This is a genomic window from Sphaerimonospora cavernae, from assembly GCF_042435035.1.
Taxonomy (GTDB): domain Bacteria; phylum Actinomycetota; class Actinomycetes; order Streptosporangiales; family Streptosporangiaceae; genus Sphaerimonospora; species Sphaerimonospora cavernae.
In genome coordinates this window covers 225,798-453,782 of sequence record NZ_JBHMQT010000003.1, presented here as the reverse complement: position 1 = coordinate 453,782, position 227,985 = coordinate 225,798, and the positions used below count along the sequence as shown (strand labels likewise).

211 protein-coding genes and 3 riboswitches (1 of these 214 cut by a window edge) are annotated in these 227,985 nt (G+C 70.6%); of the genes, 138 read left to right on the top strand and 73 right to left on the bottom strand.

The window, feature by feature from the left end; genetic code table 11:
• Positions 1-10 precede the first annotated feature (10 nt).
• Genes pta through ACFHYQ_RS02570 form a run of 3 tightly spaced genes read left to right on the top strand, consistent with a single transcriptional unit; the run spans position 11 to position 3,740 of the window.
• Positions 11-2,080 (top strand): phosphate acetyltransferase, encoded by a 2,070-nt coding sequence (gene pta, locus ACFHYQ_RS02580; RefSeq protein WP_394299646.1) that lies wholly within the window; start codon positions 11-13, stop codon positions 2,078-2,080.
• A complete protein-coding gene (locus tag ACFHYQ_RS02575; RefSeq protein ID WP_394299403.1) occupies positions 2,077-3,261 on the top strand; it encodes an acetate/propionate family kinase in 1,185 nt (394 codons plus the stop codon). Before pta ends, ACFHYQ_RS02575 begins: the two co-directional genes overlap by 4 nt.
• A 32-nt stretch (positions 3,262-3,293) precedes the next feature.
• Positions 3,294-3,740 (top strand): TIGR02611 family protein, encoded by a 447-nt coding sequence (locus ACFHYQ_RS02570; protein WP_394299402.1) that lies wholly within the window; start codon positions 3,294-3,296, stop codon positions 3,738-3,740.
• 25 nt (positions 3,741-3,765) lie between these two features.
• On the opposite strand, the gene ACFHYQ_RS02565 is transcribed toward ACFHYQ_RS02570, so the two are convergent.
• The 4 genes from ACFHYQ_RS02565 to ACFHYQ_RS02550 form a co-directional block, all read right to left on the bottom strand.
• Positions 3,766-4,086 carry a GroES family chaperonin gene (locus tag ACFHYQ_RS02565; protein ID WP_512701461.1) on the bottom strand — a complete coding sequence of 107 codons (321 nt, stop codon included), beginning with the start codon at positions 4,084-4,086 and terminating at the stop codon, positions 3,766-3,768.
• A 17-nt stretch (positions 4,087-4,103) separates the two neighbouring features.
• Complete coding sequence (locus tag ACFHYQ_RS02560; protein ID WP_394299401.1) at positions 4,104-4,715, bottom strand: RlpA-like double-psi beta-barrel domain-containing protein; 612 nt, start codon at positions 4,713-4,715, stop codon at positions 4,104-4,106.
• A 446-nt stretch (positions 4,716-5,161) separates the two neighbouring features.
• The gene (locus ACFHYQ_RS02555) at positions 5,162-7,594 is read right to left on the bottom strand and encodes a helicase-associated domain-containing protein (protein WP_394299400.1); all 2,433 of its coding nucleotides are present in this window, start codon (positions 7,592-7,594) and stop codon (positions 5,162-5,164) included.
• 99 nt (positions 7,595-7,693) lie between these two features.
• Entirely contained in the window at positions 7,694-8,233 is a 540-nt protein-coding gene (locus tag ACFHYQ_RS02550) for an ATP-binding protein (protein WP_394299399.1), read from the bottom strand.
• Positions 8,234-8,387: 154 nt separating this feature from the next.
• On the opposite strand from ACFHYQ_RS02550, the gene ACFHYQ_RS02545 reads away from it, so the two are divergent.
• From ACFHYQ_RS02545 to ACFHYQ_RS02515, 7 genes are all read left to right on the top strand, one after another.
• Positions 8,388-9,254, top strand: a complete 867-nt coding sequence (locus ACFHYQ_RS02545; protein WP_512701460.1) for a Sco1979 family transcriptional regulator — start codon at positions 8,388-8,390, stop codon at positions 9,252-9,254.
• Positions 9,255-9,488, top strand: a complete 234-nt coding sequence (locus tag ACFHYQ_RS02540) for a DUF397 domain-containing protein (protein WP_394299398.1) — start codon at positions 9,255-9,257, stop codon at positions 9,486-9,488.
• Between the two features lie 32 nt (positions 9,489-9,520).
• On the top strand, positions 9,521-10,426 hold the full coding sequence (locus ACFHYQ_RS02535; RefSeq protein WP_394299397.1) for a Gfo/Idh/MocA family protein: 906 nt from the start codon (positions 9,521-9,523) through the stop codon (positions 10,424-10,426).
• Positions 10,427-10,691: 265 nt separating this feature from the next.
• A complete protein-coding gene (locus ACFHYQ_RS02530) occupies positions 10,692-11,657 on the top strand; it encodes an ABC transporter substrate-binding protein (protein ID WP_394299396.1) in 966 nt (321 codons plus the stop codon).
• 1 nt (position 11,658) lies between these two features.
• Positions 11,659-12,708, top strand: a complete 1,050-nt coding sequence (locus tag ACFHYQ_RS02525; protein WP_394299395.1) for a FecCD family ABC transporter permease — start codon at positions 11,659-11,661, stop codon at positions 12,706-12,708.
• On the top strand, positions 12,705-13,508 hold the full coding sequence (locus ACFHYQ_RS02520) for an ABC transporter ATP-binding protein (protein WP_394299394.1): 804 nt from the start codon (positions 12,705-12,707) through the stop codon (positions 13,506-13,508). Before ACFHYQ_RS02525 ends, ACFHYQ_RS02520 begins: the two co-directional genes overlap by 4 nt.
• Before the next feature lie 50 nt (positions 13,509-13,558).
• Complete coding sequence (locus ACFHYQ_RS02515) at positions 13,559-14,221, top strand: adenosylcobinamide amidohydrolase (protein WP_394299643.1); 663 nt, start codon at positions 13,559-13,561, stop codon at positions 14,219-14,221.
• Between the two features lie 13 nt (positions 14,222-14,234).
• Here ACFHYQ_RS02515 and ACFHYQ_RS02510 read toward each other — a convergent pair whose 3' ends face one another.
• Positions 14,235-16,031 carry a protein kinase domain-containing protein gene (locus ACFHYQ_RS02510; RefSeq protein WP_394299393.1) on the bottom strand — a complete coding sequence of 599 codons (1,797 nt, stop codon included), beginning with the start codon at positions 16,029-16,031 and terminating at the stop codon, positions 14,235-14,237.
• Position 16,032: 1 nt separating this feature from the next.
• Entirely contained in the window at positions 16,033-17,658 is a 1,626-nt protein-coding gene (locus tag ACFHYQ_RS02505) for a hypothetical protein (RefSeq protein WP_394299392.1), read from the bottom strand.
• 193 nt (positions 17,659-17,851) lie between these two features.
• Here ACFHYQ_RS02505 and ACFHYQ_RS02500 point away from each other — a divergent pair, with 193 nt between their 5' ends.
• Entirely contained in the window at positions 17,852-17,989 is a 138-nt protein-coding gene (locus ACFHYQ_RS02500; protein WP_394299391.1) for a hypothetical protein, read from the top strand.
• The gene (locus tag ACFHYQ_RS02495) at positions 17,986-18,648 is read left to right on the top strand and encodes a response regulator (protein ID WP_204016787.1); all 663 of its coding nucleotides are present in this window, start codon (positions 17,986-17,988) and stop codon (positions 18,646-18,648) included. The genes ACFHYQ_RS02500 and ACFHYQ_RS02495 overlap by 4 nt, the downstream gene beginning before the upstream one ends.
• Here ACFHYQ_RS02495 and ACFHYQ_RS02490 read toward each other — a convergent pair.
• Positions 18,588-19,310 carry a hypothetical protein gene (locus tag ACFHYQ_RS02490; RefSeq protein WP_394299390.1) on the bottom strand — a complete coding sequence of 241 codons (723 nt, stop codon included), beginning with the start codon at positions 19,308-19,310 and terminating at the stop codon, positions 18,588-18,590. The genes ACFHYQ_RS02495 and ACFHYQ_RS02490 overlap by 61 nt on opposite strands.
• A gap of 174 nt (positions 19,311-19,484) precedes the next feature.
• On the opposite strand from ACFHYQ_RS02490, the gene ACFHYQ_RS02485 reads away from it, so the two are divergent.
• From ACFHYQ_RS02485 to ACFHYQ_RS02475, 3 genes are read left to right on the top strand one after another with little or no spacing between them, the layout of a single operon-like run.
• Positions 19,485-21,575, top strand: a complete 2,091-nt coding sequence (locus tag ACFHYQ_RS02485) for a DUF6421 family protein (RefSeq protein ID WP_394299389.1) — start codon at positions 19,485-19,487, stop codon at positions 21,573-21,575.
• Between the two features lie 40 nt (positions 21,576-21,615).
• Positions 21,616-22,293: an SDR family NAD(P)-dependent oxidoreductase gene (locus tag ACFHYQ_RS02480; protein WP_394299388.1), complete on the top strand. Its 678-nt coding sequence runs from the start codon at positions 21,616-21,618 to the stop codon at positions 22,291-22,293.
• On the top strand, positions 22,290-23,363 hold the full coding sequence (locus tag ACFHYQ_RS02475) for a threonine aldolase family protein (RefSeq protein WP_394299387.1): 1,074 nt from the start codon (positions 22,290-22,292) through the stop codon (positions 23,361-23,363). Before ACFHYQ_RS02480 ends, ACFHYQ_RS02475 begins: the two co-directional genes overlap by 4 nt.
• An 18-nt stretch (positions 23,364-23,381) precedes the next feature.
• Here the strand turns inward: ACFHYQ_RS02475 and ACFHYQ_RS02470 are convergent, their stop codons facing one another.
• Positions 23,382-24,056: a DUF305 domain-containing protein gene (locus tag ACFHYQ_RS02470; protein WP_394299386.1), complete on the bottom strand. Its 675-nt coding sequence runs from the start codon at positions 24,054-24,056 to the stop codon at positions 23,382-23,384.
• Positions 24,057-24,202: 146 nt separating this feature from the next.
• Between ACFHYQ_RS02470 and ACFHYQ_RS02465 the strand changes: the two genes are divergently transcribed.
• A complete protein-coding gene (locus ACFHYQ_RS02465) occupies positions 24,203-24,916 on the top strand; it encodes a thioredoxin-like domain-containing protein (RefSeq protein ID WP_394299385.1) in 714 nt (237 codons plus the stop codon).
• A gap of 459 nt (positions 24,917-25,375) precedes the next feature.
• A complete protein-coding gene (locus ACFHYQ_RS02460; RefSeq protein WP_394299384.1) occupies positions 25,376-26,341 on the top strand; it encodes an excalibur calcium-binding domain-containing protein in 966 nt (321 codons plus the stop codon).
• Positions 26,342-26,343: 2 nt separating this feature from the next.
• On the opposite strand, the gene ACFHYQ_RS02455 is transcribed toward ACFHYQ_RS02460, so the two are convergent.
• Complete coding sequence (locus ACFHYQ_RS02455) at positions 26,344-28,587, bottom strand: molybdopterin cofactor-binding domain-containing protein (RefSeq protein ID WP_394299383.1); 2,244 nt, start codon at positions 28,585-28,587, stop codon at positions 26,344-26,346.
• Positions 28,588-28,712: 125 nt separating this feature from the next.
• Between ACFHYQ_RS02455 and ACFHYQ_RS02450 the strand changes: the two genes are divergently transcribed.
• Positions 28,713-30,266, top strand: coding sequence for a PucR family transcriptional regulator (locus ACFHYQ_RS02450; RefSeq protein ID WP_394299382.1), 1,554 nt, complete (start codon positions 28,713-28,715; stop codon positions 30,264-30,266).
• On the opposite strand, the gene ACFHYQ_RS02445 is transcribed toward ACFHYQ_RS02450, so the two are convergent.
• Positions 30,213-33,164 (bottom strand): AfsR/SARP family transcriptional regulator, encoded by a 2,952-nt coding sequence (locus ACFHYQ_RS02445; RefSeq protein WP_394299381.1) that lies wholly within the window; start codon positions 33,162-33,164, stop codon positions 30,213-30,215. The genes ACFHYQ_RS02450 and ACFHYQ_RS02445 overlap by 54 nt on opposite strands.
• Positions 33,165-33,738: 574 nt before the next feature.
• Between ACFHYQ_RS02445 and ACFHYQ_RS02440 the strand changes: the two genes are divergently transcribed.
• From ACFHYQ_RS02440 to ACFHYQ_RS02430, 3 genes are read left to right on the top strand one after another with little or no spacing between them, the layout of a single operon-like run.
• Positions 33,739-35,037 (top strand): helix-turn-helix domain-containing protein, encoded by a 1,299-nt coding sequence (locus ACFHYQ_RS02440; RefSeq protein WP_394299380.1) that lies wholly within the window; start codon positions 33,739-33,741, stop codon positions 35,035-35,037.
• 36 nt (positions 35,038-35,073) lie between these two features.
• Positions 35,074-35,673: a copper resistance CopC family protein gene (locus ACFHYQ_RS02435; protein WP_394299379.1), complete on the top strand. Its 600-nt coding sequence runs from the start codon at positions 35,074-35,076 to the stop codon at positions 35,671-35,673.
• Positions 35,670-37,664 carry a bifunctional copper resistance protein CopD/cytochrome c oxidase assembly protein gene (locus ACFHYQ_RS02430; protein WP_394299378.1) on the top strand — a complete coding sequence of 665 codons (1,995 nt, stop codon included), beginning with the start codon at positions 35,670-35,672 and terminating at the stop codon, positions 37,662-37,664. The genes ACFHYQ_RS02435 and ACFHYQ_RS02430 overlap by 4 nt, the downstream gene beginning before the upstream one ends.
• A 32-nt stretch (positions 37,665-37,696) precedes the next feature.
• On the opposite strand, the gene map is transcribed toward ACFHYQ_RS02430, so the two are convergent.
• Complete coding sequence (gene map, locus ACFHYQ_RS02425; RefSeq protein ID WP_394299377.1) at positions 37,697-38,545, bottom strand: type I methionyl aminopeptidase; 849 nt, start codon at positions 38,543-38,545, stop codon at positions 37,697-37,699.
• 42 nt (positions 38,546-38,587) lie between these two features.
• Here map and ACFHYQ_RS02420 point away from each other — a divergent pair, with 42 nt between their 5' ends.
• The gene (locus tag ACFHYQ_RS02420; RefSeq protein ID WP_394299376.1) at positions 38,588-38,767 is read left to right on the top strand and encodes a hypothetical protein; all 180 of its coding nucleotides are present in this window, start codon (positions 38,588-38,590) and stop codon (positions 38,765-38,767) included.
• 4 nt (positions 38,768-38,771) lie between these two features.
• Here ACFHYQ_RS02420 and ACFHYQ_RS02415 read toward each other — a convergent pair whose 3' ends face one another.
• Positions 38,772-39,050: a CBU_0592 family membrane protein gene (locus ACFHYQ_RS02415; protein ID WP_394299375.1), complete on the bottom strand. Its 279-nt coding sequence runs from the start codon at positions 39,048-39,050 to the stop codon at positions 38,772-38,774.
• 24 nt (positions 39,051-39,074) lie between these two features.
• Positions 39,075-39,656: a hypothetical protein gene (locus ACFHYQ_RS02410; RefSeq protein WP_204016607.1), complete on the bottom strand. Its 582-nt coding sequence runs from the start codon at positions 39,654-39,656 to the stop codon at positions 39,075-39,077.
• A 130-nt stretch (positions 39,657-39,786) separates the two neighbouring features.
• Between ACFHYQ_RS02410 and ACFHYQ_RS02405 the strand changes: the two genes are divergently transcribed.
• From ACFHYQ_RS02405 to ACFHYQ_RS02395, 3 genes are read left to right on the top strand one after another with little or no spacing between them, the layout of a single operon-like run.
• The gene (locus tag ACFHYQ_RS02405; protein WP_394299374.1) at positions 39,787-40,953 is read left to right on the top strand and encodes a lipase family protein; all 1,167 of its coding nucleotides are present in this window, start codon (positions 39,787-39,789) and stop codon (positions 40,951-40,953) included.
• Positions 40,954-40,975: 22 nt separating this feature from the next.
• Positions 40,976-41,644: an NADPH-dependent F420 reductase gene (npdG, locus tag ACFHYQ_RS02400; RefSeq protein ID WP_394299373.1), complete on the top strand. Its 669-nt coding sequence runs from the start codon at positions 40,976-40,978 to the stop codon at positions 41,642-41,644.
• Positions 41,645-41,668: 24 nt separating this feature from the next.
• Positions 41,669-42,853 carry a trans-sulfuration enzyme family protein gene (locus tag ACFHYQ_RS02395; protein ID WP_394299372.1) on the top strand — a complete coding sequence of 395 codons (1,185 nt, stop codon included), beginning with the start codon at positions 41,669-41,671 and terminating at the stop codon, positions 42,851-42,853.
• A gap of 95 nt (positions 42,854-42,948) precedes the next feature.
• Here ACFHYQ_RS02395 and panB read toward each other — a convergent pair whose 3' ends face one another.
• Positions 42,949-43,818, bottom strand: coding sequence for a 3-methyl-2-oxobutanoate hydroxymethyltransferase (panB, locus tag ACFHYQ_RS02390; RefSeq protein ID WP_394299371.1), 870 nt, complete (start codon positions 43,816-43,818; stop codon positions 42,949-42,951).
• A gap of 143 nt (positions 43,819-43,961) precedes the next feature.
• On the opposite strand from panB, the gene ACFHYQ_RS02385 reads away from it, so the two are divergent.
• The 3 genes from ACFHYQ_RS02385 to ACFHYQ_RS02375 all read left to right on the top strand — a co-directional run bounded on the left by ACFHYQ_RS02385 (position 43,962) and on the right by ACFHYQ_RS02375 (position 47,449).
• Complete coding sequence (locus ACFHYQ_RS02385) at positions 43,962-45,161, top strand: MFS transporter (RefSeq protein ID WP_394299370.1); 1,200 nt, start codon at positions 43,962-43,964, stop codon at positions 45,159-45,161.
• 94 nt (positions 45,162-45,255) lie between these two features.
• On the top strand, positions 45,256-46,821 hold the full coding sequence (locus ACFHYQ_RS02380) for an MFS transporter (protein WP_394299369.1): 1,566 nt from the start codon (positions 45,256-45,258) through the stop codon (positions 46,819-46,821).
• 13 nt (positions 46,822-46,834) lie between these two features.
• Positions 46,835-47,449, top strand: coding sequence for a TetR/AcrR family transcriptional regulator (locus tag ACFHYQ_RS02375; RefSeq protein ID WP_394299368.1), 615 nt, complete (start codon positions 46,835-46,837; stop codon positions 47,447-47,449).
• Here ACFHYQ_RS02375 and ACFHYQ_RS02370 read toward each other — a convergent pair.
• From ACFHYQ_RS02370 to ACFHYQ_RS02355, 4 genes are all read right to left on the bottom strand, one after another.
• Positions 47,421-49,175, bottom strand: a complete 1,755-nt coding sequence (locus ACFHYQ_RS02370) for an NAD+ synthase (protein ID WP_394299367.1) — start codon at positions 49,173-49,175, stop codon at positions 47,421-47,423. The two genes, ACFHYQ_RS02375 and ACFHYQ_RS02370, sit on opposite strands and share 29 nt — an antisense overlap.
• 65 nt (positions 49,176-49,240) lie before the next feature.
• The gene (locus ACFHYQ_RS02365; protein WP_394299366.1) at positions 49,241-50,728 is read right to left on the bottom strand and encodes a BTAD domain-containing putative transcriptional regulator; all 1,488 of its coding nucleotides are present in this window, start codon (positions 50,726-50,728) and stop codon (positions 49,241-49,243) included.
• A gap of 51 nt (positions 50,729-50,779) precedes the next feature.
• Complete coding sequence (locus tag ACFHYQ_RS02360) at positions 50,780-52,858, bottom strand: sensor histidine kinase (protein ID WP_394299365.1); 2,079 nt, start codon at positions 52,856-52,858, stop codon at positions 50,780-50,782.
• Between the two features lie 48 nt (positions 52,859-52,906).
• The gene (locus ACFHYQ_RS02355; RefSeq protein ID WP_394299364.1) at positions 52,907-54,154 is read right to left on the bottom strand and encodes an MDR family MFS transporter; all 1,248 of its coding nucleotides are present in this window, start codon (positions 54,152-54,154) and stop codon (positions 52,907-52,909) included.
• 139 nt (positions 54,155-54,293) lie between these two features.
• Here ACFHYQ_RS02355 and ACFHYQ_RS02350 point away from each other — a divergent pair, with 139 nt between their 5' ends.
• Both ACFHYQ_RS02350 and ACFHYQ_RS02345 read left to right on the top strand, forming a co-directional pair.
• A complete protein-coding gene (locus tag ACFHYQ_RS02350; protein ID WP_204016617.1) occupies positions 54,294-55,655 on the top strand; it encodes a glutamine synthetase family protein in 1,362 nt (453 codons plus the stop codon).
• A 10-nt stretch (positions 55,656-55,665) separates the two neighbouring features.
• On the top strand, positions 55,666-58,632 hold the full coding sequence (locus tag ACFHYQ_RS02345) for a bifunctional [glutamine synthetase] adenylyltransferase/[glutamine synthetase]-adenylyl-L-tyrosine phosphorylase (protein ID WP_394299363.1): 2,967 nt from the start codon (positions 55,666-55,668) through the stop codon (positions 58,630-58,632).
• 32 nt (positions 58,633-58,664) lie between these two features.
• On the opposite strand, the gene ACFHYQ_RS02340 is transcribed toward ACFHYQ_RS02345, so the two are convergent.
• On the bottom strand, positions 58,665-59,471 hold the full coding sequence (locus ACFHYQ_RS02340; protein WP_394299362.1) for an SAM-dependent methyltransferase: 807 nt from the start codon (positions 59,469-59,471) through the stop codon (positions 58,665-58,667).
• 114 nt (positions 59,472-59,585) lie between these two features.
• Here ACFHYQ_RS02340 and ACFHYQ_RS02335 point away from each other — a divergent pair, with 114 nt between their 5' ends.
• Positions 59,586-60,770 (top strand): hypothetical protein, encoded by a 1,185-nt coding sequence (locus ACFHYQ_RS02335; protein ID WP_394299361.1) that lies wholly within the window; start codon positions 59,586-59,588, stop codon positions 60,768-60,770.
• Positions 60,771-60,795: 25 nt separating this feature from the next.
• On the opposite strand, the gene ACFHYQ_RS02330 is transcribed toward ACFHYQ_RS02335, so the two are convergent.
• Entirely contained in the window at positions 60,796-61,608 is an 813-nt protein-coding gene (locus tag ACFHYQ_RS02330; RefSeq protein WP_394299360.1) for an SAM-dependent methyltransferase, read from the bottom strand.
• 180 nt (positions 61,609-61,788) lie between these two features.
• Complete coding sequence (locus ACFHYQ_RS02325; RefSeq protein WP_394299642.1) at positions 61,789-62,262, bottom strand: nucleoside deaminase; 474 nt, start codon at positions 62,260-62,262, stop codon at positions 61,789-61,791.
• 182 nt (positions 62,263-62,444) lie between these two features.
• On the opposite strand from ACFHYQ_RS02325, the gene ACFHYQ_RS02320 reads away from it, so the two are divergent.
• The 3 genes from ACFHYQ_RS02320 to ACFHYQ_RS02310 are packed head-to-tail and all read left to right on the top strand — an operon-like array spanning position 62,445 to position 63,713.
• Positions 62,445-62,669 (top strand): type II toxin-antitoxin system VapB family antitoxin, encoded by a 225-nt coding sequence (locus tag ACFHYQ_RS02320; protein ID WP_394299359.1) that lies wholly within the window; start codon positions 62,445-62,447, stop codon positions 62,667-62,669.
• Between the two features lie 58 nt (positions 62,670-62,727).
• Positions 62,728-63,147 (top strand): hypothetical protein, encoded by a 420-nt coding sequence (locus ACFHYQ_RS02315; RefSeq protein ID WP_394299358.1) that lies wholly within the window; start codon positions 62,728-62,730, stop codon positions 63,145-63,147.
• A complete protein-coding gene (locus ACFHYQ_RS02310) occupies positions 63,144-63,713 on the top strand; it encodes a DUF6036 family nucleotidyltransferase (protein WP_394299357.1) in 570 nt (189 codons plus the stop codon). Before ACFHYQ_RS02315 ends, ACFHYQ_RS02310 begins: the two co-directional genes overlap by 4 nt.
• A 126-nt stretch (positions 63,714-63,839) precedes the next feature.
• Here ACFHYQ_RS02310 and glnA read toward each other — a convergent pair whose 3' ends face one another.
• Entirely contained in the window at positions 63,840-65,264 is a 1,425-nt protein-coding gene (gene glnA, locus ACFHYQ_RS02305) for a type I glutamate--ammonia ligase (RefSeq protein WP_394299356.1), read from the bottom strand.
• 147 nt (positions 65,265-65,411) lie between these two features.
• Between glnA and ACFHYQ_RS02300 the strand changes: the two genes are divergently transcribed.
• Positions 65,412-65,873 (top strand): RDD family protein, encoded by a 462-nt coding sequence (locus ACFHYQ_RS02300; protein WP_394299355.1) that lies wholly within the window; start codon positions 65,412-65,414, stop codon positions 65,871-65,873.
• On the opposite strand, the gene ACFHYQ_RS02295 is transcribed toward ACFHYQ_RS02300, so the two are convergent.
• The 10 genes from ACFHYQ_RS02295 to ACFHYQ_RS02250 form a co-directional block, all read right to left on the bottom strand.
• On the bottom strand, positions 65,863-66,651 hold the full coding sequence (locus ACFHYQ_RS02295; RefSeq protein ID WP_394299641.1) for a class I SAM-dependent methyltransferase: 789 nt from the start codon (positions 66,649-66,651) through the stop codon (positions 65,863-65,865). The two genes, ACFHYQ_RS02300 and ACFHYQ_RS02295, sit on opposite strands and share 11 nt — an antisense overlap.
• A 24-nt stretch (positions 66,652-66,675) precedes the next feature.
• The gene (locus ACFHYQ_RS02290) at positions 66,676-67,347 is read right to left on the bottom strand and encodes a DUF4191 domain-containing protein (protein WP_394299354.1); all 672 of its coding nucleotides are present in this window, start codon (positions 67,345-67,347) and stop codon (positions 66,676-66,678) included.
• Positions 67,348-67,401: 54 nt separating this feature from the next.
• Complete coding sequence (lipA, locus tag ACFHYQ_RS02285; RefSeq protein ID WP_394299353.1) at positions 67,402-68,343, bottom strand: lipoyl synthase; 942 nt, start codon at positions 68,341-68,343, stop codon at positions 67,402-67,404.
• A 102-nt stretch (positions 68,344-68,445) separates the two neighbouring features.
• Complete coding sequence (gene lipB / locus ACFHYQ_RS02280; protein ID WP_394299352.1) at positions 68,446-69,108, bottom strand: lipoyl(octanoyl) transferase LipB; 663 nt, start codon at positions 69,106-69,108, stop codon at positions 68,446-68,448.
• On the bottom strand, positions 69,105-69,872 hold the full coding sequence (locus tag ACFHYQ_RS02275; protein WP_394299351.1) for a Type 1 glutamine amidotransferase-like domain-containing protein: 768 nt from the start codon (positions 69,870-69,872) through the stop codon (positions 69,105-69,107). The genes lipB and ACFHYQ_RS02275 overlap by 4 nt, the downstream gene beginning before the upstream one ends.
• A 168-nt stretch (positions 69,873-70,040) precedes the next feature.
• Entirely contained in the window at positions 70,041-71,501 is a 1,461-nt protein-coding gene (gene sucB / locus ACFHYQ_RS02270; RefSeq protein WP_394299350.1) for a 2-oxoglutarate dehydrogenase, E2 component, dihydrolipoamide succinyltransferase, read from the bottom strand.
• A gap of 23 nt (positions 71,502-71,524) precedes the next feature.
• Positions 71,525-72,904 (bottom strand): dihydrolipoyl dehydrogenase, encoded by a 1,380-nt coding sequence (lpdA, locus tag ACFHYQ_RS02265; RefSeq protein ID WP_394299349.1) that lies wholly within the window; start codon positions 72,902-72,904, stop codon positions 71,525-71,527.
• 126 nt (positions 72,905-73,030) lie between these two features.
• Complete coding sequence (locus ACFHYQ_RS02260; protein ID WP_394299348.1) at positions 73,031-74,572, bottom strand: leucyl aminopeptidase; 1,542 nt, start codon at positions 74,570-74,572, stop codon at positions 73,031-73,033.
• A 44-nt stretch (positions 74,573-74,616) separates the two neighbouring features.
• Complete coding sequence (locus tag ACFHYQ_RS02255) at positions 74,617-75,537, bottom strand: adenosylcobinamide-GDP ribazoletransferase (protein ID WP_394299347.1); 921 nt, start codon at positions 75,535-75,537, stop codon at positions 74,617-74,619.
• A gap of 58 nt (positions 75,538-75,595) precedes the next feature.
• Positions 75,596-76,747, bottom strand: coding sequence for a bifunctional adenosylcobinamide kinase/adenosylcobinamide-phosphate guanylyltransferase (locus tag ACFHYQ_RS02250; protein WP_394299346.1), 1,152 nt, complete (start codon positions 76,745-76,747; stop codon positions 75,596-75,598).
• A gap of 18 nt (positions 76,748-76,765) precedes the next feature.
• Between ACFHYQ_RS02250 and ACFHYQ_RS02245 the strand changes: the two genes are divergently transcribed.
• Positions 76,766-77,008: a hypothetical protein gene (locus ACFHYQ_RS02245; RefSeq protein ID WP_394299345.1), complete on the top strand. Its 243-nt coding sequence runs from the start codon at positions 76,766-76,768 to the stop codon at positions 77,006-77,008.
• Positions 77,009-77,023: 15 nt separating this feature from the next.
• Here ACFHYQ_RS02245 and ACFHYQ_RS02240 read toward each other — a convergent pair whose 3' ends face one another.
• From ACFHYQ_RS02240 to ACFHYQ_RS02215, 6 genes are all read right to left on the bottom strand, one after another.
• Positions 77,024-78,022 (bottom strand): aldo/keto reductase family protein, encoded by a 999-nt coding sequence (locus ACFHYQ_RS02240; RefSeq protein ID WP_394299344.1) that lies wholly within the window; start codon positions 78,020-78,022, stop codon positions 77,024-77,026.
• A gap of 98 nt (positions 78,023-78,120) precedes the next feature.
• Positions 78,121-78,813, bottom strand: coding sequence for an ABC transporter ATP-binding protein (locus ACFHYQ_RS02235; protein WP_394299343.1), 693 nt, complete (start codon positions 78,811-78,813; stop codon positions 78,121-78,123).
• On the bottom strand, positions 78,810-80,579 hold the full coding sequence (locus ACFHYQ_RS02230) for a branched-chain amino acid ABC transporter ATP-binding protein/permease (protein WP_394299342.1): 1,770 nt from the start codon (positions 80,577-80,579) through the stop codon (positions 78,810-78,812). Before ACFHYQ_RS02230 ends, ACFHYQ_RS02235 begins: the two co-directional genes overlap by 4 nt.
• Positions 80,566-81,423, bottom strand: a complete 858-nt coding sequence (locus tag ACFHYQ_RS02225) for an ABC transporter permease subunit (protein ID WP_394299341.1) — start codon at positions 81,421-81,423, stop codon at positions 80,566-80,568. Before ACFHYQ_RS02225 ends, ACFHYQ_RS02230 begins: the two co-directional genes overlap by 14 nt.
• Positions 81,423-82,625, bottom strand: a complete 1,203-nt coding sequence (locus ACFHYQ_RS02220; protein ID WP_394299340.1) for an ABC transporter substrate-binding protein — start codon at positions 82,623-82,625, stop codon at positions 81,423-81,425. Before ACFHYQ_RS02220 ends, ACFHYQ_RS02225 begins: the two co-directional genes overlap by 1 nt.
• 171 nt (positions 82,626-82,796) lie before the next feature.
• Positions 82,797-83,414 carry a DUF3043 domain-containing protein gene (locus tag ACFHYQ_RS02215; protein WP_394299339.1) on the bottom strand — a complete coding sequence of 206 codons (618 nt, stop codon included), beginning with the start codon at positions 83,412-83,414 and terminating at the stop codon, positions 82,797-82,799.
• Between the two features lie 111 nt (positions 83,415-83,525).
• Between ACFHYQ_RS02215 and ACFHYQ_RS02210 the strand changes: the two genes are divergently transcribed.
• The 4 genes from ACFHYQ_RS02210 to pspAB are packed head-to-tail and all read left to right on the top strand — an operon-like array spanning position 83,526 to position 86,053.
• On the top strand, positions 83,526-84,323 hold the full coding sequence (locus tag ACFHYQ_RS02210; RefSeq protein WP_394299338.1) for a PspA/IM30 family protein: 798 nt from the start codon (positions 83,526-83,528) through the stop codon (positions 84,321-84,323).
• Positions 84,320-84,598 (top strand): PspA-associated protein PspAA, encoded by a 279-nt coding sequence (gene pspAA, locus ACFHYQ_RS02205; RefSeq protein ID WP_394299337.1) that lies wholly within the window; start codon positions 84,320-84,322, stop codon positions 84,596-84,598. Before ACFHYQ_RS02210 ends, pspAA begins: the two co-directional genes overlap by 4 nt.
• Entirely contained in the window at positions 84,598-85,491 is an 894-nt protein-coding gene (gene htpX, locus ACFHYQ_RS02200; RefSeq protein WP_394299640.1) for a zinc metalloprotease HtpX, read from the top strand. The genes pspAA and htpX overlap by 1 nt, the downstream gene beginning before the upstream one ends.
• 13 nt (positions 85,492-85,504) lie before the next feature.
• Positions 85,505-86,053 carry a PspA-associated protein PspAB gene (gene pspAB / locus ACFHYQ_RS02195; RefSeq protein WP_394299336.1) on the top strand — a complete coding sequence of 183 codons (549 nt, stop codon included), beginning with the start codon at positions 85,505-85,507 and terminating at the stop codon, positions 86,051-86,053.
• A 16-nt stretch (positions 86,054-86,069) separates the two neighbouring features.
• Here pspAB and nadA read toward each other — a convergent pair whose 3' ends face one another.
• Complete coding sequence (gene nadA, locus ACFHYQ_RS02190; RefSeq protein ID WP_394299335.1) at positions 86,070-87,221, bottom strand: quinolinate synthase NadA; 1,152 nt, start codon at positions 87,219-87,221, stop codon at positions 86,070-86,072.
• A gap of 188 nt (positions 87,222-87,409) precedes the next feature.
• On the opposite strand from nadA, the gene ACFHYQ_RS02185 reads away from it, so the two are divergent.
• Together ACFHYQ_RS02185 and ACFHYQ_RS02180 are read left to right on the top strand one after the other, a co-directional pair.
• Positions 87,410-87,763: a HesB/IscA family protein gene (locus ACFHYQ_RS02185; protein WP_394299334.1), complete on the top strand. Its 354-nt coding sequence runs from the start codon at positions 87,410-87,412 to the stop codon at positions 87,761-87,763.
• Between the two features lie 172 nt (positions 87,764-87,935).
• On the top strand, positions 87,936-88,922 hold the full coding sequence (locus tag ACFHYQ_RS02180; protein WP_394299333.1) for a carbohydrate kinase family protein: 987 nt from the start codon (positions 87,936-87,938) through the stop codon (positions 88,920-88,922).
• 25 nt (positions 88,923-88,947) lie between these two features.
• On the opposite strand, the gene ACFHYQ_RS02175 is transcribed toward ACFHYQ_RS02180, so the two are convergent.
• On the bottom strand, positions 88,948-89,274 hold the full coding sequence (locus tag ACFHYQ_RS02175) for a sulfurtransferase TusA family protein (protein WP_394299332.1): 327 nt from the start codon (positions 89,272-89,274) through the stop codon (positions 88,948-88,950).
• Positions 89,274-90,407, bottom strand: a complete 1,134-nt coding sequence (locus ACFHYQ_RS02170; protein WP_394299331.1) for a cysteine desulfurase family protein — start codon at positions 90,405-90,407, stop codon at positions 89,274-89,276. Before ACFHYQ_RS02170 ends, ACFHYQ_RS02175 begins: the two co-directional genes overlap by 1 nt.
• A 185-nt stretch (positions 90,408-90,592) precedes the next feature.
• Between ACFHYQ_RS02170 and ctaC the strand changes: the two genes are divergently transcribed.
• From ctaC to ACFHYQ_RS02150, 4 genes are all read left to right on the top strand, one after another.
• Positions 90,593-91,423 carry an aa3-type cytochrome oxidase subunit II gene (gene ctaC / locus ACFHYQ_RS02165; RefSeq protein ID WP_394299330.1) on the top strand — a complete coding sequence of 277 codons (831 nt, stop codon included), beginning with the start codon at positions 90,593-90,595 and terminating at the stop codon, positions 91,421-91,423.
• A complete protein-coding gene (gene ctaD, locus ACFHYQ_RS02160; RefSeq protein ID WP_394299329.1) occupies positions 91,420-93,090 on the top strand; it encodes an aa3-type cytochrome oxidase subunit I in 1,671 nt (556 codons plus the stop codon). Before ctaC ends, ctaD begins: the two co-directional genes overlap by 4 nt.
• Positions 93,087-93,482, top strand: coding sequence for a cytochrome c oxidase subunit 4 (locus ACFHYQ_RS02155; protein ID WP_204016653.1), 396 nt, complete (start codon positions 93,087-93,089; stop codon positions 93,480-93,482). Before ctaD ends, ACFHYQ_RS02155 begins: the two co-directional genes overlap by 4 nt.
• A gap of 147 nt (positions 93,483-93,629) precedes the next feature.
• Positions 93,630-94,793: a L,D-transpeptidase gene (locus ACFHYQ_RS02150; protein ID WP_394299328.1), complete on the top strand. Its 1,164-nt coding sequence runs from the start codon at positions 93,630-93,632 to the stop codon at positions 94,791-94,793.
• Between the two features lie 119 nt (positions 94,794-94,912).
• Here ACFHYQ_RS02150 and trpD read toward each other — a convergent pair whose 3' ends face one another.
• Positions 94,913-95,971: an anthranilate phosphoribosyltransferase gene (gene trpD, locus ACFHYQ_RS02145; RefSeq protein WP_394299327.1), complete on the bottom strand. Its 1,059-nt coding sequence runs from the start codon at positions 95,969-95,971 to the stop codon at positions 94,913-94,915.
• A 44-nt stretch (positions 95,972-96,015) separates the two neighbouring features.
• On the bottom strand, positions 96,016-96,408 hold the full coding sequence (locus tag ACFHYQ_RS02140; protein ID WP_394299326.1) for a DNA-binding transcriptional response regulator: 393 nt from the start codon (positions 96,406-96,408) through the stop codon (positions 96,016-96,018).
• A 163-nt stretch (positions 96,409-96,571) separates the two neighbouring features.
• Here ACFHYQ_RS02140 and ctaE point away from each other — a divergent pair, with 163 nt between their 5' ends.
• Genes ctaE through qcrB form a run of 4 tightly spaced genes read left to right on the top strand, consistent with a single transcriptional unit; the run spans position 96,572 to position 100,708 of the window.
• Entirely contained in the window at positions 96,572-97,189 is a 618-nt protein-coding gene (gene ctaE, locus ACFHYQ_RS02135) for an aa3-type cytochrome oxidase subunit III (protein WP_394299325.1), read from the top strand.
• A gap of 17 nt (positions 97,190-97,206) precedes the next feature.
• Positions 97,207-98,019, top strand: a complete 813-nt coding sequence (gene qcrC / locus ACFHYQ_RS02130) for a cytochrome bc1 complex diheme cytochrome c subunit (protein WP_394299324.1) — start codon at positions 97,207-97,209, stop codon at positions 98,017-98,019.
• Positions 98,016-99,095 (top strand): cytochrome bc1 complex Rieske iron-sulfur subunit, encoded by a 1,080-nt coding sequence (gene qcrA / locus ACFHYQ_RS02125; RefSeq protein WP_394299323.1) that lies wholly within the window; start codon positions 98,016-98,018, stop codon positions 99,093-99,095. The genes qcrC and qcrA overlap by 4 nt, the downstream gene beginning before the upstream one ends.
• Complete coding sequence (gene qcrB / locus ACFHYQ_RS02120; RefSeq protein ID WP_394299322.1) at positions 99,092-100,708, top strand: cytochrome bc1 complex cytochrome b subunit; 1,617 nt, start codon at positions 99,092-99,094, stop codon at positions 100,706-100,708. Before qcrA ends, qcrB begins: the two co-directional genes overlap by 4 nt.
• Positions 100,709-100,811: 103 nt before the next feature.
• Here qcrB and ACFHYQ_RS02115 read toward each other — a convergent pair whose 3' ends face one another.
• Positions 100,812-101,099 (bottom strand): Lrp/AsnC family transcriptional regulator, encoded by a 288-nt coding sequence (locus ACFHYQ_RS02115; protein ID WP_204016663.1) that lies wholly within the window; start codon positions 101,097-101,099, stop codon positions 100,812-100,814.
• Positions 101,100-101,242: 143 nt separating this feature from the next.
• Positions 101,243-102,925 carry a DEDD exonuclease domain-containing protein gene (locus ACFHYQ_RS02110; RefSeq protein WP_394299321.1) on the bottom strand — a complete coding sequence of 561 codons (1,683 nt, stop codon included), beginning with the start codon at positions 102,923-102,925 and terminating at the stop codon, positions 101,243-101,245.
• Positions 102,926-103,044: 119 nt separating this feature from the next.
• Between ACFHYQ_RS02110 and ACFHYQ_RS02105 the strand changes: the two genes are divergently transcribed.
• The 5 genes from ACFHYQ_RS02105 (at position 103,045) to ACFHYQ_RS02085 (ending at position 108,567) form a co-directional block, all read left to right on the top strand.
• Positions 103,045-104,361, top strand: coding sequence for an NYN domain-containing protein (locus ACFHYQ_RS02105; protein ID WP_394299639.1), 1,317 nt, complete (start codon positions 103,045-103,047; stop codon positions 104,359-104,361).
• A 135-nt stretch (positions 104,362-104,496) separates the two neighbouring features.
• Entirely contained in the window at positions 104,497-105,456 is a 960-nt protein-coding gene (locus tag ACFHYQ_RS02100; protein ID WP_394299320.1) for a C40 family peptidase, read from the top strand.
• 201 nt (positions 105,457-105,657) lie between these two features.
• A riboswitch (cyclic di-AMP (ydaO/yuaA leader) is annotated at positions 105,658-105,835 on the top strand.
• A 67-nt stretch (positions 105,836-105,902) separates the two neighbouring features.
• The gene (locus ACFHYQ_RS02095; RefSeq protein WP_394299319.1) at positions 105,903-106,454 is read left to right on the top strand and encodes a C40 family peptidase; all 552 of its coding nucleotides are present in this window, start codon (positions 105,903-105,905) and stop codon (positions 106,452-106,454) included.
• 52 nt (positions 106,455-106,506) lie between these two features.
• A complete protein-coding gene (locus ACFHYQ_RS02090; protein WP_394299318.1) occupies positions 106,507-107,388 on the top strand; it encodes a peptidase MA family metallohydrolase in 882 nt (293 codons plus the stop codon).
• Positions 107,389-107,457: 69 nt separating this feature from the next.
• The gene (locus tag ACFHYQ_RS02085; protein WP_394299317.1) at positions 107,458-108,567 is read left to right on the top strand and encodes a glycosyltransferase family 4 protein; all 1,110 of its coding nucleotides are present in this window, start codon (positions 107,458-107,460) and stop codon (positions 108,565-108,567) included.
• 24 nt (positions 108,568-108,591) lie between these two features.
• On the opposite strand, the gene ACFHYQ_RS02080 is transcribed toward ACFHYQ_RS02085, so the two are convergent.
• Positions 108,592-110,376, bottom strand: coding sequence for an AMP-dependent synthetase/ligase (locus tag ACFHYQ_RS02080; protein WP_394299316.1), 1,785 nt, complete (start codon positions 110,374-110,376; stop codon positions 108,592-108,594).
• 246 nt (positions 110,377-110,622) lie between these two features.
• Here ACFHYQ_RS02080 and ACFHYQ_RS02075 point away from each other — a divergent pair, with 246 nt between their 5' ends.
• From ACFHYQ_RS02075 to ACFHYQ_RS02050, 6 genes are read left to right on the top strand one after another with little or no spacing between them, the layout of a single operon-like run.
• Complete coding sequence (locus ACFHYQ_RS02075) at positions 110,623-111,063, top strand: SRPBCC family protein (RefSeq protein WP_394299315.1); 441 nt, start codon at positions 110,623-110,625, stop codon at positions 111,061-111,063.
• Positions 111,060-112,226, top strand: coding sequence for an ArsA family ATPase (locus ACFHYQ_RS02070; protein WP_394299314.1), 1,167 nt, complete (start codon positions 111,060-111,062; stop codon positions 112,224-112,226). The genes ACFHYQ_RS02075 and ACFHYQ_RS02070 overlap by 4 nt, the downstream gene beginning before the upstream one ends.
• The gene (locus ACFHYQ_RS02065; RefSeq protein ID WP_394299313.1) at positions 112,223-112,663 is read left to right on the top strand and encodes a hypothetical protein; all 441 of its coding nucleotides are present in this window, start codon (positions 112,223-112,225) and stop codon (positions 112,661-112,663) included. Before ACFHYQ_RS02070 ends, ACFHYQ_RS02065 begins: the two co-directional genes overlap by 4 nt.
• Positions 112,664-112,687: 24 nt before the next feature.
• Entirely contained in the window at positions 112,688-113,632 is a 945-nt protein-coding gene (locus ACFHYQ_RS02060; RefSeq protein WP_394299312.1) for an ROK family glucokinase, read from the top strand.
• A 16-nt stretch (positions 113,633-113,648) separates the two neighbouring features.
• Positions 113,649-114,335, top strand: coding sequence for an endonuclease/exonuclease/phosphatase family protein (locus ACFHYQ_RS02055; RefSeq protein ID WP_394299311.1), 687 nt, complete (start codon positions 113,649-113,651; stop codon positions 114,333-114,335).
• A gap of 60 nt (positions 114,336-114,395) precedes the next feature.
• Entirely contained in the window at positions 114,396-115,754 is a 1,359-nt protein-coding gene (locus ACFHYQ_RS02050) for a hypothetical protein (protein ID WP_394299310.1), read from the top strand.
• A gap of 293 nt (positions 115,755-116,047) precedes the next feature.
• On the opposite strand, the gene ACFHYQ_RS02045 is transcribed toward ACFHYQ_RS02050, so the two are convergent.
• Positions 116,048-116,812, bottom strand: a complete 765-nt coding sequence (locus tag ACFHYQ_RS02045; protein ID WP_394299309.1) for an alpha/beta hydrolase — start codon at positions 116,810-116,812, stop codon at positions 116,048-116,050.
• Between the two features lie 133 nt (positions 116,813-116,945).
• Here ACFHYQ_RS02045 and ACFHYQ_RS02040 point away from each other — a divergent pair, with 133 nt between their 5' ends.
• Both ACFHYQ_RS02040 and ACFHYQ_RS02035 read left to right on the top strand, forming a co-directional pair.
• On the top strand, positions 116,946-117,644 hold the full coding sequence (locus tag ACFHYQ_RS02040) for a lysophospholipid acyltransferase family protein (protein WP_394299308.1): 699 nt from the start codon (positions 116,946-116,948) through the stop codon (positions 117,642-117,644).
• Between the two features lie 123 nt (positions 117,645-117,767).
• A complete protein-coding gene (locus ACFHYQ_RS02035; protein ID WP_394299307.1) occupies positions 117,768-119,303 on the top strand; it encodes an MDR family MFS transporter in 1,536 nt (511 codons plus the stop codon).
• On the opposite strand, the gene mmuM is transcribed toward ACFHYQ_RS02035, so the two are convergent.
• Positions 119,300-120,178 carry a homocysteine S-methyltransferase gene (mmuM, locus tag ACFHYQ_RS02030; protein ID WP_394299306.1) on the bottom strand — a complete coding sequence of 293 codons (879 nt, stop codon included), beginning with the start codon at positions 120,176-120,178 and terminating at the stop codon, positions 119,300-119,302. The two genes, ACFHYQ_RS02035 and mmuM, sit on opposite strands and share 4 nt — an antisense overlap.
• Before the next feature lie 699 nt (positions 120,179-120,877).
• Positions 120,878-121,270, bottom strand: a complete 393-nt coding sequence (locus ACFHYQ_RS02025) for a hypothetical protein (protein ID WP_394299667.1) — start codon at positions 121,268-121,270, stop codon at positions 120,878-120,880.
• On the opposite strand from ACFHYQ_RS02025, the gene ACFHYQ_RS02020 reads away from it, so the two are divergent.
• On the top strand, positions 121,178-123,211 hold the full coding sequence (locus ACFHYQ_RS02020; protein WP_394299638.1) for an HNH endonuclease signature motif containing protein: 2,034 nt from the start codon (positions 121,178-121,180) through the stop codon (positions 123,209-123,211). The two genes, ACFHYQ_RS02025 and ACFHYQ_RS02020, sit on opposite strands and share 93 nt — an antisense overlap.
• Positions 123,212-123,252: 41 nt before the next feature.
• Here the strand turns inward: ACFHYQ_RS02020 and ACFHYQ_RS02015 are convergent, their stop codons facing one another.
• The 3 genes from ACFHYQ_RS02015 to ACFHYQ_RS02005 are packed head-to-tail and all read right to left on the bottom strand — an operon-like array spanning position 123,253 to position 127,903.
• Positions 123,253-125,706 (bottom strand): VIT domain-containing protein, encoded by a 2,454-nt coding sequence (locus ACFHYQ_RS02015; RefSeq protein ID WP_394299305.1) that lies wholly within the window; start codon positions 125,704-125,706, stop codon positions 123,253-123,255.
• Positions 125,703-126,398 carry a MerR family transcriptional regulator gene (locus tag ACFHYQ_RS02010; protein WP_394299304.1) on the bottom strand — a complete coding sequence of 232 codons (696 nt, stop codon included), beginning with the start codon at positions 126,396-126,398 and terminating at the stop codon, positions 125,703-125,705. The genes ACFHYQ_RS02015 and ACFHYQ_RS02010 overlap by 4 nt, the downstream gene beginning before the upstream one ends.
• Positions 126,399-126,430: 32 nt before the next feature.
• A complete protein-coding gene (locus ACFHYQ_RS02005; RefSeq protein ID WP_394299637.1) occupies positions 126,431-127,903 on the bottom strand; it encodes an FGGY family carbohydrate kinase in 1,473 nt (490 codons plus the stop codon).
• 189 nt (positions 127,904-128,092) lie between these two features.
• Here ACFHYQ_RS02005 and ACFHYQ_RS02000 point away from each other — a divergent pair, with 189 nt between their 5' ends.
• Together ACFHYQ_RS02000 and thiI are read left to right on the top strand one after the other, a co-directional pair.
• Positions 128,093-129,118: a 6-phosphofructokinase gene (locus ACFHYQ_RS02000; protein ID WP_204010252.1), complete on the top strand. Its 1,026-nt coding sequence runs from the start codon at positions 128,093-128,095 to the stop codon at positions 129,116-129,118.
• Positions 129,119-129,293: 175 nt separating this feature from the next.
• Positions 129,294-130,508, top strand: a complete 1,215-nt coding sequence (thiI, locus tag ACFHYQ_RS01995) for a tRNA uracil 4-sulfurtransferase ThiI (protein WP_394299303.1) — start codon at positions 129,294-129,296, stop codon at positions 130,506-130,508.
• Positions 130,509-130,514: 6 nt separating this feature from the next.
• On the opposite strand, the gene aroF is transcribed toward thiI, so the two are convergent.
• Entirely contained in the window at positions 130,515-131,579 is a 1,065-nt protein-coding gene (gene aroF / locus ACFHYQ_RS01990; protein ID WP_394299302.1) for a 3-deoxy-7-phosphoheptulonate synthase, read from the bottom strand.
• Positions 131,580-131,863: 284 nt separating this feature from the next.
• Between aroF and ACFHYQ_RS01985 the strand changes: the two genes are divergently transcribed.
• Genes ACFHYQ_RS01985 through ACFHYQ_RS01975 form a run of 3 tightly spaced genes read left to right on the top strand, consistent with a single transcriptional unit; the run spans position 131,864 to position 134,465 of the window.
• A complete protein-coding gene (locus tag ACFHYQ_RS01985; RefSeq protein ID WP_394299636.1) occupies positions 131,864-132,511 on the top strand; it encodes a molybdopterin-dependent oxidoreductase in 648 nt (215 codons plus the stop codon).
• A 27-nt stretch (positions 132,512-132,538) separates the two neighbouring features.
• Positions 132,539-133,687 carry a sensor histidine kinase gene (locus ACFHYQ_RS01980; RefSeq protein WP_394299301.1) on the top strand — a complete coding sequence of 383 codons (1,149 nt, stop codon included), beginning with the start codon at positions 132,539-132,541 and terminating at the stop codon, positions 133,685-133,687.
• A 49-nt stretch (positions 133,688-133,736) separates the two neighbouring features.
• On the top strand, positions 133,737-134,465 hold the full coding sequence (locus ACFHYQ_RS01975; protein ID WP_394299300.1) for a LytR/AlgR family response regulator transcription factor: 729 nt from the start codon (positions 133,737-133,739) through the stop codon (positions 134,463-134,465).
• A gap of 347 nt (positions 134,466-134,812) precedes the next feature.
• Here the strand turns inward: ACFHYQ_RS01975 and ACFHYQ_RS01970 are convergent, their stop codons facing one another.
• The gene (locus ACFHYQ_RS01970; protein ID WP_394299299.1) at positions 134,813-135,646 is read right to left on the bottom strand and encodes a deoxyribonuclease IV; all 834 of its coding nucleotides are present in this window, start codon (positions 135,644-135,646) and stop codon (positions 134,813-134,815) included.
• A gap of 115 nt (positions 135,647-135,761) precedes the next feature.
• Between ACFHYQ_RS01970 and uraD the strand changes: the two genes are divergently transcribed.
• From uraD to alc, 8 genes are all read left to right on the top strand, one after another.
• Positions 135,762-136,307 (top strand): 2-oxo-4-hydroxy-4-carboxy-5-ureidoimidazoline decarboxylase, encoded by a 546-nt coding sequence (gene uraD / locus ACFHYQ_RS01965; protein ID WP_394299298.1) that lies wholly within the window; start codon positions 135,762-135,764, stop codon positions 136,305-136,307.
• A complete protein-coding gene (gene uraH / locus ACFHYQ_RS01960) occupies positions 136,304-136,651 on the top strand; it encodes a hydroxyisourate hydrolase (RefSeq protein WP_394299297.1) in 348 nt (115 codons plus the stop codon). The genes uraD and uraH overlap by 4 nt, the downstream gene beginning before the upstream one ends.
• Positions 136,651-137,514 (top strand): factor-independent urate hydroxylase, encoded by an 864-nt coding sequence (gene pucL, locus ACFHYQ_RS01955; RefSeq protein ID WP_394299635.1) that lies wholly within the window; start codon positions 136,651-136,653, stop codon positions 137,512-137,514. Before uraH ends, pucL begins: the two co-directional genes overlap by 1 nt.
• A gap of 3 nt (positions 137,515-137,517) precedes the next feature.
• Positions 137,518-138,429 (top strand): FAD binding domain-containing protein, encoded by a 912-nt coding sequence (locus tag ACFHYQ_RS01950; RefSeq protein ID WP_394299296.1) that lies wholly within the window; start codon positions 137,518-137,520, stop codon positions 138,427-138,429.
• A complete protein-coding gene (locus tag ACFHYQ_RS01945; RefSeq protein ID WP_394299295.1) occupies positions 138,426-138,923 on the top strand; it encodes a (2Fe-2S)-binding protein in 498 nt (165 codons plus the stop codon). Before ACFHYQ_RS01950 ends, ACFHYQ_RS01945 begins: the two co-directional genes overlap by 4 nt.
• Positions 138,924-138,968: 45 nt before the next feature.
• Entirely contained in the window at positions 138,969-140,330 is a 1,362-nt protein-coding gene (locus tag ACFHYQ_RS01940; RefSeq protein WP_394299294.1) for an 8-oxoguanine deaminase, read from the top strand.
• A gap of 202 nt (positions 140,331-140,532) precedes the next feature.
• Positions 140,533-141,843 (top strand): allantoinase AllB, encoded by a 1,311-nt coding sequence (allB, locus tag ACFHYQ_RS01935; RefSeq protein WP_394299293.1) that lies wholly within the window; start codon positions 140,533-140,535, stop codon positions 141,841-141,843.
• A gap of 35 nt (positions 141,844-141,878) precedes the next feature.
• On the top strand, positions 141,879-142,868 hold the full coding sequence (alc, locus tag ACFHYQ_RS01930; protein ID WP_394299292.1) for an allantoicase: 990 nt from the start codon (positions 141,879-141,881) through the stop codon (positions 142,866-142,868).
• A gap of 123 nt (positions 142,869-142,991) precedes the next feature.
• Here alc and pknB read toward each other — a convergent pair whose 3' ends face one another.
• The 4 genes from pknB to thiO form a co-directional block, all read right to left on the bottom strand.
• Complete coding sequence (gene pknB, locus ACFHYQ_RS01925) at positions 142,992-144,977, bottom strand: Stk1 family PASTA domain-containing Ser/Thr kinase (protein WP_394299291.1); 1,986 nt, start codon at positions 144,975-144,977, stop codon at positions 142,992-142,994.
• 148 nt (positions 144,978-145,125) lie between these two features.
• Complete coding sequence (locus ACFHYQ_RS01920) at positions 145,126-145,896, bottom strand: thiazole synthase (protein WP_394299290.1); 771 nt, start codon at positions 145,894-145,896, stop codon at positions 145,126-145,128.
• A gap of 16 nt (positions 145,897-145,912) precedes the next feature.
• Complete coding sequence (gene thiS, locus ACFHYQ_RS01915) at positions 145,913-146,113, bottom strand: sulfur carrier protein ThiS (RefSeq protein WP_394299289.1); 201 nt, start codon at positions 146,111-146,113, stop codon at positions 145,913-145,915.
• A gap of 38 nt (positions 146,114-146,151) precedes the next feature.
• Positions 146,152-147,279, bottom strand: coding sequence for a glycine oxidase ThiO (thiO, locus tag ACFHYQ_RS01910; protein WP_394299288.1), 1,128 nt, complete (start codon positions 147,277-147,279; stop codon positions 146,152-146,154).
• A riboswitch (TPP riboswitch) is annotated at positions 147,270-147,383 on the bottom strand. Its footprint overlaps the gene before it by 10 nt.
• A 79-nt stretch (positions 147,384-147,462) precedes the next feature.
• On the opposite strand from thiO, the gene ACFHYQ_RS01905 reads away from it, so the two are divergent.
• The 3 genes from ACFHYQ_RS01905 to thiE are packed head-to-tail and all read left to right on the top strand — an operon-like array spanning position 147,463 to position 149,756.
• Complete coding sequence (locus ACFHYQ_RS01905) at positions 147,463-148,656, top strand: NAD(P)/FAD-dependent oxidoreductase (RefSeq protein ID WP_394299287.1); 1,194 nt, start codon at positions 147,463-147,465, stop codon at positions 148,654-148,656.
• 43 nt (positions 148,657-148,699) lie between these two features.
• Positions 148,700-149,074 (top strand): Rv2175c family DNA-binding protein, encoded by a 375-nt coding sequence (locus ACFHYQ_RS01900; protein WP_394299286.1) that lies wholly within the window; start codon positions 148,700-148,702, stop codon positions 149,072-149,074.
• A gap of 28 nt (positions 149,075-149,102) precedes the next feature.
• Complete coding sequence (gene thiE / locus ACFHYQ_RS01895; protein ID WP_394299285.1) at positions 149,103-149,756, top strand: thiamine phosphate synthase; 654 nt, start codon at positions 149,103-149,105, stop codon at positions 149,754-149,756.
• A gap of 16 nt (positions 149,757-149,772) precedes the next feature.
• Here the strand turns inward: thiE and ACFHYQ_RS01890 are convergent, their stop codons facing one another.
• Positions 149,773-150,840 (bottom strand): polyprenyl synthetase family protein, encoded by a 1,068-nt coding sequence (locus tag ACFHYQ_RS01890; protein ID WP_394299284.1) that lies wholly within the window; start codon positions 150,838-150,840, stop codon positions 149,773-149,775.
• A 55-nt stretch (positions 150,841-150,895) separates the two neighbouring features.
• On the opposite strand from ACFHYQ_RS01890, the gene metF reads away from it, so the two are divergent.
• Positions 150,896-151,846, top strand: a complete 951-nt coding sequence (gene metF / locus ACFHYQ_RS01885; protein ID WP_394299283.1) for a methylenetetrahydrofolate reductase [NAD(P)H] — start codon at positions 150,896-150,898, stop codon at positions 151,844-151,846.
• Here the strand turns inward: metF and ACFHYQ_RS01880 are convergent.
• Positions 151,795-152,358 carry a GNAT family N-acetyltransferase gene (locus ACFHYQ_RS01880; RefSeq protein ID WP_394299282.1) on the bottom strand — a complete coding sequence of 188 codons (564 nt, stop codon included), beginning with the start codon at positions 152,356-152,358 and terminating at the stop codon, positions 151,795-151,797. The two genes, metF and ACFHYQ_RS01880, sit on opposite strands and share 52 nt — an antisense overlap.
• A gap of 19 nt (positions 152,359-152,377) precedes the next feature.
• A complete protein-coding gene (locus ACFHYQ_RS01875; protein WP_394299281.1) occupies positions 152,378-152,857 on the bottom strand; it encodes a YbaK/EbsC family protein in 480 nt (159 codons plus the stop codon).
• 88 nt (positions 152,858-152,945) lie between these two features.
• On the opposite strand from ACFHYQ_RS01875, the gene ACFHYQ_RS01870 reads away from it, so the two are divergent.
• Both ACFHYQ_RS01870 and ACFHYQ_RS01865 read left to right on the top strand, forming a co-directional pair.
• Positions 152,946-153,722 (top strand): L,D-transpeptidase family protein, encoded by a 777-nt coding sequence (locus ACFHYQ_RS01870; protein WP_394299280.1) that lies wholly within the window; start codon positions 152,946-152,948, stop codon positions 153,720-153,722.
• A gap of 221 nt (positions 153,723-153,943) precedes the next feature.
• On the top strand, positions 153,944-154,366 hold the full coding sequence (locus ACFHYQ_RS01865) for an SAV_6107 family HEPN domain-containing protein (RefSeq protein ID WP_394299279.1): 423 nt from the start codon (positions 153,944-153,946) through the stop codon (positions 154,364-154,366).
• A gap of 32 nt (positions 154,367-154,398) precedes the next feature.
• Here the strand turns inward: ACFHYQ_RS01865 and ACFHYQ_RS01860 are convergent, their stop codons facing one another.
• Together ACFHYQ_RS01860 and bldD are read right to left on the bottom strand one after the other, a co-directional pair.
• Entirely contained in the window at positions 154,399-155,655 is a 1,257-nt protein-coding gene (locus ACFHYQ_RS01860) for an arginine deiminase (protein WP_394299278.1), read from the bottom strand.
• Positions 155,656-155,682: 27 nt separating this feature from the next.
• Complete coding sequence (bldD, locus tag ACFHYQ_RS01855) at positions 155,683-156,177, bottom strand: transcriptional regulator BldD (RefSeq protein WP_055483594.1); 495 nt, start codon at positions 156,175-156,177, stop codon at positions 155,683-155,685.
• A 340-nt stretch (positions 156,178-156,517) separates the two neighbouring features.
• Here bldD and pyrR point away from each other — a divergent pair, with 340 nt between their 5' ends.
• The 21 genes from pyrR to rpe all read left to right on the top strand — a co-directional run bounded on the left by pyrR (position 156,518) and on the right by rpe (position 179,432).
• Positions 156,518-157,078 carry a bifunctional pyr operon transcriptional regulator/uracil phosphoribosyltransferase PyrR gene (pyrR, locus tag ACFHYQ_RS01850; RefSeq protein ID WP_394299277.1) on the top strand — a complete coding sequence of 187 codons (561 nt, stop codon included), beginning with the start codon at positions 156,518-156,520 and terminating at the stop codon, positions 157,076-157,078.
• The gene (locus ACFHYQ_RS01845) at positions 157,075-158,010 is read left to right on the top strand and encodes an aspartate carbamoyltransferase catalytic subunit (RefSeq protein ID WP_394299276.1); all 936 of its coding nucleotides are present in this window, start codon (positions 157,075-157,077) and stop codon (positions 158,008-158,010) included. The genes pyrR and ACFHYQ_RS01845 overlap by 4 nt, the downstream gene beginning before the upstream one ends.
• Complete coding sequence (locus ACFHYQ_RS01840) at positions 158,007-159,308, top strand: dihydroorotase (protein WP_394299275.1); 1,302 nt, start codon at positions 158,007-158,009, stop codon at positions 159,306-159,308. The genes ACFHYQ_RS01845 and ACFHYQ_RS01840 overlap by 4 nt, the downstream gene beginning before the upstream one ends.
• A complete protein-coding gene (carA, locus tag ACFHYQ_RS01835; protein WP_394299274.1) occupies positions 159,305-160,423 on the top strand; it encodes a glutamine-hydrolyzing carbamoyl-phosphate synthase small subunit in 1,119 nt (372 codons plus the stop codon). The genes ACFHYQ_RS01840 and carA overlap by 4 nt, the downstream gene beginning before the upstream one ends.
• Positions 160,416-163,724, top strand: a complete 3,309-nt coding sequence (carB, locus tag ACFHYQ_RS01830) for a carbamoyl-phosphate synthase large subunit (protein ID WP_394299273.1) — start codon at positions 160,416-160,418, stop codon at positions 163,722-163,724. Before carA ends, carB begins: the two co-directional genes overlap by 8 nt.
• A gap of 31 nt (positions 163,725-163,755) precedes the next feature.
• Entirely contained in the window at positions 163,756-164,592 is an 837-nt protein-coding gene (locus ACFHYQ_RS01825) for a dihydroorotate dehydrogenase electron transfer subunit (RefSeq protein ID WP_394299634.1), read from the top strand.
• 21 nt (positions 164,593-164,613) lie between these two features.
• Positions 164,614-165,588, top strand: coding sequence for a dihydroorotate dehydrogenase (locus ACFHYQ_RS01820; protein WP_394299633.1), 975 nt, complete (start codon positions 164,614-164,616; stop codon positions 165,586-165,588).
• Positions 165,585-166,289 carry an orotidine-5'-phosphate decarboxylase gene (gene pyrF / locus ACFHYQ_RS01815; protein ID WP_394299272.1) on the top strand — a complete coding sequence of 235 codons (705 nt, stop codon included), beginning with the start codon at positions 165,585-165,587 and terminating at the stop codon, positions 166,287-166,289. The genes ACFHYQ_RS01820 and pyrF overlap by 4 nt, the downstream gene beginning before the upstream one ends.
• Before the next feature lie 134 nt (positions 166,290-166,423).
• Positions 166,424-166,747, top strand: coding sequence for an integration host factor, actinobacterial type (mihF, locus tag ACFHYQ_RS01810; protein WP_204010346.1), 324 nt, complete (start codon positions 166,424-166,426; stop codon positions 166,745-166,747).
• Positions 166,748-166,794: 47 nt separating this feature from the next.
• The gene (gene gmk / locus ACFHYQ_RS01805) at positions 166,795-167,385 is read left to right on the top strand and encodes a guanylate kinase (RefSeq protein ID WP_394299271.1); all 591 of its coding nucleotides are present in this window, start codon (positions 166,795-166,797) and stop codon (positions 167,383-167,385) included.
• Between the two features lie 13 nt (positions 167,386-167,398).
• On the top strand, positions 167,399-167,662 hold the full coding sequence (gene rpoZ, locus ACFHYQ_RS01800) for a DNA-directed RNA polymerase subunit omega (RefSeq protein ID WP_204010352.1): 264 nt from the start codon (positions 167,399-167,401) through the stop codon (positions 167,660-167,662).
• An 8-nt stretch (positions 167,663-167,670) separates the two neighbouring features.
• The gene (coaBC, locus tag ACFHYQ_RS01795; protein WP_394299270.1) at positions 167,671-168,933 is read left to right on the top strand and encodes a bifunctional phosphopantothenoylcysteine decarboxylase/phosphopantothenate--cysteine ligase CoaBC; all 1,263 of its coding nucleotides are present in this window, start codon (positions 167,671-167,673) and stop codon (positions 168,931-168,933) included.
• A gap of 42 nt (positions 168,934-168,975) precedes the next feature.
• Positions 168,976-169,353, top strand: a complete 378-nt coding sequence (locus tag ACFHYQ_RS01790; protein ID WP_394299269.1) for a hypothetical protein — start codon at positions 168,976-168,978, stop codon at positions 169,351-169,353.
• Between the two features lie 65 nt (positions 169,354-169,418).
• Positions 169,419-170,606: a methionine adenosyltransferase gene (gene metK / locus ACFHYQ_RS01785; RefSeq protein ID WP_394299268.1), complete on the top strand. Its 1,188-nt coding sequence runs from the start codon at positions 169,419-169,421 to the stop codon at positions 170,604-170,606.
• Between the two features lie 72 nt (positions 170,607-170,678).
• A complete protein-coding gene (locus tag ACFHYQ_RS01780) occupies positions 170,679-172,685 on the top strand; it encodes a primosomal protein N' (RefSeq protein ID WP_394299267.1) in 2,007 nt (668 codons plus the stop codon).
• A gap of 69 nt (positions 172,686-172,754) precedes the next feature.
• Positions 172,755-174,464, top strand: coding sequence for a hypothetical protein (locus ACFHYQ_RS01775; RefSeq protein ID WP_394299266.1), 1,710 nt, complete (start codon positions 172,755-172,757; stop codon positions 174,462-174,464).
• A gap of 23 nt (positions 174,465-174,487) precedes the next feature.
• Positions 174,488-175,711 carry a hypothetical protein gene (locus ACFHYQ_RS01770; RefSeq protein WP_394299265.1) on the top strand — a complete coding sequence of 408 codons (1,224 nt, stop codon included), beginning with the start codon at positions 174,488-174,490 and terminating at the stop codon, positions 175,709-175,711.
• Between the two features lie 91 nt (positions 175,712-175,802).
• Positions 175,803-176,351 (top strand): peptide deformylase, encoded by a 549-nt coding sequence (def, locus tag ACFHYQ_RS01765; RefSeq protein WP_394299264.1) that lies wholly within the window; start codon positions 175,803-175,805, stop codon positions 176,349-176,351.
• Positions 176,351-177,310 carry a methionyl-tRNA formyltransferase gene (gene fmt / locus ACFHYQ_RS01760; protein WP_394299263.1) on the top strand — a complete coding sequence of 320 codons (960 nt, stop codon included), beginning with the start codon at positions 176,351-176,353 and terminating at the stop codon, positions 177,308-177,310. The genes def and fmt overlap by 1 nt, the downstream gene beginning before the upstream one ends.
• 32 nt (positions 177,311-177,342) lie before the next feature.
• Positions 177,343-178,746 (top strand): RsmB/NOP family class I SAM-dependent RNA methyltransferase, encoded by a 1,404-nt coding sequence (locus ACFHYQ_RS01755; protein ID WP_394299262.1) that lies wholly within the window; start codon positions 177,343-177,345, stop codon positions 178,744-178,746.
• An 11-nt stretch (positions 178,747-178,757) separates the two neighbouring features.
• Positions 178,758-179,432 (top strand): ribulose-phosphate 3-epimerase, encoded by a 675-nt coding sequence (rpe, locus tag ACFHYQ_RS01750; RefSeq protein ID WP_394299261.1) that lies wholly within the window; start codon positions 178,758-178,760, stop codon positions 179,430-179,432.
• Between the two features lie 295 nt (positions 179,433-179,727).
• Here the strand turns inward: rpe and ACFHYQ_RS01745 are convergent, their stop codons facing one another.
• From ACFHYQ_RS01745 to ACFHYQ_RS01725, 5 genes are all read right to left on the bottom strand, one after another.
• Positions 179,728-180,759 carry an ABC transporter ATP-binding protein gene (locus tag ACFHYQ_RS01745; RefSeq protein ID WP_394299260.1) on the bottom strand — a complete coding sequence of 344 codons (1,032 nt, stop codon included), beginning with the start codon at positions 180,757-180,759 and terminating at the stop codon, positions 179,728-179,730.
• Entirely contained in the window at positions 180,756-181,787 is a 1,032-nt protein-coding gene (locus tag ACFHYQ_RS01740) for an ABC transporter ATP-binding protein (protein ID WP_394299259.1), read from the bottom strand. Before ACFHYQ_RS01740 ends, ACFHYQ_RS01745 begins: the two co-directional genes overlap by 4 nt.
• Positions 181,788-181,823: 36 nt before the next feature.
• Positions 181,824-182,804, bottom strand: coding sequence for an ABC transporter permease (locus ACFHYQ_RS01735; protein WP_394299258.1), 981 nt, complete (start codon positions 182,802-182,804; stop codon positions 181,824-181,826).
• A gap of 72 nt (positions 182,805-182,876) precedes the next feature.
• Positions 182,877-184,679 carry an ABC transporter substrate-binding protein gene (locus ACFHYQ_RS01730; RefSeq protein WP_394299257.1) on the bottom strand — a complete coding sequence of 601 codons (1,803 nt, stop codon included), beginning with the start codon at positions 184,677-184,679 and terminating at the stop codon, positions 182,877-182,879.
• 34 nt (positions 184,680-184,713) lie between these two features.
• Positions 184,714-185,745, bottom strand: a complete 1,032-nt coding sequence (locus ACFHYQ_RS01725; protein WP_394299256.1) for an ABC transporter permease — start codon at positions 185,743-185,745, stop codon at positions 184,714-184,716.
• Between the two features lie 344 nt (positions 185,746-186,089).
• Positions 186,090-186,236: riboswitch (FMN riboswitch) on the top strand.
• Positions 186,237-186,406: 170 nt separating this feature from the next.
• On the opposite strand from ACFHYQ_RS01725, the gene ACFHYQ_RS01720 reads away from it, so the two are divergent.
• The 9 genes from ACFHYQ_RS01720 to ACFHYQ_RS01680 all read left to right on the top strand — a co-directional run bounded on the left by ACFHYQ_RS01720 (position 186,407) and on the right by ACFHYQ_RS01680 (position 194,271).
• Positions 186,407-187,045 carry a riboflavin synthase gene (locus ACFHYQ_RS01720; protein WP_394299255.1) on the top strand — a complete coding sequence of 213 codons (639 nt, stop codon included), beginning with the start codon at positions 186,407-186,409 and terminating at the stop codon, positions 187,043-187,045.
• 62 nt (positions 187,046-187,107) lie between these two features.
• Entirely contained in the window at positions 187,108-188,325 is a 1,218-nt protein-coding gene (locus ACFHYQ_RS01715; RefSeq protein ID WP_394299632.1) for a bifunctional 3,4-dihydroxy-2-butanone-4-phosphate synthase/GTP cyclohydrolase II, read from the top strand.
• Positions 188,322-188,792 carry a 6,7-dimethyl-8-ribityllumazine synthase gene (gene ribH / locus ACFHYQ_RS01710; RefSeq protein ID WP_394299254.1) on the top strand — a complete coding sequence of 157 codons (471 nt, stop codon included), beginning with the start codon at positions 188,322-188,324 and terminating at the stop codon, positions 188,790-188,792. Before ACFHYQ_RS01715 ends, ribH begins: the two co-directional genes overlap by 4 nt.
• Before the next feature lie 97 nt (positions 188,793-188,889).
• The gene (locus tag ACFHYQ_RS01705; protein WP_394299253.1) at positions 188,890-189,345 is read left to right on the top strand and encodes a PH domain-containing protein; all 456 of its coding nucleotides are present in this window, start codon (positions 188,890-188,892) and stop codon (positions 189,343-189,345) included.
• A gap of 81 nt (positions 189,346-189,426) precedes the next feature.
• Positions 189,427-190,317, top strand: coding sequence for an AAA family ATPase (locus tag ACFHYQ_RS01700; protein ID WP_446746287.1), 891 nt, complete (start codon positions 189,427-189,429; stop codon positions 190,315-190,317).
• Entirely contained in the window at positions 190,310-191,452 is a 1,143-nt protein-coding gene (locus tag ACFHYQ_RS01695) for a vWA domain-containing protein (protein ID WP_394299252.1), read from the top strand. Before ACFHYQ_RS01700 ends, ACFHYQ_RS01695 begins: the two co-directional genes overlap by 8 nt.
• Entirely contained in the window at positions 191,445-192,542 is a 1,098-nt protein-coding gene (locus tag ACFHYQ_RS01690; RefSeq protein WP_394299251.1) for an XdhC family protein, read from the top strand. Before ACFHYQ_RS01695 ends, ACFHYQ_RS01690 begins: the two co-directional genes overlap by 8 nt.
• Positions 192,543-192,547: 5 nt before the next feature.
• Positions 192,548-193,141 (top strand): nucleotidyltransferase family protein, encoded by a 594-nt coding sequence (locus ACFHYQ_RS01685; protein WP_394299250.1) that lies wholly within the window; start codon positions 192,548-192,550, stop codon positions 193,139-193,141.
• Positions 193,142-193,236: 95 nt separating this feature from the next.
• On the top strand, positions 193,237-194,271 hold the full coding sequence (locus tag ACFHYQ_RS01680) for an LLM class F420-dependent oxidoreductase (protein ID WP_394299249.1): 1,035 nt from the start codon (positions 193,237-193,239) through the stop codon (positions 194,269-194,271).
• On the opposite strand, the gene ACFHYQ_RS01675 is transcribed toward ACFHYQ_RS01680, so the two are convergent.
• The gene (locus ACFHYQ_RS01675; protein WP_394299248.1) at positions 194,268-194,831 is read right to left on the bottom strand and encodes a TetR/AcrR family transcriptional regulator; all 564 of its coding nucleotides are present in this window, start codon (positions 194,829-194,831) and stop codon (positions 194,268-194,270) included. The genes ACFHYQ_RS01680 and ACFHYQ_RS01675 overlap by 4 nt on opposite strands.
• A 120-nt stretch (positions 194,832-194,951) precedes the next feature.
• On the opposite strand from ACFHYQ_RS01675, the gene ACFHYQ_RS01670 reads away from it, so the two are divergent.
• The 7 genes from ACFHYQ_RS01670 to ACFHYQ_RS01640 all read left to right on the top strand — a co-directional run bounded on the left by ACFHYQ_RS01670 (position 194,952) and on the right by ACFHYQ_RS01640 (position 201,240).
• Positions 194,952-196,475 (top strand): MDR family MFS transporter, encoded by a 1,524-nt coding sequence (locus ACFHYQ_RS01670; RefSeq protein WP_394299630.1) that lies wholly within the window; start codon positions 194,952-194,954, stop codon positions 196,473-196,475.
• 42 nt (positions 196,476-196,517) lie between these two features.
• Complete coding sequence (locus tag ACFHYQ_RS01665) at positions 196,518-197,609, top strand: M24 family metallopeptidase (protein ID WP_394299247.1); 1,092 nt, start codon at positions 196,518-196,520, stop codon at positions 197,607-197,609.
• 23 nt (positions 197,610-197,632) lie between these two features.
• Positions 197,633-198,193, top strand: coding sequence for an elongation factor P (gene efp, locus ACFHYQ_RS01660; RefSeq protein ID WP_394299246.1), 561 nt, complete (start codon positions 197,633-197,635; stop codon positions 198,191-198,193).
• Between the two features lies 1 nt (position 198,194).
• Positions 198,195-198,605 carry a transcription antitermination factor NusB gene (gene nusB / locus ACFHYQ_RS01655; protein ID WP_394299245.1) on the top strand — a complete coding sequence of 137 codons (411 nt, stop codon included), beginning with the start codon at positions 198,195-198,197 and terminating at the stop codon, positions 198,603-198,605.
• Between the two features lie 50 nt (positions 198,606-198,655).
• Positions 198,656-199,351, top strand: coding sequence for a methyltransferase domain-containing protein (locus ACFHYQ_RS01650; protein WP_394299244.1), 696 nt, complete (start codon positions 198,656-198,658; stop codon positions 199,349-199,351).
• Between the two features lie 71 nt (positions 199,352-199,422).
• The gene (locus tag ACFHYQ_RS01645) at positions 199,423-200,691 is read left to right on the top strand and encodes a DNA polymerase IV (protein ID WP_394299243.1); all 1,269 of its coding nucleotides are present in this window, start codon (positions 199,423-199,425) and stop codon (positions 200,689-200,691) included.
• A gap of 147 nt (positions 200,692-200,838) precedes the next feature.
• Positions 200,839-201,240 (top strand): SCO2097 family morphological protein, encoded by a 402-nt coding sequence (locus ACFHYQ_RS01640; RefSeq protein ID WP_394299242.1) that lies wholly within the window; start codon positions 200,839-200,841, stop codon positions 201,238-201,240.
• A gap of 90 nt (positions 201,241-201,330) precedes the next feature.
• Here ACFHYQ_RS01640 and ACFHYQ_RS01635 read toward each other — a convergent pair whose 3' ends face one another.
• Genes ACFHYQ_RS01635 through ACFHYQ_RS01625 form a run of 3 tightly spaced genes read right to left on the bottom strand, consistent with a single transcriptional unit; the run spans position 201,331 to position 205,879 of the window.
• Positions 201,331-203,694: a transglutaminase TgpA family protein gene (locus tag ACFHYQ_RS01635; protein WP_394299241.1), complete on the bottom strand. Its 2,364-nt coding sequence runs from the start codon at positions 203,692-203,694 to the stop codon at positions 201,331-201,333.
• On the bottom strand, positions 203,691-204,917 hold the full coding sequence (locus ACFHYQ_RS01630) for a DUF58 domain-containing protein (RefSeq protein WP_394299240.1): 1,227 nt from the start codon (positions 204,915-204,917) through the stop codon (positions 203,691-203,693). The genes ACFHYQ_RS01635 and ACFHYQ_RS01630 overlap by 4 nt, the downstream gene beginning before the upstream one ends.
• Positions 204,914-205,879: an AAA family ATPase gene (locus tag ACFHYQ_RS01625; protein WP_394299239.1), complete on the bottom strand. Its 966-nt coding sequence runs from the start codon at positions 205,877-205,879 to the stop codon at positions 204,914-204,916. Before ACFHYQ_RS01625 ends, ACFHYQ_RS01630 begins: the two co-directional genes overlap by 4 nt.
• Positions 205,880-206,227: 348 nt before the next feature.
• Between ACFHYQ_RS01625 and mraZ the strand changes: the two genes are divergently transcribed.
• The 18 genes from mraZ to ACFHYQ_RS01535 all read left to right on the top strand — a co-directional run bounded on the left by mraZ (position 206,228) and on the right by ACFHYQ_RS01535 (position 225,795).
• The gene (gene mraZ, locus ACFHYQ_RS01620) at positions 206,228-206,659 is read left to right on the top strand and encodes a division/cell wall cluster transcriptional repressor MraZ (RefSeq protein WP_394299238.1); all 432 of its coding nucleotides are present in this window, start codon (positions 206,228-206,230) and stop codon (positions 206,657-206,659) included.
• Positions 206,660-206,834: 175 nt separating this feature from the next.
• Entirely contained in the window at positions 206,835-207,800 is a 966-nt protein-coding gene (gene rsmH / locus ACFHYQ_RS01615) for a 16S rRNA (cytosine(1402)-N(4))-methyltransferase RsmH (RefSeq protein ID WP_394299237.1), read from the top strand.
• A complete protein-coding gene (ftsL, locus tag ACFHYQ_RS01610; protein WP_394299236.1) occupies positions 207,797-208,273 on the top strand; it encodes a cell division protein FtsL in 477 nt (158 codons plus the stop codon). The genes rsmH and ftsL overlap by 4 nt, the downstream gene beginning before the upstream one ends.
• Positions 208,274-208,557: 284 nt before the next feature.
• Entirely contained in the window at positions 208,558-210,288 is a 1,731-nt protein-coding gene (locus ACFHYQ_RS01605) for a peptidoglycan D,D-transpeptidase FtsI family protein (RefSeq protein ID WP_394299235.1), read from the top strand.
• A gap of 34 nt (positions 210,289-210,322) precedes the next feature.
• On the top strand, positions 210,323-211,900 hold the full coding sequence (locus ACFHYQ_RS01600) for a UDP-N-acetylmuramoyl-L-alanyl-D-glutamate--2,6-diaminopimelate ligase (protein WP_394299629.1): 1,578 nt from the start codon (positions 210,323-210,325) through the stop codon (positions 211,898-211,900).
• On the top strand, positions 211,897-213,288 hold the full coding sequence (locus ACFHYQ_RS01595; RefSeq protein WP_394299234.1) for a UDP-N-acetylmuramoyl-tripeptide--D-alanyl-D-alanine ligase: 1,392 nt from the start codon (positions 211,897-211,899) through the stop codon (positions 213,286-213,288). The genes ACFHYQ_RS01600 and ACFHYQ_RS01595 overlap by 4 nt, the downstream gene beginning before the upstream one ends.
• Entirely contained in the window at positions 213,285-214,358 is a 1,074-nt protein-coding gene (gene mraY / locus ACFHYQ_RS01590) for a phospho-N-acetylmuramoyl-pentapeptide-transferase (protein WP_394299233.1), read from the top strand. Before ACFHYQ_RS01595 ends, mraY begins: the two co-directional genes overlap by 4 nt.
• On the top strand, positions 214,343-215,770 hold the full coding sequence (murD, locus tag ACFHYQ_RS01585; protein ID WP_394299232.1) for a UDP-N-acetylmuramoyl-L-alanine--D-glutamate ligase: 1,428 nt from the start codon (positions 214,343-214,345) through the stop codon (positions 215,768-215,770). The genes mraY and murD overlap by 16 nt, the downstream gene beginning before the upstream one ends.
• A 2-nt stretch (positions 215,771-215,772) precedes the next feature.
• The gene (gene ftsW / locus ACFHYQ_RS01580; RefSeq protein ID WP_394299231.1) at positions 215,773-217,038 is read left to right on the top strand and encodes a putative lipid II flippase FtsW; all 1,266 of its coding nucleotides are present in this window, start codon (positions 215,773-215,775) and stop codon (positions 217,036-217,038) included.
• The gene (gene murG / locus ACFHYQ_RS01575) at positions 217,035-218,114 is read left to right on the top strand and encodes an undecaprenyldiphospho-muramoylpentapeptide beta-N-acetylglucosaminyltransferase (protein ID WP_394299230.1); all 1,080 of its coding nucleotides are present in this window, start codon (positions 217,035-217,037) and stop codon (positions 218,112-218,114) included. Before ftsW ends, murG begins: the two co-directional genes overlap by 4 nt.
• Positions 218,111-219,538, top strand: coding sequence for a UDP-N-acetylmuramate--L-alanine ligase (gene murC, locus ACFHYQ_RS01570; RefSeq protein WP_394299229.1), 1,428 nt, complete (start codon positions 218,111-218,113; stop codon positions 219,536-219,538). The genes murG and murC overlap by 4 nt, the downstream gene beginning before the upstream one ends.
• The gene (locus ACFHYQ_RS01565; RefSeq protein WP_394299228.1) at positions 219,535-220,305 is read left to right on the top strand and encodes a cell division protein FtsQ/DivIB; all 771 of its coding nucleotides are present in this window, start codon (positions 219,535-219,537) and stop codon (positions 220,303-220,305) included. The genes murC and ACFHYQ_RS01565 overlap by 4 nt, the downstream gene beginning before the upstream one ends.
• A gap of 204 nt (positions 220,306-220,509) precedes the next feature.
• The gene (ftsZ, locus tag ACFHYQ_RS01560; protein WP_394299227.1) at positions 220,510-221,913 is read left to right on the top strand and encodes a cell division protein FtsZ; all 1,404 of its coding nucleotides are present in this window, start codon (positions 220,510-220,512) and stop codon (positions 221,911-221,913) included.
• On the top strand, positions 221,910-222,602 hold the full coding sequence (locus tag ACFHYQ_RS01555; RefSeq protein ID WP_394299226.1) for a YggS family pyridoxal phosphate-dependent enzyme: 693 nt from the start codon (positions 221,910-221,912) through the stop codon (positions 222,600-222,602). Before ftsZ ends, ACFHYQ_RS01555 begins: the two co-directional genes overlap by 4 nt.
• 74 nt (positions 222,603-222,676) lie before the next feature.
• Positions 222,677-223,162 (top strand): cell division protein SepF, encoded by a 486-nt coding sequence (locus ACFHYQ_RS01550; RefSeq protein WP_394299225.1) that lies wholly within the window; start codon positions 222,677-222,679, stop codon positions 223,160-223,162.
• A 43-nt stretch (positions 223,163-223,205) separates the two neighbouring features.
• On the top strand, positions 223,206-223,481 hold the full coding sequence (locus ACFHYQ_RS01545) for a YggT family protein (RefSeq protein ID WP_204010455.1): 276 nt from the start codon (positions 223,206-223,208) through the stop codon (positions 223,479-223,481).
• A 63-nt stretch (positions 223,482-223,544) separates the two neighbouring features.
• Positions 223,545-224,426 (top strand): DivIVA domain-containing protein, encoded by an 882-nt coding sequence (locus ACFHYQ_RS01540; RefSeq protein ID WP_394299224.1) that lies wholly within the window; start codon positions 223,545-223,547, stop codon positions 224,424-224,426.
• Positions 224,427-224,478: 52 nt separating this feature from the next.
• Positions 224,479-225,795 carry a hypothetical protein gene (locus ACFHYQ_RS01535; RefSeq protein WP_394299223.1) on the top strand — a complete coding sequence of 439 codons (1,317 nt, stop codon included), beginning with the start codon at positions 224,479-224,481 and terminating at the stop codon, positions 225,793-225,795.
• On the opposite strand, the gene ileS is transcribed toward ACFHYQ_RS01535, so the two are convergent.
• On the bottom strand, positions 225,782-227,985 hold the 3' portion of the coding sequence (gene ileS, locus ACFHYQ_RS01530) for an isoleucine--tRNA ligase (protein ID WP_394299222.1). Its footprint extends 958 nt past the window's final position; 2,204 of the gene's 3,162 nt are visible here — the last part of the coding sequence; its start codon lies beyond the right edge, outside the window; the stop codon is at positions 225,782-225,784. The two genes, ACFHYQ_RS01535 and ileS, sit on opposite strands and share 14 nt — an antisense overlap.

The following is a 227,985-nucleotide window of genomic DNA, read 5'->3' as shown; positions in this document are numbered from 1 at the left end:
AGTGAATGCTATGGCGATCGGGGTGTACGTCGCGGCGAGCGACGCCAGGAGCAACAAGGGCGCGATCGCCCTCGGCATGGTCGAGTTGCTGACCCGTCAGGTGGAGACCGTGGGGGTGTTCCGGCCGCTCGTCCGGGCGGGCCGGGAGGACGGCCTGGTCAACACCGTGCGTGCGAGGTTCGGCATCGGCCTGCCGTACGAGATGTGCGTGGGCGTCACCTACGAGGACCTGCACGCCGACGAGGAACGGGCGACCGGGGAGATCCTGGCCCGCTACCGCGCGCTGGCCGGCCGCTGCGGCGCCGTCGTCGTGATCGGGACCGACTACACCGACGTCGGCGCGCCCACCGAGTTCGTGTTCAACGCCGAGCTGGCGGCGAATCTGGGCACGCCGGTGGTCAACGTGGTGACCGGGCTGCACCGCATGCCGGACGACATCGTCGCCGCGGTCGAGATGTCCAGGAAGGAGCTCGCCGAGCGGCACGCGACCGAGTTGGCCACCATCGTCACCCGCGTCACGCCCGACCTGGTGGACGAGGTCGCCGCCCGCGTCGGCGCGTACGTCCTGCCGGAGGAGCCGCGGCTGTCGGCGCCCACGGTGAGCGACCTGGCCGTTGCCTGCGACGGCGAATTATTCATCGGGGACGAGCAGCAACTCGGCCGGGAGGTCGGCGCCCTCATGGTCGGGGCGATGTCGCTGCCGAACATCCTCGACCGGCTCTCCGACGGCGTCGCCGTCATCGTCCCGGCCGACCGCGCGGCCGCGCTGGTGCCCGGACTGCTGGCCGCGCATCGGGCGCCGACGTTCCCCGCCCTGTCCGCGATCATCCTGAACGGCGGGCTGGAGCTGCCCGAGCCGGTGACCCGGCTGTTCGACGGCATGGACATCCGGCTGCCCGTGATCGCCACTGAGGGCGGCACGTTCGAGACGGCCAAGGCGCTGTCGGAGGCCGAGGGCATGTTCACCCCCGACGCCAAGGGCAAGATCGACACCGCGCTGGGGCTGTTCGCCGACCACGTCGACACCGCCGCGCTGCTGCGCAGCCTGCGGATCACCAAGGCCGCCGCGGTGACGCCGCTGATGTTCGAGTACGACCTGCTGGAGCGGGCCAGGGCCCAGCGCCGCCACATCGTGCTGCCCGAGGGCGCCGAGCCACGCATCCTCCGCGCGGCCGACAGCCTGCTGCGGCGCGGCGTGACCGAGCTGACCCTGCTCGGCGACGAGCGGGAGATCCGGGCCGCGGCCGCCCAGATGGGCCTGGCCATCGACGACGCGCACGTGGTCAGCCCGTTCGACGAGGAGCTGCGCGAACAGTTCGCCGAGGAGTACGCCCGGCTGCGGGCGCACAAGGGCATGTCGCTCGCGCAGGCCCGCGACGCCGTCACCGACGTGTCCTACTTCGGCACGCTCATGGTCCATCTCGGGCTGGCCGACGGCATGGTCTCGGGCGCCGCCCACACGACGGCCCACACCATCCGCCCATCGTTCGAGATCATCAAGACGTCGCCCGGTGTGGGGATCGTGTCCAGCGTCTTCTTCATGTGCCTGGCCGACCGGGTCCTCGTGTACGGCGACTGCGCGGTCGTCCCCGATCCCACGGCCGAGCAGCTGGCCGACATCGGGATCTCCTCGGCGGAGACCGCCGCCAGGTTCGGCGTCGAACCCCGCGTCGCCATGCTGTCGTACTCCACGGGCGAGTCCGGGACGGGCCCGGAGGTCGACAAGGTGCGCCGGGCCACCACGCTGATCCGCGAGCTGCGGCCGGACCTGCCGGTGGCGGGGCCGATCCAGTACGACGCGGCGGCCGAGCCGAGCGTGGCCGAGGCGAAGATGCCGGGCAGCCCGGTCGCCGGGCGGGCGACCGTGTTCGTGGTGCCCGACCTGAACACCGGCAACAACCTCTACAAGGCCGTGCAGCGCAGCGCCGGCGCGGTGGCCATCGGGCCGGTGCTGCAGGGCCTGCGCAAGCCGGTCAACGACCTGTCCCGCGGCGCGACCGTGGACGATATCGTCAACACCGTGGCGATCACCGCCATTCAGGCGCAGGCGCACAATCCGGGTCGGGAGGAGACGCCGTGATCGACCAGGTCCTCGTACTCAACAGCGGCTCGTCCTCGATCAAATACCGCCTGATCGACATGGCGTCACGCCGGGAGACGGCCCGCGGCCTCGCCGAACGGATCGGCGAGGAGACCAGCGTTCTCACGCATGGCGGCGTCCGGGTGGAGCGGCGGCTCGCCGACCACGAGGAGGGCCTGCGTGCCGTGCTGGCCGCCTTCGCCGAGCACGGGCCGGCGCTGGACCGCGTGGCGGCGGTGGGCCACCGGGTGGTGCACGGCGGCAGCCGGTTCGTCCAGCCCACCCTCATCGACGACGAGGTCGAGCGGGCGATCGAGGATCTCGCCCCGCTGGCTCCGCTGCACAACCTGCCCAACCTGGAGGGCATCCGGGTGGCTCGCCGCGCGTTCCCCGCCCTGCCGCACGTCGCGGTCTTCGACACCGCGTTCCACGGCACGCTCCCGCCGCACGCCTACACCTACGCGGTGCCGCGCGAGTGGACCGAGAAGCTCGGGGTGCGCCGGTACGGCTTCCACGGCACCTCCACCGCCTATGTGTCACGGCGGGCCGCCGAACTGCTCGGCAGGCCGTACGACGAGGTCGACTCGATCGTGCTGCACCTCGGCAACGGCGCGAGCGCGACCGCCGTGCGCGGCGGGCGCAGCGTGGACACCTCCATGGGCATCACCCCGCTGGCGGGCCTCGTCATGGGCACCCGGTCGGGTGACGTCGACCCCGCGCTCCCGGCGTACCTGAACCGGGTGGCCGGGATGAGCCTGGCCGACGTCGACGACGCGCTGAACCGGGACAGCGGGCTGCTCGGCATGTGCGGCGCCAACGACCTGCGTGAGGTATGGAAGCTCGCCGACTCCGGCGCGCCCGACGCCCGGCTGGCGATGGAGGTGTACGGCCACCGCCTGCGCGGCTACATCGGGGCGTACTACGCCGTGCTCGGCCGGGTGGACGCGCTCGTGTTCACCGCCGGCGTGGGCGAGCACGACGCCAGGACCCGGGCGCTCGCCGTGTCCGGGCTGTCCCGGCTCGGCATCGAGATCGATCCGGCGCGGAACGCCGCGACGGCGACCGGCCCCCGGATGATCTCACCCGAGGGGGCCGAGGTCGCCGTGCTCGTGATCCCCACCGACGAGGAGATGGAGATCGCCGATCAGGTGGTCGCCTGCGTCGGGTCACGTTCCCGCTGATCGGCGGCCGGCCCGGTTATTCTGGCCGCTGGATGGGGGTGATCCCGATGGCGGTGGCCGGGGACAACCGCGCGGGGGCCGGGGACGGCCAGGTGGAGGCCGAGGCGGCGCCTGGGTGGCGTGACCGCGTGCGGGCGCGGCGAGGAGGTCACCTCGCCCTGCGGGTCGTGATCGGGGTGATCGGCTGCGTCATGATCGTGAGTGGTCTGATCATGGTGCCGTTCCCCGGGCCGGGCTGGCTCGTGGTGTTCGCCGGTCTGGCGGTGCTGGCCACCGAGTTTCCGTGGGCCTCCAGGCTGCTGGAGTTCGCCAAGCGCGCGGTCCTGGCCGCCACTGACTGGCTCAGACGGCAGAACTGGTTCGTCCGCGTCGTCGCGAGCCTGCTGACCCTCGCCTGCGCCGCCGCCATCGTGTGGGTGACGCTCAAACTGACCATGGGGATCGATCTCGTCCAGATGGCCCGCGCGTTCGTGCTGTGAAGCCGTGAAGCCGGGGCCGGCGAGGTCAGAGGTAGAGACCGGTGCCGTGTTCGGTCTGCTGGGTGGCCACCGCGTGCAGGTCGCGTTCGCGCAGCACCAGATAGAGCTGGCCCTGCACCTCCACCTCGTACTGGTCCTCGGGGTTGAACAGGACCTTGTCCCCGGTCTTCACGGATCGGGCGTTGACGCCGGCTCCGCAGACTTCGCCCCAGACCAGCCGGTTGGCCATCTTGACGGTCGCCGGGATGACGATGCCTCCGCTGCTGCGGCGTTCCTCGGTATCCCGCTCGATCCTGATCATGACGCGGTCGTGGAGCATCTGGATCTCGAACTTCGGGTCGGCCACGCTGGCAGTCTACGGGGTCAGGAGCGACCCATTGCCAGGTCGTAACCGGTGCCCGAGCGGCGGTAGACGCGTCCGGTGCCCCACTTGAGCACCTCGAACCGGACGTGGACGGTGTTGGATCGGACCCCGGTGAGGTCGGCCATCATCTTCTCCGACAGATCGACGATGGCCGGGATGTCGTGCTGTGCGACGGCCCACTCGGCCGGGCCGAAGTCCTCGACGAAGCCGATGGCGCTCTCGCCCCGGTAGGTGATCTTCACCTTGGTGCCGAGGGGCCAGTAGGGGCTGGCGATGGTCTGGTACCGCATCGGCTTGCCCGACGCGGTCGCGCCGTCCCAGAAAGACGTGGCTGTGGCCGTACCGGAGGGAAGCTCGGGTGTCGGCTCGGGGGTCGGCTCGACTGCCGGAGAGGCCTCAGGTGCGGCTGAACCGGCCGGTGTGGGGGATTGCGCCGCCGAGGACTCCGCGGGCGGCTGTGCGAGGCTCGGAGGGGAGGAGGGGAGGATCTGGTCGGGGGCGGGGCGCCGGATGGGTGTGCCGGCCGCCGCGTGGGCGGTGGCGGTGGTGCCGGTGGCCAGCAGGACACCGGCGACGGTCAGGGTGATCGCTTGTCGGGTTCGCTTGTGCATGTGTTCCTTTCGCCCCGTCAGACCCGAGGGGGAGGGCATGCCGCGGCACACCCGGGGGCCTGGGAGAGGAAGGGGAAGGAGTTCCCTTTACGCGTCTATGGCGACAGCGTTGCTGTTCGGGGCAGTTGATTCGGAAATAACGGACGTTTCGCACGAGTATAGGGAAAGAAACGGCAAAAAGGACAAGTGATCGCAAACCACCGGTAGATCTTCCTTGACTCTCCCCCAGGACAAACATGGGCGTGATCTTGCAATTGCTCGCACGAATAGGGACTCACCTGCGGATTCGCCATCCGTGATCTTGCAGAAACTTGCAGAGTGTACGGATGGCCTGGGAGTTCACCTTTCGTGATCTTGCATTGCAAGATCACGAATGCTGTACTCCCTGGTCAGAGGCAATGTGTGCAAGTATTTGCAAGATCACGGGATGGGGGCGGGGTGGGGGGTCAGAGGGCGTTGGTGACGGAGGCGATCTCGTGGAGAGGGAACTCCAGGTAGTCGCCGGCCTCCTCGCACCAGGCGTCGAGGGCGCCGCTGCGCAGCTCGCCGTGGCTGATGGTCGCGGTGACACCGTCGGACAGGGTGATGAGGGCACGGACGTCACGGTCCACCACACAGCCCAGGAGCGACTGCTGGGCCGCCGGCAGCCTGGTGGCCATCCGGCCGATGACGGCCCAGGTCTGCCGCCCCGGGCCGGTGGCGCCCGCGTCGGCGAGCAGACGCCTGGCGTGCTCGCGCGGGTCGGGGGACGGCTCGGCGAGCAGTACGTCCGGAACGCCGGAAACGACAGGTCGCTCCAGCTCGGCGACCCGCCCGCCCGGCAGCAGAACGAGCCGCCCGCCCTCACCGGGTTCGTCGCCCGCCGGCACCGGGGCGTACCCGGCCTCGCGCAGCGCGGCGAGCGTCGTCCCGGCCGAGGCGGAGCCGGCCAGCACGGTCGGGGCCAGGAGCCGTAGCCCGAGCCCGGCCAGCCTCCGGTGCGCGACGATCTCGGCCAGCAGGGCGGGATCGGAGCCCTGGATGATGCAGCCGACCGAGGAGACCGTCACCTCGCCGTGCCGGCGGCCGACGTCCCGGATCAGGTACGCCAGCGGCTGCGGGAGGGTGCCGACCTCGGCGAGCGCGGTGAGGAGGCCGTCGGCGGTCTCCCCGGCGTCCAGGGCCCGTCGTACGCTCGCCGGGCTGAACCGCCAGACCGAGGCGGCCCCGCGGGACTCGCGGTCGGCGGCGCGGTCGAGGAGGGCGGCGAGCTCGACCGACGGCGGCCCGGTCACGACGGCGGTCAGGTCGGCGCCGAACAGCGCGGTGCGGCGGGCGGCGGCGAGCGCGGTGACGGAGCGTTCGACCAGGGTCGGGTCGTGCTCGACCTCGGGCACTCCCGCGCGGTCCTCGTCTCCGGCGACGGAGGCCAGCGCGGCCAGCGCCCGGCCGAGGCCGGTGAGCGTCCGTCCGGCGGCGAGGCCGAGGAGCCGGGCCTCGTCGAGGACCGCGGGAGCGCAGTCGGCCAGCAGTTCCCGGTCGAGCATCGGCGCCCGCCAGTGGACGGACTGTACGAGCTCGCGCAGAGTGGCGAAGCCCCGGCCCTCGGGAATCCCCGCGAGCACGCCGAACACCGCCCGCCGGATCCGCGCGATCGTCTCACCGGAGGGGTCGTCGCCCAGGACGGTCGGGTGGCGGTCCTCCACACGGCGCAGCGACGACCGCTCCATGCGCCACCACGCGGCCACCAGGACGCGTAGCCGGGCGGGGGCGTCCTCCAGGCGCCAGGCGTCGAACCGGTCGGTCGCGACGAGGCAGCCGGGCGCCGTGCCCGTGGCGCCCGCACCGACGGGGAGCGGGCCGTCGCCGTGCGTGGCATGCTCCTCCAATGCGATCAGCCGGGCGACCGCCGAGACCTCCAGGAGCAGCCGGGTCTCGTCCTCCGAGCAGCCGGTCTCCCTGGCCAGCCGCTTGATCTCTCGCACTCCGACGCCGCCGTTCTTCAGCAGCGGCAGAGGGGTCTTGCCGACGTTCTCCAGCAACGCGGTGGCCCGGTCGAGCAGGTGCGGCGCGGCCAGGCTCATCGCGTGCTCGACCTCGTCGGGAGCGGTCTCGACCGTGGCGAGATCGGGTGGGTACGGCGTGAACGGGCCGTGGTAGTCGGGACCCCGCAGCGCCAGCGACACCTCCCGCGGCATCTCAGCGAGGTCCCACCGTCCGCGGAACAGCAGTCCGTGGTCGAGCGCCCACTTCTCCGGCGTTCCCGGCGTGATGAACCGGTCGCCGGACACGGTGCGGATCGGGCCGTCCCAGGCGAAGCCGTCCAGCAGTTCCATCGTGCCGTACGGCGCCTGGCGGAGCAGCGAGCCGAGGCGCTCGCTGTCGCTCAGCAGCGCCGTGACCCTGGCCGCCATCTGGCGTTTGCTTCCCTGCACCGGCAGCCGGAGGTTGCGGCAGATGCGGCGCAGTCCGTCGGGGCTGAGCCGCCAGGAGTCGAGGTAGGCCCCGAGCGGCTCGCCGACGCCGCACGGCGTGGTCCACCAGCGGGCCACGGCCGGGGTGAGGTTGATCCGGCCGTCCGGACCGGGCCAGGCGACGGCGTGATCGTAAAGGTGGTCGAGCCACGGGATCACCTCGGAGGTGCGCACGCCGAGGAAGCGGGCGAGGTCGTCCTCGCCCGGGCGATCGCCGACCACCAGGCACGCCTGCAGCAGTTCGAGGGGCGGCAGGGGAAGGCCGCGCATGACCTCCATGACGGCCAAGTCGTCGGTCAGGCGGACGGCCAGGGCGTCCAGGCGGCGGGGCCAGGGCGCGGCGATGGCGTCCTGGCGGTTGGCCAGGACGCGGGCGAGCCTGTCTTCGTCGAGAGCTGACAGCCAGCCGACCAGCTGATCGTCCATACCGGACTCCGGGGAAATGCCGCTCGGGCGTTACGGTCCGATCTCAGCACATCCGGGCCCGCCCTGGGTGGAGTTCGCGGCAGATCGCCCATCGGAGAGTCAGCGGGCGGACAGCACGGCCCAGACGGCCTTGCCCCGCGGGGTCAGGGTGGACCAGCCCCAGCGCAGGCTCAGCGACTCGACGATGTGGAGTCCGAGGCCGCCCGGCTCGAACGGCGCAGGGTCGCGCATGACCGGTACGGCCGCGCCGGGATCGGTGATCGCGCAGGTGACCAGATGGCCGTGCCGGATCAGGGACAGCCGGATGACCTCGCGGTCCCGGTGGTCTCCCGGTCCGAGGAGCGTCAGGCCGTGCCGCAGCGCGTTGGTGGTGAGCTCCGAGACCACCAGCTCCATCGCGTCGAGGAGCTCGGTCAGGTGCCACCCGGACAGGGTCCCCGCGGCGAAGCTGCGGGCCGAGTGCACCGACTCCGCCAGGGGCGGCAGGACGAAGGTGGCGCTGCCGCCGATGCGTGTGCCGGTGCGGCCAGGCATGGGTTCCAGCAGGTCGCGTGCGTTCTCCGGCCACCAGCCGATCGGCGGGCACCAGTCGCGCGCCGACCACTGAATCTGGCCACGAGTCGGGTTCGTGGACTGCACGAGATCATGATGCTGGACACTTCGTGCAACTGCAAGGGCGAATGCACGTGCAAGTGTGGTGTGCAAGCGCTACGGTTACCCCCAAACACCGCTGGGACGAAGGGGGCGATCTTTGACAGACTGTGAACAAGCCCACTAAGCGGAGGAAAAACACGTGTCGATAGATCCGCCCGGATCGGCTTCCACCGTTCGGCGCATCATGCTCGGCGCCAGCCTTCGGCGGCTGCGTGAGGAGCGGGGACTCGCCCGCGATGAGGCGGGATTCCACATCCGCGCCTCCGAGTCCAAGATCAGCCGAATGGAGCTCGGCCGGGTCGGTTTCAAGACGCGTGACGTCGAAGACCTGCTCACGCTGTACGGCGTCGTCGACGACGACGAACGGCGTGGCCTGCTGGAGATGGTCCGTGAGGCGAACACGCCCGGGTGGTGGCACAAGTACGGCGAGGTTCTGCCGAACTGGTTCGTCACCTACGTCGGACTGGAGGAGGCCGCCGGCGTTATCCGCACCTACGAGGTGCAGTTCGTGCCCGGCCTGCTGCAGACGGCGGCGTACGCCCGCTCGGTGATCCAGCTCGGGTATCCGGACGCTCCGGATGCCGTAATCGAACAACGTGTGCATCTACGTATGCAGCGCCAGGAGCGGCTGACGCACAGGGACGGGCCCAGGCTGTGGGCCGTCATCGACGAGGCCGCGCTGAAGCGACCGATCGGAGGGAGGGCGACCATGCGCGAGCAGATCCAGCACCTGCTCGAGGTGGCCACGCTGCCCAACATCACTCTTCAGGTGATGCCCTTCCGCTTCGGGATGCACGCGGCCGAGGGTGGCGCTTTCACGATCCTCCGCTTCCCGGAGCCCGACCTTTCCGACGTGATCTACGTCGAGCAGCTCTGGGGCGCCCTCTACCTGGACAAGCGTGAGGACGTCGATCCCTACCTGACGGCCATGGAGCAGCTGTGCGTGGAGAGCACCACGCCCGGGGCCACCGCCGAGATCCTCGGCGAACTTCTCAGAGAGATGTGAATGCAGACATATAACGGGATGCCCGCAAACGACCTTACCGGGGTCACGTGGCGGAAGAGCGCCCACAGCAACTCGACCGGTAACTGCGTTGAGCTCGCCGAGCTTCCGGACGGCGGCGTCGCCGTGCGGAACTCGCGATATCCCGAGGGCCCGGCGCTGATCTACACCAGGGATGAGATCCGCGCGCTCGTACTCGGCGTCAAGGACGGCGAGTTCGACGGCTTACTCGTCTGATCGCCACCCGCGTGACCGCGATGGAGGCCCCGATGGAGGGCCCGATGGAGTGCCCGATGGAGGACGCGGTGGAACCGGTGCCGGTGGGACTGGTCGGAGCCGGCCCGTGGGCCGGCACGGTCCACGCCCCGATGCTCGCGGCCGGGCCGTACACGAGGCTCGCCGGCGTGTGGGCCCGCAGGCCGCAGGCCGCGGTCGAGCTGGCCGGCAGGTACGGCGCCCCGGCGTTCGAGCGGATCGAGGAGCTCTTCGAGGCGTCCGCGGCCGTCGCGTTCTGCGTGCCGCCGGCGGTACAGGCCGAGCTCGGCGTCCAAGCCGCCCTGGCCGGTAAGGCGTTGCTGCTGGAGAAGCCGGTCGCGGCCGACCTCGACGGCGCCAGGCGGCTCGTCGACGCCGTCTGCGAGGCAGGAGTCGCCTCGCAGATGGTCTTCACGTTCCGCTACTCGCGGGCCGCCGCCGAGTTCCTGGAACGGGCGCGCGGGTTGGAGCCGTTCGGCGGGTACGCGGCGAACATCTCCGGCGCGCTGCACGGCGGCCCGTTCGCGACTCCGTGGCGGCTGGAGCGCGGCGCGGTCCTCGACGTGGGACCGCACATGATCGACCTCCTCGACGCCGCGCTCGGCGACGTGGTCTCCGTCCGGGCGCACGGCAGCCCGCTCGGCTGGGCCGGTCTGCTGCTGGAGCACGCCACCGGCGCGGTGAGCGAGGCGTCGCTGTGCATGGCCGCCCGCGGCGAGACGCCGCCCGCCCGGGTCGAGGTCTACGGGCGGGCGGGCAGCGCCCTGCTGCTCGGCTCCGACCTGGGCGACGGCGTCTTCCCCGAGGTCGCCAGGCAGTTCGCCGACACGGTGCGCCGCGGCGGCGGGCACCCGCTGGACGCCCGCCACGGCCTGCGCCTGCAGGAGATCATCGAGGAGGCGGAGCGGCAGCTCCGCTGAGCCGCCGCCAGGAGCCGGGATTTGGGAGCCGGGAGCCGGGCTGGGACGGTGCTTGATCCGGCGGCTTGATACGGTACGTCCGACGCGTGCCGTGCAGCGAAGTCCGGTGAGAGTCCGGCGCTGTCCCGCAACTGTGGATCCCCGCCCCCGGGGACGAGCCAGGTCGCCTGTACGGCCCGCCGACGTCGTCAACCCTCGAGGAAAAGGGTGATCCGTCGTTTTCACGGGTCTCTCGGTTCCCGGCTCTCCCCTGGAGGACTCTCTCGTGAGGCCTGTACGCGTGGCCGTCGCGGGCGTGCTGCTGGGTGTCGTCGGCCTGACCGGTTGCGGTCAGACGAGCGACACGGCCGCCCCCCCGTCCGCAGCCACCGCCCCCGCCGCATCGGCCGCCGCCGGTGCCTTCCCCGTCACCGTCGAGGCCGGCAACGGTTCGGTGACCATCGCCAAGCGGCCCGAGCGCATCGTCTCGCTCTCCCCGACCGCCACCGAGATCCTGTACGCCATCGGCGCCGGCGGCCAGGTCACCGCGGTCGACGACCAGTCGAACCACCCTCCGGAGGCGCCCAAGACGTCGCTGTCCGGCTTCAAGCCGAACGTCGAGGCGATCGTGGCCGCCAAGCCCGACCTGGTCGTGCTCGCCAACGACCTGAACGGCGTCGTGGCCGGGCTGGACAAGGTCGGCGTGCCGGTGCTCCTGGAGCCGGCCGCGAACCGGCTGGAGGACACCTACGACCAGATCGCCGACCTCGGCGCGGCCACCGGCAACCCCGACAAGGCCGCGGAGGTCGCGCAGGGGATGAGCAAGCGGATGGACGAACTGATCGCCGCCGCGCCCAAGGGCAAGGGGCTGACCTACTACCACGAGCTGGACAGCACGCCCTACTCGGTCACGTCCACGACCTTCCTCGGCCAGATCTACGGCCTGTTCGGGCTGAAGAACATCGCCGACGAGGCCCCCGACGCCGCCGGCGGCTATCCCAAGCTGTCGGCCGAGTTCATCGCCAAGGCCGACCCCGATGTCATCTTCCTCGGCGACACCAAGTGCTGCGGCCAGAGCGCGGCGACCCTCGCCGAGCGGCCCGGCTGGTCCGGCCTGTCCGCCATCAAGAACGGCCGCGTCGTCGAGCTCGACGACGACATCGCCTCCCGCTGGGGCCCCCGGGTGGTCGACCTCGCCCAAGCCGTGAGCGAGGCCGTGCAGAAGGCCGGTGACGGCTCGGCGACCGAGTGACGTGACCGTGACGCTCCTTCGGTCACGGGGCCTCGCCCTGCTCGTCGCGGCGGCCGTGCTCGCCGTCTGCCTGGCCCTCGGCCTGCTGACGGGGGCCGCCGGGATCTCGCCGCGCGGCATCGCGCTGGCGCTGCTCGACCGGCTCCCGTTCGTCTCCGTCGACCCGGGACTCACCCCCGCCGAGCAGGGGATCCTCTTCCAGCTCCGGGTCCCGCGGGTGCTGATCGCCGCCATGGTCGGCGGACTGCTCGCGATCGCCGGCGCGGGATACCAAGGGGTGTTCCGCAACCCCCTGGCCGATCCGTACCTGCTGGGCGCCGCCGCGGGGGCCGGGCTCACCGTGACGCTGGTCGTGGTGTTCCTCGGCGGCCGGGTGGGGGTGGTCGCCGTGCCGGTGGCCGCTTTCACCGGCGCGATCGGCGGGGTGCTGCTGGCGTACGCCCTGGGCCGCTCGGCGGGGCGCGGCGCCGGAGGTGTCGGAGGGGGCACCGCCACACTCGTCCTGGCCGGGGTCGCGGTCACCTCGTTCCTCACCGCGATCCAGACGTTCGTGCAGCAGCTCAAGGTGGAGGAGCTGCAGCGGATCTACGCGTGGATCCTCGGCGACGTCGGCGGCGGCTGGGAGGACGTGTGGATGATCGCGCCGTATGCCCTGGTCTCGACGGTCGTGCTGCTGCTGCACGGGCGGCTGCTCGACGTGCTGTCGGTGGGCGAGGAGGAGGCGGTGAGCCTCGGCCTGCACGCGGCGCGTGCCCGCATGATCGTGCTGCTCGCCGCCTCGCTCGCCACGGCGTCGGCCGTGGCGGTCGGCGGGCTCATCGCGTTCGTCGGGATCGTCGTGCCGCACGTGGTGCGCAGGCTCGCCGGATGGTCGTACCGGATCGTGCTGCCGGTGTCGTTCGTCGGGGGCGCGGCGTTCCTGGTGCTCGCTGATCTCATCGCGCGCAGCGTCCTCGCCCCGGCCGAGCTGCCCATCGGCGTGGTCACCGCGTTCGTCGGCGCGCCGTTCTTCGTCACGGTCCTCCGCATGAGCAGGGGCGTGAACACATGAGTGGCGGGATCGAGGGATCGGGCGGGATCGAGGTGCGCGGCCTCGGCGTGACGCTCGACGAGCGAGAGGTGCTCGCCGACGTCGCGCTGTCGGTCGGCGGCGGCGAGTGGCTGACCATCATCGGGCCGAACGGCGCCGGCAAGTCGACCCTGCTCAGAGCCATGGCGGGACTGATCGCCTGCACGGGAGAGGTGCTCGTGGACGGCGTCTGCGCGCGTCGCCTGCGCCCCCGCCCCCGGGCCCGCCTGATCGCCTACGCGCCGCAGAACCCGCTCCTCCCCCCGGACATGAGCGTGTACGACTACGCGCTGCTGGGCCGTACGCCGTACATCCCCTACCTGGGCCGGGAGAGCGCCCGCGACCGCGAGGTGACGGAGTCGGTGCTGGAGCGGCTCGACCTGACCGGTTTCGCGTCCCGGCGGCTCGGCCACCTGTCGGGCGGCGAGCGGCAGCGGGTCGTGCTGGCCCGCGCGCTGACCCAGCAGGCCCCGGTGCTGCTGCTCGACGAGCCGACCACCGCCCTCGACCTCGGCCACCAGCAGCAGGTGCTCGAACTCGTCGACCGGCTGCGTCTGGCCGACCGGCTGACCGTCGTGACGACGCTGCACGACCTGAACCTGGCCGGGCAGTACGCCGACACGCTGGTCCTGCTCGCGCCTGGCCGCGCGGTCGCCTCCGGGCCGCCCAAGCAGGTGCTGACCGAGCCGCTGCTCGCCCGGCACTTCGGGGCGCACGTCCAGGTCGAGCCCGGCGCGGACGGCCGGCCGCTGGTGCACCTGACCCGGCCGGAGGAACGGTGACCGCCCCGGCCGACGCCCTGACTCAGGGATCGCTGTCGCTGACCTTCCGCATGGAGGACGGCATGCGGATGGGCACGATCCTGTGGCGGTTCGGGCCCGGCTGGCGCATGATCTCCTCGGCCATGCTCGGCGGCGGGATCGGGCCCCGGGAGTGGGTGCTGAACGCCCAGGTCGGCAAGGACTACGCGCGGATGGACCCGGTGGAGCATCTGATCGAGATGGGGCCGGAAGGCTCCGGCGTCGGGATGCTGACCGCCGCGATGGTCGAGCACCGCACGTGGGCCGCCGACGGGGGGGTGGAGGCCGTGACCACCGTCGGCCTGGGCACCCCCACCTGGGCCGCCGCGCCGTCGGATGCCGTGCCGGATGCCGTGCCGGATGCCGCGTCGGACGCGTTCGCCGTACGGCCGGGAACGATCAACATCATCGTCGCCGTCCCGGTGGCGCTGTGCGACGCGGCTCTGGTCAACGCGGTCATGACGGTCACCGAGGCCAAGACCCAGGCACTGATCGAGACGGGATTCCCCTGCACCGGCACCGCCTCGGACGCCGTGTGCGTGGCCGTACGGGAGGAGGGCCCGCAGGAGCTGTTCGGCGGCCCCCGCTCGGAGTGGGGAGCGCGGATCGCCCGCGCCGTACATCACGCGGTCGCCGACGGCGCGCGCGACTGGCGTCGCCGTGCCGCCGCCAGGTCGCCGGTCGTGCCGCGCTGACGGCCGGGGCCCGTCAGCTGGTGAAGGCGACCGTGTTGACCATGTGATCGATGAGCTGCGGGTCGCAGCGCGCGCAGAAGAAGGTGATCAGTACCGCCCTCTCGTCCTGGCCCTGCCGTACGAGATAGGCGGTGAAGTCGAGGCGGCGGCCGCTTTGCGCCGGGTCGCCGAGCACCCCGTCCAGTCTGAAGGCCGGTTGGCCGCCCACGGTCGTCGGCATCGGAGCACCGGTGTAGCCGACCGTTCCCGGGAGCGACGACTCCAGGCTCTGCTGGAGCTCCATCGGGGAGTCGGAGGTGCTGAGCGTGTTGCTCACCTGAGCGAAGACGCCGACCGCGCGGTCCGGCTGGTTCGTGATCACTGGGTCGACCTTCGACCAGTCGGTGTTGCCGGGCACGGCGAACAGCGCGTCGAACTCGTCGGCGGCCGGTGAGGCGATCATCCACTGGTCGGCGTTGGTCCTGGCCTGTCCCCAGGTCGACGGGTAGGCCACGGTGAACGGCGCGGCTGTGCTTCCCGGGTAGGTGTTCCAGGTGGCGGCGGTGTCGCCGCCCTTGGTGAGGATCAGCGTGGCCGCCACCGCGACCGACAGCAGCACGGCCAGGCCGCCGATCAGCGGTCCGAGCGGGAGCCTGCGTCGGCCGCCGCCGGCCGCCGCCCGCCGTTCAGGGGGCACCGGCGGCTGCGACGCATGGGACGGATGTGAGGGATACGAGGGATGGAAAGGATGTGAGGGATGTGACGGCTGAGAGGGATGGGATGCCGGCCCCGGCGCCACCGGCGGGTACGACTGCACGGAGCCGACCGGAGACGGCATGGTGGGCGAGTAGGACTGCGGGTGAGACTGGGCGTGCGTGGGCGGATGCGACTGTATGGGCGGCTGGGCCTGGGAGGGCTCCGGCGGCTGCGGTGATCGCCACTGCGGGGAGGGTTGCGCGCCCGCTGCACCTGCCGCCTGCTGTTCGCCGCCGCTGATGGCGTCGCGGAGTGCGGAGACGAACTCCCGGCAGGTCGGATACCGCTCGGCAGGGTCTTTGGCCAGGGCCCGCGCCAGCACCGGGTTGGCCGTGTGCGGCAGGTCGGGACGGTACGGCGTGAGCGGTGGCGGGTCATGGGAGACATGGGCGTACAGCAGCGCCAACTCGGTGTCGCGCTGGAACGGCGGCTGCCCGGCGAGCGCCTCGTAGACCACGCAGGCGAACGCGTAGAGGTCGCTGCGTCCGTCCACCGCGAGCCCGCGGATCTGCTCCGGGGCGACGTAACGGGGAGTCCCCATGAAGTGCCCGTGGCTGGTCAGCCCCGCCTCGGCCGACGAGCTCTTGGTCAGCCCGAAGTCGGTCAGGTAGACGTGGTCGGCCCGGGTCACCAGGATGTTGGCGGGCTTCACGTCGCGGTGCACCAGCCCGCCGGCGTGCGCGGCGTCCAGCGCGGCGGCGATCTGGGCGAACAGCGTGTTGGCCCGGGCCACCGGCAGCGGACCGCTCGCCTGGACGAGTTTGCGCAGGTCGCTGCCTTCGACGTAGCGCATGGCGATGAACAGCAGGTCGTCGCGCTCGCCCGCCTCGTAGACCGGGATGATGTTGGGGTGGTCGAGGCTCGCCACCAGCCGTGACTCCCGTACGAACCGCTCACGGAAGCGCCCGTCGTGCGACAACTGCGGCGCGAGGATCTTCAGGGCCACCGCCCGGCCCAGCCGCTGGTCCCGGGCGCGGTAGACGGTGGCCATGCCGCCTCGCCCGACGACCGCCTCGATCAGGTAGTCGCCGAGCTGACGGCCGGTCAACGGCGGCATCGAGGGAGTGTCCGTCATGTCATGAGTCCACAGGATTGCCACAGAAGCCGCAGAATCGGTGCCCCGGGCCCAGCCGCATGCCGCACTGCGTGCAGAAGCTCATCTGCGGCTGTCCACGCGCCGGCCCGGAAGGACCAGGCGTGCCGGAGGCGCCGGAAGACACAGGAAGGACAGGGGGAACGGAAGCCACGGACGGGACAGAAGGAGCGGAGGGAACCGAGAGAACCGAGGGCTGGGAGGTCCCGCCGGGCGGTGAGGGGTCGGTGGCGGGCCCAGCGCTCGCGAAGTTCCCGGCGCTCGCGAAGTTCCCGGCCGGGCCGGGCTGGCCGATGACCTGCGTGACCGCGTGCGTGGGCCATGGCTCCACCGTCTGCGGCGGCGTGTCGGAGGCCTGTGCCGCGGCCGCTCGCCTGCGCCGCAGCAGCGGCACGGCCACACCGGCGAGCACCACCAGGACCGCCAGGCCGCCGGCCAACGGAATCAGCGGGGACGTGGCGGACCTCTCCTCGGCCGGCACGGGGGTGGGCTTGGCCGTGGCGCCGCCCTTGTCCTCGCCGGTGCCCGCCTTCGCTCTGGCCTCCTTCAGGTGGTCGATCGCGACGGCGTGGTCGGGGCGCAGGTTCAGCACCTGCTGGAGCACCGGGATCGCGTTGGCGAACTGCTTGTTGTGATAGGAGGCGAGGGCGGTCTCATAGACGTTGTCGACCGGCCCGCGGCGCGGGGTCACGCCGGCCGTCACCAGCGCGGTGCGGATCTCCTCGACCGGGGTGACGGTCGTCGGGACGTCGCCGCCGCCGGCGAGCAGCCCGATCACCTCGCTCTTGCCGTCGTCGATGAGCGCGGCGCCCGCAGCCCCGTTCTTCAGCAGGGTGGCGACCTTGTCCTTCTCCTTCTCCTTGAAGGTCCGGCTGCCCGGGGGATCCAGATGCGCCGTGTCCAGCTTGGGCGGCAGCTTCGCCGATGGTCTGCCGGTGAGCGTCATCACGTCGGTCGACTCGACGGCGCCGCCGAGAGCGGTCCCGAGCGGCACGGTGGGCAGGGTCGCCTTCTCGCCGCCCTTGGTGACCTTGAGCACCGCCGGAGCGGTCGGTGCCGCGCCCGTCGTCAGGATCTGCGCGGGCAGGCCGCCGGTCGCGGGGGGATCAAGGTACGGGAAGACCGTCACGTTCGTGGTGACCTGGGCGATGCAGGTCGAGTCGGTCTTCTGCGGCGGATAACAGGCCTGGAGCCGGCGGTTGAGGTCGGGGTCGTCGAGCGTGTGACGCTTGAAGTCCGCCGGGATCTTCACCTTGAAATACTCGGCGAACACCCGATTGGCGGCGTAGACCCTGGGATCGCGGTCGGTCCGCACCACCTGGGTGGCGGTGACGACGACACCGTCGGGAGTGACGGTGAAGCCGCTGCCCTTGGCCAGTTCGGTGTCGTACTCCCTGACGATCTGCTTGATGATGCTCCGGTCGTCGAGCAGCGTGACCGACACGTGCGAGGACGACTCCACCCGCACGGCTCCGGGCGTCACGCGGTCGGTGGATCCGCTCGGGTGGGGATGCATCGGCAGAGGCGCCACCAGGGGTGCCGCGAGCAGGGGCGCCGCGATCGCGCTATGGGCCACCGGCCCCGCGAGAAGTTTGTACAGGCGGGGCATTCCGGCCTCCTATGCCTGGTGGGAACAGTCCAAGGGTCTCAACGGCGGCGGTGCCGGACAAGGCCTGGAGCCGTGCCGACACTATGTTGATACAGCCCATTGATCTCCATGGCGCTTGCCGCACGCTTGCAGTCGGATTGCGCCCTGCCGCCGTCCATGCGCGCTCCGCCGGAAAGCGATTAATGTTCGGTTCATGCTGCCTTCCCGCCTCTCCCGGGCCGACCTGCTGATCGGCCTCGCCATCATGGCTCTGGGCACACTGGAGGCGTCCACCGCGGCGACCGCGCTGCCGATCTCCCAGGGGGCGACGATGAGCGAGGTCACGAAGTGACGATCCGCGTCGTCTTGGCCGACGACCAGGTGATGGTCCGGGCGGGCCTGCGCATGGTGGTCGAGAGCGAGCCCGGCATGGAGGTCGTCGGCGAGGCGGGCGACGGCGTCGAGGCGGTGGCGGTGGCGCAGCGGCTCCGGCCGGACATCGTGCTCATGGACATCTCGATGCCCCGGATGGACGGGCTCAGCGCGGCCAGGCGGTTGCTCGACACGCCGCACCCTCCCAAAATCATCATGCTCACCACGTTCGACACCGACGAGAACCTGTACGCCGCGCTGCGCGCCGGCACCAGCGGCTTCCTGCTGAAGGTGTCGCCCCCCGAGCAGCTCGTGGCGGCCATCCGGGTCGTCGCGGCCGGCGACGGGCTGCTCGACCCGGCTGTCACGACCCGGGTGATCGCCTCCTTCGCCGGGCGGCGCGAGCCGGTGCGCCCGCCACAGCTGTCCGAGCTCACCCCGCGTGAGCTCGAGGTCCTGCGGATGCTCGCCCGTGGTCTCACCAACGCCGAGATCGCCAAGGCGCTCTTCGTCGGCGAGGCCACGGTGAAGACCCATGTCGCCCGCGTGCTCATGAAGCTGAACCTGCGTGACCGGGCTCAGGCGGTCGTGTTCGCGTACGAGTCGGGCGTGGTCGCCCCCGGATCGGCGGACGGGTAGCCCTTCGGATAGTGCGCGGCCCACTCGGCGTCGCTCATCCGCAGCACCCGCAGCCCGAGGTAGCCGAGCACCAGGAGGTTGCCGCCGCTCCAGAGCAGGCTGAGCGGGCCATAGTCCATGACGTTCGGGAGGATCCAGACCAGCAGTCCCACCACGGGGACCCACCAGCGGACGAATCCGGTGCGGGTCAGGGCGATCAGGAACAGGAACAGGCCGATCGGTCCGAGGAACACCCACGGGAGCTGGAACCCGAATATCACCCCGGGCAGGTCGAACACCTCGTCGAACAGCTTCTCCGCCTGGTCCGGCGGGTAGTGCCGGCCGAACCACCACTGCACCGGGTCGCCCATCAGCAGTGCCGACAGGTTGAGGAAACCCAGCACGGCGAACGCGCCTCCGATGTGGCCCAGCACGGCGCCGCGGCGGCGGGTCAGGTGCGTCAGGCCGATCACGGCCAGCGGCAGGAGCAACCAGCTCCAGTGGTAGAGGGCGGACTGGAGCTGCGCCAGCGCCGGATTGTCGCCATAACTGACCACCTCGCGGTCATCGCCCCACGTCCCCGGATCCACCAGGTTCGCGACGAGCTGGAGGACCGGCGAGGCGATGAGCGTCGCTGCGATGACCGAGCGCCGGAAGGCCACCGAGTCGGACGGCTTGAACATCGATCTTTCCCTTTCGGGTCGTCTCTTGTACGGCCGGGGACCATAGGTGACGGCCCGGATGCGGCACATCCGCCGTCAGAGTGATCCGACGTCATCCGTACGACTGACTTATCGCTGAAGCCCGGCCTTTGTGTATATTTTTTGGAAGATGGCTCACTAAACGGGAGATATTTGATGAAGGCCTTCCCGGCGGTCCTGTTCGACGAGGCGCACAGCGAGGCATGGACGATCCGGCGTGAGATCGCCGAGGTCATCAATCCGGCGCACCCCGACGACAGCGGCTACGTGAAGGCCGCCGAGGTCCTGCGACGGCTCGGCCACACCGTCCGTCCCCACGTCGAGGGCCCCGTCACGCCCGGCCTGCTCGACGCGTGCGACGTGTTCGTGGTCGCGCATCCCTCCGGGGAGCGCTGGGAGCGCACCACGGGCGCGGGGAGCCCGGTCTTCACCCTCGAGGAGATCGACGCCGTCGAGGCATATGTCGCCGCCGGCGGCGGGCTGGTCGTGCTCGCCGAGTGCGAGCAGGACAAGTACGGCAGCAACCTCGCCGACCTGCTCGGCCGGTTCGGCGTCGCCGTCGAGCACGTGACAGTCCAGGACCCCGCGAACTGCCACAACAGGGTCGCCACCTGGGTCCTCGGCACGCCGCCATCGGACGGAGTGGACGCCCGGGTGGACGGGCAGGACCTGCTGGCGCGGGCACGCCGGGCCTGTTTCTACCGCTCGGGAACGCTCGCCGCCCTCCCCGACGGCGCCACCGTCCTGTTCCGGACCTCGCCCACCGCCGATCCCGCCGGCCGCCCGCTGGCGGCAGCCGTACGGCACGGCCGCGGCCGCGTCGTGGTGCTGGCCGACTCCGACCTGTTCGGCGACGACTCGATCGGCGACTACGACCACGTCCCGCTGTGGGCCAACCTCGTCACCTGGGCCGCTCGGATGCCCGAGGACGGGCGGTTCCGTACGGCGCCGCGGGCAGAGGTGGCGGCGGAGTTCGCCCGGCTGAAGGCCGCCGTAGAGGAACTGCGCCCGCTGCAGGCGAAGGACGGCTCCATCAGCGGCGACCGGGACCGCGCGGCCGGGCTGATCTCCCGGATCTGCGACCACGTGACCACGCTCGCCCCGGCCTTCCCCCACGACCGCGACTACCTCGACGCGGTGGTGGCCGACTTCCGCACGTGGGTGTCGGACGGGCTGGGTGTGCCGGACTTCCTCGACTCGCTGAATGCCTTCCATCCCGACACCCAGCGGGTGGACGGCCTGGAGCACCTGGTCGTCTTCCCGATGTACACCCAGAACGGCAACAGCGACCGCAATGTCGAGGCCGTCTGGATCCGGGTGGTCTGGCCCGACTGGCTGGCCGAGCTGGAACGTGGCGGCTATGACAACCCGATGTTCGTGCCGATCGTGTTCGAGGGCTTCACCTCGGGCTATGACACGAACTCCGCCGTGCTGTTCCCGGAGACCGTCACGGTACGGCAGGCCCCGTCGAGCTTCACCTGGGGTGCCATCTTCTGCGACCGGGAGGCCGCGAGGTTCCGCGCGGTCAGCGACGCCGCCGCCAGGACGCTCAAGCTGGCGCTGCCGCCGGACGCCGCCCGTCTGCTCGCCTCGCAGGACCTCGCCCAGGACACCTTCGTCCTGTGGGACCTCGTACACGACCGGACCCACAGCCACGGCGACCTGCCGTTCGACCCGTTCATGATCAAGCAGCGGATGCCGTACTGGCTGTACGCGCTGGAGGAGCTGCGCTGCGACCTGACCGCGTTCGGCGAGGCGGTGAAGCTGGAGGCGGCGGGCGTGCCGCACGCGCGCTACGTGCAGTACGCGATCCTCTTCGACCGGCTGTTCCGCTTCCCGATCACCGGTGAGCGGGTCCGCAACTACGACGGCCTCGGCGGCCAGCTTCTGTTCGCCTACCTGCACCGGAGTGACATCGTCCGCTGGACCGACAACCGGCTCACCATCGACTGGGCCCGCGTGGCCGACGGCGTCGCCGACCTGCGCGGCGAGGTGGACAAGCTCTACCGCGACGGCATCGACCGGCCCAAGGCGGCGCACTGGCTCGCCACCCACCAGCTCGTCGCGACGTACGTCGAGCCGCACCCCACGTCGGTGTGGCGGCAGGGTGGGCACGCGCTGCCGGCCGAGCAGAAGGCCATGGTGGACGCCGTGCTGCCCGATGAGTTCCCACTGAGCATGTTCTACGAGGCGCTGCGCCGTAAGCTCACGGAGGTGGTGGAGACCACGAGAGGCATCCGGGCGTGAGCAACCGGGTCGACCGGAAGGGATGAGCGTGATGAGCGTGATGAGCAGGGTGATTTTGGTCGCGGGAGCCGGCGGCCCGACCGGACAGGCCGTGGTGCGGCGGCTGGCCGAACGCGGCGACACCGTGATCGCGGTCGACCGGTCCGGCGTCGAGGGGTGCCTGAACGTGGACCTGCTGGATGCGGCGGCCGTGGCCGAGCTGGCCGAGCGGATCAGAGCCGAGCACGGGCGGGTGGACGGCGTCGTCCACCTCGTCGGCGGCTGGCGCGGCTCGAAGACCTTCGCCGAGACCTCGCTCGCGGACTGGGACCTGCTGCACGACCTGCTGATCCGGACTCTGCAGAACGTGTCGCTCGCGTTCGAGCCGCTGCTGAAAGCCGGCGACGACGGCCGGTTCGTCATCGTCTCGGCCCGGGCGGCGCAGCAGCCGACGCAGGGCAACGCCGCCTACGCGGCGGCCAAGGCGGCGGCCGAGGCCTGGACCCTGTCGCTCGCCGACGCGCTGCGTGGTACGGCCTCCGCCGCCGTGATCCTGGTGGTGACCGCGCTGGTGCATGACGCGATGCGGGCCGCCGCTCCCGACAAGCAGTTCAAGAACTTCACCGACGTGCGGGATATCGCGGCGGCCGTGGCCGGCCTGTGGGACGAGGACGCCGCCGCACTCAACGGCCGCAGAATCGACCTCGCGCCGATCCCGAAGGATGGAGATTTCTCGTGACAACGGATGCCGTTCGGCGGCACGACCCGGCGGCCAGGACGTTCGCCAGCGACAACTACGCCGGCGTGCACCCGGAGGTGCTGGCGGCGATCGCCCTCGCCAACGGCGGCCATCAGGTCCCCTACGGCGACGACGTCTACACCGAGGCGCTGCGGGACCTCTTCGGCCGGCACTTCGGTGAGGGGGCCGACGTGTTCCCGGTGTTCAACGGCACCGCCGCCAACGTGGTCTCGCTGCGCTCGATGTGCGCCCCGTGGGAGGCGGTGATCTGCCCGCAGAGTGCCCACATCAACACCGACGAGGGCGGCGCCCCCGAGGTGACCGGCGGGCTGAAGCTGCTCCCGGTGTCCACCCCGGACGGGAAGCTCACGCCCGAGCTGGTCGACCGCCAGGCGTGGGGCTTCGGCGACGTGCACCGGGCGCAGCCGCGCGTGGTGTCGATCTCCAACGCGACCGAGCTCGGCACGCTCTACACGCCCGCCGAGATCAGGGCCGTCTGCGATCACGCCCACGAGCTGGGGCTGCTGGTCCACCTCGACGGCTCGCGGATCACGAACGCGGCCGCCGCCCTGGACCTCCCGCTCCGGGCGCTCACCACCGACGTCGGGGTGGACGTGCTGTCGTTCGGCGGCACCAAGATCGGTCTGCTGCTGGGCGAGGTCGTCGTCGTGCTCAATCCCGCGGCCGCGCGCGGCCTGCCGTACCTGCGCAAGACGTACATGCAGCTCGCCTCGAAGATGCGGTTCGTCTCCGTGCAGTTCGAGGCGCTGCTTCAAGGGGACCTGTGGCTGCGCAGCGCCCGCCAGGCCAACGCGATGGCCAGACGGCTCGCCGACGCCGTACGGGATATGCCGGGGGTGACGCTGCCGCGTCCGGTGGAGGCCAACGGGGTCTTCGCGATCCTGCCCGCCGACGTCGCCGACCGGCTGCGCAAGCGGTTCCGGTTCTACAACTGGGACGAGCAGATCGGCGGCGGGATGGTGGAGGTGCGGTGGATGTGCGCCTTCGACACCACCGAGACCGATGTCGACGCCTTCGCCGCCGCCCTGGCCGAGGAGCTCAGCGCCTGATCACTTCTTGGGCGCCGATCACCTCCTGAGGATGGAGGGCAGGGGCTGGGCGCCCCGATCGGTGAGAAGCTCCCGCATCTGCTTGATCTCCGCCATCTGCCCGTCGACGATGTGCTGGGCCAGGGAACGCACCTCGGCCCGGCCGGACAGCTTCAGCAGGCCCTCGGCCATGTCCACCCCGCCCTCGTGGTGACGGATCATGAGCTGGAGGAACAGAACCTCGGCGTCCTTGCCCGGCGCCGCCGACTTCAGCCGTTTCATCTCCTCGTCGGAGGCCATCCCCGGCATGGAGCCGGTGGTGGCGGCGTCGGCTCCGCCGTGGCCGCCGTGCCCGGCCATCCACGTCATCGGCGGCAGGAGGGACGCCTGGTCGAGGCCCCACTGCTGGAGCCAGCCCATGAAAATTCCACGCTGGGTGCTCTGCGTGGTGATGATGTCGTAGGCGAGCGTCCTGATCTGGCCGTCCGTGCTCTTGTCCCGCACGACGAACGACATCTCCACCGCCTGGGCGTGATGTACGCCCATGTCCCGGGCGAAACCCGCCTCAGAGGAGGCGTCGCCCGGGGCCTGCGACCTGGTGAGGAACAGCAGCAGCGCGACCACCGCGACGACGACGGCGATCACTCCGAGGATCGGCGTGGTCCTCCTGGGCCGTGAGACGGTGTCGGGCGACAGGCCCGTATCGGTGGTCATCGCCGACAGGCTACTCCACGCGCTCGCCGGTGAGACCCGGAGCCGTCTGGTCACATCGGCCTCACGCTTGCGCGGTGTTTATCCCTATACCCACTATTCTCCATACCTCATAGGGGGATAATCCGTGATCGCTGGCTGGAGGATGGATGTCGAAGGAGAAGACGCAGGCGAGACGTGAGCACCTCGCCCGCATGCGCGCCCAGCAGAAGCGCAAGGAGCGGCGCGCGGCCCTCCTGGTGTGGGGCGTCGGCGGCCTCGTCATCGTCGTGCTGGTCGGTCTGGCCGCCTTCTATGTGGTCAACGACAGGGCGGGCAAGTCGCTCGACGCCGTCGCGAGTTACGACTACAAGGGTGGTGCCCACACCCCGGAGAAGGTCTCCTACAAGCAGACGCCGCCGGCGGGTGGCGAGCACAACCCGTACTGGCAGAACTGCGGCATCTATGACAAGCCCATTCACAATGAGCATGCGGTCCATGCGATGGAGCATGGCGCGGTGTGGATCACCTATCAGCCAGACCTGCCGAAGGCGGAGGTGGACAAGCTGAAGACGCTGGCGTCCGCCGACTACATGCTGCTCAGCCCGTACCCCGGGCTGCCCGCCAAGGTTGTGGCCAGCTCGTGGAACCACCAGTTGAAGCTCGACGGCGCCGACGATCCGCGCCTGCCCGTGTACATCAAGAAGTACAGGCAGAACCCGAACTACACCCCCGAGTTCGGCGCGTCCTGCAGCGGCGCCGTGGACACCACCGAAGACCAGCCGCTGCCGCCGGAGCCGACCGCGGACCCGCACGAGTCGGCCGCCCCCCAGGCGTCGCCCGCGCCTCAGGAGTCGCCGAACCCGTCGCCCGCCGCCTCCTGACGATCAGCCAACCCAACCCCCATCCCGTGATCTTGCGAATACTCGCAGGTCTACGCCGTGAGCAGGCACTTTCCCGTTCGTGATCTTGCGGTTTCTCGCAGGTCCCACCCCTGAGCTGCGAAAACGACGTCGGTGATCTTGCACTTTGCGTATGACTGCAAGATCACCTAACGCGACAGTGCATGTCAGACGGGTCGCCTGCGAGAAACTGCAAGATCACGAAGCCGGTCTGCGCAGCTCAGGGGACGTTCTTGCGGGCATTCGCAAGATCACGGGGGGTGTGGGGTGGGGTGGGGTAGGGGTGGATGTCGTTTTGCTTACTGATTACGCGCCCTTGGTGTACCTCGGTAGGCTCTGCGGACGATGGCAGGGATCGAGGACGGGATGCGAAACGAGCGCCAGGAGGAGCCTGGGCCAGGAGGCGTAGCCCCGGAAGCACGCCTAGCCCCGGAAGCACACGTGGGCGCGGAGGCAGGCGGGGCCCCGGAGGCAGGCGGAGATCGGCCCGAGGGCGCCGTTCAGGAGCCGGAGGCGCCCAAGCGTGCACAGGGGCCGCAGGAGCCGCAGGCCGCCCGGGGGACGACACTCGCCCTCATCGTCGCGCTCGGCCTGGTCGTCGTGATGACCGGTGCTCTCGGCGCGGTGGCGGTCGTGATGACCCGTAACCCGGACGCGGCACCTCTGTCGCAGGTGTCGCTGCGTCAACTGGCGACGCCCGTGCATTTCGCTCCCGTGGTCGGGGTCAGGGCCGCGCCCTGCACCGAGACCGACGGGGTCCCCGACGCCCAGGGCACCATGTGCTACCAGCTCGATCCCGGCGTGACGGTGACCACCGTGCAGAAGATCGAGGAGGTGGCGGAGAACGACGGCAGCTACTCCCTGCGGCTCGTCCTGTCCCCGGCCAACCTGGACCAGATCGCCGACCTCACCCGGGAGACCGTCAAGCAGCAGCTCGCGGTCGTCGCGGGCGAGAAGGTGGTCGCGGCCCCCCGGGTCGCTCAGGAGATCGACCAGGACAGCCTGGCCATCGCCGGTTTCACCAAGGAGCAGGCCGACACGCTGCTCACCCTGCTGACCGGTTCCGCCGCCCCCCAGCAGCCCCAGCCCGATCAGCCCACCCAGCCCGCGTTCACCCAGCCGCAGACCGATCCCGCGATCCAGCCCGCCGATCAGTCGACCCAGCCGGCGTTCACTCAGGCTCCCATAGAGTCCGACGGCCAACTGTCGACGGCCGGTGGAACCACCCAACCGGTGGGCACCCAGGTGGCGAGCACAGGCGGGCAGACAGACCCCAGGTTCGCGAGTTGCCGGGAAGCCACCGCCAGCGGCTATGGGCCGTACACGAAGGGTGTGCACCCCGAGTACTACTGGTACAAGGACGTGGACGGCAACGGCGTCGCCTGCGATCCCCGCGACATCACCTGAGATCAGGAGATCGAGGCGGGCGTGAGCGCGATGTCCTCGGGGCGGATCGGGACGCGGGGGAGCGCCAGGCCGGTCGCGGCCCGCACGGCCGCCGCCACCGCCGGGGTCGACGACAGCGTGGGCGGCTCCCCGGCGCCGCGCAGCCCGTACGGCGCATGCGGATCGGGGTTCTCCAGGATCGACAGCCGCATGGGCGGCATGTCGAGAATGGTGGGGATCAGGTAGTCGGTGAACGAGGGGTTCAGCACCCGCCCGTCGCGCACCTGGATCTCCTCCATCAGGGCCAGGCCGAGCCCCTGGGCGGAGCCACCGTGGATCTGCCCCTCCAGGGCCAGGGGGTTGAGGATCTTGCCGACGTCCTGGACGGCGGCCAGCTCGACGACCTTGACCAGGCCGAGCTCGACGTCCACGTCGACGACGGCCCGGTGGACGCACAGCGCGAGCTGGGTGTGCGTGTCGCCCTGGCCGGTGACCGGGTCCATCGGCCCCGTCGGCCGATGTCGGTACTCCCGCGTCTCCTCGATCGGACCGAACCGCTCGAGCAGCTCGTCGAGTGGCAGGCCGGGGTGCTCGGCCCGCATCGCGTCCAGGCGCTGCCGTACGGCCTCGCAGGCGGTCTTGACCGCGCCGCCGGTGACGTACGACTGCCGGGACGCCGAGGAGGAGCCGGCCGACCCGACGGTGGTGTCGGCCGGGGCGACGGTCACCCGGTCGATGCCCAGCTCGGTGCGGGCGATCTGGGCCTGGACCGTGACCAGGCCCTGGCCGACCTCGGCGGCGGCCGTATGTACGAGCACGTGCGGCTCGCCGGCCAGTGACTCGAGCCTGACCCGGGCCGTCGAGTAGTCGTCGAAGCCCTCGGAGAAGCAGATGTTCTTGAGGCCGACGGCGTAGCCGACGCCCCGGCGCACCCCCTCGCCGTGTGTCGTCTGCGAGACGCCACCCGGCAGCAGCCGCAGGTCCGCTGGGACGGCGACCGGCTCGGGAAGCGGCATGGCCGCGATCTCGGCGAGCATCTCGGCGAGCGGCGCCGGTGTGTCGATCAGCTGGCCGGTGGCGATCCTGGAGCCTTGGGAGACCGCGTTACGCGTCCGGATCTCGACGGGCGACAGCCCGCAGGCCTCCGCCAGCCGGTCCATCTGCGACTCGTAGGCGTAGCACGCCTGGACCGCGCCGAACCCGCGCATCGCCCCGCACGGCGGGTTGTTCGTGTAGACGCCGTAGGCGTCGATCTCGATGTCGGCCACCTCGTAGGGCCCGACGCCGAGGGAGGCGGCGTTGCCGACGACGGCGGGAGTGGATGAGCGGTACGCGCCGCCGTCCAGCACGATCTCGGCCTTGACGTAGACCAGCCGGCCGTCGCGCGTCGCGCCGTGCTCGTAGCGCATCCGCGCCGGGTGGCGGTGGACGTGCCCGAGGAACGACTCCTCGCGGCCGTACACCATCTTGACCGGCCTGCCGGTGCGCAGCGCCAGCATCGAGGCGTGGATCTGCATCGACAGGTCCTCGCGGGCGCCGAACGCACCGCCGACCCCGGCGAGCGACAGCCGCACCTTGCCGGGCGGCAGGCCGAGGCACGGCGCGATCTGGTCCCGGTCGACGTGCAGCCACTGGGTGGCGATGTACAGGTCCACCCCGCCGTCCTCGGCCGGTACGGCGAGGCCCGACTCGGGGCCGAGGAATGCCTGGTCCTGCATGCCCACCTCGTATTCGCCGGTGACGACGACCTCGGCCCCGGCGGCGGCCGCCTCGGTGTCTCCCACCCTGACCGGCTGGTGCCGTACGAGATTGCCGTTCGGGTGTACGGCGGGGCAGTCCGCGTCGAAGGCGGCGCGCATCGGATCGACCACCGCCTCGCGCGGCTCGTACTCGACGACGATCGCGGCGGCGGCCCGCCGGGCGGTCTCGGGGTGGTCGGCGGCCACCAGCGCCACCGGCTCTCCCTGGTAGCGGACCTGGTCGACGGCGAGGACCGGCTGATCCCGGTGCTCCAGGCCGTAAGACTTCTCGCCGGGCACGTCCCGGTGGGTCAGTACGGCGAACACACCGGGCATGGCCAGGGCGGGACCGATGTCGACCGAGCGGATCCACGCCGACGGGTGCGGGCTGCGCAGCGTCGCCCCCCACAGCATGCCGTCCAGCCACAGATCCGAGGCGTAGGCGAACTCGCCGGTCACCTTGAGCGTCCCGTCCGGCCGCAGGACGCTCTCGCCGACGCCCGAGCGGCGCCCGGTCTCAATGGTCATGTCCGCAGTACACCAACGCGAATCGGCCGGGCCTATCGACGTACACCATGGAATCGTGGTGACGGGCGGCATCGACGCTTGTAGCTTTCTCCAAATATTCGGTTTCGCCGAATACGCTGTGCTGTGTGCTGCTGAGGGATCTGCTCGCCGTCGCGGAGCTCCGCCTCGGCCTCCTCACGGGGGACGAGTCGCTGGACCGTGAGATCAGCGACGTCCTCGTCACCGACCTGCCCGACCCGACGCGCTACCTGACGGGGGGCGAGCTCGTACTGACCGGTCTCATGTGGCGGCGGCAGGCCGCGGACTCCAAACGGTTCGTGGCCGCCCTGGCCGATGCCGGAGTGGTCGCCCTCGGCGCCGGCGACGCCTGGCTCGGCATGATCCCCGACGACCTCGTGGCCGCCTGCCGTGACCGGGGCCTGCCGCTGCTGGAGGTGCCGGTCGAGGTGTCGTTCGGCGAGATCACCGACCTCGTGGGCCGGCGGCTGGCCGGGATCCGGGCCGGAGACCTGCGCGGCGAACTCGGCCGCCGGCGCCGGATCGTCGCCGCCGTGGCCGAGGGAGTGGGGCTGGAGGAGCTGTTCTCGCTGATCGAGAACGAGCTGGGTGTCACCGCGGCCGTGGTCTCGGCCGTCGGCTCGATGATCGCGGGTGACCTCCCCGAGGGCATGGCCGTACGGCTGGCCCGCGCCTATCTGGGCGCGGTCCGCCTGCCGGCGGTCGTGCGGGACGGCGGGACGTTCACGCTGTTCGCGGTGGACCGGTCGCACCGGGCCGCGGGGTGGGCGCTGGTGTGCCACGGCGAGGTCGAGGCCGAGATCGGCTTCGAGCTGGCGTCGTGCGTGGCGATGGCCCGCACCCGGTTCGAGGAGGGCCGCCGGGTCGAGCGGCGGCTGGCCGAGGAACTCGTCGCGCTCGCGTGGGCCGGAGGTGAGCCGGCCGAGCTGTCCGCCCGGCTGCGGACCTGCGGCATCGACGCGGCCGAGCCGTACGCAGTGGTGACGGCCACGGCGGCGGCGCGGCAGGGGACCGTGCGGCAGGCCGGGACGGCCGGTGGCCCGGATCCGGCCCTGCTCGGGGGGCGGGTGGTGGAGGAAATACTGGACCGGCGGGTGGTCGCGGCGGTTCGCACCGAGTCCGGGGAGTCGTCTGGGGAATGCGTAGCACTGGTCCCGTTAGCAGAAGGCACGGCGGGTCAGCTGGCGGCGCGGCTGCGGGAGCGTACGGAACTGCTGGCCGCGCAGCTGCCCGACATCGTCGCGGCCGTCGGCGTGAGCAGTGCGCTGACCGGAGCCCAGGCGATCCGCGGCGGGCTGGAGGAGGCCGGGCACGCCAGGCGGATGGCCGAGGCACGCGGCGGGGGAGTGGCCACCAGTGACGAGATCTACACGCATGCGCTGCTGCTGGCGACCGTGCCGGGCGACATCCGTCGCTCGTTCGCCGAACGGCTGCTGGGTCCGCTGGCCGACTACGACAGGCGTCACGGCGCCGAGATGGTGCGGACGCTCGAGGTGTTTCTGGAGTGCGCGGGATCCTGGAACGGCTGCGCCGAGCGGCTGCACGTGCACGTCAACACGGTCCGCTATCGGGTACGCCGGATCGAGGAGCTCACCGGCAAGGACCTGTCATCGATGGCCGACCGGATCGACCTCTTCCTGGCCCTGAGCGCCGGCCGCTAGGGCCTCCTGGGCCGTTGACAGCTCCCAGGCCGCCATCTCCTCCCGGCGCTTGTCATTGATCGCACGTGCGACCGCGACCGCCTCAGTGGCGTAGGCCACCGCACTTTCGAATTGGCCGAGAAGCCGGTTCGCCGTGGCGAGATGGGTGAGACACCATGGCGCGGCATCGTGGTTCCTGATCTCCCGGCCGATGGCGAAAGCCTCCTCGAGCAAGGTCTTCGCCGACAGGGGATCATTCTGGTCCAGGCGGACCTCGGCAAGGCACCTGAGCGTGTGAGACACGTGGAACTGGTCTCCCGCCGCCCGCGACAGCGAAACCGCTTCGCTGAGCGTGGCGCCGGCCTCACTCAGGTTTCCCAGGCCTCGGTGGGCACAGCCGAGCATGCTCAGAGCATGTCGTTGCCCCACATCCGCACCGATGTCCCGGGCGATCGCGAACTGGATCTCCGAGCATTCGAGAGCGTCCGCGTATCGCTCCAAGTTGAGATAGGCGACGCTCAGGTTGCCGAGGGCCCGCATCTCCTCGAACCGATTCCGCAGGCCGCGCTGGAGTTCCAGCTCGGCGAGCTGATGGGGCAACGCCTCGGCCGCCTGGCCCATGCGGGTGAGCGTCATGGCGACGTAGCCGTGGGCGAGCGCCATGATTTCCTGGTTGCCGAGGCGTTGCCCCGCCTCGAGAGCCTGTTGGTTGGTCCGCAGATTCTCATTTCGATGACCCGCGCGATACAGGTGCCACATCAGCGAGAAACCGACGTATGCGCCCATGCTGGCCACACTGTCGTCTGGTGCCGACATGGCCTGGGATGCGGCCGCGAGAACGTTCGCCCGCTCGCGCTCCATCCAGGCATGGCCATCCTGATTGCTCGAGAGAGGGGCCGGTTGCGGGCCGGTGTGGGGCCAAGGTGGCTGGACACGGTGGGGGTCCACCAGCCGGGTGGCCAGGCGCGCCGTCACCCCGTAGAGGCCGAGAGCCCGGCTGAGTGCGCCCGATCGAGTCTCATGGGTCAGATGATCTTCCGCCAGCTCCATCGCGAACAGCCGCACCAGGTCATGAAGCTGGAAACGGCCGAACTCGTGCGACTCGAGCAGGTGCGCCTCCGTCAGGCGTTCCAGCGACCTCTCCGCCTGGTCGACGGAGGCGTCGAGAAGGGCCGCGACGACATGCGAAGTCACGTCTGGCACATGGAGAATGCCGAGGTGGCACAGTGTCCGGGCCGCCAGGCGATCGAGGGGGCGGGAACTGCGCGAGAGCGTGTCATGACTCAGCTCCAGGCTCGACCGTACGGCGATGTCGCCCGACTCCAGCTCGTGCAGGATCCGGCCCCGGTCTTCGAGCCGCTCGACCAGGTGCCGCACGCCCCAGTGCGGCCGGTCGATCAGGCGGGCCGCGGCCAGTCGCAGGGCCAGCGGCAGGCCGTCGCAGAGATCCACCAGCCGGGCCGCCACGGCGGGGTTCGCCGCGACGCGCCCCGCCCCGATCAGCTTGGCCAGCATGGTGACCGCCTCCGAGCGGACCATCATGCCGAGACGTACCTGAGCGCAGTTGTCCACCGCCGCGAACGACTCCCGGCTCGTGATCAGGACCGCGTTCCCCGACGGCAGATCCAGCAGCGGGCGCACCTGATCGGGGCCGGACGCGTCGTCGAGTACGGCGAGGACGCGTCGCCCGGCCAGCGTGTCCCGCAGCATGGCCGCCGCCTCGTCGACCTCATGCGGTACGGCCTCGGCGCGCACACCGAGGGCGCGCAGGAACCTGCCGAGCAGGTCGATCGGCTTCAGCCGCTCGACCCCCGGTGTCGCGCCGAGCAGGTTGGCGTAGAGCAGGCCGTCCGGAAAGTGATCGCCGACGGCGTGGGCGGACTGAACGGCCATCGCCGACTTGCCGACTCCCGCGGGGCCGGTGATGGCGACCACGGCCTGCGGCGGGGCGCTCTCCCCGGGAGCCAGCAGTGAACGCAGCCGCACGGACTCATCGGTCCGGCCCACGAACCCGTCCATGGCGCGGGGGAGTTGACGCGGCACCGGAGCCTCGGGATCCCCCGTGTGAAGCGGTGACCGGGAGCCGAGCCTGATCTGTCCCTGATCGGGGTCGGCCGAGTCGAGCGTCGGGCCGCTCCGCAGGATCGCGTGATAGCGCCTCTGCAGGCTCTCACCCGGATCCACCCCGAGCCGCTCCGCCAGGAGATGGCGGATGTCCAGGTAGGCGGCCAGCGAATCGGCCTGCCGACCGGAGCGGTAGAGCGCCAGCATCAGCAGTTCTCTGGCCCGTTCCCGGAGGGGGTGTTCGCCGACCAGGTCATGTAATGCCGGGAGAGCTTCCTGGTGACGGCCCAGTCCGAGCAGGATGTCGGCGCGATCCTCAACCGTGATCAGGCGAAGCTCCTCCAGCCGGGCCCGTTCCGCCTCGGCGAATGGGCCGGGAATTCCGGACAGCGCCGGTCCGGTCCATAACCGCAGGGCCGTCTCCAATTCTCGCAGCGATCCTCGACGATCACCTTTGGTCAGGAGTCGGCGAGTCTCGGCGATCCGGTCCTCGAACTCCTCGGCATCGATATGAAACCGTCCGCGTTGTAATGCGTACCCTCCCGGTCGGTTCACGAGTAACTGGAAAGGCTCGCGCGGACCGCGATCCGGTTCCAGTGCCCGCCTCAGCCCGGCGACGTACGTGTAGATGCTCTGCTCGGCAGTTTTCGGTACGCGTTCCCTCCACAGGCCGCCGATCAGTTGTTCCTTCGAGACGACCTGGCCGGCCTGGGCTGCCAGTATGCAGAGGACGGCTCGCTGCAAGGGAGGTCCGAGTTCGGCTCTCCGCTGCTGATGCCATGCCAGCACAGGGCCAAGCACCCGAAGGCGGCGCGCTGAGGGTTGAAGCTGGCCGGTTTCATCCGATTGCTTCATGCGTCTATCGAACTCCACTTGATGGCGCGGTATCCGTAAAGGTGGATCAACGACCGCTCCTGGTAGATCAGGTAAATGCTACTTTTCCCGTCTAGATATCCTCTACTTTTGGCTGGGCATCGGTGGTTTCGGACAGCACTGAATTGCAAATTCCGGTCTTCGGTTAATGGCGAGGCGGGCACATGACGAGAGGACACGCTGAGCGGGATGGCTCAGGGTCATCGAGCGTGCTCTCCTGGCCAGGAACCTTCGCCTGTCCCGGTTGGATCGCTTCGGCGCTCCTTCTCTACCTCTCCCTCCGCTGGTCCTCTCCAGGGGACAAGGGGAGGACCAGCGGGGGGAGAGGTGCCGGGCCGGCCTGGTGTGCGACCAGGGCGGCGGGTAACGAGTTAGCAGCAGCCGCGAAGAGCGTACTCAGACAGTGATGACGTGTCGGCGTTCGCGGTCGTAACATTGGCCGCAGTGACCAGACTGACTGATACCAGGGCAGTCATGGCAAGCAGGACGAGGCGGCGCATGAGAGTCCTTCCATAAGGGACTAACTGTCGGGCCTACATTCTCTCTAGAGGTGCACGTGACCAGTCAAGGTTTGATCGGTGAGCGGATCAAGATGATCCGTAGGCAGCGGGGTCTGTCTCAGGCGCAGCTCGCCCATCCCGAGTTGTCGGACAGCTACGTGTCCCTCATCGAGAGCGGGAAGCGGACTCCGACCCCAGCGGTCCTGGAGTTACTCGCCCAGAAACTGGACTGTTCGCTCACCTTCCTGGTCAACGGCGTCACCGCCGAGCAGATGGAAGAGCTCGAACTTGGGCTGCGCTTCGCCCGTCTTGCTCTCGAGAACGGAGACTTGGCCGAGGCCAGGCGTCGGTACGCGGAACTGCTCAAGGACAACAGCCTTGCCGGCCTGGCATCTCTCCAGCAGGACGCGCGGTACGGGTACGCGTTGGCGACGGAGGCCTGCGGCGACCTCCCGGAGGCGATCGCCGTTCTGACCGCCCTTCGCGAAGCGGACACGGAAGCCCAGTCCCCGGAGCGCCGCGTCCAGATAGCGATCGCGCTCTGCCGGTGCTATCGCGAGTTCGGCGAATTCCAGGCTGCGGTGCGGATCGGCGAAGAGACGCTGGGGCTGGCCGTGGCTACTCCAACCTGGACTGATGGCCTGGTCGAGCTCGGCTCCACGCTCCTGTTCGCCTATATCGAGCGAGGTGATCTCCTTCGCGCCAGGCAGTTCTCCAACGAGTTGCTGGCGGCGGCTGAGTCGCTCGGCACGCCCCGTTCCATCGTGGCCGCCTGCTGGAATGCTGCGATGATCATGGAGGCGATCGGATCCGGCGAGGAGGCGATGTCCCTCGTCGAACGAGCCTTGGCCGTTCAATCGGAGAACGGAGAGCCGCGGAATCTCGCTCGTCTGCGTTCCGATTACAGCATGCTCCTGCTTCGTGTACGGTCCGAGGAGGCACGAGCAGCTCGGGACCTGTCGCTACGTGCCTTGGGAGAGCTGAGAGAATCGTCCGCTGGTACGGCGGACGTCGCCCACTGTCTGCTCGACCTCGCTCGCGCTGAGATGCGTCTCGGTCGACCGGAAGAGGCGGCCGCGCATGCGCTTGCGGCTAGGGAGAAGGCTGCCAAGGGAACCAACAGTGCCCTGCTCGCTGACGCCCACTTGGTGCTCGGCCAGGCGTATTGGATGCGGCGGCAGGACGAGGAGGCAGTCGCCGAGCTGGGGTCCGCCACCGGGTGTCTGGAGCGTCTTCCCGCCACGCGGAAGGTGGCCGAGACTTGGCAGGCCGTCGCCGAGACGCTGGGCCGCCTGGGCGATCACGAGGCGAGCACGGCAGCCTACCATCGGGCCCTTGCCTGTGTGGGCCTTTGACGGACCGGCCACCCGGCTGGGTAGCCTGGGGCTGCCATGAGAAAATACTCGTTCGCCACCGTCGCCGGGTTGATCGTGACGCTGACGCTGGGAGTGGTGCTCGCCCTCCCGGCGTGGGCCCACACCTCACTCAGGAGCAGTGATCCGGCGAAGAACGCCCAGGTTCAGACCTTGAGCAAGGTGACCCTGGAGTTCACCGAGTCTGTGCGCTTCCCCGTCGTGGTCGTGCAGGGCCCGGGCGGCAAGCGGTATGAGAGCGGCGCTCCCGTCGTCGAGGGGCCGAAGGTGACCCAGGCGGTCGCGCCGTCGGTGCCCCCCGGCAAGTACACGATCGCCTGGCGGGTCGTCTCCACCGACGGGCACCCGGTGGAGGGGGAGATTCCCTTCACCGTGATCGGCTCGCCCGGTGCGTCCGAGGCCGCGCCGGATTCCGCGAGCTCCCAGGGGTCTGAAAGCCCCCAGGGCGTCGAAGGCGCCCAAGGGGGCTCCGGCGAGGCCGCCCCGGCGGCCACGTCGGTGGCCCAGAACGCTCAGGACGCTCAGGAGACGACCATTCCCGGTTGGGCCTGGGCCGTGATCTTCGGGATCGCCGGAGTCGGCATCGGACTGTTCCTCAGTCTGCGGAAGAAGCCGTGAACCGGGCCGCGCGCCTGACCCTCGCGGCGCTGTGCGCGGCGGTCGGCGCCCTGGCGATCACGATGATCCTCAGCGGCGCGGCCACCCCGCGGATCATTCCCGGCCTGCCCGACGAGGGCGTGGTCACCCGGTGGATGCTGCCCATCTCGAAGCTCACCGTGGACGTTGCCGGCGTGCTGACCGTGGGCCTGCTGGCCGCCGCCGCGACCTTCCTGCCCAGCGACAAGGGCCTGCTCGGCGAGACCGCACAGTTCTATGTCAGGGCCGCCTCCTGGACGGCGCTGGCCTGGGCGGCCGGGGCGGCCGGTGCGCTGGTCTTCGGCGCTTCGAACACGTTCGGCCAGCCGGTCAGCGAGCTCATCGACAGTGCCATGCTGACCAGCTACGCGAGCCAGACATCACAGGGTGTCGCGCTCACCCTGGTCGTTCTTTTCGGCGTCGCCATCGCCCTGTTCGCCCGGAACGCGATCACCGCGGGTGTCGCCGCCGGACTGCTGGCCCTCGCGCTCGTGACGCTCCTCCCGCCGGCACTCACCGGTCACTCCGCCTCGTCGCCCAACCACGGGCTCGCCACCACCTCGGTCGCGTTCCACCTGCTGTTCCTGGCACCGTGGGTGGGTGGGCTGGCCGTCCTGTCCGTGCACGCGCTGCGTGGAGAACGTCACCTCGCGGTCGCGGCCGACCGGTTCTCCCGCATGGCGTTATGGTGCTTCATCGGCGTCGGAGTGTCCGGCCTCGCCAGCGTGGCCGCCCGGCTCGCCTCGGTCGACGCGCTGTTCACCTCGTCGTACGGCCTGATCCTGCTGGCCAAGATCGCCGCGTTCGTGCTGCTCGGTTTCGTGGGATGGCGGCATCGCAGGCGGACCCTGCCCCGCCTGGCCTCCGGCGAGCCGCACGCGTTCCTGGGGCTGGCGCTCGGTGAGATCCTGGTGATGGCGGCCACGATGGGCCTGGCCGTCGCGCTGTCGCGCACCGCTCCGCCGCCGGTCGAGGTGCCGTTGGACCGGGCGTTCGAACTGCTCGGCTACCTGGTGCCGCCTCCACTCACCCTGGGCAACCTGCTGACGCTGTGGTGGTTCGACCTGTTCTTCGCCGCGCTCGCCGTCGTGCTGGCCGGGCTCTACCTCGCCGGAGTCGTACGGCTCTACCGCCGCGGCGACCGCTGGCCGTGGGGGCGTACGGTCAGCTGGCTTCTCGGCATCGTGATCATGGTGTTGACGACCCAGAGCGGTGTCGCGCGCTACGGGCCCGTGCTGTTCAGCGTGCACATGACCCAGCACATGATCCTCTCGATGCTGATTCCGATCTTCCTGGTGCTGGGCGCGCCCGTCACGCTCGCGCTGCGCGCGCTCAGGCCGGCTGTACGGAAGGGCGACCGAGGGCCTCGTGAATGGATCACGGTGATCCTGCACAGCCGGGTCGTCAAGTTCTTCACTCATCCCGCCATCGCGACGGCGATCTTCATCGTCTCCACGTTCGCGCTGTACTTCACTCAGCTGTTCGCCTCCGCGATGCAGGAGCACATCGGGCACATCGCGATGATGACGCACTTCCTGCTCAGCGGCAGCCTGTTCTTCTGGGTGATCATCGGGGTCGACCCCGCGCCGAACAAGCTGCCCCACTTCGGGCGTCTGCTGCTGCTCATGGTCACGATGCCGTTCCACGCGTTCTTCGGGATCGCCGTGATGAGCATGGGCGCCGTCCTGGCCGCCGGCTACTACGATCAACTCGGCCGGACCTGGGGGGTCTCCTCCCTGGCGGACCAGGAGACCGGCGGAGCGATCGCCTGGGCGTTCGGCGAGGTCCCGACGCTGATCGTGCTGCTGGCACTCGGCTTCCAGTGGTGGCGTGCGGACGATCGGGCGGCCCGCCGGGCCGAACGGCGGGCCGACGCCGTCGCCGCGAAGACCGGCGGCACCGGTGACGCGGATCTCGACGCCTACAACGACTACCTGAGCAAGCTGAACAAGCGGGACGCGACGGCGGAGTAGCGGCTTCCCGGCCTCACCGGCAGAATGACCGGTTAGGGGAGCGTGAGGATCTCGCGGCCCGAGTCGGTGACCAGGATCGTGTGCTCGAACTGGGCGGTGCGCTTGCGGTCCTTGGTCACGGCCGTCCACTGATCGGGCCAGATCTCGTAGTCGATAGTGCCGAGCGTGAGCATCGGCTCGATCGTGAACGTCATCCCCGGCACCATGGTCACCGACAGCGACGGATCGTCGTAGTGCGGGACGATCAGCCCCGAGTGAAACGACGTGCTGATCCCGTGGCCGGTGAAGTCGCGGACCACGCCGTACCCGAAGCGCTTGGCGTAGGCCTCGATCACCCGGCCGACGATGTTGAGCTGCCGTCCGGGGGCGACTGCCTTGATCGCCCGCATCATCGCCTCACGGGTCCGCTCGACCAGCAGCCGGGACTCCTCGTCGACCTCGCCCACCAGGAACGTCGCGTCGGTGTCGCCGTGCACGCCGCCGATGTAGGCGGTGATGTCCACGTTGACGATGTCACCGTCCCGCAGCACGGTGTCGTCCGGGATCCCATGACAGATCACCTCGTTGATGGAGGTGCACAGGGACTTGGGATAGCCGCGGTAACCCAGCGTCGAGGGGTAGGCATCGTGGTCACAGAGGAACTCGTGGCCGACACGGTCGAGTTCGTCGGTGGTCACGCCGGGGACCGCGTGTTTGCCGACCTCCTCCAGGGCCTGCGCGGCGATACGTCCGGCGATCCGCATCTTCTCGATGGTCTCCGGGGTCTGGACGTCGCTGTCGCCCCTCTTGGGTTCGGCCTTCCCCACGTACTCCGGCCGGACGATATGGGCGGGGACCTTGCGGGTGGGCGAAATGCGCCCTGGGCGGAGCAGCGTCGTCATGCGGACAAGTCTAGTTCCGCCGCGAGGGGGCACGATTAGGGCGTGAGCGATCAATGGTGGTTCTGCCTGAAGCACATGCGAGTCGAACCCGAGAAGGGATGCCCCAACAAGGACCGGCTCGGCCCCTACGAGTCGGAGGACGTCGCCGCCCATGCCCTGCGGCGGGCGGCGGAACGCAACAAGGCCTGGGCGGAGCAGGACAGGGACTGGGAAGGAGACTGACCGGTCACGGGCCGGGCCGCCTCCCCGCCGCGTGCCCGGCCGCGCGTCTGGCCGCGACCCGGCCGATGGCCACGACCCCGACCCCGCCCCACACCATGTTGAGGATCGCGGACGGCCAGGCCGAATGGTAAGCACTGTTGATCATAAGTGCGATCCCGCCGCCGAGGTTGAGCAGCTGGTACGGCAGCCCGTCCCCGGCCAGTCTCCGCGCCGACACCATCGCGTAGCCGTACAGGAGCACCACGGCCCCGATCATGCCGATGATCGTGATGAGAGTGGACATTGTCACGCTCCCTCACTCGCTCGCTCACTCGTTCACTCGCGGCCCGCTGATCCGGTCGGCGAACCGGGCGAGCCGCTCCCGTAGGCCGAGCCGCCGAGTCTCCCCGGCCGCCATGCTGACGAGATGCTGAGCGCCGTCGAAGCTCAGCGGCCCGCCGCCGTCAGGCGGTAAGGCGATCGCGTCGTGGGCCAGTGACTCGAGATCCGGGTCACCGCCGTCCAGGGCGAGGATCGTCGCGCCGGTGCGCCGCGCGTCGTCGACCCGCTCCAGCAGCGGCACCGGGGCCTGCTGTTCAGTGACCACGAAGAGAGTCTCCCCGCGCCGGGCGTCCCGCAAGCGGTCCAGTCCGACGCGCAGGTGGGGCGGCGCGTTCACCGGCGGCTCCCAGCGCACGAGGGTGGGGGCGAGCTGGGGGAGCCCGGACAGCCCGGCCTCGTCGTCGAGGTGTGCGGCGACATGCCAGGGCTCCTCGTCGGGTGTGCCGACGACGAGCAGCCCGCCGGGTGACCGGGTGGCCTGTAGCGCCAGCCCCAGTTCGCGGGTGCGCTCCACCCAGCCAGAGCCGGCGAGCAGATCGCGGAGCAGGCTCACGGATGCGGCGTCCATGCGGCAATGGTGCCTGACAACACGGGGTGAGGTCCCGCCGATTGGGTTCTTGACAACGGGTTACCTGCAAGTAACGATCGGCCCAACGGCGCGTCGTCGAACAGCAAACCAGTTGCCGGAAGGCAGGCACATGCATCTTCGTGTTCGCGCCATCATGCCCATGATCGGGGCACTCCTACTCCTGCCGGCCCTCCTCGGCCCCAAGGTGGGCGGCGCCGCCGCCGAGGCGGCCTCGGCCGGAGACGTCGTCGAGGCCGTTCCCACCACCGTCTATCTCGCGCCCGGGAAGCTGCTGGAGGTGCCGGTGAAGGCCTGGCATCTGCGCTACCGGTCCACCTCCGCGACCGGCGCCGCCAACGTCGTCTCGGGCACGCTGCTGGTGCCCAGGTCGGCCCACTCGCTCGGCAAGCGGCCGATCGCCGGGTACGCCGTGGGGACCCACGGCATGGGCGACCGGTGCGCCCCCTCGGCGGCCATGGCGCGCGGCACCGAGGCCGAGCTCGCGATCATCAGCCTGATGCTGCTCAAGGGCTGGGCGGTCGCCGTGACCGACTACGAGGGGCTCGGCACGCCGGGCGACCACACCTACATGGTGGGCGTCTCCCAGGGCCATGCCGTACTCGACTCCATCAGGGCGGCGGCGAGGGTGCCCGGAGCGGGTCTGTCCGCGGATGCCCCGGTCGTGGTCATGGGCTACTCGCAGGGCGGCGCCTCGGCCGGGTGGGCGGCCCAGCTCCAGTCGTCGTACGCCCCTGAGCTGCGGCTCAAAGGAGTCGCGGCGGGCGGAGTGCCGGCGGACCTGCTGGCCGTGGGCGAGCACCTCGACGGCACCCCCGACTTCGGGCTCGCCGCGGCGGCCGGTGCCGGGCTCGACGCCGCCTACCCGGAACTGTCGCTGAACAGCCACCTCACCCCCGAGGGAGCCGCGCTGTTCGCCGAGGCGCGCAACGCCTGCGTCGCCGACCTGCGCGACCGGCTCGCCGGACGGCGCCTCGCCGAACTGACGACGACCGACGTCATGCACCTGCCGGAGTGGCAGGCGCGACTCCAGGAGAACCGTCTGGGCGCGTCCATGCCCCGGGTGCCGATGTTCCTCTACCACGCCAAGGGCGACGAGATCATTCCGTACGGCGTGGGGCGGACGCTGCGTGACGAGTACTGCGCGGGCGGCGCGAAGGTGCTGTGGGCCGGCCTGCCCGCCGGAAGCCACGTCCTGGGCGCGGTCGAGGGCGCGCCGCTGGCCGTCGGGTGGCTGGCCTCCCGCGTACTGGGACTCCCGGTGGTAGGCAACTGTTAGCGGGCTGGCATCATCTGGCCTTATGGCTGAGCACAACATCGATCTTCCTGAAGTCAGCGGGCTGACCATAGGCATCCTCGGCGGGACCGGTGACCAGGGCAGGGGACTGGCTCGCCGGTTCGCGCTGGCCGGTCACCCCGTTCTGATCGGCTCGCGCAGCGCGGAGCGGGCCGAGGAGGCGGCCCGGAGTCTGAGTGTGAGGGGCGCGGAGAACGCGGTGGTCGCGACCGAGGCCGACATCGTGATCGTCGCCGTTCCCTGGGACGGCCACCGAGCCCTGCTGGAGTCCCTTCGCGACGAGCTCGACGGCAAGATCGTGGTCGACTGCGTCAACCCTCTCGGCTTCGACAAGCGGGGGGCCTACGCCCTGCCCGTCGAGGAGGGCAGCGCGGCCCAGCAGGCGGCCGCCGTGCTGACCGGCAGCCGCGTGGTCGCGGCCTTCCACCACGTCTCGGCGGTGCTGCTGCTCGACCCGGCCGTCGAGCGGATCGACCTGGACGTGCTCGTGCTCGGCGACGACCGCGAGGCGACCGACACCGTGCGGGCGCTGGCCGCGCGCATTCCCGGGTTCCGCGGCGTGTACGGGGGGCGGTTGCGCAACGCCCACCAGGTGGAGGCGCTGACCGCGAACCTGATCTCGATCAACCGGCGCTACAAGGCCCACGCCGGCCTCCGCATCACCGACGTGTGAGGATCACGTCCTAGCCTTGACGGCATGAGCCCTCTTCATCCGGAAACACGTGCGGTCCATCTCCCCCGACCCGATCTGAACGGCGGCAGGCCGATCTCGACGCCGATCTACCAGACCTCGGGATTCGCCTTGGCGAACCCTGAGGTCTTCGCGGACGGGATGAGCCGCCCCGACGGCGCTTTCGTCTACGGCAGGCACTCCAACCCCACGGTTCGGGCGATGGAGGAGGCCGTCGCCGGTCTGGAGGGCGGTGTGGCCGCCGTCGGGACCGGCTCGGGGATGGGTGCGATCAACTCGGTGCTGCTCGGCCTGCTCAGGCCGGGCGACCATATGATCGCGCAGCGGGCGCTGTACGGCGGCACCGCCGCCATGCTGGCCGACCTGGCGGCGCGTTTCGGGGTCGAGATCACCTACGTGACCGAGGACGACCCGGCGGCGGTGCGCGCCGCCGTACGGCCCACCAGCCGCCTGCTCTACCTGGAGACGATCGCCAACCCGATGACGCAGGTCGCCGACCTGCCGGGGATGTGCGACGCGGCGCGCGAGGCCGGGCTCGTCACGGTCGTGGACAACACCTTCGCCTCGCCGGCCCTGTGCCGCCCGATCGAGCACGGGGTCGACGTGGTCGTCCACTCGGCCACCAAGTACCTGTCCGGCCACTCCGACGTCCTGGCCGGCGTCGCGGTCTTCGCCTCGGCCGAGCTGTACCGCGAGGTCTGGTCATACGCGGTGAAGCTCGGCGTGACGGCCGACCCGTTCGCGGCGTGGCTGGTCCTGCGCGGTCTTCAGACGCTGCCGTTGCGCATGGAGCGGCACTGCGCCAACACGCGGGTGCTGGCGACGCGGCTCGCCGAGCATCCCGCCGTGGCCGCCGTCCACTGGCCCGGCCTGCCGTCCCACCCGTCGTACGGCCTGGCCGCCAAGCTGCTGCCCGACTTCGGCGGGGTCTTCTCGTTCGACCTGGCCGGCGGGCGCGCCGCGGGGGAGGCCTTCATGCGTGCCGTACGGCTCGCGCTGCTGGCGCCCTCGCTCGGCGGCGTGGAGACGCTGGTCATGCACCCGGCGACGACGTCGCACCGGTCGCTCGGCCCCGCCGAGCTGGCCGCCGCGGGGATCGGTGAGGGAACGGTCCGGGTCGCCGTGGGCATCGAGCACGCGGAGGACCTGTGGGCCGACTTCGAACAGGCTCTCGGCGAGGGCGCGGCGTGAGCGCGCCGCGTACGTGCCCGGCGACGGCGAGAGGGTGGCCGTGATCGTGTGTGGTTCCAACACCGACCCGGCCACCCTGGCCGATCGGTGACGACTCAGCGGTAGCTGTGGTCGGGGGTGGGGAAGACGCCGGAGACGACCTCGTCGGCGTACGCCCGTACCGCCCGGCCCATCTCGCCGGCGAGGTCGAAGTACTTCTTGACGAACTTCGCCGGTTGCGGGGTGAGGCCCATGAGGTCCTGCCAGACGAGGACCTGGGCGTCGGTGTACGGCCCCGCCCCGATGCCCACCGTGGGGATGCTCAGCGAGGCGGTGACCCGCTGGGCGAGGTCGGTCGGCACGCACTCCAGCACGACGGCGAAAGCGCCCGCGTGCTCCAGCGCCTTGGCGTCCGCCATGAGCTCGTCGCCGGCCTGGCCGCGGCCCTGCACACGGTAGCCGCCGAGCGCGTTGACCGACTGGGGGGTCAGGCCGAGGTGGGCCATGACCGGGATGCCGGCCGAGACGAGCAACTCCACCTGGGGGAGCACCCGGTGGCCGCCCTCCAGCTTGACGGCGTGCGCCCCGGCCTCCTTCATGAAGCGTGCGGCCGTCTCCAGGGCCTGCTGAGGGGAGGCCTGATAGGAGCCGAACGGCAGGTCGGCGACGACCATGGCGCGTGACGAGCCGCGGACCACCGCGGCGGTGAGCGGGATCAGGTCGTCGACGGTGACGGGCAGCGTCGAGTCGTAACCGTAGACGACCATCGCCGCCGAGTCACCGACGAGCATCACCGGGATGCCCGCCTCGTCGAACACTCCGGCGGTCATCGCGTCGTACGCGGTGACCATCGGCCACTTCTCGTGCCGTTCCTTGGCCGCCGCGATGTCGCGGACCGTGACCCTGCGCTTCGACGCACCGCCGTAGAGGGCGGCGGGCGGGCTGGAAACGGCTGGAACAGCGGAAACTGCGGATTCAGAGGACATGGTTACCTCCAGGCCTCGTGGCGCCCCTGTGGCGTCCCCGGACAGTCAGATCATTGCATGTCGGCTATGGATAGAACACCCCCCGGTGTGACGGATGTGGCTGGTCCGCACGGCACAATACCCTGCGGAGGTAAGTAACCAACATGGCAATTGAACCTTACCGGCGGGTGCTGGCACTGCCGGGCGTGCGCACACTGCTGCTGGTCGGCCTGGTCGCCAGGATTCCGCTGACCGGCACGGGCATGACCCTCACGCTGCACGTGCTCAACACCCAGCGGCTGGGGTTCTTCCAGGCGGGCATGGTCGGTGCGATGAGCATGCTCGGGGCCGCGGCGGGTGCGCCGCTCGCCGGCCGGTTCGTCGACCGGCGCGGCCTGCGACCGGTGGTGGCCGTCACCACGTTCGTCCAGCTGTGCTTCTGGTGTACCGCCCCGGCCCTTCCGTTTCCCGCGCTGGTGGCGGGCGCACTGGTGGCCGGAGTGTTCACCCAGCCCGTCTTCAGCGCGATCAGGCAGTGCCTGGCCGCGATGGTGCCACCCGAGCGTCACCAGACCGGGTTCGCCCTCGACTCGATGGCCGTCGAGGTGGCGTTCATGGTGGGCCCCGCCCTCGCCGTCGCGTGCGTGACCGCGTTCTCCAGCACCGCGACGATGTACGGGGTGGCGGCCGGCCTGGTCGGCTCGGGGGTGGGGCTGTACCTGCTGAACCCGCCCACCCGCTCGCCGGAGGAGGCCGCCGCCGGGAAGGCGGCGGTGCCGAGGCGGCAGTGGCTGCGGCCGGGCCTGGTCACGCTGCTCGGCGCGGTGTCCGCGCTGACGTTCGTGCTCACCGCGACCGAGCTGTCCGTGGTCGCGATGCTGAAGGCCGACGACGCGACCGCCTGGACGGGCCTGGTGCTCGGAGTGTGGTGCGGCTACTCGCTGGTGGGCGGTTTCGTGTACGGCGGGCTGCCGCGAGGCCTGCCGCCGCTGGTGATGATGGGCGCGATGTGCGCGCTGACCGCGCCCGTCGGGCTGGTCGGCGGCCCGTGGTGGTGGCTGTTCGCGGCGCTGCTGCCGGCCGGGGTGCTGTGCGCTCCCGCGATGTCCGCGACGGTGGACGCGGTGAACCGGCGGGTCCCGGCGGCCGCGCGGGGGGAGGCCATGGGCCTGCACGGCATGTTCCTGACCGTCGGCGGGGCGTGCGCCGGCCCGGTCGTCGGCGGAATCCTCGACGCGTACGGCCCGGCCTGGGCGCTCGGGGTGGCGGGAGCCGTCGGCGTGCTGCTGGTCCTGGTGGCCGTGCCGTTCCAGCGCGTGCGGGCCACGTCACCGGCCGACCCACATTATGCGGTCCAATTATGAAACGGTCCCGTTGCGTATCGAATAGTGGTTGCGCTACGCTCCCGTTGCGAAACTCATTCGTATCGAAATCGTGTAGCGAAGTAACGGGGATTACATGGAACCGCATTCCGGGCACCCGCGCCGCTGGCAGATCCTCGGCGTGATGGTGTTCAGCCTGCTGGCCGTAGTGCTGGACAACACGATCCTCAACGTGGCGATCAAGACGATCGCGGACCCGGTCCACGGCCTGGGGGCCACCCAGAGCGAGCTGGAGTGGGCGATGAACTCCTACACGCTCGTGTTCGCCGGTCTCCTGTTCACCTTCGGGGTGCTGGGGGACAGGTACGGGCGTAAGAGGATGCTCATGACCGGCATGGCGCTGTTCGGTCTCGCGTCGCTGGTCAGCGCCTACGCCCAGGATCCGATGCAGCTCATCGGCGCGCGGGCGCTGATGGGACTCGGCGGCGCGGCCATCATGCCCGCCACCCTGGCGATCATCTCGAACGTCTTCCCGTTCCATGAGCGGGGCAAGGCCATCGGCATCTGGGCGGGCGGCGTCGGCATCGCGATCGCGATCGGCCCGATCACCGGCGGCCTTCTGCTGGAGCACTTCTGGTGGGGCTCGGTCTTCCTGGTCAACGTCCCGATCGTGCTGGTCGCCCTGGGGCTGATCACCGCGCTGGTGCCGGACTCCAGGGACCCGGACAAGGCCGGCCTCGACCCGGTCGGCGTGCTGCTGTCCATCGTCGGTCTGGTCAGTCTCGTCTACGGCATCGTGCGGATCAGCGATCTCGGCACGGTCGCCGATGTCTCCGTCGTCGTACCGTCGCTGGCGGGCCTGGCGATCCTCGCCGCCTTCGTCTGGTACGAGAGCCGGATCGATCACCCGGCCTTCGACGTGCGCCACTTCCGCAACCCGGCCTTCACGACCGCCATCTCCAGCGTCGGCCTGGTGTTCTTCTCGGCGATGGGCGTGATGTTCTTCCTGGCCTTCTACTGGCAGATCGTGCGCGGATTCTCCCCGCTGGAGTCCGGGGGGCTGGTGCTGCCGTTCGCGATCGCCCAGCTGATCTTCTCGCCGGCCAGTGCGCGGATGGTGGACAGGTACGGCGCGAAGGCGCTGGGCACGGCCGCCATGGTGGTGATCACCCTGTGCCTCGCGGCGTACGCGCTGGTCGAGGTGGACACCCCGGTCTGGATCCTGCTGGTCCTCGGGTTCGTCCAGGGCGCCGCGATGGCCAACCTCATGCCCCCGGCGACCACCGCCATCATGAACGCCCTGCCCAGGGAGAAGGCCGGCGTGGGGTCCTCGATGAGCAACGTCGTCCGGCAGGTCGGCGGCACGCTCGGCATCGCCGTCCTGGGCGCGATCCTGTCCGCGGTCTACCGGGGTGAGATGGAGGCCGGGGCGGGTGCCGTTCCCGAGCAGTTCCGCCACCTCGTGACCGAGTCGATCTCGGGGGCCGCGGGCGTGGCCGGCCGCCTCGGCCCACACGGTGCGAGCCTGATGGACGCGGCGAACGACGCGTTCGTCGAAGGCGTGCACTGGGCCGCCCTCGGCTCCGCCGCGGTCGCTCTGATCGGCACGTTCGTGGTCGCCCGCTGGATGCCGGGCCGTACGGCTCAGGCCGTGCCGCCGGTGGTGAAGGCCGAACCCGAGAGAGAGGCGGCGGTAGTGTGAACGGGCGATGAACATGCGGCAGACGGCTGAAGGCACGGCCCGCCCGGCGGGCCGCCCGCGCAGCGAGAAGGCGGAGAAGGCGATCGTCGACGCCACCCTCGACCTGCTCGGCGAGGGCATCGGCGTGGCGGAGCTGTCCATCGAAGCGATCGCGGCCCGCGCCGGCGTCGGGAAGACCACCATCTACCGGCGCTGGTCCAACAAGGAGGACCTGGTCGTCGACGCGCTGGCGACGCTCAAGCCGCCGATCCCGCCACTGTCTGGCACGTCGGTCCGGGACGATCTGGTGACCTATCTCCGAGTGCTTCGCGAGGAGTCGAGCCACCAGCGCACCCGCTGCATCATGAACATCGCAATGAGCGACTCCGAACGGCACCCCCGTCTGGCGGAGCGCTTCCGGGAGATCGCCCTCGAGCCGCGCAGGGCCGCCCTGCGCGGCGTCCTCCGCCGGGGGATGGAGACCGGCGAGCTGCGCGCGGACCTCGACGAGGAGATGGCGATGGCCATCCTCTCCGGGGCCATGATGTGGTACACGAAGTGGCACAGATCCGGCGTCGAGCCGTCCGAGGACGTGGCCGAACGCATAGTGGACGAAGCCCTCACCGGCTTTCGCGCCAGCGGTTGGTGATGGGCAGGCGGCGGTCCCGGCCGAAGTTCTTCGAGGTGATCTTGGGGCCCGGCGGGTACTGGCGGCGCTTGTACTCGGCCAGGTCCACCAGCCGGAGGATGCGCGCCACCAGCTCGGGGTCGTGGCCGGCCGCGACCAGCTCGTCGCGGCCCATGTCCCGCTCCACGTAGTCGCGCAGCAGCGGGTCGAGCACGTCGTACGCCGGGAGCGAGTCGGTGTCGCGCTGATCGGGCCGTAGCTCGGCGCTCGGCTCCTTGGTGATGGAGTTCTCCGGGATCGGCGGGCCGCCGGGCTGGGCGTTGCGCCACTGCGCCAGCTTCCAGACCAGGCTCTTGAGCACATCCTTGATCGGCGCGTAGCCGCCGGCCGAGTCGCCGTACAGCGTGGAGTATCCGACGGCCAGCTCGCTCTTGTTGCCGGTCGTCAGCACCAGGTGGCCGTGCTCGTTGGACAGGCTCATCAGCAGCATCCCGCGCACCCGGGCCTGAAGGTTCTCGGCGGCCAGGCCGCTGAGGTCGATCTCCTTCTCGAAGGCCGTGACGATGTCGGCGATCGGAATGACGCGCGCCTTCAGTCCCTGGCGGCGCACGAGTTCCTCGGCATCGGCGAGCGAGTGGTCGGAGGAGTATCGCGACGGCATCAGCACCACATGGATCCGCGAGGGCCCGATCGCGTCGGCCGCGATCGTCGCGACCAGCGCGGAGTCGATGCCGCCGGACAGCCCGAGGATGACCGAGCGGAAGCCGTTCTTGGCGACGTAGTCGCGCACACCGAGAACCAGCGCCTGGTAGATCTCGGCCAGGTCGTCCATGCGATCGGCGATCACCGGCGGCTCGGGGCGGTACGGTTCGACCGGCGCGGCCGACAGCACCAGCCGCTCGACGGTGATCTCGCTACCGTCCCCCGGGTCGGCGGCCTCCTCGGGCAGATCGGTCAGCTCGGGCAACTCGAGATCGGTGACCAGCAGCTCCTCCTCGAATCGCCGGGCGCGGGCGACCAGCTCGCCGCGCGCGTCCACGATCAGCGAGTCGCCGTCGAAGATCAGCTCGTCCTGGCCGCCGACCATGTTCACGTAGGCGAGCGCGCAGCCCGCCTCCCTGGCCCGCCGCGCGCACAGCTCCAGCCGCACGTCGTCCTTGTCCGTCTCGTACGGCGAGCCGTTCGGCACCACGAGCAGCCCCGCGCCGACCTCGGCGACGACCGAGACCGGGCCGCCCTCCTGCCACAGGTCCTCGCAGATCGCGATGGCCACGTCGACCCCGTGCAGCCTGAAGATCGGTAACCGGTTGCCGCGCGCGAAGTAGCGGTGCTCGTCGAACACACCGTAGTTCGGCAGGTGGTGCTTGGCCGATGTCATCACCGCCTCGCCCCCGTGCAGAACGGCGGCCGCGTTGAGCGGCTTTCCTGCGCCATCGGTCCGGTCGCCGTCGGTTCTGTCGCCGTCGGTTCTGTCGAGGTAGCCGACGACCACCGGCAGCCCGCCGAGCCCCTCGGCCGCCAGCCGGGCCGCGACCGCCGTCAGCGCGGACCGCGACGCCTCGACGAACGACGAGCGCAGCACCAGGTCCTCGGCCGGATAGCCGGTCAGGAACAGCTCGGGGAAGACGACCAGGTGGGCGTCGCGATCCGCGGCCCGGCGGGTCCACTCGACTAGCTTGTCCGCGTTGCCGGTGAAGTCGCCGACGACGGGATTGGTCTGGGCGAGCGCGATGCGAAGTTGAGCCACGGGTCCACCCTAAATCGTGCGAATTATTGTCGTCAAAGCGACGATAAGTCGGATCGAGATGTCGCTCAGGTCCCGGCCGAGCCTGGGCTGATCAGGCCGTTCTCGTAGGCGAGCACCACGAGTTGCGCCCGGTCGACCAACTCCAGCCGCCGCAGCAGGCCCGTGATCTCGTGGGCTATCTCCCGCTCCGGCACGCCCAGTGTCATCGCGATCCGCCGGTTGGTGAAGCCCCGGGCGATCAGCTTGATCAGGTCGACGTCGGAGTCCGACAGGCCCTGGGGCACGCCGCGGTCGCTGCGCCCGGCGAAGGCGGCGATGAGGTGTGTGGTGACGGCGGGGTCCAGCAGCGCGTCACCGGCGACGGCGGCCCGGATCGCGGCGATGAGCTGCTCGGGCGGCGACGTCTTCAGCATGAAGCCGCTCACCCCGGCCCGCAGCGCCGCGTAGAGGTTCTCGTCGGTGCCGAACGTGGTCATCATGATCACTTTGGTCGGCGCGCCGGAGGTGAGGATCCGGCGGGCCGCGGCCAGGCCGTCCAGGCGTGGCATCTGGATGTCCATGAGCACCACGTCAGGCCGGGTCGCCATGGTCAGCGCGATCGCCTGCTCGCCGTTCTCGGCCTCGCCCGCGAGTTCGAGGCCGGGTTCGCTCGCGAGGATCACTTTCAGCCCGATCCTGACCAGCCCCTGGTCGTCGGCGATCAGCACGCGCAGCGGCGCATGCGTCTCCAGGTCCGGGGCCGGTTCCGGCGCGGGCGCGGGCGCGGGCGCGGAGGACGTGGCGGGGGCCGGGAGGGCGCAGCCGAGGTGCGGGGCCTGGGCGAGGATGTCCTGCTGGAGTCGCTGGAGCGCGGGCCCGGGATCCAGGCCCAGCTCCTCGCGCAGCACCTCTCTCGCCCGGTGCAGCGCGCCCAGCGCGTCCCCGCGCCGCCCTGCCCGGTAGAGCGCGAGCGCGAGCAGCCGCCAGGCCTCCTCGCGGAGTGGGTGTGCCGAGGCGTGGGCCTCCAGGTCGGGAATGAGCGGGCCGGTACGGCCGAGCCGTACGGCGGCATCAGCACGCCGTTCCACCGCGAGCAGGCGGAGCTCGTCGAGCCGGTGCGCCTCCGCCTGCGCCCACGGCAGGTCCTGGAACGCGGCGAGCGCCGGGCCACGCCACAGAGCGAGCGCGCTCTCCATCCGATCGAGTGTCTCGGCCGGATCGCCGCCGTGATCGACTTTCACCAGGTGCCCGAACCACCAGCAGTCGACGTCCTCCGGGCGGGCGCGCAGCGCGTACCCGGGTGGCGCCGACACCAGGACGCCGGCCTCCTGCCGTGGCGCCCGGTGCGGTTCCAGTACCCGCCGCAGACGCGAGACGTAGCCTTGGATGGTCGACAGTGCCTGGACCGGGGGCTCACCCGGCCACAGCTCGTCGATCAGTATGCCGATCGGTACGGCACGTCCCCCGGCCACGAGCAACCGGGCGAGCACGGCTTGTTGCCGCAGCCCGCCCAGGTCGATGGTCTCGCCCTCGACGATTACCTCAAGAGGCCCGAGAGCACGAAATATCACCATGGCATCGGTAAGCGTACGGCCGGGCGACACCGCCCATGTCCGGCCCCGGGGTCAGCCGGTCAGCGGGAAACGGGCCTCCACGACGGCGCCGCCGGTGTCAGGGGAGATCACCACGCAGCTGCCGCCCAGCTCGGCGGCCCGCTCCCGCATCGATGACAGACCGACCCCCGCCCGGACGTGGTGCGGCAGGCCGATGCCGTCATCGGCGACCCGGACGCGCAGTTCGCCGTCACTCCCCGCTGCGCCGTCACTCCCCGCCCCGGCGGTCCCGCGCCGTTCCGCCGTGATCACCACCCGGGTGGCCCTCGCATGCCTGCGGATGTTGTTCAGCGCCTCCTGGACGATGCGGTAGACGGCGACCTCCACGGCGGCGGGCAGCCCGGTCATCTCGTCACCGAGCCGAACCTCGACTCGCGGCGCCTTCTCCGATCGCGTGGCCGACGCCGCGGGGAGAGAAGGCGCCGCGGGGAGAGTTTCCTCCGCCAGCGCCCGTACGGCTCCTGCCAGGCCGAGGTCGTCGAGGGCCGGCGGCCGCAGGCCGTACACCAGCTCCCTGATGTCGCCGGTGACCGCGTCCATGCCGGCCCGCAGGTCTCGCAGCAGCCCGTCGGCGGCGGAAGGGGAGCTCGTCAGGCTCATCCTGGCCATGTTGATCGTCATGGCCATCGCGCCGAGGGTCTGGCCGAGGCCGTCGTGCAGGTCGCGGCGCAGCCGTCGCCGCTCCTCCTCCCTGGCGGCGAGGATGCGTTCGCGTGACCGCTGCAGATCGGCCGCCATCCGTACGGCGTGGGCCACGTCGGCCACATACGGGAGCAGTGTCGTGATCACCCGTTCGTCGTGTGCGGCGGCGAACCGCCGCGCCCCCGGCCTGCCGATCAGCAGCCGTCCCACCGGCTCGCCGTGCCAGACGAGCGGGATCCGTCTGGCGTCCGGGCCGACTTCGCCGCTTTCGACGTACCGCGGCCGTCCGTCGGTGATCTCGACGGCCACGCCGTCGACGGCCAGGCCGTCCCGCACCACCGTGACCACCGCGGACAGCGCGTCGGCCGGGTCGGCCCGCCGCACCTCCTGCGTCAGCCGTTCGGCGAGCAGGGCCGGGTCGCCCACCCTGCCGTACAGCGCGCGGTCCATCACGCGCTGCAGGGCGCGGCGCAACGGCTGGAAGAAGGCGCCGGCGAACAGGGCCGCCGCGAGTCCGGCCACCTGGTGGTAGCCGGAGGCCACGAGGCTGGAGACGGCCCCCACCCCGAAGTAGACGGCGCTGATCATGGCCAGCAGCCCGGCCGCGATGAAGGTCCGGCTGATCACCGTGTCGATGCCGTACAACCGGTAGCGCAGCGCGGCGAACAGGATCGCGAACGGGATGAGCGCCGTCCACACCGTCGCCGGGATCCACCAGTCCGGACCCAGCAGGTAGAACACGACGTACCCGGCGAAGACGGTGAGGGGCCAGGCGATCTGCCGCCGCGTGACCGGGTCGGCGCGGCGCAGCCGCAGCGCCAGCGAGGCCAGCGAGGCGACCACGCAGAACCTGATGACGTACTGCAGGACCGTCTGGGCCGGCTGGTAGTAGGGGAGGAGGGCCCGGACCTCCAGCGGGTTGTGGATCACTTCCGGCCAGGGGTACGCGGCGGGGTCGGGGTCGGGCCGCAGCAGGGCGAGCCCGAACTCGGCGGCGGTGGCGGCGACGCCCAGCACGGCGAGGGGGATCCAGCGGCGCGAGGGCAGCCGGCCGGTGGGCGAGCACAGCGGAACCATGATGGCCAGCAGCAGGCCGGCCACCGCCCAGCACATGAGCTGGACCGCCCGGGCGACGATGGCCGCCCGCATCTCGTCCTGCGCGGCCCAATGGAACATGAGCGCGGTGAAGGCCACGTTCCCCGACCCGAGCAGGCCGCCCACGCAGATCAGCCAGGCCGTGCGGAACCGGGGCCGCTGGGACACCAGGACCGCCCCGGTGAGCGGGAACGTGAGCGCGACGCCGAAGTCCGGGCTCAGCGGCGGCCGGGGCTGCCACTCGGCGGGGATCCGGAGCTGGACCGAAATCCCCACGATCGTCAGGACCAGCGCGGCCGCGGCCATTATCCAGGCGACCGCCCGCGCGGGGAAAACCGGGGAGTTCTCGTCCATAATTGGATGGATTATGTACTGGCGCGTTCCATCCTGCCCACCGGAGGATCACGCTTTCGTGGTCGCGTGCGCAGCGCCGGCGCCCTGGGCATCCTCGCTCTGCGCGGCGGCGCCGCGGCGGCGGATGGCCCGCCCCAGCGCGAGCTGCCCGGCCGCGGCGAGCAGGGCGAGCCCGCCGACCACCGGCCACAGCAGTCCCGGGCCGACCGCGAGCAGCCAGGTCCCGGCGAGGGGCGCGAGCAACGTGGCCGCCGACCAGGCGAAGCCGTACAGGCCGGAGTAGCGGCCGCGCAGGTGCGCGGGGGCCAGGGCGGCCACGATCGCCCCCGGGATCCCCGCGGTGAGGACCTCGCCCAGCGTCCAGACCATGACGGCAGCCGCGTGTCCCGCCAGCGACGACATCAGGGCGTGCAGCATGAATCCGGCGCCCACGACGGCGTAGCCGGCCGCCAGCCACCTGGCCGGGTCGCGCCGCGCCAGCCAGGTGTTCATGACCGGTTGGACGATCACGATGAGCACCCCGTTCACCGCCATCGCCGTGCCGTACGCACTGGTGGGCAGGCCCTGGCCGGTCATCGCCAGCGGCAGCGTGGTGTGCGCCTGGGTGTAGACCATGCCGTACAACAGGCTGGTCAGCACGAAGGCGACCATGAGCCGGTCGCGCAGCACCTCGCGGAATCCTCCGCCCCGGGCCTGTGCGGTCGCCGGGCGGGTCTCCGGGACGGCCCGCCAGACCAGCACGCCGAAGACCAGGCAGGTGACGGCGTCCACCCAGAAGAGCAGGGTGAAGCCGGAACGGGCGAGCCATCCGCCGGAGACCATTGCGATCGCGAACCCGAGGTTGACCGCCCAGAACAGCAGGCCGAACGCCCGCGGCCGGTCCTCCGGAGAGATCAGGTCGGCGACGAGCGCCTGGGAGGCCGGGCGGTAGGCGTCGATCACGAGGCCGAGCACGAGCATCGCCGCGACGATGCCGGCGATGCTGGTCATGTAACCGAGGACGAGCATGGTGATCGCGGTGGCCGTCATGCCGCCGGTCAGCGTGACCCGGCGGCCGAAGTGGTCGGCGAGCCACCCGGCGAGGGGCTGGGACAGCATCGACCCCACGCCGAACATCGTCAGCACCAGGCCGGTCGCGGCGAGCGACAGACCACGGGTCTGAGTCAGATAGATGCCGATGAACGGCCCCACCATCGTGCCGAGCCGGTTGACCATGGTGCCGGCGAACAGCACCCAGAACGGCCGGGGAAGACCGCCGAGCCTCGACCGGAGGAAGCCGTCGATCACAGTTGTCACGGGCCCATCCTTGGTCAATCCGCTCAGGCGACGCCAATCGTTTTACGGCCGCTCAGGGGAGCGGCTTCGTAACCCGCGTGAAACACGCGACGGGCACACTGGTAGGAGATCCGACGTGTGATTTTCCGAGAGGTACGTCTTGGACCGCCAGCAGGAATTCGTCCTCCGCACACTGGAAGAGCGGGATATCCGGTTCATCCGGCTGTGGTTCACCGACGTGCTCGGCTTCCTGAAGTCGGTGGCGATAGCGCCGGCCGAACTGGAGGGCGCCTTCTCCGAGGGCATCGGGTTCGACGGGTCGGCCGTCGAGGGCTTCTCCCGGGTATACGAGTCGGACATGCTGGCCAAACCCGACCCGTCCACCTTCCAGATCCTGCCGTGGCGCAGCGAGAACCCGGGTGCCGCCCGCATGTTCTGCGACATTCTCCTGCCGAACGGGTCGCCGTCCCACGCCGATCCCCGCTGGGTGCTGAAGCGGGCGCTGGCCAAAGCGGCCGACATGGGCTTCACCTTCTACACCCACCCGGAGATCGAGTTCTTCCTGCTGCGCGGCAGACCGGAGAAGGGCGGCCTGCCGGAGCCGATCGACGACGGCGGCTACTTCGACCACACGCCGCACAGCGCCGGCCACGACTTCCGCCGCCAGGCGATCATGATGCTGGAGTCGATGGGCATCTCCGTCGAGTACAGCCACCACGAGGGCGCTCCCGGCCAGCAGGAGATCGACCTGCGGTACGCCGACGCGCTCACGACGGCCGACAACATCATGACCTTCCGCCTGGTCATGAAGGAGGTCGCGCTGGAGCAGGGCATCTGGGCCTCGTTCATGCCCAAGCCGTTCACCAGGTATCCCGGCTCAGGCATGCACACCCACATGTCGCTGTTCGAGGGCGACCGAAACGCGTTCCACGAGGCGGGCGCCGCCTATCAGCTCTCCAAGACCGCCAGGTCGTTCATCGCCGGCCTGCTGAGGCATGCCGCCGAGATCACGGCCGTGTGCAACCAGTGGATCAACTCCTACAAGCGGCTGTGGGGCGGCGCCGAGGCGATCGCCGGGGCGGGCGGCGAGGCCCCCTCCTACATCTGCTGGGGCCACAACAACCGGTCCGCGCTCGTCCGCGTGCCGATGTACAAGCCGCACAAGGGTGCCTCGACCCGTGTCGAGTTCCGCTCGCTGGACTCCTCGTGCAACCCCTATCTGGCCTTCGCGCTGATTCTGGCCGCCGGGCTGAAGGGCATCGAGGAGGGGTACGAGATGCCGCCCGAGGCCGAGGACGACGTGTGGGCGCTGACCAGCCGGGAACGGCGGGCCCTCGGCATCCAGCCGCTGCCGCAGTCGCTGGACGAGGCTATCTCGACGATGGAGCACAGTGAGATGGTCGCCGAGACGCTGGGCGAGCACGTCTTCGACTACTTCCTGCGCAACAAACGGGCCGAGTGGCGGGAGTACCGCCGCCGGGTGACCCAGTTCGAGCTCGACCGCTATCTGCCCGTCCTCTGAGGGGGGCGGGGTGGGCTCCGGTCCGCGATTCCGGACGACGGCCGGGCGCCTGGCCGCACTCGGCTTCGCCGACGGCGCCAGGGCCGAGCGGCTGCTGCGCGGTCTCGGCCCGGGGGCGGCCGATGACCTCGAACTGCTCGACGACCTCGCGGCCGCGGCCGACCCCGATCTCGCGCTCACCTCGCTGAGCCGCCTGGCGGAAAGAGATCCCGGCATATCGGCCGCATTGCGGGCCGATCCCGGCCTGCGCCGTCGGCTCCTCCGCGTGTTCGGCCTGAGCGCCGCCCTCGCCGAGCACGTCGTACGGCACCCGGCCGACGTCAGGCGGCTGGGCGATACCGACGACGCGGGTGGTACGGCGCCGCCGCACGAGGAACTGCCGCGGGCCGTGAAAGCCGGCCACGAGCATCCCCTCGACGCGCTGCGCGTTGCCTACCGCGGCAGGTTGCTGCGGCTGGCCGCACGCGACGTCCTGGGTGAGGCGTCGCTCATCGAGGTCACGGCGGGGCTGGCCGATCTGGCGGCCGCCGCCCTCGAGGCCGCTCTCGCCATCGCCCGCGCCGAGACCGAGGACGCCGGAGACGTCCGGCTCGCCGTCATCGGCATGGGCAAGTGCGGCGCCCGCGAGCTCAACTACATCTCCGACGTCGATGTGATCTTCGTGGCCGAGCCGGCGGAGGGCGTCGACGAGACCCACGCGCTTCGCGTCGCCACCCGGCTCGCCCAGGCCATGATGCGGGCCTGTTCGGCGAGCACGGCGGAGGGATCCCTCTGGGAGGTGGACGCCGGCCTGCGGCCGGAAGGCAGGATCGGCCCGCTGGTGCGCACCATCGACAGTCACCTGGCCTACTACCGGCGCTGGGCGAAGACCTGGGAGTTCCAGGCGCTGCTGAAGGCGCGGCCGGTCGCCGGCGACCTCGAACTCGGCCACGCGTACGTCACCGCGGTCGGCGAACTGGTCTGGCAGGCCTCGGCCCGGGACGGCTTCGTCGAGGACGTGCAGGCGATGCGCCGCCGCGTGGAGGCCCACGCGCGGACCAACGCCCGGGCCGGCGAGGCCGACCGGCAGATCAAACTCGGTCCGGGCGGGCTGCGGGACATCGAGTTCGCCGTGCAGTTGCTCCAACTCGTGCACGGCCGCACCGACCCGCGGCTACGCCGCCGCGCCACGCTCCCGGCACTGGCCGCCCTGTCCGAGGGCGGATATGTCGGGCGGGACGACGCCAAGGCGCTCGCCGAGGCGTACACCTTCCTCCGCAGGGTCGAGCACCTGCTCCAGCTCCACCGGCTGCGCCGCACGCACGTGGTGCCCGCCGACGAGGCCGACCTGCGCCGCCTCGGCCGAGGCCTCGGCATGACGGCCGACCCGGCGGGGGAGTTCACCGAGACGTGGAAGCGCCACGCTCGCCAGGCGCGGCGGCTGCACGAGAAGCTGTTCTACCGGCCGTTGCTTCAGGCGGTCGCCCGGCTGCCGGAGACGCAGGCCCGGCTCTCTCCGGAGGCCGCCGCCGCCCGGCTGGAGGCGCTCGGCTACGCCGACCCCGAGGGCGCGCTGCGGCACATCGCCGCACTGACCGGCGGCGTCTCCCGGCGGGCCGCGATCCAGCGGACGCTGCTGCCGGTCATGCTCGGCTGGTTCGCCGACGCGCCCGACCCGGACGCCGGCCTGCTGGGCTTCCGCCAGATCAGCGACAAACTCGGCTCGACGCCCTGGTACCTGCGGCTGCTGCGCGACGAGACCGCCGTGGCCGAGCGCCTTGCCCACCTGCTCGGCACCGGCCGCTACGTGACCGGGCTCCTGCTGCACGCACCCGAGGCGGTCGCCATGCTCGGCTCGCCGGCCGAGCTCGGCGTACGGCCCGCCGCGGCGCTGGCCGCCGAGGCCGCCGCGGCGGTCGGCCGGCACGGCGCCCACACCGAGAGCGCGGTCACCGCCGTACGCGCGCTGCGCCGCAGGGAGCTGCTCCGCACGGCGTGCGCCGACCTTTCCGGGCTGATCGACGTCGAAGAGGTCGGCCGGGTCCTGTCGTCACTGGCCGACGTGACGATCCAGGCCGCGCTGGATGCGGCCCTCAACGCGGTGCGCGACAAGATGCCGGGCGGCGCCGACCTCCCGACCAGGATCGCGGTGATCGCGATGGGACGGCTCGGCGGCATGGAATGCTCCTACGGCAGCGACGCCGACGTGATGTTCGTGCATGAGCCCCGGCCGGGTGCCTCAGAACGGGAGGCGGCCCAGGCGGCCCACGCGGTCGCCGAGGAACTGCGCAGGCTGCTCGCGCTGCCGGCCCCCGATCCGCCCCTGCACGTCGACGCGGACCTGCGGCCGGAGGGACGGCAGGGTCCCCTGGTCCGCACGCTCGCCTCCTACCGCGCCTACTACAGCCGATGGTCGTCCCACTGGGAGGCCCAGGCACTGCTGCGCGCCCGCTTCTGCGCCGGAGACGATGCGCTCGGCCGTGACTTCGTCGACCTCGTCGACCCGCTGCGCCATCCGGTGGGAGGCGTCTCGCCCGAGGCCGTACGGGAGATCCGCAAGCTGAAGGCGCGGATGGAGGCCGAGCGGCTGCCGCGCGGGGCCGACCCGGCCCTGCACACCAAACTGGGCCGGGGCGGCCTGGCCGACGTCGAATGGACGGCCCAGCTCATCCAGCTCCGGCACGCGGCAGCAGTACCGGAGCTGCGGACGACCCGCACGCTGGAGGCCCTGCGGGCGGCGGTCCAGGAGGGCCTGCTCGGCCCGGCGGACGAGGCGGAGCTGGCGCGGGCGTGGCGGCTGGCCTCCCGCATCCGCGACGCGATCATGCTGGTGCGCGGGCGGGCGGGCGACAGCGTGCCGACCCTGGTGAAGGAGCGAACGCTGGTCGCGCGGACCCTCGGATATCCGCCGGACGGGTCGGAGGACTTCGTCGACGACTACCGGCGGGTGACCCGCCGGGCCCGCGCGGTGGTGGAACGAGTCTTCTATGAGGACTGAGCCGAGTCGAGGACCGAGGTGAGAGGGAGCGGTCAGAGCTTACGGCCCACGGCTCCGTACGCGCCGTGCGTGCGGCGATAGGAGTCTTCGCCCGGAGCCGGACGCCACTGGGAGAGCCCCACCATGCCGGGCTCCACGAGCTCGAAGCCGTCGAAGAAGCGCATGATCTCGGCGCGGGTGCGCAGGGTGAGCATTTCGTGGGTGCTGTTGTAGGCCTCCGCGAAGGCCTCCAGGCTCTCGGGCTCGAAGTCGGCGGTGACGTGGGTGATCGCCAGGTGGCTGCCGGGCACGACCGCGTCCGTGTAGCGCTTGACGACGCCGAAGGCGTCTTCCTTGTCATCGACGTACATCAGCGTGCCCACGATCACGATGGCGATGGGCTCGGTGAAGTCGAGGGTCGCCAGGGTGTCCGGGTGGTCGAGGATGCTGTCGGGGTCGCGGAGGTCGGCCTCGATGTAGGCGGTCCTGCCCTCCGGGGTGCTGCGTAACAATGCGCGGGCGTGGGCCATCACGATGGGGTCGTTGTCGACGTAGACGACCCTCGCGGCGGGGTTCACCGCCTGGGCGACCTCGTGGGTGTTGCCCTGGGTGGGGATGCCGGTGCCGATGTCCAGGAACTGGCCGATGCCCTGTTCCGCGAGGAACCGTACAGCCCGCCCCAGGAAGGCGCGGTTGTCCCGGACGCCCTGGAGGACCCCGGGGGAGGCGGCGACGGTGGCTTCGGCCACCTTGCGGTCGGCCTCGAAGTTGTCCTTGCCGCCCAGTAGGTAGTCATAGATGCGGGCGGGGTGTGGCACCGAGGTGTTGATCTTCGGGGGAGCGGGTGCGTCGTCGGCCATGCCGGACTCCAAGGGGGAGGTTTTACTTGATCTTACATATTCGGTGCGTAGCACCCATGCCGCTTTGATCAAAACGTTGCCGATGCGGTGTGGAGCGGTGTATCAACGGTGCGGGTGATCGCTTTGATCTCGTATTACGCGGACCTCGCCATCGGCCTCGTGCTGGCCTTCCTGCTGCTGTCGCTCCTGGTGAGCGGCATCAACGAGGGCATCGTCCGGCTGCTGGCGATTCGGAGCAAGTTCCTTTGGGCGTACCTGCGTGACACGCTCGACGGCGCGGAGCGGCCGGACGGCGAAGCGCGGCCGGTCCGGCTGCTGGACCGCCTCCTGCGCGCGTTCAAGGGGCTGGGCCGCAGGCTTCGGGCTCCCCTGATGGAGCTGCTGCCGCCGCCGGCACAGGGACGCTCCCGGCTGCCCGCGACCGTGCTCGGGGTCTTCGCGCGGCTGCCGTTCGGCAGGGACCCGCGGCCGCCGTTCACCCCGGGGCCCGCACCCGCTGACGGGGAACGGACCGGCAGGTCGCTGGCCGATCTCCTGCACGAGCGACTGCGGGAGATCGACCACGTCAAGCGTGGTAAGACCACCATCGCCGACATCCCCCCGGTCCGGTTCGCGGTCGCGGTGATGGAGATCGCGACCGAGCACGGCGGGATCGAGGCGCTGATGCGGGACCTCGACCGTATGAAGAGCCCGATCTACCGCCCGCTCAAAGCGGTCTGGGACCGGGTGGAGCACGACGTCGAGACGTTCCGCCGCGGCGTCGGCGAGTGGTTCGACGGCGAGATGGAACGGCTCAGCATCCTCTACCGGCGCTACGTCCGCTGGGTGGTGGCCGCGCTCGGGATCGCCGTGACGCTGCTGTTCGGCATGGACGCCCTGGAGTACGGCAAGAACCTGCTCAGGGACAACGCCTACCGCAGCGAGGTGAGCGCGTTCGCCCAGTCGGGGCCGGAGGCGCTGGCCCCGATCCGGCAGGAGTGCGGGCCGAGGCAGGACACCTATGCCTGCGTCACCGACGTGCTTAGCACCCCGGCGTTCGTGAAGATCTTCGCCAACGCGCCCGTCGGCGTGACGATGGGCGACGGCGGCGACAGCCCGTCCTGGGCGTGGAACTGGGACGCCTGGTGGCAGCGGTTGTCGACACCCGGTCACTGGCCCGGTTTCCTCATCACGGCTGTGGCTCTGCTGTTCGGCGCGCCCTTCTGGTGGGACATGCTGCGCCGTGTCGCCGGCCTGCGCTCCCGCGCCGGCGGCGACGCCGGCCCGACCGGAAAGCAGGGATCCGTCAGTCCCCGGTGACGCCGTCGCCCGTCTCGCGGACCGGTCAGAGCTTTCTGCCCACGGCCCCGTACAAACCTGCCTGACGGGTCACCGGGGAGGGGCCCTCGTCCGGGTCGGGACGCCAGTCGAAGACCGCCACGAGACCGGGGTCCACGAGTTCGAAGCCGTCGAAGAACCGGGTGATCTCGGCGGCGGTACGCGGAGTGAACGGTGTGGGACCGGTGTTGTAGGCCTTCGCGGCGGCCTCCATGGTCTCGGGTGCGAGGTCGGCGGTGATGTGGGAGACAGCGAGGTGGCTGCCGGGCACGACGGCGTCGGTGTACCGCTTGACGACGCCGAACGGGTCGTCCTCGTCCCTGATGAACATCAGTGTGCCCACGATCACGATGGCGATGGGCTCGGTGAAGTCGAGGGTCGCCAGGGTGTCCGGATGCTTCAGGATGCTGTCGGGGTCGCGGAGGTCGGCCTCGATGTAGGCGGTCCTGCCCTCCGGGGTGCCGCGTAGCAGCGCACGGGCGTGGGCCATCACGATGGGATCGTTGTCGACGTAGACGACCCTCGCGGCAGGGTTCACCGCCTGGGCGACCTCGTGGGTGTTGCCCTGGGTGGGGATGCCGGTGCCGATGTCCAGGAACTGGGTGATGCCCTGTTCCGCGAGGAACCGTACGGCCCGGCCCAGGAACGCGCGGTTACCCTGGGCGGCCTGGACGACTCCGGGGAATGCCGCGACGGTGGCTTCGGCCACCTTGCGGTCGGCCTCGAAGTTGTCGTTGCCGCCCAGCCAGTAGTCGTAGATGCGGGCGGGATGTGGCACCGAGGTATCGAGCTTCGACGGAGCGGGCACGTGTTCGGCCATGCCGTACCCCAGGAGTGAGGTTCTGGTGTGATCTTACAGTACGTATTCGGTGGACCCATGGGTCATAGCCAGACCAGTCAAGCTCAAGCGGTAGACCACTCTCAAGATCCCACGATATCCCCGATATGAGTACATCTTACGCATTCACGACAAAGCGCCCATGCCGTTTCGGCCAAAGCGTTACCCATGGAAGCGTCGATGCAGGGCGTGTACCTGCTCGGCCAGTTCTGGAACGGGGCCCTCCACCACGATGCCGGGGGCGACCTCCTGAATCGGCAGTGCTCGTACGGGCGCAGCGGGGACGCCCAGCTCGGCGAGCCAGGACACGAGCTGTTCGGAAGAGGTCGCGTAAACTATGCGGCCCAGGCCGACCCAGGCGTGCGCGGCGGCGCACATCGGGCAGTGCTCGCCCGAGGTGAAGACCGTCGCTCCGGCTCGCTCCTCGGGGGTCATGTTCGCCGCGGCCCAGCGCGCCAGCGCGAACTCCGGATGCCGGGTCCGGTCGCCGCCGGCGACCCGGTTGCGGTCCTCGGCCAGCGAGGTCCCGTCCGCCGCGACCAACACGGAGCCGAACGGCTCGTCGCCGTCCTCCAGAGCCTCGGTCGCCAGTTCCACGCAGCGGCGCAGATGCCGCAGCTCAGCCTCGTTCACCACGAACGTCTCCCAGCGTTTGACCTGCGATTCGACGTAGGACGACACCTTACGGGCCTGGCCCGTGGTCCGCACGCCCTCCGGAGTCCGTCTTCTCGGGTTGCACGAGGTTACTCTCAAGGAGCCCCGGGCCGCGCAGGCGGGCCACTGAGAGCCTCAGGTACGGAGAGACGGGGAGATGCGTGATGGCTAAGATCGTGATCGATATCGACGACGAGACCCTGGCGGAGGCCGCGCGACTACTTGGCTCTTCTTCCAAGAAGGACACGGTCAACGCGGCCCTGCGGGAGATCGTCGACCGGGGGAGGCGGGCGGCGGCCGTGGCGCGGATGCGGGAGATGGTGGCCACCGGAGATCTTGACCTCTCGATCCTGGAAAAGGATGGCGGTACGTGGCGGCCTCTGGTTTGATCGCACCGTGCTGATCTCTGTCCGTTGTGCGGCCTTGATGTCGAGGTACCGTACAGAGATGAACAGGCTTAGCGCTTTCAGAACGGTGGGGGATGCTGCTGCGGCGGCTGCTCAGATGGTCGCTGAAGGTGAGCCGCTCAGCCGTGTCTGGCGCTTTTCCATCATCCAGATGCTCGACGACTACAGGAGCGTCCTCCGTCATGATGGGGTGGTGGCTGCTAGCCAGATGTGGGACGATGCGCCATCCCCGGTGGGAGATGCCCGGGTCGATGCTGCCCTTGCTGCCTTGGCGGAACACCTCGCGCGCAACGACAGGTGGCCGGTACCGTCATGGGCTCGTGATCCGCAGAGGGAAGCACTGCCGTGGTGGTTCGTCACGGAACTCCGCGGTTTGCACCCGCGTGCCTTGGTGGAGTCACCTTCCTCCTTTCGAAAGCGCGGTGTGTTCATCACCCGAAGTGCACTGGAGCGCATATGAGTGTCGGGCTTGGCCGGGATGAGATCCTAGAGCTTCTAAATGAGCTGAGCGCAGAGCTGGACACACGTGGAGCCAAGGCTGATCTGTTTCTCGTCGGAGGCGCAGCTATTGCTGTGGCCTACGACAACGCGAGGTCTACTAGGGATCTCGACGCGGTATTCCTGCCGACAGAGGTGGTCCGCCAGGCGACGCTGGCTGTGGCCGAACGCCGTGGCCTGGCCAAGGACTGGCTCAACGATGCTGTGAAAGGCTTCCTACCTGGCCCAGATCCAGATGCTCGGCGATATTACTCCAGCGACTCGCTGGTTGTGGATGTCGCGTCGGCACGCTACCTGCTTGCGATGAAGCTTTTCTCTTCTCGGGTGGAAAACGATGCGGACGACATCATGTTCCTCTACCGGCAACTCGGCTTCTCTACAGTAGAAGAGGGCCTCGACCTCGTTGAGAGCGTTTATCACGGCCGTGCGGTCGAGCCGAAGGTTCAGTTTCTTCTCGGTGAGATCGTGGCGGCACTCCGCGACCAGGAGGAGGGCTTGGCGGCGCCGTCTCCGGATCAGCCTGAGTGATCAACTCCGATTCACGCTCCGGACGTACGTGCATCCGTTGCCGCCCGGTCACGGGAGCACATGAGAAAGGCCATCGGCCGTACCCTCTGCGAGGGCCGGGCCGACGGCCTTTCAAGCGATCTGGGCTCAACAGTCGTAGTACAACTCGAACTCGTGGGGGTGCGGGCGGAGGCGGAGCGGTGTGATCTCGTGGTCCCGCTTGTAGGAGACCCATGTCTGGATGAGGTCGGGGGTGAACACCCCGCCTTCGAGCAGGTACTCGTGGTCGGCCTCGAGGTTGTCGAGCGCCTCCTCGAGTGAGGCGGGCACCTTGGCGACGCCGAGTGCCTCCTCGGGCGGCAGCTCGTACAGGTCCTTGTCGAGCGGCTCCGGCGGCTCGATCTTGTTGCGGACGCCGTCCAGACCGGCCATGAGCATGGCCGCGAACGCGAAGTACGGGTTGCACGACGGGTCGGGCACGCGGAACTCGATGCGCTTGGCCTTCGGGTTCGACCCGGTGATCGGGATGCGCACACAGGCCGAGCGGTTGCGCTGCGAGTAGAGCAGGTTGATCGGGGCCTCGTAACCGGGCACCAGGCGGTGGTAGGAGTTCACCGTCGGGTTGGTGAGGGCGAGCAGCGACGGGGCGTGCTTGAGCAGGCCGCCGATGTAGTACCGCGCCGTGTCCGACAGCCCGGCATAGCCGACCTCGTCGTAGAACAGCGGCTCGCCGTCCTTCCAGAGCGACTGGTGGCAGTGCATGCCCGAGCCGGCCTCACCGAAGAGCGGCTTCGGCATGAACGTGACGGTGTGGCCGTGCCGCATCGCCGTGTTCTTGACGATGTACTTGTACAGCATCAGGTTGTCGGCCGTCTTGAGCAGCGTGCCGAACCGGAAGTCGATCTCGGCCTGGCCGGCCGTGCCCACCTCGTGGTGCTGGATCTCGGTCTCGATGCCGGCCTCGATGAGGTTGCGGACCATCTCCGAGCGCAGGTCGGTGAAGTGGTCCATCGGCGGGACCGGGAAGTAACCGCCCCTGTAACGCGGCTTGTAACCCAGGTTGCCGCCCTCGGAGGCCTTGCCGGTGTTCCAGGCGCCCTCGACGGAGTCGATGAAGTAGTAACCCGCGTTCGCCCGGGTCTCGAAGCGCACGTCGTCGAAGATGTAGAACTCGGCCTCGGAGCCGAAGTAGGCGGTGTCCGCGATGCCGGTGCCCCGGAGATACTCCTCGGCCTTCCTGGCCACGTTACGGGGGTCGCGGCTGTAGGCCTCCCGGGTCAGCGGGTCGTGCACGAAGAAGTTGATGTTCAGCGTCCTGTGCTTGCGGAACGGGTCGAGCACGGCGGTGGACGGGTCCGGCAGCAGCAGCATGTCGGACTCGTGGATGGCCTGGAAACCGCGGATGGACGACCCGTCGAACATCAGGCCGTCGGTGAAGACGTTCGCGCCGAAGTTCTCGACGGGGAAGGTGAAGTGGTGCGTCGTGCCCGGCAGGTCGGTGAACCTGACGTCTACGAACTGCACCCCCTCGTCCCGGATGAACTTGAGGACGTCATCGGCGGAGTTGAACACTCTCGAACCTCCAAGGGTCATCGGCCGGCAGACCCGAAAATATGCGCGAGCCGTTTCCGTGCCATGTCTCGTTTGTTTCGCCGGTGTTAAGGTCACCGGCCATCCCCGCGCGCCACCCGGCGTGAAACGTGAATAGGCTGAGGAGCCATGAACGAGCGCCAACCGCGATGGACGCAGACCTGGCTGGGCGGGGTCCGGGCCGCCGGCGTCGACCTGGGACACCCCGGTGTACGGCTCGGCCTGCCGGAATCGGGTAGCGGCGCGGTCGCCGGATGGGGACGCAGGATCGGGGCCGTCCTGGTCGACTGGCTGATCTGCTCCTGGGCCATCGCCGGGGGCCTGCTGCGCCAGCAGGGACAGGACGTCGGCGTGGTCGGCCTCGGCGTATTCGCCTTGGAGTACGTGCTGCTGGTGAGCACGGTCGGGATGACGCTGGGCATGCGACTGCTGCGCATCCGGGTCGCCGCCCTCAACGGCGGTCGGCCGCCGCTACCCGCGGTGCTGCTGCGCACGTTCCTGCTGTGCCTCGCCGTACCCGCTCTGATCTGGGATCGCGACCGCCGGGGCCTGCACGACCGCGCCTCCGGCACCGTCGTGGTCAATCTCTGACGGTCTGGAAGATCGCCGTGCCGGGGAGGACGCGGCCGCGCAGCGGGCTCCAGCCGCCCCACACCCGGTCGTGCCCCCCGGGCCACTCCGGCTCGACCAGTCCGGTGAGGACCAGGCCGGACGAGGCGATCAGGCCCACCCAGTCGCCCATCGTCCGGTGGTGCTCCACGTAGGACGGCGTGCCGTCGGAGAACTCGACGTACGGAGCCCGGTCGAAGTACGGACGGTCGGCCGTCAGTCCGCGCGGCCCGGGATCGTCGGGGAACGCCCACCGGATCGGATGGCTGACCGAGAACACGAACCGCCCGCCGGGCCGCAGCACCCGCCGCACCTCGGTGAGCACCGCGCCCGCGTCGGCGACGAAGGGCAGCGCACCGAAGGCCGAGCACGCCAGGTCGAACGAGCCGTCCCGGTACGGCAGGGCCTCGGCGTCCGCCTGCACGACGGGCAGGGCCGTACCGACGGCGAGGTCGATCCGCCGCGAATGCTGCAACTGCCGGTACGACAGGTCGAAACCGGTGACGATCGCACCCTGCGTGGCGAGCCACCGGCCGCACTGTCCGGCCCCGCAGCCGACCTCGAGGACACGTCGCCCCGTGACGTCGCCGAGCAGTCGGGCGTCGGCCTCGTCGAGCCCCTCCGGGCACCAGATGAAGCCGTGGTCACGCAGGAAACCGCCGTGCTCGGCCTGGTAGTCGTCGGCCGCGCCGTCCCACCAGCCGCGGTTGGCCCGGGACGTCTCGGCGGGGGAGACGGGCCGCCTGCCGACGACGTCCATCCCGGTCATCCCTCAGTTCATCTCTCAGCGCGTCTTGGGGCCGCGCGGCATCCGGATGCCCTTCGGCAGCGGGCCCTTCGGCATCGGCACCGCGGGCGTCAGCGCGCGCATCCGGTTGTTGACCTCGAAGACGGCCGGCTTCTTGAGGTTGCGCGGCAGCTTCATCATGTGCCGTGACAGCTTGGCCAGCGGGATCTGCCCCTCGGCGTCGCCGCACTGGACGTCGTAGACGGGCACGTCGATGGCGACCCGCTGGACGCGCTTCTTCTCCGCCACGAGCATGCGCTGGACGCGGCTCGACGGGCCCTCCGAGACCAGGATGACGCCGGGGTAGCCGACGACACGGAACACCAGATCCTGGTCCCGGTTGACCGCGACGGGCTTCTCCTCCACATACCAGGTGCCGCGCAGCCCCTGCAGGATCGCGTACGTCGCACCGGGCTGTCCGTGCAGCAACGAATACTGCGCCTTCTGCGCCAGCCGGCTGAAGACGATCATGCCGACCAGCAGGGCGGAGAAGGCGCCGAAGACGTACCAGGTCCACCCGAAGAGCACTCCGAGCACGACGAACACCAGGAGCGTGCCCAACGCCGAGGCGTAGACGATCGGCATGCCCTTGGGGTTCGACCGTTTGATGATCTGGGCGACCATCCGGATCTGCTTGAGCCGGCCCGGAGTCGCTGCGTCTTTCGCCATGGTGTGAAGGATACAAATTCCGTGGTGGATTAATGAAAACGAGACCCGCCGACGTCAGCCGGCGCCCCCGGTGGTGGTCCGCGCGGCGATGGCCTGCTGGTAGAGACGGCCGGCGCGGTAGGACGAGCGGACCAGCGGCCCAGACATGACGCCGGCGAACCCGATGTCCTCGGCCTCATGCTGAAGCTCGACGAACTCCTCCGGTTTCACCCAGCGGTCCACGGGGTGGTGACGCGGGCTCGGCCGCAGGTACTGGGTGATCGTGACGAGGTCGCAGCCCGCCTCGTGCAGGTCGCGCAGCGCCTGGCTGATCTCCTCGCGCTCCTCGCCCATGCCGAGGATGAGGTTCGACTTGGTGACCAGCCCCGCCTCGCGGCCCATGGTGATCACTGCCAGTGATCGGTCGTACCGGAACGCCGGGCGGATCCGCTTGAAGATCCGCGGCACCGTCTCGATGTTGTGCGCGAACACCTCGGGCCGGGCGGAGAACACCTCCTCGAGCTGCTCCCGGTGGCCGTTGAAGTCGGGCACGAGCAGTTCGACGCCGCAGCCGGGGACCATGTCGTGGATCCGCCGGGCGGTCTCCGCGTACAGCCAGGCGCCCCCGTCCGGCAGGTCGTCACGGGCGACGCCGGTCACCGTGGCGTACCGCAGGCCCATTTGACGCACCGACTCGGCGACGCGGCGTGGCTCGTCCCGGTCGTAGTCGGCGGGCCTGCCGGTGTCGATCTGGCAGAAGTCGCACCGCCGGGTGCACTGGTCGCCGCCGATGAGGAAGGTCGCCTCGCGATCCTCCCAGCATTCGGAGATGTTGGGGCAGCCTGCCTCCTGGCAGACCGTGTGCAGGCCGGCGTCACGGACCAGCGACCTGATCTCGTTGTAGTTGGGACCGTTCCGGAGCCGCGTCTTGATCCACGGCGGCTTCTTCTCGATCGGGGTCTGGCTGTTGCGGACCTCCAAGCGGAGGAGCTTCCGGCCTTCTGGTGCAACCGTCATGCGACAACCCTTGCCTTGTAGGCTCGCGCGCTTCGCTCGCTCACGGACCCCAGCCTATTACCCGCCCGCACCACGTGATACGGGACGTCTCCCTCTCCTCCGCTACGAAAGATCCTCTTCGTACAGGTCGTACGGCTCGACGCCGAGGGCCTCGGCGAGGCGCTTCTCGGCGAAGGGGATGACCTCGTCGACCGTGATGCGGCGGCCGGTCTCCGCCGACAGCGACGTCACCCCGGCGTCGGCGTCGGCGCCCAGCATGATCCGGTTGTACCAGCTCAGGTCGTTCACACAGTTGAGCGCGAAGCCGTGCATGGTCACCCCGCGGGCGATCCGGACGCCGATCATGCCCAGCCTGCGGTCGGGCAGCCCGTGCCCGGGATCGCCCGGCGCCCAGATGCCGCCGCGGCCCTTGACCCGCCGGGCGGCCAGCCCGAAGTCGGCGCAGACCTGGATCAGGACCTCCTCCAGCAGCCGGACATAGGCGACGATGTCGTCGACGCGGATGATGGGGTAGCCGACGAGCTGCCCCGGCCCGTGCCAGGTGACCTTGCCACCCCGGTCGACGTCGATGACCGGGGTGCCGTCGGCCGGCCGCTCGTGCGGCAGCGTCCGCTTGCCCGCCGTGTAGACGGGCGCGTGCTCCAGCATGAGGCACAGATCCGAGATGTCGCCCGCCACCCGGCGCCCGTGCAGCACCCGCTGCAGGTTCCAGGCCTGCTCGTACGGAACGTCGACGCCCATGCGGACGATGGCCAAGCCTTTCACGGCTCAAGGTTAGTGGACGTCAGCAGGCGGGGTTCGATGCGGAACTCCTTCACACCCGCACACTCCTTCACACCCGCACCGTCGCGCTCCAGGCGATAGGCGGCACCCTTGGGGGAGACGCTGACCGCCTGGATGAACTCCGTGCCGACATAGTGGAGCGCCACGCCCTCGTCGGCCGCGTACGCCTCCGGAAGCTCGCCGGAGGCCACCGACTCGTGCAGCAGCGCCCTGCGCTGCGGATCGGAGTCGTAGTGGACGCCGCACGAGTACGGCAGCAGCGCCAGGCCTTCGGCCCAGGGACGCAGCCTGGGCCCGAAGGAGTCGGTGTTGCCACCGACGTGCCAGCACAGCGCCCCCGCGCTCTGCCCGGACAGGACGACACCTGACCGCCAGGCCTCGGCGAACGCCTCGTCCAGCCCGTGCAGCCGCCACAGCGCGGCGAGGTTGGCCACGCTGCCGCCGCTGACATAGATCGCGTCCTGCTCCAGAATCCACTCGCGCGGGTCGGCCACGTTGGGCATCGGGAAGACCGTCAGGTGGCTGACCTCGACGTCCCAGCGGCTGAAGGCTCCGTACATCTTCAGCAGCCAGTCGGAGTCGTCGCCGGTGGCGGTCGCGAGCAGCCCGAGCCTGGGCCGGTCCTGGCCGGTCAGATCGAGCACGTAGCGCAGGAGCGCGGTCGGCTCGATGAAGCCGTACCGCTCCGATGGCCGGAACGACCCGCCCCCGATGGCGACGATGTGCGACTGCCCGATTCGGCTCATGCCCACTCCTGTGTCAGTCAGCTCGACGGTCTCCCCAGGGTACGGCGGGGTGCCGGAGGCGGATGGCCGAACCCGCGGAAACGGGCGCGGCCGCGCTGTTCTCGAACGGGCGTGGCCGTCCCGTGCGCACACGGGACGGCCACGTCGAAACGAGGGGAGGGCCTCAGCTCAGGCGAGGCCGAGCTGGTTCTCGAAGTGGCCATCCTCCAGGCGGCGCTTGATCGTGGTGAGGAAGCGGGCGGCGTCCGCACCGTCGACCAGACGGTGGTCGTACGTCAGCGCCAGGTACACCGTCGACCGGACCGCGATGACCTCGCCCTCGGGCGTGTCCACGACGACCGGGCGCTTGACGACCGCACCGGTGCCCAGCATGCCGACCTGCGGCTTGTTGAGGATCGGGGTGTCGAACAGCGCGCCGCGGCTGCCGGTGTTGGTCAGCGTGAACGTGCCGCCGGCGATGTCGTCCGGCGTGATCTTGTTGGTCCGGGTGCGCTCGGCCAGGTCGGCGATCTTGCGGGCGAGACCCGCGATGTTCAGGTCGCCCGCGCTCTTGATCACTGGGACGATCAGGCCGCGCTCGGTGTCGACCGCGATGCCGAGGTTCTCGACGTCGTGGTAGGTCACCTCGTTGGTCTCATCGTCGATGACCGCGTTCAGCTTCGGGTGGACCTTCAGCGCCTCGACCGCCGCGAGCGCGAAGAACGGCAGGAACGACAGCTTCACGCCCTCGCGCGCCTCGAAGGCGCTCTTGGCCCGGGCCCGCAGCGCGGCGATCCGGGTCACGTCGACTTCGACGACGGTGGTGAGCTGCGCCGAGGTGTGCAGCGACTCCATCATGCGGTCGGCGATCACCTTGCGCAGCCGCGACATCTTCTCGGTGGTGCCGCGCAGCGTGGTGTCCACCTGAACCGCCGCGGGTGCGGCCGGCTGGGCCGGAGCCGGGGCCTGCGCCGGGACAGGCGCGGGGGCCGCGGCGGGGGCCTGCGGCTGCGGCGCGGCAGCGGCCGCCGCCGCGCGCTCGCGCTGGACGCGGGCCGCCTCGATCACGTCCTGCTTGCGGATCCGGCCGCCCACACCGGTGCCGGTCAACGAGTCGAGGTCGACGCCGTGCTCGGCGGCCAGCTTGCGCACCAGCGGTGTGACGTACGGCGCCTCGCCGGGGGGCGGAAGCGGCGTCGGCTGGGTCACCGGGGCGGCCTGAGCGGGCTGGGCGGGCGGCGCCGGCGGGGCGGGCGGTGCTGCCGGGGCCGGCTGCGGGATGGAGGAGATGGGCGGAGCCGGGGCCGGAGCGGGCTCAGGCGCGGGCGCCGGGGCCGGCTCGGGGGCGGGCTCGGGCTCGGGGGCGGGTGCCTGCTGGGGAGTTGGGGCCTGCTGCGGAGCGGCACCGGCGCCGTCGGCGTCGATCACGGCCAGTTCGGCGCCCACCTCGACCGTCTCGTCCTCGGCGACGAGGATCTTGGTCAGGTAGCCCGACGACGGCGACGGGATCTCGGTGTCGACCTTGTCGGTCGACACCTCCAGCAGCGGCTCGTCCGTCTCGACGTGGTCGCCTTCGTTCTTCAGCCAGCGGGTGACGGTGCCCTCGGTTACGCTCTCACCGAGCTGGGGCATGGTTACGGAGACCGGCATTTTTCGTCTTCTCTCGCGTTCGTTCAGTTGTGGACGTGGAGTGGCTTGCCGGCCAGGGCCAGCATCGCCTCGCCGAGAGCCTCGGACTGGGTCGGGTGCGGGTGGATCAACTGGGCGACGTCGTTCGCCGTGGCCTCCCAGTTGAAGATCAGCTGAGCTTCCGCGATGAGCTCGCCGACCCGGCCGCCCACCATGTGCACCCCCAGGACCCGGCCGTCGCGCTCGGCGACGACCTTGACCTCGCCCTGAGTCTGCAGGATCTTGCTCCTGCCGTTCCCGGCCAGGTTGTAGGTGAGCTCGACGACGTCATGGCCGCGCTCACGGGCGACGGCCGTGCTGATGCCCACCGACGCGACCTCGGGCTCGGAGTAGGTGATGCGCGGCACGCCGTCGTAGTCGATCGGCACGGGGTTCAGGCCGGCGATGTGCTCGGCGACTCCGATGCCCTCGGCGAAGCCGACGTGGGCGAGCTGCAGGGTGGGGATGAGGTCGCCCACCGCGTACACTCCGGGCACGCTGGTCCGGCAGAACTCGTCCACCTGCACGTGGCCGCGCTCCATACGGACGCCGGCCTCCTCGTAGCCCAGGCCGGCCGAGACCGGCCCGCGGCCCACGGCGACCAGCATGAGCTCCGCGTCGAGCGTCTTGCCGTTCTCCAGCGTGACGACCACGCCGGTTTCGGTGGTCTTGACGCTCTCGAACCTGACGCCCAGTTCGTACTTGATGCCGCGACGCCGGAAGGCCCGCTCGAGCAGCTTGGAGTTCGACTCGTCCTCGAGCGGCAGCAGGTGGGGGAGTGCCTCGACGATCGTCACCTCGGCGCCGAACGACCGCCACACGCTGGCGAACTCCACGCCGATCACGCCGCCGCCCAGGACGACGACCGAGGAGGGCACGCGGTCCAGGACCAGCGCGTGATCGCTGTTGATGATCTTGTCGCCGTCGATGTCCAGGCCGGGCAGCGACTTGGGGGCCGAACCGGTCGCCAGCACGACGTGGCGGCCCTCGTAGACCTGGCCGCCCACCTCCACGCGGCCGGGGCCGGCCAGCCGGCCCTCACCCTCGACGACGGTGATCTTCTTGCTCTTGATGAGACCGGCGAGGCCCTTCCAGAGCCCGCTGATCACCTTGTCCTTGTAGGCGTGGACGGCCGGCACGTCGATGCCCTCGAAGCTGGTCCGCACGCCGAAGGAAGCGCCCTCGCGGGCCTGGTCGGCCAACTCGGCGGCGTGCAGCAGTGCCTTCGTGGGGATGCAGCCGCGGTGCAGGCAGGTGCCTCCGACCTTGTCCTTCTCGATGAGGACGACGTTCATGCCGAGCTCGGCCGCCCGCAGGGCACATGCGTAACCACCGCTACCGCCACCTAGGACGACGATGTCGAAGGGGCCGCTGCCATCAGCCACTGGAATGCTCCTCGCTGGGTTTCCTGCCACCGGATGGGTCCGACAGCATCTTTTCATTTGTCCATGAAGATCGTGGTTCGGTCGCGGCGGCCGCCCGCGCGGACGGCCGCCGCGTCGCGGCACCCGTCAACGCCTGCCCGCGTAGCGCTCGGCGATGCCGACGAGCGTGCGGGTGACCGCGCCGGTGCCGCCCTTCGGCGTGTAGCCGTGCGGCTCGCCGTTGTTGAACGCCGGACCGGCCATGTCGATGTGCGCCCAGCGGACGCCCTCGGGCACGAACTCGCGCAGGAAGATGCCCGCGGTGAGCATGCTGCCCCAGCGCTCGGGCTGCAGGTTGGCGATGTCGGCGACCGGGGAGTCGAGGCCCTTGCGCAACTCCTCGGGGAGCGGCATGCCCCAGGCGCCCTCACCCCGCGCCCCGGCGATCTCCACGACCTCCTCGCGGAGCGCGTCCTCGTTGGCCATCACACCGGCCGTGCGCCAGCCGAGCGCGACGATCTGCGCCCCGGTCAGCGTGGCGACGTCCACGATCAGCTCGGGGTTGTCCTCGGCGGCGCGGGCGATGCCGTCGATCAGCACCAGGCGGCCCTCCGCGTCGGTGTCGAGCACCTCCACGGTCTTGCCGCTGTAGGTGTGCAGCACGTCGGACGGACGCTGCGCCGAACCCGACGGCATGTTCTCGGCGAGGCACAGGTAGCCGACCACGTTGATCGGCAGGCCGAGCCCGGCGATCGCGAGGAGCGAGCCGAACACCGCTCCCGCGCCGCCCATGTCTGATTTCATCCAGACCATCGAGGCGGTGGGCTTGAGCGACAGGCCGCCGGAGTCGAACGTGATGCCCTTGCCGACGAACGCGATGGTCCGCGCGGCCTCCGGGTGCTCGTAGGCGAGGCGGACCAGCCGCGGCGGGTTCGCCGATCCCTGGCCGACTCCGACGATGCCGCCGTAGCCGCCCTCCTTGAGCGCGGTCTCGTCGAGTACCTCGACCGACAGGCCGGCCTGGCCGCCCATCTCCTGGGCGATCTCGGCGAACCGGGCGGGCGACAGATCCGATGGCGGCGTGTTGACGAGGTCACGGACCAGGTTGACCGAGGCCGCGATCTCCGTCGCGTGCCGGACGGCCTCCTCGGCCTCCGGGGCACTCGAAAGCACCACGAGCTCGCCCACGGGCGCCTTGCGCTCACCGTCGGTGCGATATCTGGTGAAGCCGTATGCCCCGAGCAGGCCGCCGATCGCGATGGCCTCGGCCTGTTCGGCGGTGGTGGCGGGCAGCGCGAAGGCGGCGGTGGCCGTGCCGGCGACGGAACGCGCGGCGGCGCCGGCGGCGCGGCGCAGGGTCTCCAGCCGGTAGTCCCCATCGGGGCGGTCACCGAGACCGACCACGACCACGACCGGCGCGGGCAGCGCGCCGAACGTCGGGATCTTGGCGATCTCCTCCGCCTTCCCGGTGAAGCCCACCGCGTTGAGGATTTCGGTCAGCCGGCCGTCGAGAGCCTGGTCCAAGCCCTCGGAGCCGGGAGCCGGTGTGGGGCCGTCCGGAGTCGCGTGGACGCCCACTATGAGTGCACCGGTCTCGATGGAGACCGTCTCAGATGCATTGACGCGCACAGTGGTCACGTGAGCCGATGCTATCCATGCTTTCTTCGCTGCGCACAAACGGGTGGTCATCGGATGACCCGATTGGTGCACGCGGATTGTCGGCGGGCCGGTCATCAGGGGAGAAGCATCGCGCAGCACAGCAGGGCGGCGGTCGTCGCGCACTCGCACAGCGCGCCGAGCACGTCGCCGGTGATGCCGCCCAGCCGCCGTACGGCACGGCGGCGCAGCAGCGTGGCGGCCACCAGCCCCGCCGCCATGGCCACAAGCGGCTTGAGCGGTTCGACGGGGGGAAGTCCCGGACGCGTCATGACCACGACGCCGACAGAGACGCCGACAGAGACGCCGACGGAGACGCCGACGGAGAAGAGGGTCGACAGCAGGGCCCGGCTCAGCGGCACGGCCCGCGCGACGAGCGCGCCGAGACCCTCCGGCCGGGCGGCGGGCACACCTTGCCCGCATGCCCAGGTGATGGCGAGCCTGCCGGTCGTGCACGCGGTGACCAGGCACGCTCCGGCCGAAAGAGGAGATGACTCCGTCAGCGCCGTGAGCGCCGCCACCTGCAGGAGCAAGGTGAACACCAGCGTGACGACACCGAACGGGCCGATGTCGGATCGCTTCATGATGGCCAGCGCCTGCCCCGCGGGTTTGCCGCTGCCCAGGCCATCCGCGAGATCGGCGAGGCCGTCGAGATGGAGGCCGCGGGTGAGCCAGGCGAGCGTCCCGACCGCGAGGACGGCGGACAGCAACGCGGTGCCGCCCGTCCAGCGGGCCACGACCAGGACCGTTGCGGCGGCGAGCCCGAGCAGCGCCCCCACCGCGGGGGCGAAGGTCATCGACCGGCGGGCGAGCCGCCGGTCCACGACGGCGACGGCCCGCACGGGGAGCACGCTCAGCATTCCGATCGCGAATCGCCACGCGGCGGTCAGCTGACCGGCTGACCACGTGCTCGACTGCGTGCTCGACTGCGTGCTCGACTGCGTGCTCGACTGCGTGCTCGCCTGGGTCCGCTTCTCGGAGTCGGGAGGATTCGCCACGAGCCAGGATCGTAGGCCCCCGGCCGATCGAAGCCGTGGGCCTCCCGGCATGGGCTGGTCAGATGGGGAGGTCGAGCAGGCGCCCGGCGATCACTATCGCGACGTCCTCGGACTCGCGGGCCAGTCGCTGGTTGAGGCGGCCCAACTCGTCGCGGAACAGCCCGCCGGCGACGGTGGCCGGGACAACGCCGAGCCCGACCTCGTCGCTCACCGCGACCACCCGCGCCCGGGTGCGCCGCCAGCCGGCCACCAACTCGTCGCATCGCCGCCTCACCTCGGCCCGGGCCCCGTCGGAAATCCCGTCGGAAACCCTGCCGGAGTCCGAGCCCGGCCACGCCCCGCACTCGTCGAACATCGCGGCCAGCCACGTGCCGATGCCGTCGATCAGCAGTGTCCGCCCGGGGCCGTCCGTTGTGGCGAGGACGGAGGCGAGGTCGGTGGTTTCACGGGTCCGCCAGTGCCGGGGACGGCGATCCCGGTGCAGCTTCACCCTGGCCAGCCACGAGGGGTCGTCGCCGGGGGAGGGACCCGTGGCGACGTAGGTGACGTCGGGGTCGGCGGCCACCCGCAGTTCGGCCTCCTCGGACTTGCCCGAGCGGGCGCCGCCGAGCAGCAGCGTCCGCCTCGCCATGCTCGACGCCGATGCCCCGGTGAGGGTGCTCACGTCCCTGTCCCGGGTGTGCAACACGGTCCCGTCCGGTACGGCTCTTGCTCTCCAATGGGCGAGCCTGCGGGCCAGTTCGCTCTCGGAGGGGACACGATGGTCGAGGTGTACGGCGATGATCTGCGTCTCGGGCGTGACCCGGCCGCGGCGGCGCAGATCGCCCAGGCGCTCCGGCTCGTCGAGCAGGTCGATGAGCAACAGGTCGAAGGGTTCCCGGGGACAGGGCTCATCGAGGCCGTCACCTCGCCGGGGGGCATCGGGGATGCCCGCATCGGACGGCGCGTAGAGCATCCGGCTCCGGTCGGGGCCGGTGATCTCGTAGCCGTCGGGGCCGTGGGCGAGGAGATAGCCGTCCGGTACCACTCCGCCCTGTGCTGTGCCGGTCTGGGGTGGGAGCCGTACGAGCCCGTCGATCACGATCGACGCGGGCGCGCGGTGGCCGGGGGCGAGGCGGCCGCAGGAGGCGCAGCCGCAGTCCGGCGCGGGCCAGCCCTCCGGGCCCCCGGTTCCCTCCAGGCGGACCTCCATCCGGCGCTCCTTTCGCATAGGGTCGATGAGACGTGCGTGCTCGACTGGTTCGGCGGGAAGGGGCGGATGGGCATGACATGGCGGTGGCGGTACGAGGACGCGAACGGCGCCGAGATGACGGACCGGGCGCTGCCGCGGGAGATCTTCACCAGCCAGTCGGACGCCGAGTCGTGGCTGGGAGAGTCGTGGCGTGACCTGCTCGAAAACGGGGTGGAGCAGGTCACGCTCCTGGAGGAGGACCGCGTCGAGTATGCGGGGATGTCGCTGCGCCCCGCCTGACGTGGTCCGAATCGGCTACGGCCGCGTGGCGGGGCTGACGGTCTTGGCCGGGTCCCGCTCGACCACGTCGCCGAGGACTTCGTCGATCCGGCGCATGGTCTCGTCGTCGAGCCGGACCCCCGAGGCCTTCACGTTGTCGCGCACCTGCTCTGGACGTGTGGCTCCGACGATGGCGGACGACACGTTGGGGTTGCGCAACACCCAGGCCACCGCGAGCTGAGCCATGGTGAGTCCGAGGTCGGCGGCGATCGGCTTGAGTTCCTGCACCCGGCGCAGCAACTCGTCGTCGAGCATCCGGCCGATGAAGCCGGAGCCGGTGGGGTCGGTGGCGCGCGAACCGGCGGGCGCCGGCTGGCCGGGCAGATACTTGCCGGTGAGCACGCCCTGTGCGATGGGCGACCAGACGATCTGGCTCAGGCCCTCCTTCTCGCACAGCGGCACGACCTCGGCCTCGATGACCCGCCACAGCATCGAGTACTGAGGCTGGCTGGACACGAGCCGGTCGAAGCCCATCTCGTCGGCGATCTTCAGCGCCCGTGCGATCTGGTCGGCCGTCCATTCGCTGACGCCCACGTACAGCACCTTGCCCTGCCGTACGAGATCGTCGAAGGCGCGGAGCGTCTCCTCCAGCGGCGTCTCGACGTCGAAGCGGTGCGCCTGGTAGAGGTCGACGTAGTCGGTCCGCAGGCGGCGCAGCGAGCCGTTGACGGACTCCATGATGTGCTTACGGGACAGTCCGCGGTCGTTCGGCCCGGTCCCGGTGGGCCAGTAGACCTTGGTGAAGATCTCCAGGGACTCGCGGCGTACGCCCTCCAACGCCCGCCCGAGCACCTCCTCGGCCCGCGTACCGGCATAGACGTCGGCGGTGTCGAACGTCGTCACGCCTTCGTCGAGGGCCGCGTGCACGCATGCGCGAGCCGCGTCCTCCTCGACCTGCGAACCATGGGTGATCCAGTTTCCGTAGCTGATCTCGCTGACCATGAGGCCGCTGCGGCCGAGATGGCGGAATTCCATGCCCCCGACATTAGTGCGCCCGCAGATGGCGGTGTGACCGCGGTCATCGCGCATGGCGGTGAAACCCGGGGCCGGTGCGGGGCCCGACCGTACGGAGATCAGCTCTTGGGCGGAGCGGTTCCCAGGTATGCCGAGGCGAGAGCCTCGTCGGAGGCACGAAGCGGCTCGGGCGGGCCGCCGTAGGTGAGGGAGCCGTGCGCCAGCACGTATGCCGTGTCGGCGACCGTGAGGGCGGCGTGTGCGAACTGCTCCACGAGCAGCACCGCGCAGCCGCCGGCGGCGAGCCCGCGCAGCACCGGAAGCAGCCGCCGCACGATGGCCGGCGCCAGGCCGAGCGACATCTCGTCCAGCAGCAGTACGGACGGACCGCCCACGACCGCCCGGCCGAGGACGAGCATCTGCTGCTCTCCGCCCGACAGCAGTCCGGCGCGGACGTCGAGGCGCTTTTCCAGTTCGGGGAAGAGCTCCAGCGCCCGGTCGAGGGGGCCGACCAGTCGGATGTTCTCCCGCACGGTGAGGGTGGCGAAGACGGCACGGCCCTGTTCGACGTGGGCCAGGCCCTGCCGGGCGCGGCGAGGGCGGGGCCAGGACGTGATGTCCCGCCCGGCCAGCCGGATCCGGCCGCCGGCCGCCGGGAGGATGCCGGAGACGGCCTCCAGCAGGGTGGTCTTGCCCGCGCCATTCGGGCCGAGCAGCACGGTGACCTGTCCGGCCGCGGCGGTGAGTGAGACGCCGCGCACGACCGGCTGCCCGCCGCGCGCCACAGTGAGGTCGTCCAGGGCGAGCGTCATGCGGCCATCTCCTCTCCAAGGTAGGCGCGAAGCACATGCGCCCGGGTGAAGACTTCGGCGGGAGGGCCGTCGGCGATGACCCGGCCGAAGTCGAGCACGGTCACCCTCGCGCACGCCCGGCGCACGAGGTCGAGGTCGTGCTCGATGAGCAGGACGGCCGAGCCGTAGCGGGCGGGTACGGATGCCAGCCACTCGCCCAGCCGGGCCGATTCGGCGTGACCGAGCCCCGCGGCGGGCTCGTCCAGCACGGCGACCGCTGGGCGGGCCAGCAGGGCGCCGGCGACCTCGATCAGTCGCCGGGTGCCGACGTCCAGCGCGGAGATCGGCCCGTCCGGCCCGACCTCGACCAGCCCGGCCAGCGTCTCGGCGATGTCCGCGTCGGTGACCGGGCGGCGGGCCGCGAACCTGAGGTACTCCCGCACGGTCAGCCCCGTGGGCACCCTGTCCTGCTGGAACGTGCGGCGCAGCCCGGCGCGTGCGCGGCGGTGCACGGGCAGGCCGTCCACCCGGCCGCCGCTCACCGTGATCGTGCCGGCCGATCCCGGCAGGAAGCCGCTGACCGCGTCGACCAGCGAGGACTTCCCCGCCCCGTTGGGCCCGACCAGTCCGACGACGGTTCCGGCGGGAACGGTCAGGTCGACCGCGTCCACCGCGGTGACCTGTCCGTAGCGCACGGTCAGTCCGGTGACCTCCAGTGCGCCGCCGGTCGCCTCCGGGACGGCGGGTGCCGCGGCGTCGGCCGGCGCCTCCGCCGGAGCCCCGGCGGCCACCGGAACAGGCGCCCCGGCCGTGGCGGGGTGAGTGCGGCGCCCGCGTGCCACTCTGTGCGGCACCCTGTGCAGCACCCTCCGGATCGCGTCGCTCATCCCCGCTCCCTGGGTCAGGGCCTGTACGGCGCCGACCGCGAAGATCACGTTCGACCACTGTTGGGGGACACCGAAGCGGCGCAGCATCTCGGCGACCGCCACGCCCAGTGCGCCGCCGATCAGCGCGCCCTCCGGATGGTGCGCCCCCATCATGATCGCGACGGCGTACATGACGAGCGACTGGCCGGGGTCGAAGTTCCTCGAGACGACCATGGCGAGCTGCCCGGCCAGCAACGCACCCGACAGCCCGGCGACGAAGGCGCTGACCGCGAAGGCGCCGAGCTTGGCCCCCGGCACGCTGGTGCCGGCCGCGGCCGTGGCGCGCTCGGACTCGCGCAGCGCCCGCCAGGAGGCGCCGAGCCGGGTCCCCCTGACCAGCCTGAGCGCGATGCCGACGATCGCGAAGACGGCGCAGCAGAACAGGAAGTACTGCCGGTCGGAGGTGAGACCGGCCGGACGCGTGACCGTGACGCCGCGGTCGGTCCCGGGGAAGGAGGTCGCGGCGAGCACCACGTCCACGGTGGCGGCGAAGCCCAGCGTGACGATGGCCAGGTGCACCCCGCGCAGCCGCAGTGCGGGCAGGCCGATCAGCAGGCCGAGCGGCACCGCGGCGAGCCCGGCCAGCGGCGCCCAGACATACAGCCCGCCGGGCACACCCCAGACGTGAAGCTGGGCGGTCGTCCACGCGCCGATGGCGGCGAACGCCATCTGGCAGAGCGAGACCATGCCCGCGTGCCCGGCCACCACACCGAGGCTCTGCAGCAGTACGCCGGAGATCACCGCGGACATGGCGAGGAAGACCCAGTACGCGGGCAGCCCGGCGGCCAGCCCGTAGCAGAGCCCGGCCAGGAAGACGCCGACGACCCCGGTCCTGACGAGAACGGTTCTAGCGCGCCGCATCCCATACCTCCCCGCGCTGGTTCCAGACGAGGATGAACAGGATGACGACGAAGGGCACCACGTCGCGGTACTGCTGGGCGGAGGCCGATCCCGCCAGAGCGCCTTCGAGAAGGCCGAGGCCGAGCCCGCCGAGCAGCGCCCCGCTCAGCAGCCGCAGTCCGCCGACCAGCGCGGCGGCGCAGGCGGGCACGATGAGCATGCTGAGGGACAGGATGTCGCTCGACCGCACCGGCGCGACGAGCAGCAGCACGATCGAGGCCAGTGCCCCGGACAGACCCCAGACGGTCACCGTGAGCGCGCGGGTGCCGATGCCGAGCAGTTCGGTGGTGATCGGCCGCTCGGCCCTCGCCCGCAGCCGGAGCCCCAGCGAGGTACGGGTGAGCAGGACGTGGATGCCGGCGCCGATCAGCACGGCGAGCGCGATCAGGATGACGGAGCCCAGGGTGATGGTCACGCCGGCGACCGTGGCGACCCGCCCGTCCGCCGGGTTCGGCAGGACGCGGGGCTCGTCGCCGAAGCAGATGTAGGCCAGCGCGATGAGTCCGATGAGCTGCGCGATGGACACGGCGGTGCGGATCTGCGGGCCGCCGGTCGCGAACCAGCGGGTCATGATGAGCCCGCAGCAGACCGAGGCCAGCGCGCCCGCGACGATCCCGGCGAGCGCCGCCGCGCCGTACGGCCATCCGGCCTGGACGAGCAGGGCCATGACGTAGACCCCGACCACGCCCGTCGCCGCGATCGCCAGGTTGACGGTCGCGGTCAGCCGGTACATCACCGTGAGCAGCAGGCCGAGGGCGGCGAAGGTACCGCCCCCGGCCAGCCCGGAGACGACGCCCTGGAGCATCAGCCGAGCGTCCCCGGATAGCGGACCCAGTCGGGCGTGACGACCCGCCACTGCCCGCCATCGAGCTGAACGATCTTCCCGGCCTTGTTCGACATGTGCCCGGCCGCGTCGCCGAACTCGTACGGGGTGCCGGTCAGCGGCGACTCGATCGGCTTCAGCTCCTTGAACGCCTTGGCGACCGACTCACGGGTGATCGGGCCTTGAATGGACTTGAGGGTGTCCACCAGGTGGGTGGCCGCGAGGTAGCCGCCCTGGCCGAACGACGTGAGCGGCACGTTCTTCTCGGTCATCAGCGACCGCCAGTCGGCCAGCGCGGAGGAGTCGGCCTGGGTGAACGGCTCAAACTCGGCATTGGCGTACATTCCGTCGCCGTCCGTGCCGAGCGCCTTGGCCACCGCGTCGGTGTAGGGCGCCGTGGTCATCAGCCAGTCGACGCCGGTGATGTCCTGCTGCTTGACGGCCTTCATCCACGCGATCGCCATCGGCTCGGTGCCGTTGTAGAGCACGGCCTGGCAGCCCTCCTTCTTGGCCCGCAGCACGAACGGCGTCGGGTCGGAGTCGGGCTTGACCGTGCGATCGTCCACGACGGGCTTCTTGCCGGTGAGCTTGGTCCAGCTCGCGATGGCCTGGCCGTACGCGTCGTTGGTGTTGCCGAGGATGGCGAGGAACGAGCAGACCTTGTCCCGCTTGAGCACCTCTGAGGCGTAGTAGAGGTTGATCGCGGTGTTGAGGTACGGCCCGGCGTTGACCGGCGAGATCGCGGCAGAGCTGAAGCAGGTCGGGTCGACTCCGGTGCCCTGGACCGAGACGATGCCCGACTGCGTGTAGAACGGCGCGTTCACCGCGCAGTCGACCAGGCTGGCCGAGCCGGCGAGGGCCACGACACCCTGGTTGGTGACCAGGTCCCTGGCCGCCTGGGCGGCGGCCGCCGGGTCGCCCTTGTCGTCGGTGACGATGTACTCGATTTCGCGTCCGTTGATGCCTCCCTGGGCGTTGACCCGGTCGAACACCGCCTTGGCCGCCGATGAGGAGTCGGGGAAGGTGACCGGCCCGCTCAGGGCGTTCACACTGCCGATCTTGATGGTGCCCGAGTCTCCGGAGGAACCGGAGGCGGAGGCCGCCGGGGAGTCTTCGGACAGGCCGCAGCCCGATGTCAACGCGATGGCGGCGAGCAGTGCGACGGCTGCCTTGGACGCGGTCATGTGTGGGCCTCCATGGGGGGGACATAACGCCCGGAACACTTCGTATACGATTTCCGGGAGCGTATGGCCTCGAGTGGAAGCTCGGCAAGATCCTAGAACAGATCGAAAACGCATCGATCGCCGACCTCCCGCGCATTCACGGGCAGATCGGCCTTCGATCGACTTCCGGGCTCAGTCCTTGGGCGGAATGGGCACGCCGCCGGGGAGCAGCGTCGGCTTTGGGAAGCGCAGCCGGCGGATCTGGGTCGACCGCATCGCCGCGTAGAAGGCCACGCCCCGGAGGTTCTCGCCGGGGAACCTGGCGGCGGCCTCCTTCTTCACCCGGTGCCCGACGTAGAAGGCGCTGCCCAGTACGAGCACCATCACCACGGGCAGGGACAGCGTGTAGACGAGAAGGACGGCGCTCTGGATCGCCGGCGTGGCGGGCACCATCGACAGCAGCATGATGATGAAGACGACGGGCAGGAAATACTGCCCGGGAAGACGCCGGGAGTCGACCCAGTCGCGGGCGAACTTCCGTACCGGGCCGCGGTCGCGCGCCGGCAGAGCCCGCTCGTCGCCGCGCAGCAGCGCCTCGCGATGCTTGGCGCGCAGCGCCTTGTCGCGCTCGCGCTGCATCCGGTAGGCCTCCTTACGGTTGGCCGGGGCGGTGACCGGCGAGCGGCGGCGGCTCTGCGCCTCGCTCCGCTTCGGCGTGGGACGGCCCTTGCCGGGAGTCTGCCCGGACTTAGGATCCTCTACAGAAGCGGGAGAGTCGTCGGCGGAGGTCTGGGTACGACGTCGGAACACGGCGTCCAGCCTACCGGGAGTGCAACTTAGTGACGCCCTCGCGCGTTATGCGTAGGGTGAACCCAGGCGGTTTCGCCATGCATAACCTTGAGAAGGGGACGGCCGACGCGCATGAGCGTGATGAAGAGACTTTCCATGATCTTTAAGTCCAAGGCCAACAAGGCCTTGGACAAGATGGAAGATCCACGAGAGACGCTGGACTACTCGTACCAGCGGCAACTCGAGTTGCTGCAGAAGGTCCGCCGGGGTGTGGCCGACGTGGCGACCAGCCGCAAGCGGGTCGAGTTGCAGATCAACCAGCTTGAGGGGCAGGGGGCCAAGCTGGAGAACCAGAGCCGGCAGGCGCTCGCCGCCGGGCGGGAAGACCTTGCGCGCGAGGCGCTCACGCGACGCAACGGCCTGAACGCGCAGATCGCCGATCTCCGCCTCCAGTACAACAACCTTCATGGCGAGGAGGAGAAGCTCACGCTCGCCAGCCAGCGACTGCAGGCGAAGGTGGACTCCTTCCGGACCAAGAAGGAGACCCTCAAGGCCACCTACACGGCGGCCGAGGCACAGACGCGGATCAACGAGGCGTTCTCCGGCATCTCGGAGGAGATGGGCGACGTCGGCCTGGCCATCCAGCGTGCCGAGGACAAGACCGCGCAGATGCAGGCGCGCGCCGGCGCGATCGACGAGTTGCTGGCCAGCGGCGCCCTGGACGACTTCACCGGTCAGCGCGACGACATCCAGGCCGAGCTCGACCGCATGGGCGCCGGCAGCGACGTGGAGCTGGAGATCGCCAGGATGAAGGCAGAGCTCGGCCAGGGCCCCGCGCCGCAGGGCGCGATCGAGGCCGGACAGCCGGGCCAGATGGGACAGCCCGCGCGGCAGACCCAGCAGCTGCGCCAGCCGGGGGAGGGCCTGTGATCGTCAGAATCATGGGAGAGGGCCAGGTCGAGATCGTCGAGGCCGACATCGACGTGCTCAACGAGCTCGACGGCGAGCTCGAGGCCGCCATCGAGTCCGATGACGAGGACGTGTTCCGCGTCAAACTGCACGCGCTGCTGGACAAGGTCCGGCAGGTGGGCAAGGCGCTGCCGGCGGATTCGCTCGAGCCGTCCGAGCTGATCCTGCCGCCCGCCGACGCTTCGATCGAGGAGGTGCGGGAGATGCTCGGTGACACCGGGCTCATCCCTGGATGATGGCTGCGACGCGATTCGTCCCGGACCGCGGCCTGACCGTGCGGATGACCGTGACGATGTTCCTGCTCGGGCTCGTCTACGTGGCGTTCATGGCCGTGCTGGTGGCTCTCGGTGTGCGGGCGATCGCCGTACTCGTGGTCGCCGCGGGACTCCTGCTGGCGCAGTTCCTCCTGTCCGACAAGATCGCGCTTTTCGCGATGGGCGGGCGTGAGGTCTCCCCGCAGGAGGCCCCCGAGCTGCACGGGATCATCGACCGGCTCAGCGCGATGGCCGCAATGCCCAAGCCCCGGGTGGCGATCGCGGACACCGACATGCCCAACGCGTTCGCGACCGGGCGCAACCAGAAGAACTCGGTGGTGTGCGTGACCACCGGCATCCTGCGCAGGCTGGACGCCCGGGAGCTGGAGGGCGTGATCGCGCATGAGATGTCGCACGTCGCCCACCGCGACGTCGCCGTCATGACGATCGCGTCGTTCCTCGGCATCGTGGCCGGGCTGATGACCCGGTTCGCGCTGTACACCGGCCTCGCGGGGGGCCGCCGCAGTAACAACGGCCCGCCCATCGGGGCGATCATCTTCCTTGTCTCCGGTCTGGTGTACGCGGTGAGCTTCCTGTTGACGAGAGCGCTGTCGCGCTACCGGGAGCTCGCCGCCGACCGCGCCGGAGCGCTGCTCACGCAGCGGCCCTCCTCGCTGGCGAGCGCGCTGACCAAGATCAGTGGAGAGATCGCCAGGATCCCGACGAGGGACCTGCGCGAGGCGCAGCCGTTCAACGCGTTCTTCTTCGCCCCCGCCGTCTCCGGGCAGAGCATCGCCTCGCTGCTGTCGACGCACCCGCCGCTGGAGCGCCGCCTGGAGCAGCTCGCCCGGATCTCCGCGGCACTGAACCGCTGATCGGCTGGCGACAATGGGATGGCTGGACGCACTGCTGGGGAGATCGAAGCCCGCCAAGCCCGATCTCGACGCGCTGTTCGCGCTGCCCGCCGCCGCCGTCACCCTTCAGGCGGCCACCGGTTTCACCCCGGTCGGCATCGGCTCGGTCTCCTTCCGCGCGGCCGAAGGCGGCGCGTTCGCCCGGCTCGAGCAGGACGTTCAGGCGCTGCTCGGCAAGTCCGAGCTGGTCCGCGACTCCTACGGTTACACCTGGGTCGTGGTGCGCGACCCGGACGTCTCCGCGCTCGTCACCGACCTCCACGCGGCCAACTCGTCGCTGGAGTCCGCCGGGTTCGGGCCGTCGCTGCTGTGCTCGCTGGTGACCTTCGCCGATCCGTCCGGCCGGCGGCTCGCGATCGTCTACCTCTACAAGCGCGGCACCTTCTACCCCTTCGTCCCGGCGGGGGACACCCGCCGGGACAACGCCCTGGAGCTTCAGGTGCGCGGGGTCCTCGCCGAGGAGCTGAAGATCGAGCCGGACCTCGCGAGCTGGTTCCCCGTCTGGGGTGCACCGGGTCTGTGACGCCGGCCTGTGACGGCTAGGGCAGCGCCAGCATGCGGTCGAGGGCGACCTTGGCCCAGTGGGTGGTTTCGGGGTCGACCGTGATCTGGTTGACCACCTTGCCGTCGGCCAGGGACTCCAGCGCCCAGACCAGGTGCGGCAGGTCGATTCGGTTCATCGTCGAGCAGAAGCACACGGTCTTGTCGAGGAACGAGACGCTCTTGTCGGGGAACATCCCGGCGAGCCGCTTGACCAGGTTCAGCTCGGTGCCGATGGCCCAGGCCGAGCCTTCCGGGGCTTCCCGTACGGTGCGAATGATGTATTCGGTGGATCCGACGAAGTCGGCCTTGGTCACGACCTCATGACGGCATTCCGGGTGAACGAGGATGTTCACTCCCGGGATGCGCTCACGGAACTCGTCGACGGCCGCGGGGCTGAACCTGCCGTGGACCGAGCAGTGTCCCTGCCACAGGATCATCTTCGCGTTCTTGAGCTGATCATCGGTGAGTCCGCCGTTCGGGCGGTGCGGGTTGTAGACCACGCAGTCGTCCAGCGACAGCCCCAGCTCCAGCACCGCGGTGTTGCGCCCCAGGTGCTGGTCGGGCAGGAACAGCACCTGGTCGCCCTGTTCGAACGCCCACGTGAGCGCGCGCTCGGCGTTGGAGGAGGTGCACACGGCGCCGCCGTTCCGCCCGCAGAACGCCTTGATGTCCGCGCTGGAGTTCATATAGGTGATCGGTACGACCCGGTCGGCGCCGGCGTCCTCAAGGACCTCCCAGCACTCCTCGACCTGGTCGAAGGTCGCCATGTCGGCCATCGAGCAGCCCGCGGCGAGGTCCGGCAGCACGACCTTCTGCGGGTCCGCGGTCAGGATGTCGGCCGACTCGGCCATGAAGTGGACGCCGCAGAACACGATGTACTCGGCTCCGGGCCGGGCGGCGGCCTCGCGGGCCAGCTTGAACGAGTCGCCGGTGACATCGGCGAACTGGATGACCTCGTCGCGCTGGTAGTGGTGCCCCAGCACGAACAGTCGGTCGCCGAGCCGTTCCTTGGCGACGCGGGCGCGCTCTACCAGCGCCGGGTCGGACGCCGGCGGGAGTTCGCCGGGACAGTCGACCCCGCGCTCGCTGTCCGGGTCGGCGCCGCGACCCAGGGCGAAGAGCGGAACGCCGGTCTCAGTGATCGTCACGACCACACCCCCTCGGGGACTTATCGTCGGATTGACGACTAATCATTGCACACGCTCGTCGTGTCCCGGTGACCCCCGTACCACCCCGCGGAATGTGTGAGGGGCGGCGCGTGTTGGTAGCGTCTAGTAGAACCGAAGTAAACGACCGTCCCGGGTGGGCGGTTGGCGCAGACCGCGGGAGTCAGCACATGACGGTTGAGAGCAGCGAGACCACGCAGCAGGGCCTGATCCTGACTGACGGGGCCGCCGCCAAGGTCAAGAGCCTGCTGGAGCAGCAGGGCGAGGAGGGCCTGCAGCTGCGCGTCGCCGTGCAGCCCGGTGGCTGCTCCGGCCTGCGCTACCAGCTCTTCTTCGACGACCGCTCGATGGACGGCGACATCGTGTCGTCCTTCGACGGTGTGAACGTCGTCACCGACAGGATGAGCGCGCCGTACCTGGGTGGAGCCACCATCGACTTCGTCGACACCATCGAGAAGCAGGGCTTCACGATCGACAACCCCAACGCCGGGGGCTCGTGCGCCTGCGGCGACTCGTTCAACTAGGTCGTGCTGTCGACCGGGTGACAGATCGATGCCTCGCCCCGTACGGGTCTCCCGTACGGGGCGTCGTCATGCCGGAGACGGTACGCTCGACAGATTGGGCGATCTAGAACCCCCTGGATCCCCCGCCCGCACTCCTTCCATCCCGAGATGCTGACAACGAGGAGAACACCCCGTGCGCATCGCCGTCACCGGTTCCATAGCGACCGACCATCTGATGACCTTCCCCGGCCGTTTCGGCGACCAGTTGATCGCCGAACAGCTCGACCGGGTGTCGCTGTCGTTCCTCGTCGACGATCTGCAGATCAGGCGCGGCGGATGCGCGGCCAACATCGCGTTCGGGATGGGCTGCCTCGGTCTTTCCCCCATTCTCGTCGGCGCCGTCGGCGCCGACTTCGCCGACTACCGGTCCTGGCTGGAGCGGCACGGCGTCGACTGCGCCTCGGTCCACGTCTCGGAGCTGCACCACACGGCCAGGTTCCTGTGCACCACGGACGAGGAGCACAACCAGATCGCGTCGTTCTACACCGGCGCGATGGCCGAGGCACGGGAGATCGAGCTGGGGCCGATCGCGGAGCGCGCCGGCGGGCTCGACCTGGTCCTGGTGAGCCCCAACGACCCGGACGCGATGCTGCGGCACACCGACGAGGCACGCGACCGGGGCATCCCGTTCGCCGCCGACCCGTCCCAGCAGCTCGCCCGGATGCCCGGCGAGGAGATCCGCCGGCTCGTCGAGGGCGCGGCCTACCTGTTCAGCAACGACTACGAACTCGGCCTGATCTCGCAGAAGACCGGCTGGTCGGATGAGGAGATCCTGGAGCGGGTCGGCGTCCGGGTCACCACTCTCGGGCCCAAGGGCGCCAGGATCGACCGCCGGGGCGAGCCGACGCTGCACATCCCGCCCGCGCCCGAACTGGGCAAGGCCGACCCGACCGGCGTCGGCGACGCGTTCCGGGCCGGCTTCCTGGCGGGCCTGGCGTGGGGCCTGCCCCTGGAGCGCTGCGGCCAGATCGGCAACCTGACCGCGACGCACGTGCTGGAGCGGGTCGGCTGCCAGGAGTACGAACTGGGGCAGCGGGCCTTCCTTGAGCGGTTCGCCTCGTCGTACGGCCGGACGGCCGCGGACGAGGTGGCCGCGAACGTGAGGTGCCACCACTCCTGATCGCCGCGACGCGGGCTCATCGGGTTCAGTAGTTGCGGCGCACGTGGATCGACCAGCCGCCATGGGGCAGCTCGTAGCTGGCCACGTGCTCATGGGACTTGAGGCGGCACCAGGCGGGGATGTCGGTGAAGGCGGCGGGGTCGTCGGCCAGCACGGCGATCACGTCGCGCATCGCCACCTGATTGATCCGTTCGGCGAGCATGATGATCGGGATCGGGCACTTGCGGCCGAGCGCGTCGATCGTCAGCGCGGGCTCGGCCGCGCCGCTCATGTCGGCACCGGCGTCGGCGCTCCTTTCGGCGAGGTCCCGCCCGTCCCCGCCGCTCGCGCCGCCCGTCCGTCTCCGCCACATCACTGGACTCCCAAGCTCGACCGGATCCGCCGTACCACGTCCGGAAGCACCCCGAGGAAGCGATCGATGTCGTCGTCGGTCACGCCACGAGGCAGCGATACCCGGACATTTCCGTGGGTAAGCACGCCCATGGCCTCCAGAACGTGTGATGGCCGAAGCGTACTCGCCGTGCAGGAGCTACCGGACGAGACCGCGAAGCCCGCCCGGTCCAGTTCGGTCAGCAGCGCCTCGCCCTCGACGTAGAGGCAGGAGAACGTGACGACGTGCGGCAGGCGCCGTACCGGGTCGCCGATGACCTCCACGTCCGGCACCAGGCGCGGCACCTCGGCGCGGATCCGGTCCACCAGGGCCGACAGGCGGGGTCCCTCCGCCGCCTCCTCCACCACGCGGGCGCGCAGCGCCGCCGCGGCGGCCACGATGGCCGGCACGTTCTCGAAGCCGGGCACGCGCCGTCGCTCCCGCTCGTCCTGGGGGTACGGCGAGCGCCAGCGGGTGCCCTTGCGTATCGCCAGCACGCCCACGCCGGCCGGGCCGCCCCACTTGTGAGCGCTGGCGGCCAGGACCGACCAGCCGCCGGGGATCGGCAGGCGGCCGGCCGACTGGGCCGCGTCGACCAGGAGCGGCACGCCCGCCGTCAGACAGGCCTCGGCGGCCTCCGCGATCGGCTGCAGCGTCCCCACCTCGTGGTTGGCCGTCTGCAGGCAGGCCAGAGCCGTACCGGGCCTGGAGACGGCCTCGGCGAACGCGGCGGCCTCGACCCGGCCCGTGCGGTCGACGCCCACGGCCTCGACGGTCCCGCCGTCGTGTTCGTGGACCTCCGCGGCGTGCAGGACGCTGGAGTGCTCGACCGCGCCGGTCACCAGATGCCGGCCGGCCCGCTGCCGCCCCCGGAGCGCGCCCAGGACGCCGAGGTGGACGGCCTGAGTGCCGGAGGAGGTGAAGGACACCTCGTCCGGACGGGCGCCGAGGACCTCGGCTACCTCCGTTCTCGCCTGCTCCAGTAGCATCTGGGCGCGGCGTGCCGTGCCGTACAGGCGGGCGGGATCGGCCCAACCGGCGTCGATCGCCGCGAGCAGGGCGTCACGGGCGGCGGGATGGAGAGGTTCGGTCGAAGCAGCGTCCAGATAAGGCACAGTTAGGACACTAACGGGGGCTGCTCAGAGGGGCGCGGCGGGTCCGCGCTAATGTGTCCCCCAAGCGTGAACTCAACGAAGTAAAGGGGCACACCGGCGAGAATCTCCTGCTGGTGACACCCGAGTCAATTGGAAAACCGCCCAGGAGGGGACCTCTTGGGCTTCATCTGTGGGGTAGGCGATCCGTGAGTCCGACCCGCCGTACGACACGGCGACCGTGGACGCGCCGCCGGTTGCCCGGCGCCGCCGCAGTGGCGCTGCTGGTGGCGTCCGCGACGGCGTGTAGCAACGAGGCGATCGATGAGTGGTCCCGTGGTGGCATGCCGGAAAGCATCACCAAGCAGGCTGAGATTACTCAGACGCTCTGGAACGGCGGCTGGATCGCGGCTCTCGCCACCGGGGTCGTCGTCTGGGGCCTGATCTTCTGGGCCTGCGTGTTCCACCGCAAGAAGAAGAACTCGACCGAGGCGCTGCCGCCGCAGGTGCGGTACAACCTGCCGATCGAGATCCTCTACACGGTTGTACCCGTGATCATGGTGGCGGTGTTCTTCTTCTTCACCGCGAGGGACGAGACCGAGATCACCAAGGTCTCGAACACGGCCCCGGTCAAGGTGTACGTCGAGGGCTACCAGTGGAGCTGGCGCTTCACCACGGAGTACGAGGGCCAGAAGGTGGTCACCGCGGGCATCCCGGTCGACCTGAGCAAGCAGGACAAGGACAACCCGCAGGGCCCGCAGCTCGTGCTGCCGGTCAACAGCCGGGTGCACTTCGACCTGCACTCGCCCGACGTCATCCACTCGTTCTGGGTGCCCGAGTTCCTGTTCAAGCAGGACGTGTTCCCCGGGCCCAAGCACAACGAGTTCGAGATCACGACGCTCGACCGGACGGGCGTCTTCATCGGCCGCTGCGCCGAGCTCTGCGGTGTCGACCACAGCAAGATGCTGTTCTCCGTGAAGCTCGTGCCCCAGGCGGAGTTCGACCAGTTCATCAAGAGCCAGGCGGGGAGTGCGCAGTGACCGCCATCCAGGGAGCCGCCGGGGCCGCCGGACGGCCGTACCGCAAGGGCTCGATCATCGCCAAGTGGCTGTCCTCGACGGACCACAAGGTGATCGGGCACATGTATCTGATCACGACGTTCGTGTTCTTCCTGATCGGCGGCGTGATGGCGCTGGTCATGCGGGCCGAGCTCGCGCAGCCCGGCCTGCAGTTCGTGACGAACGAGCAGTTCAACCAGCTGTTCACCATGCACGGCACGATCATGCTGCTGATGTTCGCGACGCCGCTGTTCGCCGGCTTCGCCAACGAGCTGATGCCGCTGCAGATCGGGGCGCCCGACGTGGCGTTCCCCCGGCTGAACATGGTGAGCTACTGGCTCTACCTGTTCGGCAGCACGATCGCGGTCGCCGGGTTCTTCACCCCGGGCGGGGCGGCGTCCTTCGGCTGGACCGCGTACGCGCCGCTGTCCGACGCGGTCAGCTCTCCGGGGCTCGGCGGCGACCTGTGGCTGATGGGCCTGGCACTGTCCGGTCTCGGCACGATCCTCGGCGCCGTCAACTTCATCACCACGATCATCACGATGCGCGCCCCGGGCATGACGATGTTCCGGATGCCGATCTTCACCTGGAACACCCTGATCACCAGCATCCTGATTCTGCTGGTCTTCCCGGTGCTCGCGGCGGCGCTGCTCGCCCTCGAGTCCGACCGCAAGCTCGGCACCCACATCTTCGACTCCTCGGTCGGCGGGCCGATGCTGTTCCAGCACCTGTTCTGGTTCTTCGGCCACCCCGAGGTCTACGTCATCGCACTGCCGTTCTTCGGGATCATCACCGAGGTGCTGCCGGTGTTCAGCCGTAAGCCGATCTTCGGCTACGTCGGCCTCGTCGGTGCGACGATCGCGATCGGCGGCCTGTCGATGACGGTCTGGGCGCACCACATGTTCGCCACCGGTCAGGTCCTGCTGCCGTTCTTCTCGTTCATGACGTTGCTCATCGCGGTCCCGACCGGAGTGAAGTTCTTCAACTGGGTCGGCACGATGTGGCGGGGCCATCTGACGTTCGAGACGCCGATGCTGTTCGCCATCGGGTTCCTGGTGACGTTCCTGTTCGGCGGGCTGACCGGCGTCATCCTGGCGTCGCCGCCGCTGGACTTCCACGTCACCGACACCTACTTCGTCGTGGCCCACTTCCACTACGTGGTCTTCGGCACCGTGGTGTTCGCGATGTTCTCGGGCTTCTACTTCTGGTGGCCCAAGTTCACCGGCAAGATGCTCAACGAGAAGCTCGGGAAGTTCCACTTCTGGACGCTGTTCTTCGGCTTCCACCTCACCTTCCTCGTGCAGCACTGGCTGGGCGTCATCGGTTTCCCGCGCCGCTACGCGGACTACTCGGCGGTGGACGGCTTCACCGACCTCAACATGGTCTCGTCGGCGGGCGCGCTCCTGCTGGGCGCCTCGACCCTGCCGTTCCTGTACAACGTGTGGCACACCTGGAAGAACGCGCCCAAGGTCACCGTCGACGACCCGTGGGGCTACTGCGGTTCGCTGGAGTGGGCCACCTCGTGCCCGCCGCCGCGGCACAACTTCCTGTCGCTGCCGCGGATCCGGTCCGAGCGTCCCGCGTTCGACGTCAAGTACCCGCACCTCGCGCCGCCGCCCGCGCCTGAACTGGTGGAGGAGAAGATATGAGGATCCAGGGATGGATGTTCATCCTCGTCGGCGTCTTCTTCGCCGCCATCGACGCGGTCTACTGGCTCTGGTCCAAGGAACCGGCCGGCACCACGGCACTGGCGATCTCCTGTGGCCTGGGCCTCATGATCGGCTACTACCTGCTGTTCACCTCCCGCCGGGTCGGTGACCAGCCGGAGGACAACAAGGAGGCGGAGATCAGCGACGGCGCTGGAGAGGTCGGCTTCTTCAGTCCGCACAGCTGGTGGCCGCTGTTCCTGTGCCTGTCGGCCGCGCTGACCTTCTTCGGCTTCGCGATCGGCTGGTGGCTCTTCTTCATCGGCCTGTTCGCCACCGTGATGAGCATGGTCGGGTTCGTGTTCCAGTACTACCGAGGCAACTTCTCACACTGAGCCGCATCCCAGGAGAACCAAGCCAGTAGCAGGTCAAGAACGCCCTCGTGGCGGCGAGCACTCGGAAGATCTTTGCCGGGATCGGGTCGACCCCCTCCAGCGGAGGGGGAATAACCTTCGAAACCGAACCGGCGGAGGGGGACCGACGTGCGAGCTGCTGCGGGGGCGTTGGCCTTGCTGGTGCTGCTGACCGGATGTTCGGGTTCGTCTGACGACGACAAGGCACCCAAGGCCGCGGTGAACATCTTCCCGATCGACGGGGCACGGGATCTGCCTCCCGAACTGCCCATCATGGTGGGGGCGGCCGGGGGCACGCTGAAAAACGTCACGGTAGAGGCCGCTGGACGGCCCGTGGCGGGCTTCTACAGCGCGGACCGTACCCGATGGCACAGCGAGCGCCCGATGGCTCCAGGCGTCTCCTACCGCGTCCACGCGGTCGTCACGGGTACGGGCGGCGCCTCAGCCGAGCGGACCAGCCAGTTCGCCACGAAACCGGCCCGCAAGAGCTTCGACATCAAGACCCTGCTCCCCAACAAGGAGACCGGCCTCACGGTGGGCGTGGGCATGCCGATCATGATCACCTTCGACCAGCCGGTCGCCGACCGTGTCTCGATCGAACGCAACCTCGTCGTCCAGGCCTCCAAGCCGATCACGGGCGCCTGGCACTGGCTGGACAACAAGCGCGTGGTCTTCCGGCCGAAGAACTACTGGCCGGCTCACACCAAGGTGCGCCTCATCGCACGTCTGGCGGGCGTTCGCGGCGCCGACGGCATGTACGGCAAGCAGGACTACACCCGGGACTTCCAGATCGGACGGTCGCAGATCAGCGTCGCCGACACCCAGTCCCACTACATGAAGATCCGGCGCGACGGAAAGGTCATCAAGGACCTCCCGATCAGCGCCGGCATGGGCGGCGTGATGCGGCACTACACGACGAACGGGATCCATCTCGCGATGTCCCGTGAGCCGGTCACCGTGATGACCTCGCCGGACGCCGGCCCCGGCCAGTCCGGCTACTACCAGACCACCACCTACAGCAACGTGCGGTTCTCCGACACGGGGGAGTACGTCCACGGGGCGCCGTGGTCGGTCGGTGACCAAGGCAGCTCCAACGTGAGCCACGGCTGTATCAACCTCAGCCCGGCCAACGCGAAGTGGTTCATGAACAACACCCTGCTCGGCGATCCGATCATCGTCACCGGTTCGCCGCGACCGGTCGACCCGACCAACGGCTGGAGTTACTGGGAGAACTCATGGCCGCAGTGGCTCAAGTCGAGCCGCCTGCGCGCCGACACCGCAGCCTCGTTGTAGTGCGTCTATGCAATAGACGCGTACTTTTTATGGATTCGTTGCACAGGCCATCTCGGTGGCGTGGATGTACAAGCGCACGGCCCGGGTGAGGAGGGATCCCCGGCCTGGACCCTATCCCGTCAGGCTCCGGGCGAGCGGCTGGCTTCGACCCACCGGTCGAGCGTGGCCGCCGCCCGGCCGGAGTCCACCGCCTCGGCCGCGCGCGCGTACGCCGCACCCATGTCGGCGACCAGGTCGCCGCCGTCGGTCTCGCCGAGGGCGATGTCCAACGCGACCAGCGCTGCCGCCGCGTTGACCAGCACCGCGTCGCGCACCGGGCCCGTCCTCCCGTTCACCATGTCCCGTACGGCTCCCGCGTTGAAGTCGACGTCGCCGCCGCGCAGGTCCTCCGCCCGCGACCGGGGGACGCCGATGTCAGCGGGGTCGAAGCGGACCTGCGTCGCGCCGCCGTCGCGCACGACGAAGACGGTGGACGGCGCGGCCGTCGACAGCTCGTCGAGGCCGTCCTCGCCGCGGAACACCAGCGCGGAGACGCCGCGCTCGGCGAACACCCCGGCGACCACCGGCAGCATGCGCGCGTCGTAGACGCCGATGGCCTGCGCCGCGGGCCGGGCGGGGTTGGTCAGCGGGCCGAGGAAGTTGAAGAAGGTCGGCACGCCGATCTCCTTGCGGGTCGGTCCCGCGAACCGCAGCGCGGGATGGTAGACCTGCGCGAAGCAGAACGCGATGCCGGCCTCCACCGCCACCTTGGCGGTGACCTGCGGCGGCAGGTCGAGGACCACGCCCATGTGCTCCAGCACGTCGGCGGCGCCGCACAGCGAGGACGCGGCACGGTTCCCGTGCTTGACCACCCGCGCGCCCGCCGCCGCCGCGACCACGGCGGCCATGGTCGACACGTTGACGGTGTGCGCCCGGTCGCCGCCGGTGCCGACGATGTCGACGACCGGCCCGGGCACGGACAGCGGGGTGGCGCGCTCGAGCATGGTGCGGGCCAGTCCCGCCACCTCGGCGACGGTCTCCCCCTTGGCGCGCAGCGCGACCGCGAACGCGGCGATCTGCGCCTGCGTCGCCGCACCCGACATGATCTCGCCCATGGCCCACGCCGTCTCTTCCGACGTCAGGTTCTCTCCGGCGATGAGGGCACTCAGCACGGAGGGCCAGGTGGTGCGCAGGTCCATGTTCTTCCCTTGTCAGAGGCTGGGGTCGTTGGCGGAGACCGGTGTCATCCCCTGGCTGAGGCGAGCCTGCGCCGCAGGAGGTCGGCGACGGTCTCGGCGAGGACGACGGGATCGAGGGGTTGTGCCACCACCGCGTCGGCCCTGGACCAGTTGGCCAGCCACCGGTCGTCGCGCCGTGCGATCAGCAGCACGATCGGCGGGCAGTCGTGCACCTCGTCCTTGGCCTGGCGGCTGATCCCCATGCCCCCGGCCGGGACGGCCTCGCCGTCCAGAACGGCGACGTCGATGTCCCCCGAGTCGAGGTACCTGACCACGGCCGGCTGGGTCGCGCACTCGACGACCTCGACGAGAGGCACGTCCGCGGCGGGACGCCGCCCGATGGCCAGCCGCACCTTCTCCCTGGTGCCTGCGTCGTCGCTGTAGACGAGAACCCTCATGTCACGCTCACTGTCGAATCGCGGAGTATGGTCATCGTGATGCTACCGGCGCCGCAGCGGGGCCGCAGCGCCCCGAGGCCATTGCCGTACTGTGCTGGTTTCCGGGGCTTGAGCTGACCCTAATGGGGGGTCGTGGGCCGACCCGACCTGGGGAGCCGCAATAATGTCGAGCGTGGCGACAGCATCCGCAATTACTACGACGACACGACCGCACGGGTCGAGCCGGCCGAACCTGGTTCAGGTCGGGACCATCGTGTGGTTGTCCTCTGAGCTCATGTTCTTCGCGGCGCTGTTCGCGATGTACTTCACCATCCGTTCGGTCAGCCTCGGACAGGATCAGCCCTGGCCGGGGGCTCACCTCGACGTCCCGTTCGCGACGTTCAACACGACCGTCCTGGTCCTGTCGAGTGTCACGTGTCAGCTGGGCGTGTGGGCCGTGGAGCGGGGCGACGTCAAGAAGCTCAGGTTCTGGTACATCGTGAGCTTCCTGATGGGCGCCTTCTTCATCGGCGGGCAGCTCTGGGAGTACGCGAACCTCGCGAGCGAGGGACACGTCCTCTCGGCCGGCCCGTACGAGTCGGTGTTCTACCTGACCACGGGCTTCCACGGACTGCACGTGACGGGTGGCCTGATCGCGTTCCTGTTCATCCTGGGACGCACGTACGCCGCGAAGCGCTTGACGTATGAGCAGCAGACCAGCGCGATCGTTGTGTCCTACTACTGGCACTTCGTCGACGTGGTCTGGATCGGCCTTTTCGCGACCATCTACATCATCAAATGATCGGAACGGGAATTTCGGTGAACTCCACCACCGCCCGACGGCGCCATCCCCTCGCGCGAGTAGCCGTCGTGGCGCTCGCGCTTGGTCTGCTCGGCGGGGGGTACGCCCTTGCCGCGCCGAACGGCAGCACCGCTGACGCCGCGATCGCGTCCGGCAAGGCTGACGACGCGGATCAGGGCAAGAGCCTCTTCGTGGCCCACTGCGCGAGCTGCCATGGGATGAACGCCGAGGGCAGCAGCAAGGCTCCCACGCTGATCGGCGTCGGCGCCGCGGCCGTGGACTTCCAGGTCAGCAGCGGCCGGATGCCGATGGCCGACTCCGGCCCGCAGGCACTGCGCAAGCCGCGCCCCGAGTGGGCGACCGAGGAGGCGATCAGCCAGCTCGCGGCCTACGTCCAGTCGCTGGGCGGCGGCCCGACCATCCCGGGCGCCGAGCAGGTCGACCCGGCCAAGGGCGACCCGGCCAGGGGCGGTGAGCTGTTCCGGGCGAACTGCATCCAGTGCCACAACTTCACCGGCTCGGGCGGTGCGCTGACGTACGGCAAGCACGCGCCGACGCTGAACCCGGCGACTCCGACGGAGATCTACGAGGCGATGATCACCGGCCCGCAGGCGATGCCGGTCTTCAACGACACGACGATCACCCCGGAGCAGAAGCGGGACATGATCGCTTACATCACTCACGTGCGGCAGCAGGTCGACCCGGGCGGTTCCGGACTCATGCGGATCGGCCCGGTGACCGAGGGCCTCGTGGCATGGATCGCCGGCATCGGCCTCCTCGCCCTCGCCGCGATCTGGATCACCGCTAAGAGGCGGCGGGTGAAGGCATGACAGACAACACCATCGAGCAGCCGGAGAACCGCGTCCCACCGCGCGTCATCGGCACGCCGCAGGCCGCCGGACCGAGCGTCGGCGAAGAGCCCATCCGCGCGCCGGAGGGCGAGCCCGGCGTCATCCCGCAGGATCCGGCGAGCGCTCGCCGGGCCGAGCGCGTGGTCGCGCTGCTGTTCACGATCACCTTCCTGTCCGGCGTGGCGTTCATCGCCTCGTACGTCGCGTTCCAGGTCGGCGACATCGACAGGACCGCGACGTCGAACCTCGCGCTGGGCGGCACGCTCACCCTGGCGCTGCTGTCGCTGGCGATCGGCATCACGGTCTGGGTCCGGCGGATCATGCCGAAGTACAACCTGGTCCAGGAGCGTCACGCGATGGCCTCCGACTCCGAGACCCGTGAGTACGTCAAGGAGACGTTCCTCAAGGGCGCCGAGGAGAGCGGCTTCGTCAAGCACGGGCTGCTGCGCCGTACGCTCCTGCTGGCCGCCGCTCCGCTGGGCCTGGCCCCGCTGGTGCTGCTCAAGGACCTCGGCCCACTGCCGGGCACGGTGCTGCGGCACACGGTGTGGGGCGAGCCGACCAAGAACGGCAAGCCGCGCCGGCTCGTGGTCGAGGGCACCGGACAGCCGATCCGCGCCGCGGACTTCAACTCGCCCGGCGGCATCCTCTCGGTGGTCCCCGAGGGCTACGAGCATGATCTGAACGCGCTGGCCAAGGCCACGCTGATCCTGCTCAAGTTCCGGCCTGAGGAGTTCAAGTCGCGCACGAACCTGAACTGGACGCACGACGGCATCGTGGCCTACTCGAAGATCTGCACCCATGTGGGCTGCCCCGCCGCGCTGTACGAGCAGACGACGCACCACATCCTCTGCCCGTGCCACCAGTCGACGTTCGACGCCGCCGACGGTGCGAACGTCATCTTCGGCCCGGCCGCCCGGCCGCTGCCGCAACTCCCCATCGGGATCGACGACGAGGGCTACCTCATCGCCAAGTCCGACTTCCACGTCCCCGTCGGGCCCAGCTTCTGGGAGCGCGGCGACGCCGAGGCGGAAGCAAGGGAGACCAAGTCATGAACGCTCCCCCCAAGGCCATCGCCGGAACCTCGACGTTCCTCGACGACCGCCTGGGCGCGGGCAGCTTCCTCAAGCGAAACCTGAGGAAGATCTTCCCCGACCACTGGTCCTTCCTGCTCGGGGAGATCGCGCTCTACTCGTTCATCATCCTGCTGCTGACCGGGACGTTCCTGACGTTCTGGTTCAAGCCGAGCATGGGCCACACCACCTACCTGGGCAGCTACGCCCCGCTGTACGGCGTGGAGATGTCCGAGGCCTACGCCTCGTCGCTGCACATCAGCTTCGACGTCCGGGGCGGGCTGCTGATCCGGCAGATGCACCACTGGGCGGCGCTGCTGTTCGTGGCCGGGATGATGGTCCACATGCTCCGGGTCTTCTTCACCGGCGCCTACCGCAAGCCGCGTGAGCTGAACTGGCTCATCGGCGTGCTCCTGCTCTCGCTGGCGCTGGTCGAGGGCCTGACCGGATACTCCCTCCCCGACGACCTGCTCTCCGGCGCCGGTCTGCGGATCACCCAGGGCGTCGCGATCTCGGTGCCGGTCGTGGGCACCTACGTCTCGTTCTTCCTGTTCGGCGGCGAGTATCCGGGCCACGACGTGGTCTCGCGGTTCTACTCGCTACACATCCTGCTCATCCCGGGCATCCTGCTCGCGCTGATCTCCGCCCACATGATCCTCATGTGGGTGCAGAAGCACACCCAGATGCCGGGCAAGGGCCGGACCGAGAGCAACGTGGTGGGCGCCCCGTTCTACCCGGCGTTCATGGCCAAGGCCGGGGCGTTCTTCCTGTTCACCTTCGGGGTGATCGCGCTGCTGGGAACGTTCGCCCAGATCAACCCGATCTGGCTGTACGGTCCCTACACGCCGGCGGACATCTCGGCGGGATCGCAGCCCGACTTCTACATGGGCTTCCTCGAAGGCGCGCTGCGAATCATGCCCGCATGGGAGTTCAACCTCTTCGGCTACACGTTCCCCATGAGCGTGCTGATCCCGGCGCTCGTGCCGCTCGGCATCGTCATGACGGGTCTCGCGCTCTATCCGTTCCTGGAACAGTGGGTGACCGGCGACCGCCGCGAGCACCACGTCTGCGACCGGCCGCGCAACAACCCGCACCGCACCGCGATCGGCATGGCGGGCATCACGTTCTACGGCGTCCTGTGGCTGCTGGGCGCCAACGACGAGATCTCGGCCACCTTCCACGTCAGCCTGTACTCGACGACGATCTTCGGGCGGTTCGCCATCTTCATCGGTCCGGCGATCGCGTACGTCGTCGCGTACCGGATCTGCATCGGTCTGCAGCGTAAGGACGCCGAGGTGCTGTCCCACGGCGTGGAGTCCGGCGTGATCAAGCGGATGCCGGACGGGCAGTACATCGAGGTTCACACGCCTGCGGCCGAGGACATCGCGGCCCACATCCGCGGCGGGAAGAAGGAGATCCCGATCATCGACGGCGGCGTCGACGGCGAGGAGGTCCCGCCGAAGGGCCTGCGTAGCGGCCTCGGCAGGCTCCGCGCCAAGATGAGCAAGGCCTACGGCACCGATCACGTCCCCTTCCACGAGGAGGAAGAGGAACACGCGGCGGTCGGCGCGGGCGAGCACAAGCAGCTCCACTGAGCCGCCGAAGCCGACAATCTGACACACCGTACGGCCCGGGCCGGGGAGCACTCCCCACCCGGGCCGTTCGCCTGCCGTCACCGCTCACGTGCGGCCCGAAGGGTCACTCGGAGGCGTCGAGGCCGATGGAGAAGGCGGCGTCGAGGTCGTGCCGGGAGTAGGCGCGGAAGGCGATGTGCGTCTCGGTGTGCCGGACACCGGGCACCTTGTTCAGGCGGCCCGGCACGACCTCGGCGACCTCGTCGTAGCGCTGGACCCGGACCATCGCCAGGAGGTCGAACTCGCCGGTGATCGAGTAAACCTCGCTGACGCCGTCCAGCCCGGCGATCGCCGAGGCGACCTCGGGGATCCGGTCGACATCCGCCTTGATGTGGACGATCGCGGTGACCATTCGGCTTCTCTCCTGTGCTTTTTCGTGCCATGACGTGCGAATTCGACACTACCGGTGGAACCGGTACATGAGCACGGTCGGTGGAACCGGTACATGAGCACGGTCGGTGGAACCGGCTCATGAGCACGGTCGGTGGAACCGGCTCATGAGCACGGTCGGTCGAGCAGCTTCATGAAGCGGGCGGCGCCGTACGCGGGCAGGCACCACACGCCGTCCACCCGGACCAGGCGCACGCCGGGGGAGTCGAGCCAGCGAAGCAGACACTCGGTCTCCTCCGCCACGGCGGCCGGGGTGGGCCCCGGGCCGGGCGTGACGGTCTCGGCCGTGGCGACCAGCGCCTCGACGTAGGGGGTCGGGTGGGCGCCGCGTGGCATCACGCCGGCCGCGGCGAGCCGGCCGTACCGGATGACGTGGATCTCCCATCCGCCGTCGAAGGCGGGGGAGGCGGCGACCATCTGCGAGATTGCGGTGAGCGACCTCAGACGCTGCATGCGGGCCGCCGCACGCAGGTAGGCGGCCAGCCGGTCGCGCTCGGCGGCGGCCTCCTCGTAGCGCTGCTCGGCCGCCAGGTGCCGCATGCGCTCCTCCATCGCGGAGAAGACGACCTGCGGATCCTGCTCCATGGCGTGCCTGGCCGCGCTGACGTGCCGGGCGTACGCCTCCCGGCTCTCCCGGCCGTCGCAGGGCGCGCCGCAGCGTCCGATCTCCGCCAGCACGCACGCGCTGCGGCGGGTGCGCGGCGACAGCCGCTCGGTGCACCGTCGCAGCGGCAGCGCCTCGTGCATGGCGGCGCGGGCGTCGTCGGCCGAGCGGGCGCTGCCGAAGGGGCCCAGGTAGGCCGCGCCGTCGTCCTTCACCTCGCGGACGATGCTGAGCCTGGGGAACGGCTCGTCGGTCAGCTTGAGCCAGACCACCCGCTCCGGGTTGCGCGATCGCCGGTTGTAACGTGGTTTGGTCGACCCGATCAGCCTGAGCTCGCGGATCTCGGCCTCCAGCGCGGTGGCGCACACGATCGTCCGCACCCGCTCGGCGATACCGACCATCTCCCTGATCCGTGGCCGCGTCTCGCCCGCCGTGAAGTAGCTGCGGACGCGGTTGCGTAGGTGGGTGCTCTTGCCGATGTAGAGTTCCTCGCCCTTGGCGTCCTCGAAGACGTACACGCCCGGGACGCCGGGGACGCCCTCGGCCAGGTGCCGCTTGCGCCGCTGCTCGGGCGTGGGCGTCCTGGAATAGCCGCGTAGTTCCTCCAGCGTCTGCACGCCGAGCGAGCCGACCCGCGCGATCAGGCCGTGCAGGACGTCGACCGTCGCCCGGGCGTCGGCCAGCGCCCGGTGGCACGGCTCGCTGGGGCTGCGGAAGAACCGGGCCAGCGTGGCCAGCTTGCAGTTGGGGGTCTCGTCGCGGGTGAGCACGCGCCGCGCGAGGTCAACGGTGTCGACGACCGGGTTGGCGGGCGGGGGATGGCCGCCGGCCGCGCAGGCGGCCCGGATGAACGACATGTCGAAGGGCGCGTTGTGCGCGACCAGGGCCGTGCCGGTGATGAACTCCAGGAAGCTCGGCAGCACCTCGGGGAACTTCGGCGCGGCGACGACCATCGCGTCGGTGATGCCGGTGAGCACCGAGATGAACGGCGGAATGGGGCCGCCGGGGTCGACCAGCGTGGCGAACTCGCCCAGCACCTCGCCGCCGCGTACCTTGACCGCGCCGATCTCGGTGATCGCGTGCTCGGCCGCGGAGCCGCCCGTGGTCTCCAGGTCGAAGACGACGAACGTCACCTCGCGCAGGGGAGTGCCGAGATCGTCGATGGTGCCTTGTACCGCGTCCACGTCATGACCATAGAGACCGCGACCGACATTCGCCTCTCCGGTCCCACTGACCCCGGAACGGCCACGGGCGCGGCAGCCGTACCCTTGGAAAAAGGACACGATGAGGAGCGAGCGACGTGATGAGTTCAGCCGGGGAAGGCCTGTCTCGTCCGTTGCCAGAGCGGGTCCGGTTACACGTCGTGGAGGTCGCGGCGCAGGTGCTGGGCAAGATGCCGGCGACTGCCGTGCCGTCGCCGCTGCGCGGCATCGCGAAGTTCGAGCCGCGCAAGCGCGCCCGACTCGGCGCCGCGCCGATCGCCGCCCAGTTGGAGGCCGACAAGGAATTCCGCGAGCTTGTAGCCGAGGCGGTCGAGGCGGCCTGGCCCGAACTGGTGGCGGGCCTCGCCGAGGGCGCCGCGCCTCCGGCGGCCGATCCGGTGCTGGTGGCGGCGGCCGCGTACCTGACCCGTCCTCCGGGCTGGCCGGACCTCGTGGAACAGGCACGGGAAGAGATCGAGCGGGCCGCGTCGCTCGGCAGCCAGCGTGAGCAGGCGGAGACCCGGCTGCGCGAGCAGCTGGCCGCGCAGCGCGCCGCGGCCAGGGAAGAGGTCGAGCGGGTCCGCGAGCAGCTCAAGACGTTGCGCGGCGAGAACACCGACCTGCGCCGCAAACTGCACGACGCGAGGGAACGGGTCAAAGCGGCGGAGGCCAGGGCGGCAGAACTGGAGACGGAGGCGGCCGAGGCCAGGGCCAGGGCCGCCGAGGCGGGCGGCGCGACGGACAGCGAGGTGCGCAGGCTCAAGGAGCGTCTGGCGGACGCCGAGCGCCAGATGGAAGCCTCACGCAGGGCGGCCAGGGAGGGCCGCAGCGTGGAGGAGGTCCGCATCCGGGTGCTCCTCGACGCGCTTCAGGGGACGGTGGCCGGGTTGCGCAAGGAACTCGCCCTGCCTACGACGATCAGCCGCCCCGCCGACTCCGTGGCGGCGGTGGCCCCGGATGCGCCGGGGGTCACGGCGGTCCCCGCCCGGGCGCTCGCCGACGACGATCCCCAGCTCCTGGACCAGCTTCTCGCGATCCCCCACCTGCATCTGATCATCGACGGATACAACGTGACCAAGACGGGTTATCCGTCGCTCACGCTGGCCGACCAGCGGACCCGGCTCCTCACCGGGCTCGGCGGCCTGGCCGTACAGGCCCGCGTGGAGGTGACGTGCGTCTTCGACGGCGCCGAGCTGGACGGTCCGGTCCACGTGTCGGCGCCGCGCGGGGTCCGGGTGATGTTCAGCGCACCCGGGGAGATCGCCGACGACCTGATCCGGCGACTGGTGCGCGCTGAGCCGAAGGGTCGGTCGATGGCGGTGGTGTCGTCGGACCGGGAGGTGGCCGACTCCGTACGGCGCATGGGGGCCAGGCCCGTGCCCGCGCTGCTGCTGATTCGCCGTCTCGGCCGAGGCTGACTGGACGGCTGACTGGACGGCTGACTGGACGGTGCGGGCAGCCGGGATGGGGGTCGGCCTGCCCGCCCGGGTTGAAGCTTCAAGATCGCATGAGTAGAGTCGCGCCAGGCTTGGGACGATCTCGAGGGGGCCTTGGTGCGAGGGCGCTTACCGGTGGCCGTCGGCATGGTCGGCGTGCTTCTGCTGCTGCCGAACATGGACGCACAGGCGGATCCGAAGCCGACCGTCGCCCAGGCCAAGGCGAAGCTGAAGAAGCTGAACGAGCAGGCCGACAAGCTCGTGGACCGCTACAACGCGGCCACCGAGAAGTGGAAGAAGACCAAGAAGCAGTACGCCGCCGCGAACGACGAGTACCGCGAGCACGCCACCCAGGTGGACGCGCTGCGCGACGGGGTCGTCTCCATCGCGGTGAGCGACTACCAGTTCGGCGATCTCGCGTGGAGTGGCGTCTTCTACGGCTCCGACCCCGAATCGGCCCTCAGCGGCATGGCCACGCTCGACCAGCTCTCGCAGGAGCGGGCCAGGAAACTCGAGCAGTACGAGAGCGCCGTCTCCGGTCTCAAGCGGCGGCGGGACAAGAAGAAGTCGGCCTACGACTCGGCCGTGAAGGTCAAGAAGGACCTGGCCAAGGAGAAGGAGCAGGTCGAAAAGCTCGTCGATCAGCAGACCAAACTGCTGCGCGAGCTCGGGGCCTTCAACGCCGGCAACCCGAACAGCGCGGGAGCCGTCTACGCCGGACCCGCCTCGGGCAACGCGCTCGCCGCGCTGCAGTTCGCGTACGGGCAGATCGGCAAGCCCTACCGGTACGGCGGGACGGGACCGGGCGCGTGGGACTGCTCCGGGCTCGTCCAGGCCGCCTGGGCGGCCGCGGGGGTGCACCTGCCCCGCACGAGCTACGAGCAGTGGGCGTGGGGCAGCGGCCGGCGGGTGTCGCTTGACGAACTGCAGGCCGGCGACCTGCTGTGGCACTCGGGCTACGGCCACGTCGGGATCTACGCGGGCGACGGCAAGGTCGTCCACGCACCCCAGACCGGGGACGTTGTGAAAGTCGTCACACTTTCCGAGTATCGTCCCATTGGTGCCGTACGTCCCTGAGGTCGCTATTTGATCTCTTTTCGCTAAATGTGAGCAGTGTCACATTTAGCGGGATTTCATCCGGGTATCCTGCGGATTTCTTTTACGCAACTCTTAATGGATCTTCCATTTGATGGAGTGGGCTTTGCCGTTCGCGGACGCGTCCGGATAGCTTCTGGGCCGCGGCGAGCACGGGACTCCGCGTCCCGCTCCCGCATGCAGTCCGGTGATCTGCCGAGTCCGTGCAGTCAGGAGGCACGGAGCCGGGGAACCAACGACCCCTCGAGTCCAGGGGGTCCGGGGTGAATCTGCGCGTCAGGTGAACACGACCTGGGCGCCGTAGGGCGACTTCCCCGCCCGAACCCGTCAGCTAACCCGGTAGGCGTGAGCGGAAGACCCTAGGAGAGATCCTGTCTACCACCCCCGCGAAACTGTCCCGTCGTGTCTGCCTCGTCCTCGGAGGCGTCGTGCTGACATCCTCCGCCTTCGCCGTACCGGTGTCGGCCGACGACACGGTGACGGTGACCGTGACGAAGGTGACCCCCGCGGCGGCCGAACGGGCCGCCTCCCCCAAGCCGGCCTCCCCCAAGAAGGACGCGGTGAAGAAGGCGGCAGAGCCGCCGGCCGGCGCGAAATCGAGCCGGGCCGCGCGTCAGCGTGCCAAGGCCGCGCGGGCCGTCAAGGCCGCCAAGCGGCACATCGGCGACCCCTACCGGTGGGGCGCCACCGGGCCCAGCGCGTTCGACTGCTCCGGCCTGGTCCAGTTCGCCTGGCGCAAGGCGGGGGTACGGCTCCCGCGCACGACGTGGTCCATACGCAGCGCCGTGCCCAAGAAGGTCTCCTGGCGGCATCTCAAGGCCGGTGACCTCATCTTCACCAGCGGCGGCGGCCACGTGGGCATGTACGTCGGGAACGGCAAGATGATCCATGCGCCGCACAGCGGCGCCCGGGTGCGGATCGACAGGCTCGACTCCTACCGCAGGCGCACCTTCGCCGGAGCCGTACGACCCGGGACCTGACGACGATCGGCGGCGCCCCCCGGGCACTCGTGACACCCGTACGATGCTCGGCATGCTCCGGATCCGTGCCCTGGCGTGGCTGTCGGCACTGGTCAGGTCGGCGGCACTGGTCAGGCCGGCGGTCCTGATCGGGCTGCTGGTCCTGCCCGCCGCCGCGGCACCGGACGATCGCCTGCTGCCGCGGGCGCGGGCGATCGCCGGTGAGCATCCGGGCGTCTGGGCCGGGGCGTCGCTGGCCCGGGGCGAGCACGTCGTGGTCGTCGGCGGGCGGCGCGGCCTGATCGGCGAGCTCGCCGATCAGGCCGACCGCGGGAGCCGTACGGTCGCCCGCGTCTGGGGGCGACCGGTCGACGCGGTGGTCCTGGTGCCGGCCACGACGGAGCAGGCGGCGGTGCTGGCCGCGCCCGCGCGCGTCGCAGGGCTCGCCGCGCTCGCGGGCCCGGGCCGCGTCATCATCGAGCCGTCCGGCTTCGCCCGCCTGTCGGCGGCCGGTCGCCGGATCGTCATCACCCACGAGCTCACCCATGTCGCCACGGACGCGGCGGAGACCGGGGACATGCCCGCCTGGCTGGTGGAGGGATTCGCCGACTACGTCGGCTACTCGGGCAGCGGGCTCACGGCCCGCGAGATCGCCGCCGAGTTGGCGGCGGACCTGCGGGCCGGGGCGCCGCCGCGCGCGCTGCCCGATCACGCGGATTTCGCGGCAGGCTCGCCGCGGCGGGCCCAGGCGTACGAGGAGGCCTGGCTGGCCTGCCGGTACATCGCGGAGAGATTCGGCGAGAACCGGCTCGTGGCCCTCTACCGCGCCGCGATGGGCACCGGATCGAACGGCCCCGCCGGCATCGAGGCCGCGCTGCGTGCCACGCTCGGCGTCTCGACCGTCGAGCTCACCCGATCCTGGCTGGCCTACCTACCCACCGTGATCTCGCGATGACTCGCACCCATGACCGTCCACCCGCGACAATGCTCTGCGTGGCCTTCGGGTGAGAGGTGTGGGCAGGGGATGGGTGCGAGAACGCTGATCGTCACCAATGACTTCCCGCCCCGGCCCGGCGGCATCCAGGCGTTCGTGCACGGCCTCGCCTGCCGTCTCCCGCCGGACTCGGTCGTCGTGTACGCGCCGCGATGGAAGGGGTGCGAGGGCTTCGACGCGCGGCAGCCGTACGAGGTGGTCAGGCATCCCACCACGCTCATGCTGCCCACGCGCGCCGTCGCCGCCAGAGCGGCCGCCCTCGTGGACGACGGCGCGACCGTGGTCTTCGGGGCGGCCGCGCCGCTCGGCCTGCTCGCCCCCGCGCTGCGCGCCGCCGGAGCCGCCCGCGTGGTCATGCTGACGCACGGCCACGAGGCGTCCTGGGCGCGCCTGCCCGTCGCCGGCGCGCTGCTGGGCCGCATCGGCGCGGGCGCCGACGCGGTGACCTATCTCGGCGACTACACGTGCCGCCGGCTCGCACCGGTCGTCCCCGAAGCCAAGCTCGTACGGCTCGCCCCCGGGGTGGACACCGCCGTCTTCCGTCCCGGAACGGGCCGGGACGAGGTGCGCCGGGCGCTGGCCCTCGGGGATCGGCCGGTGGTGGTCTGCGTCTCCCGTCTGGTGCCGCGCAAGGGGCAGGACATGCTGATCCGGGCCTGGCCGCTGGTGCTGCGGCGGGTGCCGGACGCCGTGCTGCTCCTGGTCGGCGGCGGCCCGTCGCGCGCCGCGCTGGAGCGGGCGGTCTCCCGGCTCGGTCTGCGGGGCTCCGTCGTGTTCACCGGCTCGGTGCCGTGGGCGGCGCTGCCGGCGCACTACGCCGCCGGCGACGTTTTCGCGATGCCGTGCCGTACGCGGCTGGGCGGTCTGGACGTCGAGGGCCTGGGCATCGTCTATCTGGAGGCGTCCGCGACGGGCCTGCCCGTGGTCGCGGGCTCCTCGGGGGGTGCGCCCGACGCAGTACGGCACGGCGAGACGGGATTGGTCGTCGACGGTCGTTCGTCCGGCGACATCGCCCACGCGCTCGCAGGGTTGCTGGCCGACCCCGCCCGGGCACGGGCGATGGGGGAGCGGGGCCGGGCCTGGGTCGAGCGGGAGTGGAACTGGGAGAGCGTGGCGGCCCGTTTCGCCGGCCTGCTCTGACGTCCTCGACCTGGTCCGTACGGCTCAGCCGTACAGCTCGTCGATCTGCTTGGCGAAGTCGCGCAGCACCACGTTCCGCTTGATCGACTGCTTCGGCGTGACGTGGCCGCTCGCCTCGCTCAGCTCGGTGTCGAGGATGACGAACTTCTTGATCTGCTCGGCCCTGGAGACCATCCGGTTGGCGGCGTCGACGGCGGTCTGCACCTCGGCCACCAGGGCCGGATCGGTCACCACGACCTCCGCCCTGCCTGCGGTCTGCTTCCACTGCTCCAGCGCCTCGGGGTCGAGCGTGACCAGCGCCGCGACGAACGGCCGGTCGTCGCCGACGACGATGGCCTGGCTGACCAGCCGGTGCGCCCGGATCGCGTCCTCCAGCGGGCCGGGGGCCACGTTCTTGCCGCCGGCGGTGACGATGATCTCCTTCTTGCGCCCGGTGATGCGCAGGTAGCCGTCCTGGTCGAGTTCGCCCGCGTCGCCGGTGTGAAACCAGCCCTCGGGGTCGATGGACTCCTTGGTGGCGCGCTCGTTGTTCCAGTAGCCGTCGAAGACATGGCGGCCCTTGACCAGGATTTCGCCGTCGTCGGCGATCTTGACGCTCACCCCCGGGAACGGCTTGCCGACCGTGCCGACCTTGTTCGCGCCCGGGATGTTCACCGTGGAGGGTGCGCTGGTCTCGGTGAGCCCCCAGCCCTCGAACACCTCGATCCCGACGCCCCGGAAGAAATGGCCGAGCCGGTCGCCGAGGGCGGAGCCGCCGGAGACGGCGGCGGTCAGCGCGCCGCCGGTCGCCGCGCGTAGCTTGCCGTACACGAGCTTGTCGAAGAGCGCGTGCTTGAGCCGTACCCCGAGGCCGGCTCCGCCGGAGCCCTCGGCCTTGCTCCAGGCGACGGCCGCGGCCACGGCGGCCTGGAAGATCTTGCCCTTGCCCTCCGTGGTGGCCTTGAGCTCCGCGGCGTTGTAGACCTTCTCGAACACCCGCGGCACGCCCAGCAGGAACGTGGGTTTGAACGACTGGAGGTCGGGGGCGACGTTCTTCATGCTCGGGGTGTGCGCCATGACCGTGCCCGTCTCCAGCAGCACGACCTGGATGATCCTGGGGAAACTGTGCGCGAGCGGCAGGAAGAGCAGCGCCGAGCGTTCGTCCACCTCGAACATCTGCTCAAGCGGCCCCTGCGCCACATTGCGGGCGGTGAACAGCAGGTTGTCGTGGGTGAGCCTGCAGCCCTTCGGCATGCCCGTGGTACCGGAGGTGTAGATGATGGTGGCGAGGTCGCGCCCGCCCCGGCACGAGCGGCGCTCGGCGAGCGTCTCGTCGGTGACCTCGGTCCCGAGCTCGCGGACCGCGTCGAGGCCGCCGCTGTCAATCCCCCACAGCAGGGAGAGGCCGGGCACGGCCTCCCGTACCGTCTCCTCGTGTGGCGCAGTCTCGGCGAAGACCGCTTTGGCCCCGCTGTCGGAGACAATCCACTTCACCTGCTCCACGGCTGAGGTGTCGTAGATGGGAACGCAGACGGCGCCCGCCGCCCAGATGGCATAGTCGATCAGCGTCCACTCGTAGCGCGTACGCGATATGAGTGCGATCCGGTCACCGGGCTCGATCCCCGCCGCGATCAGACCCTTGGCGAGACCCGCCACCTGGTCGCGGAACTCCGATGCGGTGATCGGGGTCCAGGGGGCGTCCGGACCATCGCCGTCCTTGCGGCGGATGACTACGACGTCCGGTTCGTCCGCGCCGCGCTGGAACACCACGTCGGTGCAGTTGGCGGACGAGGGGACGTCGACCAGCACGGGAACGCTGAACTCGCGCACGGCCACTCCTTTGTGCAGGGCTCGCTCTTCGGGTCTCACCGGACGCTATCGCGCGAAAGTTACGCATCGGTAGTTCCGTCACCCAGGCGTTATCCCCGGCATCCGCACCGCATCCACACAGGCGTCCAACAGGCGTCCAACAGGCGTCCAACAGGCGTCCAAACAGGTGTGCACACCGGAATTCCAGCGGTATTCACACGGCCCGGGCACACCAGTTCAGCATGGATCGTGAAGTACGGTTGGCGCATGGCTGATCGCACCTCCTCGAGCATCACGATCGGCGCCGCCCGGTCGTCCGTGATGGCGGTGATCGCGGACTTCGCCGCCTACCCGGAGTGGGCGGGCCAGGTGAAGTCGGCGGAGATTTTGGAGACGGGAGACGACGGCCGGGCCTCCCGGGTCCGGTTCGTCCTCGACGCGGGCGTCATCAGCGACGAGTACGTCCTGGCCTATGACTGGGACGGCGACGCGGGGGTGAGCTGGCGCATCGCCGAGGGCGGGCGGATGGTCTCCGCCCTGACAGGCGGCTACCGGCTGGCCGACACGTCCGGCGACGGCATCGAGGTGATCTACGAGCTCGCGGTGGACCTGAAGGTCCCCATGATCGGCATGATCAAGCGCAGAGCCGAGAAGGTCATCATCGACACCGCGCTCAAGGGGCTCAGGCGCCGCGTCGAGGGCCGATGAGGGTCCTCCTCTTCACAGGCAAGGGCGGAGTCGGCAAGACCACGGCGGCCGCCGCCACCGCCATGCTCGCCGCCCGGCGAGGGCTGAAGGCGCTGGTCGTCTCCACGGACACGGCGCACTCGCTCGCCGACGCGCTCGCCGCGCCCGCCTCCGGAGAGCCCGAGCCGGTCGAGGCGGCCCCCGGGCTCTACCTCCAGCAGGTCGACACTCAGAAGTCGCTCGAGCGGCACTGGGGTGAACTGCGCGACTACGCGGGCAGGGTGCTGGGGGAGCTGGGCCTCGACGAGATCACCTCCGAGGAGCTCACCGTGCTGCCGGGGGCCGAGGAGGTCATCGCGCTCCTGGAGTTGCGCGAGCAGGCCCGCTCCGGCGGGTGGGACGTGCTCGTGGTGGACTGCGCCCCCACCGCCGAGACGCTGCGCCTGCTCGCCCTGCCGGAGGCGCTCGACTGGCATGTCAACCGTCTGCTCCCGCTCGGCAGGCGGCTGCTCGGGGTGGTGTCGCCGGTCATCCGGCGGGTCGCGCGGGTCAGCGCCCCCGAAGGGGAGGTGATCTCCGCCGGAGAGCGGCTGCACCGGGGGTTGCTCGAGGTCCGTGAACTGCTCACCGGCGAGGACGCCTCGGTGCGGCTCGTGCTGACCCCCGAGGCCGTCGTCGTCGCCGAGGCCCGCCGCACGTTCACCTCGCTCAGCCTGTACGGCTACCGGGTGGACGGCGTGATCGCCAATCGGGTCTTCCCCGCCGACGGCGCCGACGAGTGGCGGCGGACGTGGGCGCAGGCACAGGCACGGCAACTCGACGTCGTGCACGAGTCGTTCGCTCCGCTGCCCGTCCGGATCGCGCCCTACCTTCCCGCCGAGCCGGTCGGCCCGGTGGCGCTCGCCCGGCTCGGCGAGGAACTGTACGGTGGCGACGACCCCTTCGCCCGTCCCCGCATCGCGCCCCCGATGCGGATGACGGCCGACGAACTCGCCCTGGCGCTGCCACTCGCCGACCGGGACGACGTCGATCTGGCCCGCAAGGGCTACGACCTGATCATCACGGCCGGTTCCTACCGCCGCGTCATCACGCTTCCGGCGGCCCTGTCCCGGAGAAAGATCGCCTCGGCGGCACTCCGCGGCGGCGTCCTCCGGGTACGGTTCGAGGCAGGAGGGGCGAGATGACGGATATCAATGACGAAACCCGCAAGACCAACCCGCTCGGCTCGGCGGCCGAGGAGGCGCTGAAGCTGTTCGACGCCGTCCAGCAGCGGGTGGGCCGCGAGCTCGGCAAGGGGTTGGTGAAGGGCGGTATGAGCGGGTTCGGTGCGGCCTTCGGCTCCGGCGGCGGCAGCCGTACCGACGACGTCTGGAGCGAGGCGGTCGCCGAGAATCACGACGAGGAGTACATTTGCCGCGCCTGCCCTATTTGTCGAGTGATCGCCGCCCAGCGCGACCACAGCCGGGAGCACGGCGTGGGCGGCGACTTCACCGGTCACCTGATGGCGGCCGGCGGCGAGCTGGTCACGGCGTTCCGGCAGATGGTCGAGTCCCTGCAGCGTTCGCAGCCGGATGACTCCCGTCCGGACGACAGGCGGGTGGAGCACATCGACCTCGGTTAGAGAAGATCAGAGAGGAACCGCGGCATGGCGCTGACCATCGGCGTGGACGTCGGCGGCACCAAGATCGCCTCCGGAGTCGTCGACGAGGATGGCGACATCCTCGATCGGACCCTGCGGCACACGCCGGCCGGCAGCGCCGAGAAGGTCGCCCTGACCATCGCCGACGCGGTGTCCGAGCTCGCCTCGCGGCACGTGGTGGCGGCCGTCGGGGTGGGGGCCGCGGGATTCGTGGACGAGACCAGGTCGGTCATCCGCTTCGCGCCCAACCTCGCCTGGCGGGAGGAGCCGCTGCGCAAGAAGGTCGGCGAGCTCGTGGGCCTGCCCGTGGTGGTCGAGAACGATGCCAACGCCATGGCGTGGGGCGAGTACCGCTTCGGGGCCGGCCGGGGAGAGAGCCACGTGGTGTGCGTGACGATCGGCACCGGCATCGGCGGCGGCATCGTGCTGGCCGGCGAGCTCTACCGCGGCAGGTGGGGGATGGGCGCCGAGTTCGGCCACACCCAGGTGGTGCCCGGTGGCCGCCCCTGCGGCTGCGGCAACCTCGGCTGCTGGGAGAGGTACGCCAGCGGGACCGCGCTGCTGGCCGACGCCAGGTGGGCCGCCGAGGCCGACCCGTCGTCGGCGCCGCATCTGCTCGAACTCGCCGGCGGGTCGGCGGACGGCATCCAGGGCGAGCACGTGACCGAGGCGGCCCGCCGCGGCGACCCGGCCGCCCAGGCGGCGTTCGACGGGCTGGCCGGATGGCTCGCCCAGGGCCTCGCCGACATGGCCGCCGTGCTCGACCCCGGCCGTTTCGTCATAGGGGGCGGCGTCTCCGGCGCGGCCGACCTGTTCCTGGACAACGTCCGCGCCGGTTTCGCCGAGCGGCTCACCGGCCGCGGCCACCGTCCGCCGGCCGAGATCAGGGTCGCCGAGCTGGGCCCGTCCGCCGGGGTGGTCGGGGCGGCGGACCTCGCCCGGCGCCGCTGAGCACGCGAGCATCCGCGTGTTGCGAGTCGCCACGTACAACATCCGATCCCTGCGGGATGATCGGGCCGCCCTGGTCAGGGTGATCAGGGCGTTCCGGCCCGACGTGCTGTGTCTCCAGGAAGCCCCCCGCCTTCTGCGCTGGCGGCGTCGGCGCCGCGAACTCGCCCGCGACGCCGGGATGTCGGTCGCGGCGGGCGGGCGCGTCGGCGGGGTCGCGGTGTTCGTGGGCCCGACCGTACGGCTCCTGCACGGGAGCGGCCGGCGGCTGCGCTGGTTCGCGGGGCTGGAGTGGCGGGCGGTCGCCGTCGCGGTCGTGGAGAAAGAGCGCACGCGGTACGCCGTGTGTTCGGCGCACCTCGACCTGGTCGCGGGGGCCCGGCTGCGCCACGCGACCCAGATCGTGCCGATCCTGGAGCGGACCGCCCGCCGGTTCGGGGCGCTACCGGTGCTGGCCGGGGACATCAACGAGCAGCCCGGTGATCCGGCCTGGCGTTACCTCACCGGCCGCTACGCGGACTGCTTCATCGGTGAGGGCGGCGACGGCGCGACATTCCCGGCCCGCGCCCCCGGCAGGCGGATCGACGCGGTCTTCGCCGGCGCCGGGCTGTCGGTGGTCTCGTGCGGTTGCCCGGACGTTCCACCCGGCGACCTGCGCGCCGCCAGCGATCACCGCCCGGTCGTCGCCGATCTGCGCCCCCTGTGACGGGCCCCGGGCGGCCCGGTCAGGTCGCGGCCGTGCACCGGTCCACGTACGATCTGTGAGATGACCCGCCGTCGGAAACGGTGTGCGGTGCCGCGGTGCGTGCTGTTCGCCGGCCTGCTGGCCGGACATCTCCTACGCGCCACACCGGTGGCGCACGCGCACACACATGTCCAGCCGGACGAGGTCGCCCAGGGCGCCTCCACCGGCAGGTTCGCCGGGGACGCCTCGCTGTCGGATGTCGCGGGCCTGTCGGCCAAGGACATCTGGGCCGTGGGCCAGCAGAACGTGTGGGACACCTGGCGCAACCGCGGTGTGATCACGCACTGGAACGGTGTCTCCTGGACCGACGTGGCCATCCGCGGGGACGCCACCGGGGCCGGGCATCTGCGGTCGGTCGCCGCCGTTTCGCCGAGTGAGATCTGGGTGGTGGGAGACGGACACGACGGCCTGCCGTACGTGGCGAAGGGATCGCCGGGCGGGTTCGACCGGGTCGACGTGCCGCAGTTCCGCGTGGGTGACTGGCTCGGTGCCGTGGCCGCCTCCCTCGGCAGGGTAGTGACGGTCGGCAGCCGGGGCGGCAGGGCCTTCATGGCGGTGAGCGGCGGTGCGGGCAAGGGCTGGACCACCAGGAGTGGGCCTGACGGCATCATGTACGGCGTGGCCCTGGCGGGGAAGTCCGACGGATGGGCGGTCGGCGACTCCGGCAGCCGGCCGCTGATGATGCGGCTGTCCGGCGGCCGGTGGAAGCCGGTGGACCTGCCGGAGATCAAGGGCGGATTTCTGCGGGACGTCTACGCCCAGAGCCGCAAACGCGCGATCGCCGTAGGCGGGGTCTACGAGGGCGACGACGACACGATCGCGCCGCTCGTGCTCAGGTGGGACGGCAAGGAATGGTCCCGCGAGCGCCCCCGCTCCGACGGCAAGGCGCGGTCCCGGGGTAAGACGCTGCCCGGCCAGGCGGAGTTGTACGGCGTGACCGGTGACGGGGACGGGACGTTCTGGGCGGCCGGCTACGACCCGGCGCACCCGGCCGAGGGCTTTCTGCTGCGCCGCAGCGGTTCCAGGTGGACGGTCATCCGCGGCCAGGCCCCGCCCCAGAAGGGTGACGTGGGCGAACGGACGGTGCGGCTGCAGGCGGTCGCGCACGTCACCGGTCTCACGGTGGCCGTCGGGCACGTGCTCGACGCGAAGGGCCACTACACCGACCTCGTCGAACGGTTCGGCCCGCCATCAGGCCACCCGGACCAGACCGGACGGGCAGGTCACACGACCGCGCCGTCGTCCCACCCGGAGTCGGTCGGGGGACCGTCGCCCATGCGGACGACCAGGGTCACGAAGCCCCCGATGAAGGCGGCCACGGCGGCGAAGACGACCCAGCCGTCCATCGACCAGCCGAGCATCGCGGCGAGTAAGAGGTAGGCCGGGCCACCGAAGAGCGCGACCCACGAGAGCCTGCTGACGAGGTCAGCGGGCGGGAGCGGCGGTGGCGGCGGCGGGATGTAGTGATCCTCGTCCTCCGAGGGCGCCTTTCCCGGTGCCTTTCCGGCGTCTGAGGCGTCCACGCTCTGCGTTTCGCTGTCGTCGTCGGCGACGTTCTCCCGATCAGGCCATGGCTGCGTGGCCGAGGCGTCCTCGGCTGTCTCATTGAATGAGGCGACGATCTGACGCCAGACCTCGTCCTCGTCACTCTGCGGCGTCACTTCGGTCCCGGTTCACAAGTCCTTCGTCAAGGGTACAGAGGCGTGCGAGCGGATGAAGTCGAGGCTGCCCTCGAAGATCATTGGTGCGTCGTTGTCGAGCGTCGCGACGTGATAACTGTCGGTCAACTCCCTGATCTCCAGGTTCTGCCCCATCCTGGCGCGGAGGAACGCGGTGCTCGCCGGTTTTACGACATGGTCGTCGCGGCTGTGGAACACCAGAACCGGCTGGGTGATCTTGTGGATGTCGGCCCGGACGAGCTTCCACAGCCGGGGGAGCGTCGCCGCCGCGCGCACCGGAGTGCGTGTGTAGCCGAGCTCGGCCACGCCGGCCTTCTTGATGTCGCCGGCCACGCCGGGGATCGAGGGCACGACCCATTTCACGACAGGCGCCAGCCGCAGCAGCGGCGTGTCGCCGACCACGGACGGGTTGACCACCACGACTCCCTGGACCGCGTCGCGGTGCACCTCCGCCAGGCGCAGCGCCAGGCTGCCGCCCATGGACAGGCCCATCACGAACGCCTCGGCGCACCGGCCGCGCAGGTCGGCGAACGCCTTGTCCACCTCCGCGTACCAGTCCTCCCACCGCGTCCGGCTCATCTCCTGCCATGTCGTGCCGTGGCCGGGCAGCCGGGGGAGCGACACGGTCAGCCCGGCCGCCGCGAGGTGCTCGGCCCATGGGCGCATCGACTGCGGCGACCCGGTGAATCCGTGACACAGCAGAACTCCGACATCGCCCCCCTCGTGGTGGTACGGCTCGGCGCCGGGCAGCACTGGCATGGGGGTGAGCCTCCCTGTCACCGGAGCGATCCTGTGGGGTGTACCGCCCGATAGTCCCACGTAAGGCATCGTTAGTGCGAGTGGGCGGGGCGTGCGAAGATGACTTCACGTCTTACCCGAGGGGGGTGCCCGCGTGTTCTACTGGGTGGTCAAGGCCATCCTCTGGCCGATTCTCCATTTCGTCTTCCGCCCGTGGGCGGAGGGGGTGGAGAACGTGCCGAAGGAAGGACCGGTGATCCTGGCCGGCAACCACCTGTCGTTCGCGGATCACTTCTTCGGGGCCGTGTTCCTGCCGCGCAAGGTGATCTCCTTGGGTAAGGCCGAGTACTTCACCGGCCGCGGACTCAAGGGGCTGATCAGCCGGGCCTTCTTCTCCGGCGTCGGCACGGTGCCGATCGACCGCTCCGGCGGCAAGGCCAGCGAGGCCGCGCTCCGCACCGGCCTGCGCGTCCTTGGGGAGAACCAGGTGCTCGGCATTTACCCGGAGGGCACCCGTTCTCCGGACGGGCGGCTCTACAAGGGCAAGACCGGTGTCGCGCGGCTCGCGCTGGAGTCCCGTGCGCCGGTGATCCCCTGGGCCATGGTCAACACGTTCGAGATGATGCCGCCCGGCCGGCTGTTCCCCCGATTCGGCATCCGCCCGGGCGTCCGGTACGGCAAGCCGCTCGACTTCTCCCGCTACTACGGCATGGAGGGCGACCGCCTCGTCCTGCGCGCGGTCACCGACGAGATCATGTATGCGCTGATGGAGCTGTCCGGCCAGGAGTACGTCGACAAGTACGCCGCCAGCGCGAAAGTCGAGATGGCCCGGGCCGCCCGTAAATCCTCCTGATAAAGCCGAACCTCCTGATACAGCCGAACCGGGAAGGTAGCGTGGCTCTGTCCGTCGCCTGTCCCGGGAACACCCGGGTGAGGAGGGAGCCTGCGTGAGCATTCGGGTGAGGAGGGAGCCTGCGTGAGCGTTCGTGTAGACCGCGAGACAGTCTCGGAATATCTGCCCCACCGTCAGATCCTTGTCGTGCTGTCCGGAGTGGCGGCGGGAATGTTGCTGGCCGCGCTCGACCAGAGCATCGTCGGCACCGCCCTGCCGCGCATCGTCAGCGAACTCGGCGGCCTCGACAAGCTGTCATGGGTGGTGACGGCCTACCTGCTCACCTCCACGGCGTCCACCCCACTCTGGGGCAAGATCTCCGACCTGTACGGCAGGCGGATGATCTTCCAGACCGCCATCGGGATCTTCCTCGTCGGCTCCGCGCTGGCCGGGCTGAGCCAGAACATCGGACAGCTCATCGCGTTCCGCGCGCTCCAGGGCCTGGGCGGCGGCGGTCTCATGGCTCTGGCGTTCAGCATCATCGGCGACGTGATCCCGCCCCGTGAGCGCGGCCGCTACCAGGGATATTTCGGCGCGGTGTTCGGCGTGTCCAGCGTCGCGGGGCCGCTGCTCGGCGGTTTCTTCACCGACGGCCCAGGCTGGCGCTGGATCTTCTGGATCAACATCCCGATCGGCGTGGTCTCCCTGATCGTGACCTCGGTCGCGCTGAAGATCCCCACAGTGCGGCGGGCACACAAGGTCGACTACCTGGGCGCCGCGGTGATCGTGGCCGGGGTGTCGTGCTTCCTGCTCTACCTCGACTGGGCCGGCGGCGAGCTCGGCTGGACCGCTCCAGGAGCCCTCGCGCTACTCGCCGGATTCGTGTCGCTGGCGGCCCTGTTCGTGCTCGTCGAGCTCCGGGCGGCCGAGCCGATCCTGCCGATGCGGCTCTTCCGCAACTCGATCTTCAGTGTCGGCAACGCCTTCAACTTCCTGGGCGGGCTCGCGATGTTCGGCGGCATGATCTTCCTGCCGGTATATCTCCAGGCGGTCCAGGGCATGTCGCCGACCATGTCGGGGCTGGCGCTGCTGCCCGCGGTGTTCGGCATCTTCTCCACCTCGATCACCTCGGGGAACCTCATGACCCGGACCGGCCGCTACAAGAGGTTCCCCATCATCGGCGCCGCCGTGCTCCTGATCGCGCTGTGGCTGCTGTCGACCATCGAGGTGGACACCCCGTACTGGCGGGTCGCGATCTACGCGTACCTCTTCGGCGCAGGGCTCGGGTTCACCATGCAGACGGTCGTCACGGCCATCCAGAACGCGGTGGACCGGTCGGACATGGGCACCGCGACCAGCTCGGCCACGTTCTTCCGCTCGATGGGAGCCGCGATCGGCACCGCCGTCATGGGCGCCGTGCTCACCAGCCGGCTCACCCACTATCTGGCCGAGCAGTTCGGCGGGCGGGCACCGGCCGGTGGGATCGACGCCAACAACGTCGCCGCCATCCAGCATCTCCCGTCGCCAGTGAAGGAGCACGTGCTGGTCGCCTTCACCGAGGCCATCGACGACGTGTTCCTCGCCAGCCTGCCGTTCGTCGCCGCCGCGCTGCTCGTGGCGCTGTTCCTCAAGGAGATCCCGCTCGCCACCCGAGCCGAGGAGCCCGTCGCCGTCGGCTAGCGGCTCCGGAGGCGTTCGCGGATGCGGCGGATGTGCTCGGGGGTGGTACGGCAGCAGCCGCCGACGTGGGTGGCGCCGAGCGCATGCCACCCCGCCGCGGCCTCGCCGTACTCGACCGGATCGGTGAGGCCGAGCCAGCGGCGCCGCGCCGCGTCCCAGGTTTCGCCGGAGTTGGGGTAGACGATCGTCGCGCCCTCGGCGATCAGGTCGGGGATGAAGCGGGGTGTCGTGCAGTTCACGCCCACGGCGACGACCTGCGGCAGGCCGGCGAAGACGGCGGCGCACTCGGTGAACGGCGTCCCGTCGCTGATGTGCCGCCCGTCCCGGCAGGAGAAGCTCACCCACGCCCGCACCCCGGGCGTCTCGCACAGCAGGCGCGCGAGCGCCCGCGCCTCGGTGAGCGACGGGATCGTCTCGCAGGCGAGCAGGTCGGCCCCGGCCGTGGCGAGGATCTCGAAGCGCTCACGATGCCACTCGGCCAGGCCGTCCTCGTCGAGGTCGTAGTCGCCGGTGTACTCGGCGCCATCGGCGAGGAACGCGCCGTACGGTCCCACGCTCGCGGCCACCAACCCGGCACCGTGCTTGTCCCTGGCCTGGACGGCGAGCGTGACCGACAGGCGGATCAGGTCGCGTGCCTCGCGCGGAGTGAGGCCACGCCGGACGAAGCCGGGGATGCTCGCCTGGTAGCTCGCCGTGGTCGCCACGTCCGCACCCGCCCGGAAATAGTCGAGGTGCGCCCGGCGGATCACATCGGGCTCTTCGACCAGTAGTTTCGCCGACCACAGTTCGTCATCGAGGTCGCAGCCGAGCGCCTCCAGCCGGGTGGCCAGGCCCCCATCCAGCACAACAGGACTGCCCGGGACGATGGAACTCACCCCGCAACCCTATGCGTTCGAGATATATGGGTATTAAAGGGCTCGTCAAGCGAGTGCTACGCCGCCGGTTGCCCGTTCCCGCCGGAGGGCGGGACGACCGGCCCGACACCGGAGGAGTACGGGAGCCGCGGCGTCCCGTCCCCACTCCGCCGTCCGACGTCATGCGCCTACCCGAACCCGGCGGACGACCACAGCATCCCCGCTGACGTCCATGTCCTGCCGCACAGGCGGTGAGTCTCGTCAGGGACAGCCTCCGCATGCGGCCACAGCCGCGCGTCTACGCCCAAAGTGGGGTGAATGCTGTTCATGTGACATCACGTAGATAGTGCACAAATACCAATTTACTTCTCGTAATTTCTTTGAATTTCTTGGGCGGGACTGTTGTCATTTTCGAGTTTCCTGTGAAAGAATTGCGACAGATGTTCGAAACAATATGGCAGAGGGGAGGGGCCGATGCCGGCGGCGTGGGAGACGAAACCCAGGGAAGGATTCGACGAGGAACCGTTCGGCCCGGATGTGCCACGTTCCCATGCCGAACCCTTACTGGGGCCGCAGTGGTGGGTGGCTGTGGAAGCCGAGGCGCAGGCGCGTGCTGCGAGTAGCGGTTCGGCGGACGCTGCATCGTGGGCCGATTGGCCCGACTGGCTTGCCGCCGTCCCTGTTATGTCCCCGGACGCCGTACCGCCGAACGCCGCACTTTCAGACGCGGCATTCACGAACGGTGTGACCTTGAACGGTGTGTGTCCGGGTGAGCGCGACGCCGGCATGGTCGACGGCACCGTGGATGGTTCCGCTGCCGGCCTCGGGACTGACCACGGGGCCGGGCGCGCCGATGATGAAGCCGCCCAGCCCGCAGATGGCGCCCAGGCCCAGGATGGTCAGCAGGATGGGGACGGTGGTGCGGGGGCGTCGTGGCCGTTGGTGAGTCAGGTCCGGGAAAGTGCGTTGGCGTTGGCGTTGATTGCGGTGCCGGACTCGCCGCAGCAGTGTCTGGCTCAGATGGAGGAGTTGGCGTTCGCGCGGGATCGGTTGGAGGCGGCGGTCGCGGCCCGGGTCGCGCGGGTGCATGCCGCTGGAGCCGCTCGTGAGCATGGGCATGTCTCCACCAGGACCTGGCTGCGGTCGGTGTGTGGGATGAGTCGCCGGGCGGCGAACCGGATCGTGGCCCTCGGCGGCGAGCTGGACCGGTTGCCGGAGGTCCGGCGGCGCTATGCCGCGGGGGGCTTGACGGAGGGGGCAGTGTCGGCGATCTGCGCGGTCACCGCGGGGTTGAGCGACGAGGACGCGGTCAAGGCCGAGCGGATTCTGCTGGAGTTGGCCGATTCGGCCGGGTCGGAGGAGATCGCCAAGGCGGGGCGGTATCTGCGGGCGGTGTTGGATCCCGATGGGGAGATCAAGGACGCGAACGCCGACTACGACGCGCGGTTTCTGCTGTTGCGGGAGACCGGTACGGGTGGGGTGGAGGGGGAGTTCCGTCTGCCGCGGGAGGCCGCCGCCCGGCTGCGGGCGCTACTGGACGCCTATGCCAAGCCCAGGGCCAAGGGTGATGATCGGCCGCTTCGGGTGCGTAACGCCGACGCGTTGATCGCGCTGCTGGAGCAGCAGATCACCGCCGAGTTGCTGGTGGTTGTCAACGCCGAGTCCCTGCCCGACGACCCCGTCTCCGGCGATCCCACCCCCGGCGATCACGCGCCCACAGACGACACGGTGATGCACCACGTAGTCGGCGATCTCCTGCCCGACGGCGCCACCACAGCCGACAGCACCACAACTGAGGATCCCGCATCCGTAGACCGCGTAGCTGATGATCGCATGCCTGCTGATCAAGTGTCCGGTGACCTCGGTGCCCCCGCCGCCGATAATGCCCCACTCGGCGACAGCGGCGTCGACGGCCAACGCGACAGCCGCAGATCTGACGACAACAGGACCGAAGACAGCGGCTCTGAAGGCAGCGGCTCTGAAGACAACGGAACTCGTGATCTCGCACCTGAGGGCCTCGCCTGCCGGGAGCGTGACACCGGAGATCTCGTGCCGGGAGGCTTCGCGCCCGACGGCCTGATAGCAGGGGATACCGGCACTGGGACCGGCACTGGGACCGGCACCGGGACCGGCACCGGGACCGGGAATGGCGACGAGTCGGGGAGCGGCAGCGGCACGGGGATCGGCACCCAGGCCGGTGACGGCGGCGACGCCGCAGGCACCACCGGTGTCGGCCCGACCCGGGCGAATCCCATCACCGGCCCTGCCACCGTCGGTCGAGGAGACCCTGACGAGCAGAGCCCCCCGACGCAGACCGATCCGGCCATAGGCGCTCCCGGCGATCACGGACTGGACGATCCCAGCAGGGACGCCCCCGTCGGATGTGATCACCGCAGGGACACACCTGACAGGGACAGACCCGGCAGAGACGATCCCAGGAGGGGCGCTCGCGGCGGGAGCGGCAGCGCCGACATGATCGGCAGCCCAGACGTCTCCGATGGAGGCGACGACATGGACGGGACCGATCGAGCCTATGATCCCGGACCCACGGACCGCGAACGCATGAACCGCGAACGCATGGACCGCGGGGGCACGCCCTTCGAGGTCGGGGACTGGCCATGGCAGGTCGTGCTGCGGACCCTGCCCGGGCTGCTGCTGTCCACCGGGCACCTGCTGCCGATCACCGACGTCCACCGCCTGGCCCGCACATCCTCTCTCATCCGCCTGATCATGAACGCCCAAGGGCAGGTCCTGGACATGGGCCGCAAAGTCCGGCTGGCCACCCCCGCCCAGCGTCGCGCCGTCCTGGCTCGTTACGCCACCTGCATGGTGGACGGCTGTCCCCTCCCGGCGAGCATGTGCCAGGTCGATCATGTGGACAACTGGAGCGACGGCGGCCGCACCGACCTCGCCAAACTCGGCCCCACCTGCCAACATCACAACCGGGACCGCTACCGGCACCCCGACCGCTACATACGCCGCCAGATCGGCCCCGACCGCTGGGCCTTCACCTACATCGGCCCCTCCCACAATAGGAAACACCGGCGCGCATGATCGACCTACACGGACACGGCAGTTGCGAGGAGTGAGTCGCGTCAGGAACGCTTCCAGAAGGCCCGGGAACCGGAGGCGCTCGTGAGCGCGGTCAGCATGTCGATCACCCGCCGCAGCAGGTCGTCCGGCCGGGTGCCGGGCCGCTCCGCCCTCTCGAGATCCTCGGCGAGGGCGGACAGCTCGGCGTGGGCGCCGGCCATGTGGGCGATCACCCGCAGGCGGCTGCCCAGATCGGCCAGGTAGCGCCGGAACTCCCGCTCGGGCAGCGTCGTCTCCACCGCGCGGAGCCGGGCCAGTTCCTCGGCCAGCAGCGGCCGGACGGCGTCGAGATTGGTGACGAGAACGACGTCGAGATCGGTGTCGAGTTCGGTGTCGAGTTCGGTTTCGGGCGAGTGTGGGGCCTCGTGCCCAGGGGCTACCGAGGACCCACGACTGGGCCGGCGGACGGAGCCGGCGGGAGGCGGCGGAGCGAAGGCGATCGCGGCCTCGGCGTCCATTGGGCCTGACATTGGGCCTGACATCGGGCCTGACATCGGGCCTGTCATCGGGGCCGTCATGGGAGTGCTGGCAGCCATCAACCTGACCGCTCCCAGCGCCATCGGCGCGCCCATGGGCATCTCCCAGCCGGACGGTGGCTCCACCGGCTGGATCACGTGGTGCTCCGGGCGGCCGTCGGCGGTCACCCGCGAGTCGACCGCGACGAACGCGGTGAAGCGGCACAGCACGCCGAACCGCAGTGACGTCGTCACGATCCGATCCTCCAGTGAGTGATCGCCGGCGGCGTACCGGTCCTCCAGTTCCCGCAGGTGCGCCCGGGCCCACACCGCCCGTGCCGCCGGGCTGTCGGCATGGTGACCGGTCACCCGCCGCTCCCACGGCTCGCCGTCCGCCGTGAGGCCCCGTACGGTCATCGTCCCGGACGGCCGTCCCCGATAGCGGCCGGAGACGGTGAGGGGCACGCCGGGAAAGAGCGAGCAGATGTCCGTGACGGTGCCCGGGACGAGGTCGAATCCCCCAGGGTTCGGCGGTTCGGGACGCACCGCGATGTCCGTGACCAGTGGCGCGCCGATCCTGCGGTGGATGTGCTCCATCGCCTCGTCGAGCCGGTCCTCCGACTCGACCAGTTCGCAGCGGCCGGTGCCGAGCAGGGCGAGCCTGCCGAGGAAACCGGCGTTCACCGCCCGGTCGATGCCGACGGTGTGCACGCGGACCCCGCCGAGCCTCCCCACAGCTCGCTCCAGGATCTGGTCCTCGTTGCCCACCTGGCCGTCGGTCACCAGGACGAGCACGCGATCCCGCTCACCGGCCCGCTCACCGGCAGCGGCGCTGAGCAGGCCGAGCGCCTCCTCGATGGGCGAGAGCATCTCGGTGCCGCCACGCGCCTCCAGCCGGGCCAGATGCTCCACCGCGCGGTACCGGTTGCGGTCGGAGCCGTCCACCAGCCCGCCGGGAAAGGCACGCTCGACCACGCTGTCGAACGCCAGCACGGCGAAGCGGTCCCGCATGGTCAGCGTGTCGACGATCCTGGCCGCCGCCCGCCGGGCCGCCACCATCTTCCAGCCCATCATGCTGCCCGACCGGTCGAGGAGCAGTACCACGTCGCGAGGCATGCCCGCGGCCGAGGCGTCCGCCGGCGGCACCACGGTCAGCGTGAACGTGCCCTCCCCGTCATCGTCGCCGTCGTCGGCGTCGTCGGGCACCAGGGCGAGTGAGGTGGATGCGTCGAACGCCAGGCGCAGGATGAAGTCGCGGTCCAGCCGCTCGCCGGGCCGAAGGCTGATCGTGTCGCCCTCACGGACGACCTCGTGCAGGCTGGAGCGGATCTCCCGCAGGCCCAGCCCGGCAGGATCCACCGTCGCCGTGAGCGACAGCCGTACCGGATTGGGGAACCCGGGGAGCAGCACCGGCGGGGAGATCCGGGACGCGTCGGGCGCCGCGTCGGTGTCCGGGATCACGCCGGAACCGGCAGGTGGCCCGTCCAGCGGGACCCCGGGAACGTAGCGCGGGGCCACGACCAGCGGGAAGCGGAACTCGGCGGCGCCGTCTTCGTACGGCAGCGGCTGGCTCAGCGTGAGCCGTACGGTGACCCGCTCCGCGGGCGAGAGGTTGCCGACGCGGATGGTGAAGACGTCGGGCCGGTCCTCCTCGGCGATCGCGGCACGCCTGCCCTCGGCGAGGGCGCGGTCGTAGTCGGCCCGCGCCTGCGCGCGCTCCTTGAGCAGGCCCTCGATCACCCGGTCGTCGGCCTCCATGCGGAACGCGGTGACCGCCGCCCTCGGCGGCAGCGGGAAGACGTACGTCGCCTCGAGCGAGACGTCGAACGGGTTGCGGAACGTCTGCGTCACCTCGACCCCGGCGACCAGCCCGGTCACGCGGGCCGTGACGTCGACGCTTTCGAGCGGCAGGTTGCCGCGTTCGGTCTCCAGGGCCCCGAGCCCGGCGTCCTGCGCCGGACGGCACTCCTCCGGCCGAAGATGCGTGATGGGAACGGTCATGGCGATTTCTTCCCTTCGCGGGTGAGACCGAGTTCGGTGAGGGCGGCCAGCAGCGGACCGGCCGCCAGGCGGATGGCGGCGGCCTCGTCCGGGGTGGGGGTACGGCCGGCCCCGTCGAGCATCACCGTCACCCCGGGTGTGAGCCGTACGCCGAAGACGACGCCGTCCGGTGAGCCGGCTCCGGCCGCCGGTTCCGTCTCAGGTGCCGGCGCCGGTGCCGCCATCGCGTGCGCGGCGGTGGCGGCGGTGGCAGCGGTGGCAGCGGTGGCAGCGGTGTCCCGGACCCAGAAGCGGTCACGGGAGGCGGGCGCGGCCTCGACCGGCGGATCGGCGGGGAGACCGGCGATCCGCTGGAGCATGGCGTCGGTCGCCCCGGCGAGCTCCGCCTGGATGGCCGCGATGGACAGGCCGTCGGCCTGACGGCGTTTCACCGCGACGAGTTGCAGCAGGTGGCGTCGCCCATAGATGGCGACCCTGCCCCGGCGGGCGAGTGGCGGGTCGAGCAGCCCGATCGTCGCGTACCACCGGATGAGCCGTTCGTTGGGCACCTCGCGGACGCGGCCGTTGACACCGCCGTCGCCACCGCCGGTGGCCATGCCGTCGGCGCGTGTGCCATCGACGGGTGGCCGCGATGGGGCGAGCAGGGCCGCCGCCCGCCGCGCCAGCTCGCCGATCGTCCACGTCTCGTCCATGGCTCCACGATGACACTGTCATCATGACACTGTCAATGTTCCTCCGCCGCCCAGCCGCGGGTCCGCTCGACCGCCCGCTTCCACCGGGCGTAGGCCCTGCCGTCGTCGGGAGCGGGTTCGAAGCGGCGGTCGAGCCGCCAGGTCTCGCGCAACTCCTCGGGGGAGGACCAGACGCCCGCGCCCAGCCCGGCCAGGAACGCCGCGCCGAGTGCCGTCGTCTCCTGGATGACCGGCCGCTCGACCGGCGTGCCCAGTTGGTCGGCCTGCAGACGCATGAGCAGGTCGTTGGCGCTCGCGCCGCCGTCGGCCTTCAGCACCGCGGTCTCGACACCCATCTCCCGGATGGCCTCGACGATGTCGCGCACCTCGAAGGCGATCGCGTCGAGGGTGGCCCGCACCAGGTGGGCGGCGCGGGTGCCGCGGGTGATGCCGAGGATGGTCCCGCGGGCGCCGGGATCCCAGTACGGCGCGCCGAGCCCGGTCAGGGCCGGCACGAACACGACGCCGCCGGAGTCGGGCACGCTCGCCGCGGCGAACTCCGAGTCGCCGGCGGCCTCGATCAGTCCCAGTCCGTCGCGCAGCCACTGGATCGCGGCTCCGGTGACGAAGATCGACCCCTCCAGGGCGTACGTCATCTCCCCTGACGGCGACTGCCAGGCGACGGTGGTCAGCAGCCCGGCGTCCGACCGTACGATCCGCCCGCCGGTGTTGACCAGGATGAACGAGCCTGTGCCGTACGTGCACTTGACGTCGCCGGGGGAGAAACAGGTCTGGCCGAACAGCGCCGCCTGCTGGTCGCCGGCCACGCCGGTGATCGGCAGGTCGAGCCCGAGGAACGCCTCCGGTGAGGTCCGTCCGATCTCGCCGTAGTTGGGCACGATCCGCGGCAGCGCGGCCGGCGGCACGCCGAACAGGTCGCACAGCTCCGCAGACCAGTCGCCGGCCACGATGTCGTACAGCAGCGTCCTGGCGGCGTTGGACGGATCGGTGACGTGCCGGGTGCCGCCGGTCAGCCGGGCGATCAGGTAGGAGTCGACCGTGCCGACGGCCACATCTCCTGTCGCCGTGCCGTCCCAGGCGCGTGGGTCGTTCTCCGCCAGCCAGGTCAGCTTGGTGCCGGTGAAGTAGGGATCGAGGCGGAGGCCGGTGAGCTCCGACACGCGCGGCTCGTGCTCGCGCATGCGTTCGCAGATGGCGGTCGTGCGCCGGTCCTGCCAGACGACGGCGCGGCGCGGAGCGGCCAGCGTGGTGCGGTCCCACAGCACCGCCGTCTCCCGCTGGTTGGCGATCCCCACGCAGCACGGCCGGGTGGACGCGGCATCCAGGGCGGTACGGCAGGCCGCGAGCGTGGCCTGCCAGATCTCCTCGGGCACGTGCTCGACCCAGCCGGGATGCGGGAAGTGCTGGGCGAACTCCTCATGCCCCCGGCCGTCGATCCGCCCGTCCCCGGTCACGACAAGGGCGGTGACCCCGGTCGTGCCGGCGTCGATGGCCAGCACGCCCATCTCCCGTCCCCCACCGTGGGACACTGAGTGATTGGGAGTCGGCTGGGTAGGGGTGCTGGCCGTGGTGAGTTCTGTCACGTAACCTCGCTTTGGTCTATACCAATGTCGGTAGGCTGGGGCAGAATGCGGTGCGTCGACACGGCGTACCGAACCAGTCTGGCCGTGTATTCCCTTATGGAGGAACCCGTCATGCGCATTGGAGTCCTTACCGGAGGCGGCGACTGCCCCGGGCTGAACGCGGTGATCCGCGCCGTGGTCCGCAAGGGCATCGGCGTTTACGGGCACGAGTTCGTCGGATTCCGGGCCGGCTGGCGTGGCCCCCTCGAGGGCGACACCATGCCGCTCGACGTCCAGGCCGTCCGGGGGATCCTGCCGCGCGGCGGGACCATCCTCGGTTCCTCGCGCACGAACCCGATCAAGATCGACGGCGGCGTCGACCGGATCAAGGAGAACCTGGCCGCGGCCGGCGTCGACGCGCTGATCGCGATCGGCGGCGAGGACACTCTGGGCGTCGCCAAGCAGCTCTTCGACCGCGACGTCAAGGTCGTCGGCGTGCCCAAGACGATCGACAACGACCTCAACGCCACCGATTACACCTTCGGCTTCGACACCGCCGTGAACATCGCGATGGAGGCCATCGACCGCCTCCACACCACGGCCGAGTCCCACCACCGCGCCCTGATCTGCGAGGTCATGGGCCGCCACGCCGGCTGGATCGCGCTGCACGCCGGCATGGCCGCCGGGGCGAACGTCATTCTCATCCCGGAGAAGCCGTTCGACATCGAAAGGGTCTGCGCCTACGTCGAGTCCCGGTTCAAGACGCGGTACGCCCCGATAATCGTGGTCGCGGAGGGCGCGCACCCGCTCGAGGGGCAGATGACGCTGCAGGGCGGCGAGCTCGACGCGTTCGGTCACGTACGACTCGGCGGAATCGGCGAGATGCTCGCCAAGGAGATCGAGAAGCGCACCGGCAAGGAGGCCAGGACGACGGTCCTCGGCCACATCCAGCGCGGCGGCACGCCGACCGCCTACGACCGCGTGCTCGCCACCCGCTTCGGGCTCGGTGCGATCGACGCGGTCCACGGGGGCGACTTCGGCAAGATGGTCGCCCTGCACGGTACGGACATCGTCCGGGTGAGCCTCGAAGCCGCCACCGCCGAGCTGAAGACCGTGCCGGTGTCCCGCTACGAGGAGGCCGAGGTCTTCTTCGGCTGATCGCGCCGACTGATCGTACGGCTCCGTGATCGTACGGCTCCCGCCACCATCAGCGGGAGCCGTACGCGTCTCTACTCGGTCTTGTTCGGCGGCGCTGTTCGGCGGCGCTGTTCGGTGTGTGGCGGACTAAAGTAGTGGGCTCCCGCGTTGTGCTCTGCCGGAGGTAGGTAACGGAATGTCAGTGACGGCCGGATCGGCCCTGGGCGAGCCATGCGTGCTGCTCAAGCTGGGCGAAGTGGTCCTGAAGGGCAGGAACCGCGAGCTCTTCGAGATGCGGCTGCGGTCGAACATCAAGGGCGCGCTCAAGGACTACCGCGTCGAGGTCCGGCAGCGGCACGGCGTGATCGCGCTCTTCCTTCCCGAGGGGACCGCTGACGAGGTCGCCGAGGCCGTGGCCAAGCGCGTGTCCGACGTGCCCGGCATCGTGCTGGTCCATCTCGCCCGGCGGATTGCCAAGGACCCCGAGGCCATCACCAAGGCGGCCATCGAGCTGATCAAGGACTCCGACGAGGTGGCCAGGAACGCGCGCTTCGCCGTACGGTCGCGGCGCAGGGACAAGCGCTTCCCGCTGCGGTCCAACGAACTCGACCGTCTCGTCGGCGGCACGATCAACGACACCTATGGCCTGCCAGTGGACCTGAGTCGTCCCGAGCTGACCGTGCACATCGAGGTGGACAAGGACGAGGCGTTCCTGTTCACCGGGGGCCTGCCCGGGCAGGGCGGTCTGCCGGTCGGCTCCAGCGGGCGGGCACTGGCGCTGCTGTCCGGCGGCATCGACTCACCGGTCGCGGCCTACCGGATGATGCGCCGGGGTCTGCGGGTGGACTTCCTGCATTTCTCCGGCATCCCGTTCACCACCTCCGAGTCGATCTACAAGGCGTACGCGCTGGTCCGCAACCTGGACAGGTTCCAGGGGAAGTCGCGCCTGTGGGTGGTGCCGTTCGGCAAGGCCCAGCAGTCGATCAAGGCGTCGGGGCAGGACCGCCTCGCGGTGATCGCGCAGCGGCGGCTGATGCTGAAGACCGCCGAGGAGGTGGCGCACCGCATCCGCGCCGAGGCGCTCATCACGGGCGACTCGCTCGGCCAGGTCTCCTCGCAGACGCTCACCAACATCACGGCCCAGGACAACGCGGTCGACCTGCCGATCATGCGCCCGCTCATCGGCCTCGACAAGACCGAGATCATGGCGGAGGCGCGGCGGATCGGGACGCTGCAGATCTCCGAACTGCCCGACGAGGACTGCTGCACGTTGCTCGCCCCCCGCTCGGCCGAGACCCGCGCCAAGATCGAGGATCTCAAGCAGATCGAGCGGCGTCTGGACGCCGAAGAACTCGCCGTGCAGCTCGCCGACTCGATCCGCCCGTACAAGCTGGACGACTTCCAGCAGTAGACGCCGCTACACCGGGGTCGCGGCGGTGGACATCGCCGGAGACATCGCTGGAGAAACGGTGAGGGTGCGGTTCACCAGCGCCGGGAAGTCGCGCATGACGGTGGCGAGTTCGGCCAGGTCGCCGTCGACCAGGGCCTGGGGGCCGTCGCACAGCGCCTGCTCGGGGTTGGGGTGCACGTCGATGATCAGGCCGTCGGCCCCGATCGCGATCGCGGCCCGGGTCAGCGGCAGCACGAGGTCGCGGCGGCCGCCCGAGTGCGACGGGTCCACGATCACCGGCAGGTGCGACAGCCGCTGCACCACGGGTACGGCCGAGATGTCGAGGGTGTTGCGGGTCGCGGTCTCGTAGGTCCGGATGCCCCGCTCGCACAGCACGATGTCGAGGTTGCCGCGCTGGGCGATGTACTCGGCCGCCATCAGCCACTCCTCGATGGTCGCCGTCATACCCCGCTTGAGCATCACCGGCCTGCCGGCCGCGCCCACGGCCTGCAGCAGCGCGAAGTTCTGCGCGTTGCGGGTGCCGACCTGCAGCATGTCGGCGTACGACGCCACAAGCGCCACGTCGTGGGCGTCCACCACCTCGGTGACGATCGGCAGCCCGGTCTCCTCCCGGACGTCGGCGAGGATGCGCAGGCCCGCCTCGCCCAGGCCCTGGAAGGCGTACGGCGAGGTGCGCGGCTTGTAGGCCCCCCCGCGCAGCAGCGTCGCGCCGGCGGCCTTGGCCATCTGGGCCGCCTCCAGCGTCTGCTGCGGGGTCTCCACCGCGCACGGCCCGGCGATCAGCGTCACCGTGTCCGGCCCGATCGGCACCCCGCGCACGGTCACCGTCGACCGCTCGGGATGGTTGCCGCGGCTCACCAGCTTGTACGGTGCGGACACGCGCACCACGTCGGCCACGCCGCGCATGCCGCGCAGGTTCAGCGCCGTGAACTGGTCGACGTCGCCGATCAGCCCGATGATCGTACGGCTCACGCCCCGGCTGGCGAAGGCCTCACCCCCGGCCGTGGCGACGAGCTCGACGATCGCCTCGACGTCGTCCTGCGTGGCCTCGGGGGCCATGACGATGACCATGATCACTCCTTCTTCTGAGCGGACTTCTGGCGGGTATTTCCGTAACAAACAGAAGGCCCCGGGTCCATCCGGACCCGGGGCCTTCGTTCGCCTGGCTGTCAGCGCAGCGCTTGCGGGCGAGCGGTCCCCACGGGTCCGTCGCCATACCAAAACACGAAAAACGCAGAAGCGGTGCGCATGGTCGAAATATATCGCATGCCTCGTGTCCGAACAGGAGGGGCCCGGCGGAGGGGACCGGTGGGAACCGGTCAGAAGCCTGGTGGCAGGATGGCTGCGTGCCGGAGATTCCCGAACCGGAGATCCGTGACCCGGAGATACGTGAACCGGAGATACGTGAAGTGGAGACCCGCCTGCCCCCGGGCCAGTACATCCCGAGGGGGCGGCCGATCCTCCACTACGGCAGGGTGCCGGCGTTCCGCCCCCAGACCTGGCGGTTCCAGGTCTTCGGCGCCACGGCGTCGGGGGATGACCACAAGTTCACCTGGGAGGAGTTCTCCCGGCTGCCCCACACGACCGTGATGGCCGACTTCCACTGCGTCACCAAGTTCTCGATCATGGGGAACGAGTGGGGCGGGATCCCGGCGGCCGCGCTCCTGGAGCGGGTCCCGCCCGACCCCGGCGTGCGCCACGTCATGATCTGGGCCGAGTACGGCTACAGCGCGAACCTGAGATTCGGTGACTTCGACCGGCCGAGCACATTGTTCGCCACCGAGCTCGACGAGCAGCGGCTCACGCCCGAGCGCGGCTATCCGGTCCGTCTCGTCGTCCCCCATCTGTACGCCTGGAAGAGCGTGAAGTGGGTGCGCGCCATCGAGTACCTCCTGGAGGACCGGCGCGGCTTCTGGGAGGATCGCGGCTACCACAACATCGGCGACCCGTGGCAGGAGCAGCGCTACTCATATCAGGAGGACCCGGGCGACGGCCCACCCTGAGCTCTGCCAGCCGCTATTTTGGCCCGCGTGTCAACAGCCCTGTGTCTCACAGCCTTGTGGCTGCCGCTCTGCGGGATGTCCGCCCTCGCGGGGTACGGCCTGGGCCGACGGCGGGCCGGCCGCGACGGCCTGGCCGGGGAGGCGGGCGAGGCGGCCCATCTCGCCCTGCACATCGCCGGGCTGGCCGCGCCCTCGCTGCGGGCGGGCCTGAACCGCGATTCTGCGCGCCGAGCCGTACGGCACCTGCGTGCCCTGCTCGGCACGTCCGCGATGGCGATCACGTCCCTCGACCGGGTCCTCGCCCGGGACGGTGAGGGCGCGCCGGGGGATGAGGCGATCCTCGCCGAGGCCCGGGCCGCGGCGCGGGCCGGCCGGCCCCAGATGGGCGCGGGGGAAGGGGTCGCGGGGGAGGGGGTGGTGGTGCCGCTGATCGTGGCGGGGCGGATGATCGGCACCCTCGTGGCCTACGACGCGGAGGCCGGTCCCTCGCTTGTGCGTACGGCGACCGAGGTGGGCCGCTGGGTCTCCGGGCAGCTCGAACTGGCCGAGCTCGACTCGTCCCGGCGGCGGACGCTCGAGGCCGAGACGCGGGCGCTGAGCGCGCAGATCTCGCCGCATTTCGTCTACAACTCGCTGACCACGATCGCGTCGTTCGTCCGGACGGAGCCGGAGCGGGCCCGCGAACTGCTGCTGGACTTCGCCGACTTCACCCGTTACGCCCTGCGCCGCACCCGGGACTTCACCACGCTCGCCGACGAGCTGAGCTGCATGGACCGCTATCTGGTGCTGGAACAGGCGAGATTCGGCGACCGGCTGCGCTTCACTGTGCAGGTGGCCCCCGAGGTGTTGCGCGTCCCGGTGCCCTTCCTGTGCCTGCAGCCGCTGGTCGAGAACGCGATCAAGCACGGCATGCCCGGTGAGGTCCGGGTGGTCATCAGGGACGCCGGAGCCGAGGCGCACATCTCGATCGAGGACGACGGGGTCGGCATGGACCCCGAGCACGTGCGCGCCATCCTCGGGGAGGAGCCGAAGGGGATCGGGCTGAGCAACGTCGACCTGCGGATGCGCCGCATCTACGGCCACGATTACGGCCTCGTCGTCGACACCGCACCCGGCGCGGGAACGAAGATCCAGATCCGCATCCCCAAGACCCGCCCGCGGCCCACGCTGGTCTAGCTTCAGGTATCACTTGCGTAACCAGTCGGTTACAGGCACGGTGGTGGCCATGTTACGCGTCCTTGCGGTAGACGACGAGGTCCCCGCGCTGTCCGAGCTCGCCTATCTCCTCCGCCGGGACCCCCGCGTGGAGCAGGTGAAGACGGCGTCGGACAGCGGGACGGCCCTCCAGGACATGGTCCAGATGATCGCCGCGGGGGAACGGCTGGACGGGGTGTTCCTGGACATCCGCATGCCTGGCCTCGACGGTCTCGATCTGGCCAGGCTCATCGGTGGCTTCCCCATGCCGCCGAGGCTGGTCTTCGTGAGCGCCCATGACTGCGCCGTCCAGGCGTTCGAGCTGGAGGCCGTCGACTATCTGCTCAAGCCGGTGCGCCCGGAACGCCTGGCAGAGGCCGTACGGCGACTGGCGGCGGCGGTCGCGGCCGGTGAGGGGGAGACGGACCCGGACGACGTCATCCCCGTGGAGCTGGGCGGGCGCACGAAGTTCGTGGCGCAGCAGGACGTGTGCTACGCGGAGGCGCAGGGCGACTACGTGCGCCTGCACACGGCCGACGCCAACTACCTGGTACGGATGTCTCTGGCGGCGTTGGAGCGGCGCTGGGGCGGCTCGGGCTTCATCCGGGCACACCGCAGCACCCTGGTGAACGCCAGGCACGTGATCGAGATGCGGTTCGACGCCGGGCGGATGGTCCTCCAGGTGGGGGAAGAGGTGCTGCCGGTGAGCAGGAGGCACACCCGGCAGGTCCGGGAGTTGCTCGTCGGCCAGTTCCGTTGATCTTCGTGGCGCGCTACCGGGTTCTCCGGGACCGCTCGTCGCTCGGGATGGTCCGCTCGTCGCGATCGCCGGGGCCGTATGGCGCGAACTGGAGACCGCTCGTCTGAAGGGCCTCCCGGCGGCCTCATTACTCCTCGTAGTCTTTCGAGCGTTGCAAGACACGCCGCGTGGCCGACAAGGTGAGCGAGATCTGACCTCAAGGTCACAGGGCCGGGCTCGACTCGGGGGGGAAGGGCCCGGTCCGGCGTGGTGGGGAGTACGCGGACGCGATCCGGCCACACGGGGGCGCCGGATCGCGCCGCGATCTCCTGCGGTCGGAGGCCGGTCAGCCGCCGTTCAGCCGCCGTTCAGCGCAGCTTCTTGAGCAGTTCGATGTCCTCCCGTAGCTTCTCTTCCTTACCGGGCGTCTCCACGCAGAGGGGCACGCCGGCCGCGACCGGGTGGCGCATCAGGTCGGCGAACGGCCGCGCCCCGATATGGCCGGCGCCGATGTTCTCGTGCCGGTCCCGCTTCGATCCGCAGGCGTCCTTGGAATCGTTGGCGTGGATCAGCTTGAGCCGGCCGGGGGCGACCTCGTGCAGCGCGTCCAGCGTGAGCCGTACGCCGTCGGGGGCGGCCAGATCGTGACCGGCGGCGAATGCGTGGCAGGTGTCCAGGCACACCCCCGCCTTCGGATGGAAGTCCAGCGCTTCCAGGTAGGGCCCCAGGTCCTGGACGGTCGCGCAGAGCATCCGGCCCTGCCCGGCCATCGGCTCCAGCAGCAGGTCGGGGCCGTCGTCGGGGATCTCGTCCAGCAGTGGCAGCAGGTGCTCGCGCACCTGGCGCATCGCCTCCTCCCGGGACTGGTTGACGGCCGACCCCGTATGCACGACCACGCCGAGTGCGCCGATCGCGGCGGCCCTGCGCAGTGTGTGGCGGATGACGGTCACCGAGCTCTCCAGCGTGGCCTCGGTCGGCGAGCCGAAGTTGACCAGGTAGTTGGCGTGCACGAACGCCGGCATCCCGGACTCGCGCAGCTTGGCGTCCTCGGCGGGGTCGCCCGCGCTGAGCGCCCAGCCGCGCGGGTTGCTGACGAACACCTGGATCATCTCGGCGCCGATTTTCGAGGCGTGGCGCAGGCCGCCGGTGGCCAGGCCGCCGGCGACGAAGACATGGCCGCCGATGAGATTGGAAGGAGTCATTGCGACCTCCGAGATAGTGACGCCCCGACTGGTGGTCCGGCCGGCTTTCAGATGACTTCCAGGGAACTCTGCCTGGTCGCGACCGGCGCTTTGTCACAACCTACAAACGGCCGCGGTGGCGGAGGCGGCGGGTTGGGACTTCGCGCTGCTGGACCGGGCCGTCGGGCCGCTGTGTACTGCAAGCATGCGAGAAGTCAGCCGGGAGGAGCTCCGCTCCTGCTGCGCGTCCGCCACCTGGGTTTCGGCGGTCGCCGAGCGGTGGCCGTACCGGGATCTCGACGGACTGCGGCGGGCGGGCGAGGTGGCGATGGCCGCGCTGAGCTGGCCCGACGTGCTCGAGGCGCTCGCCGCGCACCCCCGGATCGGCGAGCGGGCCGCCGGCGATGACCGGGAGGCCGCCTGGTCGCGAGGTGAGCAGGCGGGTACGGCGGACGCCGGCCGGAAGGTGCTCGACGCGCTGCGCGAGGGCAACGCCGCCTACGAGAGCCGGTTCGGCCACGTCTATCTGGTCTGCGCGACCGGGCGGAGCGCCGAGGAGATGCTCGGCCTGCTGCGGGCGCGGCTCGCCAACGACGCCGAGGCCGAGCGCGCGGTGGTCCGCGAGGAGCTGGGCAAGATCGTCGACCTCAGGCTGGCCAAGCTGTGGCAGGAGGTGCGATGAGCCTGTCGACCCATGTGCTGGACACCGCCGCCGGGCGGCCCGCCAAGGACGTGTTCGTACGGCTCTCGCGTCGCGCGGCGCATGGTTTCGTCCCGGTGGCCGAGGGCCGTACCGACGGCGATGGCCGGATCAGCGCCTGGTCGCCGCTCGGCCGGGAATGGCTGGCCGATGAGGATCCGCGCCCGGGGACCTACCGGCTCGTCTTCGACACCGGCTCCTACCTGGGGGAGGGCGCGTTCTTCCCCGAGGTGAGCGTCGTGTTCACCATCCGGGACGCCGGCGAGCACTGCCACGTGCCGCTGCTGCTGAGCCCGTTCGCCTATTCGACCTACCGGGGGAGTTGATCGTGGTCGTCCTGGGACCCAACAGGTACGGCAAGGCAGAGACGAGAGTGGTGCAGGTCACCCGGCACGGGGACGCCCACCGAGTGAAGGACCTCAACGTCAGCGCGACGCTGTCCGGTGACATGACCGAGGTCCACCTGAGCGGGGACAACTCGGCCGTGCTGCCCACCGACACACAGAAGAACACGGTCTATGCGTTCGCCAAGAAACACGGCATCGGCGCGATCGAGGACTTCGCGCTGCTGCTGGCCCGGCACTTCGTCGGCACCCAGTCGGCCGTCCGTCATGCCCGGGTCGCGATCGAGGAGTACACCTGGGAGCGCAACGGTTCGAATGGGCACTCCTTCGCCAGGGCCGGGCGGGAGACCCGCACCTGTGTGGCGCACGTTGACGGATCGGGGGAGCGGGTCGTCTCCGGGCTGCGCGGCCTCGTCGTCATGAACACCACGAACTCGGAGTTCTGGGGCTTCGCCAAGGACAAGTACACGACACTGACCGAGACCCGCGACCGCATCCTCGCCACGGAGGTCGCGGCGTCGTGGCGGCACGCGGACTTCCCCACCTATTGGGACAAGTCTCATGAAACGGCTCGGTGGGCCCTGCTCGCCGCGTTCGCCGACACCTACAGCCTGTCGCTGCAGCAGACCCTCTACGCCATGGGCTCGCGAGTGCTCGCCGAATGCCCCGAGATCTGCGAGGTACGACTCTCGCTGCCGAACAAGCATCACTTCGAGGTGGACCTGTCGCACTTCGGGCTGGACAACGACGGCGAGATCTTCCTCGCCGCCGACCGGCCGTACGGACTGATCGAGGGCACGGTCCTGCGTGAGGACGCACCCGCCGCCGGACCGGCCTGGGAGTAGCCGATGGACTTTCTGCGCGCCCGGACCTGGGCCGAGGCACTGGAGTTGAAGGCGGAGCGGCCGGAGGCGACGCCGATCCAGGGCGGCACCGACGTGATGGTGGAGATCAACCTCGACAGGGGCCGCCCCGCCGCCCTGCTCGACCTCAACCCCGTGGGCGAGCTGGCCGGCTGGTCGAGGGAGGGCAGCCGGTCGCGGGAGGGGGAGTGGATCCGCGTCGGCGCCGGGGTGACCTACGCCCGGCTGATCGACGAACTGGGCGAGGTGCTGCCGGGGCTGGCCCAGGCGTCCCGTACGGTCGGCTCGCCGCAGATCCGAAACCGCGGCACGCTGGCCGGCAACCTGGGCGCCGCCTCCCCGGCCGGTGACGGCCACCCTCCGCTGCTGGCCTCCGGCGCGGTCGTCGAGGCCGAGTCGGTGCGCGGGGTGCGGCTGATCCCGATCGCGCAGTTCTACACCGGGGTGAAGCGCAACGCGCTCGCCCCCGACGAGCTGATCCGCGCGGTGCGGGTGCCCACCGCCGCCGGCCCGCAGTACTTCTCCAAGGTCGGCACGAGGAACGCCATGGTCATCGCGGTGTGCTCGTTCGCGATCGCGCTCCACCCGGAGAATCGGCGGGTGGGGACCGGGATCGGCTCGGCCGCGCCGACGCCGCTGCGGGCCGTGGCGGCCGAGGCGTTCCTGGCGGGCGAGCTCGACTGGACCCTCGGCGGGGCGGGCGGCGGGGCGGGCGGCACCGCGCTCGACCCGCGGGTCGCCGAGCGGTTCGCGGAACTGGTGGTCGAGGCCGCGGCGCCCATCGACGACGTGCGGGGACGGGCCGCCTACCGGTCGCACGCCCTGGCCGTGATGGCCCGCCGCACGCTCGGCTGGGCCTGGCACGACTACCTGCGAGCGGGGAGGGGCGCGAGGTGAGGGTGAACGTCACCGTCAACGGCCGGAAGATGGCCGCCGACGACGTGTGGGAGGGCGAGAGCCTGCTCTACGTGCTGCGGGAACGGCTCGGCCTGCCGGGCGCCAAGAACGCCTGCGAACAGGGTGAGTGCGGCTCCTGCACGGTCTATCTGGACGGCACGCCGGTCTGCGCCTGCCTGGTCGCGGCAGGTCAGGCCGAGGGCCGTGAGGTGGTCACGGTCGAAGGCCTGGCCTCGGGGGACGACCCGGCGGACGGGGAGGGCGGCCTGCACGACGTGCAGCGCGCGTTCCTGGCGGCGGGAGCCGTACAGTGCGGGTTCTGCACGCCGGGGCTCATCGTGCAGGCGCACGCGCTGGTCGAGCGGGCGGCGGGGCGAGTGCCGGACGACGCCGAGATCCGCGAGGCCCTGGCCGGGAACCTGTGCCGGTGCACCGGATACGAGAAGATCCTCGACGCCGTCCGGCTCGCCGCCACCCCCACCCCCTCGCCGTGATCTTGCAGAAACTCGCACCGATGCCGCCTGACCTTGGAGTTCTCCTTGCGTGATCTTGCAGTCCGCCGACTCGTCATCGAGAACGCCTACATCGCGCCTGTGGTGGGCGAGGAGATTCCCTCCGGCCACATCGTCGTCGAAGGAGACCGGATCACCGCCGTGGGCCCCGGCCCCGCGGCAGCCGTACCCGAGGGGGCCGAGCGGATCGACGGCGCCGCCTGCCTGGCGACCCCGGGGCTCGTCAACACCCATCACCACCTCTACCAGTGGGCCGCCCAAGGAGTGACGCCCGACGGAACGCTGTTCGAGTGGCTGGTGGCGAGCTACCGGCTGTGGGCGAGGATGGACGCCGAGGTGGTGTCGGGCGCGGTCACGGCGGGGCTGGCCTGGCTGGCCAAGTCGGGCTGCACCACCTCGACCGACCACCACTACATCTTCCCGAAGGGCCGCGGCGACCTGTTCGAGGCCGAGATCGATGCCGCGCGACGGGTCGGGTCGCGGTTCCATCCGTGCCGGGGCTCGATGGACCGGGGGAGATCGCAGGGCGGGCTGCCGCCGGACGACATCGTGGAGGATGTCGATGACATTCTGCGAGCCACCGAGGAGGCGATCCGGAAATATCATGACCCGTCATTCGGGTCGATGGTGCGTGTCGCGGTCGCCCCGTGCTCGCCGTTCTCCGTGAGCGGCGATCTCATGATCCGCTCGGCCGAGCTCGCGCGCTCCCATGGCGTACGGCTGCACACGCACCTCGCCGAGACCGCCGACGAGGACGAGCACTGCCGCGAGCAGTTCGGCATGCTCCCGGCTGAGTACCTTGACGGTCTCGGCTGGCTCGGCCCCGACGTCTGGCTGGCCCACTGCGTCCACCTCACCGACAAGGACGTGCGCCGGTTCGCCGAGACCGGCACCGGCACGGCCCACTGCCCCTCCTCCAACGGTCGTCTCGGCGCCGGCATCGCCCGCATTTCGGACCTGCTGCGGGCGGGCGCTCCCGTCGGGCTCGGCGTGGACGGCGCCGCCTCCAGCGAGATGACGCCGCTCGCCGGTGAGATCAGGATGGCGATGCTGATGCAGCGCGCCCGGTACGGCCCGCGCGCGCTGACCGCCCGCCAGGCGCTGGAGCTGGCCACCATGGGCGGGGCCAGGTGCCTCGGCCGGGCCACCGAGATCGGGTCGCTCGAGGCGGGCAAGCTCGCCGACATCGCCCTGTGGCGGACCGGCGGTTTCCACGCCGCCGTCGACGACCCCGTGGTCGCGTTCGCGTACGGGCAGACGCCGCCGCTGGCCCGGCTCCTGGTCGGCGGCCGGGCCGTGGTCGAGGACGGCGAACTCCGTACGGTCTCCGACGCGGCGGCGGCCGAGGCGGGGGCGCGTGCCCACCGCCGCCTCCTGGGGGAGGCTTGAAGGTCGGCCCGGACGATCGGTGCCGTACGTCTACTCAGAGCGCGGCAGGTCCACGTACGCGCCTGTGCAAGATCACGGACGGTGTCGGGGCAGGTCAGGAGGCAGGGGTGCGAGTTTCTGCAAGATTACGGATGGGAAAATCGCAGGTCGGAGGCGATCCCTGCGAGAATTCGCAAGATCACGGACTGGGGGTGAGGGGGGCGTGTTCGAGCTCGTGGTGAGGTCACGGCGGGTGGTCACGGCCGGGGGGGAGCGTGCACTGGCGGTGGCCGTACGGGACGGGAAGATCGCCGCGCTGCACGCGTACGACGATGTGACCGCCGACGTGCCGGACGCGCGGCAGGTGGTCGACCTCGGCGACGTGGCGCTGCTGCCCGGGCTGGTGGACACCCACGTGCACGTCAACGAGCCCGGCCGGACCCATTGGGAGGGCTTCGCCACGGCCACCCGGGCGGCGGCGGCCGGCGGGGTCACCACGATCGTCGACATGCCACTCAACTCGCTGCCGCCCACGGTCGACGTGGCCGCGCTGGAGACCAAGCGCCGGGCGGCGCAGGGGAAGTGCCACGTCGATGTCGGCTTCTGGGGCGGCGCGATCCCCGGAAACCTGGCCGACCTGCGGCCGCTGCACGACGCCGGGGTGTTCGGGGTCAAGTGCTTCCTGTCCCCTTCGGGGGTCGAGGAGTTCCCCGCGCTGGACCGGGCCGGCCTGCGGGACGCGCTGGCCGAGGTGGCCTCCTTCGACGGGCTGCTGATCGCGCATGCCGAGGATTCCGCGCTGCTGTGTGACCCTCCTGGCCCGAAATATGCGCATTTTTTGGGATCACGGCCGCAGGAGGCCGAGCGGCGGGCCGTCGAGCAGGTGATCGAGTCGGCCGCCGCGACCGGCGCCCGCGTGCACATCGTGCACGTGTCGGCCGCCGCCTGCCTGGAGCCACTGAGACAGGCCCGGCGCGACGGGGTACGGATCACCGCGGAAACCTGCCCCCACTATCTGACGCTCACCGCCGAGGAGGTCGCCGGGCCCGCGTACAAGTGCTGTCCGCCGATCAGGGAGGCCGCCAACCGCGACGCCCTGTGGGAGGCGCTGGCCGAGGGCGTCCTCATCGGCGTCGTCTCCGATCACTCCCCGTCGACGCCCGACCTGAAGGTCCCCGACTTCGCCGCCGCGTGGGGCGGCATCTCCTCCCTGCAGCTCGGCCTGCCCGCCGTGTGGACAGAGGCCCGGTCGCGTGGATGCGGACTGCTCGAGATCGTTCGCTGGATGGCCGAGGGGCCCGCCGCGCTGGTCGGCCTGCCGCACAAGGGGGTGATCGACGTCGGCGCCGACGCCGACCTGGTGGCCTTCGACGCCGACGCCGAGTTCACCGTCGACGCGGCCGCGCTGCATCACCGCAATCCGGTCACGCCCTACCACGGCCGGACGTTGACCGGCGTCGTCCGTACGACCTGGCTGCGCGGCGTGCCCGTCGATTTCCTTACCCCTCGCGGGCGATTCCTGGTCGGATCATGAGCACGGTTTTAGGAAGTTCGCGGCACGCAGTCGATGTGAGCCCGTTCACCCGGCTGCCCGATCTCGCCCTGCGGACGTACGGCGGGGCGGTCGTGGCGGCCAGCGACGAATCGTTCGCCGAGCGGGAAGCGCTGACCAGGCCGGGCCGGCCCGAGTTCCGCCCGCACACGTTCGGCCCGAAGGGGCAGGTCTACGACGGGTGGGAGACCCGGCGACGGCGCGGGCCCGGCCATGACTGGGCGATCGTACGGCTCGGCCTGCCCGGGATCATCCGGGGCGTGGTCGTCGACACGGCCTGGTTCAAGGGCAACTACCCGCCGTACGCCTCGGTGGAGGCGTGCGCGGCCGAGGGACATCCGTCGGTGGACGAGCTGACCGGGTGGGTGGAGATCGTGGCGAAAAGCCCGCTGTCCGGCGACGCCGTACACGAGTTCCCGGTCGCCGATCCCCGTAGGTTCACGCACGTGCGGCTGAACATCTTCCCCGACGGCGGCGTCGCCCGGCTGCGGGTGCACGGCGAGGTGGTGCCCGACCGGACGTTCCTGGACGGGCTCACCGTCGATCTCGCCGCGCTGGAGAACGGGGCCCGCGTCGTCTCCTGCTCGGACGAGTTCTACTCGTCGCCCAACAACGTGATCGCCCCGGGCCTGGCCCGCCATCAGGCCGAGGGCTGGGAGACCGCCAGGCGGCGCGGCGGCGGCAACGACTGGCTGATCGTGGCGCTGGCCGGCCCCGGCATGGTCGCCGTCGCCGAACTGGACACCGCGAACCTGATCTACAACGCCCCGGGCGCGGCGTCGCTGAGCGGAATCGACGCGCGCCGGGCCTCGCTCGACGACGCAGGCGCCTGGTTCCCGCTGCTGCCCAGAACCCGGCTCCAGCCGGACACGAGGCACCGGTTCCGCCTCGACGACGTCCGTACGGTCACCCATGTGCGACTCGACATCTACCCCGACGGCGGCCTCGCCCGCCTCCGCCTCCTCGGCGCTCTCGCCCGAACGAGCGACCCGATCACGTTCGGTTGACTACCGGTTCGGGAGAAGACCTGACTCACGCAGCCGCTCGAAGGGCTGCGGCATCCTCACCCTGCACCGCCGCCTGGTCCGGAGCGTGATCGGTGCGGCATCTCCTCGTTCAGGTGCTCACACTCAGTGCCAGATGGTGATGGTGGAGCCTGGGGGTTGGTGGCCGCTGGGGCTCTCCTGGATGACGCGGCGGGTGCCGACCAGCTTGCGGGTCTTGACCTTGAAGCCTGCCGCCCTCAGCTCGCGCGTGGCGTCCTTCAACGCCTTGAACCGGACGTCGGGGACCACGACGACCTCGCCGGGAGGCTCGGAGTCGTTGTTGTCCCAGGGCCAGTGCCAGCCGTTGTCCGGCCCCTTGGAGACCGTCAGGCGGACCTCGATCCCCGCCTCGACCGGCGTGCCGCCGGCAGGGTCCTGCCCGATCACCGTGCCCGGTTGGGCGTCGTTGGCCGTCTCGTCGATCTGGACGTTGAAGCCCTTGTCGCGCAGGAACTTCTCGGCCTCGTCGCGGGTCATGCCGGTGATGTCCGGCATGAGCAGGCCAAGGCTGATCACCAGGTTGACGTTGCCGCCCTTCTTGACCCGCTTGCCCACCGACGGGTTGGTGCCGACGACCTGGTCGCGGGGCACCGTGTCGCTCTCCTTCTTGCTCACCCGGCCGACGGTCAGCCCCACCTCGGCGATCTTCGCCCGGGCCTCCGCCTCGCTGAGGTTGGCGACGTCGGGCACCGCGATGGTCTCCGGACCGGCCGACGGGATCAGCGTCAGCACCGACCCCTTGGTGACCTCCGCTCCCGGGCCCGGCTCGGTGTCGAGGACGTTGTCCTTCTCCACCTTGTCGTCGAACCTGGCCTTGCCGACCTTCACCTCGAAGCCGTCCTTCAGCGCCGCCTGCTTGGCCAGCACGATGTTCTGGCCGACCAGGTCGGGCACCGTGACCGTACGACTCTGTGAGAACCACCAGCCGCTGAACGCTATCCCGGCGACCATGACCAGGGCCAGGCCGATGACGAACCAGTTGGACCGACGCCGCAGGAAACCGGCCCGACCGGCCGAACCGGCCGAACCGCCCGCGTCGGTCGGCAGCTCCGACCGCGGCTGGATCATCGTGTGGCCGGCGCTGCCGCCCCCGGCTCCTTCCCCGACATAGACCAGCGGGGGAGGCGCCTGGAAGCCGCCCGAAGAATGCGCGCCCGGATGCTGACCGGTTGTGCTGTGGCGCACCCCGTGCGGGGCGGTGTGCTGACCGGTCTGACCCGTCCGCGGCAGCCCGCGGTGCGTCTCGACGGCGGCGATCAGCATGGCGTTGGCGTCCGCCGGGCGCCTGGCCGGGTCCCTGTCGGTGGCCGCCGCTACGAGCGCGTCGAGCGACGGCGGCACGTCCGCCGCGATCGACGAGGGCGCGGGGACGCTGTCGTGGACGTGCTGGTAGGCGACCGACATCGGCGACTCGCCCTCGTACGGCTGCCGCCCGGTGAGCAGCTCGAACAGCATGATGCCCACGCCGTACACGTCGCTGCGCGCGTCGGCCTGGCCCGTGGTCACCTGCTCGGGCGACATGTACCCGATCGTGCCGATCATCATGCCGGTCTTGGTCTGGTTGGTCGCCTCGATGGCGCGGGCCAGGCCGAAGTCGACGACCTTCACCCGGCCGTCGTCGGCCAGCAGCACGTTCTCCGGCTTGACGTCACGGTGGATGAGCCCGGCCTGGTGGGCCGAGCCGAGCGCGGCCAGGACCGGGATGACCATCTCCAGGGCCTCGCGGGCCGGCAGCCGCCCGCGCTCACTCAGAACATCGCGGAGCGTCCGGCCGGGGACGTACTCCATCGACAGATAGACGTTGGCTCCGTCGGTGCCCTGGTCGAAGACCTGCACGATGTTGGGGTGCGACAGCCCGGCGACCGATTTGGCCTCGCCGATGAAGCGGCGGACGAACTGGGGGTCCTCGGCGAGCGAGCGGTGCATCACCTTGACGGCCACCGTGCGCTCGAGCCGGACGTCCAGGGCCAGATAGACGGAGGCCATGCCGCCCCGGGCGATCCGGGACTCGACGCGGTAGCGCCCGTCGAGCAGCTGCCCGATGAGCGGATCGCTTAGCGTCGTGTCCACCCGCCAGAGTTTACGGGTGTTTTGCCACCCGCAGGATGCCCGAATCCCAAAACGAGACCTATCCCTAACCGTTCGCTGGCCGTTCCATGACCGTTCCCGGGCGTCCGCGGCATGGCCTTGCGGACATGACGGCGCACCGGCAGGGCCGCTACGACACGGCGGGGGAGGAGGCCTCGGCGTACCGCCGCCGCGGGATGCGCCCGGCGAGGCGGGCCTGCCGTCCCGCCGTGACGGCCGAGCGCATCGCCGCGGCCATCAGGTCGGGCCGCTGGGCCCGGGTCACCGCGCTGGCCAGCAGTACGGCGTCGCAGCCCAGCTCCATCGCGAGCGCGGCGTCGCTGGCCGTGCCGATGCCCGCGTCCAGGATCACCGGGACGCCCGCCGCCTCCACGATCAGCTCGATGTTGTGGGGGTTGCGGATGCCGAGGCCGGAGCCGATCGGCGCACCGAGCGGCATCACCGCGGCGCAGCCGGCCTGCTCCAGCCGCCGCGCCAGCGCCGGGTCGTCGCCGATGTACGGAAGCACCGTGAACCCGTCGGCGACCAGCCGTTCGGCCGCGTCGAACGTCTCGATCGGGTCGGGCAGCAGCGTCCGCTCGTCGGCGATGACCTCCAGCTTCACCCAGTCGGTCTCCAGGGCCTCCCTGGCCAGCCGGGCGGTCAGCACGGCCTCCCCGGCGGTGTAGCAGCCCGCCGTGTTCGGCAGGGTCTTGATGCCCCGGGCGCGCAGTACGTCGAGCACCGATCCCCGGGTCGCGGGGTCGAGCCGTCGCATCGCGACCGTGGTCAGTTCGGTCCCGGAGGCATCCAGCGCCTGGTCGAGCACCTCCAGTGAGGGCGCGCCGCCCGTTCCCATGATCAACCGGGAGGAGAACTTCTCCCCGCCCAGGACGAACACGTCGTCGATCACCGCCGTCAACCTCCCTGCACCGCCGTCAACCTCCCTGCACCGCCGTCAGCACCTCGACCTGATCACCGGAGGACAGCCGCGTCGACGACCACGCGCTCCGGCTCACCACCTCGCCGTTCAACGCCACCGCGACACCCGCCGTCTGCCCGGTCAGGGTGCGTACGGCGACGCTCACGGTCGCCTCGTCGTCCAGCGCGGTCTCGACCCCGTTGACGATGACCTTCATCCGATGACCCTCATTCAGCGGACCTCATTCAGGGAACCTCATTCGGCGAACCTCCCGGGATCGCAGGACTTCACGACCTCCGGCGCCGCTTCGCCGGTCAGGAAGGCCGCGACGGCCTCCGCCGTGATCGGGGTGAGCAGGACGCCGTTCCGATGGTGGCCGGTCGCCGCGAAAACGTCGGCCTTTCCGGGCACGTCAAGGGGCACGTCAACGGGCCCGATGAGCGGCAGATTGTCCGGCGTTCCCGGGCGGAAGCCCACGGTCGTCTCGGCCAGTTCCAGCTCGGTCAGCCCGGGGACCAGCTCGTGGGCGTCGCGCAGCAGCTCATACACCCCGCCGGCCGTCACCCGGCCGTCGAAGCCCAGCTCCTCCATGGTCGCGCCGAGCGTGATCTCGCCGTCGCCGCGCGGGACCAGGTAGGCGGGCGACCCGTGCACCAGCCCGCGCACGCACCTCGTGAGAAATCCCCCGGGCCCGCGCAGCCGCAGGATCTGCCCCTTGACGGGTCGTACGGGCAGCCCGGGCAGCAGCTCCGGCGACCACGGGCCGGCCGCGACGACGACGCGCGGCGCGGCGACGACCCTATCGGAGGCCAGCCGTACGCCCCGCGCGGTGAGCGCGACGGCACGATCGGCCACCACCGCGGCGCCGGCCCTTTCCAACGCGGTGCGCAGGGCACGCGTCACCAGGCGGGGGTTCACCCAGGCGTCGTCCCCGGCGAGCATGCCGCCGCGGATCGACGGCGAGAGCATCGGCTCCAGCCTCCGGCACTCCCGCCCGGTCAGCCGTTCCACCCGGAGGCCGAGAGTCCGCTCGAAGACGGCCAGCTCGTCCAGGTAGGCCATGTCGTCGGCGTCGTGGGCGATCTTCAGGGTGCCGTCGGTCCGGTAGTCGAGATCGACGCCGCTGTCGTCCTCCAGTTCGTCGCGGAACGACGGCCACAGCGCCAGCGAAGCGAGGCCCAGCCGCAGCACCGGCTCCTCGGTGTAGGTGACCTCGCTGACCGGTGCCAGCATTCCGGCCGACGCGTGCGTGGCGCCGCCGCCCGGGTCGGGGTCCACCACGGCGACGGACAACCCCCGCCGTGCCGTACGCCAGGCGACCGACAGCCCGATGATGCCGCCGCCCGCCACGATCACATCCGGCGTGGTCACCAGCTCAGGCACTGCCCGCTCCCTTCGCCGGCATTACCCGGATCAGGTCGTCTGGCGGTCGAGAGCCTTCCGCTCTCCTCTCAGCCCGGAACCGCCGGGCTCCCGCGCGTCTTACGGCCTCAAGCCTAGCATTTGCCGAACTCGTTACCGGATCGGCATTGGCGTATGCGCGGGTTGACAATCTATGGTCAAGATGTGGATCACGTCGTGGTGGTGGGGGCCGGCCTGGCCGGCGTACGGAGCATCGAGGCACTGCGCGCCCAGGGGTACGCCGGGCGGATCACACTGATCGGCCAGGAACGGCATCGCCCATATGACAGGCCGCCGCTGTCCAAGGCGGTGCTGCTCGGCGAGACCGACTCCACGGTGGTCGACTCCGACCTGGACGCCCTGGACGTACGGCTGTGCCTCGGCACGGCGGCCAAGGGCCTGCGCGACGGCGTGGTGGAGACGACCGAGGGCGAGGTGGACTACGACGGCCTCGTCATCGCCACCGGCGCCACGCCGATCCGGCTGCGCGGGGAGGGCCGCCAGCACGTGCTGCGCACCATCGACGACGCGATCGCGCTGCGCGAGCGGCTGGTCTCCGGGGCCCGGGTGGCGGTGATCGGCGGCGGCTGGATCGGCGCCGAGGTCGCGACCGCCGCGGCACGTGCGGGCTGCGCGGTGACCGTGATCGAGGCCGGCGAGACGCCGCTCGCGGCCGCACTCGGCCCGGACGTCGGGGCCCGCACCATCCCCTGGTACGCCGAGGCGGGCGTGGAACTGCGGCTCGGCGCGATTGTCGGCACGGTCGACCCCGGCGGCGTCACGCTCATGTCGGGCGCCCGGGTCGAGGCGGACGTGGTGGTGACCGGTGTCGGAGTGCGGCCCGCCGTCGAGTGGCTGAAGGGATCGGGCGTCGAACTGGACGACGGCGTGCTCGTCGACGAGCACCTGAAGACGACGCTGCCCGGTGTGGTGGCGGTCGGCGACTGCGCGAACTGGTGGTCGCGCCGGTTCCGCCGGCGGCTGCGGGTCGAGCACTGGGACACCGCGCTCGGCGCCCCCGACACCGCGGCTGCCACGCTGCTGGGGGAGGAGGCGGTTTACGATCCCGTGCCGTACTTCTGGTCGGAGCAGTTCGGCCGCATGGTCCAGTTCGCCGGGCACCCGTCCAGCGGATGGCAGGGGCCCGCCGTACGGCTGCTGTGGCGGGGCGACCCGCGCACCGACGCGAAATGGACGGTGTGCTGGCTGACCAGGGAGGACGGGCTCACGGCCCTCCTCACGGTGGACCGGCCGCGCGACGTGGTCCAGGGCCGCCGCATCATCGAAGGGGGCCGTCGGCTCGACCTGGTCAAGCTGGCGGACCCGGCCGTTTCGCTCCGCGACTGCATCATGGCCTGAACAAGGTGTTTCGCGGCCGCGCGGCTGTGGTAATGGTGGTTTCGTGACACTTACTGTTGCACAGATCGACCCGGAAACCGACCAGCTCGTGGGGGAATGGCTCCCCCTCTCCGAGGCCGCCAAGAGCCTGGGGCTCACCATCGGCCGCGTCAAGCAACTCCTCAAAGACAAGAAGCTCGTAGGCGTCCGCAGGGGCGGTGGCGAGCCACAGGTCCCGGCGGTGTTCATCGCCGCGGGCGACGTGCTGAAGGGGCTCCCCGGCACGCTTACCGTCCTGGCCGACGCAGGGTATGACTCGGTCGAGTCGATCCGCTGGCTGTTCACCCCGGACGACTCGCTTCCCGGGTCGCCGATCGACGCCATCAGAGCGGGCCGGCACACCGAGGTCAAGCGCAGGGCTCAGGCACTGGGATTCTGACCGTCCGCCTCATGGCATTGTTGGTCGGATGAACGACATCCGGCGACAGCGCCTCGCGCAGGCCAGGCTCTATCTCTGCACTGACGGCAGGCGGGACCGCGGCGACCTGGAGAGTTTCCTCGACGCGGTCCTGGCCGGCGGGGTGGACATCGTCCAGCTCAGGGAGAAGGGCCTGGAGGCGCGCGAGGAGCTTGCCCTGCTCGAGGTCTTCCGCGACGCGTGTGACCGGCACGGCGCGCTGCTCGCGGTGAACGACCGGGCGGACGTCGCACACGTCGCCCGGCCGGACATCCTCCACCTCGGCCAGGACGACCTGCCGGTGCCGATCGCCCGGGACATCCTCGGGCCGGAGGTGCTGATCGGCAGGTCGACCCACTCGGCTGCGGAGGCTTCGGCCGCCGCGGCCGAGCCGGGGGTGGACTACTTCTGCTGCGGTCCGACCTGGCCGACGCCCACCAAGCCGGGGCGGCCGGCCCCCGGCCCCGCGCTGCTCGAGCACGCCGCCGGCCTCGGTACGGCACGGCCGTGGTTCGGCATCGGCGGCATCGACCTGGGCAACCTCGACGAGGTCATGGCGTACGGCGCTCGCCGCGTCGTGGTCGTCCGGGCGATCACGGAGGCCGACGACCCCGGGGCGGCGGCCGCCGAGTTCCGGACCCGGCTGGATGGCGTCTCGCTTTAGGCTGCTTTAGGCCATGTCAGGTGCGCCGGGTGGTGGCGGCGACGGCCAGGGCGGCCAGTGCCGTACGAGCCGTCTCGTCGATCGGGGCCTGCTCCAGCGCGTGCAGCGCGTCGTCGAGGTAGCGCTTGATCATGCCTTCGCACGCCGCGAGGGCGCCGGTGTCCTCGATGACCGACCTGAGTCGTTCGACGCCCCGCGCGTCGAGGTCCGGGTCGCCGAGCAGGCTCCGTACGGCCTGCGCCTGCACGTCCGACGCCTCGGCGAGGGCCCGGGCGATGAGCATGGTCCGCTTGCCCTCGCGCAGGTCGTCCCCGGCGGGTTTGCCGGTCTCGGCGGGGTCGCCGAAGACGCCGAGGACGTCGTCGCGGAGCTGGAAGGCGATGCCGACCTGCGTGCCGTACTGCGCGCAGAGTCGGTCGATCCAGTCGTGCCGCGCCCGCGCGGCGAGCACCAGCCCCAGCCGCAGCGGCTGCTCGACCGAGTATTTCCCGCTCTTGTAGAGGGCGACCCGTAGCGCGCCCTCGAACGTGCTCTCCCCCTGCGCCTGCTCCAGCAGGTCGAGGTACTGCCCGCACATGAGCTCGGTGAGCATGTGGTCGTGGACCGGCTGGGCCACCGCCAGCGCCTCGGCCGGCAGGCCGCTGGTCCGCCACATCTCGCCCGCCCACACGAGCAGCAGGTTGCCGAGGAGCACGGCCACGCCCTCGCCGAACTGCTCGGCCGAGCCGTGCCAGCCGGAGTCGGCGTGCACCTGCTCGAACCGGCGGTGCACCGACGGCATCCCCCTGCGCACGTCGCTGGCGTCCATCACGTCGTCATGGATGAGCGCGCTGGCCTGCAGCAGCTCCAGCGACGCGGCCGCCATGTGCAGCCCCGGCTCCTCGCCCCCGCCCGCCGCCCGCCAGCCCCAGTAGCAGAAGGCGGGGCGCAGCCGCTTGCCGCCGGTGAGGAAGCCCTCAGCGGTGGACAGCAGGACGGCCAGTTGCGGGTCGTCGAACAGCGGGCGCTGCCGGTCCAGGAACTCCCGGATCGAGCGGTCCACCTCGGGCCGGACGTGGTCGAGCGGTGCTGCGGAAGGGGTCATGCTCACGAGCCTAACCGCCGTTGATCGAATGACTCATCCCTGTACCCTTGGTGCCATGGCTCTCGGTCTGCCCTCGCGGCTCCCCGATCGCGTCCCCACGGTCCGTGACCTGCTCGCGGCAGGGGAGCGGTCGTTCTCCTTCGAGTTCTTCCCCCCGAAGACGGACGAGGGCGAGCGCCAACTCTGGCGGGCGATCCGGGAGTTGGAGGCGCTGCGGCCGACGTTCGTCTCGGTGACGTACGGCGCAGGCGGCGGTAACCGCGACCGCACGGTGGACATCGTCGAGCGCCTCGCGCACGAGACCACGCTCACGCCGGTGGCGCACTTCACCGCCGTGAATCATTCAATCCGTGAGCTTCGTCACCTGATCGGCAGGTTCGCCGACGCCGGCGTACGCAACATGCTCGCCCTGCGGGGCGATCCGCCGGGCCGCGACCCGCTGGACGAGTGGGTGAAGCACCCGGAGGGGGTCGGCTACGCGGAGGATCTGGTCAGGCTCATCCGCCAGGCCGGTGACTTCTGCGTCGGCGTGGCGGCGTTCCCGTACAAGCACCCCCGGTCGGCGACCATCGAGTCGGACACCGAATTCTTCGTACAGAAATGCCGGGCGGGCGCCGACTACGCGATCACGCAGATGTTCTTCCGCGCCGACGACTACTTCCGGCTGCGTGACCGGGTCGCCGCCCACGGCTGCAACACGCCGATCATCCCCGGGATCATGCCGGTCACCCAGATGAGCACGATCGCCCGCTCCGAGCAGTTGTCGGGCGCGCCGTTTCCGCCTGAGGTCGCGGCGAGGTTCGAGGCCGTCGCCGACGACCCCGCGGCCGTCCGCCGCCTAGGCATCGAGCACGCCGTGGAGCTGTGCCGGAAACTGCTCGATGAGGGGGCTCCCGGCATCCACTTCATCACGTTCAACAGGTCGAGCGCGACGCGCGAGGTGTTCGAGGCGCTTCAGCCGGTCGGCGCCGCCGGCAGTGGGAGCCGTGCTCCGGCGATGACGTAGTTCTCGTATCCGCCGGGGAACTCGAACCCCGGGATGAGGTCGACGAAGCCGACGTCCCGGTAGAGATGGCGGGCCGCCGTGGGGGCGTCGTGGGTCGACAGCACGGCGGTGCGCTCCGGGCGGCCCGCGCAGATGGTGTGGATCAGGCGGCGGCCGATGCCCCTGCTCTGGTAGTCGGGGTGGACGTGGATCTCCGCGAGTTCCAGAGCGTCACTCAGCCAGTCTCCACAGGCCTCGGGTCCGGTGTGATCACGCAGGCCCCGTCGGACCACGTCGTGCCACCACTGCCCGTCGGCGCCGTGGAAGCCGTAGGCGAATCCCACGATCTCCCGATCCTCGGGGACCTCGGCGAGCAGGCATACGAAGTCCGGATAGGTGGCGTGGTTGCGCATGATGGCCATGCGCCCGGTCAGTTGGTCTGACGGCGGGTGCATGGCCGCCGTGTAGATGGACAGCACCGTGCCCAGCACTTCCGTGAACTGGTCCGGCCCGACGCGCCGCAGTTGGATCACTTTCCGGAGACTAGCAAAGCTAACGCGCCACCTCGGCGGGCGTTCCGCCGGTGATTCCGACCAGTTCGTCGAAGGTCGTGGGGAAGACCGTGTGCGGGTGACCTCCAGCGGCCCACACCACGTCATGCTTGCTCAGCCAGTTGTCCACCAGCGTCCGGATCGGGGCGGGATGTCCGACCGGGGCGACTCCGCCGATGGGCTGTCCCGTGTGCTCGCGGACGAATTCCGGGGTGGCCCGCCGTACTTTCCGCGCTCCGACCAGTTCGGCGATCGCAGCGGTGTCCACGCGGTGGGCGCCGCTGGTCAGCACGAGCAGCGGGGATCCGTCGGCGTCGAAGATGAGGCTGTTGGCGATCGCCCCGATCTCGCAGCCGAGTTGGGCGGCGGCGGTGGCCGCTGTGGGCGCCGCCTCGCCGAGGACCTTGACCTGGCCCGCCACGCCGTGGGAGCGGAGGGCCTCCGCCACACGGGCGGCGTTCGGATGCAACTTTTCTGACACCCGGCCACTCTAAGCAGGTTGTCGCGAAACTCGTACGCTATAAGGAGTTTTGGTCCTTACTTGAGAACATTGAGAGGCTGGGTTGACCATGGGGGGTCCACGGCGGCTGGCCGCCGCCGCGCTGGTCACGGCCGGGGCCGTGACGTTCGCGGCGGGCGGTGTGGCCGGTCCCGCGCAGGCGCGGACCGCGCCGGCATCACAGCAGACGGCATCACAGCAGACGGCGCCGCACACGACGCTCAAACTCGGTGCCAAGGGCGCCGAGGTCAAGGCGTTACAGACCCGGCTCACCGAGCTCGGGTACGTGCCCGGAAAGATCGACGGCAGGTACGGCGGCACCACCATGATGGCCGTCTGGGCGTTCCAGAAGGTGCAGGGCATCAAGCCGACCAGCACGGTGGCGAGCCGGACCTGGGCGGCGCTGGAGAATCCGAAGGCGCCCAAGGTGCTGGTCCCGAAGGGCAGGCCGAACCGCGTCGAGGTGAACCTCACCCAGCAGATCATGGTGCTCTACCGGGACGGCGAGCCGAAGGTGATCAGCCATGCCTCCAGCGGCAGCGGGATCCCGTACGTCGAGTACGCGACGTGGAACGGCAAGCGGCAGAGGTTCAGCGGCAGCGCGACCACGCCGACCGGCGACTACCGGACGACCTGGCGGGTGAGCGGCTGGCACCGGTCCTACCTGGGGCAGCTGTACAACCCGATCTTCTTCAACGGCGGCATCGCCCTGCACGGAGCGCTGTCGGTACCGCTGCATCCGGCTTCGCATGGTTGTGTGCGGCTGCCGATGCCGGTGGCCGAGATCCTGCCGGGCCTGCTGGGCGCCGGTGTCCCCGTCCACGTGCGGGGCAGGTTCCACCGCTGATCCCTCCTGTCTGTTCCGCCACTGTTTCGAAACCCCGTTCGCTGACAATCTTGACAGCGAACGGGGTCGAATTTATGTTCGATGTAGTGGGACCTGGGCCGGAGGGGGAGAGGGGAAGCTCCTCGTCCGGCCACCGGCGGCCGGAATTTTTGTCGGTGCGATCTGCGACCGTGAAGTCACCGGCGAAGACCGCCGGAGTGCCACGACTCGAGGAGGCGGGCATGACTGAACGGAACGGGCCACGGGTTTCGCAGACTGTCCTGGCGCACCTCGCGGACGCCAGGGCGCGCCTGGCGGACGCGACCGCTGCGCTCACGCCCGCGAGCAGGTACGTCTCGGCTCACCTCGCGGCCCTGCGGGCGGCCGCCGGGATCCTGGCGGCCCGGCCGAGGCCCACCGACGGGCGGAGGCGGCGGCTGCGCAGCGCCTGGGAGCTGCTGCCGGAGGTCGAGCCGCAGCTCGCCGACTGGGCGGCGTACTTCGCGGTCAGCGCCACCAAGCGCGCGGCGGCCGAGGCCGGCCTGGTCCGGGCGGTGACCCCGACGGACGCGGAGGAGCTCATCGTCGAGGCCGACAGGTTCGTCGGCGAGGTCGAATCGATCCTCGGCCTGCCGGGCCGGCCGTCCCTCCCGATGGCGGGGTAGGGCGGCCAGGGCGTTGCCGGTCGGCGGGGCTGTCAGACGGCGTCCCGCTCCAGCGGGCAGCTCATGCACCGGGGGCCGCCCCGGCCGCGACCGAGTTCGTTGCCGCGGATCGTGATGACCTCGATCCCGTGCCTGCGCAGGTAGTTGTTGGTGGTGGTGTTCCGCTCGTAGGCGACCACCACTCCGGGCTCCAACGCCAGCACGTTGCAGCCGTCATCCCACTGCTCGCGCTCGGCCGCGTGCGCGTCCTGGGCCGGGGTCAGGATCTCGATGTCGTCCAGGCCGATGGCCCGTGCGATGGCCCGGTGCATCTCCTCAGGGGAGTGGTCGGTGACCTTGAGCTCCTTGTCGTTGTCACCCGGCTCGATCGTGTACGACGGCAGCATGCCGAGCCCGGCGTACTTCACGAACTTCCCGACGTCGACCTGGGTCATCACGGTGTCCAGGTGCATGAAGGCCCGGGCCTTCGGCAGGTCGAGCGCCACAATCCTGGCCGCCGAGCCGGACCTGAAGAGGTTCATCGCGAGCGTTTCGACCGCCTGCGGCTGGGTCCGCTCGCTCATCCCGACGAGCACGGCGCCACGGCCGATCACCAGGACGTCGCCGCCCTCGATGGTGGCCGGGGCCATCGGCGTGCCCGGTGACCAGACGTGATAACCGCCGTCCTCCGGCCTGTCGTAACCCCGGGCGAACAGCGGGTGCCACCGGTAGACCGCCTCGTAGTTGAGGGTCTCCCGCCTGCGGGCCTTCTTCCGCATCGCGTTGATGGACACCCCGTCGTACACCCAGCACGAGGCGTCCCGGGCGTACAGGTGGTTGGGCAGCGGCGGGAGGACGAAGTCGTCCATGCCGAGGGTGTGGAAGGCGATGGATTTCGGGTCGCAGCCCAGCTCCACGATCTCGCGCTTGGTGATCCCCCCGGTCAGGTACGGCGCGAGCGCCCGGCCGTCCAGGGTGTCGAGCGCGCCGCGGATGGCGTCGGCGGCAACCGGGCCGACCCAGTGCTCGTCGACGCTGCCGTCGAGGATGTGCTTCCTGGCCTCGGGGATCGCGATCGTCTGCTCGATCATCTCGCCGAGGGTGTGGACCCGGACACCGCGCGCGGAGAGCACCTCGCACCACTCCTGGTGCTCCTCCAGCGCGCGGTGGACCCACAGCACGTCGTCGAACAGCAGCGCGTCCTTGTTGGTGGGGGTGAGCCGCTTCAGCGCCGGCTCGGGGATGTGGACCAGAACCTGCCGCAGCTTGCCGACCTCGGAACCGACATAGAACGACGTCGTTTTCTGCATGTCCCCCAAAATAGGTCAGGAATCCAGTCAGAAGGACTCGACGGCGCGGCGGGCCTCCGCGTCGAGCACCCCCCAGTTGATGAACTCCTCGGTCAGCTCGACCGGCGACCTGTCGTAGATCACCGCGAGCGAGCGCAGGTCCTCCTGGCGGATGGACAGCACCTTGCCGTTGTAGTCGCCGCGCTGGCTCTGGATCGTGGCCGCGTAGCGGGCGAGCGGACCGGCCTTGTCCTTGGGGAGCTGAGCCAGCCGCTCCAGGTCGATGACAAGCTTCGGAGCGGGCGCGAGCGGACTCGGCGCGGCCCCGCCGGGCAGGAGTTCCGACACCGGCACACCGTAGAAATCGGCGAGCTCGGCCAGCTTCTGCACGGTCACCGCACGGTCGCCACGCTCGTAGGAGCCCACGACCACGGCCTTCCACCGGCCGCGGGACTTCTCCTCGACACCGTGCAGGGACAGCCCCTGCTGCGTGCGGATGGCGCGCAGGCGTGCGCCCAGCGACTTGGCGTAGTCAGACGGCATCGTCGGCCCCCGGCTTTCTATGTCTGTTCTCACTTGATTGTGCGTCCTTGTCCTAAGCGTTCCGAACACCGGGGTTGGCGCCCCGCTCGGCACCTTCGGTGACCGCTGCGTCGGGTTTTACCCAGGAAGGTCGCGAGTTGTGGTTACGGACAGTGACGGTAAAGCTGTCCCTCCGAAAGGTCAAGCAGATTGGCAAAAAGAACGTCAAAGAGTGTGCCGCGTGCGCGCGCACGACCATCCCGACGCTCCCCGTAGGGTGCATGAGGCCTGCTGATACGCTTGCACGGCCAGAAACCCTTTAAGACTCGTCCCGTGAGGCGGGAAAGGCGGTGATTTTCGCGTGCCTGAAGTCGCCCGAAACCAAGCGCGTGCCGTGCTTGAGGGGCCGGACATCCACCGGGCGCTGACCCGGATCGCACACGAGATCCTCGAACGCACCAAGGGCGCCGAGAACGTCGTCCTACTGGGGATCCCCACTCGCGGCGCGACGCTGGCGTATCGCCTCGCCGAGCGCATCGCGCAGTTCGAGGGCGTCAAGCTTCCCGTCGGGGCCATCGACATCACCATGTACCGCGACGACCTGCGTCTGCGGCCCGCCCGCCCGCTGGGCCGTACCGACCTGCCCCCGGACGGGGTCGACGGCAGAACGGTCGTCCTGGTCGACGACGTCCTCTACTCCGGCAGGACGGTCCGCGCGGCGCTCGACGCGCTCAACGACGTGGGCCGGCCCAGGGCCGTCCAGCTCGCCACCCTCGTCGACCGGGGCCACCGAGAGCTGCCCATCCGCGCCGACTACGTGGGCAAGAACCTGCCGACCTCCAAGAGCGAGAAGGTCAAGGTCTACCTGGAGGAGACGGACGGGCGCGACGCCGTACTGCTCATCAAGGGAGACACGCGATGAAGCAGCATCTGATCTCGGCGGCGGACCTCACCCGAGAGGACGCGCTGCTCATCCTCGACACCGCCGAGGAACTGGCGAGGGTCTCGGAACGATCCATCAAGAAGCTGCCGACGCTGCGCGGCCGCACCGTGGTCAACCTCTTCTTCGAAGACTCCACCCGCACCCGCATCTCCTTCGAGGCGGCGGCCAAACGCCTGTCGGCCGACGTCATCAACTTCTCCGCCAAGGGATCGAGTGTCTCCAAGGGCGAGTCGCTCAAGGACACCGCGCTCACCCTGGAGGCCATGGGCGCCGACGCGGTGGTGATCCGGCACAGCGCCTCCGGCGCGCCGCACCGGCTGGCGGGCTGGGTGCGCGGCAGCGTGGTGAACGCCGGCGACGGCACCCACGAGCACCCGACCCAGGCGCTGCTGGACGCGTTCAGCATGCGCCGCAGGCTGGGCAGGCTGGAGGGCCTCAAGGTGGCCATCGTGGGCGACGTGCTGCACAGCCGGGTGGCCCGCTCCAACGTCGCGCTGCTGCACACGCTCGGCGCCGAGGTCACCCTGGTCGCGCCGCCGACCCTGCTGCCGGTGGCGGTCGATTCCTGGCCCTGCCAGGTCGCCTACGACCTCGACGCCGTGCTGCCGAAGTCGGACGTGGTGATGATGCTGCGCGTGCAGCTCGAGCGGATGAACGCGGCCTACTTCCCCTCCGCCCGGGAGTACAGCCGCCGCTACGGCCTCGACCGCGACCGCTTCGCCCGGCTGCACGACGACGCGATCGTCATGCATCCCGGGCCGATGAACCGCGGCATGGAGATCTCGGCCGAGGTCGCGGACTCCGCGCGCTCGACCATCGTGGAGCAGGTCGGCAACGGCGTGACCGTTCGCATGGCCGTCCTCTATCTGCTGCTGGGCGGTTCCGAGCCCGCGATCGGAGGGACCGAGTGACCACCATCCTCATCAAGGGCGCCCGCATCCTGGGCGGGGCGCCGCACGACATCCTCATCGGCGACGGCATGATCACAGAGGTCGGCGAGCGGCTCGGCGACCGGGACGGCCAGGTCGTCGACGCCGACGGCCTGATCGCCCTGCCCGGCCTGGTCGACCTGCACACGCACCTGCGCGAGCCCGGCCGGGAGGACGCCGAGACCGTCGAGACCGGCACCCAGGCGGCGGCCCGCGGCGGCTTCACGGCCGTCCACGCGATGGCCAACACCTCCCCGGTCGCCGACACGGCCGGCGTGGTCGAGCAGGTCTGGCACCTCGGGCGGACCTACGGGCACTGCGATGTCCAGCCGGTCGGCGCGGTCACCTCGGGGCTGGAGGGCCGTCAGCTCGCCGAGCTCGGCGCGATGGCCGAGTCGGCCGCCCGCGTCCGCGTCTTCTCCGACGACGGCAGGTGCGTGTCGGACGCGGTGCTGATGCGGCGGGCGCTGGAGTACGTCAAGGCGTTCGACGGCGTCGTGGCCCAGCATGCCCAGGAGCCCCGCCTGACCGAGGGCGCCCAGCTCAACGAGGGCGAGGTGTCGGCCAGGCTCGGCCTGACCGGCTGGCCGGCGGTCGCCGAGGAGGCGATCATCGCCCGCGACTGCCTGCTCGCCGCGCACGTCGGCTCCCGGCTGCACGTGTGCCACGTCTCGACGGCCGGCTCGGTGGAGATCATCCGCTGGGCCAAGTCGAAGGGCTGGGCCGTCACGGCCGAGGTCACCCCGCATCACCTGCTGCTCACCGACTCGTGCGCCGAGAGCTCGCCGCTCGGGCCGTACAACCCGATCTACAAGGTGAACCCGCCGCTGCGCACCGCCGAGGACGTGCGGGCGCTGCGCGAGGCGCTGGCCGACGGCACGATCGACTGCGTCGCGACCGACCACGCCCCCCACCCGGCCGAGGACAAGGAGACCGAGTGGGCCGCGGCGGCCATGGGCATGATCGGGCTGGAGACCGCCCTGTCCGTCGTGCAGGAGGCCATGGTCGAGACCGGCCTGCTCGACTGGGCGGGCGTGGCCGACCGTATGTCGGCCCGGCCCGCGCGGATCGGCAGGCTGGCCGGGCACGGCCGCCCGATCGAGGCCGGCGCCCCGGCCAACATCACCCTTTACGACCCGGCCACCCGAACGCGGGTGGATCCCACCGCGATGACCTCCAGGAGCCGCAACACGCCGTACGAGGGCATGACGCTGCCCGGCGGCGTCGTGGCCACGTTCCTCCGCGGCCGCCCAACCGTTCTCGAAGGGAAGCTTGTATGACGACAGCTCTGCTCGTGCTCGAGGACGGCCGCGTCTTCGAGGGAAGCCCCTACGGCGCCGTGGGGGAGACTTTCGGCGAGATGGTCTTCAACACCGGAATGTCCGGCTACCAGGAGACGCTCACCGACCCCTCCTACCACCGGCAGATCGTCGCGATGACCGCGCCGCACATCGGCAACACCGGCGTCAACCTCGAGGACCCCGAGTCGCGCAAGGTCTGGGTCGCCGGCTACGTCGTGCGCGAACCCGCCCGCCTCGCGTCGAGCTGGCGCTCGCACGGTTCGCTGGAGGACTACCTGCGCGACCAGGGCGTGGTCGGCATCGCCATGCCCGGCACCCGTGCGCTCACCCGCCACCTGCGCGAGCGCGGCGCGATGCGCGCCGGGGTCTTCTCCGGTACGGCCCTCGCTCCGGTCGAGGAGCTCGTGGAGCGGGTGCGGCGCTCGCCCGGCATGGCCGGAGCCGACCTGTCCGAGGAGGTCTCCACGCGCGAACCGTACGTCGTGCCGGCGACCGGGGACCGGCGGTTCACCGTGGCGGCGATCGACCTCGGCATCAAGGCGATGACGCCGCAGCGGCTGGCCGAACGCGGCTGCGACGTGCACATCCTGCCTGGCTGGGCCACCGCGGCCGACATCCTGGCGCTGAATCCCGACGGCGTGTTCTTCTCCAACGGCCCGGGCGACCCGGCGACCGCCGACAAGCCCGTCGAGGCGCTGCGCGGCGTGCTGGAGGCGGGAGTGCCGTTCTTCGGCATCTGTTTCGGCAACCAGATCTTCGGCCGGGCGCTCGGCCTGGGCACCTACAAGCTGCGGTACGGCCACCGCGGGGTGAACCAGCCGGTCAAGGACATGCGGACCGGCAAGGTGGAGATCTCGGCGCACAACCACGGCTTCGCCGTACAGGCCCCGCCGGACGGGCCGTTCGACACGCCGTACGGCCCCGCCGAGGTGAGCCATGTGAACCTCAACGACGGCTGCGTGGAGGGGCTGCGGCTGCTGGAGCGGCCCGCCTTCAGCGTGCAGTACCACCCGGAGGCGGCGGCCGGGCCGCACGACGCCGCGTACCTGTTCGACGAGTTCTGCGAGTTGATGGGGGAGAAGAAGGGTGCCTAAGCGCACGGACATCAGGTCGATCATGGTGATCGGCTCCGGGCCGATCGTGATCGGACAGGCCTGCGAGTTCGACTACTCGGGCACCCAGGCCTGCCGCGTGTTGCGCAGCGAGGGCTTCCGCGTGATCCTGGTCAACAGCAATCCGGCCACGATCATGACGGACCCGGAGTTCGCCGACGCGACCTACGTCGAGCCGATCACACCGGACATCGTCGAGAAGATCATCGAAACGGAGCGGCCGGACGCGCTGCTGCCCACGCTGGGCGGCCAGACCGCGCTCAACACCGCGGTCGCGCTGCACGAGGCGGGCGTGCTGGCCAGGTACGGCGTCGAGTTGATCGGCGCGAACTTCGACGCGATCCAGGCGGGGGAGAACCGCGAGCGGTTCAAGGAGATCGTCGCCAAGGTGGCAGACGAGCGCGGCCTGAACGCCGAGTCGGCGCGCTCGCGGATCTGCCACACGATCGACGAGTGCCTGTCGGCCGCGGCGGAGCTGGGCTACCCGCTGGTGGTCCGGCCGAGCTTCACGATGGGCGGCGCCGGCTCGGGCTTCGCCCACGACGAGGAGGATCTGCGCCGCATCGCCGGGGCCGGCCTGGACGCGTCCCCGACCACCGAGGTGCTCCTGGAGGAGTCGATCCTCGGCTGGAAGGAGTACGAGCTGGAGGTCATGCGCGACCGCGCCGACAACGTCGTGATCGTCTGCTCGATCGAGAACGTCGATCCGATGGGCGTGCACACCGGCGACAGCGTGACCGTGGCCCCGGCGATGACGCTGACCGATCGCGAGTACCAGAACATGCGCGACGTCGCGATCGCGGTCATCCGCGAGGTCGGGGTCGACACCGGCGGCTGCAACATCCAGTTCGCGGTCGACCCGGCCACCGGCCGGATGATCGTGATCGAGATGAACCCGCGGGTGTCGCGCTCCTCCGCGCTGGCGTCGAAGGCCACCGGCTTCCCGATCGCCAAGATCGCGGCGAAGCTCGCCGTCGGGTACACCCTGGACGAGATCCCCAACGACATCACCCGGGAGACCCCGGCCTCGTTCGAGCCGACGCTCGACTACGTGGTCGTCAAGGTGCCCCGGTTCGCGTTCGAGAAGTTCGCCGAGGCAGACAAGACGCTCACGACGCACATGAAGTCGGTGGGCGAGGCGATGGCGATCGGCAGGTCGTTCCCGGAGGCCCTTCAGAAAGCCCTCAGATCGCTGGAGAAGAAGGAAACATCCTTTACCTGGGTTGGTGATCCCGGTGACCTCTCCGAGCTGCTGAGGGCCTGCCGTACGCCTCATGACGGTCGGCTGCGCACGATGCAGCAGGCGATCAGGGCCGGGGCCACGCCGGAGCAGCTGTGCGAGTCCACTGCGATGGACCCCTGGTTCGTCGACCAGTTCTTCGCGATCGACGAGGTCGCCCGCTCGATCATCCGGCCCGACGGGCTGGACGGGCTGGACGGGCCGACTCTGGTCCGGGCCAAGCGGTACGGCTTCGGTGACGCCCAGATCGCCGAGCTCCTGGGCGTGGACGAGGCGGCGGTGCGCGAGCGGCGGCACGCCGCGGGCGTGCGGCCCGTCTACCACACGGTCGACACCTGCGCCGCGGAGTTCGCCGCGCGCACGCCGTACCTCTACTCGACCTACGACGTGGAGACCGAGGTCCCGCAGGGCGACCGCCCGAAGGTGATCATCCTGGGCAGCGGGCCGAACCGGATCGGGCAGGGCATCGAGTTCGACTACGCGTGCGTGCACGCGTCGTTCGAGCTGACGGCGGCCGGCTACGAGACCGTGATGGTCAACTGCAACCCCGAGACCGTCTCGACCGACTACGACACCTCCGACCGGCTCTACTTCGAGCCGCTCACGCTGGAGGACGTCCTGGAGGTCGTCCACGCCGAGCAGGCCACCGGGCCGGTCGCGGGGGTGATCGTCCAGCTCGGCGGGCAGACGCCGCTCGGCCTGGCCCAGGCGCTCAAGGACGCCGGCGTGCCGGTGGTCGGCACGTCGCCGGAGTCGATCCACCTCGCGGAGGACCGGGGCGCGTTCGGCCGGGTGCTGGCCGAGGCCGGTCTGCCCGCGCCCAAGCACGGCACCGCGCACACCGTGGACGAGGCACGCGAGGTGGCGGCGGAGATCGGCTACCCGGTGCTGGTCCGCCCCTCCTACGTCCTGGGCGGGGCCGGCATGGCCATCGTGTACGACGACCACACGCTGGGCGCGTACATGGCCAGGGCCGCCGCCAGGACCGGCGTCGAGCACCCGGTGCTGATCGACCGCTTCCTCGACGACGCCATCGAGATCGACGTGGACGCGCTGTTCGACGGGGAGGAGCTCTACCTCGGCGGCGTGATGGAGCACATCGAGGAGGCCGGCATCCACTCCGGCGACTCGGCCTGCGCCCTGCCTCCGATCACGCTGGGCGGTCACGACATCAAGCGGATCCGCGCCGCCACCGAGGCCATCGCCAGGGGTGTCGGCGTCCGGGGCCTGCTGAACGTCCAGTACGCCCTCGCCGCCAACGTGCTGTACGTCCTGGAGGCCAACCCCAGGGCGAGCCGTACCGTGCCGTTCGTGTCGAAGGCGACGGCGACGCCGCTGGCCAAGGCGGCGGCCCGGGTGATGCTGGGCGCGACGATCGCCGAGTTGCGCGCCGAGGGCATGCTGCCGGCCGACGGCGACGGCGGCACGCTGCCGCTGGACGCCCCGATCGCGGTCAAGGAGGCGGTGCTGCCGTTCAACCGGTTCCGCGGGGTGGACATCGTGCTCGGCCCGGAGATGCGCTCCACCGGCGAGGTGATGGGCATCGACGAGTTCTTCGGCACGGCCTTCGCCAAGTCGCAGGCGGCCTCCTACGGCGCGCTGCCGACCAAGGGACGGGCCTTCGTCTCGGTCGCGAACAAGGACAAGCGGGCGATGATCTTCCCGGTGAAGGCGCTGGCCGACCTCGGGTTCGAGATCCTGGCCACGGAGGGCACGGCCGAGGTGCTGCGCAGGAACGGCGTCCATGCCAAGATCGTGCGAAAGCACAGCGACGGAACCGGATCCGACGGCGAGCCCACCATCGTCCAGCGGATCCTCGACGGCGAGGTGGACCTCATCGTGAACACCCCGTTCGGCAGCCCCGGCCAGTCCGGGCCGCGGCTGGACGGGTACGAGATCCGGACCGCCGCCGTGCTGCGCGGCATCACGTGCGTCACGACAGTGCAGGGCCTGGCGGCCGCCGTCCAGGGCATTCAGCACTTCGTCCGGGGGGATGTGGGCGTACGGTCGCTGCAGGAGCACGCCAGGAGGCTGAGGGAGTAGGAGCAGGGGAGTGGCCGGTAGTCCGGTACAGATGACGGGCACGGTGCTGACCACGCGCCGGGTGGACGCCTATCATGCGCTCACAGTCGTCGCGCCCGGCATCGCCGACCGGTTCCGGCCCGGCCACTTCGTCACGGTCGCGGCCGGCGGGCGCGACACGTCGATGCTCACCCGGCGGGCCCTGACCGTACACGACGTCAAGCCGGACTACGGTGGCACGGTGGAGCTGGTCTTCGCCGTGCGCGGCGCGGGAACCGCCTGGCTGGCCGAGGTCAAGGCGCGCGACACGCTCGACCTCGTCGGCCCGCTCGGGCGGCCCTTCCCGCTGCCCCGCGACCCGTGCACGTGCGTCCTGGTGGGCGGTGAGTACGGCTCGGCCTCGCTGTTCGCCCTGGGCGACGCCCTGCAGACGCGCGGCTGCCGGGTCGACTTCGTGCTCGGCGCCACCACCGCCGAGCGGGTCTTCGGGGCGCTGCGGGCCCGCCGGATGGGCGAGACGACGACGCTGACCACCGAGGACGGCTCGCTCGGCATGCGCGGCAAGGTCACCGACGTGCTGCCCGGCGTGATCGCCGACGCCCGGGCCGACGTGGTCTATGCGTGCGGCCCGATGGCGATGCTGCGCGGGGTGACCGCGGTGGCCGTCGAGTTCGGCATCCCCGCCCAGGTGGCCGTGGAGGAGCACATGGCCTGCGGCATCGGCGTCTGCATGACCTGCGTCGTTCCCGTGATCGGCGAGGACGGCGTGACCCGGATGCTGCGCGCGTGCGTGGAGGGCCCGGTGTTCCGCGGCGAGCGGGTCCGCTTCGACGACGTCGGGACGATCCCGTTCGACGCCCTCGGCGCCCCCGGAGGGCGCAATGTGTGAGTCCGGGCGAGGTGAGCTGACATAGGCGCCGACCTCCGGAGCTACCTGGCCCACGTGGAGCTGCCCAACCCCGTGCTGACGGCCGCCGGCTGCGGGGGGACGGGCCGGGAGCTCGCCCAGTTCTTCGACGTCGCCCGGCTGGGCGCGTTCGTGACCCGGTCGATCACGATGGCGCCCAGGGCCGGGCGGCCGACCCCACGGATGGCCGAGACCCCCTCCGGGCTGCTGAACGCCGTGGGCCTGCAGGGGCCCGGCGTGGAGGCGTTCCTGGAACGTGAGCTGCCCTGGCTGGCCGAGCGGGGCGCCCGCACGATCGTGTCCGTCGGCGGCGGCACGGTGGCCGAGTTCACCGCGCTGTCGCGGCGGCTCGCCGACGCGCCCGGGATCACCGCCGTCGAGGTCAACCTGTCGTGCCCCAACGTCGAGGACCGCGGCAGGATGTTCGCCCGCGACGGCTCGGCCGCCGCCGAGGTCGTGGCCTCGGTGCGGGCCGCGATCAGGTACGACGTGCCGGTGATCGCCAAGCTGTCCCCCGACGTCGCCGACATCGTGGCGGTCGCGCGGTCGTGCGTGGACGGCGGCGCCGACGCCCTCGCCATGATCAACACACCGGCCGGGATGAGTATCGACGTGGACGCCATGCGGCCGACGCTCGCGGCCGGCGCGGGCGGCCTGTCAGGCCCGGCCGTACGGCCCCTGGCGGTGCGCTGCGTGTGGCAGGCGCACGCGGCCCTGCCCGGGGTGCCGATCATCGGCATGGGCGGCGTGACGACCGGCAGGGACGCCCTTGAGCTCATTCTGGCGGGCGCCTGCGCCGTCGCCGTGGGCACCGCGACGTTCCACGACCCGTACGCCTGCCCGCGCATCCTGAGAGAGCTGGAGGAGCTCCTCACCGAGCGCGGCTTCGACCGGCTGGCCGACGCCGTCGGCCTGGCCCACCGCCCCGCGGGGATGGGACCCCGCGGCAGAACCGATCTGGAGGAGAGTTCTCTGTGACCACCCCCGCTCCCATCGCCGTCGCCCTCGACGCGCCCGACCTGGAAACCGCCGCTCGCTGGGCGGGCCTGGTGACGCCGCACGTCTCCACGGTGAAGGTGGGGCTGGAGCTGTACCTCCGCTACGGCCCCGACGTGATCGCGTCGGTGCGCGGCGCCAGCGGCGTGCGCGTCTTCCTGGATCTCAAGCTCCATGACATCCCCAACACCGTGGCGGCGGCCGCCCGCGCGGTGGCCCGGCTCAAGCCCGCGATCCTCACCGTCCACGCCGCCGGTGGGCCCGCGATGGTCCAGGCGGCCGTCGCGGCGGCCCCGGACGCCCAGATCGCGGCCGTGACGCTGCTGACGTCGCTGTCAGACGCCGATCTGCGCGAGATCGGCATGCAGGGACCCCCCGACGACGCGGTGCGCCGTATGGCCGCTGTGGCCGTGGGCGCGGGCGCCCAGGCCCTCGTCTGCTCGCCGCGCGAGGTCGCCGCGGTGCGGGCGGAGGTCGGCCCCGGGATCACGCTCATCACCCCGGGTGTGCGGCCCGCCGGCGCCGACACTCAGGATCAGGCAAGAGTAGCGACTCCGGAGGATGCGATCACCGCCGGGGCCGATCTTCTGGTGATCGGGCGGCCGATCACGGGCGCCCCTGATCCGGGCGCCGCCGCCGCCTCGATCGCCGCAACGTTGCGCCGGATGACGGACAAAGAGTGACTTTTCGATTACGGATAGTAGTAGTATCAATTTTGTGGCCGGAGAAACAGCCTTTCACGTTGCCGTACCGGCCCAAGACCAGCTAGTTTCCCCTCCCGTCCGAGTACATCGACAGAAATTCGAGGTGACCCGGCGTGGCTCTTCCTCCCCTGACCCCCGAGCAGCGCGCCGCAGCACTTGAGAAGGCTGCCAAGGCACGCAAAGAGCGTGCCGAGGTCAAGAACCGTCTCAAGCACGGCGGTGTTTCCCTGGCCGAGGTGCTGAAGGATGGGCAGACCGATGACGTCATCGGCAAGATGAAAGTCTCGGCTCTGCTGGAGTCGCTCCCTGGCGTGGGCAAGGTCCGCGCCAAGCAGCTCATGGAGAAGCTGGGCATCGCCGAGTCCCGCCGCGTGCGGGGCCTCGGCGCCAACCAGCGCGCCTCCCTGGAGCGAGAGTTCGGCGGTGCCGAGAGCTGATCTCGGCTTCGTACGGCTTGATCCACGGGGGTAACGGAGTGACCGACATGTTCATACACGGCGGTGACTCCTTGCCGCACGACCGACGCCTGACGGTCCTGTCCGGTCCGTCGGGTGTCGGGAAGTCCACGGTCGTCGCCGAGCTCCGGCGGTCACACCCCGAGGTGTGGCTGTCGGTCTCGGCGACGACCCGGAAGCCCCGCCCGGGGGAGACGCACGGCGTGGAGTACTTCTTCGCCGACGACGTGGAGTTCGACCGGCTGATCGCCTCGGGGGAGCTTCTGGAATGGGCCGACTTCGCCGGCCACCGGTACGGCACGCCCCGTACGCCCGTGCTGGAGCGGCTGGCCGCCGGCGTGCCGACGCTGCTGGAGATCGATCTCCAGGGAGCGCGCCAGGTGCGTGCCGCCATGCCCGACGCACTGCTGGTCTTCCTGGCCCCGCCGAGCTGGGCGGAGCTGGAGCGGCGGCTGCGCGGCCGGGGCACCGAGCCTCCCGACGTGATCGCCCGCCGCCTTGAGGTCGGGCTGACCGAGATGGCGGCCGAGAAGGAGTTCGACCTCACCATCGTCAACACGACCGTCAAGGACGTGTGCCACCGGCTGATAGCCTTGATGGGAAGCTCGTCTTCTAGCTAAGGGAATACACAACGTGGCAAGCATCGCCGGCTACGCCGAAGGCATCACCAACCCGCCGATCGACACACTGCTCGACATCGTCGACAGCAAGTACAGCCTGGTGATCATGGGTTCGAAGCGGGCGCGCCAGATCAACGCCTACTACTCGCAGCTCGGTGAGGGCCTGCTCGAGTACGTCGGGCCGCTCGTGGAGACCCACGCTCAGGAGAAGCCGCTGTCCATCGCGCTGCGCGAGGTCAGCGAGGGTCTGCTCACCGCCGAGCCCATCGAGTCCTGAGCCGGGCCGTGCCTGTCGCGTCGGTGGTGCTGGGCGTCAGCGCCGGCATCGCCGTTTACAAGTCGTGTGAGCTGCTACGCCTGTTCACCGAGTCCGGTCATGACGTGCGGGTCGTGCCGACCCGCGACGCGCTGCGTTTCGTCGGGGAGCCGACCTGGGCGGCGCTGTCGGGCAACCCGGTGACCACCGAGGTGTGGGAATCCGTGCACGAGGTGCCGCATGTCCGCATCGGGCAGCGCGCCGACCTGGTGGTCGTCGCCCCTGCCACCGCGGACGTGCTCGCCAAGGCCGCTCACGGCCTCGCCGGCGACCTTCTCACCAACACGCTGCTGACCGCCCGCTGCCCGGTCGTGTTCGCGCCCGCGATGCACACGGAGATGTGGGAGCACCCCGCCACCCGCGCGAACGTCGCGACGCTGCGTGAGCGGGGCGCCGTCGTGATCGAGCCGGCCGTCGGCAGGCTCACCGGCGCCGACACCGGGCCCGGACGGCTGCCCGACCCCGCCGAGATCTTCGAGATCTGCCGCAGAGTGCTCGCCGGCCGCGCCCCCGACCTCGCCGGTCGGCACGTCGTGATCTCGGCCGGCGGGACCCGTGAGGCGATCGACCCCGTCAGATTCATCGGAAACCGCTCCTCCGGGCTGCAGGGCTACGCCCTGGCCCGCACCGCCGTCGCCCGCGGCGCGGAGGTCACGCTCGTGTCGGCCAACGTCGCGCTGCCCGACCCCGCCGGAGCCAAGGTGGTGCGGGTCGAGTCGGCCCACGAGCTTCGTGAGGCGGTGCTCGACGCCGCCCGCGTCGGGGGCGCCGGTGACGGGGACGCACGTGTCGGGTCCGATGGCGCCGACGCCGTCGTGATGGCGGCGGCCGTCGCCGACTTCAGACCCGATCGGTGGAGCGATACCAAGATCAAGAAGTCGTCGGCCGAGCCGGACCCCATCCACCTGGTGAAGAACCCGGACGTGCTGGCCGAACTGGGCGCGCTGCGCCGGGGCGCCCTGGAGCGGGGCGGGCGGGAGCCGTACCCGCGGGTGATCGTCGGATTCGCCGCCGAGACCGACGACGTCCTCGCGAACGGCCGGGCCAAGCTGGCGCGCAAGGGTTGTGATCTGCTGGTCGTCAACCAGGTGGGGGAGGGCCTCGGGTTCGGGACGCCGGACAACGCCGCCGTGGTCCTGTGCGCGGACGGCGGGGCGGTGGAGATCCAACGGGGTCCCAAAGAGGATCTCGCCGACGTAGTCTGGGACTTGGTGGCGGAGCGACTTTCCTGACAGCCGCCACAACAGGTGCGTGCCGCGAGGGAGCCGATCGTCATGCCCGTGCCCGCCGCGACCAGAGAACGCTGCCGCTCGATGCTCGGCCCGGGCGAGGACATCCGCTACGTCTTCCCGGCCCTCGCGATGTCGCCTCCGGCCACGGCCACCTTCCTGGTCGTCGTGACCGACCGGTCGGTCACCCTGTTGTCGATGGCCGGCCGTGACTCGCCGTCGGGTGTGTGGGCGACCTACCCGCGCCGCACCCGGCTCGGCCCGATGGAGTTGAGGCCGATCGAGTTCGGCTCGGGCCCCCGCATCGAGATCGACGGGATGGTGTTCGAAGTCGATGTGGAGTACGCCGCGGTGGTGGCCGCAGCCGACGCCGAGGCGTTCTCCCCGGGCGACCTTCCCCGCGACCCCCTGCCCGACTTGTGACGCTAGACTCGCGTGAGCATCACAAAATCTTGAACGTCAGCAGCCGCTGCATGAGGAGCCACGAGTTGTCCCGTCGCCTGTTCACCTCCGAGTCGGTCACAGAGGGCCACCCGGACAAGATCGCCGACCAGATCAGTGACGCGATCCTCGACGCCATGCTCAAGGACGACCCGAAGAGCCGGGTCGCCGTCGAGACGCTGATCACCACCGGCCAGGTCCACGTCGCCGGTGAGGTGACGACGGAGACCTACGTCGACATCCCGGCGTTGATCCGCGACAAGATCCTGGAGATCGGCTACGACGCGTCCCACAAGGGCTTCGACGGCGCCTCCTGCGGCGTTTCGGTGTCCATCGGCGCCCAGTCGCCCGACATCGCCCAGGGCGTCGACTCCGCCTACGAGCTCCGCGAGGGCGAGGGCGGCGACGACTTCGACCGTCAGGGCGCCGGCGACCAGGGCCTGATGTTCGGGTACGCGTGCCGGGAGACGCCGGAGTTGATGCCGCTGCCGATCACGCTGGCGCACCGGATGGCACGGCGGCTGGCCGAGGTCCGCAAGAGCGGCCGGGTGCCGTACCTGCGGCCGGACGGCAAGACCCAGGTCACGATCGAGTACGACGGGGACAGCCCGGTCCGCCTCGACACCGTCGTGGTCTCCACCCAGCACGCCCCCGAGATCGACCTGCGGGAGATGCTGACCCCCGACATCCGCGAGCACGTGGTCGAGCCGGTGCTGGCCGATCTGGAGATCGAGACCGAGGGCTACCGGCTGCTGGTGAACCCGACCGGCCGCTTCGAGATCGGCGGCCCGATGGGCGATGCGGGCCTCACCGGCCGGAAGATCATCATCGACACCTACGGCGGCATGGCCAGGCACGGCGGTGGCGCGTTCTCCGGCAAGGACCCCTCCAAGGTGGACCGCAGCGCCGCGTACGCGATGCGCTGGGTGGCCAAGAACGTCGTGGCGGCCGGATTGGCCGACCGCTGCGAGGTGCAGGTCGCCTACGCGATCGGCAAGGCCCAGCCGGTCGGCCTCTTCGTGGAGTGCTTCGGCACCGAGAAGGCCCCGGTCTCCGCGATCCAGGAGGCCGTCCTCCAGGTCTTCGACCTGCGTCCGGCCGCGATCACCCGGGACCTCGACCTGCTGCGCCCGATCTACTCGGAGACCGCCGCCTACGGCCACTTCGGCCGGGACGGCTTCTCCTGGGAGTCGACCGACCGGGCCGACGCGCTGCGCGCGGCAGCCGGGCTCTGACCGCCCTGCCGTACGATCGCGGGTGGGGCTCCGGCCGCACGGACGTCGTCCGCGTCTGATAGGACGTAGGGCGTGAGTGTGCCGTCGCAGGAGGCGCTCGTGCCCGCACCGGCGGCGAGCGACCGGAAGGGCACGCGGCAGGCGGCCGGTGAGCTTCCGGTCGCCCGGATCGTCGTCGACACGCCGCTGCCGCATCTGGACCGGCCGTTCGACTACCTGGTGCCCGCGACGGCCGACACCGTCGCGGTGCCGGGCTGCCGGGTGCGGGTCCGCTTCGCCGGCCGGCTCACCGACGGCTTCCTCCTGGAGCGGGTCTCGAGCAGCGAGCACCGGGGACGTCTCGCCTTCCTGGAGCGGGTGATCTCCTCGGAGCCGGTCCTGACGGCCGAGACCGCCGGGCTCGCGCGGGCCGTGGCCGACCGCTACGCGGGCACGATGTCCGATGTCTTGCGGCTGGCGGTCCCGCCGCGCCACGCGAGGGTCGAGGCCGAGGCGAGAGCCCCCGCCCGGCTGGGACAGAACCCCGTGTCTCCCCCGGAGAGCGGTGATGTGGGCGCGGCCGCATGGGCGGCCTATCCCGCCGGGCCGTCGTTCCTGGCCGCGCTGGCCGAGGGCCGCTCGCCGCGCGCGGTCTGGACGGCCCTGCCTGGCGTTTCCTGGCCGCAGGCGATCGCGGCGGCCGTGCGGGCGACGCTCGCGAGCGGTCGCGGCGCGGTCATCGTGCTGCCCGACGGCAAGGACGTGGCCATGATGGCCCGGGCGCTGGAAACCACCCCGCACGTCGCGATCACCGCTGATCTGGGGCCCGCCGAACGCTACCGCCGCTGGCTCAGGGCATTGCGTGGAGAGGTCGCGGTCGTCGTCGGCAACCGCCCCGCCGCCTTCGCTCCGGTGGCGTCCCTGGGCCTGGCCGTCATCTGGGACGACGGGGACGACCTGCACGCCGATCCGCATGCGCCGTACCCGCACGCCCGTGAGGTGCTGGCGCTGCGCGCCCACCGGGCGGACGCGGGCCTGCTGGTGGGCGGTCACGCGCGTACGGCGGAGGCGGCCCTGCTGGTGGCGACGGGCTGGGCACGGTCGCTCGCCCCCCGGCGCGAGGAGATCCGGGCCAGGGCGCCGAGGGCGCGCCCGGCCGGCGACGACGCCGACCTGGCCCATGACGAGGCGGCCAGGGCCGCCCGGCTGCCGACCATCGCCTGGCGGGCGCTGCGGCGCGGGCTGGAGAGCGGGCCGGTGCTCGTCCAGGTGCCCAGGAGGGGATATCTGCCCGCGCTCTCCTGCCGGACCTGCCGGAGCCCGGCCCGCTGCCCGGACTGCCGCGGGCCACTGGCCCTGCGCGGCGGGCATGCCGTGCCGTACTGCCGCTGGTGCGGGCGGATCGCGGGCGGCCGGCGCTGCCCGTCATGCGGCGACGACCGGATCCGCGCGCTGATCGTGGGGGTCCGCCGCACGGCCGAGGAGCTCGGCCGGGCGTTCCCGTCCGTCCCGGTCAAGACGTCCGGCCGGGACGGGGTGCTCGCCGCGGTCCGCGCGGCTCCCGCACTGGTCGTGGCCACCCCCGGCGCGGAGCCGGTGCCCGACGGCGGCTACGCGGCGGCCGTGCTGCTCGACGGGTGGGCGCTGCTCGGCCGCCCGGACCTGCGCGCCGCGGAGGAGACGCTGCGGCGCTGGATGAACGCCGCGGCGCTGGCCCGGCCGGGGGCAGAGCTCGTCGTGCTGGCCGACTCGGCCGTCCCCGCGGTGCAGGCCCTGGTGCGCTGGGACCCGATCACCTTCGCCGAGCGCGAGCTCGCCGACCGCGCCGAGCTGGGCTTCCCCCCGGCCGTGCGAATGGCCACGTTGACCGGCCCGGCCGCCGCCGTAAGGGAGACGCTCGCCGGCACGGCCCTGCCGGACGGGGCCCAGGTCCTCGGCCCCGTCCCGGTGGATGGCGAGCTGGAGCGTGCCATGGTCCGGGTGCCGCGTGACCGGGGATCGGCGCTCGCCCGTGCGCTCAAGGGCGCGAGCGGGGCGCGATCCGCGCGTAAGGCGGCCGACGTGGTGCGCGTGGCCGTCGACCCGCTCGACCTCATCTGACCGGAGTAGCAAGATCATGTACGAGGTGACCGATTCGCTATGGGGTCAGTGAGCCGTTAGCGTCTTCCTGTGTCGATCGAATGGGTGAACCGGGCCATCGACGGCCTTCGCACGTGGGGGTGCGAGAAGGGCGTGGAGGTCGACGTCGACGAGGTCCGTCTGCTGTGCGACTACGCCAGCGACTATCTGGAGGTGAGGGAGCTCGGCGACTTCCGGCCGGGCACCTTCGAGGAACTCCTGCTGGAGATCTATCCGAGGAAGGTCATCGCCCCGCCGGAGAGCGCGCCGGAGACCATCTCCGCGGCTCGCACGCTGGTGGAGTTCCTCCTCGACACGGGGGAGATCGGCGGCAAGGTCGCCATCAGGATGCGGGAGACCATCGACGAGATCGAGCCCGAGATGCCCCGGGCGCTCGCCGACACCACCAAGTTCGGCATGGCCAAGAGCATCTTCAGCGCCATCGGGCCCGACTCCCTGGAACTGGTCGAGCCCGGCTCGGCCGACTGCGACTGCCCCGGCTGTGCGCCCCTGCCCGCCGTACGGCTCCCGCCCGCCACCGAGATCGCCGCCGCCGTGCGGGAGGCGCCCCTGCTGCGTGACGCCCACCATGTCGTGACGTGGCTGGTCGACGGCGGACGCACCACGACGACGCGCAAGGCGTTGCGGGTCAGGGATGCCCGCGACGTCGCGGCGGAGGCGAGTGTGGAGCGGCCGGCCCTGGCCTGGCGGCTCGCACTGGACCTGGGATTGGCCAGGGTGGACAGGACGGTCGTCGTGGCGGGCGAGGGGTTCCGGCCGCTGGCCGCCCGGGCGGACGAAGAGGTGCTCGACCTGTGGGCGGGGACCATCGAGTTCCTGATCGAGGCGCCGGTGGCGGTCACCGGGGAGCCCGCCGTCGACGAGGAGATGTACTCGGTCCACGACCTGCTCTACCGGCTGCAGGCGCCGGTCCCGAGTGAGGCGGTCGCCGAGTACCTGCGCGAGATCGCGGCCGGTCGGTCTTCCGCGTCGACCGAGCACGGCCCAGTAGCGGGCGGGCCGGTCGAGGGTGGGCCGATGAACATATCGTCCGACGGGCGACTGGACGCGGCGCTCGCCGGCCTCGCCTACACGGGAACGGTCCAGATCACCGAGGACGGTCTGACCCTGACTCCGCGGGGGCTGTGGGGGCTGCGGGAGATCTACTCGGAAATGGGACTGGACGCCCCGGTCGCGCCGGATCTCGCCGAGGGCGATGCGAGCGGGCTGATCGCAGGCCTCATCAGCGACGGCCTGCCCGCCGAGGTGGCGGAGCGCGACGTCGAGGCATGGCTGGTCCGCCGCACCCCCGAGCAGGCGGCGGCGGAACTGCTCGCCGCGGTGGCGGGCGCGCCGGCCGAGGTGCGCGGCATCGCCGTCACGATCGTCGACCGGCTGGGCGTGGAGGCGGCCCCGGTCGTCCGGTCCTGTCTGGACGACCCGGAGTTGCGGCCGCACGCCGCCCACTGGCTGTCCGCCCGGGGTCTGGAAGCCCCCGTGCTCACCCACGAAGAGGTGCTGTGGGTCACCGTCGACATGCTGGCGTTGGCGCTGCCGGCGGCTGAGGCCGACCCGGACGGCTTCGCGGAGAACATCGCCGTGTCGGGACCGCCCGCCCATCTGATCGAGGACATGTGGCGGGTCGAACACCCCGACGTCGTCGAGGTTCTGGAACTGCTCGGCAACTCCCTGTCCGATCGGGCGTCGGCCAAGGCGGCCAGGAAGGCGGCGTTCAAGGCCCGTTCGCGGGGCATCCGGTGACTGGAGTGGAGTAAGTTGCTGCAATGGCCGACAGCGACGTACTCACATTCCCGCCGGTCGACCTCGCCCCTGACGAGGAGTTGGCGCGGATGGTGCGAGATGCGCCCATCGTAGGCGACGCCGTACGGCTGGCCGGCTGGACCGGCGTGCGCGAGGTCACCGAGCGGGGGCTGCTGACCGACGCCGACGCTCGCGCGGCCGTCGCCGAGCTTGGGCTGAACGGCGCGCGGCTGCACCTGCTCTGGGTCGTGGCGGTCAACGGCCGGCTCCTCGATGTGACGCCCGGCGGCAGCGCCCGCCCCGGTCCCGGGGCCGGGGCCGCTGACCCGATGGAGTTCTGGGACGGCGTGGTCATGGACATACTCGACCGCACGGAGGAGGGCCTGACCGGGTCCCGAGTCGTCGACGAGCATCTCACCGAGATCCTCGCGACCATCTACTCCGTCCGCGACGGCATGCCGATGGCGAACCTGGCCGGTGGCATCCTCCAGGCGCACGAGGTCGGCTGCGGCGCCCGCCAGACCGAGCTCAGACGGCTGCGGATGACGCTGCCCGGTGAGCTGGCCGAGGCCATGGCGCTGCTGGAGTACTGCGGGCTGATCGAGCTGACCGGCGATCTCGTACGGCTCACCGAGCCCGGCGTATGGGCCGTACGCCGCGACCTGCTACGGGAGGGACACGACGCGCCCTCGCTGCGCGAGGTGGCGGCCTTCGCCGGGCAGAGCGCCGGGGAGCTGATCGACGCCATGCTGACCGGCCGGGCGTCGGCCAGCGCGGCGACCCTGTGGCTGGAGCGCCGAGCCCCCGAGGACGCCGCCCGCGAGCTGGTCAAGATCGCTTCATCCGGCAACGCCGCCCAGCGCGGCACGGCCGGGACCATCCTGGAGGAGCTGGGCCCGGAGGCCGAGCACGCGGTCCGCGAGGCCCTCGGTGAGCCGATGATGTGGCGGTACGCCGCGGCGTGGCTGGGCGTCCGCGATCTGGACGCCCCGGCACTGGGCGAGGGAGACGGCGCCTGGGTGGCCGTGGACACCCTCGCTGCCCTGCTCTACCTGGGTGCCCCCATCGACTCGGTGGCCCATTTCGACATCCTCGGGGAGGACCTGCTCGTGCTGGTCCCCGAGATGGGACGGGTGGACCACCCCGACACCCTCGCCGTGCTGGAGATGCTCGGCAGGCACCACCCCGAGCCGTTGATCGCCAAGACTGCGAGGAAGACGGCGATGAAGGTCCGCTCACGTCCCTAGGCAGGACCCGCGCTCGTGACGGCCGACACTTGCTGAACACCCCCTAGACTGAGGTGATATTTCGACGTCGTGATATGAACGGAGCCGATCGTTGGCCATTCAGCCGATCCGCCTTTTCGGCGACCCGGTGCTGCGCACGCCGGCGGAGCCGGTGGTCGACTTCGACAAGGAGCTGCGCAGGCTCGTCAAGGACCTGACCGAAACGATGATGGACGCGCCGGGTGCGGGCCTGGCCGCGCCGCAGATCGGTGTCGGGTTGCGGGTGTTCACCTACTACGTGGACGAGCAGCTCGGTCACGTGATCAACCCTGACCTCGACCTGTCGGACGAGATGGACGAGGAGGGCGAGGAAGGCTGCCTGTCCTTCCCCGGCATGTCCTTCCCGACCCCGCGTGCGATCAGGGCGGTCGCCAAGGGCTTCAACATGTACGGCGAGCCGGTCGTCCTGGAAGGCACCGAGGTGATGGCCCGCTGCTTCCAGCACGAGACCGATCACCTGGACGGCGTGCTGTTCATCGACCGGATGGATCCCAAGCAGCGCAAGCTGGCGATGAAGGCGATCCGTGAGGCCGACTGGAGCGGCCTTTCCGCGCCGGTCGTCAAGTTCTCGCCGCACGCCACCCAAGGGAAGGCCCTGTAGTGCGCCTGGTCTTCGCCGGCACTCCGGACACCGCGCTCCCGTCGTTGCGGGTCCTGCTCGACTCGCCCCGCCACGAGGTGGTCGCCGTCGTCACCCGCCCGGACGCCAGATCCGGCCGGGGACGCCAGGTCCATCCCAGCCCGGTGGCTCAGCTCGCCGAGGAGTCGGGCATCGAGGTGCTCAAACCGGCGAAGGCCGGAGACGTGGAATTCCTCGACCGGCTCAGGGCGATAAATCCGGACTGCTGTCCGGTCGTCGCCTATGGCGCTTTGCTGCCGCAGGCCGCCTTGGATATTCCGCCGTTTGGCTGGATAAATCTCCATTTCTCGTTGCTGCCCGCGTGGCGGGGTGCCGCCCCGGTTCAGCATGCCGTACTGCACGGCGACGAGATCACCGGCGCGACGACCTTCCGGATCGTCAAGGAGTTGGACGCCGGCCCCGTCTTCGGCTGTGTGACCGAGCAGGTCCGCCCGGACGACACCAGCGGCGCGCTGCTGGCCAGGCTCGCCGAGTCGGGGGCCGGGCTGCTCGCGGCGACGCTCGACGGCGTCGAGGACGGCACACTGGAGGCCCGCCCGCAGCCGGCCGACGGGGTGAGCATCGCACCGAAGATCGAGGTCGAGGACGCGCGTGTCGAGTGGGCGGCCCCGGCCATGCGAGTGGACCGGCTGGTACGCGCCTGCACGCCCGCGCCGGGCGCGTGGACCGAGTTCCGCGGTCAGCGGGTCAAGATCGGCTCGGTACGGCTCGCGCCGCAGGCATCGGCCGCGCTCGCGCCCGCCGAGATCAGCGCCGCGAAGAACACCGTGCTCGTCGGCACCGGCACCCACCCGGTAGAGCTCGGCGAGGTGCAGCCGCAGGGCAAGCGGGTGATGACGGCCGCCGAGTGGGCGCGCGGCGTCCGCATCGCCGGCCCGTCCGGTGACGGCCCACTTGACGGCGTGGAGCGCTTCGGATGACGCGGCGGCACTCCGGAAGGCGGCCCACAGGCATGCAGGGGTCCGACAAGCAGAGAACTGGACAGCCGGGATCTGGACAGCCGGGGCCCGGCAAGCGGCGGCCCGGCGGCAGGCCCGACGCGGCGAGGAACGCGGCCTACGACCTGATGAGAGCCGTCGACGAGCGTGACGCGTACGCCAACCTGCTGCTGCCCACGCTGCTGCGCAGACGCGGCATCGCGGGCCGGGACGCCGCCCTCGCCACCGAGCTGGCCTACGGCACGCTGCGCGGCCTCGGCACCTACGACGAGATCATCGCCGCCTGCAGCGATCGGGCTCCCGAGCACGTGGACCCGCCGTTGCTGGACGCCGTCAGGCTCGGCGTGCACCAACTCCTGCGCACTCGCATCCCACCGCACGCGGCGGTGAGCGCCACGATCGATCTGGTCCGGCATCGGGTCGGTCCCGGCCCCTCGCGCTACGCGAACGCCGTACTACGCAAGGTCGCCGGCCGCACGCTGGAGGAGTGGCTCGTCATCGTGGCCCCGCCCCGCGAGGAGGACCCGGTCGGTCACCTCGCCGTGGCGTACAGCCACCCCCGCTGGATCGTGAACGCGCTGCGCGACGCGGTCGGCGGCGACGTGGACGAGACCGCCGCGCTGCTGGCGGCGGACAACGAGCGGCCCCGGGTGGCGCTGGTGGCGCGTCCGGGGCGCTGCTCGGTCGACGAGCTTGTCTCGGCGGGTGCCGAAGCCGCCGGCTACTCGCCGTACGGCGCCTATCTGCCCGAGGGGGATCCGGCGTCGATCCCGGCGGTGGGCGAGGCACGCGCCGCGGTGCAGGACGAGGCGAGCCAGCTCGTCGCGCTCGCACTCACCCGAGTGCCCGTCGCCGGCAGGGATCGCGACTGGCTGGACATGTGCGCGGGACCGGGCGGGAAGGCCGGGTTGCTCGACGCGCTGGCCGCGCAGCGCGGCGCGAGGCTGCTCGCCGCCGACGTTCAGTACCACCGCGCCCGGCTCGTCTGGGGGACGACCAGGGAGGCCGCGGTCGTGACCGCCGACGGGACCGAGCCGGCCTGGCGGCCCGGGGTGTTCGACCGGGTGATGCTCGACGCCCCCTGCACCGGTCTGGGCGCCCTGCGCCGTCGGCCCGAAGCCCGCTGGCGGCGCGATCCCCGCGACATCCCCGAACTGACCCGGCTGCAGCGGCGGCTGCTGGACTCGGCTCTGCGAGCCGTACGGCCCGGCGGGGTGGTGGCCTACGTGACCTGCTCGCCGCATCTGGCGGAGACGTCCGCCGTGGTGGGCGAGGTGCCGCGGGAGAGGGCAGAGGTGCTGGACGCGCGGGAGTTCCTGCCCGAGGCGCCGGGGCTCGGCGACGGCCCCTACGTGCGGTTCTGGCCGCACCGGCACGGCACAGACGCCATGTTCCTGGCGCTGTTGCAGGCCAAATAGACTCCGGGACTATGGCCGTACAGATCTCGCCCAGCATCCTGTCCGCCGACTTCGCCCGCCTCGCCGATGAGGCGGCCCGGGTCGAGGGCATCGCCGACTGGCTGCACGTGGACGTCATGGACTATCGCTTCGTGCCCAACCTCACGCTCGGCCTGCCGATCGTGGAGTCGCTGCTCAAGGCGACCACGACGCCGCTCGACTGCCACCTGATGATCGAGGAGCCGGACCGATGGGCGCCGGACTACGCGGAGGCGGGCGCCGCCAGCGTCACCATCCACGCCGAGGCGGCCAGGGCAGCTGTGCGCACGCTGCGGGCGATCCGCGCGGCCGGCGCCAGGTCGGGCCTGGCGCTGAACCCGGCCACACCTGTCGAGCTCTACGAGGACCTGCTGCCCGAGGTCGACATGCTGCTGGTCATGACCGTGGAGCCGGGCTTCGGCGGGCAGAGGTTCCTGGACATCATGCTGCCGAAGGTCGCCAGGGCCCGCGCGCTGATCGACAAGTACGGCGGCGATGTGTGGCTCCAGGTCGACGGCGGGGTGTCGGAGACGACGATCGAGCGCTGCGCCGAGGCCGGGGCCGACGTGTTCGTGGCGGGCAACGCCGTCTACGGGGCCGACGACCCCGCCCGAGCCGTACGGAGCCTCCGAGCGCTCGCGGAGAAGTCCACCGCCACCCCCGCGTGATCTCCCCCCACGCAACCCACACCCCTTCCCGCGTGATCTTGCAATTACTTGCAGGCAACGGCTCTGGCCTGCACTTCAGCCATTCGTGATCTTGCAGTTTCTCGCATAGATGGCCCACGAGCTGCTCAGATTCACTCCGTGATCTTGCATTGGCGGCTCCAGTGCAAGATCACGGAAGGTGAAATGCCAGATGAGGGGCCTTCGCTGCGAGGAACTGCAAGATCACGACAAGTGTTCGGCCTGGTGGGAGGGGGTTTCCGCGAGCAACTGCAAGATCACGGGGAGGGGGAGGGGGTCAGGCGAGGGCGGGGTCGAGCACGACGTCGTCGCCCTGAACCGTGGGAGCCTCGGGGAAGTGGCAGGCCGTGAGGTGTCCCTCCCGGTTGCCGTTCAGCCGCACCAGCGGGGGCACCTCGGTGGTGCATTTGTCCTGCGCCTTCCAGCAACGGGTCCGGAACCGGCAACCCGACGGCGGGTTGATCGGGGAGGGCACGTCGCCGGCCAGGCGGATACGCTCCCGGGGCTCGCCGTCCACGTCGGGTTCGGGCACGGCGGACAGCAGCGCGTGCGTGTACGGGTGCCGCGGCCGCCCGTAGATCGACTGACGGTCGCCCACCTCCACGATCTTGCCGAGGTACATCACCGCGACGCGCTGGGAGAAGTGACGCACGATGGCGAGGTCGTGCGCGATGAACAGGAACGCGATGCCGAGATCGCGCTGCAACTCCTGCAGCAGGTTGACGACCTGCGCCTGGATGGACACGTCGAGCGCGGACACCGGCTCGTCCGCGATGATCAGTTTGGGGTTGAGCGCCAGCGCGCGGGCGATGCCGATGCGCTGGCGCTGCCCGCCCGAGAACTCGTGAGGGAACCGGTTGTAGTGCTCGGGGTTCAGGCCGACGATCTCCAGGAGTTCCTGCACCCGCTTGCGTCTGCCGCCCGCGGGCTCGATGCCGTTGACCTCCATCGGGCCGCTGATGATCGTGCCGACGGTGTGGCGGGGGTTGAGTGAGCTGTAGGGATCCTGGAAGATCATTTGGATCTCGGATCTGATCGGCTTGAGCCGGCGCCGGGAGTCATGGGCGATGTCCCGCCCCCGGTAGAGGATCTTGCCTGCCGTCGGCTCCAGCAGGCGCGCGGCCAGCCGCCCGGTGGTGGACTTGCCGCAACCCGACTCGCCGACGAGCCCGACAGTCTCGCCGGCTCCGACCGCGAGGTCGATCCCGTCCACCGCGTGGACGCTGCCGACCTGATGCTTGATCAGCACGCCGCCCCGGACGGGGAAGTGCTTGACCAGCCCCTGAAGCTCCAGCAGCGTCTCGTTCATACCTGGTCCTTGATCTGGGCACGGATGTCCGTCTTCTGCCGCAAAGTGAGATAGCAGGCGTCGCTGTGGCCGGTGCCCGGCGAGAGCTCCGGCCGCTGCGTGCGGCAGAGCTCGGGCCCGGCCAGCTCGGGGTAGTCGCAGCGGGGGTGGAAGGGACAGCCGGGCGGCGGGTTGAGCAGGCTTGGGGGAGTGCCCCGTACCGGTTCCAGCGGCACGTCCACGGAGGAGGTCAGGCGGGGCATCGACGAGAGCAGCCCCCACGTGTACGGGTGGCGGGGTTCACGGAGCACTTCGCGTACGGTCCCCCGCTCGACCGCCCGGCCGGCGTACATGACCAGAACGTCGTCGGCGGTGTTGGCGACCACCCCGAGATCGTGCGTGATCAGGATGATCGCGGTGCCGGACTGCTGCTGTAGCTCCTTCAGCAGGTCGAGGATCTGCGCCTGCACCGTCACGTCGAGGGCCGTCGTCGGCTCGTCCGCGATCACCAGGTCGGGGTCGCAGACCAGCGCCATGGCGATCATCGCGCGCTGCCGCATACCGCCGGAGAACTCGTGCGGGTAGTGGTCGACGCGGGTGGCCGGCTGGGGGATCCCGACGCGGCTCAGCATCTCGATGGCCCGCTCGCGGGACTCCTTCTTGCTCGCGCCCCGGTGCTTGCGGTAGACCTCGCCGATCTGGCGGCCGATCGTATGGAACGGCGACAGCGCGGTCAGCGGATCCTGGAAGATCATCGCGATGCGGTTGCCGCGAAGTTTCTCCATCGTGGCGCGATCGGCGCCGAGCAGCTCCCGGTCCTCCAGCCAGATCTCTCCGCCGATCTTCGTGTGGTCGGGATCGTGGAGCCCCAGGATCGTGAGGTTCGTGACCGACTTACCCGATCCCGACTCCCCGACGATGCCGAGCGTGGTGCCCTTCTCCAGGTCGAAGGAGAGCCCGTCGACCGCGTGGACGATGCCGTCCTCGGTGCTGAACTCGACGCTGAGGTCGCGGACGGACAGGAACGGCCCCGCGGGCGAGGTGGTCACTTGCTGCTCCTTGCTGATGATGTCCGGGCCCATCGCTCAACCCAGCCGTACGCGCGGGTCGATGAACGCGTAGAGCACGTCGACCACGATGTTCAGCAGGACGATGGCGGTCGCGCCCGCGACGGTCACGCCGAGCAGCATCGGCAGGTCGGTGTTCTGCACGGCGCGCACGGCCAGTTCGCCGATGCCGTGCAGGGTGAACGTCTGCTCGGTGATGATCGCTCCGCTCAGGAGCACGGCGAGGTCGACGCCGAAGATCGTGACGATCGGGATCATCGCACCACGCCAGGCGAAGCGGAAGAACACAGTCCGGCTCGACATGCCCTTCGCCCGTGCGGTACGGACGTATTCCTCGCTGAGCTGCTCGACCATCTGGGATCGGGTCATGCGGGTGTAGTTGGCGGTGAAGATGATCGACAGCACCACCCACGGCAGCATCAGGTGGGTGAACCAGCCCATCGGGTCCTCGGTGATGGGCACGTAGGACGGGCGCGGGATCAGATCGAGTGAGTCCACGAGAAAGAAGGCCAGCAGCGGTCCGATGAAGTAGACCTGCAGGGAGGCCCCGACCACCGACGAGGAGCTGGCGATCTTGTCGAGGGGCTGCCCAACCTTCCAGGCGGCGAGCATGCCGGTGAGGATGCCGAAGGAGAGGATGACCACCGACGCCCCGAGCGTGAGGGACAGGGTCACCGGGAAGCGGTCCACGATGGCGCCGAACACGGGCTCCTGGGTGGCGAAGGAGTAGCCCAGGCAGGGCGCCGGGCACTCACCGAACTGGACGAACTCGCGGCCCGCGAAGATGCCGACGAGCCAGTGCCAGTACTGCACGAACAGCGGCTCGTCCATCCCCAGGTTGTGCCGGATGAGCTCCAGCGTCTCCGGACGGCAGATCTTGCCGCAGAACGCTCGGGCGGGGTCGCGGGGGATGGCGTAGAAGAGGTAGAACGTGACGGCACTGATGATCAACAGGATCACGAGTGCGCCGAGGATCCGGCGTACCAGGAAGCTGGCCATGGTCTCGTACTTGCTCCAGCGGGCGGATGGTCGGGGGACGCCGCTCCCGCCGGAACGGGAGCGGCGGCCGGGTTACGGTTGCTTGACCCAGATGTCGAGCGGCGACTGCTCACCCCAGATCGGATCGAACCTGACGCCGCCGAGGCCCGAGCCGTACAGGCCGAAGTAGGTCTGGTAGAACTCGGGGATGATCGCGGCCTGCTCCATGATCTGTCGGTCGATGGCGGCCCACGCCTTGCCCGCCTCGTCGGCGTCGGCGATCGCGTTGGCCTTGTCGATGGCCTCGTTGATCTCCGGGACGTTGAGGTGGGTCCAGTTCGTGGCGCCGTCGGCGATCTGGCGGCCGTCGAACACGGGCTGGATCGCGGTGGAGCCGGTCGGCCAGTCGGCCGCCCAGCCGCCCCAGTAGACGTCGTACTTGTTGTCCACCAGGCCGATCGCGTCGTAGAAGGTCGCCGGGTTCAGCGGCTTGGCCACGACCTTGAAGCCGGCCTTGGTCAGCGCGTCCTTGATCGCGACGGTGATCTTCTCCTGCGTCGGCGTCTGGTTGTAGGCGTAGACGATGGTCGGGTTGGGGTCGCCCGACTCCGCCAGCAGCTTCTTGGCCGCCTCGGGGTCGCCTTCCGGCTTGTCGAGCTTGCCGTACAGGTCGAAGGGCTCATAACCCATCACGGTCGGGCTCATGACGGTCGTGGCGACCTTGCCTGCGTTGATCTCGCCGCCCGCGAGCTGCTGGATCTGCTTGTTCGGCCAGGCGGTGATGAGCGCCTTGCGGACGTTGACGTCGGTGACCCGCTTGGTGTTGATGTTGTAGAACGTGGTGAACGGCGTCAGGCCCTGCAGGGAGCGCTGCATCGCCTCGGCGTTGCCGAGCACCTCCTGCACCCGCTCCGCCGCGACCGGGTTGTGGAACGTGAACGCCTGCTTGTCCTTGCCGTTGTCGGCCAGGAAGCGCTCGGTCGTCTGCTGCGACTGGTAGCCGAACTCCATGTGCCACTTGTCCGGGTAGGCGTGCCGGATCGGGTCGGTGCCGGCGTCCCAGTTCGGGTTGCGCTCCAGGTCCAGCGACTTGTCCGTGATGTGGCTCACGATCTTGTACGGGCCCGAGGAGAAAGGCTGCTTGTCGTATTTCTGCTTGGTGTCGTGAGCCTTCGGCACCGCGCCGTAGCCCGTCATCGCCAGCGTGAAGTTGAAGTCCGGGTGGGCGCCGTTGAGGTGGAGGACCACCGTCTTGTCGTCGGGGGTCTCGATCGTGTCGAGTCCCTTGCCGTCGTAGGGGCCCTTGTACTGGTCGCGGAAGGGCTTGTCCGGGTCCGGGACCAGCCACTGCTGGGCGTAGGTCGGGCCCTCGGTGATGAACTCGGCGAACAGGCGCTCGAAGCTGTACTTGATGTCGGCCGAGGTGATCGGGGAGCCGTCCTCCCACTTCAGGCCGTCCTTGAGGGTGAACGTCCAGGTCTTGCCGTCGTCGGTGGTGGTGCCGGTGTCGGTGGCCAGGTCGCCGACCAGTGTGAGCGTGCCGTCGGCGTTGCGCTTGTAGTTGGTGAGCGTCCGGGTGAACAGCTCCGACACCGAGGCGTTGTAGTTCATGTAGACGCGGCCCGGGTCCAGATGACTGAAGTCGTCACGGTCGAGCATGTTGACGGTGCCGCCCGACGTGGCTCCGGGGATCTCGGGGGCGGGGCCCTTGGAGTCCTCGGCGGTGCCGACCGTGATCGTGCTGACCGCCTTGTTCTCCAGCGGCTGCTGCGAAGAACTGGCCCCGGCCGTCTCGGGTGCGCCGCCGCCTCCGCCCTTGGCGCAGCCGGCCAGGGCCAGCGCGCCTGCCGCGAGCACGGCCGTCATCGAGGCGATTCGCCTACTGTGCGATCTCATGTGGTCCTTCCTATGGGGGTAGGCGCTGCCGGAGTCAGCGCTTGGTCTTGGGGTCGAAAGCGTCGCGGATGGAGTCCCCGAGCAGGTTGAACGCGACAACGAAGATCACCATCGAGATTCCGGGGAAGAGGAGATATGTCACGTCGGAGTGGTAGACGTTGACACCTACCATGAACATGCGGCCCCAGTCGGGGGTCGGCTCGGTCATGCCGACTCCGAGGAAACCCAGGCCGGCCTCGGCGCTGACGAACAGCGGAAGCAGCAGCGTGCCCTGGATGATGATCGGGGTCCACAGGTTGGGCAGGAGCTCCTTGAAGATGATCCGGGCCGGCGAGGCGCCGGTCACCCGGGCCGCCTCCACGAACTCCCTCGTGCGCAGCGACAGCACCTGCGAGCGGAGCAGGCGCGCGATCGCGGCCCAGCCGAGGACGCTCAGCACGATGCAGATCGAGACGAACCTGAGCCAGACCGGGGTCTCCTCCTCCGGCAGCACCAGGGCGGCCTCGACGACCGGCAGGAAGACGATGAGGAAGAGCTGCCCGGGGAAGGCCAGCAGCGTGTCGATGATCCGGCCGATCACGTAGTCGGTCTTGCCGCCGAGGTAGCCGGCGGTGATGCCCACCACCACGCCGATGAGCACTACCGCCACCGTCACGATGACGGCGATGCTGAGTGAGGTGCGGATGCCGTACACGAGCTGCATGAAGACGTCGCGGCCCAGCCCGGGTTCCAGGCCGAACCAGAACTCGCCGCTCATGCCGCCGTTCGGCGCGATCGGGTACCCGTACGGGTTCAGCAGGCCCGGCTCGTTCTGCCCGTACGTCGTGTACGGGTCCTTGCCGTAAAGCTTGGCGATGACCGGGGCCAGCAGGGCGATCAGGAAGAACGCCAGCACGATGAAGGCCGAGACGACGCCCGTCCTGTCGCGCCGGAACCGCCGCCACATCAGCTGCCCGGGTGAGCGGCCGACGAAGGCGGAGGCGGGCTGCGCCGGCTCGGCGGAACCGGCGGTGTCCGCGGTGGCGTCGGCGGCCGCCGAGGAGGGGGCCGAAGAGGGGAACTTCATGGGTGCGGTGCTCCCGGGGTGGACCGTCAGCGAGTCGGATGCGGTCCGACTCTAGGGGAACCTTCGCAACTTATTTTCCGAGGGTCAATGATTTCCACAGGGCGTGGGAGTTCTTGTTTGCTTCGTTGTTCAAAATAAATCACCTCGTGTCCGGTAACTCGGTTGACCTGCGTAGATGTGATGAGAGAAGCTCGATATTACACAAATGCTCTTGTGTCACAGTTCTGTGACACAACCAGTACCAGATCCTGACAGGACCGGAACGGAGCCGGCACGGAGGCGATAGAGCAATCCCTCCATAACGGTCACGGGGGCAGGCATGGCACACTGGTTGGCGACAGAGCGAGCGTGCTCCGGGGTCGGTGTAATTCCGAACCGGCGGTGACGCCCCGCGAGGGGTGAAGTCCGCGACCCGGCCGAAGCCATCGGCCGGTGGACCTGGTGAGATTCCAGGACCGACGGTGAAAGTCCGGATGGGAGGAAGCGCGCGAGCGGGCGACCGCGCCGAGGAGGCGCAGCCGTCCGTTGACGTGATGCGAAGCGCATCTTCCCCGGGGCCCGCCGTGACGACGTGTCCGGCGCAGGCGGGAGGGAAGAGCGATCGGTATCTCTTGGGATCTCTCCTTCACCCACGCCGGGCTTCCCCCGAAGGAGAGTTGAGATGTTCACCGGAATCGTCGAGGAGCTCGGCGAGGTCGTCGCCGTCGAGTCCGGAGACGGTGGGGGCGCGGGCCCCGGACCGAGAGACGGTGGGGACGGGGACTCGGCGCGGCTCACCGTGCGCGGCGAACTCGTCACCGGGGACGCACGTCTCGGCGACTCGATCGCCGTCAACGGCGTGTGCCTGACGGTGACCTCCGTCGAGGAGGCCGCGTTCACCGCCGACGTGATGAAGGAGACGCTCGACCGCTCCTGCCTCGGCGTGCTGCGGCCCGGCTCACGAGTGAACCTGGAGCGTGCCGTACGGGTGGACCAGCGCCTGGGCGGGCACATCGTGCAGGGCCATGTGGACGGCACGGGGGTGATCCTGTCCCGCGAACCGGCCGCGAACTGGGAGATCGTACGGATCTCACTGCCCGCCGATCTCGCCCGCTACGTGGTGGAGAAGGGGTCGGTCGCGGTGGACGGCGTCAGCCTCACCGTGGTCGAGGCGGCGGCGGACTGGTTCTCGGTCAGCCTGATCCCCACCACACTCGAGCTCACCACCCTCGGCGGCAAGCAGCCGGGCGAGCCGGTGAACCTCGAGGTCGACGTGATCGCCAAGTATGTCGAGAAGCTGACCGCCGGGATGCGGGCATGACCGGCGGAGGCGGTGGCGGCGTGACCGAGGACAAGCTGGATCCGATGAACGAGCGGGGCCCGATGATCAAGCTGGATCCGATCGAGCGGGCGATCGCCGACATCCGCGACGGCAGGCCCGTCGTGGTCGTCGACGACGAGAACCGTGAGAACGAGGGCGATCTCATCTTCGCCGCGGCCAAGGCCACGCCGGAGCTGCTCGCGTTCATGATCCGGCACACCAGCGGCGTGATCTGCGTGGGCATGGAGGGCGCCACGCTCGACCGGCTCGGGCTGCCGCTGATGGTGCACGACAACCGCGAACGGCTCAGAACGGCGTACACGATCAGCGTGGACGCCAGGGACGGGGTGACCACCGGCATCTCGGCGGCCGACCGGGCCAGGACGATCCGTACACTGTGCGACTCGGCGACCGAGCCGTACGAGCTGGTGCGGCCCGGCCACATCTTCCCGCTGCGCTACCGGGAGGGCGGCGTTCTCGTACGGCGGGGCCACACCGAAGCCGCCGTGGACCTCGCCAGGCTGGCCGGGCTGTCGGGCGCCGGCGCCCTCGCCGAGATCGTGAACGACGACGGCACGATGGCCCGGCTGCCGAGGTTGCGCGAGTTCGCCGACGAGCACGATCTCGCGCTCGTCTCGATCGAGCAGCTCGTCGAGCACCGCAAGCGCTCCGAGCGGATGGTCACGCGGATCGCCGAGACCCGCATCCCCAACCGGTACGGCATGTGGCGCGCGTACGGCTTCGCCAGCGCACTCGACGGCGGCGAGCACGTGGCCCTGGTATACGGCGATCTCGACGGTGGCGAGAACGTGCTGGTGCGGGCGCACTCGGAGTGCCTCACCGGTGACGTGCTCGGCTCGCTGCGCTGCGACTGCGGGGTGCAACTCGACAACGCCATGCGCATGATCGCCGAAGAGGGCCGGGGCGTCATCGTCTACCTGCGCGGCCACGAGGGCCGTGGCATCGGCCTGCTGGCCAAGCTCAGGGCGTACGGCCTGCAGGACAACGGCAGCGACACGGTCGACGCCAACCTGGAGCTGGGGCTGCCGGTGGACGCGCGGGAGTTCTCCAACGCCGGGCAGATGCTCGCCGACCTCGGGGTGAAGTCGGTGCGGCTGCTGACCAACAACCCGGCCAAGGTGCGCGGCATGGACGGCTACGGCGTCAAGGTCCTCGGCCGTGAGCCCATGCCGGTCGCGATGAACCCCTACAACGAGACCTATCTGTCGGCCAAGCGCGAGCGGCTCGGCCACCACATCCCAGAAGGAGGCATCGGATGAGTGGAACTGGACGCCCGGAGGCCGCTGCCGTGGACGCCGGCGGCCTGACTGTCGGCATCGTCGCGGCCCGCTGGCACGAGGAGATCACCGACAGGCTGACGGCCAGGGCCGAACAGGCGGCGAAGGACAGCGGCGCGGTCGCGGTCACCGTCCGGGTGGCGGGCTCGCTGGAGATCCCGGTCGTGGCCCAGGCCATGGCCCGGCGCTACGACGCGGTGGTCGCGCTCGGCGCGGTGATCCGCGGGGACACCGCGCACTTCGACTACGTGTGCGACTCGGTGACGGCGGGCCTGACCAGGGTGTCCCTGGACGAGTCCACCCCGGTCGGGAACGGGGTGCTCACATGTGACACCCTTGATCAAGCGGTCGAGCGGTCCGGCGGGCCCGGTAGCAAAGAGGACAAGGGATACGAGGCCACCATCGCGGCGCTGGAGACGGCCCTCGTCCTGCGCAGCCTGACTGTCTGAGCGCCGTCTTAGGGAAGGTCGCATCAATTGACCATGTGGAAGCCGGGGAGCCGCATCCGCGCGGCCGGCGGTGGGGTGATCCGTGGAGTGAGCCGTCGTGGGTGAGCAGGTCCCCCCGCCGCTGCCGATGACCTGGCGTCCCCGGCGCGCCACGATCATCGCGTACGGCATGGCGGTCGTGATGGTCGTCGGCTCGGTCGTCCTGGCGATCACCCTGCCGTCGGGCATGTTCCATCTGCCCGACAGGATCGGCATGGTGGTGTTCGGCCTGCTGGTGGCCGGCGCGCTGCATCTCCTCGGGCGGCTGCGGGTGGAGGCCGACGAGCGCGGCATCACGATCGTGAACGCGCTCCGGGTGCACCGGTACGAGTGGCCCGAGGTCCTGGACGTCACGATGGACGAGGGCGACCCCTGGCCCAAGATCGACGTCGCGAACGGCCTCACCGTCGGCGCGATGGGCATCCAGAGCACCGAGCGGGAGCGCTCGCGCCGGGCGGTCGCCGAGTTGAGCGCCCTCATCCGCGATCGCGGCGAGGCCCCCGACCGCGTTTGACGGCGAAATAGCCGAATCAGCCGGTTTCTTTGGCGGATTCGGCCGATTCCCAGCGGATCAGCGGCGACGTAGCCTGTGCGTGTGCTGCGGCGGACAATCAAGGCATCTGACATCCAGTCGCCGGCCATGCTGGCGGAGCTTCTCGACGGGCACGACTACCTGGCGGACGAGGGTCTGTCGACGTCGGCGTACCTCGCGCTGCGGATGGGCCGCCCGCTGTTCCTGGAGGGAGAGGCCGGCGTCGGCAAGACCGAGCTGGCCAAGACCCTGTCGGCGGTCCTGGACGCGCCGCTGATCCGGTTGCAGTGCTACGAGGGGCTGGACGCGGCCCAGGCCCTCTACGACTGGGACTTCGCCCGCCAGCTTCTGCACCTGAAGGCTGCGGAGGTCGCGGGGGTGACCGACGCCGCCGCGCTCGAGGGCGAGATCTACGACCGCCGGTTCCTGGTCGCCCGGCCGCTGCTGCGGGCCCTGGAGACCCAGCCGAGCGTGCTGCTGGTCGACGAGATCGACCGGGCCGACGACGAGTTCGAGGCGTTCCTGCTGGAGGTCCTGTCCGACTTCACCATCTCGATCCCGGAGCTCGGCACGATCCGGGCGCATACCCCTCCGGTCGTCGTGGTGACCTCCAACCGGACGCGTGAGGTCCACGACGCGCTCAAGCGGCGCTGCCTCTACCACTGGCTGGAGCATCCCGGATTCGACGACGAGGTGGCGATCCTGCTCAGGCGGCTGCCCGGCTGCACCGAGCGCCTGGCCGCCGACGTCGCCGAGGCGGCGGCCCGCATGCGCCGGGCCGACCTGGTCAAGCCGCCGGGGATCGCCGAGACGCTCGACTGGGCCGCCGCCCTGCTCACGCTGGGCGCGACCCGCCTCGACCCGGGCCTGGCCGCCGCCTCCCTGGGCGCGCTGCTCAAATACCGTGAGGATCAGGAGGCCGTCCGGGCCGAATGGAACGGGCGCCATGCCTGACGCGGGGTCGACGGCACAGGGGACGGCGCAGGGGACGGCACGGGCGATGGCGGAGGTCATGGCGGGGTTCGCCCGCACGCTCCGGGCCGCCGGGGTGCCCGCCGACCACCACCGCGAGCAGAGCTTCCTCGAAGCGCTCGCCAGCCTGGACGCCGGCAGCGAGCGGGACGTCTACTGGGCGGGCCGCCTCACGATGTGCGCGAGCCCCGACGACGTGCCCCGGTACGACCGCTGCTTCGCCGCCTACTTCGGCGGGCGGCGGCCGCGCCCCGGCAGGGCCGGCATGACCGTGACGGTCATCCGCGCGATCGCCTCGCCGTACGGCTCGGGCGAACCGGAGACCGGCGGCGAGACGAGTGCGCTGCCCGCGACCGCGAGCGAGGCGGAGGTGCTGCGCCACCGCGATGTGGCGCACCTGACCGAGGCGGAGCGGCGTGAGGTCCACCGGCTGCTGGCGCTGCTGCGCGGCGAGCGGGAACGGCGCTCCTCCCGGCGGTTCCAGCCGTCGCACCGGGGCGTCCTGGACGGCCGTCGCACGGTGCGGGAGGCGGTGCGGCGGGGTGGCGATCCGGCCCGGCTGCGGCTGCGCGCGCATCGGGACCGGCCGCGCCGGGTGGTGATGGTCGTGGACGTCAGCGGCTCGATGGCGCCCTACGCCGACACGCTGCTGCGCTTCGCCCACGCGCTGGTCCGCACCGAGCCGAGGGCGACCGAGGCGTTCAGCGCGGGCACCCGGCTCACCAGGATCACCGCCGAACTGCGCCACCGCGATCCGGACGCGGCGATGCGGGCGTGCTCGGCGACCATCCCCGACTGGAGCGGCGGGACCCGGCTCGGTGAGGAGCTCAAGGCGCTGCTGCGGCTGCCCGACCCGCGCGGCTCGACCGTCGTGATCGCCTCGGACGGCTGGGAGCGGGGCTCGGCCGACCTGCTGGGCGCCCAGATGGCCCGCCTGTCCCGCGTCGCTCACCGGGTGATCTGGGTCAATCCGCACAAGGGCGACCCGGCGTACCGGCCGCTGACCGCCGGGATGCGCGCCGCGTTGCCGTACGTCACGGACTTCGTGGCCGGGCACAGCCTGGCCGCGTTCGAGCAGCTGGCCGCGCTACTGGGAGGTGCCCGAGCCGATGCGTGATGTGCTGCCCCAGATCCTCGGATGGTGGGAGTCGGGGGAGCGGTTCGGGCTGGCCACCGTGGTCGGCACGTTCCGCAGCGCGCCGCACCCGCCCGGCGCGTCGATGGCGGTCCTCGGCGCCGAGGCCGTCGGCAGCGTGTCGGGCGGCTGCGTCGAGGGGGCGGTGTACGAGCTCGCGCGGGAGGTCGTGGCCGGCGGGCCGCCGGTGCTCCAGCGGTACGGCGTGAGCGACGACGACGCCTTCGCCGTCGGGCTGACCTGCGGCGGCATCATCGACGTGTTCGTCGAGGCCGTGTGCAAGGAGACGTTTCCCGAACTGGGGGAGGTGGCCGCGTCGATCGAGGCGCGCCGCCCGGTCGCCGTGACCACGATCGTGGCCGGGCCCGGCACCGTCGGGGCCAGGCGCGTGGTGTGGCCCGACCACGCCTCCGGATCGCTCGGCTCGGCCCGGCTGGACGAAGCGGTGGACGACGACGTGCGCGGCATGCTCGCCCAGGGGCTGACCGGCGTCCGGCGCTACGGCGCCGAGGGCGAGCGGCGGCTGGACGACCTGCAGGTGTTCGTCCACTCGTTCGCGCCGTCGCCGCGGATGCTCGTCTTCGGCGCGATCGACTTCGCGGCGGCCGTGGCCCGCGTCGGCAAGTTCCTCGGCTACCACGTCGTCGTCTGCGACGCCCGCCCGGTGTTCGCGACGGCCAAGCGCTTCCCCGAGGCGGACGAGGTGGTGGTCCGGTGGCCGCACGACTACCTGTCCTCCGTCGAGGTCGACGAGCGGACCGTCGTCTGCGTGCTCACCCACGACCCCAAGTTCGACGTTCCACTGCTCGAGGTCGCCCTGCGGACCCCGGCGGCGTACATCGGCGCGATGGGCTCGCGGCGGACCCACGACGACCGGCTCGCCCGGCTGCGCGAGGCCGGCCTGTCGGAGGCCGAACTGGTGCGGCTGCGCTCGCCGATCGGGCTCGACCTGGGGGCGCGCACCCCGGAGGAGACCGCCGTCTCGATCGCCGCCGAGCTGATCAAGCTTCGTTGGGGCGGCTCCGGTCATTCCCTCAGCGAGACGGCCGGCCGCATCCACGGCGACGGGTGAGGGTGATGGGGGAGATCGCCGGGGTGCTGCTGGCGGCCGGCGGCGGCAGCCGGCTCGGGACGCCGAAGGCCATGGTGGAGTTCGCCGGCGAGCGGCTGGTCGAACGCGGCGTGCGGCTGCTGTCCGAGGGCGGCTGCCATCCCGTGGTCGTCGTGCTGGGCGCCGCCGAGATCCGGATCAGCGGGACGGCGGCCGTGTACAACCCGGACTGGGCGAGTGGCATGGGCTCGTCCCTGCGCGTCGGCCTGGGCTCGCTGCCCGACACGGCCGCCGCCGCGGTGATCGCCCTCGTGGACCAGCCGCTGGTCCGGCCGGCCGCCGTGGCGCGGCTGATCGAGGCGTTCCACGCCGGCGCCACGGTCGCCGTCGCCACGTACGGCGGGGCGCCGCGCAACCCCGTGCTGATCGCGCGCGGACACTTCGCGGAGGTGTGCGCGCTCGCCGAGGGCGACGTGGGGGCGCGGCCGTTCCTGCGGGCCCATCCCGAGCTGGTGACCCCGGTGCCGTGCGACGACGTGGGCGACCCGGCCGACGTCGACACTCCGGAGGATCTGGCCGCGGTGCGTCGTCAGGCGACGAGACCGCCAGAGGCGGGATGACGGGGCGTTCAGGTGGACCGCTCGATTTCGGGTTAGCCTTGTCACCGAAACGGAATAACGTTCGGTTCGGGTGGGCGTACGGAAGGACGAAGCGGATGCGGATCGGGATGGCCCTCAACTACGCGGGGGGCTTCAAGGAGACCGTCGCCGAGCTGTCCGACTACGAGAAGGCCGGCCTGGACATCGTGTTCGTGCCCGAGGCCTACAGCTTCGACGCGGTCAGCCAGATGGGATACATCGCCGCGAAGACCGAGCGCCTCCAGATCGCCTCGGGCATCCTGCCGATCTACTCGCGCACGCCCACGCTGCTGGCCATGACGGCGGCCGGCCTGGACTACGTCTCCGACGGGCGTTTCACGCTCGGCATCGGCGCGTCCGGCCCCCAGGTGATCGAGGGCTTCCACGGCGTGCCGTACACGGCGCCGCTGGGCCGTACCCGCGAGATCGTGGAGATCTGCCGCAAGGTGTGGCGGCGGGAACGGCTGGAGCACTCCGGCAGGCACTACACGATGCCGCTGCAGGGCGGCACCGGCCTGGGCAAACCGCTCAAGCTGATCAACCATCCGGTGCGGGAGCGGATCCCCATCGTGATCGCGGCGATCGGGCCGAAGAACGTGGAGCTCGCCGCCGAGATCGCCGAGGGCTGGGAGCCGATCTTCTTCATGCCGGAGAAGGCCGCCGACGTGTGGGGGCCGTCCCTGGCCGCCGGCCGGGCGCGCAGGGATCCCGCGCTGGGCGAGCTGGACGTGATCGCCCAGGCGGTGCTGGCGATCGGCGACGACGTGGACGGCATCCTCGAGCTCGGCCGCTCGATGGCCGCCCTCTACATCGGCGGCATGGGCGCGCGCGGCAAGAACTTCTACAACGACCTGGCCCGCCGGTACGGCTACGAGCGGGAGGCGGAGCTGATCCAGGACCTCTATCTCGCGGGCCGGAAGAAGGAGGCTGAGGCCGCGGTGCCGGGTGAGCTGCTGGAGCGGATGTCGCTGATCGGTCCGGAGGGCCATGTGAGGGAGCGGCTGGCGGCCATGCGCGAGGCGGGCGTCACCACGCTCAACGTGACCCCCGTCGCCGCCACCCACGGCGACCGCGTCCGCCTCATCGAAAAGATCAGAGAACTCGCTGCCTAGGGTCGGGCCGGCGGGTCGTTGAGGCAGGCGGTGAAGATCCGTTCGAGCCGTGCGGACAGCACGTCCGGGTCGGCGGCATCGAGGGTCCGCGGGTCGGTGAGCCTGCGCAGCGGACCGGCGCCGAGGATGACCATCGTGGCGAGCAGGGCGCGCTCCCGGACGTCCGGGCCGCTCAGTCGGGCCCGGAGCGCGTCGACCATGGCGGATTCGACCCGCGCCCGCAGCAACGCCCGGATCTCCGGGCTCGCCCCGGCCCGGTCGATCATCCGTACCAGCGGGTCGCGGCTCCCGGCGCTCAGCCGCCTGGCGACGTGAGCGGCCAGCCGGGCGGGCAGCTCCTCCGGGTCGCCCTCGATTTCGGATTCCAGCGTGGAGCCGCTGATCAGGACCTTGGCGAACAGGTCGGCCTTCGACCCGAAGTAACGGTTGACGAGCGCCGGGTTCGCCTCGGCCGCCGACGCGATCATCCGGATCGTCACTTGGTCGTAGCCGTGCTCGCTGAACAGCTCGCGTGCGGCCACGAGGATCCGCTCGCTGGTGGCTGCCCGATCTCGTGTCACCTTGCGTAGGTTATCGTGGTTCGCAGGTAAACAAGCGTTTACTAAGGGCGGGGCCCAGACCAGGGAAGCCCGGTCCAGGGAGGACAATCCCGGCGGAGAGGAGATCGCGTGACCCAGGAGATGGTGCGGGAAGCGGCGCCGAGGTTGTACACGCATCGCGAGGTCATCAAGATCCTCTCCGGGCTGTTGCTGGCCCTGCTGACCTCGATGATCTCGACGTCCGTCGTCGGTACGGCACTGCCGACGATCGTGGGCGAGCTCGGCGGGCAGGAGCAGTACTCCTGGGTGGCCAGTTCGACGCTGCTGACGATGACGGTGTCGACCCCGCTGTGGGGCAAGCTCTCCGACATCTTCGGGCGCAAGCTGATGTTCCAGCTGGCCCTCGGGCTGTTCGTGGCGGCGTCGATGATGGCCGGTCTGTCGCAGAGCATCGGCATGCTGATCGCGGCGCGCGCCGCACAGGGTCTCGGGAGCGGCGGCCTTTCCGCGCTCGTCCAGGTGATCCTCGGCGACGTGGTCGAGCCGCGTGAGCGTGGGCGCTACCTGGGCTACACGGGGGCGGTCTTCGGGGTCGCCACGGTCGCCGGTCCACTCCTCGGCGGCTTCATCGTGGACACCGAGTGGCTCGGCTGGCGCTGGTGCTTCTACGTGTGCGTCCCGCTCGCGGTCGTGGCGTTCGTCGTCATCCAGAAGGTGCTGCGGCTGCCGCGCGTGCGGTGGGACACCAAGATCGACTGGTGGGGTGCGACCACGCTGACCGGCGGCGCCGCCACGCTGATGCTGCTGCTGTCACTGGGCGGCCACGAGTTCGACTGGGGTTCCCCCTGGACGTACGGCCTCGGCACGCTCAGCCTGGTGCTGTTCGCCCTGGCGATCCCGGCCGAGCGCAGGGCCGCCGACCCCATCCTGCCGCCGCGGCTGTTCCGCGACCGGACGTTCGTCCTGGCGAGCCTGGCGTCGCTGCTCATCGGCATCGCCATGTTCGGCGTGATGATCTACCTGCCGCAGTACCTGCAGATCGTCAAACGCCTCAGCCCGACGGACTCCGGGCTCATGACGCTGCCCATGGTCATCGGCATGTTCGTCGCGTCGATCACCTCGGGGCGGATCGTGACCAGGACCGGCCGGTGGAAGGTGTTTCCGATGGTCGGAATGACGCTGGTGACCGTGGGCATGTGGCTGTTGTCCCGCCTGGAGGTCGGCTCATCCTACGTGGTGATCGGAGTCGACATCGCGATCGTCGGCGTGGGGCTCGGACTGGGCATGTACATGCTGCTCCTCGCCACGCAGAACTCGGTCGAGCGCCGCGACATGGCGGTCAGCACCTCCGGTGTCACGTTCTTCCGCAGCCTGGGCGGCGCGGTCGGGGTGGCGGCCTTCGGCGCGATCCTCAGCAACCGGGTGCGGAACGAGTTGGCCACGATGCTCGACGCCCGGTCCGCGGGCCTCGCGCTGGGCACCCCGGACGCGATCCACCACCTGCCTCCCCAGGTGCGGAACGTCGTGATCCAGGCGTTCTCCTCGGCGACGCGCACGGTCTTCCTGGTCGGAGTGCCGGCCGCCGCGCTCGGACTCGTCGCCGTGCTCTGCCTGCGCGAGGCGGTGCTGCGCTCCGCGCGTTCCACCGCGGAGCCCCCGCAGTAGATCCACATCCCGGTCGGTAGATCCACGCAGTAGAGTCCAGCCGTGTCATATGCCTCACTTCACGCCGTGCGCCGGGCCCGGTTGGCCGCGGCGTTCCCCGAGCACGGTGTCGCCGCGATGCTCGTCACATGCCCCGTCAACGTGCGCTACCTCACCGGGCTGTCCAGCTCGAACGCCGCGGTGCTCGTCGGCACCGGCGGGCAGGCCGTGCTCGCCACCGACTCCCGGTACGCGGAGACGGCGCGGCGGCAGTGCCCGGACGTGGAGGTGGTCGTCGATCGCGACGTGGCCTCGGTGCTGATCACCTGCGCCGACGCCGCGGACGGCATCGCGGTCGAGGCCGACCACATGTCGGTGGCCCGATTTCGATGGCTCGGCGGCCAGCTCGTTCAACGGCTCGGCCGTGACCCGCTGACCCCGGTCGGCGGGCTCGTCGAGGCGGTGCGCGCGGTCAAGGACGAGCAGGAGATCGACGCGCTGCGCCGGGCCTGCTCGATCACGGATGAGGCGTTCTCCCAGGTCGTCGAGCGCATCACCCCCGGTGTCACCGAACGGGAGATCGCCAGGTGGCTGGAGGTCCGGATGGTGGAACTCGGCGCGGACAAGCCGGCGTTCGACTCCATCGTGGCGGCCGGTCCCAACGGCTCGATCCCGCATCACTCGCCCTCGGACCGGCCGGTCCGCTCCGGCGACCTGGTGACCATGGACTTCGGCGCCCGCTACGGGGGCTACCACGCCGACATGACCCGCACGGTCGCCGTCGGCCGGCCGGCCGACTGGCAGCGCGACCTCTACGAGCTCGTACGGCGGGCTCAGCACGCCGGGTGCCTCGCCGTACGACCCGGTGCGACGGCTCATCAGGTGGACGCGGCGGCGCGCGAGGTGATCGTGGCGGCGGGTCACGGGGAGCACTTCGAGCACGGGCTGGGCCACGGGGTCGGCCTGGAGATCCACGAACAGCCGTTCCTGGGCCCTGACAGGACCGGTAGACTAGAGGATCGAGTTCCGATCACCGTTGAGCCGGGGGTGTACCTGCCGGGCAGGGGCGGCGTGCGCATCGAGGACACGCTGGTCACGCGCGACGACGGGCCGGAGCTTCTCACACTGACCACCAAGGAGCTGCTCATCCTGTAGGGCAGCCGCATGCGGGAGACCACGTGGCGACGACGAACGACCTGAAGAACGGACTCGTGCTCAAGCTCGACGGCGGCGAGCTGTGGTCCGTCGTCGAGTTCCAGCACGTCAAGCCGGGCAAGGGCGGCGCGTTCGTCCGCACCAAGCTCAAGAACGTGCTGACCGGCAAGACCCTCGACCGGACCTTCAACGCCGGTGTCAAGGTCGACGTGGCCAACGTCGACAAGCGCGAGATGCAGTACTCCTACCTCGACGGCGACGACTTCGTCTTCATGGACACCGAGACCTACGACATGGTCAACGTGGCGCGTTCCGTGGTGGGCGACGCCGCCAACTACATGCTGGAGAACACCACGGCGACCGTCGCCTTCAACGAGGGCAACCCGCTGTACGTGGACCTTCCGGCGGCCGCCGAGCTGACGATCTCTCATACCGATCCGGGCCTGCAGGGCGACCGCTCCACCGGCGGCACCAAGCCCGCCACCCTGGAGACCGGCGCGGAGATCAAGGTTCCGCTGTTCATCACGACCGGCGAGAAGGTCAAGGTCGACACCCGTACCGGCGAATATCTCGGTCGGGCCTGACGTGTCGGCTCGGGGGAAGGCGCGCCGCCGCGCGCTGGATGTCCTCTTCGAGGCCGAGGCGCGCAGGGAGAACCCGCTCAGCGTGCTGGCCGAGCGGGTGGAGCGGTCGGATCCGCCGGTGAACGAGTACACCTCGAAGATCGTCGAGGGTGTGGTCCGGCACCTGGAGCGCGTCGACGAGTTGATCTCGACCTACTCCGAGGGGTGGACCCTGGAGCGGATGCCGGCGGTCGACCGGAACATCCTGCGCGCGGGGACCTTCGAGATGCTCTGGTCGGACGACGTCCCCGAGGGCGTGGTCATCAGCGAGTGGGTCCATCTGGCGGGGGAGTTGTCGACCGACGAGTCGCCGCAGTTCGTGAATGGCATGCTGGCCCGGTTCAAGCAGCTCAAGCCGTCCCTGTCGCTCTAGAAGCGCTGTCGCATCCGGCAGCGCGGCCGGTGGAAAGTAGGAGGCCGCACGTGCGTGACGCCACACGGCAGACCGTCGTCTGGGAGGCGCTGCGCGCCGTCCTCGCCCGGCGGTCCGCGGCGACCGGCCGCGACTCGCTCGACATCGTCGACGCCGGGGGCGGCACGGGCGGCTTCGCCGTACCGCTCGCCAAGCTGGGACACGTGGTGACCGTGGTCGATCCGACGCCCGACTCGCTGGCCGCGCTGGAACGCCGCGCCGCCGAGACCGGCGTCGGTGTCAAGGGACTGCAGGGCGACGTGGCCGACCTCGGCGACCTGCTCGAGTACGGCAGCGCGGACCTGGTGCTGTGCCACAGCGTTCTGGAATACGTCGACGATCCGGCGAAGGCGCTCGGCGCCGTCGGCGGCATCCTCCGTGAGGGCGGCGCGGTCAGCGTGCTCGCGGCCAACTCGGTGGCGGCGGTCGTCCACCGCGCTCTGGCGGGCCAGTTCGACGAGGCTCGACGGCTGCTGCTGACCGAGCCGTCGGGAAGGCGGTTCTCCCGGGAGGCCCTGGCCGGGCTGCTCGCCGCCGCGGGGTTCACGGTGACCGACGTCCACGGTGTACGGATCTTCGCCGAACTGATGCCGGGCATGACGGCCGAGAGCGATCCCGACGGGCTCATCGCGCTGGAGCGGGCGGCGGCCGGCCACCCGGTGCTGCGCGACATCGCCGCCCAACTCCATGTCATCGCCCACCGGTGACATCGCCCGGGCAGATGAAATCGCCCAAGATTTGACGTGCTTCGAATGACTGTTCGGGTAGAGTCGATGGCGTGTCCCGGAAACAGATCATCGGCGGCGTCGGCGACCGGGCCGGTCGAGGGGCCGGTCGAGGGCCCGGCGGTGAGGTCGGCGACGACAGCGGCTGCCCGATCCTGCACGTGGACATGGACGCCTTCTACGCCAGCGTCGAGTTGCTCGACCGGCCCGAGCTGAAGGGCACCCCGGTCATCGTGGGGGCGCCCGGGGCACGTGGCGTGGTGCTCAGCGCCACCTACGAGGCCCGGCGGTTCGGCGTCCACTCGGCGATGGCGATGACCCGGGCTCGCCGTCTGTGCCCGGTGGCGACGGTCATCCCGCCCCGTCACGGCAGGTACGCCGAGGTCTCCCGGGGCATCAGGGAGATCTTCGAGGCCATCACGCCGCTGGTCGAGCCGATCGCGTCCGACGAGGCGTTCCTCGATGTGGGCGGGGCCCGCCGCAGGCTCGGGCCGCCCGCGCTCATCGCCCGGGTGATCCGCGAGCAGGTGGCCGAGCGTCATGGCATCACCTGCTCGGTGGGCGTGGCGAGCAGCAAGTTCGTGGCCAAGCTCGCCTCCCGCGCGTGCAAGCCGGACGGGCTGCTGGTCGTCCCGGCAGACCAGGCCGTGGAGTTCCTTCATCCGCTGCCCGTCGGGGCGCTGTGGGGCGTGGGCGAGCGCACCGAGCAGGCCCTGGTGCGGCTCGGCATACGGACGGTGGGCGACCTGGCCCAGGTGCCCGTTTCCACGCTCCGACGCGAGTTCGGGGCCGTCGGGGCCCACCTGGCGGAGCTGGCCTGGGGCCGGGACGACCGTCCGGTCGTGGCCGACGCCCCGGACAAGAGCATCGGCGGTGAGGAGACCTTCCCCCACGACGTGGACGACCCGGAGACGATCAGGCGGGAGCTGCTGCGGCTGTCCGAGCGGGTCGCGGCGCGCCTGCGGGCGGGCGGGCACGTCGGCAGGACGGTCAGCGTGAAGCTGCGCCGCTCCGACTTCACGACGATCACCCGGTCTCGGACGCTCCGAGAGGCGACCGACGTGGCGAAGGAGATCTACGACACGGCTCGCGTGCTCTACGAGGCCGCCGGCCTGGAGCGGGTGCGCCTCAGGCTGGTCGGAGTCAGGGTGGAGAATCTCCGCCCGGCGGCCACCGCGACCCGCCAGCTCTCCCTGGGCGAGCGGGAGACCGGCTGGCGGGAGGCCGAACTGGCCGTGGACCGGGCGACCCGGCGTTTCGGGCCCGAGGCGGTGCGCCCGGCGTCGCTGGTGCGGCCTCCGTCTGATGCAATGGGTCCATGACGTCGCCTCCGGTTTGGCCCGCGTTGGACGTTTTCTTTCGCCTACGTCTACGGGCTCGTATTCTGGGGATAACCGACCGCGAGGTCTGGACACCCCGCGTCGTCTGTAGCCGTTTTCCCCTGAATGGGGCCGTCCTTGGGAGGCGCCGTGCCGCTGTCTGAGCACGAGCAGCGCTTGCTCGACCAGATCGAGCAGGCCCTCTACGCCGAGGACCCGAAGTGGGCCAATAGCGTCCGAACGAGAGATCCGCGCAACCACTACAAGCGCCGCCTCGTGAAGGCCTGGATCGGCTTCGCCCTCGGCGTGGTGATGCTAATGGTCGGCGTCGTGGCGGCGCAGATCCCCCTCGGTGCCGCCGGGTTCGTCGTGATGCTCGCCGCCTGCCTGTGGGGGCTGTCGAGCTGGATGCGCATGAACGGATTCGGCGACTCCTCCTCCTCCTCTTCCTCCTCCTCCGGCGCCGGCCCCCGCGGTCGCCGGCCCAGCCGCAAGCAGGGCTTCATGGAGCGGATGGAAGAGCGGTGGCGCCGCCGCCGCGACGAGCGCTGACCCCGTCATCCCCTTCCCCGGCAGGACCGCGAACCCGGCCCGCCGCCCCGCATCCGGGGGTGGCGGACCGGGTTCAATCCCCGGTATGCCTCAACGGCGGATGACGGACAGGTCGAAGACGTCGAGCGCCCTTCCGCCGAGAGCCCGGATGCGCAGCAGCGTCGACGTGGGGGCCAGGCCGATCGCGAGCCGCCGCCCCCGGGAGATCTCGCGCGCCAGCGCCCGGCGCACCTTCGCGAGATCGGCGGGTCCGGGGATCGTCTCCCCGGGAGTGCGGGCGTACCGGAGCCGTTCATGCGCCGAAACGATCCGGGCCACGGACGCGGCCTCCTCGTCGTCCATTCCGTGGGTCAGCCGCCTGCCCAGTGCGCGCGGGCTCTCCCCGGGCTCGCGAGCCAGCCCGAGATCGGTGAGCGTGTCGCACAGCTCGGCCCAGGCCGCCTCGACCGCGGGAGCGGTCGCGGCGCCGAGCAGCGCCCGCCGGCGCCGCAGCCGTACCATCCTCCGGATCCCCGCCGGCACCAGGACCAGCAGCAGGGCGGCGGCTGCCGCCGCACCCACCTTGACCGCCGTCGGCGTCCCCGGATCCACCGGCACGGGCGCACCGCCGAGCTCCCGGTCGAGCCTGCGCCGGTCCGGCCGGAGCGGGCCCCCAGCCCGATCGGTGTCGTCGGAGCCGGCCGAAGAGCCGGCCGAGGAGCCGGGCGTGGGCGCCGCCGTCGAGGTCACCGGCAGCGTGTACTGCGGCGCCTGGGCCGTGCCCTGGCCGGCGCCGCCGCCCGGGGTCGGCTCGAACCGCAGCCATCCGACACCGTCGAAGTACAGCTCGGGCCAGGCGTGGGAGTCGTGCGTGCGCACGGTCCAGATCTCGCCGGTCCTCGTGCCGCCGGTGTAACCGGTCGCGACCCGGGCCGGAATGCCGAGCGTTCGTGCCATCACGGCCATCGCGCCGGCGAAGTGCTCGCAGTACCCTTTCCGGCTGTTAGGGCCGATCAGGAAGTGCGACAGCGCGCGCGGGCCGCCGTACGACGCGTCCAGACTGTAGGTGAAGCCGCCCGTCCTGGTGAACCACTCCTGGAGCTTCACCGCCTTCTCGTACGGCGTGGCGGCCTGCCCGGTCACCCGGGCGGCCAGGGCGCGGACCTCCGGATCGAGTGTGCCGGGCAGCTCGAGATAGGGGCTGTCGAGCTCCGGATCCGCCGCCGTCGACAGCCTGAGCTGCGCGGCGGTCGGCTCCGGCTCGCCGGTCAGCACCCGGTACCGCAGACCCGCCGCCTCGTCCTGGGTGGAGAACACCAGTAGCGAGGGACGGTCGGCCCGCCAGTCGCCGTCCACGTCGACCCGGGTCGCCGGATACGGCAGCGGCAGGAAGTTGAGCCTGCTGATGTCCTCGCTGATCGTGATCCGGGTCTCCGCCTGATGCGTCGCGACGCCGGGGCCGAGCCCCGGGGCCGGGGGGAGGGGACCCTCCGACACCCGGTCCTCCTGGCGTCCCTGCAGCCTGCCGACCCTCCAGGTCGTCCCGTCGAACCTGTCCAGGGCGTAGATGCGCAGGTAGCGGGAGCGGCCGTCGCTGGAGGTGTAGGTCAGCACGGTGGCGTTCTCCGGCTGCCTGAGCTGCCAGCCCAGCTTGACCATCGCGTCCGGGACGCCGATGCTGCCCCCGCCCGGCCCTGAGCCGTTGCCCACGCCGAACCCGAACAGCGGATCGGGCGCCAGCGTCGGCAGCAGCCCGGGGAGCAGGATCGCCAGCGCGACTGCCATCACGCCGATCCGCTTGCCCGACAACGCCAGCCGTCCCGTGTCGGGCAGCACCCCGGCGGCGGCGAGCTGCGACCGCCGTACGACCACGGCCCGGCCCCAGTGGCTCAGCCGTTCCCGGCCGTCGGCCACGAGCAGTCCGACGTACCCGAACGCCGCGATGACGAACGCGGGCCAGCCGAGCGGGTCGGCCATCACGGCCGCGGGCACGGTGAACAGGGCCAGCAGCGGCAGTCCGGCCGTCGCGGCGCGGCGCAGTCGTACCGCGAGGAGGTCCACGAGGATCGCGACCAGCCCGACGCCGCCCGCCGTGAGCAGGCAGACCGCCGGATCGGCGGGCACGGGTGCGGCGTAGCGCTGGATGTCGGCGAAGCCCTCGCCGAGCAGGGAGGACAGCCGCACTATGGAGTCCCTGGTCGGGATCACCCGCAACCATGCCTGGTCGCCGGCGAAGGCGGCGGTCAGGTAGACGCCCAGCGCGGCCGCCATCGCGGTCATCGCCGCCCAGGTGGAGGAGGCCCAGACGGAGGGGGCGCGGCCGGGCGGGGCGAGACGGGACAGGAGCATCCCCGCCGCCGTCGTCACCAGGACGGCGCCCATGCAGGCCCAGAACCAGGCGCCGCCGTTGAACAGCGGGTAGAGCGTGATCGTGACGGCGGCCGTGGCCAGCCCCGCGGCGACCGGCAGTTTCATCGGATGCCCGCCCTCCTGTGCGCGGCCTCGGGCCAGACGGCCGCGAGTGAGACGCCGGCGGAAAGACGGATCACCCGCCATCCGGCGGCGGCCAGTACGTTCTCGACTGTCTCGTCGATGCCGGGGCTCGTCGGTTCGTCTGAAGTGCCCAGCAAGACCGCGATCCCCGTCACACCGGGCTGCTTGAGCCGGGCCAGTTCCCGGGCGTCGGTGGAGTCGACCGTCCCCAGCACGGCGACGATCAGGCCGTCGCCGCCGCCCTGCCGCAGCGCCGCGATCCCGTGCTCCAGCGACCGCGCCGAGCTGTGCCGTACGACCGAGAGCGCGTCGAGCAGTGACCACGAGGCACCGGTGTCGGCCAGATGCTGCGCGCCCTGGTCGGTGATCAGGCGCAGGCCCAGCCCGTCGCGCGACAGGTGCACGCCGATCGAGGCGGCGGCCGAGACCGCGACCTCGAACGACGACCGGGGGCCCTCACCGCGGTGCGCGCACCTGCGGGTGTCCAGCAGCAGCGCGCCCCTGCTCTGCCACTGCTGCTCCTCGCGCCTGACCATCAGCTCGCCGTGCCGCGCGGTCGACCGCCAGTGGACCCGGCGCAGGTCGTCGCCCCGGCGGTACTCGCGCGGCGCCACGTCGTCGTCGCCCGCCGCCGCCACCGAGCGGGTACGGCTGTCGCCCCCGCCCGTCCACTCGCCGGACAGGCGCACCGGGGGCAGCGGCACCACCTCGGGGGTGACCACGAGCACGTCGGTGATCGTGAACGATCTCGTCAGCTCGACCAGCCCGAACGGGTCGGTGATCCGGACGGACAGCGGGCCGATGGGGAAGCGCCCCCGCAGTTCGGACCGCACCTTGTAGTCGATCTCCCGGACGCCGTGCGGCTCCACGCGGTCGAGGACGAACCGCGGGCGGGTGCCCAGCGCGTACGGAAGGGTGTCCTCGACGAGCAGCAGCCCGGTCGGCAGACGGGTGACGTTCTCCAGCCGCAGGGTGACCGTGCCTTCGCCGCCGACCTGGACTCGGGAGGGGTCGAGCCGCCTGGCGCAGGCCAGCCGGTACCGGGTGCGCGTCACGATCAGCGCCGCGATCAGCGGCATCGCGATGATCAGGACGGCCACCCGCAGCAGATCGTGCTCCCCGAGGAACAGGGCGCACAGCGCGGCCGCGGCCCCCGAGGCGAGAAACGACCGCCCCCGGGGGGTCAGGGCCTTCAGACCGATCATCTGGCGTCCGGCACCGGAACGTGGCGCACCAGGTCGACGATCACCTGCTCCGGCCGGCGGCGCTGCCCCTGGGCCTCGACGCTCGGCAGCAGCCGGTGTGCCAGGACGGGGACGGCCAGATCCTGCAGGTCGTCGGGGATCACATAGTCGCGGCCGGACAGCGCGGCGTGCGCTCTGGCGCCGCGCACCAGGTGCAGCGTGGCGCGCGGGGAGGCGCCCACCCGCAGGTCGGGAGAGTTCCTGGTGGCGGTCACCAGGTCGACCGCGTACTGCTTCACAGGTTGCGAGACGTAGACCGCGCGCACGGCCCGGATCAGCCCCATCACCTCGGCGGTGGTCGCCACCGGCTGCAGCTTTTCCAGCGGCTGGGAGGCGCCGTGGATGTCGAGCATCTCCATCTCGGCCGCCGGGGCGGGATAGCCCATGGCGATCTTCGCGGTGAAGCGGTCGCGCTGGGCCTCCGGCAGGGGATAGGTCCCCTCCATTTCGATCGGGTTCTGGGTCGCGATGACCATGAACGGCGGCGCGAGCTCATAGGTCACGCCGTCCACGGTCACCTGCCGCTCCTCCATGCATTCCAGCAGTGCCGACTGCGTCTTCGGCGAGGCCCGGTTGATCTCGTCGCCCACGACGACGTTGGCGAACACCGGTCCGGGTTTGAACTCGAACTCCCGGGTCAGTTGGTTGTACGCGCTGACCCCGGTGATGTCGCTGGGTAGCAGATCGGGGGTGAACTGCACGCGTTTGACAGGGCAGTCGATCGAGCGCCCCAGGGCCTTGGCCAGCATGGTCTTGCCGACGCCGGGCACGTCCTCGATGAGGAGGTGACCCTCCGCCAGGAGCACGGTGAGGGTGAGGCGGACGACGTCGCTCTTGCCTTCGATCACGGATTCGATCGCGCGGCCGATCCGGTGTGCGATGTCGATGTCCGTGTCGATCTCGACGTCGGAGGTTGCTGCCACCGGGCCTCCATAAATGGGGGTTAATCCATCCTTTTTGTTTCTTGTGGTACCGACCCTATGACTCCCGAGGTTCCCGGGCGAGTTTGTCTACGTAGCACCTTCGTCCGAATCCCGTGACAAACGCCGCGCGCTTTCCTCTCGTACGGCTTCGCCTACGCCGTCGGGGTTGGCGGGCCTCGCCGCCCCCCACTTCGCCCCACCCGTATTTACCTGGGAAAACGCGGAGAAAATGACACGACGACACGCTGTGAATCAGTTGACGGTGGAGGGAAGTGGAGTATGGTGGTGCGCAGTGGAGAGCAGAGGCTGTAGCGCCGAGCGCTCCGCAAGACACGGGAGGTGGGTCCGGTGTTCCTCGGCACCCACCCTCTGCGTCTCGATGACAAAGGACGGCTGTTCCTGCCGGCGAAGTATCGCGAGGAGCTGGCGGAGGGTCTTGTGATCACCAAAGGCCAGGAGCGCTGCCTCTACGTCTTCCCAGTAGAGGAGTTCCAGCGCATCACCGAGGCCATGCGCACCGCTCCGGTGACGGCCAAGGCGGTCCGTGATTACAGCCGTGTCCTCTTCGCCGGGGCATCGGACGAGACGCCGGACAAGCAGGGGCGGATCACGATTCCGCAGAGCCTCAGACGGTACGCGGGTTTGGAACGCGACTGCACGGTCATCGGTGCGAACACCAGGCTGGAGATCTGGGACGCCCAGGCGTGGGAGACCTACCTGGCCGCTCAGGAGCAGGAGTTCTCCGACCTGTCTGAGGAGGTGTTGCCCGGGATCCTTTGATCGATTCGATTGTTTGATCGAATGACCCGTCGTGACGTTCGGCGAGGTCTCCACCCGCTCCCATGTGGCGGCAGCTGATGCACCTTCCCCGGTGTCAGATGTCAGGGCCGGCGATGCGGATGGGGACCTGGCCGGACGATATAAAGGGGCCGGACGATATGGGGGGCGGAGGGCGTTGTCGCAAGACTCTGGACAGCCGGACGGTCACGTTCCGGTCATGATCGGTCGCGTTCTGGAGTTGCTCGCTCCCGCGCTGGCCGGGCCGGACCCGGTCGTCGTCGACGCCAACCTCGGCCTCGGCGGTCACGCGGAGGCGCTGCTGGCGGCCCATCCGGCCCTGCATCTGATCGGCATCGACCGCGACCCCACCGCCATCGAGCGGTCCACCGTACGGCTCGCGCCCTATGCCGGGCGGACCACCCTCGTGCGGGCCGTCTCCGACGAACTGCCCGCCGTGCTGGCGGCGGCCGGACGACCCCGCGTCGACGGCGCGCTGTTCGATCTGGGGGTGTCCTCGCCCCAGCTCGACGAGGCCGAACGTGGGTTCGCGTACTCCTATGACGCCCCCCTCGACATGCGGATGGACCCTGACCAGGAGCTCACCGCCGCCGACGTGGTGAACACCTACTCCGTCGCCGAGATCACCCGCGTGCTGCGCGATTACGGCGAGGAGAGATTCGCGGCACGGATCGCGAACTTTGTCGCCAAAGAGCGCGTCGAACATCCCATCATGACGACCCGACGACTTGCCGATCTCGTGCGGACGGCGATCCCCGCCGCCACGAGACGGACGGGGGGAAACCCCGCCAAGAGAACGTTCCAAGCCCTGCGCATCGAGGTCAACCAGGAACTGGCCGCCCTGGAGCGCGCCCTGCCCGCGGCCCTCGACGCGATGGCGCTCGGCGGGCGAGTGGTCGTGCTCGCCTATCACTCACTGGAGGACCGGCTCACCAAGCAGGTCCTCGCGGCGCGAACCAGGGACACCGGCCCCCCCGGGCTTCCGGTCCCGCTCGAGGCCCACCAGCCCCGGTTCCGCCTTCTGACGAGGGGAGCGGAGCTCCCGGACGACGACGAGGTGGCCCGTAACCCGCGGGCGGCCTCGGCCCGTTTGCGGGCGGCAGAGAGGATCCGCCAGGGATGAGGACGGCGCAGCAGCCACGGCCGAAGAGCAGATTCGAGAGCAGGACTCAGATCAAGACCCAGGTCGAGCCCCAAGCCAGGGCACAGGCCAAGCCCAAGCCCGAGACACGTTCCGACCCGCGGTCCAGGCAGGAGGTCGGGCCCGTCAGGGTGACCCGTACGGCGACGGCGGGGGCGTCCGCACCGATGCGGCGGGCGCCGCGGGCGCCGTTCGTGCTGCTCGTCATCGGTCTGATGTGCGGCGGCCTGGTCACTCTGCTGCTGCTCAACGTAACGCTCGCCCAGGGGACCTACAAGGAGAGGGACCTGCGGTCGAGCATCGACGAGCTGCGCCAGCAGGCGGCGCTCCAGGAGAAGCAGGTTCGGGACGCGAGCCAGCCGGAGGCATTGAAGAGCAGGGCTCCGTCCGACCTGGTGTGGGACGACTCGCCGCCGTCGTTCATCACCTCCCGGCCGGCGGACGGGACCAGGTGAACCCTGGCGGGAGGAGGCGGCCGCCGCGGCCAGGGGGCGGGGGACCGGTCGACGGTCGTCCGCCCAGGCCGCCGCGCCCGCCCGGCCCGCCTCGTACGGCACAACCCCCGCAATCACAGCCGCGGGCGCCGCAGTCCGGTCGGTCGTCGGCGCAGCGGGCGGCCCAACAGGGGGCACAGCGGGGGGCCCAACAGGGGGCCCAACAGGGGGCCCAGCGTGCGTCCGGTCCGCGGCGCCGGTCCGCGCCGCCGCCCCCGCCGCCGCCCCCGCCGCGGCCGCCCGCCGTGCTGCGGCTCAGCGATCCCAGTCGGCGGCTGAACGCCGGGCTGGTCGCGATGGCGTTCGTGCTGTCCCTGCTCGCCGGTCGGCTGGTGCAACTCCAGGGCCTGGACTCCAAAGTGCTCCAGGCGAAGGCCGCGGACCGGCGCGAGCAGTCGGAGAAGCTGCCGGCGCGGCGCGGCTCGATCACCGACATCGCGGGTCACGAGCTCGCGGTGACCGTGGAGGCGCGTGAGATCTACCTCGACCCGAAGGTGGTCGAGCCCGCCAAGCGGGACCTGGTCGCCACCACCCTCGCCACGGAGCTGAACCGTTCGAAGGAGGAGATCGCGGCCAAGCTGGCGAAGACGACCTCGCGCTACGCGGTGGTGGCGCGGGACGTCGATCCGCTGCACGCCAAGAAGATCATGAGCTTCGGGTTCAGGGGGGTCGGCGCCAAGCGGACCTACTACCGCGAGTACCCGGGCGGCAGGCTCGCCGGGGGCATAGTCGGATTCGTCGGTGTCGACGGGTACGGCCTGGCGGGCATGGAGAGCGCCTACAACAAGGTGCTCGCGGGCCGCGACGGCGAGCAGAGCTTCGAGATGGGCGGGGAGGGACAGCGCATCCCGATGACCCGCAGCACCCGCCAGGAGCCGGTGCCCGGCCGCGACGTGCGGCTGACCATCGACAGGGACATCCAGTGGGCCGCGCAGGAGGCGATCGCCGAGCAGGTGAAGGCGTCGCGGGCGCGCAGCGGCAGCGTGATCGTCATTGATGTGCCGACCGGCCGGATCGTGGCCATGGCCAACGCGCCCGAAGTCGATCTCACCCACTGGCAGGACTCCCCGCCGGAGGACCGGCGCAACCGGGCCGTGTCCGAGGTGTTCGAGCCGGGCAGCACCAACAAGGTGATCACCGCGGCGGCGGCGATCGAGTCGGGCACGGTCAGGTCCGACACGGTGTTCCGTGTGCCCGACAGCATCCAGTGCGCCGACAGGCGGCTCAAGGACGCGCATCCGCACCCGCCGGAGTCGCTCACCTTCGCCGGGATCATCGCCGAGTCGAGCAACGTCGGCACGATCATGGCCGCGGAGCGGATCAGCAGCCAGCGGCTGTATGACATGTTCCGCGCCTTCGGGTTCGGCGCCAGAAGCGGTGTCGGCATCCCGGGCGAGGAGGCGGGCCTGCTGCCCGGCTGGCAGGGCTGGTCCGGCAGCCAGCGCTGCACCATCGCCTACGGCCAGGGCATCTCGGTCACCGCCCTGCAGATCGCCAGCGTCTACCAGACGATCGCCAACGGCGGGGTACGGGTCACCCCCACGATCGTCGCGGGTACCACCGACGGGCACGGACGGTTCGTCCCGGCCCCGGCGCCGAAGCGGACCCGGGTGATCAACGAGCGGACCGCCCGGGAGATCTCGCTGATGCTGGAGGCCGCCGTCGGGCACGATGGTACGGGAACGGAGGCGGCGATCCCCGGCTACCGGGTCGCGGGCAAGACCGGCACTGCGATGAGATATGACCAGGAATGCGGGGGATACTGCGGATATACGGCGACGTTCGTCGGCTTCACGCCGGCGGACAAGCCCCGGCTGATGGCTCTCGCCGTCATCCAGGATCCGAAGAAAGGTCACTACGGCGGCACCGTGGCCGCCCCCGTATTCAGGAATGTCATGACATTCGCGTTGAAGACCAGGAAGATCCCTCCGACGGGTACGAAGACGCCCGACGTCGTCCTTCGTGCCCACCGGTAGGAGGTACGCTCTCGCCGTGCGTCCCCCGTCCTCGATGCGTCCCGCCGCCGCGGTGGCCCGCCCGCTGTCCGGCCTCACGGCCCTGCTCGGCGCCGGCGCCGAGCCCTCTCCCGGAGCCAGAGTGGTCCGGGGGACGGTCACCGGCATCTCGATCGACTCCCGCCGGGTCCGGCGCGGCGACCTCTATGTGGCGCTGCCCGGGAAGTCCTCACACGGCGCGGAGTTCGCCGCCGACGCGCTCGCCTCGGGCGCGACGGCGATCCTGACCGATCCGGCCGGACGGGACCAGGCGGCCGCGACCGGCCTGCCCGTGCTCGTGGTGCCCGACCCGCGCGCGCTGCTCGGGCAGGTCGCCGGATGGGTGTACGGCAGCGCGGCCGACGGCATGACCGTCATCGGCGTCACCGGCACGAGCGGCAAGTCGACCACCACCTACCTGCTGGAGGCGGGCCTGCGGGCGGCGGGCCACCGGACCGGACTGGTCGGCGGCGTGGAGATCCGGGCGGGCGATCTGCGGTTCGTCCCCGAGCTCACCACTCCGGAGGCGTCCGATCTGCAGGCGTTGTTCGCGCTCATGCGCGAGCAGGGTGTCACGGCCGCCGCGATGGAGGTCTCCAGCCACGCTCTCGCCCTCGGCCGGGTGGACGGCATCTCCTACGATGTGGCGATATTTACCAATCTCTCGCAGGATCACCTGGACTTCCACCGCGATCTGGACGACTACTTCGCGGCCAAGAAGCGGCTGTTCACCTCCGAGTTCTCCCGCGTCGGGGTGGTGAACATCGACGACGTCCACGGCCGCGAGCTGGCCGGTCTGGCCAAGATCCCGATCACCACGTTCTCCGCCGCCGGAGCGCCGGAGGCCGACTGGCGGGCCGTCGACGTCCGCCTGGGCGCCGACGGCAGCGCCTTCCGGATGGTCGGCCCGGGCGGCGTCGAGGTGGACGCCGCCGTGACCCTGCCCGGGTCGTTCAACGTCTCCAACACGCTCGGCGCGCTGGTCGCGCTGGTGGAGGCGGGGATCCCGCCGCAGACGGCGATGTCCGGCATCGCGACGTTCGGCGGTGTTCCCGGCCGGATGGAGCGGGTGCCGGGCGCCGGGGACTACCAGGTGATCGTCGACTACGCCCACAAGCCGGGGGCGGTCGAGTCGGTCCTGCGTTCACTGCGCGCGGTACTCGGATCAGGGCCGGGTTCGGGTCCGGGATCGCGCGGTCGACTCACGATCGTGCTCGGGTGCGGCGGTGACCGCGACCGCGGCAAGCGGCCGATGATGGGCGAGGCCGCCGCCCGGCTCGCCGACGTGACGATCTTCACCAGTGACAATCCACGCAGCGAGGACCCCCTAATGATCTTGTCTGCGATGCTGGAGGGGGCGCTGCGGGTGCCGCCGGACGAGCGGGCCCATGTGATCATGGAGCCGGACCGGGAGGCCGCCATCGACCTGGCGATTTCAGGTGCCGCGCCCGGAGATGTGGTAGTTGTGGCGGGCAAGGGGCACGAGCAGGGCCAGTACGTCGGAGGCATGGTCATCCCCTTCGACGATCGTGACGTGGCAGCGCGGGCCATAGCGCGGGCCATCGCACGGAGAGAGAGCAGGAAAGACGCATGATCCCGTTGCCGCTGGCCCGGGTGGCCGAGATCACCTCGGGCGCGCTGAACGGCATGGCCGACCCCGGCGCCGTGGTCCGCGGACCCGTCGTGATCGACTCGCGGGCCGTCGAGCCGGGCTCGCTGTTCGTGGCGATCAAAGGTGAGCGGGCCGACGGACACGACTTCGCCCAGCAGGCCTGCGCCACCGGGGCGGTCGCCGTGCTCGCGTCCCGCCCGGTGGACGCTCCCGCCGTGATCGTGGGAGACGTGGTGGCCGCCCTCGCCGCACTCGCCGCGGCCGTGGTGGCCGAGCTCCCGGACGCCGCAGTCGTGGGGGTGACCGGATCGCAGGGCAAGACCACGACCAAGGATCTGCTGTCCGCCCTCACCGCCCGGATGGGGCCCACCATCGCACCCGTAGGGTCGTACAACAACGAGATCGGCCACCCGCTGACCGTGCTCAAGGCCGACGAGAGCACCCGGTTCCTGGTCCTCGAGCTCAGCGCGCGCAACGTGGGCCACATCGCCTACCTGGCGAGGATCGCCCCGCTCCGGATCGGGGTGGTGCTCAACGTGGGCGCGGCCCACCTCGGGGTCTTCGGGAGCCGGGAGGCGATCGCGCAGGCCAAGGGCGAGCTGGTCGAGGCGCTGCCCGATGACGGCGTGGCCGCGCTGAACGCCGACGACCCCCTCGTAAGCGCGATGGCCGAACGGACGCGGGCCAGGGTGACCTACTTCGGGCGGTCGCAGCGAGCACACGTCCGGGCCGAGGGAGAGACGCTCGACGGGCGTGGCCGCGCCTCGTTCACGCTGCGCACGCCGACCGGATCGGCGCCGGTGCGGCTGCGGCTGCACGGCGCGCACGCGGTCGACAACGCGCTGGCCGCCGCCGCGGCGGCCTACGAGATGGGGCTCCCCGTGGCGACGATCGCCGAGGAGCTGTCGCTGGCCGAGCCGCGCAGCCGCTGGCGCATGGAGGTCACCGACCGGGCCGACGGGGTGACCGTGGTCAACGACTCCTACAATGCCAGCCCCGACTCCGTCCGGGCGGCCTTCGCCGCCCTGGCCGCGATCGGCGCGGGCAGGCGGCGGTTCGCCGTGATCGCCGCCATGCGGGAGCTCGGCGAGTACGGCGCGGCGCTGAACGAGGAGTTCGGGCGGCTCGCCGCCGACGCCGGTCTCGAAGGTCTGATCGTGGTGGGGGAGGAGGCCGAGCACATCCTCTCCGGAGCACGGGGCGCGGCAGGCCTGCCCGGCCCGGGGACGCTCCACGTCCCCGACGCGGCGACGGCCGGGGCCGAGATGGCCGGTCGGCTGGCACCGGGCGACGTCGTACTGGTGAAGGGGCCGCGTGCGGCCGGGCTCGAACGGGTCGCAGCGGCGATCCTCGGAGGTGAAGCGCGGTGAGGAACATCCTCATCGCGGCGGCGGTCTCGCTGCTGCTCTCCATGGTCGGCACGCCGCTCGCGATCCGGCTGTTCGCCCGGCGGGGCTACGGCCAGAACATCCGGGAGGAGGGGCCCTCAGGTCACTACGACAAGAAGGGCACCCCGACCATGGGCGGCACGGTGATCGTCATCGCGACGCTGATCGGCTACTTCACCGCGCATCTGACGACCATGCTGTCGCTCAACGTCGACCCGCCGACGGCGTCGGGGCTGCTGGTGCTGTTCCTGATGACCGGTCTCGGTGTGGTCGGCTTTCTCGACGACTTCATCAAGATCTACAAGCAGCGGAGCCTGGGGCTGCGCAGCGGGGCCAAGGCCGCCGGGCAGCTCGTCGTCGGGGCGATCTTCGCGGTGCTGGTGCTGCGGTTCCCCAACGCCTACGCCCTCACCCCGGCCGAGACGAGGCTGTCCTTCCTGCGGGACTTCGGGCCGTCGATCGGCATCGTCGGCTTCATGATCTGGGTGCTGTTCTTCATCGTGGGCTTCTCCAACGCGGTGAACCTGACCGACGGCCTCGACGGCCTGGCCTCGGGCGCCACCTGCCTGGTCCTCGCGGCGTACGTGCTGATCGGCAACTGGCAACTGCGCAACAGCTGCACCACGGTCGGCTTCGGGCCCAACTGCTACTGGGTGCGAGATCCGCTGGACCTGGCCGTGGTCGCGGCGGCGGTGCTCGGCGCCTGCCTCGGATTCCTGTGGTGGAACGCCCCGCCCGCCAAGATCTTCATGGGGGACACCGGCTCGCTGGCGCTGGGCGGTGTGATCGCCGGTCTCGCCTTCACCACCCGCACCCAGCTCCTGCTGGTCATCCTGGGCGGCCTGTTCGCCATCATCACGATGTCGGTGATCATCCAGGTCGGCTTCTTCAAGATGACCAGGAGACGGGTGTTCCGGATGGCTCCGCTCCAGCATCACTTCGAGCTGTCCGGATGGGCCGAGACCACCATCGTCGTCCGGTTCTGGCTGATCGCCGCGCTGTGCGTGGGCGGCGGTCTCGGCCTGTTCTATCTCGAATGGGTGCCCAAGTAGTGAGCGTCGTCGTCGCAGGTCTGGGCGTCTCCGGCACGGCCGCGGCGCGGGCGCTGGCCCGCCGCGGCGAGCACGTCGTCGTCCTGGAGTCGGCCGACGGGGAACGGCAGCGGGCCGCCGCAGCCGATCTCGCGTCGCTCGGCGTGGAGGTGCGGTTCGGTGAGCAGGACGAGCTGCCGGAGGGAGCGTCGCTGGTCGTCGTCTCGCCGGGCTGGCGTCCCGATCATCCGCTGGCGGCCGCCGCCCGCCGCACCGGGGTCGAGGTGATCGGGGAGGTGGAGCTGGCCTGGCGGCTGCGCGACGAGACGCGCGGGGCCCCCTGGCTGGCGATCACCGGCACCAACGGCAAGACCACCGCCGTCCGCATGCTCACCGCGATGCTCACGGCCGCCGGGCACCGGGCCGCGGCCGTCGGCAACGTCGGCGACCCGATCGTGACAGCGGTGACCAGAGAGGGGGCGGCCAGAGAGGGGGCGGCCGGAGAGGGGGCGGCCGAGCCGTACGACGTGCTCGCCGTCGAGCTGTCGAGCTTCCAGCTCCACTGGTCGGAGAGCCTCGCGCCGCTCGCCGCCGCGGTGCTGAACGTCGCCCCCGACCACATCGACTGGCACGGCTCCCTCGAGGAGTACACGGCGGCCAAGGCGCGGATCTACACGGGCGCCCAGACCGTGATCTACAACGCCGACGACGAGGGGTCCGCCGCGCTGGCCGCGCCGTACGGGCGGAGGGTGGGCTTCACGCTCGGCGTGCCGCGCCCCGGGCAGCTCGGCGTCGTGGAGGACCTCCTGGTCGACCGCGCGTTCACCGCCGACCCCGTTCGCGAGGCCGCCGAGCTGGCCGGCCTGGCCGACGTGCGGCCGTTCGCGCCGCACAACGTCGCCAACGCGCTGGCCGCCGCCGCCCTCGCCAGGGCGTACGGCGTGCCGCCGGAGGCCGTACGGCGCGGGCTGGCGGAGTTCGTCCCCGACCCGCACCGGATCGCCCACGTGGCGACCGCGGCCGGAGTGGACTACGTGGACGACTCCAAGGCCACCAATCCGCACGCCGCCGCCGCGTCGCTGGCGGCCTACCGGTCGATCGTGTGGATCGCGGGCGGCCTGCTCAAGGGCGCCGAGGTCGACGACCTGGTACGGCAGGCCGCCCCACGCCTGCGCGGGGCGGTGCTGCTGGGCGCCGATCGCGAACGCGTGCGCGAGGCGCTCGCGCGACACGCGCCGGATGTCCCCGTGGTCGACGTGTCCGGACAGGAAACTGGCATCATGGACCGCGTCGTTACCGAAGCAGCCGCCCTCGCCTCCCCCGGGGACACCGTGCTGCTGGCCCCCGCCGGGGCGTCGCTGGACATGTTCACGAGCTACGGGGCACGTGGGGAGGCCTTCGCCGCCGCCGTGCGCCGCCTGGCACAGCGGTGACCGTGGCGGAGGCGGGAACGGAGCCGCCGGCGGAGGGCCGCCTGGCCGCGCTCCGGGAGCTGCTGAACCGCCCGCTGGTGTCGTACTACCTGGTGCTCGGCTGCAGCGCGCTGCTGCTCGCGCTCGGCCTGATGATGGTGCTGTCCGCTTCCAGCATCGAGGCGCTGCAGGAGACCGGCAGCCCGTTCTACTGGTTCATCAAGCAGTCGACCTCGGTGGCGCTCGGCGTCCCGCTGATGTGGGTCTGCTCCCGGCTTCCGCAGCGGTTCTTCCGCCTGGCCGGCAATCCGCTGATGGGCGTCTCGATCCTCGGCCTGGTGATGGTGATCTTCCTGGGGCAGGAGGTGCTGGGCGCGCAGCGGTGGATCTCCATCGGGCCGTTCTCGCTCCAGCCGTCGGAGCCGGCCAAGCTCGCCCTGGTGCTGTGGGGAGCGGACATCCTGGCGCGGCGGGCGCGCGGCGGCCGCATCGAGTGGCGGCACCTGATGATCCCTCTGATGCCCGGTCTCGCGCTGCTCGCGGTGCTGGTGCTGATCGGCCGCGACCTGGGCACGACGCTCGTACTCATGATGATCTTCCTGGCGCTGCTGTGGGTGGTCGGCGCGCCCGTGCGCCTGTTCGCGGGGGTCCTCGGGCTGCTCGCGCTGGCCGCCGCCATGATGATCGTCGTCACACCGTGGCGGCTGGAGCGCGTGACGAACTTCATCAACCCGTGGGCGGACCCTCAGGACACCGGTTTCCAGGCCGTCCAGGGACTGATCGCGATCGGATCGGGCGGCTGGTTCGGCCTCGGCCTGGGCGCCAGCCGCCAGAAGTGGGGCCACGTGCCGCACGCCGAGAGTGACTTCATCTTCTCGATTCTGGGTGAGGAGCTCGGCCTGATGGGCACCCTTGTGGTGGTCGCGCTGTTCGGCCTGCTCGGATACGCCGGGCTGCGCATCGCCTCCAGAGTGAACGACCCGTTCATCCGGCTGTCCTCGGCGGCCACCGTCGCCTGGATCGCCGGGCAGGCGATCGTCAACATCGGCGCCGTGATCGGCGTTCTGCCGATCACGGGCATCCCGCTGCCGCTGGTGTCGTACGGAGGGTCCGCGCTGTTGCCGACGCTCGCCGCCCTTGGCATGTTGTTGTCGTTCGCCAAACGGGAGCCGGGCGCGGCGGCGGCCTTGGCCGTACGTGGACCCGGACCCGCCTCCCGGGCTCTAAGCTGGCTTGGCCTGGGTGGCCGCCCGAGGCGTGAGACGACGCGGAACAGAGGAGTGACATGAGGGTGGTCCTCGCCGGCGGGGGGACGGCCGGCCATATCGAACCGGCGCTCGCGCTTGCTGACGCGCTTCGCGAGCAGGACCCGGCGATCGGGATCACGTGCCTCGGCACCGAGCGGGGCCTGGAGACCCGGCTGGTGCCCGAGCGCGGCTACGAGCTGGCCCTGGTCCCCGCCGTGCCGCTGCCTCGCTCGCTCACGCCGAAGCTTCTCACCGTGCCCGGCCGGCTCGCCGGGGCGATCAGCACGGCGGCCGGGATCCTCGACCAGGTGAGGGCGGACGTGCTGGTCGGGTTCGGCGGTTACGTCGCGACGCCCGCCTATCTCGCCGCACGGCGGCGCGGCGTCCCGATCGTCGTGCACGAGGCCAACCCCCGCCCCGGCCTGGCCAACCGGCTCGGCGCGCGGCTGACCGACCACGTCTTCACCGGCCATCCGGACACGCCGCTGCCGAACGCGCAGTACATCGGCATCCCGTTGCGCCGCCAGATCGCCGGGATGGACCGGCTGTCGCTCGGCGACAAGGCCAGGTCGTACTTCGGTCTGGAGTCCGACCGGGTGACGCTGCTCGTGTTCGGCGGCTCCCAGGGCGCTCGCTCGATCAACGAGGCCGCCCTGGCGGCCGCACCTCGGCTGCGGGCCGCGGGCGTCCAGGTGCTGCACGTGATCGGGCCCAAGAACACGGTCGAGGTGGAGCCCCCGCCAGGCGACCCGCAGTACGTGATCCTGCCGTACATCGACCGCATGGATCTGGCCTACGCCGCCGCCGACCTCGTGCTGTGCCGCAGCGGGGCGATCACCTGCGCCGAGCTCACCGCGGTCGGACTGCCCGCCGCGTACGTGCCACTGCCGCACGGCAACGGCGAACAGCGCCTCAACGCCCAGCCCATCGTGCAGGCGGGCGGTGGGATCATGATCGATGACGCGGACCTTTCCGCCGAGTGGATCACTGCGACGCTGCTGCCCATTCTGAACGACCCCGAGCGCGTGGTCGCCATGTCCGAGGCCGCGTCCCGTATGGGCCGCGCGGACGCCGACGCGACGCTCGCACGCAAGGTTCTGGAGATCGTTTCCCGATGAGTCTCGTCAAGCTCGTGGACCCCGTACCGGCGGCCGATCTGGGCCGGGTGCACCTCATCGGCATCGGAGGCGCCGGGATGTCGGGCATCGCCCGGATCCTGCTGAAGCGCGGGGTTCCGGTGTCGGGCAGCGACGCCCGGGTCTCCGACATGCTGGACGAGCTCCGCGGGCTGGGCGCCGACATTCACGTCGGCCACGCCGCCTCCCACATCAAGGACGTGGACACGGTCGTCGTGTCGACCGCGATCCGCGACTCCAACCCCGAACTGGGGGAGGCGCTCCGCCGGAACCTGCGGATCATCCCGCGTGCCGCGGCGCTCGCCGCCGTGATGACGGGCCGGACCGGCATCGCCGTAGCCGGGACCCACGGCAAGACCACGACCAGCTCGATGCTCACCGTGGCGCTGCAGAAGTGCGGCGAGGACCCGTCCTACTGCGTCGGCGGCCGGCTCGTCACCACGGGCCTGGGCGCCGACGACGGGACCGGAGAGGTGTTCGTGGCGGAGGCGGACGAGAGCGACGGCTCGTTCCTCATGCTGACGCCGGACGTCGCGATCGTGACCAACGTCGAGGCCGACCACCTGGACAACTACGGCGACCCGCAGGCCGTGCACGAGAGCTTCGCCCGCTTCGCCGAACGTGTCGGCTCCATCCTGGTGGTCTGCGCCGACGACCCGGGCGCGGCGGCGCTGGCGCCCCTGGCGCGGGCGCGCGGCCTCGAGGTCGTGACGTATGGCGAGGCCCCGGCGGCGGACATCCGCACCGTCGACATCGTCCCGCGCGGCCTCGAGGTCGAGTTCCACGTGGCCGGGCACGGCGGCGTCCGCCTGGCCGTGCCGGGACGGCACAACGCCGTGAACGCCACCGCGGTGATCGCCGTGGCGCTCCGCCTCGGCCTGCCGTTCGACGACGTCAAGGAGGGGCTGGCCGCCTTCACCGGGGCGAAGCGGCGGTTCGAGGCCAGGGGCGAGGCCGGGGGCGTGTCCGTGTACGACAGCTACGCCCATCACCCGACCGAGTTGACCGCCGACCTGCGCGCCGCCCGTGACGTGGTCTCCGACGGCGGCCCCCTCCGCGGTGGGCCCCTCCATGGTGGACGCGTGATCGCGGTCTTCCAGCCGCACCTCTACTCGCGCACCAGGTTCTTCGCCGCCGAGTTCGGCGCGGCGCTGGGGCTCGCCGACGAGGTCGTCGTGCTCGACGTGTACGGCGCGCGGGAGGACCCCGAGCCCGGAGTCTCCGGAGCGCTCGTCGCGGGCAAGGTGCCGCTGCCCTCCGAACGGGTGGTCTACGCGCCCGAGCGTGCTTCGGTTCCCGCACTGGTCGCCGCCCGGGCCCGGCCCGGTGACATCGTGCTCACCATGGGTGCGGGAGACGTCACGGATCTCGGCCCCCGCATCGTCGCCGAGCTGTCGGCGAAGTGAATTTCCTCACGTCGGCCTTCCCGAGGGGAAGCAGGACCGTCCGGCGTACGGCCCTGGCGGCCCTGCTCATGGCCGGCGTGGTGGGCGCGGCGACCTGGGTGGTGTTCTCCTCGTCGGTGCTGGGCGTGCGGCAGGTGGAGATCATTGGTAACACGGGCGTGCCGGCCGAGACGCTGCGGGCGGCCGCCGGCGTTCCCGCCGGCACCCCCCTGGCGAACGTTGACGTCGATGAGGTGGGGCGCCGGTTGCGCGCCGTGGTCGAGGTCGAGTCGGCCCGGGTGGAGCGGGAGTGGCCGGGCACGCTGCGGATCAGCGTGGTCGAGCGCACCCCGGTGGCCGTCGTGCCGCTGACCGAGCCCTCGACGAACGGAGCACCGGAGAACGGCGCCTCGGAGATCGGCGCCTCGGAGAACGGGGCGGCGGTGGCGGGGATGTCCGCCGTCGTGGACCGCTTCGGCGTGATCCTCGAACGGGTGGCGGTGGCCCCGCCGCGGCTTCCGGTGCTGCGGGTGCAGCACCCCGCCCCCGGCGACCCCGCGATGCGTGCCGCGCTCGCCGTACTGGGCGCTCTGCCGGACGACGTGCGGGTGAGCGAGGTGCGGGTGCCGTCCGTCCGGTCTATCACGCTGAGCCTCGCCGACGGCCGTACCGTCCTGTGGGGCGATGCCGGGCACGCCGCGGAGAAGGGCCGTGCCCTCGCCGCCGCTCTCGAGCGACCCGGGACCTTCTTCGATGTGAGCACTCCCCGAGTGGTGACGGTCAAGTGAGAAATTTCAAGGGAGGGAATAGGACAGCCCGCGACACGCCGGGCGACCTTCCGGCGCGGTTAGTTGACCCTGGGGGATGGGCAACCCTACTGTCCGTATCAATCCTCAGGTTGACATAACTCTAAATCTCAACTTGAGGGTGAGAGTTGAGACAGCGCGGGCGTGGCCCGCATGGAACGTAAACGAGCGGAAAGGCCCCTCGTCGTGGCAGCACCGCAGAACTACCTCGCGGTCATCAAGGTCGTCGGCATCGGCGGCGGCGGAGTCAACGCCGTCAACCGGATGATCGAGGAGGGACTCAAGGGCGTCGAGTTCATCGCCATCAACACTGACGCCCAGGCGCTGCTGATGAGTGACGCCGATGTGAAACTCGACGTCGGACGGGAGCTCACCAGGGGCCTGGGCGCCGGCGCCAACCCCGAGGTGGGCCGTAAGGCGGCCGAGGACCACCGAGAGGAGATCGAGGAGGTCCTCAAGGGCGCCGACATGGTGTTCGTCACCGCCGGCGAGGGCGGCGGCACGGGCACGGGCGGCGCGCCCGTCGTGGCCCAGATCGCCCGCTCGCTGGGCGCCCTGACCATAGGAGTGGTGACCCGGCCGTTCAGCTTCGAGGGCAAGCGCCGGGCCATGCAGGCCGAGGCCGGCATCGAGACCCTCCGCGAGGAGGTGGACACGCTGATCGTCATCCCGAACGACCGGCTGCTGTCGATCTCCGACCGCCAGGTCAGCGTGCTCGACGCCTTCAAGGCGGCGGACCAGGTGCTGCTGTCCGGTGTCCAGGGCATCACCGACCTGATCACCACGCCTGGTCTCATCAACCTCGACTTCGCCGACGTGAAGTCCGTCATGTCCGGCGCGGGATCGGCACTGATGGGCATCGGCCACGCGCGCGGCGACGACCGCTCGGTCGCGGCGGCCGAGATGGCCGTGTCCAGCCCGCTGCTGGAGGCCAGCATCGACGGCGCCCACGGCGTCCTGCTGTCCATCGCGGGCGGCTCCGACCTCGGCCTCTTCGAGATCAACGAGGCGGCCCAGCTCGTCTCCAACGCCGCCGCGTCGGATGCCAACATCATCTTCGGTACGGTGATCGACGACGCGCTCGGTGACGAGGTGCGGGTGACCGTGATCGCCGCCGGCTTCGACGAGCCGGCCCCGGCCAAGCCGGCCGTCACACCGCTGTCACGGCCCCAGCAGGCCCGTCCGGCGTCGTCGGCCCCGCCGGCTGTCCCCGCGGCCGCCCCGCCGGTGGCTCCGGCGTCCCGGCCGACTCTGGCGGCCGCGCCGACGCCCACTCCGGCCCCGGCGCAGCCTCCGGCGCCTCCCGCTTCGTCCGCTCCGCCACCCGCGCCCGCTGCGGCGTCCAAGCCGGAGCCGCAGGTCGAGCAGGCGCCCGTGAGTGGTACCGGGACCGCCGCGGGAGCGGCCACGTCCACCGGAGGCGCCGGGACCGCGGGTTCCGGGGGGAACACGGGACCGCTGTCGGTCCCGAGGCCCGCGCCCGAGCCGCCGACCCCGATCACCTCGCGGGTCAACCGGCCCGGTCCCCGAGTCCCGGTGGTGTTCGAGGAGCAGGAGGAGGAGCTCGACGTGCCGGATTTCCTCAAGTGAGAAAAGAGGAGATCAAGGCGGGTCTGACCGAGGTGGAACGGCGGATCGAGGAGGCCTGCCGGGCCGCCGGCCGGAGCAGGTCGGAGATCACGCTGATCGCGGTGACCAAGACCTACCCCGCCTCGGACGTACGGCTGCTCCACGCGCTCGGAGTCCGCGACATCGGGGAGAACCGGGACCAGGAGGCGGCCGGCAAGGCCGCCGAATGCGCTGATCTCGACCTCACCTGGCATTTCATCGGTCAGTTACAGACCAACAAGGTCCGCTCGGTCGCCTCCTATGCCGACATGGTCCACTCCGTGGACCGGCCCCGGCTGGTGGAGGCGCTGAGCCGCGAGGCCGTTCGGGCCGGACGCGAGATCGGCTGCCTCGTCCAGGTCACGCTGGATCCCGTCTCGGGGCGTGGCGGGATCCGGCCGGAGGAGGCTCCCGCGCTCGCCGGACTGGTCGCGGCGGCGGAGGGCCTGCGGATACGGGGCGTCATGGCCGTGGCCCCGCTGGGCGGGGACCCGGCGGAGGCGTTCGCCCGGTTGGACGAGATCGCGGAGGCCGTACGGAAGGAACATCCGGGGGCGGACGTCGTCTCGGCGGGGATGAGCGGGGACCTCGACCAGGCGATCGCAAACGGCGCGACACATGTACGGATCGGTACGGCGTTGCTCGGCCGTAGAAAGCCCTTCGTCGGGTAATGTCCCCCAAGCGGACCTTGGTGTCCCAATAGGGACCTTGAAGGCACCAGATATAGGCGGGAGGACGACGAGCGATGGCCGGCGCGATGCGCAAGATGGCGGTCTACCTCGGTCTCGTGGAGGACGACCGCTACGAAGACAGGTACGCGGCCGAGTACGGCCACGACGAGGACTACGCCGACGACGACTACGAGACGTCGTCGCGGCGTGAGGACACCGTCGAGGCGGCCGTCCCCGCCCCCCGCCCCTCGACGCCGGTCCTGGAGCGCCGTACCACTGATCTGGCGCGTATCACCACCCTGCATCCGCGCACGTACAACGAGGCGCGTACGATCGGCGAGCACTTCCGGGAGGGCACGCCGGTCATCATGAACCTGACAGAAATGGTCGACAGCGACGCCAAGCGGCTTGTCGATTTCGCGGCAGGTCTCGTCTTCGGTCTCCATGGAAGCATCGAACGTGTTACCAACAAGGTGTTCCTGTTGTCTCCCGCCAACGTTGAGGTGACCGCCGAGGACAAGGCCAGAATCGCGGAACGCGGCTTCTTCAATCAGAGCTAGAGTTCCATCATGAACAGTAACCGGATGGAGGCGGGGCTGGGCCGTGGGGATCATTAGAGAGATCGTGGTCTTCGCCCTGTACATCTTTCTGCTTCTGCTGATCGGCAGAATGATCATAGATACGGTGCAGGCGTTCGCCCGCAACTGGCACCCCTCCGGGTTGGTGTTGGTGCTGGCAGAGGCCATATACACCGTGACAGACCCTCCTCTCAGGTTCCTCCGCCGTTTCATTCCGCCCCTCAGGTTGGGTACGGTGGCCTTTGACCTGAGCTTCACAGTGCTGTTCATTGTGATCTTGGTCTTGATCCAAGTCGTGTAGCGCTTCGTTGATCGGGTGCCGTCCGACCGGACAGAGACTCCAAGCGCGCCAAGGAGACCCAAAATGCCGTTGACGCCCGCTGATGTGCGGAACAAGCAGTTCAGTACCACCAGGCTGAGGCCGGGGTACGACGAGGAGGAGGTCGACGCCTTCCTCGACGAGGTCGAGGCCGAGCTCGACCGCCTCATCCAGGAGAACGAGGAGCTCCGTGCGAAGCTGACCGAGTGCCTGAGGGGCAAGGTTCCCGGTGGTATGGGCGCCCCCGGCGGCGTGGGCATGGCGGGTCAGCCCCCGATGGCCCCCGCACCGGTCTCTGATCCCAAGCCGGAGATGATGGTCCCGCAGCCTGAGCCGATGAAGGCTCCCGAACCTCCTCGCCCCGAGCCGGTACCCGTCGGAATGGGCATGCCGCCCGCCGAGGACAACATGGACACCGCGGCCCGCGTGCTGGCCCTCGCCCAGCAGACGGCCGATCAGGCCATCGCGGACGCTCGGCGTGAGGCCGACGAGACGGTGACGCGCGCCAGGCGTGAGGCCGACGACATTCTCGGCAAGGCTCGCCGTCAGGCGGAGCAGATCATCGGCGACGCTCGCGCCCGTGCGGAGACGCTGGAGCGTGACGCGCAGGAACGGCACCGTCAGGCCATGGGCACGCTGGTGCAGACCCGTGACGAACTCGAGCGCAAGGTCGAGGAGCTGCGCAGCTTCGAGCGTGAGTACCGCAGCCGCCTCAAGCTGTACCTGGAGAACCAGCTCGCCGAGCTGAACGTCTCGGCCGAGGGCAGCGGCGGGTTCCCGATCGTCAGCGGCGCACCTGCGATGGCGCATGCGGTCGCTCCGGGTCCCCAGCCGATGACCGGTGCTCCGAACCCGTTCGCTCAGGAGAACCCCCAGCACTCCGCCGGCTTCCCGGGCCCCGACGGCCCGCACAACGACCGTCGGTAAGGTTCGCGTCCCCTTCCCTCAGCCGCGAACCCGGTAACTCGGAGTACCCCCCGTGATCCTCATCAGTGCCGCACTGGTTCTCGCCGCCATCGTCCTGCTCATCGCGGGCGTGGTGCTGGCGAAGCCGTTCCTCGTGATGTGGTCGATCGTGATCAGTGTGCTGTCCGCGGTCTGCCTGTTGATCGGGGCTCTGCTGAGGCGCCATGAGCTGTTCCCGGCGGGCAGGGGCACTGCCGTCGGGTCGGCTACCACCCCCCAGGCTCCCTCCGTCCCCTCTCCGTTCACGGCCACCGTCGCGCACGCCGGCAATCTTCCGGTCGGTGCGATGATCGGTGGGACGCCTGGGCAGCTCCCTCATCACGGGGCGGTCGCCATGCCGCCCCCGGCACCGGCCCCCATGCCGGCGGCTGTGCCGATCACCCGTCCGCCGGTCCCGGCGGCGCACGGGTTGGGGTCCGACTCCATCGTGCTGGTGATCCCCGGCCGCAGGCGGTTCCATCTGCCGAACTGCCGCCAGCTCGTGGGACGCGATGTCGAGGAGCTCACTGTCGAGGAGGCCCGTGAAGAGGGCTTCACTCCATGCACGACGTGCCAGGCCGAGGGCCAGAAGAGCCCGGAGGCCCCCGACAGCACCGAGATCCTCGCGAGCACCGAGATCCTCGCAAGCACCGAGATCCTCGCGAGCACCGAGACGCTGAAGAGCGCCGAGACCGTCGAAAGGTCTGAGAGCCCGGAGAGCCCCGAGAGCTCATCACGTACGGCAGGCCCCGCAGGTCTCGAGAAGCCCGAAGGCGCGGAGCGCGGCGTCGCCGACCCGGGCAACCCCGAAAGCACTGTTCCCTCCGGTCTGGACTCCCACCGACCGGGCTCCGACGAGCCGGATCCAGCGGATACCGCTGAATTCCCGGCCATAACCACCAAGCTCTCCGGACCGCAGGCGCCCGTCTCATCCGATACGGATGCCTCATCCGACGAGGGTGTCCCATCCGCGACCGTCTCATCCACGACGCCGGTCGCATCCGAGGCCGAACCGATCGACTGGTTCAAGCGGCCGAGCCCCGCACACGCAGGGGCCGCCGCCACCGAGCGGGTGGAGCCGGCCGAGACCACGGAAGCCGGGCGCGCCGGCCTCCGTGTCCCGGCAGGCTCCACCTCCACCACTTCCGGCACCACTTCCGGCACTACTCCCGCCGTCACCGCTTCCTCCGGTGCCACTGTGCGGGTCAAGGTCGGCACCCGGCGCTACCACCGCGCCGAGTGCCCACTGCTGCGTGCCGCCGATGACGCGGGCATCGAGACCATGCCTGAGCAGGAGGCCGAGGCGGCCGGCCTGACCTCCTGCTCGGTCTGCTCCGCTACGCCTTCCTGAGCTGGAAGGCGAGGCCGAGGTCGGGCTCCTCGTGCCGGGGGAGCGCCTCGCCCGGCGAACCCTCGGTGAAGCTCACTGCGAGGACCTCGTCCGCGACGACCTGTCCGCCGTCGCGCAGCGCCTCCGCCACCTCGCCGTCGGCCGACCACCACAGCTCGATCCGATCCGTGATCGACAGCCCCGTCGACTTGCGGGCCTCCTGAACCAGCCGGATCACCTCGCGGACCACCCCGGCCCTGCGCAGCTCCTCGGTGATCGTCAGGTCCAGCGCCACGGTCTCGCCCGTGCCGGTGTCCACCGCCCCGGTCTCCACCGCCCAGCCCGTCCTGGGCTGCTCAGTGATGATCACGTCGTCCGGGCCGAGCTCGACCGCGCCGAGATCCTCGATCTCCACCACCATTGCCGTACCCGACCGGATCGTCTTGGCCAGGGCCGTGGGGTCGGCGGCGGTCACCGCGGCGGCCACCTGCTTGGTGCGCGAACCGAACCGCTTGCCGAGGGTGCGGAAGTTCGGCTTCACCGTGAACGTCACCAGGTCGGCGGAGAACGTGGACAGGTCTTCCAGCCGCTGGACGTTCAGTTCGTCCGCGATCAGCCGACGCAGATCGTCGGGAAGCCCCGCCCAGCCCTGGGCGCCGATCAACGCCCGGCCGAGCGGCTGCCTTGTCTTCACGGAAGACGAGGCGCGGGCCGACCGGCCCAGTTCGACGATCCTGCGCACGAGGGCCATCCGCTCGGACAGCTCGGGGTCGAGTAGAGCGGTGTTCACCTCAGGCCAGGTCGCCAGATGGACCGACTGCGGGGCCTCCGGGGTGCGCAGCACGTCCCACACGTAGTCGGTGATGAACGGCACGAGCGGCGCCATCAGCCGGGTGACGGTCTCCAGGCACTCCTGCAGCGTCGCGAACGCCGCCGCCTCTCCGGACCAGAACCTGCGGCGGGACCGCCGGACGTACCAGTTGGACAGGTCGTCCAGGAACTCGGTCAGCCGTCGCCCGGCCCGGGCGGTGGCGAACTCGTCCATCGACGCGGTGACCTCGGCCACGGTCCGGTGCAGCTCGGCCAGTGCCCACCGGTCGATCAGCGGGCGTTCGCCGTACGGCGGGGCCTCGGCGAGCCGCTCCGGCGACCACGACTCCGCGTTGGCGTACAGCGTGAAGAACGAGGTCGTGTTCCAGTAGGTGAGCAGGACCTTTCGGACGATCTCCTCGAGTGCGGCGTGGCCGATCCTGCGGGGCGCCCAGGGGGAGCCGGAGGTCGCCATGTACCAGCGGAGGGAGTCGGCGCCGTGCTGGTCCATGAGCGGCATCGGCTGCAGTACGTTGCCGAGGTGCTTGCTCATCTTGCGGCCGTCCTCGGCGAGGATCAGACCGAGGCACAGCACGTTCTCGTACGACGACCGGTCGAAGACCAGCGTGCCGACCGTCATCATCGAGTAGAACCAGCCGCGGGTCTGGTCGATCGCCTCGCAGATGAACTGGCCCGGATAGGACTTCTCGAACACGTCGGCGTTGACGTGCGGCGCGCCCCACTGGGCGAACGGCATGGCCCCCGAGTCGTACCACACGTCGATGACGTCGGGCACCCGCCGAGCCTCACCCTGACAGGTGGGGCAGGGGAACGTCACGTCGTCGACGTACGGCCGGTGCGGGTCGAGCGCGGTCAGGTCGCGCCCGGCGAGCTCGCCGAGCTCCTTGAGCGAGCCCACGCAGGTGACGTGGTCGTCCGGGCAGGTCCACAGCGGCAGCGGGGTGCCCCAGTAGCGGGACCGCGACAGCGCCCAGTCGACGTTGTTGCGGAGCCATTCGCCGTACCGGCCGTGCTTGATCGTGTCCGGGAACCAGTTCGTCCGCTCGTTCTCGGCGAGCAGCTTCTCCTTGATCACGGTCGTCCTGATGTACCAGGACGGGAGCGCGTAGTAGAGCAGCGGCGTGTGGCAGCGCCAGCAGTGCGGGTAGCTGTGCTCGAAGTGGCCGCCGCGGAAGAGCAGGCCGCGCTCGCGCAGGTCGGCCGTCAGTTGCTCGTCGGCGTCCTTGAAGAAGACGCCGCCGACCATCGGCACCTCCGGCAGGAAGCGCCCGTCCGGGCCGATCGGGTTGACCACCGGCATGCCGTACCGCTTGCAGACGGCCATGTCGTCGGCGCCGAACGCCGGCGCCTGGTGGACCAGTCCGGTGCCGTCCTCGACGG

Coding starts and splice junctions, on each gene's coding strand:
- pta (WP_394299646.1), top strand. CDS start 11: ATGGCGATCGGGGTGTACGTCGCGGCGAGCGACGCCAGGAGCAACAAG.
- ACFHYQ_RS02570 (WP_394299402.1), top strand. CDS start 3,294: ATGGGGGTGATCCCGATGGCGGTGGCCGGGGACAACCGCGCGGGGGCC.
- ACFHYQ_RS02560 (WP_394299401.1), bottom strand. CDS start 4,715: ATGCACAAGCGAACCCGACAAGCGATCACCCTGACCGTCGCCGGTGTC.
- ACFHYQ_RS02555 (WP_394299400.1), bottom strand. CDS start 7,594: ATGGACGATCAGCTGGTCGGCTGGCTGTCAGCTCTCGACGAAGACAGG.
- ACFHYQ_RS02540 (WP_394299398.1), top strand. CDS start 9,255: ATGCAGACATATAACGGGATGCCCGCAAACGACCTTACCGGGGTCACG.
- ACFHYQ_RS02535 (WP_394299397.1), top strand. CDS start 9,521: ATGGAGGGCCCGATGGAGTGCCCGATGGAGGACGCGGTGGAACCGGTG.
- ACFHYQ_RS02520 (WP_394299394.1), top strand. CDS start 12,705: ATGAGTGGCGGGATCGAGGGATCGGGCGGGATCGAGGTGCGCGGCCTC.
- ACFHYQ_RS02515 (WP_394299643.1), top strand. CDS start 13,559: ATGGAGGACGGCATGCGGATGGGCACGATCCTGTGGCGGTTCGGGCCC.
- ACFHYQ_RS02510 (WP_394299393.1), bottom strand. CDS start 16,031: ATGACGGACACTCCCTCGATGCCGCCGTTGACCGGCCGTCAGCTCGGC.
- ACFHYQ_RS02505 (WP_394299392.1), bottom strand. CDS start 17,658: ATGCCCCGCCTGTACAAACTTCTCGCGGGGCCGGTGGCCCATAGCGCG.
- ACFHYQ_RS02500 (WP_394299391.1), top strand. CDS start 17,852: ATGCTGCCTTCCCGCCTCTCCCGGGCCGACCTGCTGATCGGCCTCGCC.
- ACFHYQ_RS02490 (WP_394299390.1), bottom strand. CDS start 19,310: ATGTTCAAGCCGTCCGACTCGGTGGCCTTCCGGCGCTCGGTCATCGCA.
- ACFHYQ_RS02485 (WP_394299389.1), top strand. CDS start 19,485: ATGAAGGCCTTCCCGGCGGTCCTGTTCGACGAGGCGCACAGCGAGGCA.
- ACFHYQ_RS02480 (WP_394299388.1), top strand. CDS start 21,616: ATGAGCAGGGTGATTTTGGTCGCGGGAGCCGGCGGCCCGACCGGACAG.
- ACFHYQ_RS02470 (WP_394299386.1), bottom strand. CDS start 24,056: ATGACCACCGATACGGGCCTGTCGCCCGACACCGTCTCACGGCCCAGG.
- ACFHYQ_RS02465 (WP_394299385.1), top strand. CDS start 24,203: ATGTCGAAGGAGAAGACGCAGGCGAGACGTGAGCACCTCGCCCGCATG.
- ACFHYQ_RS02455 (WP_394299383.1), bottom strand. CDS start 28,587: ATGACCATTGAGACCGGGCGCCGCTCGGGCGTCGGCGAGAGCGTCCTG.
- ACFHYQ_RS02445 (WP_394299381.1), bottom strand. CDS start 33,164: ATGAAGCAATCGGATGAAACCGGCCAGCTTCAACCCTCAGCGCGCCGC.
- ACFHYQ_RS02435 (WP_394299379.1), top strand. CDS start 35,074: ATGAGAAAATACTCGTTCGCCACCGTCGCCGGGTTGATCGTGACGCTG.
- map (WP_394299377.1), bottom strand. CDS start 38,545: ATGACGACGCTGCTCCGCCCAGGGCGCATTTCGCCCACCCGCAAGGTC.
- ACFHYQ_RS02415 (WP_394299375.1), bottom strand. CDS start 39,050: ATGTCCACTCTCATCACGATCATCGGCATGATCGGGGCCGTGGTGCTC.
- ACFHYQ_RS02410 (WP_204016607.1), bottom strand. CDS start 39,656: ATGGACGCCGCATCCGTGAGCCTGCTCCGCGATCTGCTCGCCGGCTCT.
- ACFHYQ_RS02405 (WP_394299374.1), top strand. CDS start 39,787: ATGCATCTTCGTGTTCGCGCCATCATGCCCATGATCGGGGCACTCCTA.
- npdG (WP_394299373.1), top strand. CDS start 40,976: ATGGCTGAGCACAACATCGATCTTCCTGAAGTCAGCGGGCTGACCATA.
- ACFHYQ_RS02395 (WP_394299372.1), top strand. CDS start 41,669: ATGAGCCCTCTTCATCCGGAAACACGTGCGGTCCATCTCCCCCGACCC.
- panB (WP_394299371.1), bottom strand. CDS start 43,818: ATGTCCTCTGAATCCGCAGTTTCCGCTGTTCCAGCCGTTTCCAGCCCG.
- ACFHYQ_RS02385 (WP_394299370.1), top strand. CDS start 43,962: ATGGCAATTGAACCTTACCGGCGGGTGCTGGCACTGCCGGGCGTGCGC.
- ACFHYQ_RS02380 (WP_394299369.1), top strand. CDS start 45,256: ATGGAACCGCATTCCGGGCACCCGCGCCGCTGGCAGATCCTCGGCGTG.
- ACFHYQ_RS02375 (WP_394299368.1), top strand. CDS start 46,835: ATGCGGCAGACGGCTGAAGGCACGGCCCGCCCGGCGGGCCGCCCGCGC.
- ACFHYQ_RS02365 (WP_394299366.1), bottom strand. CDS start 50,728: ATGGTGATATTTCGTGCTCTCGGGCCTCTTGAGGTAATCGTCGAGGGC.
- ACFHYQ_RS02360 (WP_394299365.1), bottom strand. CDS start 52,858: ATGGACGAGAACTCCCCGGTTTTCCCCGCGCGGGCGGTCGCCTGGATA.
- ACFHYQ_RS02340 (WP_394299362.1), bottom strand. CDS start 59,471: ATGGCCGACGACGCACCCGCTCCCCCGAAGATCAACACCTCGGTGCCA.
- ACFHYQ_RS02330 (WP_394299360.1), bottom strand. CDS start 61,608: ATGGCCGAACACGTGCCCGCTCCGTCGAAGCTCGATACCTCGGTGCCA.
- ACFHYQ_RS02320 (WP_394299359.1), top strand. CDS start 62,445: ATGGCTAAGATCGTGATCGATATCGACGACGAGACCCTGGCGGAGGCC.
- ACFHYQ_RS02315 (WP_394299358.1), top strand. CDS start 62,728: ATGAACAGGCTTAGCGCTTTCAGAACGGTGGGGGATGCTGCTGCGGCG.
- ACFHYQ_RS02310 (WP_394299357.1), top strand. CDS start 63,144: ATGAGTGTCGGGCTTGGCCGGGATGAGATCCTAGAGCTTCTAAATGAG.
- ACFHYQ_RS02300 (WP_394299355.1), top strand. CDS start 65,412: ATGAACGAGCGCCAACCGCGATGGACGCAGACCTGGCTGGGCGGGGTC.
- ACFHYQ_RS02295 (WP_394299641.1), bottom strand. CDS start 66,651: ATGGACGTCGTCGGCAGGCGGCCCGTCTCCCCCGCCGAGACGTCCCGG.
- ACFHYQ_RS02290 (WP_394299354.1), bottom strand. CDS start 67,347: ATGGCGAAAGACGCAGCGACTCCGGGCCGGCTCAAGCAGATCCGGATG.
- lipA (WP_394299353.1), bottom strand. CDS start 68,343: ATGACGGTTGCACCAGAAGGCCGGAAGCTCCTCCGCTTGGAGGTCCGC.
- ACFHYQ_RS02275 (WP_394299351.1), bottom strand. CDS start 69,872: ATGAGCCGAATCGGGCAGTCGCACATCGTCGCCATCGGGGGCGGGTCG.
- sucB (WP_394299350.1), bottom strand. CDS start 71,501: ATGCCGGTCTCCGTAACCATGCCCCAGCTCGGTGAGAGCGTAACCGAG.
- ACFHYQ_RS02260 (WP_394299348.1), bottom strand. CDS start 74,572: ATGACCACCCGTTTGTGCGCAGCGAAGAAAGCATGGATAGCATCGGCT.
- ACFHYQ_RS02250 (WP_394299346.1), bottom strand. CDS start 76,747: ATGCGAAAGGAGCGCCGGATGGAGGTCCGCCTGGAGGGAACCGGGGGC.
- ACFHYQ_RS02240 (WP_394299344.1), bottom strand. CDS start 78,022: ATGGAATTCCGCCATCTCGGCCGCAGCGGCCTCATGGTCAGCGAGATC.
- ACFHYQ_RS02235 (WP_394299343.1), bottom strand. CDS start 78,813: ATGACGCTCGCCCTGGACGACCTCACTGTGGCGCGCGGCGGGCAGCCG.
- ACFHYQ_RS02230 (WP_394299342.1), bottom strand. CDS start 80,579: ATGCGGCGCGCTAGAACCGTTCTCGTCAGGACCGGGGTCGTCGGCGTC.
- ACFHYQ_RS02225 (WP_394299341.1), bottom strand. CDS start 81,423: ATGCTCCAGGGCGTCGTCTCCGGGCTGGCCGGGGGCGGTACCTTCGCC.
- ACFHYQ_RS02220 (WP_394299340.1), bottom strand. CDS start 82,625: ATGACCGCGTCCAAGGCAGCCGTCGCACTGCTCGCCGCCATCGCGTTG.
- ACFHYQ_RS02210 (WP_394299338.1), top strand. CDS start 83,526: ATGAGCGTGATGAAGAGACTTTCCATGATCTTTAAGTCCAAGGCCAAC.
- htpX (WP_394299640.1), top strand. CDS start 84,598: ATGGCTGCGACGCGATTCGTCCCGGACCGCGGCCTGACCGTGCGGATG.
- pspAB (WP_394299336.1), top strand. CDS start 85,505: ATGGGATGGCTGGACGCACTGCTGGGGAGATCGAAGCCCGCCAAGCCC.
- ACFHYQ_RS02185 (WP_394299334.1), top strand. CDS start 87,410: ATGACGGTTGAGAGCAGCGAGACCACGCAGCAGGGCCTGATCCTGACT.
- ACFHYQ_RS02175 (WP_394299332.1), bottom strand. CDS start 89,274: ATGTGGCGGAGACGGACGGGCGGCGCGAGCGGCGGGGACGGGCGGGAC.
- ACFHYQ_RS02155 (WP_204016653.1), top strand. CDS start 93,087: ATGAGGATCCAGGGATGGATGTTCATCCTCGTCGGCGTCTTCTTCGCC.
- trpD (WP_394299327.1), bottom strand. CDS start 95,971: ATGGACCTGCGCACCACCTGGCCCTCCGTGCTGAGTGCCCTCATCGCC.
- ACFHYQ_RS02140 (WP_394299326.1), bottom strand. CDS start 96,408: ATGAGGGTTCTCGTCTACAGCGACGACGCAGGCACCAGGGAGAAGGTG.
- ctaE (WP_394299325.1), top strand. CDS start 96,572: ATGTCGAGCGTGGCGACAGCATCCGCAATTACTACGACGACACGACCG.
- qcrA (WP_394299323.1), top strand. CDS start 98,016: ATGACAGACAACACCATCGAGCAGCCGGAGAACCGCGTCCCACCGCGC.
- qcrB (WP_394299322.1), top strand. CDS start 99,092: ATGAACGCTCCCCCCAAGGCCATCGCCGGAACCTCGACGTTCCTCGAC.
- ACFHYQ_RS02115 (WP_204016663.1), bottom strand. CDS start 101,099: ATGGTCACCGCGATCGTCCACATCAAGGCGGATGTCGACCGGATCCCC.
- ACFHYQ_RS02105 (WP_394299639.1), top strand. CDS start 103,045: ATGAGTTCAGCCGGGGAAGGCCTGTCTCGTCCGTTGCCAGAGCGGGTC.
- ACFHYQ_RS02090 (WP_394299318.1), top strand. CDS start 106,507: ATGCTCCGGATCCGTGCCCTGGCGTGGCTGTCGGCACTGGTCAGGTCG.
- ACFHYQ_RS02085 (WP_394299317.1), top strand. CDS start 107,458: ATGGGTGCGAGAACGCTGATCGTCACCAATGACTTCCCGCCCCGGCCC.
- ACFHYQ_RS02075 (WP_394299315.1), top strand. CDS start 110,623: ATGGCTGATCGCACCTCCTCGAGCATCACGATCGGCGCCGCCCGGTCG.
- ACFHYQ_RS02070 (WP_394299314.1), top strand. CDS start 111,060: ATGAGGGTCCTCCTCTTCACAGGCAAGGGCGGAGTCGGCAAGACCACG.
- ACFHYQ_RS02065 (WP_394299313.1), top strand. CDS start 112,223: ATGACGGATATCAATGACGAAACCCGCAAGACCAACCCGCTCGGCTCG.
- ACFHYQ_RS02060 (WP_394299312.1), top strand. CDS start 112,688: ATGGCGCTGACCATCGGCGTGGACGTCGGCGGCACCAAGATCGCCTCC.
- ACFHYQ_RS02050 (WP_394299310.1), top strand. CDS start 114,396: ATGACCCGCCGTCGGAAACGGTGTGCGGTGCCGCGGTGCGTGCTGTTC.
- ACFHYQ_RS02045 (WP_394299309.1), bottom strand. CDS start 116,812: ATGCCAGTGCTGCCCGGCGCCGAGCCGTACCACCACGAGGGGGGCGAT.
- ACFHYQ_RS02020 (WP_394299638.1), top strand. CDS start 121,178: ATGGAGGAGTTGGCGTTCGCGCGGGATCGGTTGGAGGCGGCGGTCGCG.
- ACFHYQ_RS02025 (WP_394299667.1), bottom strand. CDS start 121,270: ATGCTCACGAGCGGCTCCAGCGGCATGCACCCGCGCGACCCGGGCCGC.
- ACFHYQ_RS02015 (WP_394299305.1), bottom strand. CDS start 125,706: ATGACCGTTCCCATCACGCATCTTCGGCCGGAGGAGTGCCGTCCGGCG.
- ACFHYQ_RS02010 (WP_394299304.1), bottom strand. CDS start 126,398: ATGGACGAGACGTGGACGATCGGCGAGCTGGCGCGGCGGGCGGCGGCC.
- ACFHYQ_RS02005 (WP_394299637.1), bottom strand. CDS start 127,903: ATGGGCGTGCTGGCCATCGACGCCGGCACGACCGGGGTCACCGCCCTT.
- ACFHYQ_RS02000 (WP_204010252.1), top strand. CDS start 128,093: ATGCGCATTGGAGTCCTTACCGGAGGCGGCGACTGCCCCGGGCTGAAC.
- thiI (WP_394299303.1), top strand. CDS start 129,294: ATGTCAGTGACGGCCGGATCGGCCCTGGGCGAGCCATGCGTGCTGCTC.
- aroF (WP_394299302.1), bottom strand. CDS start 131,579: ATGGTCATCGTCATGGCCCCCGAGGCCACGCAGGACGACGTCGAGGCG.
- ACFHYQ_RS01975 (WP_394299300.1), top strand. CDS start 133,737: ATGTTACGCGTCCTTGCGGTAGACGACGAGGTCCCCGCGCTGTCCGAG.
- ACFHYQ_RS01970 (WP_394299299.1), bottom strand. CDS start 135,646: ATGACTCCTTCCAATCTCATCGGCGGCCATGTCTTCGTCGCCGGCGGC.
- uraH (WP_394299297.1), top strand. CDS start 136,304: ATGAGCCTGTCGACCCATGTGCTGGACACCGCCGCCGGGCGGCCCGCC.
- ACFHYQ_RS01950 (WP_394299296.1), top strand. CDS start 137,518: ATGGACTTTCTGCGCGCCCGGACCTGGGCCGAGGCACTGGAGTTGAAG.
- thiS (WP_394299289.1), bottom strand. CDS start 146,113: ATGAAGGTCATCGTCAACGGGGTCGAGACCGCGCTGGACGACGAGGCG.
- thiE (WP_394299285.1), top strand. CDS start 149,103: ATGAACGACATCCGGCGACAGCGCCTCGCGCAGGCCAGGCTCTATCTC.
- ACFHYQ_RS01890 (WP_394299284.1), bottom strand. CDS start 150,840: ATGACCCCTTCCGCAGCACCGCTCGACCACGTCCGGCCCGAGGTGGAC.
- metF (WP_394299283.1), top strand. CDS start 150,896: ATGGCTCTCGGTCTGCCCTCGCGGCTCCCCGATCGCGTCCCCACGGTC.
- ACFHYQ_RS01870 (WP_394299280.1), top strand. CDS start 152,946: ATGGGGGGTCCACGGCGGCTGGCCGCCGCCGCGCTGGTCACGGCCGGG.
- ACFHYQ_RS01865 (WP_394299279.1), top strand. CDS start 153,944: ATGACTGAACGGAACGGGCCACGGGTTTCGCAGACTGTCCTGGCGCAC.
- ACFHYQ_RS01860 (WP_394299278.1), bottom strand. CDS start 155,655: ATGCAGAAAACGACGTCGTTCTATGTCGGTTCCGAGGTCGGCAAGCTG.
- bldD (WP_055483594.1), bottom strand. CDS start 156,177: ATGCCGTCTGACTACGCCAAGTCGCTGGGCGCACGCCTGCGCGCCATC.
- ACFHYQ_RS01845 (WP_394299276.1), top strand. CDS start 157,075: ATGAAGCAGCATCTGATCTCGGCGGCGGACCTCACCCGAGAGGACGCG.
- carA (WP_394299274.1), top strand. CDS start 159,305: ATGACGACAGCTCTGCTCGTGCTCGAGGACGGCCGCGTCTTCGAGGGA.
- ACFHYQ_RS01825 (WP_394299634.1), top strand. CDS start 163,756: ATGACGGGCACGGTGCTGACCACGCGCCGGGTGGACGCCTATCATGCG.
- gmk (WP_394299271.1), top strand. CDS start 166,795: ATGTTCATACACGGCGGTGACTCCTTGCCGCACGACCGACGCCTGACG.
- ACFHYQ_RS01790 (WP_394299269.1), top strand. CDS start 168,976: ATGCCCGTGCCCGCCGCGACCAGAGAACGCTGCCGCTCGATGCTCGGC.
- ACFHYQ_RS01770 (WP_394299265.1), top strand. CDS start 174,488: ATGGCCGACAGCGACGTACTCACATTCCCGCCGGTCGACCTCGCCCCT.
- ACFHYQ_RS01755 (WP_394299262.1), top strand. CDS start 177,343: ATGCAGGGGTCCGACAAGCAGAGAACTGGACAGCCGGGATCTGGACAG.
- rpe (WP_394299261.1), top strand. CDS start 178,758: ATGGCCGTACAGATCTCGCCCAGCATCCTGTCCGCCGACTTCGCCCGC.
- ACFHYQ_RS01745 (WP_394299260.1), bottom strand. CDS start 180,759: ATGAACGAGACGCTGCTGGAGCTTCAGGGGCTGGTCAAGCACTTCCCC.
- ACFHYQ_RS01735 (WP_394299258.1), bottom strand. CDS start 182,804: ATGGCCAGCTTCCTGGTACGCCGGATCCTCGGCGCACTCGTGATCCTG.
- ACFHYQ_RS01730 (WP_394299257.1), bottom strand. CDS start 184,679: ATGAGATCGCACAGTAGGCGAATCGCCTCGATGACGGCCGTGCTCGCG.
- ACFHYQ_RS01725 (WP_394299256.1), bottom strand. CDS start 185,745: ATGAAGTTCCCCTCTTCGGCCCCCTCCTCGGCGGCCGCCGACGCCACC.
- ACFHYQ_RS01720 (WP_394299255.1), top strand. CDS start 186,407: ATGTTCACCGGAATCGTCGAGGAGCTCGGCGAGGTCGTCGCCGTCGAG.
- ACFHYQ_RS01715 (WP_394299632.1), top strand. CDS start 187,108: ATGATCAAGCTGGATCCGATCGAGCGGGCGATCGCCGACATCCGCGAC.
- ribH (WP_394299254.1), top strand. CDS start 188,322: ATGAGTGGAACTGGACGCCCGGAGGCCGCTGCCGTGGACGCCGGCGGC.
- ACFHYQ_RS01695 (WP_394299252.1), top strand. CDS start 190,310: ATGCCTGACGCGGGGTCGACGGCACAGGGGACGGCGCAGGGGACGGCA.
- ACFHYQ_RS01690 (WP_394299251.1), top strand. CDS start 191,445: ATGCGTGATGTGCTGCCCCAGATCCTCGGATGGTGGGAGTCGGGGGAG.
- ACFHYQ_RS01685 (WP_394299250.1), top strand. CDS start 192,548: ATGGGGGAGATCGCCGGGGTGCTGCTGGCGGCCGGCGGCGGCAGCCGG.
- ACFHYQ_RS01680 (WP_394299249.1), top strand. CDS start 193,237: ATGCGGATCGGGATGGCCCTCAACTACGCGGGGGGCTTCAAGGAGACC.
- ACFHYQ_RS01670 (WP_394299630.1), top strand. CDS start 194,952: ATGGTGCGGGAAGCGGCGCCGAGGTTGTACACGCATCGCGAGGTCATC.
- ACFHYQ_RS01635 (WP_394299241.1), bottom strand. CDS start 203,694: ATGAAACTGCCGGTCGCCGCGGGGCTGGCCACGGCCGCCGTCACGATC.
- ACFHYQ_RS01630 (WP_394299240.1), bottom strand. CDS start 204,917: ATGATCGGTCTGAAGGCCCTGACCCCCCGGGGGCGGTCGTTTCTCGCC.
- ftsL (WP_394299236.1), top strand. CDS start 207,797: ATGAGGACGGCGCAGCAGCCACGGCCGAAGAGCAGATTCGAGAGCAGG.
- ACFHYQ_RS01600 (WP_394299629.1), top strand. CDS start 210,323: ATGCGTCCCGCCGCCGCGGTGGCCCGCCCGCTGTCCGGCCTCACGGCC.
- ACFHYQ_RS01595 (WP_394299234.1), top strand. CDS start 211,897: ATGATCCCGTTGCCGCTGGCCCGGGTGGCCGAGATCACCTCGGGCGCG.
- murD (WP_394299232.1), top strand. CDS start 214,343: ATGGGTGCCCAAGTAGTGAGCGTCGTCGTCGCAGGTCTGGGCGTCTCC.
- murG (WP_394299230.1), top strand. CDS start 217,035: ATGAGGGTGGTCCTCGCCGGCGGGGGGACGGCCGGCCATATCGAACCG.
- murC (WP_394299229.1), top strand. CDS start 218,111: ATGAGTCTCGTCAAGCTCGTGGACCCCGTACCGGCGGCCGATCTGGGC.
- ACFHYQ_RS01550 (WP_394299225.1), top strand. CDS start 222,677: ATGGCCGGCGCGATGCGCAAGATGGCGGTCTACCTCGGTCTCGTGGAG.
- ACFHYQ_RS01540 (WP_394299224.1), top strand. CDS start 223,545: ATGCCGTTGACGCCCGCTGATGTGCGGAACAAGCAGTTCAGTACCACC.